This is a genomic window from Pseudomonas sp. MH9.3 (assembly GCF_034354675.1).
Classification (GTDB): domain Bacteria; phylum Pseudomonadota; class Gammaproteobacteria; order Pseudomonadales; family Pseudomonadaceae; genus Aquipseudomonas.
Map to the genome: position 1 here is coordinate 2,074,423 of NZ_CP133785.1, position 225,924 is coordinate 2,300,346.

225 protein-coding genes, 5 tRNA genes, 3 pseudogenes and 1 riboswitch (1 of these 234 only partly in view) are annotated in these 225,924 nt (G+C 60.3%); of the genes and pseudogenes, 113 read left to right on the forward strand and 120 right to left on the reverse strand.

The window, feature by feature from the left end:
• The 4 genes from RHM60_RS08785 to RHM60_RS08800 form a co-directional block, all read right to left on the reverse strand.
• Positions 1-849: the 5' portion of an ABC transporter substrate-binding protein gene (locus RHM60_RS08785; RefSeq protein WP_322214207.1), read on the reverse strand. Its footprint begins 789 nt before the window's first position; 849 of the gene's 1,638 nt are visible here — the first part of the coding sequence; its start codon is at positions 847-849; the stop codon falls past the left edge of the window.
• A 95-nt stretch (positions 850-944) separates the two neighbouring features.
• On the reverse strand, positions 945-2,219 hold the full coding sequence (locus RHM60_RS08790; protein WP_231421461.1) for an NAD(P)/FAD-dependent oxidoreductase: 1,275 nt from the start codon (positions 2,217-2,219) through the stop codon (positions 945-947).
• Between the two features lie 30 nt (positions 2,220-2,249).
• Positions 2,250-2,918, reverse strand: coding sequence for a haloacid dehalogenase type II (locus tag RHM60_RS08795; RefSeq protein WP_209983724.1), 669 nt, complete (start codon positions 2,916-2,918; stop codon positions 2,250-2,252).
• A gap of 82 nt (positions 2,919-3,000) precedes the next feature.
• Positions 3,001-3,126 carry a hypothetical protein gene (locus RHM60_RS08800; RefSeq protein ID WP_322214208.1) on the reverse strand — a complete coding sequence of 42 codons (126 nt, stop codon included), beginning with the start codon at positions 3,124-3,126 and terminating at the stop codon, positions 3,001-3,003.
• Between the two features lie 293 nt (positions 3,127-3,419).
• On the opposite strand from RHM60_RS08800, the gene RHM60_RS08805 reads away from it, so the two are divergent.
• From RHM60_RS08805 to RHM60_RS08815, 3 genes are read left to right on the forward strand one after another with little or no spacing between them, the layout of a single operon-like run.
• Positions 3,420-4,271, forward strand: coding sequence for a GNAT family N-acetyltransferase (locus RHM60_RS08805; RefSeq protein ID WP_231421460.1), 852 nt, complete (start codon positions 3,420-3,422; stop codon positions 4,269-4,271).
• Positions 4,272-4,292: 21 nt separating this feature from the next.
• The gene (locus tag RHM60_RS08810; protein WP_322214209.1) at positions 4,293-5,006 is read left to right on the forward strand and encodes a cupin domain-containing protein; all 714 of its coding nucleotides are present in this window, start codon (positions 4,293-4,295) and stop codon (positions 5,004-5,006) included.
• Positions 5,007-5,034: 28 nt separating this feature from the next.
• Positions 5,035-6,498, forward strand: coding sequence for an aldehyde dehydrogenase family protein (locus RHM60_RS08815; protein ID WP_322214210.1), 1,464 nt, complete (start codon positions 5,035-5,037; stop codon positions 6,496-6,498).
• 201 nt (positions 6,499-6,699) lie between these two features.
• Here RHM60_RS08815 and RHM60_RS08820 read toward each other — a convergent pair.
• A pseudogene (locus RHM60_RS08820) lies at positions 6,700-6,961 on the reverse strand (DUF6124 family protein).
• A gap of 530 nt (positions 6,962-7,491) precedes the next feature.
• A complete protein-coding gene (locus RHM60_RS08825; RefSeq protein ID WP_322214211.1) occupies positions 7,492-8,817 on the reverse strand; it encodes an FAD-binding oxidoreductase in 1,326 nt (441 codons plus the stop codon).
• 245 nt (positions 8,818-9,062) lie between these two features.
• On the opposite strand from RHM60_RS08825, the gene RHM60_RS08830 reads away from it, so the two are divergent.
• Both RHM60_RS08830 and dacB read left to right on the forward strand, forming a co-directional pair.
• Positions 9,063-9,407: a YggL family protein gene (locus RHM60_RS08830; RefSeq protein WP_322214212.1), complete on the forward strand. Its 345-nt coding sequence runs from the start codon at positions 9,063-9,065 to the stop codon at positions 9,405-9,407.
• A 303-nt stretch (positions 9,408-9,710) separates the two neighbouring features.
• Positions 9,711-11,171 carry a D-alanyl-D-alanine carboxypeptidase/D-alanyl-D-alanine-endopeptidase gene (dacB, locus tag RHM60_RS08835; RefSeq protein ID WP_209983736.1) on the forward strand — a complete coding sequence of 487 codons (1,461 nt, stop codon included), beginning with the start codon at positions 9,711-9,713 and terminating at the stop codon, positions 11,169-11,171.
• 110 nt (positions 11,172-11,281) lie between these two features.
• Here the strand turns inward: dacB and RHM60_RS08840 are convergent, their stop codons facing one another.
• Both RHM60_RS08840 and rlmKL read right to left on the reverse strand, forming a co-directional pair.
• Positions 11,282-13,666 carry a diguanylate cyclase gene (locus tag RHM60_RS08840; RefSeq protein ID WP_322214213.1) on the reverse strand — a complete coding sequence of 795 codons (2,385 nt, stop codon included), beginning with the start codon at positions 13,664-13,666 and terminating at the stop codon, positions 11,282-11,284.
• Between the two features lie 136 nt (positions 13,667-13,802).
• Positions 13,803-16,067 carry a bifunctional 23S rRNA (guanine(2069)-N(7))-methyltransferase RlmK/23S rRNA (guanine(2445)-N(2))-methyltransferase RlmL gene (rlmKL, locus tag RHM60_RS08845; RefSeq protein ID WP_322214214.1) on the reverse strand — a complete coding sequence of 755 codons (2,265 nt, stop codon included), beginning with the start codon at positions 16,065-16,067 and terminating at the stop codon, positions 13,803-13,805.
• 532 nt (positions 16,068-16,599) lie between these two features.
• Between rlmKL and rmf the strand changes: the two genes are divergently transcribed.
• A complete protein-coding gene (rmf, locus tag RHM60_RS08850; protein WP_002553055.1) occupies positions 16,600-16,815 on the forward strand; it encodes a ribosome modulation factor in 216 nt (71 codons plus the stop codon).
• A gap of 750 nt (positions 16,816-17,565) precedes the next feature.
• On the opposite strand, the gene RHM60_RS08855 is transcribed toward rmf, so the two are convergent.
• The 4 genes from RHM60_RS08855 to sctC all read right to left on the reverse strand — a co-directional run bounded on the left by RHM60_RS08855 (position 17,566) and on the right by sctC (position 21,165).
• Positions 17,566-18,606: a quinone-dependent dihydroorotate dehydrogenase gene (locus tag RHM60_RS08855; RefSeq protein WP_322214215.1), complete on the reverse strand. Its 1,041-nt coding sequence runs from the start codon at positions 18,604-18,606 to the stop codon at positions 17,566-17,568.
• Positions 18,607-18,691: 85 nt separating this feature from the next.
• The gene (locus tag RHM60_RS08860) at positions 18,692-19,153 is read right to left on the reverse strand and encodes a transglycosylase SLT domain-containing protein (RefSeq protein ID WP_209983744.1); all 462 of its coding nucleotides are present in this window, start codon (positions 19,151-19,153) and stop codon (positions 18,692-18,694) included.
• On the reverse strand, positions 19,146-19,541 hold the full coding sequence (locus RHM60_RS08865; RefSeq protein WP_209983746.1) for a winged helix-turn-helix domain-containing protein: 396 nt from the start codon (positions 19,539-19,541) through the stop codon (positions 19,146-19,148). The genes RHM60_RS08860 and RHM60_RS08865 overlap by 8 nt, the downstream gene beginning before the upstream one ends.
• Positions 19,542-19,707: 166 nt before the next feature.
• Positions 19,708-21,165 carry a type III secretion system outer membrane ring subunit SctC gene (sctC, locus tag RHM60_RS08870; RefSeq protein ID WP_322214216.1) on the reverse strand — a complete coding sequence of 486 codons (1,458 nt, stop codon included), beginning with the start codon at positions 21,163-21,165 and terminating at the stop codon, positions 19,708-19,710.
• A 161-nt stretch (positions 21,166-21,326) separates the two neighbouring features.
• Between sctC and RHM60_RS08875 the strand changes: the two genes are divergently transcribed.
• From RHM60_RS08875 to cobA, 8 genes are all read left to right on the forward strand, one after another.
• Positions 21,327-22,553 (forward strand): CmpA/NrtA family ABC transporter substrate-binding protein, encoded by a 1,227-nt coding sequence (locus tag RHM60_RS08875; protein WP_322214217.1) that lies wholly within the window; start codon positions 21,327-21,329, stop codon positions 22,551-22,553.
• 13 nt (positions 22,554-22,566) lie between these two features.
• Complete coding sequence (locus tag RHM60_RS08880) at positions 22,567-23,142, forward strand: ANTAR domain-containing response regulator (RefSeq protein WP_322214218.1); 576 nt, start codon at positions 22,567-22,569, stop codon at positions 23,140-23,142.
• A gap of 365 nt (positions 23,143-23,507) precedes the next feature.
• Positions 23,508-24,719 (forward strand): nitrate/nitrite transporter, encoded by a 1,212-nt coding sequence (locus RHM60_RS08885; protein ID WP_003230331.1) that lies wholly within the window; start codon positions 23,508-23,510, stop codon positions 24,717-24,719.
• The gene (locus RHM60_RS08890; RefSeq protein ID WP_322214219.1) at positions 24,719-26,389 is read left to right on the forward strand and encodes a bifunctional protein-serine/threonine kinase/phosphatase; all 1,671 of its coding nucleotides are present in this window, start codon (positions 24,719-24,721) and stop codon (positions 26,387-26,389) included. Before RHM60_RS08885 ends, RHM60_RS08890 begins: the two co-directional genes overlap by 1 nt.
• 223 nt (positions 26,390-26,612) lie before the next feature.
• Complete coding sequence (nirB, locus tag RHM60_RS08895; RefSeq protein ID WP_322214220.1) at positions 26,613-29,066, forward strand: nitrite reductase large subunit NirB; 2,454 nt, start codon at positions 26,613-26,615, stop codon at positions 29,064-29,066.
• The gene (gene nirD / locus RHM60_RS08900; protein WP_003230326.1) at positions 29,063-29,380 is read left to right on the forward strand and encodes a nitrite reductase small subunit NirD; all 318 of its coding nucleotides are present in this window, start codon (positions 29,063-29,065) and stop codon (positions 29,378-29,380) included. Before nirB ends, nirD begins: the two co-directional genes overlap by 4 nt.
• The gene (locus RHM60_RS08905; RefSeq protein WP_322214221.1) at positions 29,380-32,088 is read left to right on the forward strand and encodes a molybdopterin-dependent oxidoreductase; all 2,709 of its coding nucleotides are present in this window, start codon (positions 29,380-29,382) and stop codon (positions 32,086-32,088) included. The genes nirD and RHM60_RS08905 overlap by 1 nt, the downstream gene beginning before the upstream one ends.
• A gap of 10 nt (positions 32,089-32,098) precedes the next feature.
• Positions 32,099-32,842 (forward strand): uroporphyrinogen-III C-methyltransferase, encoded by a 744-nt coding sequence (gene cobA / locus RHM60_RS08910; RefSeq protein ID WP_209983758.1) that lies wholly within the window; start codon positions 32,099-32,101, stop codon positions 32,840-32,842.
• A 60-nt stretch (positions 32,843-32,902) separates the two neighbouring features.
• Here the strand turns inward: cobA and RHM60_RS08915 are convergent, their stop codons facing one another.
• The 8 genes from RHM60_RS08915 to ppsA all read right to left on the reverse strand — a co-directional run bounded on the left by RHM60_RS08915 (position 32,903) and on the right by ppsA (position 40,983).
• Positions 32,903-33,883, reverse strand: a complete 981-nt coding sequence (locus RHM60_RS08915; protein ID WP_322214222.1) for an OmpA family protein — start codon at positions 33,881-33,883, stop codon at positions 32,903-32,905.
• A gap of 107 nt (positions 33,884-33,990) precedes the next feature.
• Complete coding sequence (gene sigX, locus RHM60_RS08920) at positions 33,991-34,581, reverse strand: RNA polymerase sigma factor SigX (RefSeq protein WP_209983760.1); 591 nt, start codon at positions 34,579-34,581, stop codon at positions 33,991-33,993.
• Between the two features lie 85 nt (positions 34,582-34,666).
• On the reverse strand, positions 34,667-35,491 hold the full coding sequence (locus RHM60_RS08925) for a mechanosensitive ion channel family protein (protein ID WP_209983762.1): 825 nt from the start codon (positions 35,489-35,491) through the stop codon (positions 34,667-34,669).
• 2 nt (positions 35,492-35,493) lie between these two features.
• A complete protein-coding gene (locus RHM60_RS08930; RefSeq protein ID WP_209983764.1) occupies positions 35,494-35,736 on the reverse strand; it encodes a CrfX protein in 243 nt (80 codons plus the stop codon).
• Between the two features lie 87 nt (positions 35,737-35,823).
• Complete coding sequence (locus RHM60_RS08935) at positions 35,824-36,819, reverse strand: zinc transporter ZntB (RefSeq protein WP_322214223.1); 996 nt, start codon at positions 36,817-36,819, stop codon at positions 35,824-35,826.
• A 25-nt stretch (positions 36,820-36,844) separates the two neighbouring features.
• Positions 36,845-37,333 carry a ribonuclease E activity regulator RraA gene (gene rraA, locus RHM60_RS08940; RefSeq protein ID WP_209990456.1) on the reverse strand — a complete coding sequence of 163 codons (489 nt, stop codon included), beginning with the start codon at positions 37,331-37,333 and terminating at the stop codon, positions 36,845-36,847.
• Positions 37,334-37,511: 178 nt separating this feature from the next.
• Positions 37,512-38,501: an alpha/beta fold hydrolase gene (locus RHM60_RS08945; protein ID WP_209983768.1), complete on the reverse strand. Its 990-nt coding sequence runs from the start codon at positions 38,499-38,501 to the stop codon at positions 37,512-37,514.
• A gap of 106 nt (positions 38,502-38,607) precedes the next feature.
• Positions 38,608-40,983 carry a phosphoenolpyruvate synthase gene (ppsA, locus tag RHM60_RS08950; RefSeq protein ID WP_057009261.1) on the reverse strand — a complete coding sequence of 792 codons (2,376 nt, stop codon included), beginning with the start codon at positions 40,981-40,983 and terminating at the stop codon, positions 38,608-38,610.
• Between the two features lie 179 nt (positions 40,984-41,162).
• Between ppsA and RHM60_RS08955 the strand changes: the two genes are divergently transcribed.
• Positions 41,163-41,981, forward strand: coding sequence for a pyruvate, water dikinase regulatory protein (locus RHM60_RS08955; RefSeq protein WP_231421447.1), 819 nt, complete (start codon positions 41,163-41,165; stop codon positions 41,979-41,981).
• 34 nt (positions 41,982-42,015) lie between these two features.
• Here RHM60_RS08955 and RHM60_RS08960 read toward each other — a convergent pair whose 3' ends face one another.
• A complete protein-coding gene (locus RHM60_RS08960) occupies positions 42,016-43,440 on the reverse strand; it encodes a PLP-dependent aminotransferase family protein (protein WP_231421446.1) in 1,425 nt (474 codons plus the stop codon).
• A 160-nt stretch (positions 43,441-43,600) separates the two neighbouring features.
• Between RHM60_RS08960 and RHM60_RS08965 the strand changes: the two genes are divergently transcribed.
• From RHM60_RS08965 to RHM60_RS08985, 5 genes are read left to right on the forward strand one after another with little or no spacing between them, the layout of a single operon-like run.
• Positions 43,601-44,494 (forward strand): DMT family transporter, encoded by an 894-nt coding sequence (locus tag RHM60_RS08965; RefSeq protein WP_209990459.1) that lies wholly within the window; start codon positions 43,601-43,603, stop codon positions 44,492-44,494.
• A gap of 26 nt (positions 44,495-44,520) precedes the next feature.
• A complete protein-coding gene (gene moeB / locus RHM60_RS08970) occupies positions 44,521-46,383 on the forward strand; it encodes a molybdopterin-synthase adenylyltransferase MoeB (protein ID WP_209983772.1) in 1,863 nt (620 codons plus the stop codon).
• A 16-nt stretch (positions 46,384-46,399) separates the two neighbouring features.
• The gene (locus RHM60_RS08975; protein ID WP_209983774.1) at positions 46,400-47,314 is read left to right on the forward strand and encodes a PLP-dependent cysteine synthase family protein; all 915 of its coding nucleotides are present in this window, start codon (positions 46,400-46,402) and stop codon (positions 47,312-47,314) included.
• A 37-nt stretch (positions 47,315-47,351) separates the two neighbouring features.
• Entirely contained in the window at positions 47,352-48,344 is a 993-nt protein-coding gene (locus RHM60_RS08980; RefSeq protein ID WP_209983776.1) for a serine O-acetyltransferase, read from the forward strand.
• 2 nt (positions 48,345-48,346) lie between these two features.
• Positions 48,347-49,075 carry an alanyl-tRNA editing protein gene (locus tag RHM60_RS08985; protein WP_322214224.1) on the forward strand — a complete coding sequence of 243 codons (729 nt, stop codon included), beginning with the start codon at positions 48,347-48,349 and terminating at the stop codon, positions 49,073-49,075.
• A 65-nt stretch (positions 49,076-49,140) separates the two neighbouring features.
• Here the strand turns inward: RHM60_RS08985 and RHM60_RS08990 are convergent, their stop codons facing one another.
• From RHM60_RS08990 to RHM60_RS09015, 6 genes are all read right to left on the reverse strand, one after another.
• Positions 49,141-50,079: a hypothetical protein gene (locus RHM60_RS08990; RefSeq protein WP_322214225.1), complete on the reverse strand. Its 939-nt coding sequence runs from the start codon at positions 50,077-50,079 to the stop codon at positions 49,141-49,143.
• A gap of 290 nt (positions 50,080-50,369) precedes the next feature.
• Positions 50,370-51,560: a 2-methylaconitate cis-trans isomerase PrpF gene (prpF, locus tag RHM60_RS08995; protein ID WP_322214226.1), complete on the reverse strand. Its 1,191-nt coding sequence runs from the start codon at positions 51,558-51,560 to the stop codon at positions 50,370-50,372.
• A gap of 10 nt (positions 51,561-51,570) precedes the next feature.
• Positions 51,571-54,165 (reverse strand): Fe/S-dependent 2-methylisocitrate dehydratase AcnD, encoded by a 2,595-nt coding sequence (gene acnD / locus RHM60_RS09000; protein ID WP_322214227.1) that lies wholly within the window; start codon positions 54,163-54,165, stop codon positions 51,571-51,573.
• A gap of 124 nt (positions 54,166-54,289) precedes the next feature.
• Entirely contained in the window at positions 54,290-55,417 is a 1,128-nt protein-coding gene (prpC, locus tag RHM60_RS09005) for a 2-methylcitrate synthase (RefSeq protein WP_209983783.1), read from the reverse strand.
• A 42-nt stretch (positions 55,418-55,459) separates the two neighbouring features.
• Positions 55,460-56,353, reverse strand: a complete 894-nt coding sequence (gene prpB / locus RHM60_RS09010) for a methylisocitrate lyase (protein ID WP_209983786.1) — start codon at positions 56,351-56,353, stop codon at positions 55,460-55,462.
• Positions 56,350-57,063 (reverse strand): GntR family transcriptional regulator, encoded by a 714-nt coding sequence (locus RHM60_RS09015; protein WP_209983788.1) that lies wholly within the window; start codon positions 57,061-57,063, stop codon positions 56,350-56,352. Before RHM60_RS09015 ends, prpB begins: the two co-directional genes overlap by 4 nt.
• A gap of 271 nt (positions 57,064-57,334) precedes the next feature.
• Here RHM60_RS09015 and RHM60_RS09020 point away from each other — a divergent pair, with 271 nt between their 5' ends.
• From RHM60_RS09020 to RHM60_RS09055, 8 genes are all read left to right on the forward strand, one after another.
• Positions 57,335-57,871, forward strand: coding sequence for an ATP-dependent zinc protease (locus tag RHM60_RS09020; protein WP_231421441.1), 537 nt, complete (start codon positions 57,335-57,337; stop codon positions 57,869-57,871).
• A gap of 5 nt (positions 57,872-57,876) precedes the next feature.
• Positions 57,877-59,409, forward strand: a complete 1,533-nt coding sequence (locus tag RHM60_RS09025) for an inactive transglutaminase family protein (RefSeq protein WP_209983791.1) — start codon at positions 57,877-57,879, stop codon at positions 59,407-59,409.
• Positions 59,409-60,395: an alpha-L-glutamate ligase-like protein gene (locus RHM60_RS09030; protein WP_231421440.1), complete on the forward strand. Its 987-nt coding sequence runs from the start codon at positions 59,409-59,411 to the stop codon at positions 60,393-60,395. The genes RHM60_RS09025 and RHM60_RS09030 overlap by 1 nt, the downstream gene beginning before the upstream one ends.
• A gap of 192 nt (positions 60,396-60,587) precedes the next feature.
• The gene (pabB, locus tag RHM60_RS09035; RefSeq protein ID WP_209983795.1) at positions 60,588-61,931 is read left to right on the forward strand and encodes an aminodeoxychorismate synthase component I; all 1,344 of its coding nucleotides are present in this window, start codon (positions 60,588-60,590) and stop codon (positions 61,929-61,931) included.
• A 226-nt stretch (positions 61,932-62,157) separates the two neighbouring features.
• A complete protein-coding gene (locus tag RHM60_RS09040) occupies positions 62,158-62,460 on the forward strand; it encodes a type II toxin-antitoxin system HigB family toxin (RefSeq protein WP_209983797.1) in 303 nt (100 codons plus the stop codon).
• Positions 62,460-62,816, forward strand: coding sequence for a helix-turn-helix domain-containing protein (locus tag RHM60_RS09045; protein ID WP_209983800.1), 357 nt, complete (start codon positions 62,460-62,462; stop codon positions 62,814-62,816). The genes RHM60_RS09040 and RHM60_RS09045 overlap by 1 nt, the downstream gene beginning before the upstream one ends.
• 151 nt (positions 62,817-62,967) lie before the next feature.
• Entirely contained in the window at positions 62,968-63,702 is a 735-nt protein-coding gene (locus tag RHM60_RS09050) for a phosphoadenylyl-sulfate reductase (RefSeq protein WP_322214228.1), read from the forward strand.
• Between the two features lie 31 nt (positions 63,703-63,733).
• A complete protein-coding gene (locus RHM60_RS09055; RefSeq protein ID WP_209983802.1) occupies positions 63,734-64,462 on the forward strand; it encodes an aspartate/glutamate racemase family protein in 729 nt (242 codons plus the stop codon).
• Between the two features lie 17 nt (positions 64,463-64,479).
• Here the strand turns inward: RHM60_RS09055 and RHM60_RS09060 are convergent, their stop codons facing one another.
• Positions 64,480-65,166, reverse strand: a complete 687-nt coding sequence (locus RHM60_RS09060; RefSeq protein WP_209983804.1) for an HAD-IA family hydrolase — start codon at positions 65,164-65,166, stop codon at positions 64,480-64,482.
• Positions 65,167-65,275: 109 nt separating this feature from the next.
• Between RHM60_RS09060 and RHM60_RS09065 the strand changes: the two genes are divergently transcribed.
• The 4 genes from RHM60_RS09065 (at position 65,276) to RHM60_RS09080 (ending at position 68,877) form a co-directional block, all read left to right on the forward strand.
• Positions 65,276-65,641: a DUF2784 domain-containing protein gene (locus RHM60_RS09065; protein WP_209983806.1), complete on the forward strand. Its 366-nt coding sequence runs from the start codon at positions 65,276-65,278 to the stop codon at positions 65,639-65,641.
• 55 nt (positions 65,642-65,696) lie between these two features.
• Positions 65,697-66,275 carry a DUF4337 domain-containing protein gene (locus RHM60_RS09070; protein ID WP_209983808.1) on the forward strand — a complete coding sequence of 193 codons (579 nt, stop codon included), beginning with the start codon at positions 65,697-65,699 and terminating at the stop codon, positions 66,273-66,275.
• A gap of 296 nt (positions 66,276-66,571) precedes the next feature.
• Positions 66,572-66,919: a hypothetical protein gene (locus RHM60_RS09075; protein ID WP_245229009.1), complete on the forward strand. Its 348-nt coding sequence runs from the start codon at positions 66,572-66,574 to the stop codon at positions 66,917-66,919.
• 1,232 nt (positions 66,920-68,151) lie between these two features.
• Positions 68,152-68,877, forward strand: coding sequence for a hypothetical protein (locus RHM60_RS09080; RefSeq protein ID WP_322214229.1), 726 nt, complete (start codon positions 68,152-68,154; stop codon positions 68,875-68,877).
• A gap of 108 nt (positions 68,878-68,985) precedes the next feature.
• On the opposite strand, the gene RHM60_RS09085 is transcribed toward RHM60_RS09080, so the two are convergent.
• The 4 genes from RHM60_RS09085 to RHM60_RS09100 all read right to left on the reverse strand — a co-directional run bounded on the left by RHM60_RS09085 (position 68,986) and on the right by RHM60_RS09100 (position 73,694).
• Entirely contained in the window at positions 68,986-69,750 is a 765-nt protein-coding gene (locus RHM60_RS09085; protein WP_322214230.1) for a hypothetical protein, read from the reverse strand.
• Between the two features lie 185 nt (positions 69,751-69,935).
• A complete protein-coding gene (locus RHM60_RS09090) occupies positions 69,936-70,730 on the reverse strand; it encodes a DNA adenine methylase (RefSeq protein WP_322214231.1) in 795 nt (264 codons plus the stop codon).
• 157 nt (positions 70,731-70,887) lie between these two features.
• Entirely contained in the window at positions 70,888-71,937 is a 1,050-nt protein-coding gene (locus RHM60_RS09095) for a phage portal protein (protein WP_322214232.1), read from the reverse strand.
• Entirely contained in the window at positions 71,937-73,694 is a 1,758-nt protein-coding gene (locus RHM60_RS09100) for a terminase ATPase subunit family protein (protein WP_169895878.1), read from the reverse strand. The genes RHM60_RS09095 and RHM60_RS09100 overlap by 1 nt, the downstream gene beginning before the upstream one ends.
• A 155-nt stretch (positions 73,695-73,849) precedes the next feature.
• Between RHM60_RS09100 and RHM60_RS09105 the strand changes: the two genes are divergently transcribed.
• The 14 genes and pseudogenes from RHM60_RS09105 (at position 73,850) to RHM60_RS09170 (ending at position 80,584) form a co-directional block, all read left to right on the forward strand.
• A complete protein-coding gene (locus RHM60_RS09105) occupies positions 73,850-74,680 on the forward strand; it encodes a GPO family capsid scaffolding protein (protein ID WP_322214233.1) in 831 nt (276 codons plus the stop codon).
• Between the two features lie 40 nt (positions 74,681-74,720).
• Positions 74,721-75,728 carry a phage major capsid protein, P2 family gene (locus tag RHM60_RS09110; RefSeq protein ID WP_322214234.1) on the forward strand — a complete coding sequence of 336 codons (1,008 nt, stop codon included), beginning with the start codon at positions 74,721-74,723 and terminating at the stop codon, positions 75,726-75,728.
• A gap of 3 nt (positions 75,729-75,731) precedes the next feature.
• On the forward strand, positions 75,732-76,433 hold the full coding sequence (locus RHM60_RS09115) for a terminase endonuclease subunit (protein WP_322214235.1): 702 nt from the start codon (positions 75,732-75,734) through the stop codon (positions 76,431-76,433).
• A gap of 104 nt (positions 76,434-76,537) precedes the next feature.
• Complete coding sequence (locus RHM60_RS09120) at positions 76,538-76,999, forward strand: head completion/stabilization protein (RefSeq protein ID WP_322214236.1); 462 nt, start codon at positions 76,538-76,540, stop codon at positions 76,997-76,999.
• Entirely contained in the window at positions 76,999-77,202 is a 204-nt protein-coding gene (locus RHM60_RS09125; RefSeq protein WP_322214237.1) for a hypothetical protein, read from the forward strand. The genes RHM60_RS09120 and RHM60_RS09125 overlap by 1 nt, the downstream gene beginning before the upstream one ends.
• Entirely contained in the window at positions 77,202-77,414 is a 213-nt protein-coding gene (locus tag RHM60_RS09130; protein WP_169895866.1) for a tail protein X, read from the forward strand. The genes RHM60_RS09125 and RHM60_RS09130 overlap by 1 nt, the downstream gene beginning before the upstream one ends.
• A 27-nt stretch (positions 77,415-77,441) precedes the next feature.
• Positions 77,442-77,795: a putative holin gene (locus tag RHM60_RS09135; RefSeq protein WP_169895864.1), complete on the forward strand. Its 354-nt coding sequence runs from the start codon at positions 77,442-77,444 to the stop codon at positions 77,793-77,795.
• A gap of 1 nt (position 77,796) precedes the next feature.
• The gene (locus RHM60_RS09140) at positions 77,797-78,075 is read left to right on the forward strand and encodes a phage holin family protein (protein ID WP_096143589.1); all 279 of its coding nucleotides are present in this window, start codon (positions 77,797-77,799) and stop codon (positions 78,073-78,075) included.
• The gene (locus RHM60_RS09145) at positions 78,072-78,917 is read left to right on the forward strand and encodes an N-acetylmuramidase family protein (protein WP_322214238.1); all 846 of its coding nucleotides are present in this window, start codon (positions 78,072-78,074) and stop codon (positions 78,915-78,917) included. Before RHM60_RS09140 ends, RHM60_RS09145 begins: the two co-directional genes overlap by 4 nt.
• A complete protein-coding gene (locus RHM60_RS09150; RefSeq protein ID WP_322214239.1) occupies positions 78,914-79,117 on the forward strand; it encodes a hypothetical protein in 204 nt (67 codons plus the stop codon). Before RHM60_RS09145 ends, RHM60_RS09150 begins: the two co-directional genes overlap by 4 nt.
• A pseudogene (lysB, locus tag RHM60_RS09155) lies at positions 79,114-79,554 on the forward strand (Rz-like lysis system protein LysB); the annotation flags it as partial. The gene RHM60_RS09150 and the pseudogene lysB, both read left to right, overlap by 4 nt.
• A pseudogene (gene lysC, locus RHM60_RS09160) lies at positions 79,472-79,657 on the forward strand (Rz1-like lysis system protein LysC); the annotation flags it as partial. The pseudogenes lysB and lysC, both read left to right, overlap by 83 nt.
• Positions 79,654-80,136, forward strand: coding sequence for a phage tail protein (locus RHM60_RS09165; protein ID WP_322214240.1), 483 nt, complete (start codon positions 79,654-79,656; stop codon positions 80,134-80,136). The pseudogene lysC and the gene RHM60_RS09165, both read left to right, overlap by 4 nt.
• Complete coding sequence (locus RHM60_RS09170; protein ID WP_322214241.1) at positions 80,126-80,584, forward strand: phage virion morphogenesis protein; 459 nt, start codon at positions 80,126-80,128, stop codon at positions 80,582-80,584. Before RHM60_RS09165 ends, RHM60_RS09170 begins: the two co-directional genes overlap by 11 nt.
• On the opposite strand, the gene RHM60_RS09175 is transcribed toward RHM60_RS09170, so the two are convergent.
• A complete protein-coding gene (locus RHM60_RS09175) occupies positions 80,564-81,523 on the reverse strand; it encodes an FRG domain-containing protein (protein WP_322214242.1) in 960 nt (319 codons plus the stop codon). The two genes, RHM60_RS09170 and RHM60_RS09175, sit on opposite strands and share 21 nt — an antisense overlap.
• A gap of 98 nt (positions 81,524-81,621) precedes the next feature.
• Between RHM60_RS09175 and RHM60_RS09180 the strand changes: the two genes are divergently transcribed.
• The 13 genes from RHM60_RS09180 to RHM60_RS09240 all read left to right on the forward strand — a co-directional run bounded on the left by RHM60_RS09180 (position 81,622) and on the right by RHM60_RS09240 (position 93,714).
• Positions 81,622-82,194 carry a phage baseplate assembly protein V gene (locus RHM60_RS09180; RefSeq protein WP_322214588.1) on the forward strand — a complete coding sequence of 191 codons (573 nt, stop codon included), beginning with the start codon at positions 81,622-81,624 and terminating at the stop codon, positions 82,192-82,194.
• Positions 82,191-82,535 (forward strand): GPW/gp25 family protein, encoded by a 345-nt coding sequence (locus RHM60_RS09185; protein WP_169895843.1) that lies wholly within the window; start codon positions 82,191-82,193, stop codon positions 82,533-82,535. The genes RHM60_RS09180 and RHM60_RS09185 overlap by 4 nt, the downstream gene beginning before the upstream one ends.
• Entirely contained in the window at positions 82,532-83,443 is a 912-nt protein-coding gene (locus RHM60_RS09190; RefSeq protein WP_322214243.1) for a baseplate J/gp47 family protein, read from the forward strand. The genes RHM60_RS09185 and RHM60_RS09190 overlap by 4 nt, the downstream gene beginning before the upstream one ends.
• Positions 83,443-84,060, forward strand: coding sequence for a phage tail protein I (locus RHM60_RS09195; protein ID WP_322214244.1), 618 nt, complete (start codon positions 83,443-83,445; stop codon positions 84,058-84,060). Before RHM60_RS09190 ends, RHM60_RS09195 begins: the two co-directional genes overlap by 1 nt.
• Complete coding sequence (locus RHM60_RS09200) at positions 84,057-86,015, forward strand: phage tail protein (RefSeq protein ID WP_322214245.1); 1,959 nt, start codon at positions 84,057-84,059, stop codon at positions 86,013-86,015. The genes RHM60_RS09195 and RHM60_RS09200 overlap by 4 nt, the downstream gene beginning before the upstream one ends.
• 8 nt (positions 86,016-86,023) lie before the next feature.
• Positions 86,024-86,623, forward strand: coding sequence for a phage tail assembly chaperone (locus RHM60_RS09205; protein ID WP_322214246.1), 600 nt, complete (start codon positions 86,024-86,026; stop codon positions 86,621-86,623).
• A gap of 110 nt (positions 86,624-86,733) precedes the next feature.
• Positions 86,734-87,909, forward strand: a complete 1,176-nt coding sequence (locus RHM60_RS09210) for a phage tail sheath protein (protein ID WP_322214247.1) — start codon at positions 86,734-86,736, stop codon at positions 87,907-87,909.
• Between the two features lie 57 nt (positions 87,910-87,966).
• Positions 87,967-88,482 (forward strand): phage major tail tube protein, encoded by a 516-nt coding sequence (locus RHM60_RS09215; RefSeq protein WP_322214248.1) that lies wholly within the window; start codon positions 87,967-87,969, stop codon positions 88,480-88,482.
• A gap of 51 nt (positions 88,483-88,533) precedes the next feature.
• Positions 88,534-88,887: a phage tail assembly protein gene (locus RHM60_RS09220; RefSeq protein ID WP_322214249.1), complete on the forward strand. Its 354-nt coding sequence runs from the start codon at positions 88,534-88,536 to the stop codon at positions 88,885-88,887.
• 8 nt (positions 88,888-88,895) lie between these two features.
• The gene (locus RHM60_RS09225) at positions 88,896-89,015 is read left to right on the forward strand and encodes a GpE family phage tail protein (protein WP_015372725.1); all 120 of its coding nucleotides are present in this window, start codon (positions 88,896-88,898) and stop codon (positions 89,013-89,015) included.
• Entirely contained in the window at positions 89,005-92,001 is a 2,997-nt protein-coding gene (locus RHM60_RS09230; protein ID WP_322214250.1) for a phage tail tape measure protein, read from the forward strand. The genes RHM60_RS09225 and RHM60_RS09230 overlap by 11 nt, the downstream gene beginning before the upstream one ends.
• Positions 92,002-92,005: 4 nt before the next feature.
• On the forward strand, positions 92,006-92,446 hold the full coding sequence (locus RHM60_RS09235) for a phage tail protein (protein ID WP_322214251.1): 441 nt from the start codon (positions 92,006-92,008) through the stop codon (positions 92,444-92,446).
• On the forward strand, positions 92,443-93,714 hold the full coding sequence (locus RHM60_RS09240; RefSeq protein ID WP_322214252.1) for a phage late control D family protein: 1,272 nt from the start codon (positions 92,443-92,445) through the stop codon (positions 93,712-93,714). The genes RHM60_RS09235 and RHM60_RS09240 overlap by 4 nt, the downstream gene beginning before the upstream one ends.
• 29 nt (positions 93,715-93,743) lie before the next feature.
• Here the strand turns inward: RHM60_RS09240 and RHM60_RS09245 are convergent, their stop codons facing one another.
• From RHM60_RS09245 to RHM60_RS09255, 3 genes are all read right to left on the reverse strand, one after another.
• On the reverse strand, positions 93,744-93,911 hold the full coding sequence (locus tag RHM60_RS09245) for a hypothetical protein (RefSeq protein WP_322214253.1): 168 nt from the start codon (positions 93,909-93,911) through the stop codon (positions 93,744-93,746).
• A gap of 135 nt (positions 93,912-94,046) precedes the next feature.
• The gene (locus RHM60_RS09250) at positions 94,047-94,841 is read right to left on the reverse strand and encodes a zinc ribbon domain-containing protein (RefSeq protein WP_322214254.1); all 795 of its coding nucleotides are present in this window, start codon (positions 94,839-94,841) and stop codon (positions 94,047-94,049) included.
• A gap of 85 nt (positions 94,842-94,926) precedes the next feature.
• The gene (locus RHM60_RS09255; RefSeq protein WP_322214255.1) at positions 94,927-95,349 is read right to left on the reverse strand and encodes a helix-turn-helix transcriptional regulator; all 423 of its coding nucleotides are present in this window, start codon (positions 95,347-95,349) and stop codon (positions 94,927-94,929) included.
• Positions 95,350-95,370: 21 nt separating this feature from the next.
• On the opposite strand from RHM60_RS09255, the gene RHM60_RS09260 reads away from it, so the two are divergent.
• From RHM60_RS09260 to RHM60_RS09330, 15 genes are all read left to right on the forward strand, one after another.
• Positions 95,371-95,571: a DNA-binding protein gene (locus RHM60_RS09260; protein ID WP_017477234.1), complete on the forward strand. Its 201-nt coding sequence runs from the start codon at positions 95,371-95,373 to the stop codon at positions 95,569-95,571.
• A gap of 29 nt (positions 95,572-95,600) precedes the next feature.
• Positions 95,601-96,074 carry a YmfL family putative regulatory protein gene (locus tag RHM60_RS09265; protein ID WP_322214256.1) on the forward strand — a complete coding sequence of 158 codons (474 nt, stop codon included), beginning with the start codon at positions 95,601-95,603 and terminating at the stop codon, positions 96,072-96,074.
• A gap of 38 nt (positions 96,075-96,112) precedes the next feature.
• Positions 96,113-96,367, forward strand: a complete 255-nt coding sequence (locus RHM60_RS09270; RefSeq protein ID WP_049818606.1) for an ogr/Delta-like zinc finger family protein — start codon at positions 96,113-96,115, stop codon at positions 96,365-96,367.
• On the forward strand, positions 96,367-96,750 hold the full coding sequence (locus tag RHM60_RS09275) for a hypothetical protein (protein ID WP_322214257.1): 384 nt from the start codon (positions 96,367-96,369) through the stop codon (positions 96,748-96,750). Before RHM60_RS09270 ends, RHM60_RS09275 begins: the two co-directional genes overlap by 1 nt.
• Before the next feature lie 76 nt (positions 96,751-96,826).
• The gene (locus RHM60_RS09280; protein WP_322214258.1) at positions 96,827-97,060 is read left to right on the forward strand and encodes a hypothetical protein; all 234 of its coding nucleotides are present in this window, start codon (positions 96,827-96,829) and stop codon (positions 97,058-97,060) included.
• A 12-nt stretch (positions 97,061-97,072) separates the two neighbouring features.
• Positions 97,073-99,790: a toprim domain-containing protein gene (locus RHM60_RS09285; protein WP_322214590.1), complete on the forward strand. Its 2,718-nt coding sequence runs from the start codon at positions 97,073-97,075 to the stop codon at positions 99,788-99,790.
• A gap of 25 nt (positions 99,791-99,815) precedes the next feature.
• Positions 99,816-100,634 (forward strand): hypothetical protein, encoded by an 819-nt coding sequence (locus RHM60_RS09290; protein ID WP_322214259.1) that lies wholly within the window; start codon positions 99,816-99,818, stop codon positions 100,632-100,634.
• A gap of 25 nt (positions 100,635-100,659) precedes the next feature.
• Entirely contained in the window at positions 100,660-101,007 is a 348-nt protein-coding gene (locus RHM60_RS09295; RefSeq protein WP_322214260.1) for a hypothetical protein, read from the forward strand.
• Complete coding sequence (locus RHM60_RS09300) at positions 101,004-101,210, forward strand: hypothetical protein (protein WP_322214261.1); 207 nt, start codon at positions 101,004-101,006, stop codon at positions 101,208-101,210. The genes RHM60_RS09295 and RHM60_RS09300 overlap by 4 nt, the downstream gene beginning before the upstream one ends.
• A gap of 58 nt (positions 101,211-101,268) precedes the next feature.
• Complete coding sequence (locus tag RHM60_RS09305; RefSeq protein WP_322214262.1) at positions 101,269-101,532, forward strand: hypothetical protein; 264 nt, start codon at positions 101,269-101,271, stop codon at positions 101,530-101,532.
• A 2-nt stretch (positions 101,533-101,534) separates the two neighbouring features.
• Positions 101,535-102,137, forward strand: coding sequence for a hypothetical protein (locus RHM60_RS09310; protein WP_322214263.1), 603 nt, complete (start codon positions 101,535-101,537; stop codon positions 102,135-102,137).
• Positions 102,130-104,121: a DNA cytosine methyltransferase gene (locus RHM60_RS09315; protein WP_322214264.1), complete on the forward strand. Its 1,992-nt coding sequence runs from the start codon at positions 102,130-102,132 to the stop codon at positions 104,119-104,121. The genes RHM60_RS09310 and RHM60_RS09315 overlap by 8 nt, the downstream gene beginning before the upstream one ends.
• Positions 104,122-104,380: 259 nt before the next feature.
• Entirely contained in the window at positions 104,381-104,815 is a 435-nt protein-coding gene (locus tag RHM60_RS09320) for a hypothetical protein (RefSeq protein WP_322214265.1), read from the forward strand.
• 163 nt (positions 104,816-104,978) lie between these two features.
• Positions 104,979-105,188 (forward strand): hypothetical protein, encoded by a 210-nt coding sequence (locus tag RHM60_RS09325; protein WP_322214266.1) that lies wholly within the window; start codon positions 104,979-104,981, stop codon positions 105,186-105,188.
• Between the two features lie 95 nt (positions 105,189-105,283).
• A complete protein-coding gene (locus RHM60_RS09330; protein ID WP_322214267.1) occupies positions 105,284-106,450 on the forward strand; it encodes an Arm DNA-binding domain-containing protein in 1,167 nt (388 codons plus the stop codon).
• A 40-nt stretch (positions 106,451-106,490) separates the two neighbouring features.
• On the opposite strand, the gene RHM60_RS09335 is transcribed toward RHM60_RS09330, so the two are convergent.
• Together RHM60_RS09335 and RHM60_RS09340 are read right to left on the reverse strand one after the other, a co-directional pair.
• Entirely contained in the window at positions 106,491-107,303 is an 813-nt protein-coding gene (locus RHM60_RS09335; protein WP_322214268.1) for a hypothetical protein, read from the reverse strand.
• A gap of 272 nt (positions 107,304-107,575) precedes the next feature.
• Positions 107,576-107,665 (reverse strand) — tRNA-Ser (locus RHM60_RS09340).
• Between the two features lie 319 nt (positions 107,666-107,984).
• Between RHM60_RS09340 and RHM60_RS09345 the strand changes: the two genes are divergently transcribed.
• The 3 genes from RHM60_RS09345 to RHM60_RS09355 all read left to right on the forward strand — a co-directional run bounded on the left by RHM60_RS09345 (position 107,985) and on the right by RHM60_RS09355 (position 110,693).
• On the forward strand, positions 107,985-108,677 hold the full coding sequence (locus RHM60_RS09345; RefSeq protein WP_322214269.1) for a crotonase/enoyl-CoA hydratase family protein: 693 nt from the start codon (positions 107,985-107,987) through the stop codon (positions 108,675-108,677).
• Between the two features lie 214 nt (positions 108,678-108,891).
• Positions 108,892-109,632, forward strand: coding sequence for a 1-acylglycerol-3-phosphate O-acyltransferase (locus tag RHM60_RS09350; protein ID WP_322214270.1), 741 nt, complete (start codon positions 108,892-108,894; stop codon positions 109,630-109,632).
• An 89-nt stretch (positions 109,633-109,721) separates the two neighbouring features.
• Positions 109,722-110,693: a magnesium and cobalt transport protein CorA gene (locus RHM60_RS09355; protein ID WP_209983872.1), complete on the forward strand. Its 972-nt coding sequence runs from the start codon at positions 109,722-109,724 to the stop codon at positions 110,691-110,693.
• On the opposite strand, the gene RHM60_RS09360 is transcribed toward RHM60_RS09355, so the two are convergent.
• Complete coding sequence (locus RHM60_RS09360; protein ID WP_322214271.1) at positions 110,690-111,412, reverse strand: amidotransferase; 723 nt, start codon at positions 111,410-111,412, stop codon at positions 110,690-110,692. The two genes, RHM60_RS09355 and RHM60_RS09360, sit on opposite strands and share 4 nt — an antisense overlap.
• A gap of 717 nt (positions 111,413-112,129) precedes the next feature.
• Here RHM60_RS09360 and RHM60_RS09365 point away from each other — a divergent pair.
• Complete coding sequence (locus tag RHM60_RS09365) at positions 112,130-112,936, forward strand: cytochrome c (protein WP_322214272.1); 807 nt, start codon at positions 112,130-112,132, stop codon at positions 112,934-112,936.
• Positions 112,937-112,961: 25 nt separating this feature from the next.
• Here RHM60_RS09365 and RHM60_RS09370 read toward each other — a convergent pair whose 3' ends face one another.
• From RHM60_RS09370 to RHM60_RS09430, 13 genes are all read right to left on the reverse strand, one after another.
• The gene (locus RHM60_RS09370) at positions 112,962-113,765 is read right to left on the reverse strand and encodes a transglutaminase family protein (protein WP_322214273.1); all 804 of its coding nucleotides are present in this window, start codon (positions 113,763-113,765) and stop codon (positions 112,962-112,964) included.
• A gap of 114 nt (positions 113,766-113,879) precedes the next feature.
• The gene (locus RHM60_RS09375) at positions 113,880-115,289 is read right to left on the reverse strand and encodes a circularly permuted type 2 ATP-grasp protein (protein WP_322214274.1); all 1,410 of its coding nucleotides are present in this window, start codon (positions 115,287-115,289) and stop codon (positions 113,880-113,882) included.
• Between the two features lie 400 nt (positions 115,290-115,689).
• Positions 115,690-116,031: a ribonuclease E inhibitor RraB gene (locus RHM60_RS09380; RefSeq protein ID WP_057009243.1), complete on the reverse strand. Its 342-nt coding sequence runs from the start codon at positions 116,029-116,031 to the stop codon at positions 115,690-115,692.
• A gap of 214 nt (positions 116,032-116,245) precedes the next feature.
• Positions 116,246-116,482 (reverse strand): hypothetical protein, encoded by a 237-nt coding sequence (locus RHM60_RS09385; RefSeq protein WP_322214275.1) that lies wholly within the window; start codon positions 116,480-116,482, stop codon positions 116,246-116,248.
• Between the two features lie 103 nt (positions 116,483-116,585).
• Positions 116,586-117,191 (reverse strand): START domain-containing protein, encoded by a 606-nt coding sequence (locus RHM60_RS09390; protein WP_209983884.1) that lies wholly within the window; start codon positions 117,189-117,191, stop codon positions 116,586-116,588.
• Between the two features lie 41 nt (positions 117,192-117,232).
• Entirely contained in the window at positions 117,233-117,487 is a 255-nt protein-coding gene (locus tag RHM60_RS09395; protein WP_209983886.1) for a YkgJ family cysteine cluster protein, read from the reverse strand.
• 159 nt (positions 117,488-117,646) lie between these two features.
• On the reverse strand, positions 117,647-118,120 hold the full coding sequence (locus RHM60_RS09400; protein ID WP_209983888.1) for a translation initiation factor 2: 474 nt from the start codon (positions 118,118-118,120) through the stop codon (positions 117,647-117,649).
• Positions 118,121-118,224: 104 nt separating this feature from the next.
• Complete coding sequence (locus RHM60_RS09405) at positions 118,225-119,664, reverse strand: PLP-dependent aminotransferase family protein (protein WP_209983892.1); 1,440 nt, start codon at positions 119,662-119,664, stop codon at positions 118,225-118,227.
• 272 nt (positions 119,665-119,936) lie between these two features.
• Positions 119,937-120,746, reverse strand: a complete 810-nt coding sequence (locus RHM60_RS09410; RefSeq protein WP_322214276.1) for an OmpA family protein — start codon at positions 120,744-120,746, stop codon at positions 119,937-119,939.
• A complete protein-coding gene (locus RHM60_RS09415) occupies positions 120,743-121,105 on the reverse strand; it encodes a DUF4398 domain-containing protein (protein WP_209983896.1) in 363 nt (120 codons plus the stop codon). Before RHM60_RS09415 ends, RHM60_RS09410 begins: the two co-directional genes overlap by 4 nt.
• Positions 121,106-121,114: 9 nt before the next feature.
• Positions 121,115-121,930 carry a substrate-binding periplasmic protein gene (locus RHM60_RS09420; RefSeq protein ID WP_322214277.1) on the reverse strand — a complete coding sequence of 272 codons (816 nt, stop codon included), beginning with the start codon at positions 121,928-121,930 and terminating at the stop codon, positions 121,115-121,117.
• Positions 121,931-122,001: 71 nt separating this feature from the next.
• Positions 122,002-122,931, reverse strand: coding sequence for an electron transfer flavoprotein subunit alpha/FixB family protein (locus RHM60_RS09425; RefSeq protein ID WP_209983900.1), 930 nt, complete (start codon positions 122,929-122,931; stop codon positions 122,002-122,004).
• A 2-nt stretch (positions 122,932-122,933) separates the two neighbouring features.
• Positions 122,934-123,683: an electron transfer flavoprotein subunit beta/FixA family protein gene (locus RHM60_RS09430; RefSeq protein ID WP_122718035.1), complete on the reverse strand. Its 750-nt coding sequence runs from the start codon at positions 123,681-123,683 to the stop codon at positions 122,934-122,936.
• A gap of 520 nt (positions 123,684-124,203) precedes the next feature.
• Between RHM60_RS09430 and RHM60_RS09435 the strand changes: the two genes are divergently transcribed.
• Positions 124,204-125,868 (forward strand): electron transfer flavoprotein-ubiquinone oxidoreductase, encoded by a 1,665-nt coding sequence (locus RHM60_RS09435; RefSeq protein WP_209983902.1) that lies wholly within the window; start codon positions 124,204-124,206, stop codon positions 125,866-125,868.
• An 86-nt stretch (positions 125,869-125,954) separates the two neighbouring features.
• Here the strand turns inward: RHM60_RS09435 and RHM60_RS09440 are convergent, their stop codons facing one another.
• The gene (locus tag RHM60_RS09440) at positions 125,955-126,848 is read right to left on the reverse strand and encodes an AraC family transcriptional regulator (protein ID WP_209983904.1); all 894 of its coding nucleotides are present in this window, start codon (positions 126,846-126,848) and stop codon (positions 125,955-125,957) included.
• A 181-nt stretch (positions 126,849-127,029) separates the two neighbouring features.
• Here RHM60_RS09440 and RHM60_RS09445 point away from each other — a divergent pair, with 181 nt between their 5' ends.
• A complete protein-coding gene (locus RHM60_RS09445; RefSeq protein WP_209983906.1) occupies positions 127,030-128,082 on the forward strand; it encodes an NAD(P)-dependent alcohol dehydrogenase in 1,053 nt (350 codons plus the stop codon).
• On the opposite strand, the gene RHM60_RS09450 is transcribed toward RHM60_RS09445, so the two are convergent.
• From RHM60_RS09450 to RHM60_RS09485, 8 genes are all read right to left on the reverse strand, one after another.
• A complete protein-coding gene (locus tag RHM60_RS09450; RefSeq protein WP_209983908.1) occupies positions 128,083-128,886 on the reverse strand; it encodes an IclR family transcriptional regulator in 804 nt (267 codons plus the stop codon).
• A gap of 181 nt (positions 128,887-129,067) precedes the next feature.
• Complete coding sequence (gene araH, locus RHM60_RS09455) at positions 129,068-130,036, reverse strand: L-arabinose ABC transporter permease AraH (protein ID WP_069665466.1); 969 nt, start codon at positions 130,034-130,036, stop codon at positions 129,068-129,070.
• Between the two features lie 9 nt (positions 130,037-130,045).
• Complete coding sequence (gene araG / locus RHM60_RS09460; RefSeq protein WP_209983910.1) at positions 130,046-131,548, reverse strand: L-arabinose ABC transporter ATP-binding protein AraG; 1,503 nt, start codon at positions 131,546-131,548, stop codon at positions 130,046-130,048.
• Positions 131,545-132,540, reverse strand: a complete 996-nt coding sequence (locus RHM60_RS09465) for a substrate-binding domain-containing protein (RefSeq protein WP_245229013.1) — start codon at positions 132,538-132,540, stop codon at positions 131,545-131,547. Before RHM60_RS09465 ends, araG begins: the two co-directional genes overlap by 4 nt.
• 32 nt (positions 132,541-132,572) lie before the next feature.
• A complete protein-coding gene (locus RHM60_RS09470) occupies positions 132,573-133,394 on the reverse strand; it encodes an SDR family oxidoreductase (RefSeq protein ID WP_209983914.1) in 822 nt (273 codons plus the stop codon).
• 236 nt (positions 133,395-133,630) lie between these two features.
• Positions 133,631-134,110: a GNAT family N-acetyltransferase gene (locus RHM60_RS09475; protein ID WP_003193496.1), complete on the reverse strand. Its 480-nt coding sequence runs from the start codon at positions 134,108-134,110 to the stop codon at positions 133,631-133,633.
• A gap of 65 nt (positions 134,111-134,175) precedes the next feature.
• Complete coding sequence (locus RHM60_RS09480; RefSeq protein ID WP_322214278.1) at positions 134,176-134,775, reverse strand: 4'-phosphopantetheinyl transferase family protein; 600 nt, start codon at positions 134,773-134,775, stop codon at positions 134,176-134,178.
• Entirely contained in the window at positions 134,730-138,767 is a 4,038-nt protein-coding gene (locus RHM60_RS09485; RefSeq protein ID WP_322214279.1) for a Pls/PosA family non-ribosomal peptide synthetase, read from the reverse strand. Before RHM60_RS09485 ends, RHM60_RS09480 begins: the two co-directional genes overlap by 46 nt.
• Positions 138,768-139,086: 319 nt before the next feature.
• Here RHM60_RS09485 and RHM60_RS09490 point away from each other — a divergent pair, with 319 nt between their 5' ends.
• Positions 139,087-139,425: a hypothetical protein gene (locus RHM60_RS09490; protein WP_322214280.1), complete on the forward strand. Its 339-nt coding sequence runs from the start codon at positions 139,087-139,089 to the stop codon at positions 139,423-139,425.
• A 51-nt stretch (positions 139,426-139,476) separates the two neighbouring features.
• The gene (locus RHM60_RS09495; RefSeq protein WP_057010104.1) at positions 139,477-139,743 is read left to right on the forward strand and encodes a hypothetical protein; all 267 of its coding nucleotides are present in this window, start codon (positions 139,477-139,479) and stop codon (positions 139,741-139,743) included.
• A 136-nt stretch (positions 139,744-139,879) separates the two neighbouring features.
• Here RHM60_RS09495 and RHM60_RS09500 read toward each other — a convergent pair whose 3' ends face one another.
• From RHM60_RS09500 to RHM60_RS09595, 20 genes are all read right to left on the reverse strand, one after another.
• Complete coding sequence (locus RHM60_RS09500; protein WP_322214281.1) at positions 139,880-140,797, reverse strand: PfkB family carbohydrate kinase; 918 nt, start codon at positions 140,795-140,797, stop codon at positions 139,880-139,882.
• A complete protein-coding gene (locus tag RHM60_RS09505; RefSeq protein ID WP_209983921.1) occupies positions 140,790-142,256 on the reverse strand; it encodes a purine-cytosine permease family protein in 1,467 nt (488 codons plus the stop codon). Before RHM60_RS09505 ends, RHM60_RS09500 begins: the two co-directional genes overlap by 8 nt.
• 102 nt (positions 142,257-142,358) lie before the next feature.
• The gene (locus tag RHM60_RS09510; protein ID WP_322214282.1) at positions 142,359-143,360 is read right to left on the reverse strand and encodes an ADP-ribosylglycohydrolase family protein; all 1,002 of its coding nucleotides are present in this window, start codon (positions 143,358-143,360) and stop codon (positions 142,359-142,361) included.
• A complete protein-coding gene (locus RHM60_RS09515; RefSeq protein ID WP_209983926.1) occupies positions 143,357-144,070 on the reverse strand; it encodes a GntR family transcriptional regulator in 714 nt (237 codons plus the stop codon). Before RHM60_RS09515 ends, RHM60_RS09510 begins: the two co-directional genes overlap by 4 nt.
• A gap of 70 nt (positions 144,071-144,140) precedes the next feature.
• Complete coding sequence (locus RHM60_RS09520; protein WP_209983928.1) at positions 144,141-144,701, reverse strand: DUF1285 domain-containing protein; 561 nt, start codon at positions 144,699-144,701, stop codon at positions 144,141-144,143.
• 16 nt (positions 144,702-144,717) lie between these two features.
• Positions 144,718-145,323: a DUF4823 domain-containing protein gene (locus tag RHM60_RS09525; RefSeq protein WP_003233456.1), complete on the reverse strand. Its 606-nt coding sequence runs from the start codon at positions 145,321-145,323 to the stop codon at positions 144,718-144,720.
• A 138-nt stretch (positions 145,324-145,461) separates the two neighbouring features.
• The gene (locus RHM60_RS09530; protein WP_209983931.1) at positions 145,462-146,430 is read right to left on the reverse strand and encodes a GTP 3',8-cyclase MoaA; all 969 of its coding nucleotides are present in this window, start codon (positions 146,428-146,430) and stop codon (positions 145,462-145,464) included.
• Positions 146,431-146,569: 139 nt separating this feature from the next.
• Entirely contained in the window at positions 146,570-147,238 is a 669-nt protein-coding gene (locus RHM60_RS09535) for a TetR/AcrR family transcriptional regulator (protein ID WP_209983933.1), read from the reverse strand.
• Positions 147,239-147,681: 443 nt separating this feature from the next.
• Entirely contained in the window at positions 147,682-148,467 is a 786-nt protein-coding gene (locus RHM60_RS09540) for a TatD family hydrolase (RefSeq protein ID WP_209983934.1), read from the reverse strand.
• Between the two features lie 56 nt (positions 148,468-148,523).
• Complete coding sequence (locus RHM60_RS09545) at positions 148,524-149,513, reverse strand: DNA polymerase III subunit delta' (protein WP_015372760.1); 990 nt, start codon at positions 149,511-149,513, stop codon at positions 148,524-148,526.
• Complete coding sequence (gene tmk / locus RHM60_RS09550; RefSeq protein WP_231423773.1) at positions 149,506-150,138, reverse strand: dTMP kinase; 633 nt, start codon at positions 150,136-150,138, stop codon at positions 149,506-149,508. The genes RHM60_RS09545 and tmk overlap by 8 nt, the downstream gene beginning before the upstream one ends.
• A gap of 19 nt (positions 150,139-150,157) precedes the next feature.
• Complete coding sequence (mltG, locus tag RHM60_RS09555) at positions 150,158-151,279, reverse strand: endolytic transglycosylase MltG (protein WP_231423774.1); 1,122 nt, start codon at positions 151,277-151,279, stop codon at positions 150,158-150,160.
• Position 151,280: 1 nt separating this feature from the next.
• Positions 151,281-152,096 (reverse strand): aminodeoxychorismate lyase, encoded by an 816-nt coding sequence (gene pabC, locus RHM60_RS09560; RefSeq protein ID WP_322214283.1) that lies wholly within the window; start codon positions 152,094-152,096, stop codon positions 151,281-151,283.
• Entirely contained in the window at positions 152,096-153,340 is a 1,245-nt protein-coding gene (gene fabF, locus RHM60_RS09565; RefSeq protein WP_057010090.1) for a beta-ketoacyl-ACP synthase II, read from the reverse strand. Before fabF ends, pabC begins: the two co-directional genes overlap by 1 nt.
• A gap of 111 nt (positions 153,341-153,451) precedes the next feature.
• Positions 153,452-153,688, reverse strand: a complete 237-nt coding sequence (gene acpP, locus RHM60_RS09570; RefSeq protein WP_003175607.1) for an acyl carrier protein — start codon at positions 153,686-153,688, stop codon at positions 153,452-153,454.
• Positions 153,689-153,879: 191 nt separating this feature from the next.
• The gene (gene fabG / locus RHM60_RS09575; protein ID WP_209983944.1) at positions 153,880-154,623 is read right to left on the reverse strand and encodes a 3-oxoacyl-ACP reductase FabG; all 744 of its coding nucleotides are present in this window, start codon (positions 154,621-154,623) and stop codon (positions 153,880-153,882) included.
• Between the two features lie 28 nt (positions 154,624-154,651).
• Positions 154,652-155,590, reverse strand: a complete 939-nt coding sequence (gene fabD, locus RHM60_RS09580) for an ACP S-malonyltransferase (RefSeq protein WP_322214284.1) — start codon at positions 155,588-155,590, stop codon at positions 154,652-154,654.
• A gap of 127 nt (positions 155,591-155,717) precedes the next feature.
• Positions 155,718-156,728, reverse strand: a complete 1,011-nt coding sequence (gene plsX / locus RHM60_RS09585; RefSeq protein WP_209983949.1) for a phosphate acyltransferase PlsX — start codon at positions 156,726-156,728, stop codon at positions 155,718-155,720.
• Between the two features lie 4 nt (positions 156,729-156,732).
• A complete protein-coding gene (rpmF, locus tag RHM60_RS09590; protein WP_003179396.1) occupies positions 156,733-156,915 on the reverse strand; it encodes a 50S ribosomal protein L32 in 183 nt (60 codons plus the stop codon).
• Positions 156,916-156,928: 13 nt separating this feature from the next.
• On the reverse strand, positions 156,929-157,459 hold the full coding sequence (locus tag RHM60_RS09595; RefSeq protein ID WP_003233480.1) for a YceD family protein: 531 nt from the start codon (positions 157,457-157,459) through the stop codon (positions 156,929-156,931).
• A gap of 105 nt (positions 157,460-157,564) precedes the next feature.
• Between RHM60_RS09595 and RHM60_RS09600 the strand changes: the two genes are divergently transcribed.
• Complete coding sequence (locus RHM60_RS09600) at positions 157,565-158,143, forward strand: nucleoside triphosphate pyrophosphatase (RefSeq protein ID WP_322214285.1); 579 nt, start codon at positions 157,565-157,567, stop codon at positions 158,141-158,143.
• A 132-nt stretch (positions 158,144-158,275) separates the two neighbouring features.
• On the opposite strand, the gene RHM60_RS09605 is transcribed toward RHM60_RS09600, so the two are convergent.
• Genes RHM60_RS09605 through rluC form a run of 3 tightly spaced genes read right to left on the reverse strand, consistent with a single transcriptional unit; the run spans position 158,276 to position 160,889 of the window.
• A complete protein-coding gene (locus tag RHM60_RS09605) occupies positions 158,276-159,259 on the reverse strand; it encodes a S49 family peptidase (RefSeq protein WP_209983953.1) in 984 nt (327 codons plus the stop codon).
• 21 nt (positions 159,260-159,280) lie between these two features.
• Complete coding sequence (locus tag RHM60_RS09610) at positions 159,281-159,943, reverse strand: HAD-IA family hydrolase (protein WP_322214286.1); 663 nt, start codon at positions 159,941-159,943, stop codon at positions 159,281-159,283.
• Positions 159,930-160,889 carry a 23S rRNA pseudouridine(955/2504/2580) synthase RluC gene (gene rluC, locus RHM60_RS09615; protein WP_322214287.1) on the reverse strand — a complete coding sequence of 320 codons (960 nt, stop codon included), beginning with the start codon at positions 160,887-160,889 and terminating at the stop codon, positions 159,930-159,932. The genes RHM60_RS09610 and rluC overlap by 14 nt, the downstream gene beginning before the upstream one ends.
• A 758-nt stretch (positions 160,890-161,647) precedes the next feature.
• Here rluC and rne point away from each other — a divergent pair.
• Both rne and RHM60_RS09625 read left to right on the forward strand, forming a co-directional pair.
• Entirely contained in the window at positions 161,648-164,794 is a 3,147-nt protein-coding gene (rne, locus tag RHM60_RS09620; RefSeq protein ID WP_322214288.1) for a ribonuclease E, read from the forward strand.
• Between the two features lie 112 nt (positions 164,795-164,906).
• A protein-coding gene (locus tag RHM60_RS09625) for an IS3 family transposase (protein ID WP_322212102.1) occupies positions 164,907-166,129 on the forward strand; the annotation gives its coding sequence in 2 pieces (ribosomal slippage) (positions 164,907-165,258 and positions 165,258-166,129; 1,224 coding nt in all).
• 481 nt (positions 166,130-166,610) lie between these two features.
• On the opposite strand, the gene RHM60_RS09630 is transcribed toward RHM60_RS09625, so the two are convergent.
• From RHM60_RS09630 to RHM60_RS09650, 5 genes are all read right to left on the reverse strand, one after another.
• A complete protein-coding gene (locus RHM60_RS09630) occupies positions 166,611-167,189 on the reverse strand; it encodes a nucleotidyltransferase family protein (protein ID WP_322214290.1) in 579 nt (192 codons plus the stop codon).
• Positions 167,186-168,172, reverse strand: coding sequence for an XdhC family protein (locus RHM60_RS09635; protein WP_209983963.1), 987 nt, complete (start codon positions 168,170-168,172; stop codon positions 167,186-167,188). Before RHM60_RS09635 ends, RHM60_RS09630 begins: the two co-directional genes overlap by 4 nt.
• A 145-nt stretch (positions 168,173-168,317) precedes the next feature.
• Positions 168,318-169,649, reverse strand: coding sequence for a dicarboxylate/amino acid:cation symporter (locus RHM60_RS09640; protein ID WP_209983965.1), 1,332 nt, complete (start codon positions 169,647-169,649; stop codon positions 168,318-168,320).
• A 421-nt stretch (positions 169,650-170,070) separates the two neighbouring features.
• Positions 170,071-171,417, reverse strand: coding sequence for an ATP-binding protein (locus RHM60_RS09645; protein ID WP_209983967.1), 1,347 nt, complete (start codon positions 171,415-171,417; stop codon positions 170,071-170,073).
• The gene (locus tag RHM60_RS09650) at positions 171,414-172,091 is read right to left on the reverse strand and encodes a response regulator (protein ID WP_003233491.1); all 678 of its coding nucleotides are present in this window, start codon (positions 172,089-172,091) and stop codon (positions 171,414-171,416) included. Before RHM60_RS09650 ends, RHM60_RS09645 begins: the two co-directional genes overlap by 4 nt.
• Positions 172,092-172,340: 249 nt before the next feature.
• On the opposite strand from RHM60_RS09650, the gene RHM60_RS09655 reads away from it, so the two are divergent.
• The gene (locus tag RHM60_RS09655) at positions 172,341-173,057 is read left to right on the forward strand and encodes a 4'-phosphopantetheinyl transferase family protein (RefSeq protein WP_322214291.1); all 717 of its coding nucleotides are present in this window, start codon (positions 172,341-172,343) and stop codon (positions 173,055-173,057) included.
• Between the two features lie 81 nt (positions 173,058-173,138).
• On the opposite strand, the gene RHM60_RS09660 is transcribed toward RHM60_RS09655, so the two are convergent.
• The gene (locus tag RHM60_RS09660; RefSeq protein WP_322214292.1) at positions 173,139-174,749 is read right to left on the reverse strand and encodes an ATP-binding protein; all 1,611 of its coding nucleotides are present in this window, start codon (positions 174,747-174,749) and stop codon (positions 173,139-173,141) included.
• Positions 174,746-175,471, reverse strand: a complete 726-nt coding sequence (locus tag RHM60_RS09665; protein WP_231423783.1) for a response regulator — start codon at positions 175,469-175,471, stop codon at positions 174,746-174,748. The genes RHM60_RS09660 and RHM60_RS09665 overlap by 4 nt, the downstream gene beginning before the upstream one ends.
• A 601-nt stretch (positions 175,472-176,072) precedes the next feature.
• On the opposite strand from RHM60_RS09665, the gene RHM60_RS09670 reads away from it, so the two are divergent.
• Positions 176,073-178,967 (forward strand): ribonucleoside-diphosphate reductase subunit alpha, encoded by a 2,895-nt coding sequence (locus tag RHM60_RS09670; protein WP_209983977.1) that lies wholly within the window; start codon positions 176,073-176,075, stop codon positions 178,965-178,967.
• Between the two features lie 66 nt (positions 178,968-179,033).
• Here the strand turns inward: RHM60_RS09670 and RHM60_RS09675 are convergent, their stop codons facing one another.
• The 6 genes from RHM60_RS09675 to flgB form a co-directional block, all read right to left on the reverse strand.
• Positions 179,034-180,110 carry a hypothetical protein gene (locus tag RHM60_RS09675; RefSeq protein WP_322214293.1) on the reverse strand — a complete coding sequence of 359 codons (1,077 nt, stop codon included), beginning with the start codon at positions 180,108-180,110 and terminating at the stop codon, positions 179,034-179,036.
• A gap of 161 nt (positions 180,111-180,271) precedes the next feature.
• Positions 180,272-181,494, reverse strand: a protein-coding gene (locus RHM60_RS09680; RefSeq protein ID WP_322212102.1) for an IS3 family transposase whose coding sequence is annotated in 2 segments (ribosomal slippage) — positions 180,272-181,143 and positions 181,143-181,494 — 1,224 coding nt in all. Because the reading frame shifts where the segments join, the coding sequence is not laid out codon by codon here.
• Positions 181,495-181,601: 107 nt separating this feature from the next.
• A complete protein-coding gene (flgE, locus tag RHM60_RS09685; RefSeq protein ID WP_231422926.1) occupies positions 181,602-182,918 on the reverse strand; it encodes a flagellar hook protein FlgE in 1,317 nt (438 codons plus the stop codon).
• 31 nt (positions 182,919-182,949) lie between these two features.
• Positions 182,950-183,672, reverse strand: coding sequence for a flagellar hook assembly protein FlgD (locus RHM60_RS09690; RefSeq protein ID WP_209983982.1), 723 nt, complete (start codon positions 183,670-183,672; stop codon positions 182,950-182,952).
• A gap of 16 nt (positions 183,673-183,688) precedes the next feature.
• Positions 183,689-184,132 carry a flagellar basal body rod protein FlgC gene (gene flgC, locus RHM60_RS09695; protein WP_003233500.1) on the reverse strand — a complete coding sequence of 148 codons (444 nt, stop codon included), beginning with the start codon at positions 184,130-184,132 and terminating at the stop codon, positions 183,689-183,691.
• A gap of 3 nt (positions 184,133-184,135) precedes the next feature.
• On the reverse strand, positions 184,136-184,543 hold the full coding sequence (gene flgB / locus RHM60_RS09700) for a flagellar basal body rod protein FlgB (RefSeq protein WP_003233501.1): 408 nt from the start codon (positions 184,541-184,543) through the stop codon (positions 184,136-184,138).
• A gap of 324 nt (positions 184,544-184,867) precedes the next feature.
• Here flgB and RHM60_RS09705 point away from each other — a divergent pair, with 324 nt between their 5' ends.
• The gene (locus RHM60_RS09705; RefSeq protein WP_322214294.1) at positions 184,868-185,650 is read left to right on the forward strand and encodes a hypothetical protein; all 783 of its coding nucleotides are present in this window, start codon (positions 184,868-184,870) and stop codon (positions 185,648-185,650) included.
• A gap of 84 nt (positions 185,651-185,734) precedes the next feature.
• On the opposite strand, the gene cheR is transcribed toward RHM60_RS09705, so the two are convergent.
• Together cheR and RHM60_RS09715 are read right to left on the reverse strand one after the other, a co-directional pair.
• Positions 185,735-186,562, reverse strand: a complete 828-nt coding sequence (cheR, locus tag RHM60_RS09710) for a protein-glutamate O-methyltransferase CheR (RefSeq protein ID WP_209983985.1) — start codon at positions 186,560-186,562, stop codon at positions 185,735-185,737.
• Between the two features lie 42 nt (positions 186,563-186,604).
• A complete protein-coding gene (locus RHM60_RS09715) occupies positions 186,605-187,537 on the reverse strand; it encodes a chemotaxis protein CheV (RefSeq protein ID WP_057010069.1) in 933 nt (310 codons plus the stop codon).
• 81 nt (positions 187,538-187,618) lie between these two features.
• Here RHM60_RS09715 and flgA point away from each other — a divergent pair, with 81 nt between their 5' ends.
• The 4 genes from flgA to RHM60_RS09735 all read left to right on the forward strand — a co-directional run bounded on the left by flgA (position 187,619) and on the right by RHM60_RS09735 (position 190,210).
• Complete coding sequence (flgA, locus tag RHM60_RS09720) at positions 187,619-188,377, forward strand: flagellar basal body P-ring formation chaperone FlgA (RefSeq protein ID WP_209983988.1); 759 nt, start codon at positions 187,619-187,621, stop codon at positions 188,375-188,377.
• Positions 188,378-188,518: 141 nt separating this feature from the next.
• A complete protein-coding gene (gene flgM, locus RHM60_RS09725; protein ID WP_003233506.1) occupies positions 188,519-188,845 on the forward strand; it encodes a flagellar biosynthesis anti-sigma factor FlgM in 327 nt (108 codons plus the stop codon).
• A 48-nt stretch (positions 188,846-188,893) separates the two neighbouring features.
• On the forward strand, positions 188,894-189,364 hold the full coding sequence (locus RHM60_RS09730; RefSeq protein WP_209983990.1) for a flagella synthesis protein FlgN: 471 nt from the start codon (positions 188,894-188,896) through the stop codon (positions 189,362-189,364).
• A 96-nt stretch (positions 189,365-189,460) separates the two neighbouring features.
• Positions 189,461-190,210, forward strand: coding sequence for a flagellar brake protein (locus RHM60_RS09735; protein ID WP_209983992.1), 750 nt, complete (start codon positions 189,461-189,463; stop codon positions 190,208-190,210).
• A 57-nt stretch (positions 190,211-190,267) separates the two neighbouring features.
• Here RHM60_RS09735 and RHM60_RS09740 read toward each other — a convergent pair whose 3' ends face one another.
• On the reverse strand, positions 190,268-191,653 hold the full coding sequence (locus RHM60_RS09740; protein WP_322214295.1) for an MFS transporter: 1,386 nt from the start codon (positions 191,651-191,653) through the stop codon (positions 190,268-190,270).
• Positions 191,654-192,107: 454 nt separating this feature from the next.
• On the opposite strand from RHM60_RS09740, the gene RHM60_RS09745 reads away from it, so the two are divergent.
• Complete coding sequence (locus tag RHM60_RS09745) at positions 192,108-193,319, forward strand: site-specific integrase (protein WP_322214296.1); 1,212 nt, start codon at positions 192,108-192,110, stop codon at positions 193,317-193,319.
• A 3-nt stretch (positions 193,320-193,322) separates the two neighbouring features.
• On the opposite strand, the gene RHM60_RS09750 is transcribed toward RHM60_RS09745, so the two are convergent.
• A complete protein-coding gene (locus RHM60_RS09750; RefSeq protein ID WP_322214297.1) occupies positions 193,323-193,817 on the reverse strand; it encodes a hypothetical protein in 495 nt (164 codons plus the stop codon).
• 185 nt (positions 193,818-194,002) lie between these two features.
• On the opposite strand from RHM60_RS09750, the gene RHM60_RS09755 reads away from it, so the two are divergent.
• From RHM60_RS09755 to RHM60_RS09765, 3 genes are all read left to right on the forward strand, one after another.
• Positions 194,003-194,206 carry a helix-turn-helix domain-containing protein gene (locus RHM60_RS09755; protein WP_058410861.1) on the forward strand — a complete coding sequence of 68 codons (204 nt, stop codon included), beginning with the start codon at positions 194,003-194,005 and terminating at the stop codon, positions 194,204-194,206.
• Between the two features lie 154 nt (positions 194,207-194,360).
• Entirely contained in the window at positions 194,361-194,561 is a 201-nt protein-coding gene (locus RHM60_RS09760) for a helix-turn-helix domain-containing protein (protein ID WP_017138397.1), read from the forward strand.
• Positions 194,562-194,589: 28 nt separating this feature from the next.
• The gene (locus RHM60_RS09765; protein ID WP_322214298.1) at positions 194,590-195,477 is read left to right on the forward strand and encodes a hypothetical protein; all 888 of its coding nucleotides are present in this window, start codon (positions 194,590-194,592) and stop codon (positions 195,475-195,477) included.
• A 105-nt stretch (positions 195,478-195,582) separates the two neighbouring features.
• Here the strand turns inward: RHM60_RS09765 and RHM60_RS09770 are convergent, their stop codons facing one another.
• Both RHM60_RS09770 and RHM60_RS09775 read right to left on the reverse strand, forming a co-directional pair.
• Positions 195,583-195,948: a hypothetical protein gene (locus RHM60_RS09770; protein ID WP_322214299.1), complete on the reverse strand. Its 366-nt coding sequence runs from the start codon at positions 195,946-195,948 to the stop codon at positions 195,583-195,585.
• 93 nt (positions 195,949-196,041) lie between these two features.
• The gene (locus tag RHM60_RS09775; protein WP_124420641.1) at positions 196,042-196,269 is read right to left on the reverse strand and encodes a hypothetical protein; all 228 of its coding nucleotides are present in this window, start codon (positions 196,267-196,269) and stop codon (positions 196,042-196,044) included.
• A gap of 355 nt (positions 196,270-196,624) precedes the next feature.
• Here RHM60_RS09775 and RHM60_RS09780 point away from each other — a divergent pair, with 355 nt between their 5' ends.
• The 11 genes from RHM60_RS09780 to RHM60_RS09830 all read left to right on the forward strand — a co-directional run bounded on the left by RHM60_RS09780 (position 196,625) and on the right by RHM60_RS09830 (position 204,598).
• The gene (locus RHM60_RS09780; RefSeq protein ID WP_322214300.1) at positions 196,625-197,659 is read left to right on the forward strand and encodes a DUF4365 domain-containing protein; all 1,035 of its coding nucleotides are present in this window, start codon (positions 196,625-196,627) and stop codon (positions 197,657-197,659) included.
• A gap of 685 nt (positions 197,660-198,344) precedes the next feature.
• A complete protein-coding gene (locus tag RHM60_RS09785; RefSeq protein WP_124420643.1) occupies positions 198,345-198,539 on the forward strand; it encodes a YodC family protein in 195 nt (64 codons plus the stop codon).
• The gene (locus RHM60_RS09790) at positions 198,539-198,805 is read left to right on the forward strand and encodes a DUF6953 family protein (protein WP_313044577.1); all 267 of its coding nucleotides are present in this window, start codon (positions 198,539-198,541) and stop codon (positions 198,803-198,805) included. Before RHM60_RS09785 ends, RHM60_RS09790 begins: the two co-directional genes overlap by 1 nt.
• A 114-nt stretch (positions 198,806-198,919) precedes the next feature.
• Entirely contained in the window at positions 198,920-200,290 is a 1,371-nt protein-coding gene (locus tag RHM60_RS09795; RefSeq protein ID WP_322214301.1) for a PIN-like domain-containing protein, read from the forward strand.
• Positions 200,291-201,172: 882 nt separating this feature from the next.
• Complete coding sequence (locus RHM60_RS09800; RefSeq protein ID WP_322214302.1) at positions 201,173-201,589, forward strand: DUF5681 domain-containing protein; 417 nt, start codon at positions 201,173-201,175, stop codon at positions 201,587-201,589.
• Positions 201,586-202,017, forward strand: coding sequence for a hypothetical protein (locus RHM60_RS09805; RefSeq protein WP_322214303.1), 432 nt, complete (start codon positions 201,586-201,588; stop codon positions 202,015-202,017). Before RHM60_RS09800 ends, RHM60_RS09805 begins: the two co-directional genes overlap by 4 nt.
• Positions 202,004-202,222, forward strand: coding sequence for a hypothetical protein (locus tag RHM60_RS09810; protein WP_322214304.1), 219 nt, complete (start codon positions 202,004-202,006; stop codon positions 202,220-202,222). The genes RHM60_RS09805 and RHM60_RS09810 overlap by 14 nt, the downstream gene beginning before the upstream one ends.
• Positions 202,219-203,052: a hypothetical protein gene (locus RHM60_RS09815; RefSeq protein WP_322214305.1), complete on the forward strand. Its 834-nt coding sequence runs from the start codon at positions 202,219-202,221 to the stop codon at positions 203,050-203,052. Before RHM60_RS09810 ends, RHM60_RS09815 begins: the two co-directional genes overlap by 4 nt.
• 69 nt (positions 203,053-203,121) lie before the next feature.
• Positions 203,122-203,466: a hypothetical protein gene (locus RHM60_RS09820; protein WP_322214306.1), complete on the forward strand. Its 345-nt coding sequence runs from the start codon at positions 203,122-203,124 to the stop codon at positions 203,464-203,466.
• A gap of 8 nt (positions 203,467-203,474) precedes the next feature.
• Positions 203,475-204,089, forward strand: a complete 615-nt coding sequence (locus RHM60_RS09825) for a tail assembly protein (protein WP_322214307.1) — start codon at positions 203,475-203,477, stop codon at positions 204,087-204,089.
• A gap of 83 nt (positions 204,090-204,172) precedes the next feature.
• Positions 204,173-204,598 (forward strand): hypothetical protein, encoded by a 426-nt coding sequence (locus tag RHM60_RS09830; protein WP_322214308.1) that lies wholly within the window; start codon positions 204,173-204,175, stop codon positions 204,596-204,598.
• Positions 204,599-204,736: 138 nt separating this feature from the next.
• Here RHM60_RS09830 and RHM60_RS09835 read toward each other — a convergent pair whose 3' ends face one another.
• Positions 204,737-205,384, reverse strand: a complete 648-nt coding sequence (locus tag RHM60_RS09835; RefSeq protein WP_322214309.1) for a hypothetical protein — start codon at positions 205,382-205,384, stop codon at positions 204,737-204,739.
• A 207-nt stretch (positions 205,385-205,591) separates the two neighbouring features.
• On the opposite strand from RHM60_RS09835, the gene RHM60_RS09840 reads away from it, so the two are divergent.
• Positions 205,592-206,209, forward strand: coding sequence for a recombinase family protein (locus RHM60_RS09840; RefSeq protein ID WP_322214310.1), 618 nt, complete (start codon positions 205,592-205,594; stop codon positions 206,207-206,209).
• A gap of 8 nt (positions 206,210-206,217) precedes the next feature.
• Here the strand turns inward: RHM60_RS09840 and RHM60_RS09845 are convergent, their stop codons facing one another.
• Entirely contained in the window at positions 206,218-207,330 is a 1,113-nt protein-coding gene (locus tag RHM60_RS09845; protein ID WP_322214311.1) for a YecA family protein, read from the reverse strand.
• A 147-nt stretch (positions 207,331-207,477) separates the two neighbouring features.
• A tRNA-Arg gene (locus RHM60_RS09850) sits at positions 207,478-207,554 on the reverse strand.
• Positions 207,555-207,902: 348 nt separating this feature from the next.
• Between RHM60_RS09850 and RHM60_RS09855 the strand changes: the two genes are divergently transcribed.
• The 3 genes from RHM60_RS09855 to RHM60_RS09865 all read left to right on the forward strand — a co-directional run bounded on the left by RHM60_RS09855 (position 207,903) and on the right by RHM60_RS09865 (position 209,054).
• Positions 207,903-208,130: a hypothetical protein gene (locus RHM60_RS09855; protein WP_322214591.1), complete on the forward strand. Its 228-nt coding sequence runs from the start codon at positions 207,903-207,905 to the stop codon at positions 208,128-208,130.
• A gap of 10 nt (positions 208,131-208,140) precedes the next feature.
• Positions 208,141-208,320 carry a PA3371 family protein gene (locus RHM60_RS09860; RefSeq protein ID WP_322214312.1) on the forward strand — a complete coding sequence of 60 codons (180 nt, stop codon included), beginning with the start codon at positions 208,141-208,143 and terminating at the stop codon, positions 208,318-208,320.
• 407 nt (positions 208,321-208,727) lie between these two features.
• Positions 208,728-209,054 (forward strand): Arc family DNA-binding protein, encoded by a 327-nt coding sequence (locus RHM60_RS09865; protein ID WP_003193592.1) that lies wholly within the window; start codon positions 208,728-208,730, stop codon positions 209,052-209,054.
• Between the two features lie 113 nt (positions 209,055-209,167).
• On the opposite strand, the gene mgtE is transcribed toward RHM60_RS09865, so the two are convergent.
• The 8 genes from mgtE to ltaE form a co-directional block, all read right to left on the reverse strand.
• The gene (mgtE, locus tag RHM60_RS09870) at positions 209,168-210,610 is read right to left on the reverse strand and encodes a magnesium transporter (RefSeq protein ID WP_003233511.1); all 1,443 of its coding nucleotides are present in this window, start codon (positions 210,608-210,610) and stop codon (positions 209,168-209,170) included.
• A 338-nt stretch (positions 210,611-210,948) separates the two neighbouring features.
• Positions 210,949-211,025: transfer RNA gene (locus RHM60_RS09875), tRNA-Arg, on the reverse strand.
• Between the two features lie 71 nt (positions 211,026-211,096).
• Positions 211,097-211,173, reverse strand: a tRNA-Arg gene (locus RHM60_RS09880).
• 108 nt (positions 211,174-211,281) lie between these two features.
• Positions 211,282-211,372 (reverse strand) — tRNA-Ser (locus tag RHM60_RS09885).
• 62 nt (positions 211,373-211,434) lie between these two features.
• Positions 211,435-211,677, reverse strand: a complete 243-nt coding sequence (csrA, locus tag RHM60_RS09890) for a carbon storage regulator CsrA (RefSeq protein ID WP_231422923.1) — start codon at positions 211,675-211,677, stop codon at positions 211,435-211,437.
• 173 nt (positions 211,678-211,850) lie between these two features.
• Positions 211,851-213,092 (reverse strand): aspartate kinase, encoded by a 1,242-nt coding sequence (locus RHM60_RS09895; protein ID WP_209983998.1) that lies wholly within the window; start codon positions 213,090-213,092, stop codon positions 211,851-211,853.
• 95 nt (positions 213,093-213,187) lie between these two features.
• On the reverse strand, positions 213,188-215,806 hold the full coding sequence (alaS, locus tag RHM60_RS09900; RefSeq protein ID WP_209984000.1) for an alanine--tRNA ligase: 2,619 nt from the start codon (positions 215,804-215,806) through the stop codon (positions 213,188-213,190).
• Between the two features lie 147 nt (positions 215,807-215,953).
• Positions 215,954-216,958 carry a low-specificity L-threonine aldolase gene (gene ltaE / locus RHM60_RS09905; protein WP_209984002.1) on the reverse strand — a complete coding sequence of 335 codons (1,005 nt, stop codon included), beginning with the start codon at positions 216,956-216,958 and terminating at the stop codon, positions 215,954-215,956.
• 182 nt (positions 216,959-217,140) lie between these two features.
• Positions 217,141-217,310: riboswitch (FMN riboswitch) on the forward strand.
• 114 nt (positions 217,311-217,424) lie between these two features.
• Between ltaE and RHM60_RS09910 the strand changes: the two genes are divergently transcribed.
• Together RHM60_RS09910 and RHM60_RS09915 are read left to right on the forward strand one after the other, a co-directional pair.
• On the forward strand, positions 217,425-217,934 hold the full coding sequence (locus RHM60_RS09910) for a 6,7-dimethyl-8-ribityllumazine synthase (RefSeq protein ID WP_209984004.1): 510 nt from the start codon (positions 217,425-217,427) through the stop codon (positions 217,932-217,934).
• A gap of 138 nt (positions 217,935-218,072) precedes the next feature.
• Positions 218,073-219,569: a M91 family zinc metallopeptidase gene (locus RHM60_RS09915; RefSeq protein WP_322214313.1), complete on the forward strand. Its 1,497-nt coding sequence runs from the start codon at positions 218,073-218,075 to the stop codon at positions 219,567-219,569.
• Here the strand turns inward: RHM60_RS09915 and astE are convergent.
• From astE to aruF, 6 genes are all read right to left on the reverse strand, one after another.
• Complete coding sequence (gene astE / locus RHM60_RS09920; RefSeq protein ID WP_209984008.1) at positions 219,562-220,572, reverse strand: succinylglutamate desuccinylase; 1,011 nt, start codon at positions 220,570-220,572, stop codon at positions 219,562-219,564. The genes RHM60_RS09915 and astE overlap by 8 nt on opposite strands.
• Before the next feature lie 11 nt (positions 220,573-220,583).
• Positions 220,584-220,874 carry a hypothetical protein gene (locus RHM60_RS09925; RefSeq protein WP_060757326.1) on the reverse strand — a complete coding sequence of 97 codons (291 nt, stop codon included), beginning with the start codon at positions 220,872-220,874 and terminating at the stop codon, positions 220,584-220,586.
• Between the two features lie 26 nt (positions 220,875-220,900).
• Positions 220,901-222,247 (reverse strand): N-succinylarginine dihydrolase, encoded by a 1,347-nt coding sequence (astB, locus tag RHM60_RS09930; RefSeq protein ID WP_322214314.1) that lies wholly within the window; start codon positions 222,245-222,247, stop codon positions 220,901-220,903.
• Between the two features lie 80 nt (positions 222,248-222,327).
• Entirely contained in the window at positions 222,328-223,797 is a 1,470-nt protein-coding gene (gene astD / locus RHM60_RS09935) for a succinylglutamate-semialdehyde dehydrogenase (protein ID WP_322214592.1), read from the reverse strand.
• Entirely contained in the window at positions 223,794-224,819 is a 1,026-nt protein-coding gene (gene astA / locus RHM60_RS09940; protein WP_209984012.1) for an arginine N-succinyltransferase, read from the reverse strand. The genes astD and astA overlap by 4 nt, the downstream gene beginning before the upstream one ends.
• A 51-nt stretch (positions 224,820-224,870) precedes the next feature.
• On the reverse strand, positions 224,871-225,890 hold the full coding sequence (aruF, locus tag RHM60_RS09945; RefSeq protein ID WP_209984015.1) for an arginine/ornithine succinyltransferase subunit alpha: 1,020 nt from the start codon (positions 225,888-225,890) through the stop codon (positions 224,871-224,873).
• Positions 225,891-225,924 lie beyond the last annotated feature (34 nt).

Genomic DNA, 225,924 nt, shown 5'->3' on the forward strand with positions numbered 1-225,924 from the left:
GTCGACCTGGTTGATCGCGTGCACATCGCCCGACAGCAGCGCATTGACCCGCGACGGTTCGTCGCTGATGGCGATGACTTCGATCTCGTCCAGGTACGGCAGGCCGGGTTTCCAGTAGTTGGGGTTGCGCACCGCCACCGAACGCACACCGGGTTTGAATTCCTTGACCTTGAACGGCCCGGTGCCGATGCCCTGGCTGAAGTCGGTGGTGCCTTCGGGCACGATCAGCAAGTGCGACACGGCAAGGATCGAGGGCAGCTCGGCATTCGGCGCGCCGAGGCGAATCTGCACCTCGTTGGGACCGCTGGCTTTGATCTCCTCGAACTGCGCCACCAGCGCCATGACTTTGGAGCCGATTGCCGGGTCCTTGTGGCGATTCAGGGAATACACCACGTCGGCGGCGGTGAGCGACTTGCCGTTGTGGAAGGTGACGTCCTTGCGCAGGGTGATGGTCCACAGCGTGGCGTCGGTGTTATCGATGCGTTCGGCCAGTTCCAGTTGCGGCACCATGTGCACGTCGAAACGGGTCAGGCCGTTGTAGAACATGTACTGGCGCACGTAGTCGGTAGACAGGCCGCCCTTGGCCGGGTCGAGGGTGTCGGCGGTGGAGCTGGCCACGCTGGCCACGCGAATCTTGCCGCCTGGCTTACCCTTGCCTGCCACCGGCGCGTCATCGGCCCACAGTTTGCCGGCGGCGCCGAACAGGCTGCCCGCACCCGCCGCCGCCACACCGGCGACGCCGAGCATCTTCAGGGCGTTGCGGCGCGACATGCCACGGTTTAGGCCTTCGAATACCCGCAGGCTTTCTGCTCCGGAGATGAGGTCGGGCGTGTTCTTGTTGTCTGTCATGGCAAGGCTACCTGTCGAAGATGAAAAGATTCGAGTGCTCACGGATATCCGGAGCGTCCTGGAAACGCAAACGACGGTGAGTCAACTGCGGCGCTTCAATGCAAGTAATCCTGGAAGCGGTAATAGGCGCCCACGAACGGCAGGAACCAGGGTGTGCCGAAGTGTCCGGGGATCGCCGGCCACTCAAGCTCGCGCCACGGGTTGGCCGCTGTATTACCGGCCATCACGTCGGCCATCACCTGGCCCATGTGCACCGACATCTGCACGCCATGGCCGCTGTAGCCCATGGAGTGAAACACGCCGCCGTGCTGGCCGGCGCGCGGCAGGCGGTCGGAAGTCATGTCCACCAGGCCGCCCCAGCAGTAGTCGATCTTCACCTGCGCCAGCTGCGGGAACATGTTCACCATCGCCGCTTGCAGCACCTTGCCGCTCTTGGCGTCGGACACACTGTTGGACATGGCGAACCGCGCACGCCCGCCGAACAGCAGGCGGTTGTCCGGGGTCAGCCGAAAATAATTGCCGATCATGCGGCTGGTGACATAGGCACGGTGCTGCGGCAACAGCTGATCGATCAGCGCTTGGGGCAACACCTCGGTGACGATCACAAAGCTGCCCACCGGCACGATGCGCCGGCGATACCAGCCAAGGCCGCCGTGCTGGCAGGCGCCGCTGGCCAGCAACACCTGACCGGCGTGCAGCGAGCCCTTGGCAGTGTTGACCTGATAGCCTCCGGCGTGCGCCTTCCAGTCGTTGACGAGGGTGTGCTCGTGAATCAGCGCGCCACGTCGCGCGGCGGCGTCGGCCAGCCCCACGCCGAAGCGCCCGATATGCATCTGCACGCCGTTGCGTTGCAGCAGGCCGCCGTGAAACTGCGTCGAATTGACTTCAGCACGGGCCTGCCCGGCGTCGAGCAACTCCACATCGGCGTCCACCTCGCGCCGGATCAGTTCGCAGGTGCGTGCCAGTCCCTCGTAATGCAGGGGCTTGGCCGCCAACTTGAGCTTGCCGTTGCGCACCAGGTCGCAGGCGATCTGCTCCTGCGCCACCAGCGACACCACCGTGTGCACCGCGCTTTCATAGGCCTGGTAATAGGCGCGCGCGCGGTCGGCGCCGAGGCTGGCGTGCAGCCCGGCGTAGTCCTGAGCCACGCCGGTGTTGCACTGCCCGCCGTTGCGCCCCGACGCTTCACCGACCACCCGCCCGGCATCCAGCACCACCACGCTGGCGCCGCGCATGGCCAGTGCACGGGCAGCCGACAGCCCGGTGAACCCGCCACCGACGACCGCCACATCGACCTGCCGGGGCAGGTCACCCGACTGTGCGCCGGTGAAGGCCGGTGCGGTGTCGAGCCAATAGGATTCACTGCCCATGTCTAACCTCGCGCGCTGTGGACGTTCGTTTTACAAACCCACCAGGCCTGGCAACCCGCCGATATCGGTAATCTGCTGGTAACCATAGGCGGCATTGGCCGGCACTTCATGCCCACGGGCAACGAAGGCTTTGTGCTTGATCTTCATGTCGTGGGCCGGCATCAGGTCGTAGCGGAAGCTGGACGACACATGCAAGATGTCTTCCGGACCGCAGCCCAGGTTGTCGAGCATGAACTCGAACGCGCGCAGGCGTGGCTTGTAGGCCTGGGCCTGCTGGGCGGTGAACACTTTGTGGAACGGTGCGCCGAGCTTCTCGACGTTGGACATGATCTGACTGTCCATGGCATTGGAAAAAATCACCAGGGGAATCTTGTCGGCGATCTTCGACAGGCCGGCTGGCACATCGGCATGGGGGCCCCAGGTCGGCACGGCGTCGTAATACAGCTGGCCTTCTTCGCGATACTCAATGCCCCAACGCTTGCAGGTACGGGCCAGGGCGGTCTTGAGCACTTCATCGTAGGGCCGCCAGTCACCCATCACCTGGTCGAGGCGGTAGGCGGTGAAGTCCTTGACGAACTGTTCCATCTGCTCGGGCGTGACGCGGTCGGCAAACAGCTCGCGGGTCAGGGTGCCCATGTGGAAGTTGGTCAGCGTACCGTAGCAGTCGAACGTAATGAATTTGGGACGAAGAAAGCTCATGGCGTGTGGTCCTGGAGTCAATGGAATGTGGCCAAGCGTTCGCGGCTCTGGCGGCGCGTCAGCCCTGTGCAACACAGCTTCATTACAACACTGTGAAATCAGCAGATGGCGTCAAAAACGCCTGCACCTCAATACAAAGCACCGTTTTTAGCGCCAGCGCCAGCAGAGTTTGCGGCGCGCACAAGCCTTGGGCAAAGCCCGTATTCATGCGCCTTAATGGGCCTTTTACGGCATGAAGGCTCAAGAATGGGGCTGGCGAGCGGCAGAAAGTGTGGTGGGCCGCTGCGCTTGGTGCTGCGCGCTGACGCGGCCATAAACAGCCCTCTCTACGGCAACGCATTTGCTGCTGAGCGCCGCCTCGAATTTAGTAGTAACTATGGTGGTGTGACCCTCCTGCATCGCAAATCTGCCGAATACTGCGCGCCCTCTTGCCAGCCCTGAAAACAGGTGGGATACAGGCATTCCAATGATGCTCCCCCTTTTGCTCAACGGAGGCCCGCCATGGCAGCCCAGCCACACACTGATTACCTCTATCGCTCGATGACGGTGGCCGACTTGCCGGCCGCCCATCACTTGTCGGTGCAACTCAAATGGCCCCACCGCCAGGAAGATTGGGCGATGTTGCAGCGGGTCAGTAACGGCTTTGTGGTACTCGATGGCGAACGCCTGATCGGCACCGCATTCGCCTGCCCTCAGGGCGACTACGCCACCATCGGCCTGGTGATTGTCAGCGACGACTATCAGGGCCGGGGCATTGGCCGACGTTTGATGGAGCTGGCGCTGAAAGCCTGTGCCGCGCGCACACCGTTGCTCAACGCAACCGTGGCCGGCGCGCCGCTGTATGCCAGCCAGGGTTTTGTCGAATTCGGCCATATACAGCAGCACCAAGGCAATGTGCAGGTGCCCGAGCAGACCGCGCTGGCCGAGGGTGAACACTGTCGCCCGTTGACGGCCGACGATCACGCCGCCGTGATTGCCCTGGCCAACGCCGGCAGCGGCCTGGACCGCCGTGAAATCCTGCGCGACCTGCAGGTGGAACACGCCGTGGGCATCGAACGCGACGGCCAGTTGCGCGGGTTTGCGCTGCTGCGCCCATTCGGCCGCGGACGTTGCATCGGCCCGGTGGTGGCCGAAACCCTCGAACAGGCCAAACACCTGATCACCACGTTGCTTGAGCAGGTGCCGGACGCCTTCGTGCGCATCGACATTCCCGCCAAGTGCGGCCTCGGCGACTGGCTCGAACAGGCCGGTCTCAAGTGCGTCGACACCGTCGCCCGCATGGCCAAGGGCACACCGCCCAAGGCCAGCGGCGGCGTCCAACTGTTTGCCCTGATCACCCAAGCGGTCGGTTGATTCTTTCCTGGAGCCTTACCCATGTCCTCTCCCCGTATTCTGATGCTGGCCCGCGCTGACGGCAGCGCCGTTGGCACCCCCTTTCGCCACGCGGCCCTGAACACGCTCGACCCGTTCGGCGACGCCCGCCAGATCGCCTGGCTCAGCGACGACGGCGTGTCGGCCGGGCGCGTTGCGTTCAGCGGCGAAGCTGCCATCGACGATTTCCCCTACAGCGAAACGCTGGTAGTGCAGGCAGGTTCCGTGCTGCTGCACAGCGCCGAGCAGACCCTGGAACTGGGCGTCGGCGACAGCGCCGTGATCGGCCGGGGCACACGCCTCACCCTGCAGGCGAGCCCCGGCAGCTGGTGGGCTTTCTGCGCGCTGAACCTCACCGACGCGCCGCTGCGTCCCGGCCTCACCTGGCTCGATCCACGCACCCCGCTCAACCCGTCTGCCGCCCCCGACGCGCAGATTTTGATCGGCCCCGCGCCGCAGTGCCGCGCGAACAACCTGTTCGATGATGAAAGCACCGAGCTGCGCGTGGGCATCTGGGATTCCACGCCCTATGCCCGTCACGGTCGCCCGCACAAGCTGCATGAATTGATGTACCTGATCGAAGGCAGCATGACGCTGCAGGACGCCGAAGGCGTGGACACAACGGTCAACCCCGGCGACACCGTGTTCGTCGCCAAAGGCGCGCCCTGCGCCTGGCGCGGCTCGGTGTATGTGCGCAAGGTTTACGCGGTGAAATAAGCTGTTATCGCTCCAGGGAGCCCGTTGAATGACTACACACTCTTCGAACCGCTACAGCGTCGATGCGCACACGGCGGACAAGTTCTACATCGATGGCCGTTGGGTGGCACCGGCCGTTCCGGCGAGCCTGGCGGTGATCAACCCGGCCACCGAAGAGGTGGCCGCGCAGGTAGCGCGCGGCTCCAGCGAAGATGTCGACCGTGCCGTCGCTGCGGCGCGTGCGGCGTTTCCCGGCTGGTCGGCCACTGCTCCGGCGGCGCGCGCCGTGGTGCTGGGGAACATCCACGCGTTGATTCTGGAGCGCAAGGAACAACTGGCCCAGGCGCTGTCCCTGGAAATGGGCGCGGCCATCGGTTTTGCCCGCGCCATGCAGGTGCCGCTGGCGGCCGAACATGTGCGGGTGGCGCGTGACCTGCTGACGAGCTACCGCTTTCACGCGCTCGAAGGCAGCACCGCCATCGAACGCGAAGCCATCGGCGTGTGCGGGCTGATCACGCCGTGGAACTGGCCGCTGTACCAGATCACCGCCAAGGTCGCGCCGGCGATTGCCGCCGGCTGCACCGTGGTGCTCAAACCCAGCGAACTGTCGCCGCTGAGCGCGTTGCTGTTCGCTCAACTGGTGCACGACGCCGGCCTGCCGCCGGGGGTGTTCAACCTGGTCAACGGCAGCGGTCACGAGGTGGGCGCGGCGATGGCGGCGCACCCTGACATCGACATGATTTCCATCACCGGCTCCAACCGCGCCGGCGCCCTGGTAGCGCAGGCCGCCGCGCCGACGGTCAAACGCGTGACCCAGGAACTGGGCGGCAAGTCGCCGAACGTACTGCTGCCCGATGCGGACTTTGCCAACGTGGTGCCGCTGGGGGTGATGTCGGCGTTTCGCAACGTGGGCCAGTCGTGCAGCGCGCCAACGCGGATGATCGTGCCGAGGGCGCGGTTGGCCGAGGTCGAAGCCCTGGCGGCGGCGACGGCCAACGCGATCATCGTGGGTGACCCGTCAGCGGAGGACACGGTGCTGGGGCCGATTGCCAATCAGGCGCAGTTCGAGCGCGTTCAAGTGATGATCGAGGCCGGTATCGACGAAGGGGCGAAACTGGTGTGCGGGGGTCCAGGGCGGGTGGCGGGTTTTGATTACGGCTTTTACACGCGGCCGACGGTGTTCTCTGAAGTGGACAACCGCATGCGTATCGCCCAGGAGGAAATTTTCGGGCCGGTGCTTTGTATCATTGCGTATGACACGGTGGACGAGGCGGTGGCCATTGCCAATGACACGGTGTATGGGCTGGGCGCGCATGTGCAGGGGCAGGACCTGCAGGCTGCCCGGGCAGTGGCATCGCGTATTCGGGCGGGGCAGGTGCATCTGAATCATCCGGCGTGGGATCCGATGGCCCCGTTCGGGGGGTATAAGCGGTCGGGGAATGGGCGGGAGTATGGGGTGGTGGGGTTCGAGGAGTATCTGGAGATTAAGGCGATTGTTGGGTTTGGCGGGTAGATTAATGTAGGGGCAAAAACCAAAGCAAAGCAGATCAAAAGCAGTGTGATATCTATCAGACAAATGGAGATCAAATGTGGGAGGGGGCTTGCTCCCGATGGCAGTGTGACAGCCAGTCTATGTATTGACTGATTCACCGCTATCGGGAGCAAGCCCCCTCCCACATTTTTTACAGTGTTCGGCACACAATCTCGGTGGGTTCTAAGGGTGGGCGGCTTTTGTAACATCATCCAGCACGCGCTCGGCCAGCAAGCGCGACACTTCAATCAGTTGTGCAATACCCAATGCGCATTCGCGCCGTGTGCTTTCCAGCTCAAAGGCAACGTCGCAGGCCAGGGCGTGGGCGCAGGCCAGTGACTCGCTGAGATTGACCAACAGGTCCTGGGTGGGGGATGCCGTCCTTGACGGTGAACAGCACGCTGGAAGCGCAATCGCGTGGGGGATTTGGGGTGGGTTTGATCATTGTGAAGCTCCGGAGAAGTATTGAAGGAGCTGCCACTGATCGCCGCGACGCGATGGAAGGTGGCAGCTGTACGCAGGTTCGCGGACCGACTCTCCAGAACATCGGCATACCCGAAGGTATCCCGCGCACAGCTGCCATAACGCCGCACAGTAGACGATAAAAAAGCGCCAACTGAAAGGAGCCGATGACGCTTTTGCGTCTGAAGAAATACGGGCCGCGACGCCCGACCGCTGAATGCGCAGCGGTGTACGGAGACTAGAGATCGAGTGTCCTAGGGACAACCTCAAATCCGTGTGGGAAGTTTCCGTTTTTACCAACACCTGAATTCAAAATGTGCAGTGGGTCAGCTATCAATAAGCTGACTGACACTCAGCCATCGGGAGCAAGCCCCCTCCCACAGTTTGAACAGCGCCAGGCAGGAAAACCTCGGTCGGCTCTAAGGTCGCCGCGCTCTTGATCTGGGGCGCTGTAAAAGCGGAACCGCCATTAGCCGTTACCGAAGCAACGGCTATACCCCCCTCAAAAAAACCTCAAAAGTCCGCCACCTTCCCCCAAGCCGAAGACTTGAACCGATCCGGGTGATAAGGCTGCGGATCCACAATCGGCTGCGCCCCGCTCACAATATCCGCAATCAAATGCCCCGCCCCCGGCCCAATCCCAAACCCATGCCCACTGAACCCCGCCGCCAACACCAAGCCTGGCAAGCTGGCCATCTCCCCAATCCCGGGAACTCCGTCAGGCGTGCTGTCCACATACCCCGCCCACGCGGCCGTCACCGATGACTCTTTAAACGCCGGCATCAGTTGCGCAGCCCGCGCGTAAGTCAACTTCACCGCCGCCGCATCAGGCGTCGGATCCAGAATCCGCATCTTCTCCATCGGCGTCGGCTCATCCAGACGCCAGCGCTTCCAGCTTTCATGCCCTGCCCGCGCGCCTTCGAACCCGCCCACCGCCAGGTTGCGCCAGCGGCGTTGAAACATCGGTAAAAACTGCGGCGCAAAGCTGAGCAACTGCGGCGTCGGGTCAACCCGGCCGCGTCCACTGATGGCCAGCGTATAGCTGCCATCAAAGCGACGTGTCATCGAGGCCTGGGAGGTGTGCAGCGCACTGGGCAGTTCCTGATTGGGCGGCGACACGCGAAGCACCGTTTGCCGAATGGTCGCCTGGGGAAACCGAATGCCGTACTGACGGCAGAACGACGACGCCCAGGCACCGGCGGCGAGTACCGCGAGACGAGTGCGGATGGTGCCCTTCTCGGTCACTACTCCCGACAGTCGCCCGCCTTCGGTCTCCAGCCCGCGCACGGCGCAGTCCTGATGCACCGTGCTGCCCAGCGCCATGATCGCGCGCGCGACCGCAGGCGCTGCGCGGGATGGGTCGGCGATGCCGTCGGTGGGCGCGTAGACCCCGCCCTTCCACTGTTTGCCGGTGGCCCGACCCCGTTCAGCGGCTTGCTGCGCGGTGAGCATATGGGTCTCGACGTTGACCGAACGGGCAAATTCGCCCCAGCGCGCCCAACCGTCGATTTCCTTTTCGTCATTGCTCAGGTAAAGCAGGCCGCAGCGGGTGAAGCCGGTCTGCTCGCCGGTTTCGGCGGCGAACTGCGACCACAGTTCCAGGCTCTTGGTGGCCATCGGCAGCTCGCGCGCATCGCGATTCTGCTGGCGGCACCAGCCCCAGTTGCGACTCGATTGTTCAGCGCCGATACGGCCCTTTTCCACCAGCGCGACTTTCATCCCGCGTTTGGCCAGGTAATAGGCGGTAAAGGCACCGATGATGCCGCCGCCGATCACGACCACATCGGCGTCCGTCGGCAGGTCAGGCGAGGTTTCTACAGGAATCAGGGGAGCTGGCATGGGCGGGTTTCCGTCAAGGTCGGTCGTGGGGGCTCTGGCATTGCGGCAGCATGGATTTATTACACCACCATGAAGCCATGCATAAACGGCGAAAAATACCGGCTGACTGATACAAACCACCGTTTAACAGGCCTGCCCCGGCAGACTTTACCGATGAAGCGGACGAGGGTTTGCGTAACGCCGTGAGGCGGCCGCGCCTATTAGCTGGTAAAGTGCGCACCGTTATTTATTAAGAGGAATGTTTCATGGCCACTAACCGCTCCCAGCGTCTGCGCAAAAAATTGTGTGTGGACGAGTTCCAGGAATTGGGTTTCGAACTGAACCTGGAATTCAAGAAAGACCTGGCTGACGATGCAATCGATGCATTTCTCGACGCATTCCTCAAAGAAGCCATGGAAGCCAACGGCCTGGGCTATGTCGGCGGTGACGACTACGGTCTGGTCTGCCTGCAGAAGCGTGGCTCGGTCAGCGAAGAGCAGCGCGCCAAGGTTGAAGCCTGGCTCAAATCCCGCGATGAACTGACCAACGCTGAAGTCAGCCCGTTGCTGGACGTCTGGTACCCGGAAAAGCCGATCAACCCGGTTGCCTGATTGTCCTCAGGGCCATCTTCGTGATGGCCCTGTTTGTTTACGCGAGCCCCTCCTCTGGTGCTCCGCGCCCACGACATTTGGTCGCCGGGCAACCGCTCAAAATCAATCAATCGCTGAACTCACTGCCGACTCTGTGGGGAAAGCAACGCCGTGCCTGCAAAAAAACGCCAATTTCCAGCTATCGTTCAGCTACAAGTGGCGCGACCTTGGGGCATAATGCCGACACTTTCATGACCACTGAGGGATTTTTCTTACGTTCCCCTCGCTTTTTTCACCCTCCTCAGCAGTAGGGTTCTATTTTTTATGATCAAATCCTTGCGTCCATTGTTACTCGCCGGTCTGCTTCTGCCACTGGCCTTTTCCGCCGCCGCCGCCCCCGTCAACAACAGCCTGCCGCCCAATGTCGCGCAGGCCCTGCAGAAAGCCAAGCTGCAAAATACCGCCCTGTCCCTGGTGATGATTCCGCTGAACGGCCCGGGCACGCCGACCGTGTTCAACGCCGACGTCTCGGTGAACCCCGCCTCCACCATGAAGCTGGTCACCACCTACGCGGCCCTGGAAATGCTGGGGCCCAACCATCAGTGGAAAACCGAGTTCTATACCGACGGCACCCTCAGCGGTGGCGTGTTGCACGGCAACCTGTACCTCAAGGGCGGCGGCGATCCCAAGCTGAACATGGAAAAACTCTGGCTGCTGATGCGCGACCTGCGGGCCAATGGCGTACAGCAGGTCACCGGCGACCTGGTGCTGGACCGCAGTTTCTTCAACCAGCCACTGCTGCCCGAGTTCAATGACGACGGCAACGACGAGAACAAACCGTTCCTGGTCAAGCCCGACGCGCTGCTGGTCAACCTCAAGGCCCTGCGCTTTGTCACGCGTAACGATGGCGGACGGGTGATCGTCTCGGTTGAGCCGCCGATTGCTACCATTCGTATCGATAACCAGGTCAAGGTCTCCAACGCCAAGCAGTGCACCGGCGATGTTCGCTACAACCCGGTCACCGCCGCCGATGGCAGCGTCACCGTGACCGTCAGCGGCCAGTTGGCCGATGGCTGCAGCTCACAGACCTACCTCTCGCTGCTCGACCACGCCACCTACACCGCTGGCGCCGTGCGCGCCATCTGGAAAGAGTTGGGCGGCAGCATCCAGGGCCGCGACCTCCAGGCCCCGGTGCCCAAGAGCGCCAAGGTACTGGCCCGAGCGTTCTCGCCGGACCTGGCGGAAATCATCCGCGACATCAACAAATACAGTAACAACACCATGGCCCAGCAGTTGTTCCTGAGCCTGGGCGCGCAGTTTCGCAACGACGCCGACGGCGACGATGCCAAGGCCGCGCAACGCGTGGTGCGCCAGTGGCTGGCGAAGAAAGGCATCACCGCGCCGCACCTGGTGATGGAGAACGGTTCCGGCCTGTCCCGCGCCGAGCGCGTCAGCGCGCGCGAGATGGCCGCCATGTTGCAGGCCGCGTGGAAAAGCCCGTACGCCGCCGAATACATCAGCTCTCTGCCGATTGCCGGTACCGACGGCACCATGCGTAAACGCCTGAAGACCACCGCCATGCGCGGCGAAGCCCACGTCAAGACCGGCACCCTGAACACCGTACGGGCGATCGCCGGGTTCAGCCGCGACAACAACGGCTACACCTGGGCGGTGGTGGCGATTCTCAACGATCCGAAGCCGTGGGGCGCTTCGTCGGTGCTGGACCAGGTGCTGCTGGACCTGTACCGCCAGCCGAAAGTGATGGCGGCAGCGCCGGTGCTCTAAATGTGGGAGGGGGCTTGCTCCCGATGGCGGTGTGACAGTCAGTCCATGGATTGACTGATTCACCGCTATCGGGAGCAAGCCCCCTCTCACACTGGTTTTTGTGTCTGCCTTCAGGCCGGTAGTTTTTCCGGCGTGACACGGTCGCGGCCGGCCTGCTTGGCCAGGTACACCGCCGAATCGGCGCGCAGCAGCAAGCCGTCGATGCCCTCATCGACACGCCAACTGGCCACGCCGAAACTGGCGGTCACCGTACCCACTGCCTCCATCGGTACGCTGCGCAACGATTCCCACAGCTCCATCGCCAGGCTGTAGGCCTGCTGGCCATCAGTGCCGGGGCACAAGACCATGAACTCTTCGCCACCCAGGCGGCAGAACACATCGGTGCGGCGCAGGCGCTGGCTGATGCGCTTGCACAATTCCTGCAGCACGCCGTCGCCCACCCCGTGACCATAGCGGTCGTTGATGCGCTTGAAGTGGTCGATATCCAGCATGATCACCGACAACGCCCCCGACGTACGCCTGACGCGCACCATCTCGGCCTTGAGACGGTCCTGGAAGTAGCGACGGTTGTGGATGCCGGTCAGGGAATCGGTGATGGAGAGCGCGCGCAGTTCTTCTTCCACTCGCTTGAGATCGGAAATATCCGACACATAACCGTGCCACAGCGTGCCACCTCCGGGTAACTCCTCCGGCGTGGCCTCGCCACGAATCCAGCGCAGACCCCGCTGCGGCAAGATCACACGGTACTCTTCGCGCCAATGGCTCAGCTGCACCGCCGACGAGCGAATCGAGGCACGTATGCGTTCGACGTCCAGTGGATGGATGCGCTCGAAGACCTTTTCCGCATCCTGCTGCAACACCCCCACCTCGATTTCATAGATATCGCGCATGCCATCGCTGGTATATATGAAGCGCCACTCACCCCGGGGCTTGAGGGTGAACTGGAAAATCCCGCCGGGCACGTGGGCGCTGAGTTTTTTTAGCAGGCGATCCCTTGCGGCCAGTGCCTCATAGGCGCGCTTTTGCTCGGTCACGTCGAGGTAGATCGCCAGGTGGCCCACCCACAGGCCATGGTCATCGAGCAACGCGGTGCCGAGCATATTCACGATCAACTGGCTGCCATCCTCGCGGACCAGGGTCCATTCGCGCGCCTCGTGCAGGCTGTCCGGGCTCTGTACCAGCATGGCCTGACTCGGCGGGATACGCTTGCCCAGCAGCAGGCTCACGCTCGCGGCGCTGGCTTCCAGCTCCGACGCCAGGTGCAGGCTTTCGAGGGTGGCGCGCCCAAGCACCTCAGCGGCCTTGAAGCCGAGCATCTGTTCGGCACCGGCGTTGAAGGTATTGATTACGCCGCGCAGGTCGGTGGCGATGATAGCGACCTGGGTGGCGGCATTCAGCACGCTGCGCAGTTGGCTGTGGGTACCGCGCAGTTCCTGCTCGCGCGCGCGCAGCTGCCCGGTGCGCTGCTCCACCAGTTTCAGCGCGCGCTGGCGCTGGCTGACCAGCACGTAGAGCAAGACTGCAACCAACAGGCTAAGCAGCCCGCCCATGCTCAGGATGCTGATCAGCGAGGAGTGGCCGGTGCCGTCGAACACCTGGCTGGGACGCAGTGTCAGGGCGTAGACATGGTCGCCCAGGGTCAGGCGGCGGGTCACGCTGAGGTCGTTGTCGCTCGGCGTGTTGCCCGACTCATAAAGCCTGCGTTGCTGCAGGTCGGAGGTGTCAACGATCTGCGTCACCAGGTTATCGCGGTCGGGCCTGGGCAAGCCGTCGGCCACCAACTGGCGCAGGCTGATCACTGCCATCACGAAGCCAAACGGCTCTGCTCCTGCCTGGGAAGCGACCGGCGCAACCAGCAGCACGCCCGTCGCGTAGGCAGGCTCCACGCCCACCAGTTGCATCGGTTGGGACACTGCCAGCTTGCCGCTCTTCTGCGCCCGCTCAAGGGTCGAGCGCCGCAGGGGCTGGGCCAGCAGGTCAAACCCCATGGGCGAGCCGAACTGGCTCTGGGTCTGGTTGTACAGCACCGGCACGTATTCATCACGTTCAGCCGCCAGAGCCAGTTCGCCGGCCGCATTGAGTTCACGGATGGCGAACGGCGTGCCGAGCGCGCGCGAGATGTCCTGTTCAAAGCGGCTGCGCTGCGCGCGCACTACGCGCGGCGCCCACGCATAGGCGCGCGCGTGCAGCAGCAAGGGCTGGGCAAAACCGTCGAATTCTGCGCGGGTCACGTTCTGGGAATTAGTGAAGAAACGTTGCAGGCTGCCCAGGCGTTGCTCCTGGTCTTCGAAACGTTCCTGCAGGCGACTGAAGCGCTCACTGACCAGCAATTGGAAGCGCTGGCGCACTTGTTGTTGATTGAGCTCGCAAGCGGCCCAGGCGACGATAATGGTCAAGGCAACCCCTGCCAGGAATACCACCGACGCCACCCACCAGGCGGATGCCTGCTCACTGATAAAGCCTAGTATTTTCGGGCGGACGGCTTGCAACGGCATGGACAACACTCAAGACGCCAACGTGCGGAGGTGTCACGTTGGCCAGGCCTTAGTTATAGCCATAGGCCAGGGGTTTGACCAGCCTCAAACCACTGCAGAAGCAAGTAAGCTCGCGCCTGCAGTGGACACGCGCCGATCAGCGTGCGGTGATTTTCCAGGCGCGGTGAATTTTGGCATTGCGCGCAAAATCCGGGTCGAGGGTCTTGTCGCTGATTTCCTCGACGGCGTAGCGCTCGCTGAGGTTGTCCTCGAGCACGAACTTGCGGAAGTTGTTCGAGAAGTACAGCACGCCGCCCGGCGCCAGGCGCGCCATGGCGAGGTCGAGCAATTGCACGTGGTCGCGCTGTACGTCGAAGATGCCTTCCATGCGTTTGGAGTTGGAGAAGGTCGGCGGGTCGATGAAGATCAGGTCGAACTCATCGCGGCTCGCCTCCAGCCACGCCATCACATCACCCTGCTCCAGGCGGTTCTTGTCGGAGAAGCCGTTGAGCGAAAAGTTGCGACGCGCCCAGTCCAGGTAGGTCTTGGACAGGTCGACGCTGGTGGTGCTGCGCGCGCCACCCTTGGCGGCGTGCACGCTGGCGGTGGCGGTGTAGCAATACAGATTGAGAAAGCGCTTGCCGGCCGCTTCCTTCTGAATGCGCATGCGCATCGGACGGTGGTCGAGGAACAGGCCGGTGTCCAGGTAATCGGTGAGGTTGACCAGCAGCTTCACGCCGCCTTCGCTGACCTCGGTGAACTTGCCCTGGGCGCTCTGGCGCTCGTACTGCTTGGTGCCGCTCTGGCGCTCGCGGCGCTTGACCACCACGCGGCTCTTGTCGATGTTGAGCGCCTGGGGAATCGCGGCCAGGGCATCGAACATGCGTGCCGAGGCTTTTTCCGGGTCGATGGACTTGGGCGCGGCGTATTCCTGCACATGGACCCAGTCGTGGTACAGGTCGATGGCCATGGAGTATTCCGGCATATCGGCGTCGTACACGCGGTAGCAATCCACGCCTTCACGCTTGGCCCACTTGCCCAGCAGCTTGAGGTTCTTTTGCAGGCGGTTGGCGAACATCTGCCCGCCTTCGCTCAGGCGTGCCTGCTCGACGACCGGCGCTGGCGCCGGTTTGATCGGGTTGCCGTTCTTGTTGTACTGGCGCTCTTGCGGCTCGACCGGGGCCTGGTCGTAAGCGGCCTGCTCGCGCTCGGCCTGACGCTGCTCCGGGGTGCGACGCTCGCCGGTGACGAACTGATCCGGGTTGACCTTGATCAGCAGCAGCTTGCACGGCAGTGCGCCGTTCCAGAACGAATACTGTTTGTGGCTGCGGATGCCCATGCGCTTGCCAAGGTCCGGCGCGCCGGTGAACACCGCCGCTTCCCAGCCCATGCAGGCCTGACGCAGACGTTCGCCAAGATTCTGGTAGAGGTACAACAGGCTGGCTTCGTCACCCAGACGCTCGCCGTAGGGCGGGTTGCAGATCACCAGGCCTTTCTGGTTCTGGTCCGGACGCGGCTCGAAGGTGCCGACTTCGCCCTGGTACACCTTGATCCAGTGACTCAGGCCCGCGCGTTCGATGTTGTTGCGTGCCGGCTGGATCAGGCGCGGGTCGGCTTCATAGCCACGCACCCACAGCGGCGGTTTGTTCATGCCGATGGCGGCACGTTCCGACGCTTCGGTGTGAAGTTTCTTCCACAGCGCCGGCACGTGGCCGAGCCAGGTGGTGAAGCCCCACAGTTCGCGATTGAGGTTGGGCGCCATGTCGGCGGCGATCATCGCGCCTTCGACGAGGAAGGTGCCCACGCCGCACATCGGGTCGGTCAGCGCGCCGCCTTCGGCAGCAATGCGCGGCCAGCCGGCACGGATCAGGATCGCGGCCGCGAGGTTTTCCTTCAGCGGCGCAGCGCCCTGCTGCAGGCGGTAACCGCGCTGGTGAAGGCTGTGGCCGGACAGGTCGAGGGAGAGGATGGCTTCGCCACGGTCCAGGCGCAGGTGGATGCGCAGGTCCGGGTTGATCTTGTCGATGGACGGCCGTTCGCCGGTCGGGGTGCGCAGTTTGTCGACAATCGCATCCTTGACCTTCAGCGCGCCGAAGTGGGTGTTGTCGATGCCTGAACCGTGGCCGCTGAATTCCACCGCCAGGGTGCCATCGGGGACCATGTGCTCGGCCCATTCGACGTCCAGCACGCCGTGATAGAGGTCTTCGGCATCCTTCATCGGGAAGCGCTTGAGCACCAGCAGCACGCGGTTGGCCAGACGTGACCAGAGGCACAGGCGGTAGGCGGTCTCCATGTCGGCCATGCCGCGCACGGCCGAGGTGTGCTCGCGGGCGTCCTCAAGGCCAAGCCCGACGGCTTCCTCGATCAGCAGGCCTTCAAGGCCTTTGGGGCAAGTGAGGAAGAGTTCAAAACGGTCCGACATGGGGCATTCCAGGCTTTTCAGCAATAAATGAACGGGCGACGCATCGCCGGTTCGGTTTTCAATCAAGCACTTTTCTTGAAGAGTGCTCGCGTGGCACGAATGTGCCGTCCCACCCGGGCGATAGGGCCCGTAGGCCCTGAATGCAAAGGCAGATCAATAATTTTAGGCAACAAAAAGAAATATTCCGACCCTTCGTCGAATAATAACCGACTGCAACGGGCGGGCATTCTCACCAAGGGATTGCACCCATGGTCTGCGCGGGGCACATCATAGCTGGCTTTGGCGATAAAAAGGGGCGAAAAGCCATCCCAGCTTATGGCTATAGCATCCAAAACGTTACGTGCTTATGACAAAACGATCATTGAATCCATGTGACCTATTGGTTAGAAATCAACACAGGTTGGCGCCGTAACGACGCCGACACACAGGCTCGCCACGCCGGCAGCGAGCCCACCAACGGCAGAAAAACTCTGCCCGGCCCCAGACGAGGCCGAAGGATATCTAGACAGTCAACCAGTGAGGGAAACACCCTATGAGAAGACTTAAGCGTGATCCGTTGGAAAGAGCATTTTTACGCGGATATCAATATGGCGTTCATGGCAAATCCCGTGAGCTTTGCCCATTTACTCTACCGTCGGTACGCCAAGCCTGGATCAACGGCTGGCGAGAAGGACGCGGCGACAACTGGGACGGTATGACTGGCACTGCGGGTATCCACAGACTCAACGAACTTCACGCCGTCGGCTAACTCAGGGCATTTAATTCCGACATACCACCGTTGAATATGTAACGACTTAACCACGCACGCCTGACCCAGGCGGCGGGCTTCGGCCCAGGGGCTCCTTTATGGAGCCCTTTTTTATTGGATGGCAAAACCCATTGAGGCTAGCGTTCTTTGTGGGTTGCCCTATTGCCCGCTCTGTGGCGAGCAGGCTTGTCCTGCGTTGGGTTGCGCAGCAGCCCCAAAACCGGACACTCGGTTCCAACTGAAAGAACGCAGCGTCATGACTGGGTCTGCTGGCAGACTCGCGCGGGGCAAGCCCTAATGCCAGTCAGTTAAGCGCAGATCCCTTATGGAGTCGTCGCACCGCCGCTCCCACATTTTGTACAGCTTTCGGCAAACCATTCCGGTCGGCTCTAAGGCCGCCGCGCTTTTGCTTTTGATCTTGAGCGCCCCGTCAAACACGCTGGCCGAACGCAGGCTTTGGAGTGTGGGTAACCCGGCAGGACGCCGGGTTAGCCGCGCTGGGCCAGGGATGGCCCATCGCGGCGGCCCACGCTCCGAAGCCTGCGTTCGGGCACACCGAGCCTGGGCGAGGTGCCGAGTGTTGGGGCAAGAGCGTTTTGCTTACTTTTGCGCTTTTCAAAAGTGAGCCGCTGTAAGAGCGGAACCGCCAGCAGCCGTTACCGCAGAAACGGATATGTACACCGAAAAATCGTCTTCGCAGGCAAGCCAGCTCCCACATTTGATCGTCGTTGCCTTGAGCATTGCGTTCGCTTAACTGACTGGCATTAGGGCAGGCCGGCTCGCCACAATGGCATCCACCGATTCGCGAATCAGCGCGGGGCCCTTGTAGATGAAGCCGGAGTAAAGCTGCACCAGGCTGGCGCCGGCGGCGATTTTTTCGGCGGCGTGTCTGCCTTCGGTAATGCCGCCCACGGCGATGATCGGCAAGCGTCCGGCCAGCTCGGCCGCCAGCACCTTGACGATGTGGGTGCTCTGCTCGCGTACCGGTGCACCCGAGAGCCCGCCCGCTTCATCCCCATGGGCCAGGCCTTCGACACCTGCGCGGCTCAGGGTGGTGTTGGTCGCGATCACCGCATCCATCCCCGAATCCACCAGCGCCTGGGCCACCAGCACGGTCTCTGCGTCGCTCATGTCCGGGGCAATCTTGATCGCCAGCGGCACGCGCTTGCCATGCCGCACGGCCAGGTCTTCCTGGCGCTGGCGCAGGGCTTCGAGCAGTTGTTTGAGCGAATCGCCGAACTGCAGGCTGCGCAGGCCCGGCGTGTTGGGGGAACTGACGTTGACGGTGACGTAGCTTGCGTGGGCGTAGACCTTGTCCAGGCAGATCAGGTAGTCATCCACCGCGCGCTCGACCGGGGTGTCGAAGTTCTTGCCGATATTGATGCCCAGGATGCCCTTGTACTTTGCCGCCTGAACCCGCGACAGCAGGTGATCGACGCCCAGGTTGTTAAAGCCCATGCGGTTGATGATCGCCTCGGCTTCCGGCAGACGGAAGATGCGCGGCTTGGGGTTGCCCGGCTGCGGCCGTGGGGTCACGGTGCCGATTTCGACAAAACCAAAACCCAACTGGGCAAAGCCGTCGATGGCCGCGCCGTTCTTGTCCAGGCCGGCTGCCAGCCCGACCGGGTTGGGAAACTCGAGCCCCATCACTGACACCGGCATTTTCGCCGGCGCCTTGCAGACCAGGCCATTGAGCCCCAGACGGCCGCCGGCACCGATCAGGTCCAGGGACAGGTCGTGGGAGGTTTCCGGGGAGAGTTTGAACAACAGCTGGCGGGCCAGGTTATACATGGGCGGGCTAGACTCGGATGGCGGCGAAAGGTGGCGCGATTATAGCCGGGGTGATCGCCCCGGTGCGAGGCGTGCCGCCCAATCGTCACTGACGCAGTGCGACCAGCGCCTCATAGCGGGCCCAGATTTTCTGCGCGTACTGCTCGCGCAAGGCGTCACGCTGCGGCCCCGACCCTGGCCCCGCATTGTAGGAGCCCACGGCCGTCCAGTTGTAACCGAAACGCTGGATAAACTCGGCGAGGATCGAAGCGCCCACTTCAACCGACAGGCACGGCTCGCTCAGCAGCCGCTCTTCGGTAATGCCCTGCTTGAGCAAGCGCGGCAGGTGCATGCTGTTGATCTGCATCAAGCCGATATCACGGCTGCCGTCGCTGTTCGCGTTGTTCATCGCGTTCGCACGGTATCCCGACTCCACCGCCGCGATGGCCTGCAGCAGCTCCGGTTCAATGTCGTAGCGACCGGCCACGTCTGCCCAGCAATCGGCCCAGGCCGGGCTGCCGAGCAGCGCCGCAGTCAATACGATGCTGCTGACCAGGCGTTTAATCATGCTGCACCTGGCCACAGGCCGAGCAGAGACGCGGCCCGTGCGCCCCTTCCCGCAGCGGCCTGAACTGGACATTCACGGCGCAGGTAAAACGATAGCCCTTGCCATAAATCGTCTTGATAAAGCCCTTGTCGGTCTTCAGGTGCTTGCGCAGCGAATAAATGCAGCGGGTGAGCGACTCCTCGGACACCTCTCTACGGGGCCAGGCCGACTCCAGCAAATGGTCCTTGGTCATCAACGCACCGCCGGATGCCAGCAGCAATCGCAGCACATGCCACTCTTTGGGCGGCAACTGAAGGTCCACATTCTGCCCGGTCAACCGGCCATAGCCATGCAAGGTCCATCCGGCAAACACCCATGAGGCAGTCAGCTCATCATTCGCGATGGCCATGGGCACCTCGGTATCCATCTACTGACATTGAATTTCTTGCTTCCTGAATCGACCGATACGGCAACAGCAGGACTATAAAAACCTGATCGCCGAACGGAGCTAGGAAACTGCCTATACGCGTGAGGATTTCGAGAGTCACTAAGTAGGACTTTTCGCCGCGCGCAGATCACTCAGCGCCCTCGGGGTTCACGCCCATAAAGGCACGTCGCACGCGCTCGTATTGGGTCTCGGTCAGTGGCGGCGGTCCTACGGCGCCCGCCAGCAGCTTCGGCTCGCCGCCCACCGCGCGCGCCTGGATCACGAACAGCCGCACCTGGGCACCCCGGGCGCGGCGCATGCCCTCGTCATCACGGCGAAAAGCCCCCAACCACAAACGGCGGCCCTGAGGCACACGCACCACCGTGCTGATCGCGATGCGGCCCACCGCCCCTGTCGAACCTGGCGTGAGCTTGCCGGCCATGGGCCGCCCATCTTCAAGGTTCAGTTGCATCTCGATCTGGCTCGCATCGGCAAACCGCGGCAGCACACTGGCTTCGGTGCGATAGCGCACCGGTTGCCACTGGGCGTCGTCTTGCGCCGATTTGGGCAGGAAAAAGGTGTGGGCGTCATGGAACACCGCCGGGACGTTTTCCTGTGTAAGGATCACCGGAAACGCCACCACCCTGGCCTTGCGACGACGCTCCAGCGCAGCCAGTTGCGCCATCAGACGGTTGTCATCCAGAGGGGCCAGCACCTGCGTTACTGAAGGCGGGTCGTTGCCCTCCCCGGACCAGGCGGTCGCCAGCTTTTCCAGCTCGGCACGGTCCACGTCGATCTGCCACAACGCCACCTCAATCGGCCGCCTGGGCGTGTCGAGTTGCGCCACCAGTTCCTCGATCACCTTCACCTGAGCCGGCGTGCCCTTGATCAGCAGGCTGTTGGAGTCGGGATAGGCGATCACCAGCAGGCTCTTGTCCGCCAGCGGACCGCGCGCGCCGCCCTTGCGCTCGGCAGCCAGTACGGTTTCGATCATCGAGGCCATGCCGGGAACATTGACCTGCTCATCACCCAGGGCATATTGACGATCGGCCACGTGGGTGTTGAACACCTGCACCACGCCAAACGCCTGATCGCCCACCCGCACCTGAGTGCGCTGGCGATCCATCAGTTGCGCCAGATGCAGCACCTGGTCCACATAATTGGGAGGGCCGGACACATAAAAGGTGGGCCCGGTGCTTTCGCGCAGGGGAAAGCGTGATTCATCCAACCCCGAACGGCGCATGAACCCGCGCAGCCGGTCGACCGAGATATGCCGCAGCGTCACTGCCGAGCTTTTCGCTTCGCTGGCGTCATACACACGCAGTACCTGGCCGTCGCTGTACCAGATCAGGCCATGCTGCTCGGCCACGGCCTGCAGGGTGTGCTGCGCCGCGCTCAAATCGAACACCCCGGAAACGCGCTTGCGCGAGACGTCGCGGCTGACCACCACGGGCAACCCCAAGGGCACTGACAATGCGCTGAACACGGTATGCAGGCTTTCATCCTGCGCCCGGTAGTCCGCGGCCGAGGCGAACGCGCTTGCGCACAGCACAGCCAGGCACAGCACCCGGCGCAAGCGGGTCATGACAGGGGAATCGATCGTCACCGTGGATGTTCCTGGCTGTATGGCGCAAAGAGGCGGCCATACTGAAAGCCGGTCGCGTTTCAATCTTGATGAGAAACTGACGGCCAGCCGCGCCTACGGGGCCGTGGCATGTGCCTTGCTAAGCCTTGCTCACTGGTTTTTTGATTGAAAAGGCGGCATTGATGAACGATTCGGCAGGCAGCGGCCCGGCCAGAGATCCATTGGCCTGGGTTCACGGCAGTGACGCCCCGGAAAAGAGCAGCCTCGATCTCGGATTCATGGCCTTGAGCGATTGTGCCTCGCTGGTGGTCGCGGCCACCCAGGGCTTTGCCCAACCCTACGGCTTGACCCTGAACCTCAAGCGCCAGTCATCCTGGGCCAACCTGCGCGACAGGCTGGTCAGCGGTGAACTGGATGCCGCCCACAGCCTGTATGGGCTGATCTATGCGGTGCACCTGGGCATCGGCGGCGTGGCACCCACCGACATGGCGGTGTTGATGGGCCTGAACCAGAACGGCCAGAGCATCAATCTGTCCCACGGCCTGCAGGCACAAGGGGTGACCACTCCTGAGGCGCTGGACCACCACGTGCACCAAAGCCGCACAAAACTGACCTTCGCCCAGACATTTCCCACCGGCACCCACGCCATGTGGCTGTATTACTGGCTCGCAAGCCAGGGCATTCACCCCTTGCAGGATGTCGACAGCGTGGTGGTGCCGCCGCCGCAGATGGTTGCGCACCTGCAGGCGGGGCGCATCGACGGTTTCTGTGCCGGCGAACCCTGGGCCGCCAGCGCAGTGAAGCACAATCAGGGCTTCACCCTGGCGACCAGCCAGACGATCTGGCCAAACCATCCGGAAAAAGTGCTCGGCTGCACCCAGGCGTTCGTCGATCAATACCCCAACACCGCACGCGTGCTGGTGATGGCGGTGCTCGAAGCCAGCCGTTTTATCGAGCAGAGCCACGAAAACCGCCGTTCCACCGCGCAACTGCTCAGCGCCCGCGAGTACCTTGATGCCCCACTCGACTGCATTGAGCCGCGCCTGCTCGGCCAGTATGACGACGGCCTGGGCAACCAGTGGCAGGATCCCCATGCCCTGCGCTTTTTCGCCAATGGCGAGGTCAACCTGCCCTACCTCTGCGACGGCATGTGGTTCATGACCCAGTTCCGCCGCTGGGGCCTGTTGCGTGAAGACCCGGACTACCTTCAGGTTGCCCGCCAGGTCCAGCAACTGGACCTGTATCGCCAGGCCGCCGCCGCCGTTGACGTGCCTGCGAGCCGCCAGGACACGCGCAGCAGCCAGTTGATCGACGGCAAGATCTGGGACGGCTCCGACCCCGCCGCCTACGCCCGCAGTTTCCGTCTGCACGCCCTGGCGGATCACCCCAACCGCCAGGCCCGGCGCTGACAGGAGCACCACCATGTTGCGAATCCTGTTGATCAACGACACCCCGCGCAAGGTTGGGCGGCTCAAGGCAGCACTGGTCGAGGCGGGCTTCGAGGTGATCGATGAGTCCGGCCTGACCATCGACCTGCCGGCCCGCGTCGAAACGGTGCGCCCGGACGTGATCCTGATCGATACCGAGTCAGCCGGGCGCGATGTCATGGAGCAAGTGGTGCTGGTGACCCGCGACCAGCCGCGGCCGATTGTGATGTTCACCGATGAGCACGACCCGAATGTGATGCGCCAGGCGATCAAGGCCGGCGTCAGCGCCTACATCGTCGAAGGCATCCAGGCCCAGCGCCTGCAACCGATCCTCGATGTGGCCATGGCCCGCTTCGAAAGCGACCAGGTCCTGCGTGCCCAGTTGCAGGCCCGCGACCAGCAGTTGGCCGAGCGCAAGCGCATCGAACTGGCCAAGGGCATGCTGATGAAAATGAAAAGCTGCAACGAGGAAGAGGCCTACACCCTGATGCGCCGCCAGGCCATGAGCCGCCAGCAGAAACTGATCCAGGTGGCCGAGCAGATTATTGCCATGAGTGAGTTGCTGGGCTGACTGTGGCAAAGCCTTGTGATGGGCAGACTGGTTTTGATTGTGGTTGTGGCGAGCAGGCTTGTCCTGCGTTGGGCTGCGCAGCAGCCCCAAAACCAGACGCTGAGCCGTATCAGGTACACCGCGTTTTGCTTGATTGGGGGCGCTGCGCACCCCAACGCGGGGCAAGCCCGCTCGCCACAGGAGGCTTGTTCTGCACAACGTTTAGTGTTGGCGCAGGACTTGCTAAGCATTCATCACAGGTAGCCAACGGCGGTTGCCCTTCCACGACAAAGACGTCGCACATCCGGTTTGCTTTCGCGAACCCGATGGCGGCGTTTTTTTTCGTTTTGGCCTTCTGACAAGACCCCCAACCGTTGAGGTGCGTGATGAAATCAAGCTTCTGGAAATCCGGGCACACCCCGACCCTGTTTGCCGCGTTCCTGTATTTCGACCTGAGTTTCATGGTCTGGTACCTGCTGGGCCCGCTGGCGGTGCAGATTGCCGCCGACCTGCACCTGACCACCCAACAGCGTGGCCTGGTAGTGGCAACGCCGATCCTGGCGGGCGCGGTGCTGCGCTTTCTGATGGGCATGCTGGCCGACAAGCTGTCACCCAAGACCGCCGGGCTGATTGGCCAGGTGATCGTGATCGTCGCGTTGTTCGGCGCCTGGAAACTGGGCATCCATAGCTATGAACAAGCCTTGCTGCTGGGCTTGTTCCTCGGCATGGCCGGCGCATCCTTTGCGGTCGCCCTGCCCCTGGCCTCGCAGTGGTACCCCGCTGAACACCAGGGCAAGGCCATGGGCATTGCCGGTGCAGGCAACTCCGGCACGGTGTTCGCCGCGTTGCTGGCGCCAGTGCTGGCCGCCGCCTTTGGCTGGAGCAATGTCTTTGGTTTTGCGCTGATTCCGTTAGTGCTTACGCTGATCGTGTTCGCCTGGCTGGCGCGCAACGCCCCGCAACGCCCGAAAGCCAAAGCCATGGCCGACTACTTCAAGGCCCTGGGCGACCGTGACAGTTGGTGGTTCATGTTTTTTTACAGCGTGACGTTCGGCGGCTTCATCGGCCTGGCCAGCGCCCTGCCCGGCTACTTCAACGACCAGTATGGCCTGAGCCCGGTGACCGCCGGCTACTACACCGCCGCCTGCGTGTTCGGCGGCAGCCTGATGCGGCCGTTGGGCGGCGCCCTGGCGGACCGCTTCGGCGGCATCCGCACCCTGCTGGGCATGTACAGCGTGGCGGCGGTGTGCATCGCCGCGGTGGGTTTCAACCTGCCAAGCTCCTACGCCGCCCTCGCACTGTTCGTCTGCACCATGCTCGGACTGGGTGCCGGCAACGGCGCGGTCTTCCAACTGGTGCCCCAGCGTTTTCGCAGCGAAATCGGCGTGATGACCGGCCTGATCGGCATGGCTGGCGGGATCGGTGGTTTCGCCCTCGCCGCCGGCATGGGCGCGATCAAGCAAAGCACCGGCAGTTATCAACTGGCCCTGTGGCTGTTCGCCAGCCTCGGCGTGCTGGCCTGGTTCGGCCTCTACGGCGTGAAACGCCGCTGGAGAACCACCTGGGGTTCGGCCGCCGTGACCGCCGCGCGCGTCTGATGAGCCTGCAACTGAGCGTTGCCCAGGCCAGCGCCATTGGCCCGCGCAGTGAAAACCAGGACGCACTGCGGGTGGTCACGCCCAGCGCGCAACTGGCCGCGAGCAAAGGGTACCTGTGCGCCCTCGCCGACGGCGTCAGCCAATGTGCCGACGGCGGCCTGGCCGCACGCTCAAGCCTGCAGGCGCTGGCCCTGGACTACTACGCCACACCGCAGACCTGGGGCGTGGCCCAGGCGCTCGAACGGTTATTGCTCGCACAGAATCGCTGGCTGCAAGCCAACGGCGGCGGCCAGCCGTTACTGACCACCCTCAGCGCCCTGGTGTTTCGCGGTCAACGCTTCACCCTCGCGCATGTCGGCGATTGCCGCGTGTATCGCTGGCTGGACGGCGAGCTGCAGCGCATCAGCGAAGACCATGTGTGGGAGCAACCGGGCATGCAGCATGTGCTCAAGCGTGCCCTCGGCCTGGATCAACACCTGGTGCTGGACTTTCTCGACGGCGAACTGCGCGCGGGCGAGTGCTTCCTGCTGCTCAGCGACGGCGTCTGGGCCACATTGGGCGAGCACAGCATCCGTGCGATCCTGCGCGAGCAAGCCGACCTCGACCTGGCCGTCAACACCCTGGTGAGCGCCGCGCATTTGGCCGGCAGCCAGGACAACGCCAGCGCGTTGCTGGTGCGCATCGACGCACTCGGCGCCGCCACCCTGGGCGATGCGCTGGTGCAGTTGCAGCAATGGCCACTGCCACCGCTGCTCAAGCCCGGCCAGGCGTTCGAAGGCTGGCAGGTGGAAAGCGTGGTCGCGCAGAGCCGACAATCGTTGCTGTACCGGGTCCGCGACGCGCAGCAACAGCCCTGGCTGTTAAAAACCCTGCCGCGCAGCCATGACAATGACACCGATGCGGGCCAGGCCCTGCTGTCGGAGGAATGGTTTCTGCGCCGGATGGCCGGGCGCGCGTTCCCGCAGGTCCACCCCGCCAGCGGGCGTCAGCATGTGTACTACGTGATGCGCGAATACCCTGGGCTTACCCTGGCCGAGCTGTTCAAGCAGCAAGGCCCGTTGCCCCTGGCGCAATGGCAGTCCATCGCCGAGCGTTTGCTGCGTGCGGTCGGCCAGCTGCATCGTCGGCAAATCCTGCACCGCGATATCAAGCCGGAAAACCTGCTGCTGGGCGACGACGGTGAACTGCGCGTGCTGGATTTTGGCCTGGCCTACTGCCCGGGCCTCTCCGCAGACCCGATCAACACACTGCCCGGCACGCCGAGCTTTATCGCCCCCGAAGCGTTCAATGGCGAGCGTCCTGCGGCCCAGCAGGATTTGTACAGTGTCGGCATTACGCTGTATTACCTGCTGACGGGGTATTATCCCTACGGCGAAATCGAAGTCTTCCAACGCCCCCGCTTCCATCAACCGATCAGCGCCAGCCGCTATCGCCCCGACCTGCCGGACTGGCTGCCCCTGAGCCTGGAGCGCGCCGTGGCCGCGCAACCGGCGCAGCGTTATGAAACCGCCGAAGAATGGCTGCTGGTGCTGGAGCAGGCCGACCGCCGCGAACTGAGCGTGCGCCCGCGTCCGCTGCTGGAGCGTGAACCCTTGAGGGTGTGGCGCACATTGGCGCTGCTGTCGCTGCTGCTCAATCTGGTGCTGCTGTATGGGCTGTTGCACCACTAACGGGCAAAACGTTTCGGTTGTGGGTTTAAACGCCCAGTAAAACCGGGGTTATGCGGACTTGGCACAACCGCTGCATTAGCCTTCCCAACACCCCACATACAGCCGCCCCTTCAACGACGAAGGATCGAGCTTCCCGAGAGAACGGGACCGGACAAAGGCGTCCTCGCTAGGTAACTAGCGGGGACGCCTTTTTTTGTTTGCGCGTGATTGGTCGGAGAGCGACATGAAAAAACTCAAATTGGTGATGATCGGCAACGGCATGGCCGGGGTTCGTACCCTTGAAGAACTGCTCAAGCTGAGCAGCGAACTCTACGACATCACCGTGTTCGGCGCCGAGCCCCACACCAACTACAACCGCATCCTGCTGTCGCCGGTGCTGGCCGGCGAACAGACCTTCGAAGAGATCGTGCTCAACGACCTGGACTGGTACCTGGACAACAACGTCAAGCTGCTGCTCAACCGCAAGGTGGTGCAGATCGACCGGGTCAAGCGCAAAGTCATCGCCGATGACGGCACCGAGGCCGAGTACGATCGTTTGCTGATCGCCACCGGTTCCACGCCGTTTATCCTGCCGATCCCCGGCAACACCTTGCAGGGCGTGATCGGCTATCGCGACATTGCCGACACCCAGGCCATGATCGACACCGCCAAAACCCATAAACACGCGGTAGTCATCGGCGGCGGCCTGCTCGGCCTGGAAGCCGCCAACGGCCTGATGCTGCGCGGCATGCATGTAACCGTGGTGCACATCGGCGAATGGTTGCTGGAGCGCCAGTTGGACAAGACCAGTGGTCAACTGCTGCAAACCGAGCTGGAAAGCCGTGGCCTGGTCTTTCGCCTGGGCGAACACACCCAGGCCCTGCACGACGCTGGCAATGGCCGGGTCGGCTCGGTGCAGTTCAAGAATGGCGACATCATCCCCGCCGACCTGGTGGTGATGGCCGCCGGCATCCGGCCCAACACCGAACTCGCGGAAAAATCCGGCATCCCGTGCAACCGTGGGATTCTGGTCAATGACACGATGCAAACCTACGACCCGCGTATTTATGCGATCGGCGAATGCGCCAGCCATCGCGGGATTGCCTACGGCCTGGTGGCGCCGCTGTTCGAACAGGCCAAGGTCTGCGCCAACCACCTGGCCCAACTGGGCTTTGCCACCTACAAGGGCTCGGTCACCTCGACCAAGCTGAAAGTCACGGGCATCGACCTGTTTTCCGCCGGCGACTTCATGGGCGGCGAAGGCACCGAGACCATCACCCTCTCCGACCCGATCGGCGGCGTGTACAAAAAGCTGGTGATCAAGGACGACATCCTGGTCGGCGCCTGCCTGTACGGCGACACCGCCGATGGCGGTTGGTATTTCCGCCAGATCCGTGAGAACCATGCCATCGGCGAGATCCGCGATCACCTGATGTTCGGCGAGAACGCCCTGGGCGATGTCGGCCATCAGGGCCAGGACAAGGCCATGAGCATGGCCGACAGCGCTGAAGTCTGCGGCTGCAACGGCGTGTGCAAGGGCACCATCGTCAAGGCGATCCAGGAACAAGGCCTGTTCAGTGTCGATGAGGTGAAAAAACACACCAAGGCCGCCAGTTCCTGCGGCTCCTGCGTGGGCCTGGTGGAACAGATCCTGATCAACACCGTGGGTGGCGCGGCCGATGTAAAACCCAAGAGCGAAAAAGCCATCTGCGGCTGCAGCGACCTCAATCACGGGCAAATCCGCCAGGCCATCCGCGAAAAGCACCTGCTGACCATCGCTGGCACCATGAGCTACCTGAACTGGCGCACGCCCAACGGCTGCGCGACCTGCCGCCCGGCGCTGAACTATTACCTGATTTCCACCTGGCCTGGCGAAGCCAAGGATGATCCGCAGTCACGCCTGATCAACGAACGGGCCCACGCCAACATCCAGAAAGACGGCACCTACTCTGTCGTGCCACGGATGTGGGGCGGCGTGACCAACCCTTCGGAACTGCGCCGCATCGCCGACGTGGCCGACAAGTACAACGTGCCGATGGTCAAGGTCACCGGCGGCCAGCGCATCGACTTGCTCGGCATCAAAAAGCAGGACCTGCCCGGCGTGTGGAAGGACCTCGACATGCCGTCCGGCCACGCCTACGGCAAATCCATCCGTACCGTGAAAACCTGCGTGGGCAGCGAGTTCTGCCGCTTCGGCACGCAGAACTCGACGCAACTGGGCATCGAGCTTGAGCACGACCTGTTCAACATGTGGTCGCCGCACAAGGTCAAGCTGGCGGTGTCCGGTTGCCCGCGCAATTGCTCGGAAGCCGGCATCAAGGATGTCGGCATCATCGGCGTCGACTCCGGCTGGGAGATGTATATCGGCGGCAACGGCGGCATCAAGACCGAAGTCGCGGAGTTCTTCGTCAAGCTCAAAACCGCCGACGAGGTGCGTGAGTACAACGGCGCGTTCCTGCAGCTGTACCGCGAGGAAGCCTTCTACCTGGAGCGCACCGTGCATTACCTGCAGCGCGTGGGCATGGAACACATCAAAAAGGCCGTGCTGGAAGACCCGGCACGGCGCAAGGCGCTGAACGAGCGCCTGCAATTCTCGCTGTCATTCGAGCAGGACCCGTGGAAAGAACGGCTTGAACAGCCGCTGCTGAAAAAGGAATTCGAGGTGATCCCCGTCAAACACCTGGAGGTGCAGGCATGAACTGGCTGGATATTTGCGCCCTCGACGACATCAACGCACTGGGCTCACGCATCATCAACGGGCCCAAAGGCGACATCGCGATCTTTCGCACCAGTGACGACGAAGTCTTCGCCCTCGACGACCGCTGCCCGCACAAGGGCGGCCCGCTGTCCCAAGGCCTGATCTACGGCAAACGCGTGGCCTGCCCGCTGCACAACTGGCAGATCGACCTGGCCTCCGGCGAAGCCCAGGCGCCGGATATCGGCTGCGCCCACCATCATCCCGCCCGTGTCGAAAACGGCCGGGTGATGCTGGCCCTGCGGGACGCCGGTTGATGGACCGCCAGGTCACCGCGTCCACCTGCTGCTACTGCGGGGTGGGCTGCGGCGTGCTGATCGAGCATGACGGCACGCAGATCCTCGGTGTGCAGGGCGACCCGAGCCACCCGGCCAATTTCGGCAAGTTGTGCAGCAAAGGCGCCAGCCTGCACCTGACGGGCGACCTGAGCGCGCGCGCGTTGTACCCGGAGTTGCGCCTGGGCAAAGGCCTGGCCCGTAGCCGCACCAGCTGGGATACCGCACTGGACCACGCGGCCAACGTGTTTGCCGACACCCTCGCCGAACACGGGCCGGACAGCGTGGCCTTCTATATTTCCGGGCAACTGCTCACCGAGGACTACTACAGCTTCAACAAACTGGCGCGGGGGCTGGTGGGCACCAACAATCTCGACAGTAATTCACGGCTGTGCATGTCCTCGGCGGTGGTCGGCTACAAGCGCAGCCTGGGCGCCGACGCGCCACCCTGCAGCTATGAAGACCTCGACACCAGTGACTGCGTGATGATCGTCGGCAGCAACATGGCCTACGCCCATCCGGTATTGTTCCGACGCCTGGAGGAAGCCAAGGCGCGGCGTCCGCAGATGAAAGTCGTGGTGATCGACCCCCGGCGCACCGACACCTGCGAATTGGCTGACATGCACCTGGCCATCCTGCCGGGCACGGATGTGGCGCTGTTCCATGGAATCTTGCACCTGTTGTTGTGGGAAGGCTGGATCGACCGCGACTTTATCCAGGCCCATACCGACGGACTGGCGGAGCTAAAGCGCCTGGTGCATGACTACACGCCGCAGATGGTCACGCAGCTGTGCGGGATCAGTGTCGAACAATTGCGCCTGTGCGCCGAATGGGTAGGCACCTCCCCTGGCTTTCTGTCGCTGTGGTGCATGGGGCTCAACCAGTCCACCGCCGGCAGCGCTAAAAACAGCGCGCTGATCAATCTGCACCTGGCCACCGGCACAATTGGCCGGCCGGGCTGTGGGCCGTTCTCCCTGACCGGCCAGCCCAATGCCATGGGCGGGCGCGAAACCGGCAGCTTGTCGAATCTGTTGCCGGGCCATCGGGAAGCCGCCAACCCTGAACACCGCGCAGAGGTCGCTGCTTACTGGGGCGTCGATGCGTTGCCGGAGCCGACCGGGCTGACGGCCATTGAGCTGTTTGAGCAGGTGCAGGCCGGTAAAATCAAAGCGTTGTGGATCGCGTGCACCAACCCCGCGCAATCGCTGCCGGACCAGACCGCTGTGCGCGCCGCCCTGGCAGCCTGCCCGTTCGTGGTGTTGCAGGAAGCTTTTCGCACCACCGAGACCGCCGCCTACGCCGACCTGCTTTTGCCGGCCGCCAGTTGGGGGGAGAAAGAAGGCACGGTGACCAACTCCGAACGGCGTATTTCCCACGTACGCAGCGCCATCACCCCACCCGCAGAAGCACGGCCGGACTGGGCAATCACCGTGGATTTCGCCCAACGCCTGGAACAGCGACTGCGCCCGGGGCTGCCGAGCCTGTTCGCCTTCGAGCATCCGGCGCAGATTTTTGATGAGTTCAAGCTGCTGACCCGTGGGCGTGATTTGGATTTGTCGGGTATCAGTCATGCCCTGCTCGACGAACTGGGGCCGCAGCAGTGGCCGTTCCCCATGGGCGCGCGCAGCGGCACCTCGCGTCTGTATACCGACGGGGTTTTCCCGACCGACGGGGGGCGCGCGCACTTTATCGCCGACCCTTATCGTGCGGCCAAGGAGCAGCGCGACGCGCGCTTCCCGCTCACCCTGATTACCGGGCGCCTGCGTGACCAGTGGCACGGCATGAGCCGCACCGGCACGGCGGCGCAGTTGTTCGGGCATGCGAGCGAAGCGCTGCTGAGCCTGCACCCCGATGAACTGCGTCGTCATCGCTTCAAGGAAGGCGACCTGGTGAACCTCAAAAGCCGGCGCGGCAATGTGATCGTTGCCGTGAGCAGTGATGACAGCGTACGCCCCGGCCAGGCCTTCCTGCCGATGCACTGGGGCGACCGGTTTCTCAAGGGCGGCGTGAATACCCTCACCCAGCCGGCGTTCGACCCGCTGTCAAAACAACCTGAACTCAAGCACAGCGGCGTGCGCCTGGAGGCGGTGCAGTTGCCATGGCAGCTGTTCGCGCTGATCGAGGGCGATGTGCAGCAACACTTCGAGGCCCTGCGCCCGCTGTGCGAAGGTTTTGCCTATGTGAGCCTGAGCCTGGCCGGGCGGGAACGGCCGGCGTTGCTGGTACGCGCGGCACATACCGCAGCGCCCGAGCTTGAGCTGCTGACCCGTATCGACCAACTGCTGGGCCTGCACGACGGCCCGGTGATGGCCTACGACGACCCGCGCCGCTCGATCGGCAAGCGGGTGAAGATCGAAAAAGGCCGCATCACGGCCGTACGTCTGGCCGGTGAAACCCTCGCCCGCCACTGGCTGCAGAACCTGTGGCTGGAAGGCCGCACCGATGAGCAGTTGCGCCGCTGGCTACTCGCGCCCTTGAGCGCAGCGCCCGGCGGTGCGGCGGCAAGCAGCAAGGTGTTGTGTAACTGCATGAACGTCAGTGAAAACGCGGTGTGTACCGGTATTGCCCAGGGTCTGGACCTGGATGGACTCAAGCAGTCCCTGGGATGCGGCACGCAATGCGGCTCCTGTGTGCCGGAAATCAAACGTCTGCTGGTCAGCCATCCGCAGCCAATCGCTATCAGTGTGTGAGGACAGGAATATGAGCGCAAAAGTCTGGCTGGTAGGCGCAGGGCCGGGGGATCCGGAGCTGTTGACCCTGAAGGCGGTGCGGGCGATGAACGAGGCCGATGTGGTGCTGATTGACGATCTGGTCAACCCGGCGGTGCTGGAACATTGCGGCGATGCGCGGGTGATTACGGTGGGCAAGCGCGGCGGCTGTCGTTCAACGCCGCAGGATTTCATCCACCGTTTGATGCTGCGTTACGCGCGTCAGGGCAAGTGTGTGGTGCGGCTCAAAGGCGGCGACCCGTGCATTTTCGGACGCGGCGGTGAAGAAGCCATGTGGCTGCGCGAGCGCGGGATCGAGGCCCAGGTGGTCAATGGGATTACGTCGGGGCTGGCAGGCGCAACTAACTGCGATATCCCGCTGACGTTGCGCGGTATCAGCCGTGGCGTAACGCTGGTCACGGCGCATACACAGGACGACAGCCGCCTGAACTGGCGCGCGCTGGCGGAAGGCGGGACGACGCTGGTGGTGTATATGGGCGTGGCGAAGCTGGAAGAAATACGCCAGCAGTTGCTGGACGGCGGCATGACGGCGGATATGCCGGTGGCGATGATCGAGAATGCATCGCTGCCCCAGCAACGCGAGTGCCGCAGCGTGCTGTCGCGCATGCAGGAAGATGCACAGGCTTTCGCGTTGAAGAGCCCGGCGATTCTGGTGATTGGCAGGGTTGCAGCGGCTGAACAGGCAGCTTATGTCGCAGTGGCCGCCAGCGCCTGAGGCAAATTGCAGACGAAAAAAAGCCCGGCCTGAGCCGGGCTTTTTTCTACTACTCAGTAATTACTGAGCGGTAGCTTCAACCGACGCTTCTACGCGACGGTTAACAGCGCGACCAGCTTCAGTTGCGTTATCAGCAACTGGGCGGGATTCGCCGTAACCTACAGCATTTACACGGTTAGGAGCCACGCCGTCTTTAACCAGGATTTGCTTAACAGCGTCAGCACGACGCTGGGACAGCTTCTGGTTGTAAGCATCTGGACCTACGGAGTCAGTGTGACCAGCAACTTCTACGTTGGTGGACGGGTACTGAGCCATGAAGTCGGCCAGGTTTTTCACGTCGCCGTAGCTGTTAGGCTTAACAACGGCTTTGTCGAAGTCGAACTTAACGTCCAGCTCAACACGAACAACCTGAGCAACTGGAGCTTCTGGCTCTGGAGTTGGCTCTGGAGCTGGTGCTGGGGTAGGAGCTGGAGCGACTGCGCCAGCGTTACCGCCGAAGTTCACGCCCAGGCCGACCAGTGCGGAGTAGTCCCACTTGCCGTTGTCCAGACCGTAGTCAGCTTCAACACCGGCACGAGCGTACAGGTTGTTGGTGAAGTAGTACTTCACGCCGGTACCGACGGTGGCGAAAGTGGTCTGATCGCGACCGCTGTGGCCGTCAGCTTGCACGTTGCCACGGCTCTGGTGGCCGAAACCGCCTTCAACGTATGGACGCAGGCTGTCAACGCCGGCCTGACCGAAGTGGTACTGGGCCACGAGGCTGCCAGTGTCACCTTTGATCTTCTGGCTACCAGTACCGTCATTCGAACGGGTGTGGTTAGTCTTGTCGTAGGACAAGTTCAAGGACAGATCGTCGGTCAGGAAGTAACCAATGCGAGCGCCTGGGTTGAAGCCGTCTTCGATGTGCTTGACGCTATCGTTGTACTGCTTCTTGTAGAACAGCTCGCCTTCAACTGCGCCTTGGCCTTGTGCCAGAACGCCGAAAGAAGTTGCGGCAATAAGAGAACCAATGGCCAAGCCCAAGGTGTTTTTCAGTTTCATCCGTTAAATCCCCATCTGGTGATTGTAAAGCAGTCCCACAAACCGGGGGACAACTCGGCGACAAGTCTAACAGAACTTGCCTACACGTAAGAGATATTTGCCACGCACTAAGTTTCAGTCTCGTCCGCAAATTTCTCACGTAATTTATCTAGAGCACGTTTGTACCGCATTTTTGTAGCACTCAAACCCATGTGCATGATGTCAGCGATCTCCTGGAACTCCAGCTCTGCGACGAATCGCAGCACCAGAATCTCCCGATCGATCGGGTTCACATACACCAGCCAGCGATCGAGTCCGCCCTTGTCCTCGGGTGCCGGCGCCTTTTCTTCAGACGCTTCCTCAAGGGGGTCCAGACTCAAGGCGTCCATCAAGCGACGCTTTCGCCGTTCCTTCCGATACTGCGTGATGCACTCGTTGTACGTGATGCTGTAGAGCCAGGTCTTGAACTTCGATTTGCCCTCGAAGTTCTTGAGGCCGTACAGCACCTTTAGCATCACTTCCTGACAGACATCGTCCGCATCTCTATCGTTCCCTAAATACCTTGAACAAACGTTGAACAGAGTGCGTTGATACCTGCGCATCAATTCTTCATAGGCGCGCGTGATGTGAAACAGCTCCGTATGTGCACGCGCGACCAGCTCCTCATCAGAGAGCTCACGGGGGTCATAGCGCGTGGACAGCGTTTGAGCTTTATTCAAAACAAGTCGTGCCGACAGTCAGGTCAATGTCCGCTACGGCCCGGCAAGCCGGGTTCGCGGCGGCGTACATTAGCAGGGTGCCGGGTCAGCGGCTACTGACCTGCTGTTCAAGGAGTATCCGATTGGACAGCGACACCAGCTCGCCATCATCGGTCAGTACTGTCGTTTTGACGGTACCGATCTCCTCGATTTGCCCCTCGACCTCGCCTACACGCACATTTTGCCCTACCTGATACAGCTCACGCACGTAGATTCCCGCAAGAATCTGACCGGCAATTTCCCGGCTTCCCAACCCCATGGCCAGCGCAACTGCCAGACCAACGGTAATCAAAACAATCACAATCACGTGGTTGAGCAGGTCGGTCTTGACCTCCAACTGGCTGATCGCGACCGAAATACTGATGATGATCACCAGCCCCTGAGCGATTCGCCCCAGGCCGGCAGCATAGTCCAGCCCCACGCCTTCGGCGGCCCCGCGTACCAGCCCATTGGCCAGTTGTGCGAGTAAAACGCCTACCAGCAATACCAGCGCGCCGCCGAAAACCTTGGGCAAATACAGCGCCAGCATGTCGAGCGTAGCTGAAACTCGCTCAAGTCCAAGGGATTGCGCCGCCGAAACCAGAAATATCAGCAAAACGAACCAATAGACAATCTTGCCGATCAAGGTCGAGATCGGCACTTGCAGCCCGGCGCGCCCCAGCAGCTTGGTCAGGCCGGTGCCTGCCATCAAGCGATCCAGGCCCAGTTTCGCGAGCAGCTTGGACAACAGCGTGTCGAGCAGCTTGGCCACGACAAACCCCAGCAGCACCAGCACCAGGGCACCAAACAGGTTGGGAATGAAATTCGCCACCTTGGTCCACAATGCCGTCATCGCGGTGACCAGGCTCTGGGTCCAGAGATCAAGTTCCATGTTCAATCAGCCTTATCAGTGCGAGCAAGAGGTTTGCCACGGGAAACCGGGGATACGTGGGCCGAACCGTTGTTCAGGGCCATCATCAACGCCGGCACCCAACGCCCGAGCAGCCCGAACAGGTCTCCCGCCCCAACCTGACGGTTGGCGGTTTTCAATACGCGGCCCAGGCAGGCATCGTCATCACGGTTGGATGGCGAAGCATTCAGCATGTCACGCAAAGACTGTTCAAACGGATCGTGCATAAAAGACCTCTCGCAAGTGAATTAAAAGACGAGGGTTAAATTCCTGAGGTCACATCCGACCCTTCCTACGTTCAGCTCGTATTCAGGTCAAACCCAGCGCAAGCGTCGAAACAACCACCATTGCCCGAGCGCCACCGACACCATCAACAGGCACGCAATCGCGAATCCATAGGGGCTGGAGGAAAAAGGAATTCCCCCCACATTTATACCCAGCAGACCAGTGAGAAAACTCATCGGCAGGAAAATCCCGGTGATGATTCCGAAGCGGTACATGGTGCGGTTCATGCGCACGCTCAAGCGGCGGTCCTCGGCCTCAAGTACAAGCCCCACGCGCTCCCGGGTCAATTCCAGCTCTTCCAGGTAGCGGGTCAGGCTGTTGTTCAATTCGTTCCAGTAGTCGGCATCGTCGTCACAGAACCACGACAACTTGATCCGCGTGAGCTGACCGAAAATATCCCGTTGCGGCGCCAGGAATCGCTTCAATCCAGCGGCTCTGCGACGGATCTGCAGGATACTGCCATGCTCCGGAGTATACCGTTCGTCGGCATCGAGTTTTTCTTCCTCTGAATCGACGATTTCAGACAGGTCGGTAACCAGATCCTGCACCTTATTGGTCAGGTACTGCGCCATATAAAGGATGAGTTCAGAGGTATTTTTCGGCCCCTTGCCCTCCGCCAGTTGCACCAGCAACTCATCAGTCGCGCGCAATGGGCGCAAACGCAGGGAGATCACACGACTGGCAGAGGCGAAGATGCGCGCCGAGACCATGTCTTCCGGTTCGGCACCCGGGTTGAGGTTGACCCCGCGCAGAAACAGCAACAGCTCGGCGTCCGGCAACGGCAACAGGCGTGGACGGGTGTTCTCCTCCAGCAGCAGGTCGCAGGCGAACTCGCTCAATCCGCTGGATTGGCGCAGCCAGGTGCGGGTTTGCGGATGGCTGCGATCCCAATGCAGCCACAGGCTTTCCCGCGGCTGCAGTTGCAGGTCATCCAGTTCAGTCCGGGCAATCGAACGCGCGCCGCCTTTACCGTCCAGCACCAGGGCATGCACCAGCCCCCATTGCGCGTTTTCTTCCTCGAACATCCTCACCCCTGTCGGCTATTGCGGTTTATTCAGGCATCTTCAGCGGACTGGGCGACACGATCACACCGTTATTGTCGGCATAGATGTATTCGCCCGGACGAAATGTGACGCCGGCAAAGGTCACCACCACGTTCAGGTCACCGATGCCGCGCTTGTCGGTCTTCATCGGGTGGCTGGCCAGGGCCTGCACACCCAGATCGGTCTGGGCGATCACGTCGACGTCACGGATGCAGCCGTAGATCAGCATGCCTTCCCAGCCATTCTTTGCGGCTTTTTCGGCGAGCATGTCGCCCAGCAATGCGCGACGCAGCGACCCCCCACCGTCGACCACCAGCACCTTACCGGCACCCGGCAGGTCAACCTGCTCCCGGACCAGCGAGTTGTCTTCGAAACATTTGAGGGTGACGATTTCGCCGCCAAAGGAATCGCGTCCGCCGAAGTTGCTGAACATCGGCTCGACCACCTGCACCAGGTCGGGGTAGGCATCGCACAGGTCAGGGGTTACGTAATGGATCATGAAAAGAGTCCCTTGCGTCAAAAAGCTGTCTTTGGAAAGAAGCGTCTGCCTCGCAGGTACGCAACATCCCATCCGTTTCGCCGCAACGCAAGCGCGCAGCAGCGACTGAATATGACCAGAAGCGTTTAACGCGTCATAGCTTAGCCGCAACCGCAGATCAGCGAAAAGCCCCGGATCAAGCCGTGGCCATCAGCTCGGGCCGGGCAGCGGACAACGGTGTCAGCGGATCTTTCAGCCACTGCGCCGTCAACGGCCAGACTTCAGCCTGCGCGGCCTTGCTGACAAGCATTTCCACATGCCCGAAATCCCCGGTAAACCCTTGCCCACGCCCCAGGCACAGGTATTGGCGATGTTCGCTGCCCACTTGTTCGAACAGCTGGCGGCAGGCCCAGTCCGGGTCTTGCTCGTCGCCCGCGGCGCTCACCGCCAGCAAGGGCACATCGACCTGGGCCAGGCCCTTCCACCAGTCGGCATCAGCATCGCCAAACCGGCCAAACAGACCGTTCCAGCGCAACGCCTCGATCATCACGCCGGCGGGCTCGTCCTCGGGCCCGCGCTTGAAACGTGGTCCGGACACATGGGCAAAGCGCTTGAGCAACCAGCGACCTGCCCACTCCACCGGCGGGATTTTCAACGGCCAGTGCGTGCGGCTGACCTGACAGCCAAACAACGCCGCCGACGCCACCGCCGATGCTTCCAGGTGGCGCGCGCCCAGGGCGGCAGCCAGGGTGATGGCACCGAGGGAATGCCCGATCCAATGCGGCGTCTGCGCGCTTTGCTCACGCACGAACGCGCCGATGGCCGGCAAATCGTAACGCGCATAGTCGGCCACGCGATTTTTCGCATAGTCCTGATTGCGCCTGGACAGCCCGTGGCCGCGCATTTCCGGGATCCACACATCAAACCCCTGGCGCGCCAGGTAGGCGCCCAGGCCGATGCCCTTGGGCGAGTACCAGAAACGTCGGTTGGAAAAACTGCCGTGCAACAAAATAACCGCAATGCCCCGGTTTTCCGGGACATCGGCCAGGCCCAGACGGGTCACTGCCAGCTCGACGGTGCCGTCGGGGCTGTTACCGGGTTTGAGGCGATACACGTCTTCACTCAGGTCGCCACGACGTTCAGCACTGATCAGGGCGACGGGAAACAGATTGCTGCTGCTTTGCATAATGCTCTTGCACAAAAAAGGGCGGCGTCCGCGAGGATTCCCGCCCTGTACAGATAAGAATGCCGGTCATCCGCAACGGGTGACCGGCACTTTTGACGTTGCGATCTTAAGCGGACGCTTGGCCTTCGGCGAGGAAGAACCAGGTTTCCAGCACCGAGTCAGGGTTCAGCGAGACGCTTTCGATGCCCTGTTCCATCAGCCATTTGGCCAGGTCCGGGTGATCCGACGGGCCCTGGCCGCAGATGCCGATGTACTTGCCGGCCTTGTTACAGGCCTGGATGGCGTTGGCCAGCAGTTTCTTGACCGCCGGGTTACGCTCGTCGAACAAGTGCGCGATGATCCCCGAGTCGCGGTCCAGGCCCAGGGTCAACTGGGTCAGGTCGTTGGAGCCGATGGAGAATCCGTCGAAGAACTCCAGGAACTCTTCGGCCAGAATGGCGTTGGACGGCAACTCGCACATCATGATCACGCGCAGGCCGTTTTCGCCACGGGACAGGCCATTTTCGGCCAGCAGGTCGACCACCTGGCTCGCCTCGCCCAGGGTGCGCACGAACGGCACCATGATTTCGACGTTGGTCAGGCCCATCTCATTGCGCACGCGTTTGAGCGCACGGCATTCGAGCTCGAAGCAGTCGCGGAAGGCTTCGCTGATGTAACGCGAGGCACCACGGAAGCCCAGCATCGGGTTTTCTTCTTCCGGCTCGTAGAGCTTGCCGCCGATCAGGTTGGCGTACTCGTTGGACTTGAAGTCCGACAGGCGCACGATCACCTTTTTCGGGTAGAACGCCGCCGCCAGGGTACTGATGCCTTCCACCAGCTTGTCGACATAGAAGCCCACCGGGTCGTTGTAGCCGGCGATGCGCTTGTCGACGCTCTCTTTGATGTCCAGCGGCAGCCCGTCGTAGTTCAACAGGGCCTTGGGGTGCACGCCGATCATGCGGTTGATGATGAACTCCAGGCGGGCCAGGCCCACACCGGCGTTCGGCAACTGCGCGAAATCGAAGGCGCGGTCCGGGTTGCCGACGTTCATCATGATTTTGAACGGCAGGTCGGGCATGGCGTCGATGGAGTTCTGCTTGATGTCGAAGCCCAGCTCGCCTTCGAAGATGAAACCGGTGTCGCCTTCAGCGCAGGACACGGTCACGCCCTGGCCGTCTTTCAACAGTTGGGTGGCATTGCCGCAACCCACGACCGCCGGGATGCCCAGCTCACGGGCGATGATCGCCGCGTGGCAGGTACGCCCGCCACGGTTGGTGACGATGGCGCTGGCGCGTTTCATCACCGGTTCCCAGTCCGGGTCGGTCATGTCGGAGACCAGCACGTCACCCGGCTGAACCTTGTCCATCTCGGACACGTCCTTGATGATCCGTACCTTGCCCGCGCCAATGCGCTGGCCGATGGCACGGCCTTCCACCAGCACGGTACCGGTTTCCTTCAACAGGTAACGTTCCATGACGTTGGCCGAGGTGCGGCTCTTCACGGTTTCCGGACGAGCCTGCACGATGTACAGCTTGCCGTCGTCACCGTCCTTGGCCCACTCGATGTCCATCGGGCACTTGTAGTGCTTTTCGATGATCATCGCCTGTTTGGCCAGCTCGCTGACTTCCGCGTCGCTCAGGCAGAAGCGCGCGCGCTCGGCCTTGTCCACATCGACGGTCTTGACCGAACGACCGGCCTTGGCCTCGTCGCCGTAGATCATCTTGATCGCCTTGCTGCCCAGGTTGCGGCGCAGGATGGCCGGGCGACCGGCCTCAAGGGTGTGCTTGTGCACGTAGAATTCGTCCGGGTTGACCGCGCCCTGTACGACGGTTTCGCCCAGGCCGTAGGCGCCGGTGATGAACACCACGTCACGGAAGCCCGATTCGGTATCGAGGGTGAACATCACGCCGGCGGTGCCGGTTTCCGAACGCACCATGCGCTGCACGCCGGCAGACAGGGCCACCAGCTTGTGGTCGAAACCCTGGTGCACGCGGTAGGAAATGGCGCGGTCGTTGAACAGCGAGGCAAACACTTCCTTGGCCGCGCGGATCACGTTTTCCACGCCACGGATATTCAGGAAGGTTTCCTGCTGACCGGCAAAGGAGGCGTCGGGCAAGTCTTCGGCGGTGGCCGAGGAACGCACGGCGACGGCCATGTCCGGATTGCCGGCCGACAGGGTGGCGAAGGCGGTGCGAATTTCTTCGTTGAGCTTTTCAGGGAACTCGGCCTCCATGATCCATTGGCGGATCTGGCTGCCGGTTCTGGCCAGGGCGTTGACGTCATCGACGTCCAGAGCGTCCAGCGCGGCGTGGATCTGAGCGTTGAGGCCGCTCAGCTCGAGGAAATCACGGTACGCCTGGGCCGTGGTGGCGAAACCACCGGGCACCGACACACCTGCGCCTGCAAGATTACTGATCATCTCGCCGAGGGATGCGTTCTTGCCCCCTACGTGCTCTACATCATGGACGCCGAGCTTATCGAGGGAAACTACGTACTCTACCAAGGTGATCTCTCCACTTTCTGTGTTGGAAAAGCTCATGGACGCCGACGGCTCAGTAGGAGCATTCGCCAGCGCTTGTGGCCTGGGCCTGGAAAATAAGTGAGAATGCGGCCCACTGCGGGACAGCAAAATCGCGCCTATCATATCCAAGATTCGCCATCAGCTTAAGGCCCAGGGCTCAAATGAAACGATCTGCTTTCTTTATCTCCGATGGCACTGGCATTACTGCCGAAACCCTGGGCCAAAGCCTGCTCGCGCAGTTCGAAAACATTACCTTCGCCAAATTCACCCGGCCCTATATAGACAGCGTGGATAAAGCGCGGGCCATGGTACAACAAATCAATCTGGCGGCTGAAAAAGACAGCTGCCGCCCGATCATTTTCGACACCATCGTCAATCAGGACATTCGTGAGATTCTTGCGACCTCCAATGGTTTCATGATCGACATCTTCTCCACCTTCCTCGCGCCGCTGGAGCAGGAGCTGAGCGAACACTCCTCCTATTCGGTAGGAAAGTCCCACTCCATCGGGCATAACTCCAACTATATGGAGCGTATCGAGGCGGTCAACTTCGCCCTCGACAACGACGACGGCGCACGCACGCACTACTACGACAAGGCTGACCTGATCCTGGTGGGCGTGTCGCGTTGCGGCAAGACGCCAACCTGTCTGTACATGGCCATGCAATTCGGCATCCGCGCGGCCAACTACCCGCTGACCGAAGACGACATGGAACACCTGACCCTGCCCGCCGCCCTGCGCGCGCACTCGCACAAGCTGTTCGGCCTGACCATCGACCCGGACCGCCTGACCGCCATCCGCAACGAGCGCAAGCCCAACAGCCGCTATTCGAGCTACGCGCAGTGCGAGTTCGAGGTGCGTGAAGTGGAAAATCTGTTCCGGCGCGAGAATATTGCGCATATCAATTCCACGCATTTCTCGGTGGAAGAAATTTCGGCAAAGATTCTGGTGGAGAAAGGGGTGGAGCGCAGGTTCAAGTAATCAACGCCCCCTCCCACAAAAAGCCTGATCAGCCTTACAGATGAAACCTTCCGCCACCCTGCCCCAGCGCGGTTGCCAACGCATCGAACCCCGTCCGCAACAACTGATCATCCCCGGACGTGTTACAGATACTCGCCCGAATAAACTGCGGCACCGCCGTCTGCCCCACCGCAAAGGCTTCTGCGGTGGCGATCAGGTAATTGTTCTGTTTGAGTTCGGCTTCTATTTCCGACGCGCGCCAGGGCTCCGGCACTTCGATCCAGAAGTGCGGACTATTCAGGTGAGTACGGTAAGCCAGGCCAGCCAGCAAATCCTCCACCAGCGCCTTGCGCCGGCTGATCTCACTGATCTGTTGACGCAACAGGTATTCCGCCGTGCCGTTTTCGATCCACTGGGTGGCCAACTCCAGGGTCACTGGCGTGGCCATCCAGCAGGTGGAGCGCAAGGCGGCAGAAATGCGGCTGACCAGCGCGGGCGGCGCATGCACATAACCCACGCGCAACCCGGCTGACACCGCCTTGCTCAGGCTACTGATCAAAATCGTACGCTCGGGCGCGAAATAGCTGAGAGGCGGCGGCCGGTCTTCCACCAGAACGCCGTGGGCCTCATCCTCAAGAATCAACAGATTGTGTTCGCGACAGACTCTGGCCAGCGCTTCGCGGCGCGCCACCGATAACACTGACGTCGTAGGGTTCTGAATCGTGGGTGTGCAGTACAACGCCGAAATTCGGTGATTACGACAGAGTTCATCCAGCGCGCCCGGCAGCACACCCTCCTCATCCATCTCCAGGCCGATCAGGCGGATACCGAGCATGCGTGACGCCGTGATCAACCCCGGATAAGTCAGCTGTTCGGTGACCACCGTATCGCCGGCCCGCAGCAGGGCCATCATGGCGCAGAGCAAACCGTGCTGACCGCCATTCACGCAGATGACCTGCTCGGGAATCGGATGGAAATCGCGCTGTACCAACCACTGCGCACCGGCTTCGCGGTAACGCGGCAGGCCCGCGTCCGGGGTGTAGGCGCTGATCTCCTGGAGAAACTTGGCGTTGGTCGACAGGGTCTGGAAGCTCTGTGCCAGGAACACCGTCTCCTGCCCGGGGATATGCATGTTGCGGCTCATGTCGAAGTACTGGCGCGGCTCCTCGCTGACATTGCGAAAGCCTTCATCGCGCTGGCGCTCCATCCCGCGCTTGCGCACGAAGGTGCCGTCACCGACCCGCGCCACCACCAGCCCCAGACGTTCCAGCTCGCCGTAGGCGCGGCTGATGGTGCCGATGGTGACGCCCAGATTGTCCGAAAGCACCCGATGGGGCGGCAGTTTTCGTCCCGGTTCAATCAAGCCTTCAAGGATGCCCCGCTCCATGACATCGGACAGGCGCTTGTACTTGACACCCTGTCCGTTGGACAACCCCTCACGCATAATTGACACCATGTCAATATTTGTTTTGACAGTCATCTTTCGCCCTAATAGTGTGCTTTTACGGGTTCAATCGCCGATTTTTACCGCTTGTTACACGCTCAATATAGAGTTCAATGTCGGCTCAGGGAAGCAATAAACGATGCCAATGTCTGCTGTTCTCGAAAACACCGCCAAAACCAAAACACCCAAACAGTGGTTGCCCGGCCTGGTCACCAGTGTGATGTTTCTTATCGTGTGCCTGAGCTGGGGGACCACGTGGCTGGGTATCAAGATCGCGGTGGAAAGCGTGCCACCGCTAACGTCCGCCGGCCTGCGCTTTCTGATCGCATTCCCGCTGTTCCTGTGTTTTGCCAGGGTGCGCCGCGAGCCGATCCTGTTTCCTCGGGAGAGCCGCTGGTTTTTCGTATTCGTGACACTGTCCTACTTCAGTATTCCGTATTACCTGCTCAACTACGGCGAGATGCATGTTTCGTCGGGCCTCACCGCCCTGCTGTTCAGCTGCATGCCGGTGTTCATCCTGATTTTTTCCGCGCTGTTTTTGCGCGAGCGCATCTACTTTTCCCAGGTGGTCGGCATTGGAATCGGTTTCGGCAGTCTCTACATGATCATCCGCAGCCAGGGCCTGCACCTGGACCACGCCGAGTTCTTCGGGGTGCTGGCGATCCTCGGCGCCGCGATCATGCATGCGTTGTGCTATGTGATTACCAAGCAAAAAGGCAGCGCCATCAGCGTGATCACCTACAACACCCTGCCCATCGGGATTGCCGGCCTGATGCTGTTCGTGGCCGGCTTGTGGTTTGAAACGCCGACGTTCGAAGACATCACCCTGCGCTCCTGGAGCGCGCTGTTCTACCTGGGGCTGGTGGCATCGGTGGGCGGTTTCATCGTGTACTTCATGCTGCTCAAGCGCCTGAGCCCGATCATCCTGTCGTTCGTGTTCATTATCTTCCCGGTGTTCGCGGTGATCATCGGCGCCTGGTACGAGGGCGTGGCGCTGTCCCGTGACCTGATGCTCTACTCGGCAGTCCTGCTGGCCGGTTTTGCGATCACCAAGCTGCCCATCGAAAAATTCCTGGCCAAGAAAAATTGAGCCGCCCACCACGACGCGAGAGCAACATGGATGTCCTTCGTCCCACCGCCCTGGAACAAATCTACGCCCACGCCGGCCGCTGCTACCCCGAAGAGTGCTGCGGTTTCGTCTTCGCCGATGGCAGCGTGTACCCGGGCTGCAATATCCAGAACGAACTGCACCGCAAAAACCCCGAGATGTACCCACGCAGCGCGGCCAATGGCTACACCTTTGCCGTGGCCGACACCCTGCTGCTGAACAAGGCATTGCGCAGCGATAACCCGGTGGTGGTGATCTACCACTCGCACCCGGATGTCGGCGCCTATTTCAGCGATGAAGACCAGGACAAGGCGCTGTTCATGGGCGAACCGATCCACCCGGTCAGTTATCTGGTGGTCGACGTCCGTCAGGGCCAGGCCCAGGGTTCCAAGCTGTTTGCCTGGGATGGCAAGCATTTCGCCCTCACCCCTTTCAACGACCTGCATGCGGAGCTGTCCATGAACGCTGTCTCTTTCCCCGACATTCTGGTTCGCGTGGCCAAGTTGCCGGAGTCGACCCTCGAGGGCGCCGGATCGACATTGCGCGAGGTCATGGAAAACCTGTGCAGCCGCCACCCGCAGCTGCGCGCACACTTGTTTCACGAGAACAACAACCAGCTCAAGGAACATTTTCTGTTCACCGCCGAAGAAGCCTTGATCGACGCCGACGAGCCACTGCCGGAAAAAGCCCATATCGATGTGCTGCTCGCCACTTCCGGCGGCATGGACGTCGACGCGCTGAGCAATGAAGAAGTGCAACGCTACGTGCGGCACATCACCCTGCCCGGCGTCGGTCGCGAAGGCCAGTTGAAGCTGAAAAAGGCCAGGGTGCTGATCATCGGCACGGGAGGCCTGGGCTCGCCCATCAGCCTGTACCTGGCCGCCGCCGGCGTCGGCACCCTGGGCCTGGTGGATTTTGATGTGGTGGAAAGCAGCAACCTGCAACGCCAGATCGTTCACGGCAACAGCAGCCTGGGCATGTCCAAGGTCGAATCCGCCAAACAGCGCCTGCAGGACCTCAACAGCCATATCCGGATCAACACCCACGACACCACCTTCAATGCCGATAACGCCCTCGAGCTGGTCGGCGCCTACGACCTGGTGATCGACGGCACCGACAATTTCGACACGCGCTATCGGGTCAACGACGCCTGCGTACAGCTGGACAAGCCGCTGGTGTACGGCGCCATCTACCGCTTCGACGGGCAGATCAGCGTGTTCAACTACCAGGGCGGGCCGTGCTATCGCTGCCTGTTTCCCAGCCCACCGCCAGCCGAACTGGCGCCCAACTGCAGCGCCGGCGGGGTGATCGGCGTGCTGCCGGGGGTGGTCGGGATGATCCAGGCCACCGAGGCGATCAAGCTGCTAATCGGCATTGGCGAGCCGTTGTCCGGGCGCCTGATGCGCTTCGATGCCCTGGCGATGAAATTCACTGAGGTGCGCTTCAAGCGCCGCGCCAATTGCCCGTGCTGCTCCGCCCAGCGCCACAGCCACACCGTCGCCCCGGCAGTTTGCGCCGACGCCGTGGCGCCCCAGCCGTGCCTCGCCGAGGAGCGCTACATCAAGCCGCACGTCCTCAAGCAAGTGCTGGAACACCCGAACAGCGCCGATGTGCTGGTGGATGTGCGCGATGCCAGCGAACTGGAGGTGTGCAAGCTGCCGGGCGTGGTGCACATTCCCCTCGACGAGCTGGATTCGCAGCTCGGCCGCCTGAGCCGCGACAACACCCATTACCTGATCTGCTACGCCGGCACCCGCGCCGAGCAGGCGGCGAGCACCCTGCTGGCCGCCGGTTTTGCCAACACCAGGGTGCTGCAGGGCGGCATGAAGCATTGGGTGCGCGACGTCGAACCCGACATGCCGTTGTATTGAGCGGGGGGGCAGAGCGATGTTGCATAACTCGATTATCGACGCCATCGGCCACACGCCGACTGTGCGCCTGGCGCAGTTTTCCGAAGACCTCGGCATCGAGGTCTACGCCAAGCTCGAATCCCTCAACCCCGGTGGCAGCCACAAGGCGCGCATCGCCCTGGGCATGATCCTCGACGCCGAACGCCGTGGTGTGCTGATCCGTGATTCCGGGCAAACCCTGATCGAACCCAGCGGCGGCAATACCGGCATCGGCCTGGTGATGGCCGCCAATGTGCTGGGCTACAAAGTGGTGCTGGTGATTCCCGACAACTACAGCCCGGAAAAACAGAAACTGCTGCGCCTCTACGGCGCCAGGGTGGTGTTGTCGGACAGCCGCCTGGGCAACAACTCCCACGGCGAGAAATGCATGGAGTTGCAGTTGGAAAACCCCAACTACGTGATGCTTAACCAGCAACGCAACGGCGCCAACCCGCAGACCCATCGCGACACCACCGCGCCGGAGATCCTGCGCGACTTCGGTGAGCTGCGTGCGGACTATTTCGTCAGCGGCATCGGCACCGGCGGCCATATCACCGGCATCGGCGAAACCCTCAAGGCCGCCTGGCCGGGCCTGCGCGTGATGGGCGTGGAGCCCGAAGAATGTGACCTGCTCAAGGACCGGCATGCGCCGCACGACATTCAGGGCCTGTCGATCGGCCTGATCCCGAGCATCCTCAACCTGGACGTGATCGACGGCATGCTCAAGGTCTCGCACCGGGCGTGCGTCGACATGATCAAACGCATCATGCGCACCGACGCCATCAGCCTGGGCCTGTCCTCGGCCGCCAATCTGGTCGCCATCGCCCAACTCGCCCCCGAACTGCCGCCTGAAACGGTGGTGCTGACCCTGGTCTACGACAATGCCGACAGCTACCTGCCCAACTTCGAGTAACCGGCCTTCCAACTATCCAGACTGCGGAGGTGGCTCCATGGGGGGCTTTATCGACATGCAACTGCTGCACGATGAGCTGCTCACGCACCTCATCAAGACGCTCACGCCGGCGCAGATGAAGCAGCTGGAACCGCACCTGGCGCCATTGATCCAGGACGCGGCGCAGGCGGTGGCCGAAGACCTGATCGCCTACGCCAGCCGCGACCCGGCTTCACGCGGGCGCGGCGAGTTGATCCTGGAGTCCTACGCCTCGTTCAAGGCGGTGCTGTACTACCGGCTCGCGCACCGTGTGTGGAATTTCCCGGACCAGACGGATGAGGCGTTTGCGCACATCGCCTCGCAGTTGAGCAACCAGGGCAAGATGCTCTCCGGCGCCGACATTCACCCGGCGGCACGCATCGGCCGGCGGTTTGTGCTCGACCACGGCTACGGCACGGTGATCGGCGAAACCTGCGAAATCGGCAACGACTGCTACATCCTCTGTGGCGTGACACTTGGCGCGCGCGGCATCGCCAACAACCCCGACGGCAAGCGCCACCCGCGCCTGGGCAATAACGTCGAGATCGGCTCCGGCGCACGGGTGCTGGGCTACGTGCTGATTGGCGACAATGTGTTTATCAGCCCGGCCTGCGTGATCACTCAGGACGTGCCGGCGGGCACCAAGGTCAAGGTGGTCAACCAGATCCAGATGCAGAAGAACGATGCGTCCGAGCACAGCACCTACCTCGGCGCATTCGCCCTCGAGGAGCGCTTGCATGTGGTCGGTGAAATCACCGCCGGGCACAAGGTCACGGTGCTGGACGCCGACTTTCATCCGTTGCCGGGGCTGATGCTGGAGCCCACGATGAAGGAGCGCCACCACCTGCAATTTCGCCTGCATCGCACCGAACCGAACAACCCGCTGCCGCGCCTGCCGCTGAACCTGAAAGTCTGCGGGCCGGAGTTTGAAATCACCCTGCTGTCCCCGCCGGGCTTGAGTGCGATGGTGCGCTCGGTGTTGCAGGCCAGCCCATTGATCGTCGGAGGTTGAACATGTCTGTGCACTCCATGGAAACCCTGGCGCTGTTCGACAGCGCGCCCTACCAGAACACGTTCAGCGCCCGGGTAAGGGCCGTCGGCGAACACGGCATCGCCCTGGAGCACACACTGTTCTACCCCACCGGCGGCGGACAACCGGGCGATACCGGCCGCTTCATCCTGGCCGATGGCACGCGCGTCGACGTGATCGGCACCGTGCGCGACCCGGTATCGCGCGCGATCATCTGGCACCAGGTGCACCAGTGTCCCGCGCAGTTGATCGCCGGCGTCCAGGTGGAGGCGGAAATTGATTGGGATCGGCGCTACTTGCACATGAAGATGCACACCTGCCTGCACCTGCTGTGCTCGATCATCGATGCGCCGGTGACCGGCTGCAGCATCAGCGCAGACAAGGGCCGCCTGGATTTCGACCTGCCGGAAATGACCCTGGACAAGGACAGCATCACCCGCGACCTGAACGCACTGATCGAACAGGCCCACGAGGTAAAAACGCTGTCGATGCCTGCGTCGGAATACGCCACGCTGCTGCAGATCACCCGTACCCAGGCAGTCGCGCCGCCGGTGATTCAGGGCTCGGTGCGGGTGATCGACATCGCCGGCGTGGATATCCAGCCGTGCGGCGGCACCCATGTGGCCAACACCGACGAGATCGGCCGGGTGTTCTGCGAGAAAATCGAGAAGAAGAGCAAGCACAACCGTCGGGTGATACTGCGGTTCGAATGAATATCGGTACTGACGCCGCCAAGTGCAGGAGGTAACTCCTATACCGGCGGGCGGGGTGCTGGAGCCTATTTCTTTTGTTGAATGACTTGCTGACTCAAGCTGTCAACTTTCAGCTGAAGTTGTGCAATGAATTGCTCGTAAGCCTGTGCCGCGTTATCAAGGTGGGTGTTGAGCTGCTCGTTTTGTCTCTTCAGTTCTTCGATGGTGCGGGTCTCAGACGTTGCTGGCTGGGTGGCCGGAAGCGTTTCTTCGCTTTGCCTGGCGGCGGGTGCTTGAGGCTGCATGCTGTCCGACTCAGTGGTCATGTGGTTATCCACCGGCATGGTCGGAGTATCGTTGGGGGAGGCACCCGTGCCGCTGATCTTTTGAAACAAACCATCAATTTGTTGACTCAGCCCCATCAGCAATCCCGCGAACTTCCTGAGTGCGTCATCGACCTGCTGGTAAAACTGATTGATTTGGCTGCTCAGTGCTCCGAGACCAGGAGTCTGCAGCGACTGCGGCGACTGCGTGTGCGGTGACTCTTGCATGGGTGTCTGTTGCACGGGAGTCGAATCTTGAGTCCGAGCAAGGTTCTCCCTCTCGACTGCGGCACTCCTGACTTGGCTGCCACTATCAAAAGGGGTTTGCCGAGTGGCTTTTTCCGGGTGTTCAAGTTGCTGGGTCAGGTCGGCAATCTGTTGCTGAAGTCCTTTTATCATCGACTCAAACCTGGCGACCAATGCGCTGAATTTCTCATTGAGCGCTTGGTTTTGCAGGGTCAGTTTCGTCACCTGGCCTGGTTCAGCGGCTTTCACCTGCTCGGTGTTGACCAGTGCACTGTGACCCGAAAATTGGCCGCGCTGCTGGGCCGTCATGGGGCTACGGGGCGGCGTCGAATCCTGGGGAGCAGCCAAATATTCAGCGGCCTCAGCGCTGTGCTCACGACGGATGGGCGCCGGATTGGGGGACATTTCGTAGCCGGCGGTATAAGGCGTTTGTGACTGAGTATTTACGCTGGTCATAGGTACCTTCCAAGATTCAGGTAGTGGGTGTTCACAAGGCCTGCTCGAGCAAGTCTTATGGCTACCTGATTGGTGTTTATCCGGAAGAAGTTCCGTACTGTTCAGGAGTCGTAAGTAGCAACCTGTTTCGAGTAAAAAACAGGCTGCTCAAGGCAACGAAGATCAAATGTGGGAGCTGGCTTGCCCGCGAAGGCGGTAGTCCAGCAACCATTGATGTTGGCTGACCCGGCGCGTTCGCGGGCAAGCCGCTCCCACAGGGGGAGTCGGCAGTTTTCGGGACGAAATTGGCTCTAGAACGCGTCGCCGGGGATGCGCACGAAGCCCTCCATCAGCACCCGAGCACTGCGGCTCATGATGGCTTTTTTGACCACCCATTCACCGTTCACCTGGCTGGCCTCGGCGCCCACGCGCAGGGTGCCGGAGGGGTGCCCGAAGCGCACCGCGCTGCGCTCCACGCCACCTGCCGCCAGGTTGACCAGGGTTCCGGGAATCGCCGCCGCGGTGCCAATCGCCACTGCCGCCGTGCCCATCATGGCGTGGTGCAACTTGCCCATGGACAGCGCGCGCACCAGCAGGTCCACGTCGGCGGCCTTGATCGACTTGCCGCTGGACGCCACATAATCCGCAGGCGTCGCCACGAACGCGACTTTCGGCGTGTGCTGGCGCTGGGCGGCTTCGTCCAGGTGGCTGATCAGGCCCATGCGCAACGCGCCGTGGGCGCGCACGGTCTCGAACATCGCCAGGGCCTTGGGGTCGCCGTTGATCGCACCTTGCAGTTCGGTGCCGGTATAGCCGAGGTCTGCGGCGTCGATGAAAATCGTCGGGATGCCGGCGTTGATCAGTGTCGCCTTGAAGGTCCCCACGCCGGGCACTTGCAGCTCGTCGACGAGGTTGCCGGTGGGGAACATCGCACCACCACCGCCCTCCTCTTCCGCCGCCGGGTCGATGAACTCCAGTTGCACTTCGGCGGCCGGGAAGGTCACGCCGTCCAGTTCAAAGTCGCCGGTTTCCTGCACCGCGCCGTCGGTGATCGGCACGTGGGCGATGATGGTCTTGCCGATATTGGCCTGCCACACGCGCACGACGGCGACGCCGTTGTGCGGTATGCGCGCGGCATCGACCAGCCCGGCGCTGATGGCGAACGCACCGACCGCCGCCGACAGGTTGCCGCAATTGCCGCTCCAGTCGACGAAGGGTTTGTCGATGGCGACCTGGCCGAACAGGTAGTCCACGTCATGCTCGGCGCGGCTGCTCCTGGACAGGATCACGGTTTTGCTGGTGCTGGACGTCGCACCGCCCATGCCATCGATCTGCTTGTCATAGGGGTCGGGGCTGCCGATCACTCGCAACAGCAGGGCATCGCGTGCGGCGCCGGGCACCTGCGCCGCAACGGGCAAGTCCTGGAGACTGAAAAACACACCCTTGCTGGTACCGCCACGCATGTAGGTGGCGGGGATTCTGATTTGCGCTGCATGTGCCATGGTCAGTCCCTCAGGCGGTCGCCGCCGATGCCAGGAAGTCCTGGGCAAAACGCTGCAACACGCCGCCCGCCTCGTAGATCGATACTTCTTCGGCGGTGTCCAGACGGCAAGTCACCGGCACGTCGACACGTTCGCCATTTTTACGATTGATCACCAGGGTCAACTGCGCACCCGGAGTGCGCGCGCCAAGCACATCATAGGTTTCACTGCCGTCGATCTGCAGGGTGTGACGGTCGGTGCCCGGCAGAAACTCCAGCGGCAGCACGCCCATGCCCACCAGATTGGTACGGTGGATGCGTTCGAAGCCTTCGGCGGCAATCGCTTCCACCCCGGCCAGACGCACGCCTTTGGCCGCCCAGTCGCGGGATGAGCCCTGACCGTAGTCGGCGCCGGCGATGATGATCAGCGGCTGCTTGCGCTGCATGTAGGTTTCGATGGCTTCCCACATGCGCGTGACCTGGCCCTCGGGCTCGATGCGCGCCAGTGAGCCCTGCTTGACCTTGCCGTTTTCCACCACCATTTCATTGAACAGTTTCGGGTTGGCGAAGGTGGCGCGTTGGGCGGTCAAGTGGTCGCCCCGATGGGTCGCGTAAGAGTTGAAGTCGACTTCCGGCAGGCCCATTTTTGCCAGGTATTCGCCGGCGGCGCTGTCGAGCATGATGGCGTTGGACGGCGACAGGTGATCGGTGGTGATGTTGTCCGGCAGCACCGCCAGCGGGCGCATGCCCTTGAGCGGCCGCGCCCCGGCCAGCGCGCCTTCCCAATAAGGCGGACGGCGAATATAGGTGCTTTGCGGGCGCCAGTCGTACAGTGGCGCCACCTTGGGGCCGGTGTCTTCGTGAATCGCGAACATCGGGATATACACCGCGCGGAACTGCTCAGGCTTGACCGAGGCCTTGACCACCGCATCGATCTCTTCGTCGCTGGGCCAGAGGTCCTGCAGGCGGATTTCATTGCCCTGCGCGTCGAGCCCGAGCACATCCTTTTCGATGTCGAAACGGATGGTGCCGGCAATCGCGTAGGCCACCACCAGCGGTGGCGAAGCCAGAAATGCCTGTTTGGCGTACGGGTGAATCCGCCCGTCGAAGTTGCGGTTGCCCGACAACACAGCGGTGGCGTACAGGTCGCGGTCGATGATTTCCTGCTGGATCACCGGGTCCAGCGCGCCCGACATGCCATTGCAGGTGGTGCAGGCAAAGGCCACCACGCCAAAGCCGAGTTTTTCCAGTTCGTCAGCCAGACCCGCTTCTTCCAGGTACATCGCCACCGTCTTCGAGCCCGGCGCCAGCGACGACTTGACCCACGGCTTGCGCGTCAGCCCCAGCCTGTTGGCGTTGCGCGCCAGGAGGCCGGCGGCGATGACGTTGCGCGGGTTGCTGGTGTTGGTGCAGCTGGTGATGGCGGCGATGATCACCGCGCCGTCGGGCATCTGCCCTGGTACTTCGTCCCACTGGCCGCTGATGCCTTTGGAGGCCAGGTCACGGGTGGCTACACGGGCGTGAGGATTGCTCGGGCCGGCCATGTTGCGCACCACGCTGGACAGATCGAACGTAAGGCCGCGCTCGTATTGCGCGCCTTTCAGATCATCGGCCCACAGGCCGGTGTGGCGGGCGTACTGTTCGACCAGGGCGACCTGTTCGTCTTCACGGCCGGTGAGTTTGAGGTAGGCGATGGTCTGCGGATCGATGTAAAACATCGCTGCCGTGGCGCCGTATTCCGGGGCCATGTTGGAGATGGTCGCGCGGTCGCCCAGGGTGAGCCTGGAAGCGCCCTCACCGAAGAACTCCAGCCATGCACCGACCACTTTTTGCTTGCGCAGAAACTCGGTCAGCGCCAGCACCATGTCGGTGGCAGTGATGCCCGGCAACAGCTTGCCGGTCAGCTCGACGCCGATGATTTCCGGCAGGCGCATCCACGACGCGCGGCCCAGCATCACGCTCTCGGCTTCGAGGCCACCGACGCCGATGGCGATCACGCCCAAGGCGTCCACATGCGGGGTGTGGCTGTCGGTGCCGACGCAGGTATCCGGGAAGGCCACGCCGTCGCGCACCTGGATCACCGGGGACATTTTCTCCAGGTTGATCTGGTGCATGATGCCGTTGCCCGGCGGGATCACGTCGACGTTCTTGAAGGCTTTTTTGCTCCACTCGATAAAGTGGAAGCGGTCTTCGTTGCGGCGATCTTCGATGGCGCGGTTTTTCTCGAACGCGTCCGGGTCGGCACCGCCGGCTTCGACGGCCAGGGAATGATCGACGATCAACTGCGTCGGCACCACCGGGTTGACCTGTGCCGGGTCGCCGCCTTGCAGGGCGATGGCGTCACGCAGGCCGGCGAGGTCGACCAGCGCGGTCTGGCCGAGGATGTCATGGCACACCACGCGGGCCGGAAACCATGGGAAGTCGAGATCGCGCTTGCGCTCGATCAACTGGCGCAGGGACGCATCGAGGGTGGCCGGATCGCAGCGGCGCAGCAGGTTTTCGGCCAGTACGCGGGAGGTGTAGGGCAAGGTGGCGTAGGCGCCGGGGGTGATGGCTTCGACGGCCGCGCGGGTGTCGAAGTAATCCAGCCGGCTACCGGGGAGCGGTTTGCGAAATTCAGTGTTCATCGTCAGAACTCGGTCACGGTGATTGCAAAGGAAGCCGGAGCTCGAACTGGAACGCGATCCCATGTGGGAGGGGGCTTGCCCCCTCCCACATGGGATCCGATTGCCAATTCGGGATCGACGGTCTTCAGCGACGTTCGATTGCCACGAACTTGCGCTGCTCGACGCCGGTGTACTCGGCGCTTGGACGGATGATGCGGTTGTTGGCGCGCTGTTCGAACACATGGGCCGCCCAGCCGGTGAGGCGTGAGCAGACAAAGATCGGGGTGAACAGCTTGGTCGGGATGCCCATGAAGTGATATGCCGAGGCGTGGTAGAAGTCGGCGTTGGGGAACAGTTTTTTCTGTTCCCACATGGTTTTGTCGATGGCTTCGGAAACCGGGAACAGCACGGTATCGCCCACTTCGTCAGCCAGCTTTTTCGCCCAGCCCTTGATCACTTCATTGCGCGGGTCGCTGTCTTTGTAGATCGCGTGGCCAAAGCCCATGATCTTGTCCTTGCGCGCCAGCATGCCGAGGGTGCCCTCCACCGCTTCTGCGGCCGAGCCGAAACGCTCGATCATTTCCATCGCCGCTTCGTTGGCGCCGCCGTGCAGCGGGCCACGCAGCGAGCCGATGGCTGCGGTGACGCAGGAATACAGGTCGGACAAGGTCGAGGCACACACCCGCGCGGTGAAGGTGGAGGCGTTGAATTCGTGCTCGGCGTAGAGGATCAGCGACACGTTCATCACTTTGACGTGCAGGTCGCTGGGCTTCCTGCCATGCAGCAGGTGCAGGAAGTGGCCGCCGATGCTCGGTTCGTCGGTCACGCAATCGATGCGCTGGCCGTCGTGACTAAAGCGGTACCAGTAGCACATGATCGCCGGGAAGGCGGCGAGCAGGCGGTCGGTGACATCGTGCTGCGCACTGAAGTCTTTTTCCGGCTCGATATTGCCGAGGAACGAGCAGCCGGTGCGCATCACGTCCATCGGGTGGGCGTCAGCGGGGATGCGTTCGAGCACTTCCTTCAAGGCTTGCGGCAGGTCGCGCAACGTGCCGAGCTTTTTGCTGTAGTCCGCCAGTTGGGCCTGGGTCGGCAGCTCGCCGTACAGCAGCAGATAGGCAACTTCTTCAAACTGCGCGTCGGCGGCCAGTTCACGCACATCGTAGCCACGGTAGGTAAGACCGGCGCCGGCCTGGCCCACGGTGGACAGCGCAGTCTGCCCGGCCACCTGGCCACGCAGGCCGGCGCCACTCAATACTTTTGCTTCAGCCATGGTGTTTCTCCAATTTTGTCGTTGTTCAGGGAGCCACAAGGTTTATTTTTTGGCGGCGAACAGCGCGTCGAGCTTCTGTTCGAAGGTGTGGTAGTCGATACGGTCGTAAAGCTCCATGCGCGTCTGCATGGTGTCGATCACGTTCTGTTGGGTGCCGTCGCGACGGATCGCGGTGTAGACGTTCTCGGCGGCCTTGTTCATGGCGCGAAAGGCCGAAAGCGGGTACAGCACCAGGGAAACATCCGCAGATTTCAACTGTTCGGTGGTGTACAGCGGGGTCGAGCCGAATTCGGTGATGTTGGCCAGGATCGGCGCTTTGACGCGGGCAGCGAACAGTTTGTACATGTCCAGTTCAGTGATGGCTTCCGGGAACACCATGTCGGCACCGGCCTCGATGCACGCGGCCGCGCGTTCCAGGGCAGACTCCAGCCCCTCGACGGCCAGGGCGTCGGTGCGCGCCATGATCACGAAGCTGTCATCGGTGCGCGCGTCCACGGCGGCCTTGATGCGGTCGACCATTTCCTGCTGGGACACGATTTCCTTGTTGGGACGATGGCCGCAGCGCTTGGCGCCGACCTGGTCCTCGATATGAATGGCTGCGGCGCCGAACTTGATCATCGACTTGACGGTGCGCGCCACGTTGAACGCCGAAGAGCCGAAACCGGTGTCCACGTCCACCAGCAGCGGCAGGTCGCACACGTCGGTGATGCGGCGCACATCGGTGAGCACGTCGTCCAGGCCGGTGATGCCCAGGTCCGGCACCCCCAGGGAGCCCGCTGCGACGCCGCCGCCCGACAGGTAGATCGCCTTGAAACCGGCGCGCTTGGCCAGCAGGGCGTGGTTGGCGTTGATCGCGCCGACCACCTGCAAGGGATGCTCGCTGGCGACGGCGTCACGGAAACGCTGGCCCGGCGTACGCTTATTGTGGGAACTCATGACTCACCTCGTGATTGGGCGCAACCGTCGGGAAAGTGACGGGCAATGTTGCGTTTGGAAGCGCCGATATGGCGGCGCATCAGCAGTTCGGCCAGTTCACCGTCGCGCTCGGCAATCGCGTCGAGAATGCGGTGATGCTCGGCAAAGGCCTGGCGTGGACGATTGGGCGTGGCGGAAAACTGGATGCGGTACATGCGCACCAATTGATACAGCTCGCCGCAGAGCATTTGGGTCAGGGTGCGGTTACCGGCACCTTGAATTATCCGGTAATGAAAATCGAAGTCGCCTTCCTGCTGGTAGTAGCCCAGGCCGGCCTGAAACGCTTCGTCGCGCTCATGGGTGTGCAGCACCTGGCGCAGTTCTTCGATCTCGGCGTCGGTCATGCGCTCGGCGGCGAGGCGGCAGGCCATGCCTTCAAGGGACTCACGGATTTCATAGAGCTCGACCAGCTCGGCGTGGCTCAAGGACACCACTCTCGCGCCGACGTGAGGCACCCGCACCAGCAGGCGCTGGCCTTCAAGGCGGTGGATCGCTTCACGCAGCGGACCGCGACTGATGCCGTAGGTACGCGCCAGCTCCGGCTCGGAGATCTTGCTGCCGGGGGCAATCTCGCCCTTGACGATGGCGGCCTGGATACGCCGGAACACGTTCTCGGACATGGTCTGGGAATCGTCCTGCGCCGGCACCGGGGCTTGCAGCTGATCCAGCATATTGTCGACACCTTTAAAAGCAATGTGGCAAAAACTAGCCAATCAACCCCTATTAGTCAAAGAATAAATCCATATTGTCGACAATCGTCTAATAACCTCCGACGAGTTCCAAGCAGACATGGCCGCCTGCCAGCGCTGGCGCCAAAAAAGCATCATGTTAGAATGCCCGCCGCTTTTGCCTGACATCATTGGATGAAACGGCGCACGAGGGAGTTTGCGCAGCAATGCCAGTCGCCTTGAATCGAACATCGCACTGCACGCCTCAGGATCTATGAGACTCAAGCCCTTCCTTTTATTGATGTGCCTGCTGGCCGTACCGGGCTTTGGCGTCGCTGCCGAGAAGACCGTGTATGGCCTCAACGAATACGCGCAATTGGCCGGAATCGACCTCGAAGTGGCCGCCAAACTGGACACGGGCGCCAAGACCGCCTCCCTCAGCGCCCGCGATATCAAGCGCTTCAAGCGCAACGGCGAATCCTGGGTGCGCTTCTACCTGGCGATCGATACCGCCCATTCCCACCCCATCGAACGGCCCCTGGCCCGCGTCAGCAAGATCAAGCGCCGCGCCGGTGACTACGACCCCGATGAAGACAAGAACTACACCGCCCGTCCGGTGATTGCCCTGAATATCTGCATGGGCAGCGCTTTACGCAGCATAGAAGTGAACTTGACTGACCGAAGTGCCTTCCAATACCCGCTGTTGATCGGCTCCGAAGCGCTGAAGCGCTTTGATGCGCTGGTCGACCCCAGTCTTAAATACGCAGCGGGCAAGCCTGCCTGCGCCGCCGACGCTCATACCGCCGAGTAAACCGAATGCGCTCTCTGACCCTGCACCTGAAAATTCTCATCACCATCTTGGTGGTGCTGGGTATTTCGGTCACCTGCTACCAGATCTTCGTGCTGGGCATTCCTGTTACCGAGGATGCCACCGACGATCTGTGGAACATCGACGCCAAGGTCGAGTTTGTCGCCAATCCGAAAGACCCGGTGAAGATCCAGATGTTCGTGCCGCCCCTGAGCCGCGACTTCGTGAGCCTTAACGAGAGCTTTATCTCGAACAACTACGGGGTCAGCGTCAACCGCACCGATGGCAATCGCAAGGTCACCTGGTCGGCACGCCGCGCCAAGGGCAACCAGACCCTGTATTACCGCCTGGTGCTGACCAAGCGTTACAGCGGTGAGAAGATCAAGGTCAAGGGCCCGACCTTCCGCGACAGCATCGCCGTGGAAGGCCCGGAAAAAATCGCCGCTGAAGCCCTGCTGGCGCCGATCCGCCAGCACTCGGCCGACGTCGAGACCTTCATCACCGAAGCGATCAAGCGCACCAACAACCTCAGCGACGACAACGTGAAACTGCTGCTGGCGGGCGACCCGTCCACCGCGCACAAGGCCAAGATCGTCGAGCTGCTGCTGTCCATCGCCCATGTGCCGGTGGAAAAGGTCCACACCATTCGCCTGGTCGCCGACCAGCCGCAAAGCCCGGAACTGTGGCTGCGCAGCTTCAACGGTAACGACTGGCTGTATTTCAACCCGGAAACCGGCGAACAGGGCCTGCCCGCCGACCGCCTGCTGTGGTGGACCGGCGATGAAAACCTGATCACCGTGGACGGTGGCAAGAAAGCCATGGTGACCTTCAGCCTGAACAACAGCGAGATGAACGCGATTCGCCTGGCCAAGCTGACGGACGAGAACACCGACGCCAACTTCCTTGAATACTCGCTGTACGGCCTGCCGCTGCAGACCCAGCAGACGTTCATGATCATGGTGATGATCCCGATTGGCGTGCTGGTGATCCTGATCCTGCGCAACCTGATCGGCCTGCAGACCCTGGGCACCTTCACGCCGGTGCTGATCGCCCTGGCGTTCCGCGAGACGCAGCTGGGCTTCGGGATTGTGCTGTTCACGATTATCACCGCGCTGGGACTGTCGTTGCGCTCCTACCTGGAACACCTGAAGCTGCAAATGCTGCCCAGGCTGTCGGTGGTGCTCACCTTCGTGGTGGTGCTGATCGCAGCCATCAGCCTGTTCAGCCACAAGCTGGGGCTGGAGCGCGGGCTGTCGGTGGCGCTGTTCCCGATGGTGATCCTGACCATGACCATCGAACGCCTGTCGATCACCTGGGAAGAGCGCGGCGCCAACCACGCACTGAAAGTGGCAATCGGCACGCTGTTCGCGGCATCGCTGGCGCACATCATCATGAGCGTGCCGGAGTTGATCTACTTCGTGTTCACCTTCCCGGCGATCCTGTTGATTCTGGTGGGCTTCATGCTGGCCATGGGTCGTTATCGCGGCTACCGCCTGACCGAACTGGTGCGTTTCAAGGCCTTCCTGAAGGCTGACCAGTAATGTTCGGTTTCTGGAAGACCTGGAAGGCCCTCGAAGCGCGCGGGATCATGGGCATCAACCGACGTAACGCCGACTACGTGCTCAAGTACAACAAGCGCAGCCTGTATCCGCTGGTGGATGACAAGATCATCACCAAGGAGCGCGCGATGGCCGCCGGCCTGCATGTGCCGGAGATGTACGGGGTGATTTCCACCGAAAAAGGCATCGACAAGCTCGACGAGATCATCGGCGGGCGCAGCGACTTCGTGATCAAACCGGCCCAGGGCGCCGGCGGTGACGGCATCCTGGTGGTGGCAGACCGTTTTGAGGGGCGCTATCGCACAGTGTCGGGCAAGATCATCAGCCATGAAGAAATCGAACACCAGATTTCCAGCATCCTCACCGGCCTGTATTCCCTGGGCGGCCACCGCGACCGCGCGCTGATCGAATACCGCGTGGTGCCTGACCAGATCTTCAAGAGCATCAGCTACGAAGGCGTGCCGGACATCCGCATCATCGTGCTGATGGGCTACCCGGTGATGGCCATGCTGCGCCTGCCGACCCGTCAGTCCGGCGGCAAGGCCAACCTGCACCAGGGTGCAATCGGCGTGGGCGTGGACCTGGCCACTGGCCTGACCCTGCGCGGCACCTGGCTGAACAGCATCATCACCAAGCACCCCGACACCACCAACGCCGTGGACGGCGTGCAGTTGCCCAATTGGGACGGTTTCATGAAGCTCGCGGCCGGCTGCTATGAGCTGTGCGGGCTGGGCTACATCGGTGTGGACATGGTGCTGGATCAGGAGAAAGGCCCGCTGATCCTGGAGCTGAATGCGCGGCCGGGATTGAACATCCAGATCGCCAACGATTGCGGTTTGACCCTGCGCACCCATGCCGTGGAAGCGCGGCTGGAAACCCTGAAAGCCGACGGCGTGACGGAAACGCCGGAAGAACGGGTGAGGTTTGTGCAGGAGATGTTCGGGCATATTCCGCCCGTGGAAGGCTGACCGCCAACACAATGTGGGAGGAGGCTTGCTCCCGATCGCATTGTGTCAGTCGGTTCATCTGTCACTGATCCGCCGCCCTCTCGAGCAAGCCCCTCCCACACTGAACGGGTCGTCTGCGGGCAATTGCCTCTAGGAGCAAATCCTACGCCGGACTACAATCCCCTCCCCCGCGCCTTGGCTGATCCACCCCGTATGTCGACCTGCTCCGTTTACCCGTTGCCCTACCAGGCAAATCCCGCCCAGTACTTTGCGGCGATCCGCCATGCACCCGGCGCGGTGCTGCTGGACAGCGGCCGGCCGACAGCCGAGCGCGGTCGGTATGACCTCCTGAGCGCCTGGCCGCAGGCCACCCTCACGGTATCGCCGGATGAAAGCGGCAGCGATTTCCTGCAACGCTTGCGCAAAAACCTTACCCGGTTAGGTGAAGCGAACGTGCCCGACGGTTATGAATTACCGTTTGCCGGCGGGCTGATCGGCTATTTGAGCTATGACTTCGGCCGCCATCTGGAGCAGATGCCGCAGTTGGCCGCGGACGACCTGCACCTGCCGGACGCACGCCTGGGCCTGTATGCCTGGGCGCTGGTCAGTGATCACCTGGTGCAGACCAGCCAACTGGTGTTTCACCCGACTCTGGCAGAGAGCGAACGGCAACGCCTGATTGCCGTATTCAGTCAGCCGGTCGTGGCCTCAACCGCCAGTTTCAAGCTGCGTGGCCCCATGGCAGCGGACCTCAGTGCCGAGGCCTATCAGCACGCCATCGCGCGCATCCACAGCTATATCCAGGCCGGCGACTGCTACCAGGTCAACTTCGCACAGCGCTTTCGCGCGCCCTGCCTGGGCGATCCCTGGGCGGCCTATTGCGCCCTGCGCGAGGCGTGCCCGACGCCGTTCTCCGGCTTCCAGAGCCTGCCGGATAATGGCGCGGTGCTGAGCCTGTCACCGGAACGCTTTGTCAAAATCAGCCAACGCCAGGTCGAAACCCGGCCGATCAAAGGCACCCGGCCGCGCGGCCTTACGCCCGAGGAAGATGCCGCAAACGCCGCCGAACTGCTGGCCAGCCCCAAGGATCGTGCCGAAAACCTGATGATTGTCGACCTGCTGCGCAACGACCTCGGCCGCAGTTGCCGCACCGGGTCGGTGAAGGTGCCGGAACTGTTCAGCCTGGAAAGCTACCCCAACGTGCACCACCTGGTGAGCAGCGTGACCGGCGAGCTGGCAAGCGACAAGGACGCCCTCGACCTGATCGCGGGCAGCTTCCCCGGCGGCTCCATCACCGGCGCACCGAAGATCCGCGCAATGCAGATCATCGACGAGCTGGAACCCACTCGACGCGGTTTGTACTGCGGCTCGCTGGTGTACCTGGACGTACGTGGCGAGATGGACAGCTCGATCGCCATTCGTAGCCTGCTGGTCAAGGATGACCAGGTGTGCTGCTGGGGTGGCGGCGGGATTGTGGCCGACTCGCAGTGGGAAGCGGAGTACCAGGAGTCGATGACGAAGGTACGGGTTTTGTTACAGACGCTGGAAAATCTGTAGTCCCCCCGGCAATCCGGCCTCTGACCTCACGAAGCGCGAAGCACGAAAAAGCCTGAATCAGTACGCGTGTGGACGACCTGCCGGCACGCCTATAGCGTCGACGGCTACTGCCTATACGCGCCTGTGAAGGATCACATATGCGACTGCTTACTCGTGAGAATTTGTTTCCGGAGTTGCATCTCCACCTGCCCATGCCTAACATCTCCCAAATCGGGAGGTCTGCACGATGCGAATAATCGCGTTATCAACCTTGCGACGGTTCTGGGAAAGCCACCCAAACCATGCCGACGCGAGGACGCCTTTGGTCGAACTGTATCGGTACATGGAGAACGCTACCTACCCGACACCACAGGCACTGAAGGCAACCCTCAGAACAGCGAGCATTCTCAAGGCCGGTAGGGTCGTCTTCAACGTAGGCGGCAACAAATATCGAGTCATCATGGCCATCGATTATCAGCGCCAGCTTGGGTTCATACGTTTTGTAGGCACTCACGCGCAATACGATCAAATCAACGCGGAGACCGTGTAATGAACATTAAACCCATTCATTCCTCTGAAGACCTGACCGCCGCGCTCGCGCGGGTGGAACAGCTATGGGGAGCGCAGATCGGCTCACCCGAGGGCGACGAACTGGAAATTCTTGCCGTGCTCATCGAGAAGTACGAAGCGGAACATTTCCCCATGCCGGCGTCGGATCCAGTGGAAGCGATCAAATTCCGCATGGAGCAAATGGGCCTGACGGCCCGTGACCTGGAGCCCTTTATCGGCACCAGCGGGCGGGTCTCGGAAGTATTGAATCATAAGCGCAAGTTGAGCCTGGCCATGATCAAGCGCCTGCACGATGGCCTGAGCATTCCTTATGAGCGGCTGCTGGCAGGCGTTTGAGCAGAACGGGCTTCACATCAGGACCGCCGAATGCCCGCAGCCAGTTGGCGGGCCCGATGGCTCAAGCGCAGCGCCGCAACCCGGAGCTGATTTTGATACCATCGCTCCCCTATAGAGCGCTCAGCGCCACTGACCTGTAGGAACCGTCCTGATGAACCAAGCCTTCGACGTCGTTGAACTCGCCACGACCTATGCCAACAAATCTGCCCAGGACATTCTCAAGCTGGCTTTCAGCCAGTTCGGTGATGACCTGTGGATTTCCTTCAGCGGTGCCGAAGACGTGGTGCTGGTGGACATGGCCTGGAAGCTGAACAAGAACGTCAAGGTGTTCAGCCTCGACACCGGCCGCCTGCACCCGGAGACCTACCGGTTTATCGAGCAGGTACGCGATTTCTACAAAATCGACATCGAACTGATCTCGCCGGACCAGAGCAAACTGGAACCCTTCGTCAAGGAAAAGGGCCTGTTCAGCTTCTACAGCGACGGCCATGGCGAGTGCTGCGGCATACGCAAGATCGAACCGTTGCGCCGCAAATTGTCCGGCGTCAGCGCCTGGGCTACCGGCCAGCGCCGCGACCAGAGCCCCGGCACGCGCAGCCAGGTGGCCGCACTGGAAATCGACACGGCCTTTTCCACCCCGGAACGCACCCTGTACAAGTTCAACCCACTGGCGCAGATGACCAGTGAGGAAATCTGGGGCTATATCCGCATGCTGGAGCTGCCGTACAACAGCCTGCATGAGCGCGGGTTTATCAGCATTGGCTGCGAGCCGTGCACGCGCCCGGTGTTGCCGAATCAGCATGAGCGCGAAGGTCGCTGGTGGTGGGAAGAGGCAACGCAGAAGGAATGCGGGCTGCATGCCGGGAATATCATCAGCAAGGCTTGAGGCGACGTCTGTCACTCATCAAGGAGGTTTCATGCGCATCCTCGTGGTCAACGTCAACACCACCGAATCCATCACCGACGCCATCGCCCAGCAGGCGCGGACCGTGGCCTCTCCGGGCACGGAGATCGTGGGACTCACCCCGTACTTTGGCGCCGAGTCGGTAGAAGGCAACTTCGAAAGCTACCTGGCGGCCATTGCGGTGATGGACCGGGTGATGGCCTACGACCAGCCGTTCGATGCGGTGATCCAGGCCGGCTATGGCGAGCATGGCCGCGAGGGGCTGCAGGAATTGTTGAACGTGCCGGTGGTGGACATCACCGAAGCGGCCGCCAGCACGGCGATGTTCCTGGGCCATGCGTATTCGGTGGTGACCACCCTGGACCGCACCGTGCCGCTGATTGAAGACCGGCTGAAACTCGCCGGCTTGTATCAGCGTTGTGCGTCGGTGCGTGCCAGTGGCATGGCGGTGCTGGAACTGGAAGAGGATCCGCTGGCCGCCATGGAGGCCATCGTGCGCCAGGCGCAATTGGCGATTGCCGAAGACAAGGCCGAAGTCATCTGCCTGGGCTGTGGCGGCATGGCGGGCCTGGACGAACAGATCCGCCAGCGCACCGGCGTGCCGGTGGTGGACGGCGTGACGGCGGCGGTGACGATTGCCGAGGGCCTTGTGCGCCTGGGCTTGTCGACGTCAAAGGTACGCACCTACGCGACGCCAAGGCCGAAGAAAATCATCGGCTGGCCGGGCACGTTCAGCCGCTGAAGAACGACGGTGCCTGTTCAGGGCAGAGGCGGCAGGCCGTAGGCAGCCAGGTCGAAGTCCGCCAGCTTGCGGATGATCTGGTCGGCATGCTGGTATTTGCTGTCGGCCATGGCTTCATCGGGCACCGCAATGGCCGTCATCTGCGCAGCTTTGGCGGCCGTGACGCCGAACGGCGAATCTTCGAACACCAGGCAATCCTGCGGCGCCACACCCAGGCGGCGGGCGGCAGTGAGAAAGATGTCCGGCGCGGGCTTGGCGGCACCGACTTCCGGGTCGTCAGCCGTGACGATGGTGTCGAACAGGCCAAACCATTCGCGGTGCAAGGTGGTCTTGTGGCCAAACGAGTTTCGCGACGAACTGGTGCCCACGGCAATCGGAATGTCATGCGCCTTCAAATGCCGCACCAACGCCTCGGCGCCGGGCATGCCCAAAGCCTTGGGAAAACGCTCGCTCATCAGCGGCTCGCGGATCTCCAGGAACTCGGCCGGAGTGATCGGCAGGTCCAGCGCCTTGACGACGTAATCCGCCAGATCCTGTGAACCGCGCCCGATGATGTGCTGCTTGATCCCCCAGTCATAGGTGCGGCCATAGCGCTCAGCGATGATCTGCGTGACTTCGGTGTAGATGCCTTCAGTGTCCAGCAGCAAACCGTCCATATCGAAAATCACGGCCTTGATCGGGACAGCGGTACGCGGTGCACTCATCGGAGAAGGATCCTGGGGACTGACTGGAGGGATGCAGCACAATAGCGGCCACGCTTGCCTGCAAGCAACCCTTTAGACTGTAGGTTCTCCCCTTACAGAGTGATCCACGATGCTCTACCGTCTGGCCGCCGATGGCCTCGTGCTGTTCCACCTGTGTTTCATCCTGTTCGCGCTGTTCGGCGGGCTGCTCGCCTTGAAATGGCGACCGATCCTCTGGTTGCACCTGCCGGCAGCCGCGTGGGGCGTTGTTGTCGAGGTGCTTCATCTGCCCTGCCCGCTGACCCGCTGGGAAAACCTGTTTCGCCACCTGGCCGGGCAGGACGGCTACGGCGGGGGCTTTGTCGAGCGTTACATCCTCACGCTGATTTACCCGGCCGGGCTGACGCCGCAGATTCAACTGGGCCTGGGTGCCTTGGTACTACTGGTCAATATCGCGGTGTATGGGCGAATTTTCCGACGTTACGGACAGGCTTGAGACAGCCTCGCCAGTGAAGAATCAGACTCCCTCAGTTCGTTTGTAGCCGCCCCCCATGTCAGAAGCTTTCGAAGTCCCCAGCCCCCACGAAAAGCACATCGAACACACCACAGAACATGCCCACGGCCGCGGAGACAGGTTCGCCAGCCGCATCGCCGTGATGACCGCGCTGATGGCCACCCTCGGCGCCATGCTCAGCTATCAGGCCGGCTCCACCGAGAGCGAAGCCGCGATGGACAAGAACAACGCCGCCATCTTCAAGACCGAAGCGGCCAACCAGTGGAATTACTACCAGGCCAAATCCAGCCGCCAGAATCTGGCCGAACTGGCCACGCACATCCCCGGTGTCGACGTCGCCCACTACAGCGACGAAATCCAGCGCTATAAAGGCCAGAAGGAGGAAGTACGCAAGCAGGCGGAAAAACTTGAAGCCACCTCCAGGGAATGGAATGACAAGTCCGAGGAGGCCCTGCACCAGCACCACCGCTGGGCACAGGCGATGACCGCGATCCAGATCGCGATTTCGTTGGCGGCGATTACCTTGCTCACGCGCAAGGAATGGCTCAAGCGCCTGTCGTATACCGCCGGCGGCGTGGCCGTGATACTCGGCAGCCTGGCCTGGTTGCATCTCTGATTGAAGGCGTGACGCGCCTTGTGGCGAGCGGGCTTGCCCTAATGCCGTTCAGTTAAGCGCAGATTCCCTGTGGCGAGCAGGCTTGTCCTGCGTTGGGCTGCGCAGCAGCCCCAAAGCCAGGCGCTGAGCCGTATCAGGTACACCGCATTTTGCTCGATGGGGGGCGCTTCGCACCCCAACGCGGGGCAAGCCCGCTCGCCACAGAAACCCAGGAAATTTCCCACGACGGATTTCAATCCGGCCTTTACGCCATTAGAGTGTCGCGCCTTCGAGAATTGAATCTCGATATTCAGCCCATGGAGTTACCCGTGAAGTACGCCCGTCAAGCAGTTGCAGCAGCCGTTCTCGGCTTCACCCTCGCCGGCTGCACCGGCACCGCCATCAAATCCCCGCAATACGACAGCAGCCAGTACACCGTACTGGGCCACAGCGAAGCCAGCGCCACCGGCATCATGCTGTTCGGCATCATCCCGATCGGCCAGAACAGCCGCTTCGTGCGTGCACAGACCGCCGCCATCCAGGCCAAAGGCGGTGATGCGCTGATCAATACACAAATTCAGGAGAAGTGGTTCTGGGCGTGGGTATTGAGCGGCTATACCACGAAGATTTCGGGTGATGTGGTCAAGTTGAAGGCTGCGCAGTAAGCAGGAACCGTCAGAGTCATTACTCTGGCAAGCGACGTATCATGGGCCAGACCTCAGAGGACGGCCCATGGTTTTGCGAGCTGCCTGAACGCGCCTTTTCAAGGGCCAGAAACTACAAAACCCCTGATTTCTCTCGAAACCAGGGGTTTTGTTTACATCAAATTTGGCGGTGAAGGAGAGATTCGAAAGTACCCGCACCCTCAATCTCTCGGTCGAGGCCCCGGAATACAAGGGCTCCAGCGGTGCCAGGTGCGCAAATTCATTCCCATGCCATTCCCACGGCCGACAACTGACACCTGCGTACGCGTGCGCATTACACGCGTTAGGGCATCAAACCTGAAATCTAGAGGGGGGCAAAAAAAAGAGTAACATAAGTAATCTTGACCGTTTTTCACTCTCAAGCCTTTGAAATTAAAGGGTTTTATGTTTTCCAAAAAGGTAATATTTAGGTAATATTTAAGTAATCTGATTACTCTTTATAAATGTAATTCTGACCTTTATAAAAACCCTTTAAAAACAATAGGTTGCCTAAAAATTACCTTTTCAATTACTTCTCTGTTACTCCTTTTTGTAATACCAAACCCCACGGATTACGTGGCCTCCAGCCCGATCCCTTGGGGTGGTTACTGAAATTACTCTTTTTGAGATGCCCCCCCTCCAGCTGTACAACAGCCGCTACAGACCGCTCAAAGAATTCACCCCTCGGTGCAGGGTTCCGCAGGCTTTTGACCTCCCTACAATGCCAACCAAGCGCCCAGCCTGCGCCGCCGAGAGTGGTCCGCAGGTGTGCAGAAAAAAAGACCCATTTAGCCCGCAGGCGTGGTGGGGGGACGACGGCGCGCGCCGGGTGAAGACAGCCCTTCCCGCCCGCCTGTAGCACGCCACTGCCCCGATTTGTGGCACGTCATTGCCCCGCCTCCCGGTGCGGCACGCCAACCCCCCAGCGTCCGGCGGACGACAACCGATAGCGGCAGACCGACCAGCCTTCAGCACCATGTCGAACTCCAGCATTTACTGGCCGAACCTCCCGTTTTTCATTGCCTGGCAAGCATGGAAATGCTATGTTGGACTGGGTCTTTTCGTCGCCTTGAAGCGCGAAAGTTCATCACCTCCCCGCTAATTCTCCAGCTCGACAGACCTCCCCTTCGCTTACAGTTCGTCGCCTCAAATCGCGTGATGGTCAATCCTCGATTACTGTATGCGCATACAGTTAAATAAAAGCAGTCAAGCGTATGACCCTTTCTCAACTAAAGACGGCTTGGCTCGCCAAATGGCGTCGACTCCTCGACGACGATGCTTACCGGATGGATAACCCTGAGGCCCATAGAACGGTGTGCCGCTGGGAAAGCCGGGACATGCTGGCAGCGGGCGTGATAGATCAAATGGAAAAGTTCGAAATGGACGAACAGGCTGACGCGGCGTATTGGCATGCCGTCGAAGAGCTGGCGGCCCTCGCTGAGGGGTACTTGTTTGGCGGCCACTACGACGTCGTGAGCAGAGAGCGCTCGGTGTGCATTGGGCGGATAATGGCCAACACGTACTATTCAGCCACGTCCCCAAGCACGGGGGGATTTGATGGGAAGGTGTATGGCAACAAGCATGACCTGCACCTGTTGTTTCGTCGTAACAATGAGCCATGGCCTATAAAGGGGCTGCTGCTTACAGCACCATCCGGCGAGCTTTACGACCTGGTGCAGACCGCCCAAGTCATCAACGCCAGGGTGTACCCAGTCGTTAGCGATGCTGACACCTATCGGGCCCTGGTGGATTGCGCACAGGTGGCGTTGGAAGGTCACGACTTTGAAAGCTACCAGAAGGCCCGGCCGCTGCTGGTATCCGCCAGATTCACTAAGTGCAGTGCCTGTCTTGATCGCTTTGAGCGGAGGGAGGATTGCCCAACATGCGCGGGCAGTGGCTTTGTCACCAAAGACGGCATTCAACCGATATCGTCCACGTAGACCAGTGCTGAGAAGCACTGACTAATGGCTGGTTGAATCCGGCAACACCAAAAGAGCGTGCCGGACAGATCAAATACAAATTCACCACCTTAAGCATTCGACCAAACTTTAAAAAATATTATCAACCGGGCGCAGATTTATATATTTAGGTTGATCTACCACTGATATTTTCTTGCCATCAAACATTAGCCAAAAAGCAATACGAATCTCTTGCTCGGCTGCAAACTCTTTCGGTTTCTTAAATGCGATGCTGTCACTAAGCTCTCGCGCTTTTAAAACATCGAAATCATCGGGCGCGGTGATCGTTACAGATCGATCGACATATTCAACCCCCCTAAACTCAGCATTCATACTAAGTCGCTCACGAAGTTGAACAATACTGTATTTTTCCAGCAAATTTTGAGGAATATCTTTAACAGTCAAACTATTAAACAAAGCATCCACAATACATCTGACAAAATCCTGAAACTTAGTAGCTTCTATTGTCCACTTATCCTCATATGCTTCAGTAATACTACCTGCACTTCCAATACTTTGAGACATGCAATAAATCCAGCAATTCGGAGTCGAACCACTTAAGCTAAAACCTTTCACTCTTACACGCCCGTAGTCAATTCTTACATCATTAACTTCAATATCGCCCGGACCATCAAGCTCAAAAGATGACAACCACTCAGGAGACGGTTCCATCAGCTCAGGAAAATTTACATAGTAAGAAAACTCGCCTTCTCCTTTATCTCTAAGAAGCTCGTTCTCTTGACTCCTATAACTGTAGAGAGTGTTGAGTTTTATATTATTACAGCCGGACTTTATATTGTATTTTTTTTCGCAAAATTTTACGTAATCTGGAGAAACAAAATCGAAAACCTTCATACCAATTGCCCCTTCCTAGGATAAATTTGGCAAGCTTTATAGCCGAGAGGTGTAGGACGTTTCGCCAGCACCTTCCGTCTTATACACCTAAAGTAGGGAGACAGTTAGGCCTGTGAGCAATTAACAATATGTCTCTGCGCAAACTTAGTTAAGCGGGTATGGACATACCCGCCTACCCTCTCAACTTAAAACAACATTCCGAGCGCCTCTGGTACCCAATTCATTATCACGAGCTCTCCGCTAACCTCCGCTTTCGCCTGGCGTTGATTGGCGGTGCTATACCGGATATCCACCGTCTCGAAGTGAAACCCTTCGAACACGCGTCGGATATCAGGATGATCGTTGATGCTGACCATTACCTTGCCTTTGCAACGCCGCATGAATTCGGCCATCCGCTCATAGTTCTCAAAGGGAAAGTCCACGCCATAGCCTGCAGTCTGCCAGTAAGGCGGATCCATGTAGTGGAAGGTATGCGGCCGGTCGTAGCGCTCGGCACATTCAAGCCACCCCAGATTCTCGACGTACGTGCCGGACAGGCGCTGCCAAGCGGCTGACAGGTTCTCCTCGATTCGTAGCAGGTTGATTGCCGGCCCGGTGGTAGCAGTCCCGAATGTCTGTCCGCTGACCTTCCCGGCAAAAGCGTGGTGCTGCAGGTAGAAAAATCGTGCCGCTCTCTGGATATCGGTCAGCGTTTCCGGCCTGGTCATCTTCTGCCATTCGAACACCTGACGTGAGCTGAGCGCCCACTTGAACTGTCGCACGAACTCTTCCAGGTGGTTCTGAACCACTCGATACAGAGTCACCAGATCGCCGTTGATGTCGTTGAGGACTTCGACCGGAGCGGCCTGGGGCCGCATGAAGTAAAGCGCGGCGCCGCCGGCAAACACCTCGACATAGCATTCGTGGGGTGGAAAAAGCGGGATTAAGCGATCTGCCAGGCGGCGTTTGCCGCCCATCCAGGGGATTATCGGTGTGCTCATAAGTGATCCTTGTTTTGGAAATTGGATTCGCTTAGGCTTCGCACCCCCTGCGCAGTGGGGCGAGGCCTTGGTTGGAGCACTCGGCGTGTTCGAGTGTTTCAGCGTCGAACCGGTGTTGACGCACCGGTTCGTCGCCTCGTTTGCTGCGCAGGGGGTTTTAAGCCCCCGCGGGAATTTCGTAGGGCTTGAAGCGAACGACCTCCTCCCCAAGCCATTCATTCACTTGCGCCATGCGCGCCTGAATGGGCTCCAGTTCATTGGCCGCGTAGATCTGGGCCGCTTCCCTGATCGAACCAAACCCACCTGCGTTTTGCGGCACGATGCCCATCAGCTGCGGCGGAATACGCAAGCTGGCCAGCACGTCGTCGCGGGTCTGATTTTTGATCGAGTTGAATTCATCCTTGGCCGTCACCTCGCTGACCGGAATGATCTGCAGCCCGTCTTTCTTGCCGTTCGGCGAATACACGAACAGGTTGCGGAAGTTGCCAGGCCCTTTGGAGTCCTTGAGCGCTTTGCGTAGGGAGTCGACGTCCGCTTCGTTTTGAGCGGCGTCGGTCATGTAGAGAATGAAGCCAGCGTGACTACCGTTTTCGTAATATTTGCGACGAAAAAGCGTGGCCGACTCATTCAGCAACGCCGACTGCAGAGCGCTGATCCACTCGGGCAGGCCGTACACTTCCTGGTGCAGGTCCGCTTCCCGAAGATGGAAAACAGTGCCCGGTTCAAATTCGTGCTCTTGCTTCCAGCCCTGGACCATGAACTGCCGGCCATCCTTGCCAGAGCGCATGTATTTCGCCAAAGGCGGCACCAGCTCGCGCACCGGGCCGAGCATTGAACGCCGACCTTCCAGGTAACCGTTGCCCAGGCATAGGAAGTCCAAGGAAAACTGTTCGAACGCCGCCCGCGACAACAGCCGGTGCGGGATAAAGGTCTTGCTCAGCAAGTTGCGCTTGAACATCAGCCCCGAATGCAGGTGCACGCTGGAGCCTACCGACCGCGCCAAGCCGTCCAAAGACAGCGGTGGCTCATACCATCGCCCGTTAAACCAGCACTCCAGATAGTCGAACACCTCCCGGCCGCTCAGCACCGGTGACGGATCGCCAAAACTGAACGCCTCCATCTTGCTGTCACTGCGCGGGATAAACTCCTGCGTTACCACGGCGGGGGCCTGGGCGAGCTGCTTGCTGTTTCTGCGGCGGTTCGACATCAAAAAATCTCCATCCGCCCGGTGTTGGCAGAGGTCTGCCCCTCCAGCGGTTCGTTGTGCAATGCGTGAAAGAGCGCCCATGCCAGGTCGGCATGGCCGGTGTTGTCGTTGCGGCCGGCTGTGTAGGTGAATTGGCGGCCGCCTGCGGTAATGGTCTTGCGAATCGCCATCAGCGACTGCGCCATGTCGGTCCAGCCGGCGTCGAACTCCAGCCGGCCCCGGTGGATCACGTCGTAGGCCTTCAGCACCAAACGGGTCTTGACCTCGGGCGAGTAGCTGAACGTGGTGACGTTGGGGAAGAATTGGCGCACCAACTGCGCCACGCCGCTGCCCAGTCCGGTGACGTCGATCCCGATGTACGTCACCCAGTAGCGGTCGCAAACGGCCTTGATCACGCTGGCCTGCGCCGCGAAGTCCATGCCTCGGAACTGATGACGCTCCAACACCCGGAACTTACCGCCCGGCACCAGCGGCGGCGCGACCACCACCAGGCCGGAGCAGTCGCCGGTTTCCGCCGGGTCATAACCGACCCATACCTGGCGGTCACCGAACGGCCGCATGGCAAACGGCTTGTAGTCCTCGGCCCACTCGACCCAACTGTCGACCATGCAAGGCTGCAACACCGTCAGCGGGAAGATGCTCGCGCCGTCGTCGACGAACTCGCACATCAGTAGGTTGGCGAATGCCTCGGGGCTGTACTCCCGACGCAGTTCATCAATGTCGAACAGATCGCAACCGCCCTGCTCCGCGTCGAGGATGGTGACGATTTGGCGCCACAACCGATCCTCACAGAATCGACCTTGCTGGAGTGCGCCATGGGAAACGTCGACCTTGGTGTGTTGCGCCGCCGGTTTGCCCTTGTTGAAGCGCTCGCCCGTCCAGAACGTGTAGGCTTCATGAGCCATAGTCGACGGCGTCGAGAAGTAGGTTTTGCGCCACTTCTTGTGCATCGCCATACCCGACGCGACCTTGTTCAGCTCTTCAAATTTGAAGGTCCAGAAGAACTCGTCGAAGTAGAAGTTGCCGTGGTAGCCCTGGGCGGTACGCGCGTTGGTGCCGAGGAAAAATAGCTCGGCACCGTTCGGCAGGACGATGGGATCACCGGTCAGCTCAACGCCGATGACTTCGCGGGCAAACGCCTGGATGTACCCGCGAAACAGGTACGCCTGATTTTTCGAAGCAGACAGGAAGATCTGGTTGCGGCCGGTTTCCAGCGCATCAATGAACGCCTCGCGGGCAAAGTAGTAGGTTGCCCCGATCTGCCGGCTTTTGAGTATGACGCGGGTGCGCTGATTGCCCGCCCGGTACCAGTCTTTTTGGTAGTCGAAGCAACCATCGATAAACGCCTCCCGCAGCAGCTCGATCTGATCTTCGCTGATGTCGTTTTTCGGCGTTTTCTTCTTCGGCCCTTCGTTGCGCTTGGCAAGGTTGGGATTGAGTTCGGTTTCAGTGCCACCGCTCTGGAATCGCTGAATGCGCGCCTGGCGTTCGAGCTGGCGATGTAACAGGTCAATTTCCTTGAAATCGCCGCCGCTCTTACCTTCCTTGAGGATCAGTTGCACCAACCGCGCTTCCAGCGCACCGCCGATCCGCTCGACGTTGTCGGCCCGGTCCCACTCATCGCGGGCTTTCCAGCTGTGTAGCGTTTTTTCCTTTTCGCCCGTAGCCTCGGCAATCTCGCAGATGCGCCAACCCATCCAATAGAGGAACTTGGATTGGCGTCGGGGATCGATGGGGAGTAGTTCGGTCGTAGTCATGGCCGCGATGCTGCCGCTCTGGCCTGCGAGTCAGTAGCACCGCCCCTTGTAAGCGCTCCCTTTACAATCACGTCCCGTTGCCGCAACTCGCGCGCGTCACGACCATGCCCCTCATTGCAACGCACTTAGCGCCCAACGCATTGAGGATTCCCGGCATGAAGAAATTTCGCAGTAATTGGTTCCGCGTCGCCGTTGAGGGCGCTACCTCGGACAAGCGCACCATCAAACGCAGTTGGTTGGAACAGGCCGCGAAGAACTTCAACCCGGCCACCTACGGCGCGCGCATCTGGCTGGAACACTTCCGCAGTTTGCTACCAGACAGCCCGTTCAAAGCCTACGGTGACGTGGTCGCGGTCAAAACCGAGGAAGTGGAAATCAACGGCCAGAAGAAACTGGCCCTGTTTGCCCAGGTGGAGCCCACGCCTGATCTGATTGCCATGAACAAGGCCAAGCAGAAGATCTACACCTCGATCGAAATCGACGACAGCTTCTCGGACACTGGCGAGGCCTACATCGTCGGCCTCGCGGTAACCGATTCCCCGGCCAGCCTGGGCACCGACGTACTGTCTTTTTCCGCGCAGAAGCCAGAGTCCAGCCCATTCAAAGACCGCCACTACTCGGCGACGTCTATGTTCACCGAGGCCGTGGAAACCGAGCTGCACTTTGAAGAAATCGAAGACAAACCCAGCCTCGGTGCCCAGCTCTTCAGCAAGGTCCAGGCGCTGCTGGGAGGCAAACAGGCAAAGGACGATGCCGAATTCGCCCAGATGGGCCAGGCCGTGGAAGCGATTGCTGATCACGTCAAGGATCTGCCCGATCAACTGGCAGCCGAGAAGAAATTCTCCGGTGAGTTGAACACCAGGGTCGAGCAGCTCAGCAAAGACCTGACAGACCTGAAAACCACCCTCGGCAAAACTCAGGACCACTCCCAAACCCAGCGCCCACCGGTAACCGGCGGCGGCAAGCAAGCTTTGGCTGAATTCTGACCTGCGGCCAAAACCGCCAAGCTCATTACCGGAGACACCCATGCGTAACGAAACTCGAAAACTCTACACCGGCTACCTCGGTCAGGTTGCACAGCTCAACGGCGTTGAATCGACCTCGGCGACTTTCAACGTTGACCCCAGCATCCAGCAGCGCCTGGAAACCAAGATTCAGGAGTCGAGCGAGTTCCTGACCAAAATCAACATCATTGGCGTGGATGAACAGGAAGGCGAAAAAGTAGGCCTTGGCGTCGGCAGCACCGTTGCCAGCCGTACCAACACCAACCTCAAGAAGCGCGAGCCACGCAGCATCGGCACTCTGTCCAGCGACAAATACCGTGCTGAACAGACCGACTTCGACACCTTCGTCAGCTATAAGCAGCTCGACGCCTGGGCCAAGTTCCCGGACTTCCAGACTCGCCTGTCCAGCGCCATCGCCCAACGTCAGGCGCTGGACCGTATCCAGATCGGTTTCTACGGCACCCAAGCTGCGGAACAAACCGACCGCACCGCACACCCGTTGCTGGAAGACGTCAACATTGGCTGGCTGCAGCAGTACCGCATCCACGCGCCTGATCGCGTGCTGAAGGAAGGCGCCACCGCTGGCAAGATCACTATCGGCAAAACCGGCGACTTCAAAAACATTGACGCCCTGGTCTATGACGCCATTCAGTTGCTGGATCCATGGTATCGCCGCAATCCCGGCCTGGTAGTGCTGACCGGTCGTGAGCTGGTGCACGACAAGTTCCTGGCCCTGGTGAACAAAGATCAAGACGCCTCCAACACCCTCGCGAGCGACCTGATCATCTCGCAACGTCGCGTCGGTGGTCTGCCGCTGTACGAAGTGCCGTACATGCCAGAAGGCGCGATCCTGATCACCACCTTCGCCAACCTGTCGGTGTACTGGCAGATCGGCGCGCGCCGCCGCTACCTCAAGGAAGAGCCGGAGTGGAACCGCGTCTCCAACTTCGAATCGTCGAATGAGTCCTATGTGGTCGAGGAATACGGCCTGGGCTGCCTGCTGGAAAACATCACACCGGTCGAGGGTTAACCCATGGCACTTAGCATCGCCCAGGCCCACCAACGCCGCGCTCGCGCGGCGATGGAGGCGGCCAAAACGGCGCCTCAGCAGTCTATGGCCGGTGCGACCGCCTACGAGCATCAGTTGAATCAACTGCTGCAGGACCGCTTGCGCTTGAAAGCCATCCAGTCCAACGAAGGCAAGGCCGCACTCAAGCTGCAATTGCTGCCCGAGTACATCCCTTACGTCGAGGGGGTGCTTGAGGCTGGCAACGGCGCCCAGGACGACGTCATGACCACAATCATGGTCTGGCGCGTCGATGTAGGGGACTACAGCGGCGCGTTGGACATCGCCGACTACGTCCTCAAGCACAAATTGATCATGCCGGACCGTTTCGAACGCACCACCGGCTGCTTAGTGGCAGAAGAAATCGCCACCGCCGCGCTCAAGGCACAAAAGGCCAATGGCAGTTTCGACCTGGACATTTTGCACCGCACAGTTGAACTGACTGAAGCCGAAGACATGCCCGACCAGGCCCGCGCCAAGCTGTTTTTGGCAACTGGCCGCGCCACCCTGCACGGCATTACCGCAGAGGAGCCGGGTCAGCCAGGGCAGATCCAGGCGGGTGTCGATCTGCTCAAGCGTGCAATCGAGCTGCACGATGGCTGCGGCGGCAAGAAAGATTTGGACGGCGCCGAACGCCTCCTGAAAAAACACGCTGCCCCAAGCAGCTAATCGAGCGTCCCCACGCACCCCGCCGGCTCGGGGCGGAACGGCCAGGCCGCTCCTCCTGAACGTGAAGCCCCGACCACCGGCGACCTATTTTCGAGTGCAGTCACATGAGCGCATTTGTAGCCAGCGGCACCGTCGCCGGCGGCCACATGAACACCGACCCGTTCTGGCCGTCGATTGACTTGGATGCGTTGCGCGCCACCCTGCGCATCGACTCCAGCGTCACCCCAGCACGCCTGGAAACCGCCGTGATTGCCGCCGCTATCAACCTCAACCGCGAGCTGAGCGACTGGCGCGCAGCTCAACAGGCAGCGGGCTACGCCACGCTGGACGCCGTACCAGGTGATCGGATCAAAGACGTTTCGGTGAAGGCTCACCTTTACCGCCGCGCGATCGAGGCTGGTACCGGCGCCGAGGTGTGCGAACGCTTCCGCGACTACAGCGCCACCAACACCGGCAACAACAAGGCCGAAGAGGTTGCACCCACTATTGATGACTACCGCCGCGACCTGCGTTGGGCGGTGCGTGACTTTCTGGAGAAAAGCCGGACCACCGTGGAGCTGATCTGATGAGCGACATGAAAGTTATCGACTGGAACGAAATCAGTCGCCTTGGCCTACACGAACGTATTAACCGGGAAATTATGCACCCGCTAGGTTTAGCGATTTTCAGGGTTGTTGAAACTGGAGTGTCCCCCGGCGCGTATGTGTCGCCGGATGGCGTCTTCGAGTACGCCAGCCGTATGAGTTCGTCCGACTCCGAGGGCGAGTAATGTCCGTCGCCGTTCGCACCAATCAAAACGAAACCGTCGACGCCCTGTGCTGGCGGTTTTACGGCCGGACCGCAGGCGTCACCGAGGCCGTGCTCGAGGCGAACCCCGGCCTGGCCGATCACGGCCCGATTCTGCCGCAAGGCCTCACTGTCAGCATGCCCGAAGCCAAAACCAGCGCGCCCCAACGGCAGATGGTGAATCTATGGGACTGATCCTCTGCAACCAAGGAAACCCACACCATGGCTGATCCGACTTCCAGCGTTGTGACTGGCCTTCTTATCGGCTTGGGTCTGTCCACCGTTACGCCTGTTATCGACGACGGGGCGCTGTTCGGCGCCATCCTCGGTGCCTGGCTGGTGACCAGTCTTAAGCGCGACCTAAAAGTCTGGCAGCGCCTGGGCTCACTGTTCCTTTCCGCAGGGGTGGGCTACCTGTTCGCGCCCATCGCTTTGCAAGCAATCCCGTTCATCACCAGCGGTGGCAGCGCCTTTATCTGCGCCCTGGTGGTCATCCCGATCAGCATCAAACTGATGATGTGGGTGGAGAAAGCGGATTTCTGGGACATCTGGCGTCGTATCCGAGGGGGCACCTGATATGCCGAACATGGAACTGGCCGTGCAGTTGATCGCGGCAATCGCCTACCTGCTGAGCGCTCTGCGCCTGGCCTGCTACACCCGAGGCGAAGCGCGGTACCGGCGCAGCATCTCGCTGCTGGCAAGCCTGTTTGGGGCTGTCCTGTGCATCTGCGGTCTGGAAATTCTTCTGGAGCGACAGCCCACCAGCCTCGGGCAGGCCGCGTCCATCGTGCTGCTCTGCATCCTAATTTTCCGTTCAGGCGGCAACGTCGCCGCCCTATTGAGGCCCAGCGCATGATCACCACCCTTCGCCACGGCGACCGCTCGCAGGCAGTGCTTATCCTGCAGAAGAATCTCAACAGGCATGGTGCCACGCTGGTACCGGACGGCCACTACGGTGACGCTACCGAAGCGGCCGTGCGTGCGTACCAGGTGAAAGCCGGCCTGGTAGCCGATGGCATTGCCGGTGCCAAGACCCAGGCCAGTCTGGCGGGTGGTGACTGCGCGCAGTTGCTGCGCAATAACGATCTGGTAGTCGCTGCTCAACGCCTCGACGTGCCGCTGGCGAGCATCTACGCGGTCAACGAAGTGGAATCCAAGGGCAAAGGCTTCCTCGATAACGGCAAGCCGGTGATCCTGTTCGAACGGCACATCATGTTCCGCCAGCTCGCCAAAGTTCGGCGCGTAGGCGATGACCCTGCGGAGCTCAAGCGCCACGCCGATGAATTGGCAGCGACCAACCCGGCCCTGGTCAACCCGAAGGCCGGCGGCTACATCGGCGGCACCGCCGAGCACCAGCGCCTGGCGATGGCCCGCTTGATTGATGACACGGCTGCACTGGAGTCTGCGTCCTGGGGCGCATTCCAGATCATGGGCTTCCACTGGCAACGCCTCGGCTATGCCAGCGTGCAGGAATTCGTCGCGGCAATGAGTGCCGGCGAATCCCAGCAGTTCGACGCTTTCACCCGTTTCATCGAAACCGACCCGGTGCTGCACAAGGCCCTGAAAGCCCGCAAATGGGCCGAGTTTGCACGGCTCTATAACGGGCCGGATTACCTGCGCAACCTCTACGACACCAAGCTGCAGCGCGCGTACGAACGGCATGCCGGCTGCGAGTGTGGGCAAGGGGTGGCGGCATGATCGACTTCAAAGCGGTGAAGAAGCTGAACGTGCAGGACGGTGATCTGCTGGTAGTGCCGGAATCGACTGAGCAGGACGACATGCTGCAGCTGGCCGAGTGCATCCAGTTGATGAACAACGCCAGGGCCGTAATCGTACGGGGCCCCATCCAACAGCTCGACACCGCTGCCATGAACAAGCTCGGCTGGTACCGGGCATGAGCACCGTGCGCCAGATCCTATTCGGTCTCGCCCTGCTCGGTGCCTTGGCGCTGCTGATATGGGCTCAGGAAACACGCATTGACGTCGCTAAAAGCAAAGCCGAGAGCGCCACGGCCGTAGCCAAAACGGCTCGCGCTGACGCTGACCGCAACCTGAAGACCGCCAATACGCTCACCGAAACCCTCAAACAGGAACGCGAGGCGCAAAGCACCCTCCGCCTTCAGAAGGACCAACTGCGCCAGAGCCTGGCAAACCGCGAACGAACCGTCGAGGAACTGAAACGTGAAAACGCCGAACTACGTGACTGGGCTGCTCAGCTTTTGCCTGACGCTGCTCGCCGGCTGCGGGAACGCCCCGCCATCACCGGCGCCACCGCTTATCGTGACTGGCTGTCCGGCCGTGGTTCCGTGCCACCTGCCGGCGACCGGCCCGCACAGCAACGGTGACCTGCTGACCGACCAAGACCGCGCCGAGGCCGCTTGGGCCGACTGCGCCAATCAGGTCGACATGGTCTACAAACACCAGCAGGCCACGCCATGAACAAAGCAGAAAGCCTGCGCGCGCACCTGCTGGCTACCGTCTCCGAATTCAAGCACGACCCCGACCGGCTGCTGATCTTCATCGACAACGGCAAGGTACGGTGCACCGCCGCTCACACCCTGTCGTTTGAATACAGCTTTGACCTGCAGATCATCCTCACCGCGTTCGCCGGCCACCCTGATAGCGTGTTTCTCCCGATCTTGGGTTGGCTCAGCGTTCACCAATCCGAACTGCTGGAAAACCTCGACAAGGTGAAGAACGGCATTCAGTTCGAAGCCGACATCCTGGACAAGGAAAAGGTTGACCTGAGCGTGACGCTCCCACTGACAGAGCGGGTGGTCGTCGGCACCGATGACCAGGGCAATACCACCGTGAAGCACGCGGGCGAACCGCAGTACGTCGCAAGCTTCCTCGATCCGAACTGGAAGCCCGGAGTTCACGGCAACATCGGTGAGTGGAGGGTACCTGATGGCGAATAACCTTGAAGCGCTTGAGACCTGGGCCTCGGTGCTGCTGGAGCGCCTGGAGCCAGGTGAACGCGTCAAGCTGGCCTGGAGCATTGGGCAGGAACTGCGCCGGAGCCAGCAAAAGCGGGTCATGGCCCAAGAAAACCCGGACGGGAGCAAGTATGCGCCCCGGAAAAAGCGCGAACTGCGCGGCAAGCAGGGCCGCATTCGCCGGCGGCTGGACATGTTCAAGAAGCTGCGGACCGCGTCCTATCTTAAGATTCGTGGCGACAGCAACGCCGTAACGGTCGGATTCACCGGGCGCATTGCCAGGATTGCAAGGGTGCATCAATACGGCTTGAGAGACCGTGCAGAACGCGGGGCTCCCGACGTTCGTTACGAACAGCGCGAAGTTTTGGGGTTCACCGATGCTGACCTCGACCTAATTCGCGATGGACTGCTAGCTCACCTGACCACCTGACTTTTTCTTAGGGAAGTGAACCCTTTCCTTTAACTCCATGGCTACCCCCTCATAGCCTGGAAAAAGTTTCCCAGGGCCGTAGTTAAAATCCCTAAGCAGGCGCGCCAACTCCAGAGACTCACTAGCTGGCAGAGTCCACTTAATAAACATTGATGGTAACCCGCCCTGAAAAAGCGTCGATAGGTATTCTTTTAAAACCACATCTAAAGGACGACGATCCACTGGAGGCAGAGCTTTAATTTCACCATTCGCCATGGTTACTAAGCCAGGTACTGCGTGCGCCCAGTGGGTGAATAATCCACTTTGAGCGGAAAGATTAGGATTGCCAGCATAATGAGGAGTAATGAGCTTTAAAGGAAACATGGGAGTGCCCGCATCAAGTGTCCCGATAGAATTAGCATTTAAGCCCCATATGCATAAATCACGGGGTGCCCTATCGGTTGGTCTTGAAGCAAAAAAAGCTGCTACGAAGGGATCGTATGTCCAATCGAGTAATCTAGTCGGAATACCGTAATGTTGCGCTAACGCTGCTACTTCAAGCATGTCATCTGGAAGCCACTTAGCCCCATCTACCCACTTCGACATAGTATGGATATCTACTTTTTGGTGAAGCCGCGCGCGTAGACGATCAGAGGTAGGAACTTGTAGACCTCTAACATCAGCGCTCCTGTAGAAATCCCTGATTAATTGATACTCAACGAATGCTAGAGAAAAATCGTTATCTCTAGGAGACCCCATAATATCAATGTATGCCTTTGAAAACCCCCAGATTGAATCTATGGACTCTTTACGAATAGACGTTGGAGCGAGCAAGTATTTTTTGTCTGATAGCCCACGAAAAATATAGTCCCCGCTACTTATATTATTCGACCAAGGGGCAAGGGCTTCTAATAACTTCTTAGCCTTCGTAAATCTGCGCTCTTCAATATATTCCGTCATAAAGTCTCCATCGCCCTATTCGTTTTAATCTTGTAACAAGCCCTTTTACAAGTCCAAAGCCCTTTCGCGTGCGCAACGAACTCTACACCATCGGCGCCATGAACGAATTCGCCGCCCTCTCCCGCATGCTGGAAAACCTCATCCGCTTCGGCGTCATCGCCGCCGTGCAAATGGAGCCGCCGCGCGTGCAGGTTAAAACCGGCGCACTGACTACCGCCTGGCTGCCCTGGCTGACCCTGCGCGCGGGAGCTGACCGTGAGTGGGATCCGCCCACCGTCGACGAGCAAGTGATCTTGTTCAGCCCGTCTGGCCAGCTCGCCAACGGCGTCGTAATCACGGGTCTGCCCAGCGATCACATCCCGGCCAACGGCAACCGGCCTGGCCTGCACAGGCGCACCTACTCCGACGGCACCGTGATTGAGTACGACAGCGTCGCCCATCACCTCAACGCCATCCTGGCAGCCGGCGGTACCACCAACTTGGTTAGCAGGGGCGGCATCACCATCGTCGGCCCGATCACGCACGAGGGCGACTACATCCAAACCGGCAATCAGACCGTCACCGGCACCGTCACGGTATCGACTGACGTGGTTGCGGCAGGGATCAGCCTGGTGAAACACCTGCACGGCAACGTGCTGCCGGGCGGCGGAAAGACGGGGACCCCAGAATGAATCGAGAAACCGGTGCTGCCATTGGTGAGCTGGACCACATTGCCCAGTGCATTGCCGACATCCTCACTACCCGCATTGGCAGCCGCGTGATGCGCCGGGAGTATGGGAGCCTTTTGCCGGAGTTGGTCGACCACCCGTCCAATGACGTCACGCGCCTGCGGGTATACGCCGGGGTTGTCATGGCGCTGATGCGCTGGGAACCACGTGTGAGCCTCAGCCGTGTTCAGTTCCTGGGCGCCAACATGCAGGGAAAAGCGGTACTGGATCTCGAAGGCAGCATTGTCGACAGCAATGAGCCGTTCAGTATGAGCCTGCCCCTGCAGCTGGGTGGCAGCGTATGAACACCTTCTCAGCCATCGACCTCAGCCTGTTGCCCGCGCCGCAGATCGTCGAGCAGATTGATTACGAGCAGATTCTCGCCGAACGCAAGGCCTACGCCATCAGCCTGTGGCCCGCCGGGGAACAAGCGAACATTGCCGCCAGGCTCGAAATGGAATCGGAGCCGCTGACCAAGCTGCTCGAGGAGAACGCCTATCGGGAAACCATCTGGCGGCAGCGCGTCAATGAAGCGGCCACCGCCAACATGATTGCCTTCGCCAAGGGCAGCGATCTGGAGAACCTGGCGGCGAACTACAACGTCAAGCGCCTGGTAATTCAGGCGGCCAACTCTCAAGCATCACCGCCCATCCCGCAGCTGATGGAAACAGACGATAGCCTGCGCGAGCGTACCCAAATGGCCTGGGAAGGCCTCAGCACCGCCGGCCCCCGCAACAGCTACATCTTCCACGCCCGAGCGGCCGATGGGCGCGTGGCCGATGCCACGGCGGAAAGCCCGTCGCCGGCCTTAGTGGTGGTGACCGTGCAAGGTATGTCCGTGGACGGCTCGGCCGAGAACGACTTATTGGCCGTGGTTAAAAGCTACCTCAGCGATGACAACCGCCGGCCAGTCGCTGACCGGCTGACCGTGCAGGCTGCTCAAATCCTGCGTTACCAGGTCAAGGCCAAACTTTATCTGCTGACCAGCGGACCAGAGACCGAGCCTGCCCGCAGTGCCGCAGAGCAACGTCTGCGCGCCTATGTGCATCAGCGCCGTCGGCTCGGCATGGAGGTGTCGGAATCCGCGATCCACGCCGCGCTGCACGTCGAAGGTGTGCGCAAGGTCGAGCTGGAAGGCTGGACCGATATCGTCGCCACGCTGTACCAGGCCCCCTACTGCACTGACATTCAGTTATCGGTCGGGGTGGAGTGATGGGCGCTCAGCACCTTCTCCCGGGCAACTCGACCCCGCTGGAACGCCAGGCGGCAATTGCGCTGGCCCAAATTCAGCGCGTGTCTATCCCGCTGCGACTGCTGTGGAACCCGGACCTTTGCCCTGTCGCCGTTCTGCCCTACCTGGCCTGGTCGTTTTCCGTCGACCGCTGGGACAGCACCTGGTCTGAAGCCACCAAACGCGCGGCGATCCGTGCCGCGTACTTCATCCACTCGCGCAAAGGCACCGTCGGTGCACTACGCCGCGTGGTCGAGCCGCTGGGCTACCTGATTGAGATTGTCGAGTGGTGGCAGGACGTGCCCGAGGGCGTGCCTGGCACATTCAAGTTGCGGATCGGCGTGCTGGATACCGGCATCACCGAAGAGATGTATCAGGAACTCACCTTCCTGATCGATGACGCCAAACCCCGCAGCCGGCACCTCACTGGCTTAGCCATCAGCCTGGAAACCCAAGGCGCCCTAAACATCGGTGTCGCCGTTTATGAAGGCGACGTAATCGACGTCTACCCACCCGTGCAGCGTGACGTTGAAGTCACTGGTTACATCGGTGTGGCCGGGCGTGAACACACCATAGACACCCTGGACGTGTACCCATGATCGATCAGAACTCGCAATTTATGGCGATCCTCACCAACGTGGGGGCCGCAAAACTGGCAAACGCCAACTCGTTGGGGCTTCCCTGGAAGCTCGCGGCACTCGGGGTGGGTGATGCAAATGACACCAATCCCATGCCCAGCGCGACCCAAACCAAACTGATCAACGAACTTCGTCGCGCGCCGCTGAATCAGCTCATGATTGATCCCGTGAACCCGGCTGTCATCATCGCCGAGCAAATCATCCCTGCGGACGTCGGTGGCTGGTGGGTTAGAGAGATTGGCCTGTATGACGAAGATAATGACCTCGTCGCGGTTGCCAACTGTGCCCCGAGTTACAAGGCGTTGATGGACCAAGGATCGGCGCGCACGCTCATCGTGCGGATGAGTCTCATCGTCTCCAGCACCGGCAACATTGCGCTGAAGATCGATCCCGCCGTCGTGCTGGCCACCAGGGAGTATGTCGACCTCTCCTTCGATCGGGTACTTCCACCAAACAAGACCCCCGGCACCTACTTTCAGGTGACGACAGACAAGCGGGGGGTGGTGCAGTCGGGCCGGAACCCCACCACGCTTGGTGGCTTCGGCATCACTGACGGCCTGTTCATCGGCCAGCACGGGTTGGGTGGTCGAAGCGCACCGCAGGTGCCTATCGACACCATCGGCTTGCCCGGCGGGTTTTATTGCTACCTCAATGGCACCACTGGTTTCAGCAACAACGTGGGGCTGGTCAACATCCCCTACGGCACTGAAAACTACGCCGGCCAGATCGGATTCGAGCAAGGCAATACAGAGCCCAGGCTGCTGGTGCGCGGCTGCAAGGCTCCGAATGTCTGGACGGCCACCCGCGAACTCTGGCACACCGGCAACTTCAACCCATCAACGAAGTCCGACAAGGCCACTACGCTTGCTGGGTACGGCATCACCAATGCCTACACCACAACCCAGGTCGACAGTGCGTTGAGCCTGAAAGCCCCGCTGGCGAGTCCCATCCTTACAGGGCAGCCAGAAGCGCCGACAGCGCCGGCCGGGTCCAACAATAAATTGATCGCCAACGCGGCCTTCGTTCAGAAGGCTGTGCAAGATGCGATCACGGCGGTGATGGATGGCGCGCCAGGGGCGCTCGACACGCTCAAGGAACTCGCTACAGCGCTGGGCAACGATCCGAACTTTTCCACCACCATCCTCACTGCGCTCAACGGCAAGGCCGCAAAAGCTTCGACGCTGGCTGGGTATGGCATTGGTGATGCCATCGCGGTCGGCCAGTTCGGCCTCGGCACCAATCTGGCCCCGGCACGGCCAATTGATACGGTTGGGTTATCGAGCGGCTTCTACTACTACGGCGACGGCAACACCAGCTTTGCGAACTACGTCGGGTTGATCAACATTCCCTATGGCGATACCGGCTACTCAGCGCAGATCGGCTTCCGCCAGGGGCAGGTGGAGCCTGAAATTCTGGTCCGTGGCTGCCGGGCGAACGGCGTATGGGGTAACACGCGCAAGCTTTGGCACACCGGCAATCTGGATCCCAACGCGATTTTGCCAACTGGGACGTCGATCGCTTTCGCCGCATCGACCGTGCCCGTGGGCTTTCTCAAGGAAAATGGAGCGGCGGTATCGCGCACCGTCTATGCCAACCTGTTCGCGGTGATCGGCACCTATTACGGTGCCGGCGACGGCAGTACCACCTTCAATCTGCCTGACAGCCGGGGCGAGTTTTTCCGTGGTGCCGATGATGGGCGCGGGGTTGACCAGGGCCGTGCGGTGGGCAGTTGGCAGGACTCGCAGAACAAGTCCCACGTCCACCTCTATGGCGCACAGCACAACACCAATTTCGGCTTGAGCGCCACCGGCTTGGCCGGCGTAAGCCCTGGCAAGGTGATGTACGAAACCGCGTCATCCGGTGGCGACGAAGCCCGCCCCCGTAACACCGCAAGACTTATGTGTATCAAATACTGAGGTGCCCCATGTCTGAATCCACGCTGACGGTCTACCAAGCCCACCCGCTCACCGGCGAATACACCGGCCCTACCCAGGCTGATCCCGACCCGCTGGACGAAGGGAAGTGGCTCATTCCCGCCATGGCTTTTGCCGATGCACCGCCAAAGCCAAAGGCCGGGTTCGCTATCGTTCACACACCTGGCGCTGATCAGGTGTGGAGCCTGGTACCAGATCACAGGGGGATGGTTTACCAGGTCGAAACAGGTGCGCCGCTGCAGTGGGAAGAATTGGGCCCGCTGCCGGACAACCTCACCGCGTCGCCGTACTCTGGACCAGGCCACCGCTGGGATGGGAACGACTGGATCTATGACGATGCGCTGGCTCAGGCGAGGCTCATCGCGGCAGAACGGGCGTGGCGCGACTCCGAGATCGAGTCGGTCAAATGGCTGCGGGAACGTCACCGGGATCAGCAGGAAATCGGGGTGGACCCATCCCTGTCTTCGGTTCAGTTCCGCGAGTTGCTGGTGTACATACAAGCCCTCCGCGACTGGCCGCAGACCGCCCAGTTCCCGGTTCTGGATTCACGCCCCACAGCTCCCGGCTGGATCGCTGACCAATCGCAATAACCCCTCCGAGAACCTGTAACGACCTCTCCTACAAGTACGCGCGCTCGCCCAATCGGCGCGCGCGCGGCAGCCTGTGCACTGTCATTCCATCACAGCGCAGGCAACCACCCATGGCCGGTTCAGACTATCTCCACGGCGTGCGGGTCATCGAACTCAACGACGGCACCCGCCCCATTCGTACCATCGCTACCGCAGTCATCGGGCTGGTTTGTACGGCTGACGATGCAGACCCACTCGCTTTTCCGCTGGACACCCCCGTCCTGCTGACCAACGTGCAAAGCGCCATCGCCAAGGCCGGCATTAAGGGCACCTTGGCGAGCAGCCTGCAGGCGATCGCAGACCAGACCAAACCGTACGTCATCGTGGTGCGGGTCAAGGAAGGAGCGGACGCCGCCGCTACCACCACCGCGCTGATCGGCACTACCACTGCAACCGGCCAATACACCGGCATGAAAGCCCTGCTCGCTGCCAAGGCTCGCGTGGGCATGACGCCGCGCATCCTTGGCGTGCCAGGCCTCGACAGCCAGCCGGTAGCTACGGCGCTGGTATCGATCGCTCAAAACCTTCGTGCATTTGCTTACGTCAGTGCCTGGGACTGTAAAACCAAGGAAGAGGTGGTCGCCTACCGCGAGAACTTCGGCGCCCGCGAAGTCATGGTGATCTGGCCGGAGTTCCAAAACTGGGACACCGTCACCAACAAGACCGTCACCGCGTCGGCCGTAGCCCGCGCCCTCGGCCTGCGCGCCAAGATTGACCAGGAAACCGGCTGGCACAAAACGCTCTCCAACGTCGCCGTCAACGGCGTCACCGGCATCAGCGCAGACGTGTTCTGGGATCTACAGAACCCGGCCACCGACGCCAACTACCTCAACAGCAACGAGATCACCACGCTGATCAATGAGGGAGGCTTCCGCTTTTGGGGCAGCCGCACCTGCAGCGAAGATCCGCTGTTCGCCTTCGAGAACTACACCCGCACCGCGCAGATCCTCGCCGACACCATGGCCGAGGCCCATATGTGGGCCGTGGACAAGCCCATGCACGCATCCCTGGTGCGGGACATCATCGAAGGCATCAACGCCAAGTTCCGCGAGCTGGTTGCCCAGGGCTACCTGATCGGCGGCAAGTGCTGGTATCCCGAAGATATCAACGACAAAGACACCCTGAAGGCCGGCAAGCTGACGATCGATTACGACTACACGCCTGTGCCGCCTCTGGAAGATTTGACCCTGCGCCAGCGCATCACCGACAGCTACCTGATGCAGTTCGCAGCCGCCGTCAACGCTTAAACCGGGCCTCCCCGCGAGGGGAGTTAACCCTAAGCCAAACACCCGGAGAACGCCGCCATGGCAATGCCACGCAAACTCAAGAACCTCATGTTGTTCAACGACGCCAACATCTACAGGGGTGTCGTCAAGTCCGTCACCCTGCCCGCCCTCGGCCGCAAGATGGAAAAATATCGCGGCGGCGGCATGAACGGCCCGGTCAGTGCTGACCTGGGCTTTTCGGACGACGGCATCCAGCTGGAATGGAAAACCGGCGGGCTGGACCTGGTCAGCCTGAAGCAATTTGGCATGGTCAACGCGTCCGGCGTTGCCATGCGCTTTGCCGGCGCCTACGAACAGGACGACACCGGTGAAGTCAGCGCGGTGGAAATTGTCGTGCGCGGCCGTCACGAAACCATCGAAATGGGCGATGCCAAGCCTGGTGAAGACACCGAGCACTCGATGAAAACCACTTGCACTTACTACAAGTTGACCGTCGACAACGAAGAAATCATCGAGATCGACCTGCTCAACTTCATCGAGAAGGTCGGGGGCGTTGACATGCTGGAGAAACAGCGCAACGCCCTTGGCTTCTGACCCCTTCCCCAAAACCACGTAAACCGCTGACCCACAACCTGGAGCGTTACCATGAACACCGCTGATTCCGACCAACACGTCGCCCCCGAAAAGCCCGACCTGCAGCCGCTGGTCGACGACAACAAGGTCGTGCTCGACACCCCGATCCGCCGAGGCGCCACCACGATCGACGCTATCACCCTGCGCAAACCCAATTCGGGTGAACTGCGGGGCGTGAGTCTGTCCGAGCTGCTGCAAATGGATGTCAACAGCCTGGTGAAAGTGGTGCCGCGCATCTGCAGTCCTACCCTCACCGCCGTAGAGATCACGTCAATGGATCCCGCTGACCTGTTCGCAATCGGCGCCAAGGTGTCTGGTTTTTTGCTGCAGAAGTCGATGAAGACGGACGCATCCCTCGTTGCGTAGAGGACGCCATGGCCGACCTGGCCGTGGTTTTTCACTGGGCACCAGCTGACATGGATCAGTTGGGCCTGCAAGACCTGATGGCATGGCGCGAGCGCGCCAGGGTGCGGAGCTCCACCGATGGCGAATGATCTGAGACTTCAGGTGCTGCTCAGCGCCATCGACAAGGCCACGGGACCGCTGAAGAAAATTACGGGCGGCAGTAAGGAAGCTGCCAGAGCTCTCAAGGCTGCCCGTGATCGCCTTAAAGAACTCAACACTCAGCAGCGCGACATCAACTCGTGGCGTGAGCTGCAGGCGGCCACGCAGGCTACGTCTGATGCGCTTGCCGCCAACAACACCAAGTTGGGCCAACTTGCCCGCGAAACGGCGAAAGTTCGTCAACAGCTCGCGCCGACGCAGGCGCTTTTCGAGAAGTCACGCCAGAAGGTCGACGCCCTCAAAACCAGCCAGACCGACCTCAAGCGAGAGCTGACCGGGGTGCGTAACGCCCTAGGCTTGATGAAGGACGAACACCGTCAATCCGCAAACCAGATCGCAGCGCTTAATGCAGTAACGCAAAAGGGTAATGCCCTGACGCACGAGCAACGCGATGAATACACGCGCCTCACAGCGGCCCAGCAGGAGCGCAAGACGCAACTGGATCAGCTAGCGTCCAAGGAAAAGACGCTGGCTGACCGATTCACGCTCAGCAACGCGCAACTGCGCACGAGCCGCGCGGGCCACGGCAACCTGCGAGACGAGATCCGCCGGCTGGAAGCCCCGTTTAAAGCTCAATTGGCGCTTCTGAAACAGCACTCCGCCGAATCCAAACGGCTGGGCGAGCAGTACGGACAGCAGAAAGGCAAGCTCGCCACGCTCGGCGCACAGCTCAAAGACGCTGGCATCAATACCGACGCCCTGGGTGCGTCAGAACTAAAGCTCAAGCGCGATATGGACTCCGCCACGCGTGCGGTCAAAGCCCAGATGGACAAGCTGGACGCGCTCGGTCGAAAACAGGAAAGCGTTGCCAAGGCACGCGGAGCTTATGACAAAGGTAAACAGTTCACAGGTGGTGCTGCAGTAAGCGGTGCTGCTGGCTTGGGCGTGGCGTACGCCGCTAGCAAACCGGTCATTGCCGTGGTCAAGGAGTACGTCGACTTCGAAACAGCCATGATGGGTGTCGCCAAGCAAGTAGACGGTGCACGCGACGACAACGGAAAACTCACAGCCACCTACTACGAGTTTGCCGACGCGATCAAAGCGGCGAGCAATGAAATGCCCATTGCCACTACTGAATTCGCCGCATTGGTCGAAGCACAGGCGCGTGCGGGCATTCAGGGCAAAGAAAACCTGCTGAACATGGCGAAGGTGTCAGCTACCGCTGCCGTGGCGTTCGATCTGCCGGCCGAACAGGTCGGTGAGGACATGGGCCGGATCGCTGGTTTGTACAAAGTGCCTATCAAGAACATCGCCGAACTGGGCGACGCGCTGAACTATCTGGATGACAACACCCGATCGAAGGGTGGCGATATCATCGAGACATTGACGCGAATGAGCGACGTCGCGGACAAGCTGGATTACCGCAAGGCGGCGGCGTTGGGCAGCACCTTCCTATCCTTGGGATCCGCGCCAGAGGTCGCCGCCAGCGCGGCTCGGGCAATGGTGCGCGAGCTGGCCATCGCGAACATGCAGGGCAAGAAATTTCAGGAAGGCATGAAGATGGTGAAACTCGACCCTGAAGCAGTGCAGAAGGGTATGAGTAAAGACGCCATGGGCACGATGATGGGAGTACTTGAGCGCATCAAGAAGCTCACGCCCGACGAGCAGACCGAGGTATCAACGCGAATTTTCGGTAAAGAATTCGGCAAGGACGCCGGCAAGCTGGTCAACAATCTGGAAGAGTTGCGCCGTCAGCTCAAATTGGTCGACGACGCCGCTGCAGCTGGCTCCATGCAGCGCGAAATGGATGTTCGCGCTGAGGCGATCGCCGGGCGCTGGCAGGTCGTACAGAACAAACTGTTCAACACCAAAAGCGGAGCGGGCGAAGCGGTTCGGGCCACCATGGTCGATGTGATGGATGCGATCGGGGGAGTACTTGATAAGGTCAATGGCTGGGTGAAGGCCAACCCCGCATTGGCGGCGAGCCTGCTGAAGATAGTCGCGAGCATCGCGTTACTGTCGGCCGTATTCGGCGGGCTTGCCCTCACGCTCGCGGGCATCTTGGGTCCGCTTCTCTTCTTGCGCTTCGGCCTGGCCATGTTTGGCATCAACCTGCCAGGCATCATCGGAATATTCAAAGTGTTCGGCACGGTCCTGCGAGGGCTGGGCGCCATTCTCATCGGCCCGGTGGTTACTGCGCTTCGTACCGTCGGCATAGCGCTGTGGGGCCTGTCCGCGAACCCGATTGTGCTCATCATCGCGGCAGTTGTCGCCGCGCTCGCGCTGGGGGCTTATCTGATCTACAAAAACTGGGATGCGGTGAAAAGCTACTTTTCGAATGCGTGGACCGAAATCAAAGCGGGCTTCGACGGAGGAATTGGTGGCATTACCACCACCTTGATTAACTTCAGCCCCCTCGGCCTGCTGTACCAAGCTTTTGCTGGCGTCCTCAGTTACCTGGGCATCGACCTGCCCAGCCGTTTCACCGAGTTCGGAGGCATGATCGTCAATGGCCTGGTCAATGGCCTCAAGGCAGGCCTCGGCGCTGTCAAGGACACCATCAGCTCGATTGGCGACAGCAGCATTGGTTGGTTCAAAGAGAAGCTTGGCATCCACAGCCCTTCACGTGTTTTTGCACAGTTAGGCGGCTACACGATGGCAGGCCTGACACAGGGCCTGCGAGCGGGCGAGGACGGTCCGTTGGCAGTCATCCAGACTCTGGGCAAGCAGCTCACTGCTGCAGGCGCGCTTTCGTTCGGGGCAATGAGCGGTACTGTGATCGCTGTTGATGATCGACCGCCTATCAGCGCATCAGCTAGCCCCAGTTACGACAGCCACGATAAGTTCGAAATCAATATCAACCCCACCCAGGGAATGGACTCGCGCGCCATCGCACTGGCCGTACGTGCTGAGATCGAACGCTTGCGCCGCGAGAAAGGTGCCCGGACTCGCAGCAAATTATCGGACTTGGAGTAGCACCATGATGCTTGCCCTTGGCATGTTCGTGTTCAGCCTTTCAACTGCGGCCTATCAGGAGCTGCAACGCCAGACAGAGTGGCGACACGCAAGCAACAGTCGCATCGGCATGGCGCCTGCTCGACAGTTCCTGGGCCGTGGCGACGATTCCATCACCTTACCCGGCGTCATCTTTCCGGAACTCGCCGGCACTGCCTTGAGCCTCGACGCGGTGCGCCTGATGGCAAACACCGGCAAGGCCTGGCCGCTCGTTGAAGGCAGTGGCCGAATTTATGGCCTATGGGTTGTGGATAGCCTTACCGAAACCAAGACCTTGTTCTTTCCCGATGGGACCCCGAGGCGGATTGAGTTCAACATCAGCCTCAAGCGTATCGACGATGACTTGATAGATCTGATCGGCGCCGGAACCAGTGTTGGAGTCAGCCTGATGAGGATGTTGCTGTGATCGATGACGACATTGCTCGAGTCACTGCGTTTGTCCGAGACACCGCCGAGCGTATCCAACGTGACATGGTTTACCCAGTGCCGGCGTTTCGCCTGACAGTGAATGGAAAGGACATTGCCAGACCAATCAGCTTGCGCTTGGTCAGTCTGGAGTTGACCGACAATCGGGGCATCGAAGCGGATCAGTTGAGCATCACGCTGAGCGACCATGACGGGCTGCTGGTGATGCCGTCAAAGGGAGCGCTCGCCGAATTATGGTTGGGCTGGAGCGATACCGGGCTTGTATCCAAGGGCACTTACATCATCGACGAAATCGAGCACAGCGGCGCGCCTGACATTCTCAGCATCCGCGCTCGATCGGCGGACCTGCGCAAGAGCCTAAAAATAAAGCGTGAACGCAGCTGGAGTCATACGACGCTGGGTGATGTGGTTCGCCAAGTAGCTCTGGGCAACGGCCTCAAAGCGATTGTTGCCAGTACGCTGGCTTCACTCTCCATCCTGCAGCTCGACCAGGCCAACGAGTCGGACGCCAACCTTATGACCCGGATGGGCGAAGAATTCGGCGCGGTGGCCAGCGTCAAAGCCGGCTGCTTACTGTGCTTTCCGGCCGGTGGCGGCAAGAACGCCTCGGGCCTGAACCTGCCACACATCACCTTGACCCGTGCAGACGGCGACCAGCACCACTACTTGCAAGCCGACCGCGACAGCTATGACGGTGTGCGCGCCTACTTCTATGATGTGAACAGCGCCAAAAAACAGGAAGCAATCGCTGGCGGCGGTGAAAACCTCAAGGATCTTCGTCACACCTACAGTGACCGACAGTCAGCTCTCCGCGCAGCACGCGCTGAGTTCAACCGTTTGAAACGTGGCAGCGCCACGCTTAGCTACACACTTGCCCGCGGCCGACCCGACCTCATACCAGAACTGACCTACACGCTTCAGGGCGTGAAAAACGAGATCGACGAAATCATCTGGACAGGCGGGAATGTGCGTCACACGGTCAGTCCGGATAACGGCTATACAGTCAGCCTGGAGCTGGAAAGCAAATTGCCGGAGGACAATGTTGAAGATCTGGCCGAGGAAAATTCAGGGGACTACACCGGGATCATCGCGTACTACCGGGATAAGAAAACTGGGACACAGAAGACGGTTACGGCGGGAGACCAGGCAAAGCCGAGACGGCTGCGTTGGCTGTATGCTAGCGAGAAGAACGCGAAGCGGGCGGTAGATCGGGAGTGGAAAAAAGCTCAGGCAGGAAAGACCTTATAAACCCCGGAGCCTGTCCGGGGTCTGCAGGATTACTGCTCTGATGCGTAAGCAAAAACCTCCAACATCCGCAATACATCTCTTTGTCGCTGGGCGCTGATCGCCCTGAACATTGAAAGCAACATCAGTTCCTGATCGCTAAGGCAGTTCGCATCTACGACTGACACTTGGTTTTCTGACACACCGCTGTTCTCCATCATGCGAATACTCCTTTCACACGCAACGGGGACTCGGTGCCTACATGGCGCCGTTAAAGTTTCCCCGGGGAACAGCTAATTTCCAACACGTTTTACTGCGTCATCGGGCCACATTAAAAAAATATGTGTGGCGTTACGTCACTGCGCTGGCTTGAAAGGAGGCAGCGTCATATAAACACCGTTCTCACCCCAGCCTTGCAAGTTGCCGTTGGCATCAACGACGTAATACTCGTTGAAGCTGGTTTCTGGATCATCCAGGCGCAACCCACCATCCGGCAGCTTTTTGCCTACATAGAAGTCAGTATTCTTCCCACCGCTTGGGAAGATAGAGTCGATCACATACTTGTCGTTTAGCTTGAACAGCACCATCACATGACCCAGCGCGCCGTCCCGCAGCCAGCTTCCGATTCTGTTGGGGTAGGCTTTCAGATCAAGGGCTGCAAGTGCTTGGTAATCCTTTGCACCCAGGCCGATCAATGAGGATCTGTAGTCAGGATCGAAACTAGCGCTGGCCCAATAAGCCTTATCGGTTTGCCCTGTAACACGAAAGCCGATAAAGGTTTTTTCGGCATTGAATTTCGTGTCGGCGCGAATGGCTTTTGAAACTTCAGCCAGCTCAGTGTCACTGAGACGCTTTGGCAGCGTGACCTCGACCTTGCGAGGCCTGCCTTCACGGAAATCGTCTTTGGTAATGGAATATGCAGAGGGGACAGCAGCATCTGATGAAGCTTTCTGTGCGACCTTCTGGACGTGTTCTTCCTTACTACCGCCCGAACACATCGACACGGTCACAACGATGATGACCAGCAGAATTACAAATCCGAAAACTTGCTGCCCCACAGTAACGCCGGGGTTTTTGACACCACAGCCAGGGCAAACTTTCGCAGTGGAATCCACTTCGTGCTTACAAGATTTACAGGACTTCAACGCCATTCGAACAACTCCTTTCCTTCTTCCCGACGAAAAAAACCGACCTTCATGGTCGGCATATCAATTCCGCTTCGATGACTTCAGTCCTCTAATCGGTCTGCTTGTTCCCTGTCAGACCCGCTGCACTCGCAAATGCCGCTGCCGTCCGCAGCAGCACATTCCGGTCATCTTCTGACATACGTCGCAGGTTCCCTAAAACAGCGGATTCCACGTCGGTCAGGTTGTTGAGATCTGCTTCGGCCTGCGAGCCAGTCAGCACGTAATGCACGTCAACTCCAAGCTCTTGTAGCCCAGAAAGATAGCGGACATCGGGGGAACTAGACCCCAGTTCATAAGCTTTTTGAGTCCCACGGCTCACCCCTGCGGAGACGCCAAAGTCGGTCTGGTTTTTGCCCAACCGCTCGCGTTCTTGCCGCAGGCGTTCACCTACGCCTGAAGATATGAGCACTTTTTTGATCAATATAAGTTGACTTGAACAGAAATCTGCCCAAGAATCCTTTTCGTCGAACACGATTAAACACGGACGAACACTATGCATGCCCTACAGACCCCCGAGCAAGCCCGCGCGGTTCTTGATCGCGAGGGTAAAAGCATTGCCGAATTTAGCCGCCAACATGGCTTGAACAAAAATCTGGTCAGCGACCTGCTGAACGGCCGTAAAAAAGGCCGCCGCGGTGAAGCACATCGAGCAGCTGTATTGCTCGGAATCAAAGACGGCCAGATCACAAATTAGGGCCTCTGGCTCCAGGGGAAAACCAGAAGATGAAGCGCCCAGTTCTAGACAGCAGAAAGAGCGTCGTTATGGCCGTCATCGGCGCCTACCCAGGCGGTCGGATGTACGCCTCGGCAGACCTCGGAATGCCCATCAAGAAGTTCGACAACCATGCCTACGAGAATGCAGGCAGCCGTCCTCTGACCGATGAACACATTCATCGCCTGGAGCAGGTAGCCGGCACCACGTTTCTGCCCGACTACATCGCTGCGATGTACGGCGGCATGTTCGTACCTTTGAGCCTCCCGGAGACGCTGGATAACGTCGAGCTGTACAGCCGCTCGCTCAAAGCCTCGGCCCAGCGCGGCATGGTCGACCAGATCATGTCTGCCGCCCTGGACGACGGCGTTATTGAAAAGCGTGAGGCGGACGCCATCACCACCGCGTTGATCGCCTACATGTCGGCCCGCTACGCCGAGGTGTTCGCGACCATCCAGCTTTACAGTCAAGGGGCCGTCCTGTGAGTACTTACAAGCTGGTGTGCCCTTGCTGCAACAATTCCATGCGCATCCGTACCTCGGAAGGCCAGACGCCCTGTTTCCGCTCGATGTACGCCGAATGCACCAACCTGCTGTGCGGCGCCACCTTCTCCGGCTCGTTGGTTTGGGAATATCAGCTCAGCCCCTCGGGCATCGAGCGCCCCCTCACGGTTTTGCCAATTGCGCCTACGAAAGTCCGGCTCCTTGCCCGTCAGAACCTGATGCCGAAAAACAATCAACCCGACCTGCTGGAACAACTGGAAATGGAGCGCGCGTGATGAACCTCGATCAACAGACTCATGACTACCGCAGCAGCATGCAACAGGCTGCTTTCGCCTACCTACAACGCCATGAGGCAGAACACCTTGTGGATTCCGATCTGCTGTTCGATCGGTGCATCCGCCACCTGACACTTGCACTTGAAGTGCCGGTTTTCATGGCCCCGAAGTTGGTCCACAACGCCTGGACGGAACTGCAGGTCATTAAAAAACGCCGTTGGATTGGCGTCGATTGGGCCAGCGGATCGGACTGGACTGGCGGGTTGGACCGCGTGCACCTGGTGGACAAACTCGCTAATCAACGATTCCCGGTATCGGCTCGCTTTCTGCCACAGAAGCTGCTCGACCAACGCGCCACGCCCCACAAGCAACACCCTCAGTAACGCTCCCTTTTTAAACCCCGCCCTGCCCCATCCCCAATGGGTTTGGGTGAGCTTTGCCCGCAATCCGAGGTGGACCATGCAAATCGACATCGCCATCACCGCAAAACTGCCCCGCGAACAGGCCGAGGCACTGCTCGTTGAGCTGCGTGCGCAGTACGCGGTGCTGTTCAACGAGCACTGGTATGACGACCGCTTTCGCATGATCCCCGAGGGTTTGCGGCATGGCTCGTTGCTGGTGGCCTTCCCCGGGCTGGCTGCACGAAAAAGCCTGATAGGCGCCCTTAAACACAGTCTCGACGAAGCGAAGTAAGCCACGATGGAAATGGAACAAAGGCTGCGAGCCGACGTCATCCAGCGCATTGAGCGGGACTACCAGCTCAAGCACATGCCCAGCACCAATTACATGCGCAAGGGCGTATGCCCTGCGTGCAACCAGAAGACCCTGTACACCTTCTACGATTCGCCGTGGACGCTGATCTGCGGCCGGCCAGAAAAATGCGACCACCGGGTCCATGTGAAGGACGTCTACGACGATCTGTTCAACGACTGGAGCAAGACTGCGCCGTCGACGCCAGACAACCCCCTGGCCACAGCACGCGCCTACCTTGAGTTCGCGCGGGGCTTCAAATTTGAGCTGCTCGCCGGTTGGTTCACTCAGGAAAACTACTGGGACAGTCGACTGAACATCGGCAGTGCCACGGTGCGTTTCGCCCTGGAAAAAGGTGGGTACTGGGAACGGTTGATCGATCGGCCAGACCGCTTTGGCAAGATGAAAGCGCGCTTTCGCCCGACGGGCGAAGGCCTGCCCGGTTACAAAGGCGTCTGGTGGTGCCCGCCGAGCGTGGACCTGCTGGAGGTCGACGAACTGTTCATAGTTGAAGGGATATTCGACGCCATAGCGCTGCTGCACAACGAAGTGCCGGCCGTGTCGATGATGTCCAGCGCCCCCTGCCCGATTGACTCACTCAAGGCCCTGGCCAAACTGCGCCACGACGCCGACAAACGCTTGCCGGTGCTGGTGTGGGCATTGGATAACGAGCCCGTTGCCAAGGCCAACATGCGCCGCTGGGCGAAAGAAGCGCGTGCCCTGGGCTTCGTATGCAAAGCGGCGGTTATTCCTCAGCCCAACGGCAAAAAGGTGGACTGGAATGACCTCCACCTGCGCTGGAAGCCGATCGAGGACGCCGCCGAGCGCGCTGAGCGTATCGAGCAGGACCTCGACGAAGCACGCCACCACGGCGACCTGCTGCTGGCCGACTCGGCAGAGGAAAAGGGCTTTCTCATTTACCTGCACGACGAGCGCAAGGAATTCAACTTCACATTCCGCAAGCGCCTGTACTGGTTTCGATTGGATCTCGATAAGTACGACCGCGCCATGGGCGATCTGGATAGCTCCGACCGGCACGAAGACCAGCTGCTCACCGACGAACAGCGGCGATACAAGGCACTGCGCCAATCGGGCTCAGTAAACAGCATCGCCAACTGCAACTTCCAGGCGCTGTACTACATGCGCAACGACCTGACCGATGAGGCTTGGTACTACTTCCGTATCGAGCGGCCGCAGGGGCCGGCCATCAAAAGCACGTTCACGGCCAAGCAGCTCACGTCGGCGCCTGAGTTCGCCAATCGCCTGCTCAACGTTTCCAACGGCGCGATGTTCGAGGGCAGCGCCCAGCAGTTGAAACGGATTCTCGCGCCCCAGCTCGACTGCCTAAAGACCGTCAATACCATCGAATGGATCGGTTACAGCCGCGACCACGGCGCCTACGTCTTCAACGACCTAGCCTTCCACGGTGGCAAGGTGCAGGTGCGCAACAAAGAAGACTTTTTCGACCTGGGCAAGCTGAGCATCAAGTCGCAGAGCCAGTCTCCGGTGTTACACATCAATACGGACCTCAACGCCTACAACGAGGGTTGGTTCGACATCTACTGGTGCTGCTTCGGCGTTCAGGGGCTGGTGGTACTGGCCTGGTGGCTGGGCGCGTTGCACGCCGAGCAGATCCGCCAGATCCACAAGTCGCTGATGTTCCTGGAACTGGTAGGCGAAGCCGGCTCAGGCAAGACCACCTTGGTGGAACTGCTGTGGAAGTCGGTCGGGCGTACTGATTACGAAGGCTTCGACCCGTCCAAAGCAACCGCCGCCAGCCGTGCGCGTAACTTCTCGCAGGTCAGCAACTTGCCGGTGGTGCTGATCGAGTCCGAACGTGAACAGAAGGAAGGCCAGCCGGTTAAACACTTCGACTGGGACGAGCTGAAGACCGCATACAACGGCCGCAGCGTCCGCTCCACCGGCGTGAAAAACAACGGCAACGACACCCATGAACCGCCGTTCCGCGCCGCCCTGCTGATCGCTCAGAACAACCCGGTCAACGCGTCCGAACCCATCCTGCAGCGTATTTGCCATGTCCACCTGACTCGCGAACACCACACGCCGGAAACCAAGCAGTACGCCGAGCAGTTGGAGCGCATGCCAATGGACAGCATCAGCGGCTTCCTGGTCAAGGCGCTGCAGCGCGAAGCCGAGACCATGCGCCTGATGGAGGAAAACACTTCCGGCTACGAACAGGAGCTGCTGGCCCAGCCTGGCGTTCGCACCGTGCGTATCGCCAAGAACCACGCCCAGCTGCGCAGCCTGGTGGATGCGCTGGCCGGCGTAGTGCCGCTGGGCGAACGCCGCAAGGCCCTTGCACACGCGGAAATCAGCCGCATGGCCCTGGAGCGTCAGCAGGCGATCAACGCTGATCACCCGACCGTGCGCGAGTTTTGGGACCTGTACGAATTCCTAAACGGCATGGACGAGCAATCGGCACTGAACCACGCGCGCCGCGACGGGCTTATTGCCGTGAACCTCAATGAATTCGTGGAGATGGCTGCCAACAAGCGGCAGCAAGTGCCCCCACTGAGCGACCTGAAGCGCCTGCTCAAGACCAGCAAGTCACCCAAATTCCTGGATTCGAACAAGCCCGTTAACTCGGTGCGCCAGGTCGACGCCTTCAACAAACCGAAAACCATTCGCTGCTGGGTATTCCAGGGCGTGTAACCACCGCAACAACGGGAGCAGCACCATGCAAAACGAACTCAAATCGGCCATTCGCTTCAACGACTTTGTCGCCCACTTCGGCGCGCGTGGGGTCCTGGCTATGGCCTGGTGGATGGGAGCGGTGCATGCCGGCCGAATTCGCGAAGACCACACCAGTTTTCCATTCCTGCAGATCGTCGGCGCCGCCGGCAGCGGCAAGAGTCTGCTGCTGGGCTACCTCCAAAAGCTGAACGGGCAAACGCCTTATTCCAACTTTCTGGGGCATTCCACTCCAGCCGCGCGAGCGCGCACGTTTGCCAGCGCAGGGCAACGGATTGTGATTTGCGAGGAGCAAGGCGAGTTAGGCCAATCCATTGACTGGGATGAATTGAAGCCGCTTTTCAGCTCCGGCAGCATGAGCCTCCGCTCGGGGGATGGCCTGAGTGAGGAAGTGACATTCCGCGGGGCTTTGGTGATAACCGCCAATCAACGGCTGGAATGCAGTGATGCGGTCACCAGCAGAATGGTTACGGTCAATCTCTCAGCTCACGACGCCCACACGCCAAGGATCTGGCCGGAAGCCATTGGCAACGTCGAGGCAGCTGAGGCAAGTGCGTTCGGTATCGAGATTGCGCAGTCTGGAGAATGGATTTGCAGCAACCTCAAGGCATTTTTACCCGCATATCAGGGTCAGCTCACTCGTAAATACGGGACGGACCTCAACGGGCGCACAGCCCTCAACTGTGCACAGATGATCTGTCTGGTTGACCTGCTCTGCAATCTTCTCGCTGTTCCGCAGGACCTTCAGCTTGAGACCAGGAAGCTGGTACACGACATCGCCTTCACCGACACCCTTCCCTATTGATTCGGCCTTCGAAAGGAGAACCCGCATGAATACGCCTGCACCAAAACAGCAGCCCAACTGGTTTCTGCAGTTGGAAAAGTTCGAAGCCGCCCGACCTGCCATCCGCAGGGCCGGTGTCGAGGCCCTGGCTCGGCTGGTCCCTGTAGCACAGCGTGATACAGGCCAGAGCGCGGTGATCGGTCGCTTCCTGCTCGGCCTCTACAACGGTCGCGATTACCCGTTCGTGCTGACCAGCCTTCGCGGTCTCGACACCGCGTTGTTCGACGACTGCTTGGCAGTACTGCAGCTCGACTACTCGCCAGAGCAAGAGGTGCACACGTACCTCCCCGATGGCGATGCCATCTGGGAACAACTGATCGGGAGTTGGGCATGACGTGGGCGCCGAAACGCAATAGGGACGGGCAACTCCAGCGCGACTGCTGGGTTACCGACAGCGGCTACACCGTCGCGCTCTGCCGGCTGCCTGAATCGCGCTACCCCATCACTCGCCCAGGGGGCGAACTGCCCTTCGCTTATGCGAAGGATAAAGACGAAGTCATAGCACTCATCACGCAAGACCAGGCCAAACAGGCCTGAAAGATGGTGTCGAGGAGCGCCAACTCCCCGACACCTACCACTACCAAGGAGCAGCACCATGCAAGCACAGAACCCAAGCAGCAGCGGAGCAGAGGCTAGCACAACAGCCTTCAAAGTCGGCGACAAGGTGAACTTCGTGGTCACCCGGGAGACCGGCCGCACAATCAACATGAGTTCCAAAAAAGGAGAGGTGGTCGAAGTCACGCGCTCCATGGCGCGCGTGAAGTACCGAAACGGCCGGAAGGTATGGGTTCCTTTCGACCTGATGACACCAGACGGCCAGCCCAACGCACTCACACGCATGCTCATGGGAGGGCAGTGATCATGTCCGACTTTTTTTACAAGTCCAGCGAGCCCGAAACAGTTGCCATCGTTCGTGACTTCTACGTTCAGAAGGACATGCACAGAGCCCAGCTGGCCGTGCTCGGGTCGATGTTCGGCGGCAAGGTCGCCCCAATGAGGGACATCACTTCCCACTTTGCGGGAGGAGTGAAACTTACAGGCGGTACGGAGCTGGATGCGCACTGGTGCCGCCCTGATGACTACGGCTACCGCTCGCTGCGCAGCACCGTCAAGCTTGCCAAAGGCATGTCCAAGGAAGACCGCGCAGCAATTCGGGCTGAACATGAACGCCTGGTTGCCTTGTGGGCAGAGCATTGCCCAAAACGCCTCAGTTCCCATGAATATTGGCAACGTTTGGTGGTGAACACGGGCCACTTGTTGATGAGCGGTGGGATCAAGCTTGAAGTCAACGGTACCGCGTACTTTCGCCTCGGCTTTCAAATCAATGAAGCCGAACACCTGGCTAACGTAGCCGCTGGAACACCATCCTGCGGATGGATCGACGGCGCGGTGGAGATCGTGGCGAGCGAATACGAGTCCGCACGTATTGCGAAGGTGAAGGCAGTCGAGGTGTCCAATGCTTAAGCGCACCCTTACCCACTTCCACCTCTGCTGCGGCTTGGGCAGCGGCGCCGCTGGCTTCAGCGACTCCAAACCCGTGCTGGGCCCAGTGCAAGCAGAATGGCGCTGCCTCGGCGGCGTCGACGTCGACCCCGCAGGCCTGCGCGACTTCCAGATGATGACCGGCGTACCTGGCACGCTGATGGATCTGTTCACCCGCGAACAGTTCACCGCATTCCACGGCCAACAGCCGCCCACCGGGTGGATAGAGGCAACCGCCGAGGATCTGCGCCGTGCCGCCGGCAACGAAGACCCGGACGCCGTGTTCATCAGCAGCCCGTGCAAAGGGGCCTCGGGCCTGCTGTCTGAAACGATGAGCCAGACGCCCAAGTACCGGGCGCTCAATGAACTGACGTTGCGCTGTGTGTGGCTGATGTGCGAAGCCTGGAAGCACAGACCGGTGAAGTTGATCGTGTTCGAAAACGTACCGCGCCTGGCAACCCGTGGCCGCTACCTGCTGGACCAGATCACCAAACTGCTCCGCCATTACGGCTACGCGGTTGCGGAAACCACCCACGACTGTGGCGAGATTGGTGGGTTGGCACAGAGCCGCAAGCGTTTCTTGCTGGTGGCCAGGCACGTCGAACAGGTTCCAGCATTCTTGTATGAACCTGAAAAGCGCAGCCTGCGCGCTGTCGGTGATGTGCTAAGCCGCATGCCTCTGGCCGGCGATATCGACCAGGCCGGTCCAATGCACCGCGTACCGGCGCTGCAGTGGAAAACGTGGGTACGGCTGGCCCTGGTGGAGGCCGGGAAGGACTGGCGCAGCTTGAGCCGGTTTGCGATCGAGGACGGGTACCTGCGCGACTTCGTGATCGTGCCGGAATACCGCGCCGGATACATGGGAGTGCATGACTGGCAGGACACCGCCGGCACGGTTGCCGGTCGTTCGAGTCCAACCAACGGAAAATTCTCTGTCGCCGACCCACGCCCCACCAGCAAATTCGAATACACCCAGTACGGCGTGCTGCCCTACGACCGGCATTGCGGTGTGGTCACCGGCCAACGCAGCCCAGGGCAAGGCACGTTCAGCGTTGCCGACCCACGCATGGGCGGCGAGCGCCACAACAACGTTTTCCGAGTGGTGCGCAACGATCAAGCCGCTGGCACAGTCACCGCTGGACACGGCCCCAGCTCCGGCGGGCAGGCCGTGGCCGACCCTCGGCAGCCATCTAAAGGCTTTGGCAAATACCTGGTCACCGACTACAGCAAGCACGCCGGCACCGTGATCGCCGGCAGCACCACCGGGCAGGGCGCTTTCGCCGTGGCTGATCCCGCTTACAAAAACTGGCATCCGAGCGCCAGCACCCAAAAGCTGCGGATCACGCCCTGGTGCGAAAACGCCAAGACCGTGACCGGCTCGCAACAGGTTGCCAGCGGCGCGTTGTCGATCGCAGACCCGCGCCCGGGCATGTCGCGCACCAAGGGCGATGCCTACCTGACCGGCGGGCACTACGGGGTGGTGGAGTACAACACTCCAGCCGGCGCCGTTTCCGCCAGCGCGTGTCATGACAACGGGCGCTGGTCGGTTGCAGACCAGCGCATGCCGGCGCCCAACGACCGGATGACCTGCATGATCACTAGCCTGGACGGCACCTGGCATCGGCCATTCACCACGCTGGAGCTGGCCGCGCTGCAATCGCTATTTGACCCGGAGGATCACTGGTCAGCAGATCCACAAACCGCCCATGAGATCGAGCGTATGCAGCGGGTTCGGAAGATCGAACAGGCGGGGGTATTCCGGCTCGACGGTATCAACGATGGCAACCACCGGGAGCGGATCGGCAATGCTGTGCCCCGCGCGGCGGCAAGGGCTATGGCCGACGTGTTCGGCATGACGCTGCTGCTTTCCGAGGCTGGTGAGACGTTCATGCTCAGCAACGTTTCGATTTGGGTGCAGCCGGTGGCGATCGCGTTGAGCGTTGCTCAGCAGGAGGTCGGCGCGTGAGCGTATCCCTTCTGCTTTACCTCTGCGTAGACGCAACCCGGACCGATTGCCAGGTGGTGAAGGTTGATAGCTGGAGCGGATCGGGTGCCTACGAGCAGTGCATTGGCGTCGTCCCAAGCCTCACTGCAGAGCTGACTGCGCCCAACCGCAGGCTGCACCGGTTCGTCTGCGAGATCCAAGGCGAGGACGCAAAGACCGCAGAACATAAGGCTCAGCCCGTGTTCATCCATCAATCGTTTCGGATGTAGGAGACACTTTCATGAACGAAGTGAAGCGCTGGAAGTTGAAAGGTTTCATCCCTGGCGTCGATGGTGTGAGCAAGGCCATCTTCCAACCGGTAGTAGTTCTTGCTGATGAGTTTGATGCAGCGCTTGTCCGCGAGACGGATCTGCGCGATGCCCTACGTGAGGCAGAAGTGCTAAGCGAAAGCCGTGGTCGACAGTCCTCTGCATTCGAAAACCGCATGGGCGAGTTGCAGGTTGAGAACGGCAAGCTTAGCGATCGCCTGGCTACAGCGGATGAGCGGGCGAATCTTTTAGCACGTGATGCCGCCCGCTATCGCTGGTTGCGAGAACGCGACCTAAACAGCATTTGCGCAGGCGGCGTGTTCGTTGGTCGGACACCTCAGAACATTGTGTTGAATGGTGAGGATCTTGATCAGGCCATCGACGCCAAACTGGCAGAGGGCGAATGAGCATGGCTACCAAAGCAATTTCAATCGGATTTTTCGCTGGTATCGGGTTCATGGCATCGCAAGACCTGTGGTGGGCTGTGACTGGGATGGTAGGGCTCTGCCGTGGATAAACCCCTTGGACTGCTCTACATCTCCCTACAAACCACAGGTAATGAGGGTTTCCATGAACAACGGTAAATCTTTCCCCTGGAACCTCGACTTGACAGGCGTCTGTGACCAATGCAACAGATCCCGTGCCCACGGCAACCACCAGAAGTGCAGCAAGGCGCGCCAGGCGGCCAACGCCAAGCGCCGAGCCGAGGAAGCCCACGCTGGGGCCACACCGGCACCTAGAAAAAGTGCCAGCCTGTTCTGGTTACTTCGCCAGCAGTGATCGGCAACACTAAACCCGCAATACATCAGGCCCGGCGACGGGCCTTTTTTTCTTTCGACCGGAAGAAACTTTCGATACATCGCGTGGGGACGCATATGGCAGATGGCGTAGAGGCCCGTGGCAATTCGGTACGGGTTTATTTTCGTTTCAATGGCGAGCTTTGCCGGGAGCTAGTGCCTGGTGGGAACACACCGGAAAACCGGGAGCACGCAAAGCGCCTGGTCACGGTGATTGAGTACGAGATCCAGGCCGGCACATTCGATTACCGCCGGCATTTTCCCGAGTCGACGAAGCTGGCCGAGAACACGTTCGGGCACTACCTGGACCTGTGGCTGACCATCAAGAGCAATAGCGTGGCAGCGACCTCATTCCGGGGATACAAAAACAAAGCCGAGGTGCATGTACGTCCGCGATGGGGAGATGTCCAGATTGATCAGATCGACCACTTGGACCTGCAGGAATGGATTCAGGGGCCGTTGTCGAAGCGGCTGAAGAACAAAACCATCCGCGACATCATCAGCAATGTGCGCCAGGTGTTCCGTTTGTACCGCACCCGGAAGAAGGTCGCACACGACCCAACCGAGGGGTTATTTGTGCGCCTGCCCGATCCAGAAGCGCCGGACCCGTTCACTAGGGCGGAAATCAAGCAGATCCTCAATACGCACACCAGCCGCACCCAGGAGCTGCTGATGGTGCAGTTCATGATTTGGGCTGGCCCACGGGTGTCTGAGACCATCGCGCTGGCCTGGGAGGACGTCGACCTGAAACAAGGGACGGTGACTTTTCGACGGTCCAAGGTGCGAGGAGCCTACCGCGTGACGAAAACCCGGCGCTCTACGCGCAAGGTGCGTCTGCTGGAACCCGCATGGGATGCCCTGCGCAAGCTGAACGCGATCAACCCGCTCAAGACCGTGGACACGGTCGACGTCGTTGAGCGGGACAACAAGACAATCCGCAAGCACAAGCTGCACTTCGTTTTCCTCAACACTAAGAGTGGCCTGCCGCACGTCAGCGACTTCGTCGTGAGAGACAGGTTCTTCAAAGCACACTTGAAAGCCGCCGGCGTTCGTTATCGCGGACCTGGCCAATGCCGACACACCTATGCCAGCCAACTGCTGACCACCGGGGTTGCGTCGGTCGACTGGATCGCGGAGCAGATGGGGCACACCAGCGCGAATATGATTCGACAGCATTACGGCACTTGGATCAACGAGGACGGGCCAGATGTAATAGGAATGCTTCAACTCGCTCTGAACCTGTAAGCATTTTCTCAAAGGGGCTAAGCTGGCCCCAACGAGTGGTTCAGAAGATGGTTTTTATAACCTTGTCGACCCCAGTAATAAGTTCGCCTACTTCCTCGACCGTTGGATCAGTAGGATTTTTATGTCCACACTTATTACGAATATCACCCAGAAACTGGATATGCCTAGATTGAGAAAGCTCGATGACACTAGCCGCTTTCAGCGCGTCGTTGAGCACTGCAATGGTCCCAGATTTCTTGGCCAAGTTATGGTTGTCACAAACCTGCTTCAGATGGCCTTCCAGCACTACTCCGGCTACAGCACCCGCCGCACGAGAAAATTTGTTTTTTAGCAGCTCTCTAGCAACATCAAGCTCAGAGTCAAAGAGGTCAGCCTGTACTAATTGCTTGATGTCAAAAAGTGAGCTCTCGAAACGTTTTTCTATGGACTCAAGAATTGCTATCTGCTGCTGCAGCAGAGGAATAGCTGCAGACATGTCGACGACCACGTCCCCGCCATACCGAGTCGATGAAAGAGCTTGGCACGCGTCCTCAATTCGATAAGTCTCGACATCAAATGACTTTCGCGTCTTTGGTCGCTCATAAAACTTTACGAAGTCCGCAAACCGGTCTGGAAGCAACTGCTTCACAACAACCAGAGCTTCCGAATACCAGTGGTTGTAACAAACCCGGAAGGATTTGAGCTTATTTTCGTAAGCATCGATTCTCTCCTCAGTCCATCCCGCCCTTGCCCAACGCGCTCGCCATGCTTCCGAACCCTCTGCGTCATGGCGAAGCGCTTGAAGAACACCCGTCCCCTCTTTAAGCAAAGCTTTCAAGTCTTTCCGATATTTTTCTAAATTGGATGCAGTCATCGCTACCTCGCATGTAGATGTCCAGATTAATCGTCGATCAAACAAAGCAGAGTAATAGCATTTTAATACCGCGAATAGTTGTGTGCTCCGTGAGCCGTGGGTGCATTAGCTAGGTTCTGCAGCGCAGAAAGAGAAAAATTCGAAGGTAGATCGCACCTGATAAAATCTTCAAGTATTCCCACGAATGTTCCCATATAGGCCTTTTTTGACGCTCTGAAAACAAAAAACCCCTGAAAACTTCAACGTTTTCAAGGGTTTAGTCGTTTCAAATTTGGCGGTGAAGGAGAGATTCGAACTCTCGATACAATTTCTTGTATACACACTTTCCAGGCGTGCTCCTTAAGCCACTCGGACACTTCACCGTATCTCGGCAAACCAGTTCAGTCTGTCGAGGCGCGCTAATGTAGTCGAAAGCCTTTCTGATGGCAAAGGTTTTTTTCAGAATTTTCATGCGGTTAGACCGCTCCGTCAGGACGTCCCCGACGGGGGCGGTGATTGTGCCATTCTCGGGCACTGGTGGCATGGCTCTGACTCGCCTTTCACACCCTGCTCCGGGCCGTCTACCCTTGCAGGTGTGGGAAAAGCCTGACTGGGTAGTCAGTCACGGCGCTTTACCGGGGCGTGCGTGGTGGGTAACGTCTGCTGCATTCTTCTCTAACAAGTCCTGCAAGGAAACGCGTCATGAGTGAGTTGATTGCCTACCACTTCGAAGAAGGTATCGCGACCCTGACCTTGAGCAACGGCAAGGTGAATGCCATTTCTCCGGCGGTGGTCAGCGCTTTTAATGAGGCGCTGGATCAGGCCGAGAAGGATCGCGCGGTGGTGGTCATCACCGGGACGCCGGGCATTCTGTCGGGGGGTTATGATTTGAAGGTAATGACCGCAGGCCCCAAGGAGGCCATCGGCTTGGTAACTTCCGGTTCGACGCTGGCGCGGCGCCTGTTGTCGCATCCGTTCCCGGTGATTGTCGCGTGCCCCGGGCATGCGGTGGCCAAGGGAGCGTTCCTGCTGCTGTCGGCGGATTATCGGATCGGCGTGGAGGGCCCGTTCAGCATTGGCCTGAACGAAGTGGCGATCGGCATGACCATGCACCACGCCGGTATCGAGCTGGCGCGGGACCGTCTGCGCAAGTCGGCCTTTCACCGCTCGGTGATCAACGCCGAGATGTTTGACCCGCAAGGTGCGCTGCAAGCGGGCTTCCTCGACAAGGTGGTGGCTCCTGAGGAATTGCACGCGGCGGCCCTGGAAGCGGCGCGGCAGTTGAAAAAGATCAATATGACTGCGCACAAGCAGACCAAATTGAAGGTGCGCAAGGCACTGCTGGGGGCACTGGATGAGGCAATCATCCAGGACCAGAGCCACGGCCTCAGTTAAGCCTCCTGCACAGCGCTCACCGAAGCCCGACCTCGTGTCGGGCTTTTTCTTACAAGAGAACCCGAAACTTTCCTAGCCGCTCTAGAAGGGGTTTGTCAGCGATCGTTGAAACATGTGCTTAAACATCGGCTATCTCCGACGTCCTTAGGGTCAATTGCCGAATACAGTGCACATCCGTACACTGCGCCACCTTTTGTCTCGATGGGCCGTGTCGATGCTGTTTCTGTTACGTATGTTGTTGATGGGTCTGCACTTTATGGTCGCCGGTGTGCTAGGCGTGCTGTTGGGTATTTGCCGGCCATTCAATCCGGACAACAGTCGCTTGTGTGCCCGCCTGTACGCAGTGCCGGCGATGTGGATCCTGCGCCTGAATGTAAAGGCGAACGTCGACTCGCTGCGTCAGAAACCGGGGCCCTGCGTGGTGATCGCCAATCATCAGTCCAACTACGACCTGTTTGTGCTGGGCACCGTGGTGCCCCACCGTACCGTGTGTATCGCCAAGAAGAGCCTGAAATGGGTGCCGCTGTTCGGCCAGCTGTTCTGGCTGGCGGGCAATGTGCTGATCGACCGGGGCAATGCGCACAAGGCGCGCCGGGCGATGCTCACCACCACGCGTACCCTGCAACATGAAGACACGTCGATCTGGGTGTTCCCGGAGGGCACGCGAAACCTGGGCAAGGGTTTATTGCCGTTCAAGAAAGGCGCCTTTCACATGGCGATTGCCGCGGGTGTGCCCGTGGTGCAGGTGTGCGTGAGCAATTACGTCACGCATATGCAACTCAATCACTGGAACAGTGGCGATGTACTCATACGGTCGTTGCCGCCGATTCCTACGATTGGTCTGACGGCGGATGACATTCCGGCCTTGATGCAAGCATGTCAGACGCAGATGGATGAATGCATCGCGCAGATGGACCGTGACGTTGCAGAGCGCGCGCTCCTGAAGAACACCTGAACGACGTGAAATGTCATCGAGCAACAACGGAACGTCAATCAGACTAAGCTGCCCAACTCCTGTCCTCACGATTAGAAGTGATCAGCATCATGGGTAGAGTTGTTGCAGCCGCCGTCTACAGCGATGGCAAGAAAGTCACGGATATCACCCTTGATGAAGGCGCGGCCTGGGCCGCCAAACCGGGTCATTTTGTATGGATCGGGCTGGAAGAGCCCACCACCCTGGAGCTGACCAACCTGCAACGCCAGTTCAACCTGCACGAACTGGCAATCGAAGATGCGATGGAAAAGCACAGCCGCCCGAAGCTCGAGACCTTCGGCGATGCGCTGTTTATCGTCACCTACTCGCCGGTGCGCGAGAACGGCAAGCTGGAGTTTATCGAAACCCATATCTTTGCCGGCAATGGCTACATCATCACCGCGCGCAACGGTCACTCGGCGTCCTACGGCTTTGTGCGTCAGCGCTGTGAGGCGCGGCCGCTGTTGCTGGAGCATGGGGAAGATTTCGTACTCTATGCACTGCTGGATTTCGTCACCGAGAACTATCAGCCCGTGAGCGAGGCGATCCATGCCGAGATCGATGAGCTGGAGCGCAACGTGCTGTGCAGCTCGCTGAGCGAGCGCGATATCCAGAAGATCCACGGCCTGCGCCGCGATGTGCTGCGACTCAAGCGCCATGTGGCGCCGATGGTGGAGATCAGCCAGGAACTGCAGAAGCTGAGCTTCCCGTTCATCGACAAGAACATGCGCCCGTACTTCCGGGACGTGCAGATCCACGTGACGCGGCAGATGGAAGACCTTACCACCCTGCGCGATATCGCCAGCCAGACCATCGAGATCGGGGTGTTGCTGGAGGCGTCACGCCAGAGCGTGGTACAGCGCAAGTTCGCCGCCTGGGCGGCGATCCTGGCATTCCCCACGGCGGTGGCGGGGATTTATGGGATGAACTTCCAGAACATGCCCGAGCTGCAATGGCACTACGGCTACTTCGCGGTACTCGGGTTGATTGCCACCGGCTGCATCAGTCTGTGGGCCAGCTTCAAGCGGTCGGGCTGGCTTTAAGCCGACTCGGGTTTGTGCGCCACGAAGCGCATCATCCATTCCGCCACGGTCGCGCCGTGGTGGTCTCGCTCAAGGCTTGCGACACCCTGGGTGTAGATCTTTTCCCCAAGAGTCGTCTGAAGAATTTCCAGCAGCTCGCGCGAATAGTCAGCGACAAACTCAGGGTGGCCCTGGAAGCACAGCACCTGGTCGCCGATGTGATACGCGGCGATGGGGCAGAACTCACTCGAGGCGATAACCGTGGCATTGGCCGGCAACGTGGTGACCTGGTCCTGGTGACTGATCAGCAGGGTCAGTTCCGGCACCTCGGGGCTCATCCACGGGGCCTTGGCATCGAGCGTGTAATCGTGGATGCCCATGCCCCAACCCTGGCTTGCGCGTTCGGTCTTGCCGCCGAGCAGCAATGCCAATAACTGGTGACCAAAACAAATGCCGAGCAATTTATCGCCGCGCGCGTAACGCTCCAGCACATACGTTTTGAGGGTCTGGATCCAGGGGTCGGTGCCGAAGGAATCGGCCTTGCTGCCGGTGATCAGATACGCATCAAAAGTTTCGTCATCCGGCGGGTATTCGCCTTGCACGACGTTGTATACGACGAACTCGGCAGCAATCGGCTGCCGGGAAAACAGACGCTTGAACATCTGCCCATAACCCTGGTACTGATCGATCAAGCCAGGGCGCAGGATATCGGTTTCCAGAATGCAGACGCGTAGCGACATAAAAAATACCTGACACGGCGATGGGAATAATGAACACCCAGAGCCTGCCTTGAAACATACCTGCAACGCAAGCGCAGAACTGCGCATTCACCCCGTACGCCTTTATTCACGCCCGATTGACACGGTTTCAATGGCGGATGCGTTGACTGCTTTGACCCCCTGCGCCCGGACGAACGGTAGGCACCTGGGCGAATGACCTGATTAATCGTTTTAGCTGTCTAGCCAAGGCATTGGCGCCAATATGGCGTTCTGCCTTATGCCTTTTTAATCTCTAATGACGATTATCTGATATTAAATGAGTCTAAGACTGCAAGAACGAGCGCTCTAAGGTTGAACTCAGTAAGAGGTTGCTGCCGGGTTTTGCTGGAGCAGCTGTAAGAAAAATGTCACGCCAGATTGCGATACTGAATTCAACGGCACGCATTTGACGCTCAGGAATAACAACAAAAGGCAGTCAGCCATGTTCAAACATTCGAAAGTACGTCAGGCGGGACTTATTCTTTTCGCCACCACATTGATTTTGATCCTGCCCAATTTAACCAAGGTTATCGGGTAACGATCCGAGCCACGAGTTCTGTGCACCCACCGCATCAGAATTACAGTTTTTGACAGCACCTGCGAGGCATTGCGCATAGCGATCCCGTTGCAGGGGCTGTCTTTTTACATGCTGATTTCCGCTATCTTGCAGGTCATCGCCACTTGAAAACGGACTCACTGTTGAAAACGATCCTTGCGCTGTTCGCCCTGCTGCTCAGCGTGCCAGCCGGCGCCGCGCAATTGACCATCGAACTGGACCACACCAGCAAGACCTGGCAGACCGCCGAGCTGCTCGAACACCCGGATGCGCAGACGGTGCACATCATTGATGACGTTTCCTACAAGCGCGACATGACGTATCGCGCAGTGCCGCTGGCGGTACTGCTGCCGGGGCTTGCGCCGCAGAGTCATCTGCAGGCGGTCGCCCTGGATGGGTTTGCGGCCGAACTCAGCGCCGCGCCCCTGCTGGAAACAACCGGCGCCCGCGCCTGGCTGGCGGTGGAAGACCCGGCCCACCCCTGGCCGCCCCTGACGCCAGGCAAACCTGGCGCCGGGCCTTTTTACCTGGTGTGGACCGACCCGCAGGCGGGACCGATCAGCCCGGAGCAGTGGCCGTTTCAGGTTTCCCGGATCAAACAGTTGAAGACCGTGGCCGAGCGTTTCCCGGCGTTATTGCCCGACCCGAAGCTGGCGGCGAATGATCCGATCAACCAGGGCTTTGCGCTGTTCCAGAAAAACTGCCTGGCCTGCCATCGGCTCAATGGCGCCGGGGATGCAGAGGTGGGCCCGGACCTGAATATTCCCTACAGCCCCACCGAGTATTTCAGCGGCGATTTTCTCAAGCACTATATTCGCGACCCGCAAAGCGTGCGGCACTGGCCACAGGCGAAGATGCCGGCGTTCGCCGCCAATGTGTTGCCCGACAGCGAACTGGATTTGCTGGTGGGGTATTTGAAGCACATGGCCGGGCGTAAATCCCAACCCTGAGTTTTATGTTGTGGGAACAGTGCGATCATTGTTGCTGCACAGCGATCACCGGCGTCGGCATCACCAACACCTTGGCGTGCATCTGCTCATGCCCGCCGCCCCGGCGCATGCCGCGCACCGGGCACGCGTCGAGGTAGTCCAGGCCCACCGCCAGCTTGAGGTGCCGCTCCGGCCGCGCCATCTGGTTGGTCACGTCAAAGCTGTACCACGCGCCTTCCAGCCAGGCTTCGGCCCAGGCGTGACTGGCCAGGTGCGTGCTATCTTCGCTGTATAAATACCCCGACACATAACGCGCCGGAATCCCCAGGCTGCGCGCGCAGGCCAGGAACGCGTGGGTATGATCCTGGCACACGCCCGCCCCGCCAGCGAAGGCCTGGGCCGCGCAGGTATCGACCTCGGTGGCGCCGGGCGTGTAAACCATGGTCTGGTTGAGCGCGTGCATCAGGTCGATCAACGCGCTGCGGTCACGACGTTGGTGACAGTGCTGGTCGGCAAAGCCGCGCAGAGCCTCGTCCGGCTCGGTCAGGCGGGTGCAGCGCAGGAAAGGAAATGCCGACTGGCCCTCGTGCTCGGCTTCACGCAGCTCGTCGATATCCACCTGGCCGCGAGCACGGATAACGATTGCATCGTGGGGTTCATCCAGGGTCAGCACATGCAGGATATTGCCGAACGGGTCGACCTGGGCGCGCACCGGGCGCGGCAGGTCGAGCTGCCAACTGATGACCTGCTGGCGCTCGCTGTCGTGGGGTGTAAGGCGCAGGTACTGGATGCTGGCGCGCACCTGGTCTTCGTAGTGGTAGGTGGTTTCGTGACTGATGGAAAGTCTCATGGGGCCTCCGTGCAGGAACCGTAAATGGCGTCGCCCAACTGGCGCACCGAGGGGATGAAGGTGGCGTGGAGGTTTCCCCGCAGGTGGTGCAAGGCAGCTCGATTCAACATGGCATCAGTCCTCCACCACCCAGGTGTCCTTGGTGCCGCCACCCTGGGACGAGTTGACCACCAGCGAGCCCTCGCGCAGCGCCACACGCGTCAAGCCGCCGGGCACCACGCGGGTTTCCTTGCCGGACAGCACGAACGGGCGCAGGTCGATATGGCGCGGGGCGATGCCGTTGTCGACGAAGGTCGGGCACGTGGATAAACACAGGGTCGGCTGGGCGATATAAGCGTGGGGCTTGGCTTTGATGCGTGCGCGAAAGGCTTCGATTTCGGCGGCGCTGGATGCCGGCCCGACCAGCATGCCGTAGCCGCCGGAGCCCTGGGTTTCCTTGACCACCAGGTGCGGCAGGTTGGCCAGCACGTGGGACAATTCGTCAGGCTTGCGGCATTGAAAGGTTGGCACATTCTTCAGGATCGGTTCTTCATCCAGGTAAAAACGGATCATCTGGGTAACGAAGGGGTACACCGACTTGTCATCCGCCACGCCAGTGCCAATCGCGTTGGCCAGCACCACATTGCCACAGCGATAGGCCGCGAGCAGACCGGGCACACCGAGCATGGAATCGGGGTTGAATGCCAACGGATCGAGAAACGCGTCATCAAGGCGACGGTAGATCACATCCACAGCCTTGGGGCCGTCGGTGGTGCGCATGAACACGTGGTCATCGCGCACGAACAGGTCGGCGCCTTCCACCAGCTCAACGCCCATTTCCCTGGCCAGGAACGCGTGTTCGAAGAAGGCGCTGTTGAAGCGTCCCGGAGTCAGTACCACAACGCTGGGGTTGTCGATGGGGCTGGCGCTCTTGAGCGTGTCGAGCAGCAGGTTGGGGTAATGATCGATCGGTGCAATGCGCTGGGCGGCAAACAGTTCGGGAAACAGGCGCATCATCATCTTGCGGTCTTCGAGCATGTAGCTGACACCGCTGGGTGTACGCAGGTTGTCTTCCAGTACGTAATAAGTGCCGTCGCCATCGCGTACGAGATCAACCCCGGAGACGTGTGAATACAGGTCACGGTGCAGATTCAGACCCTGCATGGCCAGTTGGTATTGCTCGTTGGCCAGTACCTGTTCGGCGGGAATGACGCCCGCCTTGATAATGCGCTGTTCGTGATACAGGTCGGCAAGAAACAGGTTCAGCGCCTTGACCCGCTGGATGCAGCCGCGCTCGACAATCTGCCATTCACTGGCCGGAATGCTGCGGGGGATGATGTCGAAGGGAATCAGGCGTTCAGTGCCTTGCTCGTCGCCATAGAGGGTGAAGGTGATACCCGCACGGTGAAACAGCAAATCGGCTTCGCGCCGACGCTGGGCCAACAGTTCGGGCGGGGTCAGCGCCAGCCAACGGGCGAATTCGCGGTAATGGGGGCGTACCTGCCCTGCCCCGTCGTACATTTCGTCGAAATAAGTGCGGATCATGCCGAACTCCTTGTCACCCGGACACGAGCACTATCGCAAGGCCCGTGCCAGCGGCATAAACACTTGAACATCAGTGAGTTGAATGGCCGCCGGGATCTGCCAGCACCGTCCTGGTGCACAGAATACCCAGCGCATGGCCGCCTGCTTCATCGCAAGGCGGCGTTTTACTATCAACAGCATAGTCAGACTTGATTTCACTGCGCGGCGCAAGCTGCGGATAATCGCCAACATCTGCTGAACAGGACGCGTCCTACAGTTTCAGCGCAACGATCTTCCCTTTAGGCCACCCGACTTGGGTGGCTTTTTTTTGCTTTCGAAAAACCCGCGCAGCGTTTTCCCACGGCACAAACAAAATCGGCCGACCCAAAGGTCAGCCGATACGCTGTGCTTGTGCAGACGGCTACATGGGTAACCCACGCACCTCCTGCTTGACGCCCCATCCTTCAATGATCCCGCCCAACGGCTCGACCACCGCTTCAAAGTCCTGCTCGAAGTCTCCTATGCCGTCGTAGGTGGCTGACATGATCTTGCTCAATTCCAGATACCAGGCGCCGTCATCGCGCGCGCTGACCTGGGCATTCAGGGACTCGCCGCGAAACTCACCCGCCGCCCTGCGCGCCCGTTCTTCATCCGGGAAAATCGCGTAGAACTCGATGGGGTGAAACCGTGAAAAGTCAAAACCGCCTTCTTTCATGCGGCGTAGGACGTGGGTGCTGATGTCTTCTTGATAGGCTGTGCTCATGAAACGTCCTCCTAAAACCGATGGATAGACTTTCCGTGCCTCCCGAAGCCCGCGCGCTGCTGGCGCGAGCACCACGGCAATGACTGCACCGCAGGGAAAACAAGCATGTAGCTGACAAGACCAGTACCTAGCGAATCATTCGCTGATCTCGCTTGCAGAGTAGCGCGAAGCTATCACCTCCACCAGAGGGGCTGCACTGGCAAACAGGGAATGTTCAGGCGGCGGGCGAAATGTCGAGGATCTGGATACTGTTCTGGTCTTTGAGGATCTTGACCGTAGGCTCCGGCTTACGGCCCTCAAGGTCGTTGAGGTCGAGTTCGGCGGCGACCGGCACGAGTTTGTTGCGAATCATGTGCGCCGCATCTTCGAGGCTGGGCTTGTGGTCGCAGTCGAACTGCTCCACGGCCTGCACACCGTGATCGTTAACGAAGGTAATTTGCCACATTTGCATCGGTGCCTCCTCGATAAAACCCATGTGTGGGCTCACATCCATCTGGACCTTGAGGGCTCGTCAAACGTTCCACTCAAGGCCACAGGCACCTGATCGACAGCGGTTATTTCTCGGCGTGTTCCTTGAGGGCTTTCAAGGTGTTGAACGGCGCGTCCACCACGAACTTGTTGGCCAACCAGGAGGGCACGCTGCCGCCCGGCTCCGTGTGCACCTGATAGGTGACCTCGGTCTGGTTATCGCCCTTGGGTACGAGCTTCCAGAAACCCTCGACCTGCGCCACGCGCACGTAGCCTTTTTCTTCCGGCTTGTAGGTCGGCACGCCCTGCAATGTGCGCGTTATACCGCCATCGGCGTTTTTGGTGGTGGTGATGTGGGTGTAGGAATCACGGTCAGTCACCGGGAACGGTGCGTTGAACTGGGTGTAGGTCCAGGCCTCATCGCCCTTCTTGTCCACCAGCTTCTGGGATTTGCATTCGTGAATCCATGAACAGGCAGCGGCGACGTCTTCCTGCAGGGCCTGGATTTTCGCCACGGGCGCCTTGATCAGGGTGACACCGCGATAGGCCTTGTACTTGGAGCCGGCAACCTCGCTCAGGGACACTTTGATGCCGTCTTCGTCCTTGGCCACCTGCCAGTCCTCGGCCTGCGCGGTGGCCGCGAACAACACCGTGAAACCGCACAGCACAGCCATTCGTTTCAGCGAACCCATCGTTGTATTCCTTATTGTTGAAGTTCCGAGAGTAAAGCCCATCAAGCCGCCGTCATCTGTTCCCACCAGCCGATCAGCCGGATTGCATCAGCCTGGTCGGTGCCGCACACCTCCAGATCCGCCTTGAAGTCACTGCACACCGCCGGGCGCTCGGGCTTGCCGAACAGCTGGCATAGCTGTTCGACCGACAGGTGCAGGCAGCGTTCGCCCGCCGGCTTGCCCTTGGGCATTCCGGGTAATGGCGAACTGATAGAGGGGGCGATGCAGCAAGCACCACAGCCTTCACGGCATTTCATGACCGGCAGGTCCTCGACGACTCAATGGGATGGCGGAGCTAGGGTACGCCCCTGAACAACCGTTTTAAAACGGTCCAACGAGGGTTTTTCACGGAAAAGACAAGTGACTGACCAGTCCGCGACAAATGGTCGATCCAGCGCCTCACATGTGCGCAATAGTTATTGCTTGAATTCGAAATCCAGCGCCGCACCTTCAACATCACGGCGTTCTTCGTTGCGCAGTTGCAGCTTCATCTCATTGCTGAGCAAGCGGCCGTTGATCTGAAACGCGCTGTTATCGGTGGGCTTGTCGCCGAACATCGGCGGTAGCAGCGGTACGCTTTTGGGCTTGGGCATGGTACCGATAGGCTGTAAATGCCTGACCATGTCGGACGGCAGCGACAGGTCCAGTTGTGCCGGTGGCAGTTTAGTCTGGGCAACCTCACGAGCTGATCTGGATTTTTTTCTGGCCGAGGCGCGCTTTTTCTTGGCGACCGTGGCTTTCCTGGCCTCTGCCGTTTTTTTCGTGGAGGCCGCCTGTTCGGCACTTGGCGCAGACCTGGTGTCCGATACGGGCGCGGCCGCCATTAAGACGCCGACATTGCACAGCGTTAACAGGCCAATCATCCCTACAGCGCGAAAAATCGAATTCATATCGCCAACAGCATTAACGGCAGAAGGCCATATGCTCGCTTGTTGTGCGCAGCATGACAAGCGCGGCAATCACACCCGTGCAGGAATTGTCCCGGTTCTGCGCCTCAGAGACCGGCGCTGGTCTCCTGGCATAATTGGCTGGCCAGCATCCCCAGGGTCATCAGCGCCCGCTCTGCTTCGCGGTTCCATGGCGTGCCACAGTTGAGCCGAATGCAATGGTTGAACTGTTCTGTATTGCTGAAGATCAGCCCGGGCGCAATGCTGATGCCCTGTTGCAGGGCGCGCACATGCAACTCCTGAGTATTGACGCGCCCCGGCAAGCTGACCCACAGGATAAAACCGCCGGTAGGCCGGGTCATCTGCGTGCCTTCAGGAAAGTACTGCTGCACTGCCAGCTGGAAAGCGCTGAGGTTCTTGCGGTATTCCTGACGGATGTAGCGCAGGTGGCGGTCATAGCCACCGTTCTCCAGGTATGCGGCGACGCCCATCTGCGTGACGCTGCACGCCGAATGGGTACTGAACATCTGCAGGCGCTGGATCTCCTGCTGATATTTACCGGCAATCATCCAGCCAATGCGCACACCGGGCGACAGCGTCTTGGAGAAGCTCGAGCAGTAAATGACCCGGTCCAGGCGGTCATAGGCTTTCAGCGCCTTGGTGCGGCCCAGTTCGAACATCAACTCGCCGTAGATATCGTCCTCGACAATCTGGATATCGAAATCCGAGGCCAGACGCAGCAGTTGCTTCTGCCGCTCTTCGGGCATGGTGCCACCCAGCGGGTTGCTCAAGCGTGTGGTCAGCACCAGCGCCTTGATCGACCATTGGTTGGCCGCCAGTTGCAGGGCTTCCAGGCTCATACCGGTGGAGGGGTCGCTGGGAATTTCGATCACTTTGAGGCCGAGCAGATCGGCCAGTTGCAGCAAGCCGTAATAGGTCGGCGACTCGGCGGCGATCAGGTCGCCGGGACGGGTCAGTACGCGCAGGGACATCTGCAACGCGTCGACGCAGCCATGGGTGATCACCACTTCGGATGGGTCAATCACCACGCCGGCATCACGCATGCGGATCGCCACCTGGCGGCGCAGCGGCTCGAAACCGGGGCTGAACATGTAGCTGAAGGCCCGTGGGCTCTGGAAGCGCGTGACCTTGGCCAACTGCTGGTGCAGTGCTCGCACCGGCAGGTAGTCGACACTCGGCACCGCGGCGCCAAGGGGAAACACGCCTTCGCGGCGCGACTCGCCCAATACCTGTTGAATGATGCTGCTGCGGGTGACCAGCCCCGGGCGTTCGACCCGGGCGATATCCGGCGTCGGCGCGGTGAGCGCGGGCGTCTGGTGCACGTAATAGCCGGACTGTGGCCGCGCCCTGATCAGCCCCTGGTCTTCCAGGTTGGCATAGGCCTGCAAGACCGTGGCGTGACTCACGTTGAGCTGGGAACTCATCTTGCGCACCGAAGGCACGCGCTCCCCCGGTTGATAGACACCGCGCCGGATATCCTCAGCCAGTTGCTGGGCGATACGTTGGTAAAGCAACAGATTGGTCATGACGCAGCACTCGATTTCACGGGCGTTTTATTTTTGTGTAGAACATACCGGCACAGTTTAGAAGTGTACGGGGACAGTTGCCACAATAGTCGAGGCCGCGCGGCAGTGACAGCAAAAACTGTAAGGGTTTAGGATAGAGCTTTCAGCTGTACCTCAAAACAAATGTGGGAGGGGCTTGCTCCCGATAGCAGCGTGTCAGTCGTCAAAGAAGTTGACTGAACCACCGCTATCGGGAGCAAGCCCCCTCCCACATTTTGACCTGCGCCAGGCGCCTAGCGAGCTGCGCCCAATTGGCCCTTCGCGTCGGAGAAGACGATTTCCACGCGGCGATTCTGCGCCCTGCCCCGCTCGGAGGCGTTGGCCTCTACCGGGTACTGGTCGCCATACCCCTCAACCTGAATGCGTTTTTCATCGATACCCAGGTCCACCAGCACATCGGCCACCGATTGTGCACGCTCGCGGGACAGCCTGAGGTTTTCCTGCTCGCCGCCGGTGTTGTCCGCATACCCCTCAATACGCACCACGCGCTTGGGGTTCAGTTGCAGGAACTGCACGATTTTCAGCACTGTGCGGTTGGCCGAGTTTTTTAGCTCCGCGTCACCGGTGTCGAACAGCACGTCCCCCAGGGTCATCACCAGGCCGCGGTCGGTCTGGGTGGCGAGGCTGGTGATCTGCTCTTCGAGCCACTTGCCCTGCTGTTGCACGCTCGACAGCTTGCTTTCGCGCAGGGCCAGTTGCAGGCGCTGGCGCTCCAGTTCAAGCTTCGCGCCGCGCTCTGCGTTGAGCCCCTGCTCGGTATGTTGCCGGGCAATCGCGCTGTAGCGACGGCTCAGGTAGGCGTAATGCTCCACATCGGCGCCGCTGCCCCAGTAGCTGGACAGGCGGTCGGCACGGGCCAGCGACTCCCCGGCGCGGATCACATCCTTGGGCGCGAAGCGCAGCACATTGGCGTCTTCCTTGACCTTCTGGAAATCGCCGGCCGCCTGCTGCAGGGCCTGCTCGCTGTTCGGATGGGTGGCACAGCCACCCAACATGGCGCCGGCCAGCAGCACGGCGCTCATCCCACGGATCAGCCGGCTCATTGGGCTTCCCCCAACTGCAATTGCTTGCGCAAGCGGGTGATGCGGGTGTTGAGCACGTTCAGTTGCTCCTGGCTCTTGCGCGTCAGCACCTGAGCTTCGGCCAGGCGGGCATCCAGTTCGGCCTGCTCGGCCTGCATGCGCGCGTCCTTGTAGGACTGGTCGGCCATGTCGGCCTCGGCCCGGGCGAATTTGTCTTCGGCCAGTTTCAATTCGGCCGACTCCTCGGCGACGGCGCCGACCGCGCTGGCTTGCTCAAGCGCTTGCCGGGTCAGGCGCAGCTGTTCATTCGGCGCGGGATCGGTTGCACATCCCGCCAGAGCGACAGCGGCGAGGGCCGCTAAAAGAGGTCGAAAAATCACTGAAAATCCCTACTGTGTTGAGGTGCCGACAGGTTGCTGCAATTGCGCCTTCCAGCGTTCCAGATTGCGCTGCAACGCAGCTTGCGCCACACCGGACGCGGGCAATTCTGTCATCTTTTTCGCCAGCTGTCCGCGCAGCCACGGATCATTGCAGGCCGAGTTGTGGGAAATCGCCAGGTACAGGCCGGGCTGATCGATGGGCACTTCGCGGGCCACCAGGTCGTTGCTCATGCCCAGGCTCTGGGCCATGGCCATGCCGGAATAGCGACTGGCGAGCACATAGTCCACCTCCCCCAACAACAGTTTCTGAAACGCCGGCGTCAGCGTGGGCAGGCGTTGCAGGTTGAGCTGCTGACTGGCGAAAGTGTCGAAATCCGCGCTCAAGCGCGCCCGTTCCGATACTGCGCCCGAGTGGCCGTGCAGGTCGGCCGCAGTGGTATACACCAGGGCGGAATCCTTACGGGTCCAGACGAGGTAGTCGAGCTGCATCAGCGGCGGGTGAATGTAGTCCAGGGTTTGCAACTCGCCGAGGTTCAACGTTGCGTCGGCGAGAATGTCCATGCGTCCGCTGCGCACTTCATCCAGGGCGGCCGCGCGTTTGCCGCCGTAAAGCAGGTCAATTTTCAGACCGAGGTCCTTGGCCACCTGCTGCAACACATCGGCGGTGGCGCCGATCAGGTGCGTGGGGTCTTGCGGGTCGCGCCAGAGCAGGGGTGGCGCGTCCGGGCTGCCGGTGATGACCAGGCGATTACATTTGCCGGTGGCGTGCGCCAGGGTTGGCAGCAGCGTGAGGCCCAGCAGTACGATCCAGGGGCGCAATTCCATGGCGAAGGTCTCCGATAGTCAAAAAAAAGCCCGGTCACAAGACCGGGCTCTTTATAAGTGAAGCGGCTGGATTAGACCAGCTTCTCCAACTCGGGTACGGCTTCGAACAAGTCCGCCACCAGGCCGTAATCAGCCACCTGGAAGATCGGTGCTTCTTCGTCCTTGTTGATCGCAACGATCACTTTGGAGTCCTTCATGCCGGCCAGATGCTGGATCGCGCCGGAGATACCGACGGCGATGTACAGCTGTGGCGCAACGATCTTGCCGGTCTGGCCGACCTGCATGTCGTTGGGTACAAAACCTGCGTCGACGGCAGCGCGGGAAGCGCCGACCGCCGCGCCCAGCTTGTCGGCCAGGGCGTACAGGTGCTTGAAGTTGTCGCCGTTCTGCATGCCGCGCCCGCCGGAAACGACGATCTTGGCAGCGGTCAGCTCAGGACGGTCCGACTTGGCCAGCTCTTCGCCAACAAAGCTGGAAGTGCCTGCGTCGTGGGCGGCGGAGACGGCTTCAACAGTGGCCGAGCCACCTTCAGCGGCGACCGGATCGAAACCGGTGGCGCGCACGGTGATGACCTTGATCGCGGCGGTCGATTGCACGGTGGCAATGGCGTTACCGGCGTAGATCGGGCGCTTGAAGGTATCGGCGCTTTCGACCGAGATGATCTCGGAGATCTGGTCGACGTCCAACTGCGCGGCAACGCGTGGCAGGATGTTTTTGCCGTTGGAAGTGGCGGCGGCCAGGATGTGGCTGTAGCCCTTGCCCAGCTCTGCAACCAGCGGCGCAACGTTTTCCGGCAACTGATGCGCGTAGGCGGCGTTGTCGGCGTTCAGCACTTTGCTTACGCCAGCGATTTTTGCAGCGGCCTCAGCCACCGGGCCTGCGCCCTCACCGGCGACCAGCAGGTGAATATCGCCACCGATTTTAACGGCGGCGGCCACGGTGTTCAGGGTGGCCGGGGCCAGCACCTTGTTGTCGTGTTCAGCGATTACCAAGATAGTCATGTTTAGATTACCTTCGCTTCGTTTTTCAGTTTCTCGACCAGTTCAGCCACCGACTTGACCTTGATGCCCGCGCTGCGTGCAGCCGGTGCTTCAACCTTGATGGTCTTGTTGGTGGAGGCGGTGGAAACGCCCAGAGCTTCTGGCGTCAGCGACTCCAGCGGCTTCTTCTTGGCTTTCATGATGTTGGGCAGGGACGCGTAGCGCGGCTCGTTCAAACGCAGGTCGGTGGTGACGATGGCCGGCAGTTTCAGGGAAACGGTCTGCGCGCCGCCGTCGATCTCGCGGGTCACGGCCACGCTGTCGCCGCTCACTTCAACCTTGGAAGCGAAGGTGCCCTGGCCGTAACCGGTCAGCGCAGCCAGCATCTGCCCGGTCTGGTTGTTGTCGCTGTCGATGGCTTGTTTGCCGAGGATGACCAACTGTGGCTGTTCCTTGTCGACAACGGCCTTGAGCAGCTTGGCCACGGCCAGGGAGGTCAGTTCTTCAGCGGACTCGACCAGGATGGCGCGGTCGGCGCCCAGTGCCAGGGCGGTGCGCAGTTGTTCCTGGGCGGTGGTCGGGCCGATGGAAACCACGACGATTTCGGTCGCCACGCCTTTCTCTTTCAGGCGTACGGCTTCTTCCACGGCGATTTCACAGAAAGGGTTCATCGACATCTTGACGTTAGCAAGGTCGACGCCGGAATTGTCCGCCTTGACGCGAACTTTCACGTTGTAATCGACAACGCGTTTGACAGCTACAAGAACCTTCATGGATTCCTCGTTACTCTCCGGTGAAAAGAAAGTCGCCTAGGCGAACCTGGCGGTTGATGCTCATCGGCACACAAGGGCACCTCCAAAAACCTTGGCACGTGACCTTGATCACGGACAGCGATGACCGTTCGTCAGGGGTGACTGAGAGGTCATTCTTGATCGCGGCGTGTAAACTGAGCGCTCTTTAAAAAAGCGCCCATGCCCTGGCCTGCTTTTGGACGTACTCCTGAAACCTGCAGTCTGCCTACGGTAAGCGCGAAACCGACCGTATCTTGACCGGAACACCTATTCTGGTCAATACGGCAAAATAGCCAGTTATAAGCCGCGTTGCTTTGATTTACCTAGCCTGCGGGCAATTCAAACAAACGTTTGTATTGGACGCTCACAGTGGTGTAGATATACTGCGCGACCTAGAATGCGCCACCTAGAGAGAAAGGTGAGTCCTGCCATCGCCGCACGGCCGCACCGAACCTCCACCCATTAGAAAAAAGCCTGTTGAGCCTTGAGTAGGAGATAGCCTGTGGAACGCGAATACATGGAATTCGACGTGGTCATCGTCGGCGCCGGCCCTGCGGGCCTGTCCGCCGCCTGCCGCCTGAAGCAGAAGGCCGCTGACGCCGGCAAGGAAATCAGCGTCTGCGTGGTCGAGAAAGGCTCCGAAGTCGGCGCTCACATCCTCTCCGGTGCTGTGTTTGAACCTCGCGCCCTGAACGAACTGTTCCCGGACTGGAAGGCCCTCGGCGCCCCGCTCAACACGCCAGTGGTGCGCGATGACATCTATGTACTGCGCAGCCCCGACGCCTCCACCAAGGTGCCCGACTTCTTTGTGCCCAAGACCATGCACAACGAAGGCAACTACATTATCTCCCTGGGCAATCTGTGCCGCTGGCTGGCCCAGCAGGCCGAGAACCTGGGTGTGGAGGTCTACCCAGGCTTCGCCGCTCAGGAAGCGTTGTTCGACGAAAACGGCGTGGTGCGCGGGATCATCACCGGCGACCTCGGCGTCGACCGCGAAGGCAAACCCAAGGAAGGCGTGTACACCCCCGGCATGGAATTGCGCGGCAAGTACACGCTGTTCGCCGAAGGTTGCCGTGGGCATATCGGCAAGCAACTGATCCAGCGCTTCAACCTGGACAGCGACGCCGACGCCCAGCACTACGGCATCGGTCTCAAGGAAATCTGGGAGATCGATCCGGCCAAACACCAACCCGGCCTCGTGGTGCACACCGCCGGCTGGCCGCTGGATATCATGGGCACCGAGAACACCGGCGGCTCGTTCCTGTATCACTTGGAAAACAACCAGGTGGTGGTCGGCCTGATCGTCGACCTGTCATACAGCAACACCTTCCTGTCGCCGTTCGACGAGTTCCAGCGCCTCAAGCACCACCCGGTGCTGGCCCAGCACCTGGAAGGCGGCAAGCGCATCAGCTACGGCGCCCGCGCCATCTGCAAAGGCGGCCTGAATTCGCTGCCGAAAATGGTGTTCAAGGGCGGTGCGCTGATCGGTTGCGACCTCGGCACCCTGAACTTCGCCAAGATCAAAGGCAGCCATACCGCGATGAAGTCCGGCATGCTCGCCGCCGACGCCGTGGCCGACCGCCTGTTTGCCGAGTCCGAGGGCGGTGATGAACTGACCGCTTACGTCGACAGCTTCAAGTCGAGCTGGTTGTACGAAGAACTGTTCGCCAGCCGTAACTTCGGCGCGGCCGTGCACAAGTTCGGCGCCATCCTCGGCGGCGGCTTCAACTGGCTGGACCAGAACATCTTTGCCGGCAAGCTCCCCTTCACCCTGCACGACAACACGCCGGACTACGCCTGCCTGAAGCTGGCCAAGGACTGCAAGAAGATCGACTATCCCAAACCCGACGGCAAGCTGAGCTTCGACAAGCTGAGCTCGGTGTTCATCTCCGGTACCAACCATGAAGAAGAGCAGCCGTGCCACTTGAAGCTCAAGGACCCGAGCATCCCGATCGGCACCAACCTGCCGCTCTACGACGAACCGGCGCAGCGCTACTGCCCGGCCGGTGTGTATGAGGTGATCACCAAGGAAGACGGCGAAAAGCGCTTCCAGATCAACGCCCAGAACTGTGTGCACTGCAAGACCTGTGACATCAAGGACCCTTCGCAGAACATCACCTGGGTATCGCCGGAAGGCGCGGGTGGGCCGACTTACCCGAATATGTAAACCAGCTGCTTGAGAACAAGGCTCCCAGACGGGGGCCTTTTTTGCGCTCGGAAAAAGGCCAGTCGACCGAGTTGCATCAACAGAATCTAGGCAGCCCGCTCTTCGCCAGGGTTGCGCAGAAAATAGCGCTTGTACTCGCGACTGAACTGCGACGTGCTCTGATACCCCACGCTGTGCGCCGCCTGCGCCACACTCAGGCCGTCCACCAGCAGCAACTGCTGCGCCTTCAATAACCGCAGACGCTTGAGGTACTGCACCGGCGACAACAGGGTGCAACGCTTGAAGTGTTCATGAAAGGTCGATGCACTCATGTGCGCATACCCGGCCAGGGTCTCGATATTCAGCGGCTCGGCGTAATGGGCATGCAGGTGACTCAGCGAGGTGGCGATGCGCGAGAATTGCCCCTGCTGCTCGACCAGCGCGCGCAACACGTCCGCCTGCGGGCCGCGCAACGCGGTAAACAACAATTCGCGCACTCGCGCCGGGCCCAGGATGCGGCTTTCCAGCGGATCGTGCAGGCATTGCAACAGCCGCTCCACGCAACCACGCATGGCATCATCGAGCACCACTGAACTCATCGACTCAAGGGTCTGCGGCATCGGCGGCGGCCCGGCCTGCATGCCCATGGCCATCACCAGTTCGCCCAGCACCACCCGGTCGATCCCCACGGTCACGCCATACAGCGGTGCGTCGGGGGCCATGGCAAAAGTCTCGCATTCGAACGGCACCGGCATCGCCTGGATCAGGTAATGCCCGGCGCCGTATTCGAGGGTACGCGGGCCCAGGTACGCGACCTTGCTGCCCTGGGCGACGAACATCAGGCTGGGCTCATAGATCTGCGGCCCGCGTGCCACGTCGCAACTGGCGCGCAACACTTTCACGCCTGGCAGGTGAGTCGGGGAAAAACCATCGCGGGGCGTCAGCCCCTCAATCAGGGAAACCAGCGTGGCGTTGGCGTCGAGATGGCGGGTCAACAACATGGCAAAAAACTTCGCAAAAAAGGGATGAGAACATCATCGCAGGTCTGGCGGCCAATGCATCCAAACCAGGGGCACTCCCGGACGAATAGGCATAAGACCCGGAGCAATCACCATGGCCGCGCGCAGGCTCGGCGGGGAGAATGGCACGCCTCACTTGTTATTGTTTTTGCGAGGCTTCCCTATGTATACCGCTATCGGTTACGCCGCCCAGTCGGCCACCACTCCCCTCGCCCCCATGTCGTTTGAACGCCGCAGCCCGCGCGCCGATGACGTGGCCATCGAGATCCTCTACTGCGGCGTCTGCCACTCCGATATCCACCAGGCGCGCAACGAATGGGGCATCGCCGTGTACCCGCTGATGCCGGGCCACGAGATCGTCGGCAAGGTTACCGCCGTCGGTGCCAGCGTGACCGCGCACAAAGTCGGCGACCTGGTGGGCGTCGGCTGCATGGTCGACTCGTGCCGCACCTGCGCCGCGTGCACATCGGACCTGGAGCAATATTGCCTCGAAGGCCCGACCATGACCTACGCCACCCCTGATCGCGTGGACGGCAGCAACACCATGGGCGGCTACTCCGACAGCATCGTGGTCAGCGAACACTTCGTGGTGAAGATTCCGGCCAAACTCGACCTGGCCAGCGCCGCGCCGATCCTCTGCGCAGGCATCACCACCTACTCGCCGCTCAAGCACTACGGCGTCAAGGCCGGCGATAAGGTCGGCATCCTCGGTATGGGCGGCCTGGGCCACATGGGCATCAAGTTTGCCAAGGCCATGGGCGCCGAAGTCACACTGTTCACCCGCTCCGCGAGCAAGGCCGAAGAAGGCCGTCGCCAGGGCGCGGACCATGTGATCGTGTCCACCGACGCCGAGCAGATGAAAGCCGCCGCCGGGCACTTCGACTTCCTGCTCGACACCATCCCGGTGCAGCACGACATCAACCCCTACCTGGACACCCTGCGCTTTGACGGCGTGCATATCCTGGTCGGCTTGATCGAGCCAGTGGACCCGCCGGTGAATGCCGCCAAGCTGGTGCTGGGCCGCAAAGTGCTGGCCGGCTCGTTGATCGGCGGCATTGCCGAAACCCAGGAAGTCCTGGATTTCTGCGCCGAGCACGGCATCACCTGCGATATCGAAATGCTCGACATCCGCCAGATCAACGAAGCCTACACCCGCATGATCGCCGGTGATGTGAAGTACCGCTTCGTCATCGACATGGCAACCCTCAAGGCCTGATCAGGCCTTGGCGCCCAACTCCGCGGACAGCCGGGCCGCCACCTGTTTGATCACAGGGATCAGCTCGGCCATTTTCTCCAGCGGCATGTAGGGCACGGTACTGGCGATGCTGATGCCGGCGACGATTCGCCGGCTGGCATCGCGCACCGGTGCCGCCACGCAACGGATCGACGGTTCGTTGTCTTCCAGATCGAACGCATAACCGCCCACCACGTATTCATGCATGCGCTGCTCGAACTGCGCCCAGGATTGTTCCGGGTGTTGCGGCCATTGCAGGCTTTTCCCACCCTCGGGCAGGCTGGCTTCGTACAAGCGCTGCCATTCCGCCACGCTGTCATCGAGCAACATCGCCTTGCCCACCCCGGTACGCGCCAGCGGCATGCGATGGCCAACCCGCGAGCGCATTTCCGGGCCGTTGCGGCCGGGGTTCTTGTGCAGGTAGAGCACATCGTCGTATTCGCGGATGGCCAGGTGAATGGTGTCGCCGGTCAGCGCCGACAGCTCATCCAGGTACGGTACCGCCAGGCTCACCAACGGCAATTCCTCACGCGCCTGAAAGCCCAGCTCGATCAGTTTTGGCCCCAGCAGGTAGCCGACTTGCGGCACCACACGCAGATAACGTTCTTCCACCAGGCAACTGGCCAGGCGGTGCGTGGTGCTGCGGGTGGTGCCGATGCGCCGGGCGATCTCTTTCAGATCCCGCGCACCGGCCGCCACGGCCTGCACCACGCCCAGGCCACGCAGCAGGGTCTGGGTGCCGGTGGGGGCGACGTCTTTGCCGGGGGTGGAGGATGTTTCCTGCATATCGGGCCCTATAAGTGTGAACGCGGCAGCATTATGGCAAATACCCAACGTCAAAACAGCGCAGATCCAATGTGGGAGGGGCTTGCTCCCGATGGCGGTGGGTCAGTTATTGATGTGTTGACTGATGCACCGCTATCGGGAGCAAGCCCCCTCCCACATTGGTTCCTCGTAAGGCTTGAGATCAGCGTTGCTTCATGCGGTCGATGACCACCGCCAGCAACAGGATCGAACCGCGGATCACGTATTGATAAAACGTGTCGATGTTCTTCAGGTTCATCGCGTTTTCGATGATCGCCAGAATCAGCACCCCGGCAATCACGTGGCGGATCATGCCGATGCCGCCGCTCAGCGACACCCCGCCCAGCACGCAGGCGGAAATTACCGTCAGCTCGAAACCCTGGCCGATCATCGGCTGGCCCGAGGTCATGCGCGAGGCGAGGATCACCCCGGCCAGGGCGCCGATCAGGCCGTGCACGGCGAAGATGATGATCTTGGTGCGATCAACGTTGACCCCCGCCAGCAGCGCCGCTTCCGGGTTGCCGCCGATGGCCATGGTGTTGCGCCCGTAGGTGGTGTAGTTGAGCAGCCAGCCGAAGAATACAAAGCACACGATGGTGATCAGGATCGGCACCGGCACGCCCAGCAACTGGCCGTTGCCGAAGATGAAGAACTGATCCTGGGACACGCCCACCGCCTTGCCGTCGGCAAAGATATAGGCCAGGCCGCGCACAATCTGCATGGTCGCCAGCGTGGTGATCAACGCATTGACCCGCAGCTTGGCGATCACGATGCCGTTGATCAGCCCCACCAGCAGGCCCATCCCCAGGGCGGCGCCGATGCCCAGCATCACGCTGTCGGTGTCGCGCATCACAATGGCCGCGACCACGCCGGCGCAGGCGATCACCGAGCCCACCGATAAATCGAAGTGCCCCGACGCCAGGCAGAACAGCATGGTGCAGGCGGCGATGCCCACCGTGGAAATCGCCAGGCCCAGGCCGCGCATGTTCAGCGGCGAGAGGAAGTTGTCGATGAGCAAGGCGCACAGCACGAAGATGCTCACCGCCGCCAGCAGCATCGCCCAGTTATCCAGCAGCGCGCGCAGGTCCAGGGGTTTGCGCGCTTTGGGCAGCGCGTTGTCTTGGGTCGTCATAGTCGTCTCTCAGTGGGCCGGGCCGCGCGGCAAGGCCAGCTGCAGCAAGTTGGATTCAGTGGCGTGTTCACGCCGTTGTTCGCCGCGCAGGGCGCCTTCGCACAGCACCAGGATGCGGTCGGAAATCCCCATCACTTCCATCAGGTCACTGGACACCACGATCACCGCAATGCCGCTGGCGGCCAGGTTATGGATGATCTGGTAGATCTCCGACTTGGCGCCGATGTCGATGCCCCGCGTCGGCTCATCGAGCAGCAGCACCTTCATCGGCATCGACAGCCAGCGGCCGAGAATGGCCTTCTGCTGATTGCCGCCGGACAGGTACATGATTTTCTGCTCGGCGTTGGGCGTCTTCACCTTCATCGCCTGGATCTGCTGGCCGGCGTTGCCCTTCTCCCACTTCTCGCGCAGCAGCCAGCCAAACGCGGCATGGGCGCCACGGGCGCTGATGTTGATGTTTTCCGCCACGCTGGACAGCGGAATGATGCCTTCCTTCTTGCGGTCTTCCGGGCACAGCAGCACGCCGGCGTCGATGGCATCGCGCGGTGAGCGCAGGTGCAGGGTTTCGCCGCACAGCTCCAGCTGCCCTGCGGTGCTGCGCTGCAGCCCGGAGAGCAGCCGAAACAGCTCGGTGCGCCCTGCCCCCACCAGCCCGAACAGCCCGAGAATCTCGCCCTTGCGCACCGCAAAGCTGACCGGCTCACGCAAGCCTGGCCCAAGCAGCCCATCGACCTTGAGCGCCACCTCACCGTGCTCGCGCGGACGGTAGTCGTAGATGTCCTGGATATCGCGCCCGACCATGCAGGTCACCAGCTGGTCGTGGGTCAGCGCGCTCATGTCCTCGAACGTGCGCACGTAGCGCCCGTCCTTGAACACCGTGACCGCGTCGCAGATGCGGAACACCTCTTCCATGCGATGCGACACATAGAGCACCACTTTGCCCTCATCGCGCAGGCGCGCGATGATCGCCATCAGCCGGTCGATTTCCCGCGCCGAGAGGCTGCTGGTGGGTTCATCGAAGGCGATCACATGGGCGCCACGGGACAGCGCCTTGGCGATTTCCACCAGTTGGCGCTGGCCCAGGGACAGGCGGCCGAGCTTTTCATCCGGGTCGATTTCATCGGCCAGGCCCTTGAGGCAGGCCAGCGCCTGCTTGCGCAGCAGGCCGCCGTTGACCACGCCAAAGCGCGACGGCAGGTGCCCGAGGAACAGGTTCTCCGCCACGCTCATTTCCGGCACCAGGTGCAGTTCCTGGTGAATCACCGCCACGCCGCTGGCAATGCTGTCAGCGGCGCATTTGAAGGCCATGGTCTGCGCGCCGATCTGCACCGAACCACTGCTGGGAATGTAGGCGCCGCCAAGAATCTTCAGCAGCGTCGACTTGCCCGCGCCGTTCTCGCCCATCAGCGCATGCACCTGGCCCGGCTGGGCGGTAAAGCAGATGCCGTCCAGCGCCTTGACCCCGGGAAAGGTTTTGCCGATACCCTCAAAACGCAGGGCGGCCGCACTCATTTCCACAGCCCGATTTTGGTCAGTTCTTCCTTGAAGTTTTCCCGGGTGATCAGCGTCACTTCGTCCATCGCCGTGTATTTCGGCGGTTCGGTGCCCTTGGTGACCCACTCGTACATCATCAGCGCTGTGTTGTAGCCCTCGATGTGCGGGCTGGGCAGCATCGAGCCGAAGAAACCGCTGTTGGCCTTCTTCAATTCGCCGATGGCGTCGGTGCCGTTGATGCCGATGCCGATCACGTTGGCCGCCGCAAACCCGGCGCTTTCCGTGGCGCGCACGCCGCCGAGCACGGTGTTGTCGTTCATGCCGCCGATGATCAGGTTTTTCGCGCCGCTGGGCAGCTTGACCAGCGCCGAGTTGGTGGCGTCCATGCTGCCCGGAACGTCGAGGGTTTTCAGCGCGGCAGTGAGGATATGGTCCTTGGGAATGCCGGCTTCTTCGAGGGATTTGATCGAACCGTCGGTGCGTTTTTTACCGGTGTCGAGCTCGTTGAAGGTGTTGATCACCGCGTAGGTGTCCTTCCAGTCCCAGCCACGTTTTTTCGCTTCGGCGGCCATCGCGGCGCCCTGCTTCTGGCCCACTTCGAACGCGGCCATGCCCAGGTACGGCACGTCTTCCATGAACGCGCCCTTGGCGTCGACGAAACGGTCGTCCACGGCAATCACCTTGAGGCCGTTGGCCTTGGCCTTGGCGACGATGGCCGGGCCGAGGGACACGTCCGGCGGGCAGATCACAAAGCCCTTGGCGCCGTTGGCGGCCAGGCTGTCGATGGCCGAGAGGGTTTTCTCGCCATCGGGCACGGCGATCTTGATCACGGTGAAACCGTGTTCCTTGCCGGCTTTTTCGGCGAAGGCCCATTCGGTCTGGAACCAGGGCTCTTCGGCCTGTTTGACCAGGAAGCCGATTTTTACTTCTTCAGCGCAAACAGTCCCACTGAAGGCCAATGCAAACGCCACGGCGCCCAGGGTTTTCTTAAGCCTGTTTTTAACCAGCATGAACCACCTCATTCTTGTTATTGAGCAACGTTTCAGTCGTGGTACATCACAGACCGCCCGCCATCGATCATCAGGCAGGTGGCATTGATAAAGGGCGCCTCGTCGGTCGCCAGGAATAGCGCGGTCATCGCCACCTCGATGGGCTGGCCGATGCGCTTGGGCGGGTGCAGGTCGAACGCGCGCTGGCGTTCGGCGTGGGGATCGGGAAAGGCGTTCCAGTAATCGACGTTGAGCTGGGTTTCGATATAGCCCGGTGCAATCGCATTCACGCGGATGCCCTTGGGCGCGTACTCGATGCCCAGGGCGCGGGTCAGGCCGAGCAGGCCGTGCTTGGCAACGGGGTACGGGAAGCAGCCGGGAATGATGTGGCTGGAATGGGTGGACGCGATGTTGATGATGTTGCCGATGCCCTGCTCGATCATGTGCGGCAACACACTGCGGCAGCCGTACCAGGCGCCGTCCAGGTCGATGGCAAAGCAGCGGCGCCAGTCGTCGTCGGTCATCTCCAGCGGGTCGCGGAATACGTTGACCCCGGCGCAGTTGACCAGCACATCGACGCGACCGAAGCGCTCGATGGCCATGTCGACCAGCGCCTGCCATTGCGCTTTGCAGGTGATGTCGACCGCTTGCGCGTAAATTTCGGCGCCGCGTTCGCGCCAATGGGCTGCGACCTTCTCGACCTTATCGGCCTGGATATCGGCGATCACCAGGCGCGCCTGCTGGGCCTGGAAACAGGCCACGATGGCCTCGCCAATGCCCTGGGCGGCACCGGTGATGATCACCACCTTGTTCTTCAGCCGCTCGCCGTAAACCGGCTCGGGCACGGCGGGGAGTGACAACGGTTGTGCCTGCATCGCTTCACCTGTTTTATTTTTGGCAGTGAGTGCTGATGCAGGCGACTATAAACCCGGAGCCTGAAATATCTCAATATATAAATTTACATCCCACATAGTGAGAAAATACACAAACACTGTGGGAGGGGGCTTGCTCCCGATAGCGGTGTGTCAGCTTCAGATGTACTGACTGACACTCAGCAATCGCGAGCAAGCCCCCTCCCACCGTTGATCTTCAGTGTTTTCAAAGATGTACGTCAGCCAAGGGCAAAGTCGCGCAACGCGTCGCCTTCCATGCGGTAGCGCACCCACTCTTCCTGAGGCTGGGCACCGATGGACTTGTAGAAGGCAATCGCCGGCTCGTTCCAGTCCAGCACGCTCCATTCGAAACGCCCGCAGCCATTGTCGCAGGCGATTTTGGCCAGGTGGCGCAGCAACTTCTTGCCCGCGCCGCCGCCGCGCTGTTCCGGGTTGATGTAGAGGTCTTCCAGGTACAGGCAGTTGCTGCCCAGCCACGTGGAATAACTGAAAAAGAACACCGCGAACCCAATCGGCAAACCGTCGCGCAGGCAGATCAGGCCATGGGCGGTGGCACCCTCGCTGAACAGGCTGCGTTCGATATCCACCACGCTGGCGATCACTTCATGCCGGGCCTTCTCATATTCGGCAAGCTCGGTGATGAAAGTCAGGATCTGCGCAGCATCGCTGGGCACGGCGGGGCGAATCTCGATGGTCATGGGTGAGCCTTGGCAGTTTCAAAACACACATACTAAGGCCGTTTCATGACTGAATGCAGCGCAATTCATACCGGCAGCGCCAATGCGCCGACCAGCCCCGCCGGCAACGCCAGCTCCAGGGTGCGGGCCGGCGGCTGCGACTCTGCCGACCATTCGCTCAAGCCCAGCCCCGCACATTTGAGCCGCGCCTCGCGCTCGCACCAGGCGCGGGCAAACAGACGCGCCCGCTGCGCCTGGTTCGCCGCGCACAATCGCGCCAGCACCTGCGGGCCCAGGTAATCGCTGGCAACACCGCGCCAGTCCGCAGTCTCCTGCACGGCCATTACATCCACGCCCACCGGGCCATGCAGATGCACCGCCGCTACTGAAAAATCGCCGTCGTGACTGATGGACAGCCCGGCACGCGCATGCCCTGGCACCAGAATCTGCGGTGCCTGCCCGGCCCCGGCGGACGCTTCGATGCTGCAGCCCGGCACCTCCAGCAGTTGCAGGAGCACCTCACGCACGCGCGTGCGCGCCGCATCGCGCGTGGTGCCGAGCATGTGCCGCAAGCCAAGCAGCAGAATGCCGGCCTGCCAACGCGGCACCGCATCCGGCCACATGCACACGGGCACCGGCATCAGGCGCGTGCCGGTGCCGCAGGGCAGCCCACCCAGCTGCTGCACGCCGGGATGCTCTCGCCCTTCATCACCAGGGTCAGCGGCCCCAGCCGCGCGCCGTCGCCGACCTCGGCGCTGTAGAGCACCGCACTGCGCGGCCCCATGTAGACCCGTGCACCGATCAGCACACGGTCGATTTTCATCACGCGGTCTTCGAACAGGTGCGTCTGCGGGCAGGCGCCGGCGTTCAATTCGCTGTGGTCGCCGATGCTCACGCAGTCAAATTCGGTGATGTCGGTGGTGTCCATGTACACGCCACGGCCGATCCTGCAGCCGAGGCCGCGAAACGCCAGCGGCAGCCACGGCGTGCCGCGCAGGTAGCTCATGAAATTGGGCGCGGCCATGCCTTCGTAAAGGCTGGTGATGCCTTCGGACAGCCACACAAAAGGCGTCCACATCGCTTCGCAGCGCTTGCGATAGCGCCCCAGCACCAGCCATTTCAACGCCGCCACCAACAGGTAGTTGCCCAGGCTGTAGGCCAGGCCGATCAGCGCCAGGTAACCGAACACCGCGCCCCAGCGTTCGTCCTGCGCCACTGGCATCAGGTCGATCATGACCGTGTAGCCCACGGCAATCACCGTGGCGTGGGGCAACACGATGCGCAGGCCCTCGATGCTGCCACGGGCCAGACGACGCCACGGCGAGGGGCGGAACGTCAGGTGGTCCGGGTAGCCACTGACCTGTTCGCGCGCCGGCAGGTTGATCGGCGGCGAGCCGAGCCAGGTGTCGCCGCTGGCAATCTCGGCGTTTTGCGGCGCGCGGGAATGCACGCCGATCAGCACATTCTCGGGCAACGTCGTGCCGTCGGGAATGTAGCTGCCGTTGCCGACGAAGCTGCGGTGCGACACCACGGTCGGCTGAATGCGCATCCAGCCGCCGTCGACCTGTTCATCGCCGAGCATCACGGCGTCGGCGATAAAGGTTTCATCGCCCAGGGTCAGCATGTCGGGGATCACGCCCTGAGCGGTGGATATTTCCGCATCGCGGCCCACCTTCGCGCCCAGCAGGCGATACCACAGTGGCGCGTAAACCGTCGCATACAGGCCGGACAACACGTTGAGGCTGGCTTCCTGAATATGGCTCACCAGCCACTTGCTGCAATACACCCGGCTGTGCACCGGGTAGTTGCCCGGCTTTAGGCGCGGCAGCACGGCCCAGCGCAGCGCTGCCGAAATCAGCACCATGGCCACGATCAGCACGGCAGCAGCCGGCAGCGCCAGGGCAAAATAACGCAGCAGTTGCACGCCCACGTTTTGCGCCTGCAGCCAGGGCAGGATCTGCTGCTCATCGAACCAATCGATAAGGAAAAACGTCGGGAACACCGGGATGAAAAACAGCGTGGCGATCAGCAGGATGCCGACCCCGTAGAACAGGTTTTCCAGCAGCAATTGCCCACGCCCCACCACCGGCCTGGGCGGCAGGCTGGCGGGGTCGAACGCGCCGATATCGACGGCAGGTGACCCGCTCCAGATGCGCTCGGCCGGCACACTCGCACCGTCGGCCAGCGCCGATTGCCCTTGCAGGTGGGCGCTGCGGCCGAGCGCCGTGTTGCCTTCCAGAATTGTGTAGGAGCCCAGGCAGGCATTGTTGTCGAGCGTGACCTGCCCAAGATGCAGTTGGCCGCGCTCGACGCGGGCGTTTTCCAGGCTCACACCGTTGCCGATGCTGACCTCATCGCCGATGTGCAACAGGTCGGGAACGCGCACGCCGAGGGAGCCGATATTGACGTCGCGCCCAACCCTGGCGCCGAGCGCCCGCAGCCACAGGCTGTACAGCGAAGAGCCGCTGAGCAGGTAGACCGGCGCCGACTCGATCATGCGCGACGCGGCCCACCAGCGAAAATAGGTCAGCCCCCACAACGGGTAGACGCCCGGTTTCAGCCGCCCGGCGATCAGCCATTTGCCGGCGATGGCCAGCACGAACTGCACCAGCGTCGCCAGCAGGAATACGCCGATGGACGCCGCCGTGGCCAAGGCCACCGAGTCGCCGGGACCGCCGGTGAGGTAGTGATAGGTGAAAAACGGCGCCAGCCACTGGCTCATGCGCAGGCACACCATCGCCGGCAGCAGCGCGGCCTGGGCCAACCCGCAGCGCCAGCGCGCCAGCGTCGACGGCGGGGTCCAGGCGGCTTGTTGCGCAGCCGGTTGCGGCATGGCTTGCAACACCTGCGCAATCGCGCCGACGCGGCGCTGCTGATAGATATCGCGCACGGTGATGTGGGCGAAGCGTGGGTCGGCGCGCAACGCAGAGGCCAGTCGCGCGGCGAAAAACGAGTGGCCGCCCAGGTCGCTGAAAAAGTCGGCCTCGCGACGAATCGGCTGGCCGGGGAAGAGTGTGTGCAGGGCGGCGAACAGCACGCTTTCGCCGGGGGTTTCCGGGCTGTCCGACTCCAGGCTCGCGCCGCTGGTGTCGACGCCGAGCGGACGTGCCTTGAGGGTTTTGCGGTCGATCTTGCCGGAAGTGAGGCGCGGCATGCTGTCGAGCAGTTCGAAGCGGCTGGGTACCATGTACGCCGGCAGGCGCGCCTGCAAGGCTTTGCGCAACTGCGCCGGCAGGCCTTCGACCGGCACGCCGCCCTCCGCCACCAGGTAGGCAATCAACTGATCCATGCCGGCGTCGTTGCGCAACAGCACCGCGACCGTGCCCACGCCTGGCTGCTGGGCGAGCAAGGCTTCGATTTCGCCCAGTTCGACGCGAAATCCCCGGATCTTCACCTGATCATCGGCGCGCCCCAGGCACACCACTTGCCCATCGGCGTCGATGCGCGCGAGGTCGCCGGTGCGGTACAGGCGCTCGTCGTGGTAGCCGCTGGCCCAGGGGTTGTCGATGAACTTTTCGCGGGTCAGGTCCGGGCGCCCCAGGTAGCCCGCCGCCAGGCCCGGGCCGATGATGCACAGCTCGCCGGTCTGCCCGCGCGCCTGCAAGGTCGGCGTAGCGCCCGGGGCCAGGTCGGTTTCGATCACCAGCAATCCGTAGTTGGGCAGCGGCGTGCCGATGGTCACCGCAGTGCCAGGCTGCAACCGCGCCAGGCTGGCGGAAACGGTGGCTTCGGTGGGGCCGTAGGTGTTGAAAATCTGCCGGCCGGGTCGACTCCAACGCTCCACCAGCGATTCGGGGCACATTTCGCCGCCGAGGTTGATCAGGCGCAGGCTCGGCACGTCTTCACTGAACAGCGCCAGCAAGGTGGGCACCGCGTGCAGCACGCTGATGCGCTGGCGGGTGAGCATGCGCGGCAGGGCTTCGGGGTCGCCGGTGATGTCCTTGGGGCCAAGCCACAGGGTGGCGCCCACCAGGTAGGCAATCCAGATTTCCTCGAACGACATGTCGAAGGCCACGGAAAAACCCTGGTAGACGCGGTCGCTGGCCTGGATGCCGAGAATCGCGTTCTCGCTGCGCAGGAAGTGGCAGATGCTGCCCTGGGAAATCAGGATGCCCTTGGGTTTGCCGGTGGAGCCCGAGGTATAGATGACGTAGGCCGGGTCTTCGGGCCGGGCACCGCTGCGGCGTTGCAACGCACCTTGCAGCGGCGCGAGCAGATCGTCTGCGCACCAGGCGACAAGTCCCACCTCAGCCAGCGCCGGTGCGCTGCCGTGTGCGCAAACAACGCCGACCGCCTGGGCATCCTCCATGCACACTTGCAGGCGTTCGAGCGGCGTGTCCTCGTCCATCGGCAGCCAGGCAGCGCCGGCCTTGGCGATGCCGGCCTGCATCACCAATAGCTGCATGCCGCGCGGCATCCACAGGCCGACGATCTGCCCCGGCCGCACCCCCGCCTCGATCAGCCGCGAAGCCACACAGGCGGCCTGGCGATCCAACTCGCCGTAGCTGAGCTGGCGCTCGCCGTCGATCAGCGCTACCTGCTGGGGATCACGTTTAGCGGTGGCCTCGAGCAGGTCGGCGAGCACCTCGTCACGCAACAGTTCAGGCTGGAGGGGACCGTACAACACCTCGTCAGGGCGCGTGTTTACGGGGTCTTTCAGCAAGCTCACGGTAGTCATGGCGGCAGTGTTCGCTGTGTGGGGGCCATCCGGTTAAGGCGCCGATACGTAATGTTGCGTGTCCACTTCGTATCACCCTCGATACACACCTGGGCGAATGAGCCCCCTGGGTTCTGTCTGGAATGCGACAGATACCCGAAGACCTGAACAACGCCAGAGGACTATCGCAAAGGCCAGCTGTACGGCGGTTGAACGACTGCGCGTGCGGTACACAAAATCTTACAGGTGCCCTAAGACCGTTCGTCGGCATCAAGGCACGAACCGCAAAGGGGGGCTGACCAATAAGGGGTAAGGACATTAATCATATGGAGACACCCTCATGAAGACTTCCAAGTTTGCTGCCCTCGCCCTCACCGGCCTGCTGTCCGCTGCCTCGCTGAGCGCCATGGCGGCCACCGCCACCACCGGCCCGACCGACCCGACGCCGAACGCCACCACCGAGTCGCAGAAATCCATGGGCACGGGCCTGGACACCAACGGGGGCGCGGTTATCGACAACAGCAACGCCGCCGACCCGCACACCAAGGGCCACGACACCGACCGCAAGGCACCGGCCGCCGTGGGCAATGGCAAGATGGGTCCGTCGGTCAACGAGCCGAAAATCAATACCGGTAACGACTCGAACGTGCCAGGCGCGCCAAAACAACCCGCGCCTTGATGCATCGAGAGCAAGACGAACAGCCGATCATTTCCCAGTGAAGAGGTACGCATGAACGTCGATAGAAACCTTGAGAAAGAAGTCCTCACCCGCCTGTTGCACGCTCACCCGCAAGGTCTGGGCAAGGAGGTGCTGGATAACTACCGCGGCGAAAAGGAGGTTGCCAGTGTGCTGGCGTTTCTCCAGGACCGTGGGTTCATCAAGGATGGACATGTGACCACCGACGACGCCGGAGAATATTCGCTGAACCTGCCCATCAAGCTGACCGCCTCGGGCGTGGATGAAGCGCGCAAGCTTGATGGTGAAAGCACTCAGTGATCCATTGCGGGTCCGGCTGATGTAAATGATGTAAATGTGGGAGGGGGCTTGCTCCCGATGGCGGTGTGTCAGTTGGCTGATCCAGCTCTGATATACCGCTATCAGGGGCAAGCCCCCTCCCACATTGGGTTTGTGTTTAGCCGCCGAGGAAGGCGTTGAGTTCGACGGTGCCAGGTGATGTGGCCGGGCCCCAGCGTGTGACGGCCAGCGCCGCGGCGGCGTTGGCATGGCGTGCGGCCTCTGCGGGTGGCAAGCCTTTGGCCAAACCTGCGATGAACACACCCGCATGCGCATCCCCCGCGCCATTGCTGTCTACTGCCTGCACCTTGAAGCCCGGCACATGTTCAATCGCCGAGCCTCGCCCAACCCAGCAACCGTTCGGGCCATCTCGCACCACCAATAGCGTGTCGGCGTTCAGGTGCTGCTTGAGCGATGGCAACGCCGTGGCGATATCCGCCGCGCCAGTGAATGCCAGGACTTCCGGCCCGTTGCTGGTCCAGATGTCGATGCGCGGCAACAGTGTGCGCATTAGCGCCGACTCCGGCGCCTTGACCAGTGGCCCCGGGTCGAACACCACCACGATCTGCCGGGGCAATGCCAGCAGCCAGTCGATCAACGGCTGCGCCTTGCCGTCAAGCAACAGGCTGTAGCCGCTGACATACACGTAATCGTCGGCAGCGGGCACCACGCCGGCCAGGTCCTCGGTACTCAATTCCCCTTCGGCGCCCATGTGCGAAATGAACGTGCGCTCGGTGCTGGCTTCGGTCAGCGCCACGCACAAACCGGTGTCCTTGGCGCTGCTGGCCGGCAGGGCCATCTCGATGCCCTCGGCCTGCATCGCCGCGCGGGCTAGGTCGCCAAAGCGGCCGTTGCCGTGGCGGCCGAGGTACACCACCGACAGACCATTGCGGCGCGCGGCCGCCATGACGTTGAAGCCGCCGCCGGTTGCGAAACTGGCCGTTTGCGCCAGCACGTCACCGCCGCTGGCAGGCAGGGTGTCGAGGGCCATGACCAGGTCGACGATGACCTGGCCGGTGTGCAGCAATCTAGACATGGGCATGCTCGACCAACGCCGGACGCCGGTCAGTCGCCCCGCCCAATACCGCATAGATCCCGCCGGCCACCAGGAAGGTCACGATCCAGCCGAGGCCGTTGTGGCCCAGCCAGGAGTCGGACAACGGCCCGGCGAACCAGATGTTTTCGGCGGTGGTGCCGATGGTGGTGAAACTGAAGCCCAGCACAATGGCCACGGCCCAGGCGCCGAAGGCACGCCACTCCACGCCGCCGCGATACCAGTAGGCGCTGCTCGGGCTCACGTCCAGCAGGTCCTTGGGGCTGTAGTAATGACGATGGATCAGGTCGACCACGAAGATCCCGACCCACGCGGTGATCGGCACTGCCAGCAGCGAGATGAAGGTGATGAAGGGGCCGTAGAAGCTGTCGGCGATCAGCATGAAGTAGATGGAGCCGGCGAAGATCGCCACGATATCGACGATCACTGCGTGCACGCGCTTGACCTTCAGGCCGAGGGTCAAGGTGGTGAGACCGGCCGAGTACACCGACAGGTTGTTCGACAGCAGCAGCCCGCCGAACGCAGTGATCAGGTACGGCACGGCCATCCAGGTGGGCAGCATGTCGCGGATTGCGATGATCGGGTCGGTGGCCGAGGCCAGGTCGTTGTTGCCCACCGAAAGAAGGCCACCGAGGGTGATCAGCAGCACCAGCGGGATGCCTGCACCGAACGCGGCGGACGCCACCAGACGCACCGCCTTGACGCTGCGGTGCTGGTAGCGCGACATGTCGGCACCGGCGTTGGCCCAGCCGATGCCGGTGCCGGCTGCCATGGTGCCGACGCCGATGATCATCGCGCTCAGGGGTGCCGGGGTGGCGTTGAATACCGCGCTCCAGTCGATGGTGGCGCAAAGGAAGCCGCCCACCAGGATGTTCAAGGCGCCGAACACGTAGGTGGCCCACTTCTGGATCACCAGCAGGGTGGCATGGCCCAGACCGGAGACCGCCAGGGTCAGCAGCACGAAGATGCCGATGAAGATCAGCGTGAGCACAGGTGCACTCTTGGCCTCGACCGGCGAGCCGAACAGGATCGAACACAGCGACAGCAGCACAAAGGCGGCTGTGGTGGTGTTGACGGTTTCCCAGCCCAGGCGCGACATCAGCGACACCAGCGTCGGGCCGATATTGCCACGCACACCGAAAATCGCGCGCGACAGGGTCAGGCTGGGCGCACGGCCACGACGGCCGGCGATGGAAATGATCCCCACCACCGCAAAGGAGCCAGCGGCGCCGAGAATCGCGACGATGATCGCCTGCCAGATGGCCAGGCCACGAAACGCCACCAGCGTGGCGCCGAGCGGCAGGCCGAGGATGCTGATGTTGGCAGCGAACCACACCCAGAACAGCTGCAGCGGATGGCCGTTGCACTCGCCTTCCGGGACCGGTTCGATGCCGCGTGTTTCCAATTGCCCGGCGCTTTGGCCGGAAGAAGGGGTGCTCATGGGGGTGCTCCTGGTGCCTGTATTGTTGTGGTTGTGGCAAATCTTCAAGTTGAAGCTGTAGCCAGCGGTCCTGACTCAATGCGATTTTTTTGATCTGTGGCGTTAGCGCAATGCGAGCAGCCCCTGGACCAACGGCTGCAAGTCCAGGTCATTCACGCGCTTGACCTGTTCTATCAATGTCTGCGGCCAGCACTGCATACCCAGGCACGCGCCGAGCATGGCGCCGAGAATCGCGGCGATGGTATCGGTGTCACCGCCCAGGCTCGCGGCCAGGCACACGGCTTCAAACGCGTTCATCGCGCCGACCGCCACCTGTTGGGCCAGGGCAAATGACACCACCACCGATTCCTGCGAAGCGACGGACGTGCCGATCAGTTCGTAGAGCAAGTCGGCGAACAGGGCTTTGTCGCCGCTGCCGACGCTCAAGGTGCGTGCCCAACTGATGCGCGTGGAGATACGTCCGCCGGCGATCCAGTGGCCGTGGCCTTCGGCCTTTTGCGCGATCTGCACGCCGATGTTCAGGGCTTCGCCCAGGTCCGCACCATTGATGCCGGCCGACACCACCGCCGCCACTGCCGCCGCGCTGGAGATGCCCAGGCTGGTGTTGTGGGTGACCTGGCACGCCTGGATCACCGCCTGGATGAAGCGCGCCGGGTCGCTGATATCGGCGGCAATCCCCACCGGCGTGATGCGCATGGCCGCGCCGTTGGTGGTGCCGTAGCGCCCTGATTCTTCCGGCGTATGGCCGGCCAGGATCATGTCGATGGCGCGTTTGGTGGACGGGCCCAGCAGGTCCTGGGAGCCCTTGGCGCGCATCGCCGCTTCCCAGTCGATCAGGCGCTGGGCGAGCACGGTGGGCTCGATGTTGCCCCGACCCTCCACCAGCAATTGGCCCACCAGGATCGCCTGCTCGGTGTCATCGGTGATGGAGCCGGCGGGCATGTTCGGTGCGATGGGCTGGTCGGGCCCGGCCGCTTCAAGGGCGGTGATCGCGCCGAAGCGCTGCTGCACCTGTTCGCGGCTCAGGGACTGGGTGGGCATGCCGAGCGCATCGCCCAGGGCCAGGCCCTGGAACGCGGCGAGTGCGCGATTTTCACGGGTCATTTTGAAGCTCCAAACTGCAGGTGCAGGCGAAAGTGCACGGGGTCGAGCAGGCTTTCGACGTACTCCATGAAACGCTCGCGCCGATCGTATGTGGTGCGCGAAGCCTTGAGAAACACCGTGCCCGTGGGGCGGCCCAGCAAGCGGGCGTCTTCATCGTTCAGGGGCTCGGCGCCTATCCATTGGTCGCCGGCGGCGCCAATGAAACCGTAGGCGGCCAGGGTGATGGTCAGGGAGTTGTCGATCAGGCCGACGCGGGGCAGGCTTTCCAGGCCACCGGACGCGGGCATCAGCGAGCGCTCCAGGGACACGGCGGTGCCTTCGGTGGTGCGCCGACGCCGATCGAGGGCAATGAACTGGTCACTGCCGAAGCGGCTGAGCAAGTCGCTGCGGGTCACGGCTTCAAGGCGCAGGATATCGGTGTTGACCCGTGCGCCAGTGTCCGCCAGGGCCTGGGCCCAGCCGCTGTGCTGGTCCAGCACCATACCGTCAAAGGTGACGATGGAGCCGACGCCGCTCTGGGTCGCGATGTAATTGCGGCGCTTGAGTTCGGCCAGCGCTTCACGCAGGGTGCCGCGGCTGACCGCGAACTCCTCGGCCAACTGGTGCTCGCCCGGCAGCAGGAAACCGTCGACCATCACCCCGGCTTCGATACGGCGGATGAGCTCGTCGACGACGCGTTTTTTCTTATCAAATCGAACATGTCTAATCATGTACAAATTGATAACCGAAAGCGCAGGGTCGCAGCAAGCGAATTATTTCAGGGAGATGAAAATCGCGGCCTCAGGGCTCCAGGCCGATGGGGAAAAATACCCCGCCGCTCCATACCCCAAGCCAGTGACTGCCGTTGATCGGACGGCTCACCGCAAGCTCCACCAATTGGTAGAACACATTGCGATGGACCAGGGCTTCGAGGTTGGTGCGCACGCGCAAATAAGGCGAAGGTTGCTGGGTGACGGGGTCGGTGACCACCCGCAGCGGGTGTTCCTGGCCGGCCTCGACAACGTCATCAACGTGGGTGGTAAAGCGCAGCACCTGGCTTTCGCCCTGCCCTTGCACCTCGAGGGTAACGGCCACAAACGGCGCGTCATCCACGCTGATGCCGACCTTTTCCACGGGTGTAATCAGAAAGTAATCATCGCCGTCGCGGCGGATGATGTTGGAGAACAGCTTGACCATCGGCTTGCGCCCGATCGGCGTGCCTTGATAGAACCAGGTGCCGTCGCGGGCGATGCGCATGTCGATGTTGCCGCAGAAATCCGGGTTCCACAGATGCACCGGCGCCGGCCCTTTGCCCTTGGGCAGTTGCGCCAACAGATCGTTGGCCTTGGCGGAATCGGTCATGGGGGTCTCCTTGTTGTTACTGATTGCTCATGCCCAGCAGGCTGCGCGCGTATTGCGCGAGCGGGCGGGCAATCAGGTCCTGTGGCCTGTTGTCGTGGAACGTCAGTAAACCGCCACGACTGCGAATACGCGCAGTATCAATCAAATACTGGGTGCTGGTCTCGATCAGCATGATCTGGATCACGCCGCTGTCCAGCCCTACCCGGTCAAGCGCCTCCTGATCCGACCATTCGTCGGCGTTGCCGATACGGTCATCGGCGGCGGCAAAGCGGCAGTACAACAGGTAGTGGGCACCGGCAGCACGGGCCTCGGACATCGCCTGTTCGAGACCTTCGGGTTTACGGGCGCGGCGCACCATGGGGAAATACTCGACGAAACCGTTGAAGGCTTCTTCGGCCACCACATTCGGGCGCGGGTAGGCGCTGCCTGGGGGCACGAAGCTGCCCTGGGCAATAAAGACGAAGGAATCCGGTTGTATGCGCACGGAGGCTGTCCGGCGAGTGTCGCTATGGTCAAGTAACCCGGCATCGCTCATTTGATAGCGAGTGCCTTCGGCCATATCGCTGACGGTCATGCAACCACCCAGCGCCAACGACGCCAGCAACAAAACCAGACTACGCATCCCAATTCTCCAGAAGCCGGTGACGGAAAACCGGCGAATGGGCACGAGATGCAGATTCTGCGCCAGCTCCAGGGAAACCAAATCAAATGTGGGAGCAAGCCCCCTCCCACATGGATGCTGTGAAATCACGGGATAGCGTTAGCCGCCGATGATTTTCATGATTGTTGCCCCGCCCGAAAAGGCTACTTCCTGTTTGTCGCCCAAGGCCTTCATCAGCAGACCTTGCAGGGCCGGCAGTGCCTGATGGCGCGGCTTGTCCAGCAGGTCGCCGACGTAGTGACGGTTACTCGACGACAGGCAACCGTGCAACCAACCGGTGGACGACAGCCGCAATCGCGAACAGGTACGGCAGAACGGCACACTTTCGTTGGCGATCACCCCGAAAAAGCCTTTGCCCGGCACTTCATAACGTACCGCCGTGGCATCCACGGGAGCGTTGGCCTGCAGGTATTCGTGATGCTCGCCGATCAGGCTGAGCAGTTGCTGCAGGCTGACGAATTGCTGCAGGAACGCGTTGGAATCCCTGGCCAGATGGCCCATGCGCATCAATTCGATAAAGCGCAATTCATAGCCGCGCTCCAGGCAGTAGTCGAGCAGCGGCATGACCTGGTCGAGGTTCTGCCCGCGCAGCGGCACCATGTTGACCTTGATCTTGATGCCGGCGGCGCGGGCCTGGTCCATGCCGTCGAGGACGGTGGCCAGGTCGCCGCCACGGGCGATGCTGCGAAAAGCGTCGGCGTCCAGGGTGTCGAGAGAGACATTGATGCGCCGAATACCGGCGTCCACCAGCAGCGGCAGTTTGCGTGCGAGCAACTGGCCATTGGTGGTCAGGCTGATATCACTGAGCCCCATCTGCCCCACGGCGCCCATGAAGGCTTCCAGCTTGGGGCTCACCAGCGGCTCGCCGCCGGTGATGCGCAGACGGTCGATACCGGCCGCTTCGATCAGGTACGCCACGCCACGGGCCATGGCCTGGGCCGAGAGTTCGTCCTGGGCAGCCACCAGCCGCTTGCCATCGGGCACGCAGTAGGTACACGCGTAATTGCAGGCTGAGGTCAGGCTGATTCGCAAATTGCGAAAACGCCTGCCTTGACGATCAACGATCATGGATCACTCCGGCAGCGGATAATTCGGGCGCACTGAAAACTGACTTATAACTCAGCTTTTAGCAAGGTCCATGCCTGAGTATATTCCTGGGGTAATGCGCCCGGCAGTAAATCATCACGCCATCACCGTGGCGAATGACTCACGTGGCCGGGGTCTCGCCGGTTTTCGGCTCCGCGGCGGGCTGGTCGCTGCTGTGCTTGCGCTTGTTGCCCATGCGCACACCGATGTCCATCAGGAACTGGAAAAAGCCTTCCTGGTCTTCCAATACATTGCTCCAGAACGGCGAGTGATACAGCGCCACGGCGCCATGCACCAAAGCCCAGGCCGCGCAGTAGTGGAAGTATGGCGGCACGTCTTCGAGCTTGCCTTCGCTGATGCGACCTTTGATTAACAAGGTCAGGCGTTCGAAGTTGGAAGCGCGGATCTTGTGCAGTTCCTCGACCATTTCCGGCACTTGATGGCCTTTGACCACCTTCTCTTCCAGACGATCGAACAGGCGGTAGCGCTGCGGGTCCCGCATGCGGAACTCGAAGTAGGCCCGCGACAGGGCTTCCTTGTCCTTGTCGACGTCGGCCGAGTGCAGCAGCGCGTTCAAATCACGCTCGTAGTCGAGCATCAGGCGCAGGTAGATCTCGGCCTTGGACTTGAAGTGCTTGTAGATGGTGCCTTTGCCGATACCCACGGCATCCGCGATCATCTCGACGGTGACGCTGTCTTCACCCTGGTCGAGAAACAACTTGAGTGCGGTGTCGAGAATTTCCTGCTCACGGCGGCGAAACTCACGGACCTTACGGGGTTCTTTGTGCATGAGGAAGAGTTCTGCAAAGGTCGGAATGGGAGGGTTCGCGCAGGGCCACGGATACGCGGCGATACGATTTACCCGGTGCGAGGGATTATCCCGACTGAACGGTCGTTGAGCAACGCCTATGTGAACCCGTCCGGCACTTTACCTTCAATACGCCAACGTTTTTACCCGTACCAGTCAAAAACAATACGCGAAATCCGCCCCGGTGCCTGCCCAATGAGAACTCAAGGGAAGCGCGCGTATTCCAAATCTGTTTAAAAAACGATCAGTCGCGACTGGACTGAATCCAATACTGATCAATACTTCAACTGTCGGCGCGGCATCTCCCCCAAGTGACGCGGCGACCTGGGCACCGACGGACTGAGTGCCCTTGTTAACTCCTAATGGTCTTAACCCGGATTCACCCCCCCAGAACCCGGGTTTTTTTTGCCTGCGATTTGAGCGGGTCAGCCGGCGACGTGTGCCAGGGGGAATAAGCGCTTGAAGTTCTCGGTCGTCTGCTCGGCAAAACGCTCGTAAGACTCCCCGCGCAGCATCGCCAGGTAATCCGCCACGTCGCGCACGTATTCCGGCAGGTTCGGCTTGCCGCGATGGGGGATCGGCGCCAGGTACGGCGAGTCGGTCTCCACCAGCAAACGGTCGGCGGGTACCTGGCGGGCCACATCGCGCAGTGCATCGGCGTTGCGGAAGGTGACGATGCCCGACAGTGAAATGTAGAAGCCCAGGTCCAGAGCGGCCTTGGCCATGTCCCAATCTTCGGTGAAGCAGTGCAGTACGCCCGCCTGTGGCAGCGCGGCTTCGCGCAGCAGGGTCAGGGTGTCGGCGCGGGCGCCACGGGTGTGGACGATCACCGGTTTGCCGGTCTGCCCGGCCGCTTGCAGGTGAAGGCGGAACGAGGCCTGCTGCACCTCGGCGGCTTCGGGCTCGTAATGGTAGTCCAGGCCGGTTTCACCGATGGCCACCACGCGCGGATGGTCGAGTTCGCCGAGCAGCCAGTCGAGGGCCGGGGCCTCCCCGGGCTTGAGGTCGAGCGGGTGGATGCCCACCGAGCAATCCACATCGGCATAGCGCTCAGCCAGCGCCTTGACGTCGGCGGCGTTCTCGGCGCTGACGCCAATGCACAGAAAGTGCCCTACCCCGCGCTGGCGTGCCGCTTCCAGGGCGGCATCGAGGGAGCCGCCGTGCTGGGCGAGGTCAAGACGGTCGAGGTGGCAATGGGAGTCTACGAGCATAGGAAATCACGACTTCAGGAGTGGCGGGCCAACGGTACACCCGTCGGCCGTGGAAATTAACGGCGGCCGAGCAGGCCGACCCATTGCACCAGCAGCGCTTCAAGCAACAGCACGCGATTGAGGTTGGCCTTGCCGAGTACCTTCTGGCGCTGGGCGAGGATCCAGTCCTGGATCGCCAGCACTTTGTCCTGCGCACTTTTCTGCGCAAGGTATTGCACCACCTTGCGCATATCCGGCAAACCCAGGCCGCTTTCGTCCTGGGTCAACTGATAGCGCAGGATCAGGCTCGACCAGTCGCAGAACCAATCGAACAACAGCAACAGTGGAATATCCTTCCATGCGGTTTCGGCCAGTTGCGTGGCGGACAATTCTTGCTTGAGCAGCTTCTTCACACCGTCCACCACCAGCGCGCGCTGTTCGCGAACGCCCTGAGCCTGCAGCTTCACGGCGGCCAAGGGTGAACCGGCGGCCAGGGTCAGCAGCTCCACGCGTTCTTCTTCGCCGCAGTCCGGCAGCGCCTGCGCCAGCCATTGCAGGCTCATGGCCTCACTGGGTAACGGGCATGCCTGCTGCACGCAGCGGCTGCGAATGGTCGGTAACAGACGGCTGGACTGGTGGCTCACCAGCAGCAGTACGGTGTCGCCGGACGGTTCTTCCAGACTTTTGAGCAGGGCGTTGGCGGCGTTGATGTTCATCGCTTCCACCGGCTCGATCAGCACCACCTTGCGCCCGCCCATCTGCGCGGTTTGCACCACGAAACTGACAAGATCGCGCACCTGGTCGACCTTGATCGCCTTGTCCGCTTCCTCAGGTTCCAGGAGGTAGTTGTCCGGGTGGCTGCCGGCCTTGAGCAGCAGGCAGGACTTGCACTCACCGCAAGCGTGCAGGTTGACCGGGCGCTGGCACAGCAGGCTGGCCATCAGGCGCTCGGCCAGGGCGCGTTTGCCGATGCCGATCGGCCCGTGCAGCAGATAGGCATGGGCGTGCTGGGCACGGCCGGCCAGTTGCTGCCAAAGGCCGTCCTGCCACGGGTAGGCTTCAGCCACGGGCGCGCTCCAGCAAAGTGGGCAGCAAGGCGTCGATATTCTGTTGCACCCGGGCCAGCGGCTGGGCGGCGTCCAGCAGGTGATAACGCGCAGGCTCGGCCTCGGCGCGGCGAATAAAGGCGCTGCGTACGGCATCGAAGAAGCCATGGCCTTCCAGCTCGAACCGGTCCAGGCGGCCACGGGCACTCGCGCGGGCCATGCCCACGTCCACCGGCAGGTCGAACAGCAGCGTCAGGTCGGGACGCAAATCGCCCTGCACGAACGTTTCCAGGCTGGCGATGCGCTCAAGGCACAGGCCCCGGCCACCGCCTTGATAGGCGTAGGTGGAATCGGTAAACCGGTCGCAGATCACCACCGCACCGCGCGCCAGGGCCGGGCGAATCACTTCGGCCAGGTGCTGGGCACGGGCAGCGAACACCAGCAGCAGCTCGGTGTCGGGGTTCATCGGCTCATCCGCCGGGGCCAGCAGTACGTCGCGGATGCGCTCGGCCAGGGGCGTGCCGCCAGGTTCGCGGGTCAATACCACTTCGATACCCTGCGCACGCAGGCGCTCGGCCAAATAATCGCGGTTGGTGCTCTTGCCGGCGCCTTCCGGGCCTTCCAGGGTAATAAACAGGCCAGTCACAGGCGGTCCTTAGTCATAGTCATTGCGGGCTTTGCGGCGCGGCCGTATCCGGCGCGGGCTCGACTGGGGCGTCGGCCGGCGGCGTCACTTCGTCCAGCGGCTTCACCGCCGGCGCCGGGCTGGAGCGGTAATCGGCACGGCGCTTGAGCTGGAACTCGCGCACGGCGGCATTATGCGCATCCAGGTCGTCGGAGAAGATATGACTGCCATCGCCACGGGCAACGAAATACAGGCTGCTGCCCGGCGCCGGGTTCAACGCGGCATGGATCGCCTCGCGGCCGACCATGGCAATCGGTGTCGGCGGCAGGCCGGCAATCATGTAGGTGTTATAGGGGTTGGCTTCCTTGAGGTGAGCGCGGGTCAACTTGCCGTTGTAGCGCTCACCCAGGCCGTAGATCACGGTGGGATCGGTCTGCAACTGCATGCCGATCTTCAGGCGGCGCACAAACACCCCGGCGATCTGCGCGCGCTCTTCCGGCACACCGGTTTCCTTCTCTACCAGGGACGCCATGATCAGCGCCTGGTAAGGGTCGGTATACGGCACATCGGCGGCGCGCTTGCTCCACTCCTGGGCGAGTACGTCGTCCAGGCGGTTGTAGGCTTTTTTCAGGAGTTCGACATCGCTCATGCCACGCACGAAGCGGTAGGTATCCGGGAAGAAGCGCCCCTCGGGGAACACGCCGGGATGACCGAGCTTGTCCATCACTTCACTGTCGCTGAGACCGGAAAGGGATTGCACGATCTTGTCGTGCCTGGCCAGCGCGGACCGCACCTGGCGGAAATTCCAGCCTTCGACCAGGGTCAGGCTGTATTGCACCACTTCGCCGCGCTGCCACAGACCAATCAGGTCCTGGGCCGTCATGCCTGGGGTCATGCGGTATTCGCCGCTGTGCAGCGGCTGGCCGTCGAGGTTGAAACGCCAGTACAGACGCAACCAGAAGGCACCGTCGATCACGCCTTCGTTTTCCAGGCGGTTGAACGTGCCGGTCGGGGTGGCCCCGGCCGGTACGTCGAGTAATTGCTCCTGGGACAATTTCAACGGCTGCTTGAAGGCAGACTCGTATTTCCAGGCGCCAACCCCCACCAGCAACGCTGCCGAGAACAGGCCGATCAGCAGCAGTACAATCAGTTTTCGTATCAACTCAAATATCCAATAGCGCGCGAACGATGCCTTGCAGTTTACGGGTGAGCGGCCCAACCGACCAGCTCATCGCAGCACAGCCGCGCACCGGCCAAATGCCATAAACGCTGTTGCAGACGAAGACTTCATCGGCCTGCTGCAGGTGCTCCAGGCTGATGTCAGCCACGGCCACCGGGATGCCCAGCGCCTGTGCCTGGGCCAGGATCTCGGCGCGCATCACCCCGGCCACTCCGCAACGATTCAGATCAGCGGTCAGCAACATGCCGTCGCGCACCAGAAACAGGTTGCTGAACACGCCTTCGATGACGCGACCGGACATATCCAGCATCAGGCCTTCGGCATGCTCGGCGTCCTGCCATTCCGCGCGGGCGATCACTTGTTCGAGACGGTTAAGGTGTTTGAGGCCGGCCAGCAGCGGCTGCTCGGCCAAACGGGTGGCGCAGGGAAACAGGCGGATGCCGAACGTCTCATGGGCCAAGGGATAGGTCGCAGGCGCAGAGCCTTGCAGAATTCGACGCAGCGGGGCGCCGGGGTTGATGCCATAGCCGCGCAGGCTGTCGCCGCGGGTGAGGATCAGTTTGAGCACGCCGTCACCCAGGGCGGCGGCAAAGGCCTGTACTTCACTGCGGATCAACCCGTGATCCGCCGCCAGGGCAAGGCGCCTGCAACCTTCTTCGAGACGCTGCAGGTGACGCTCAAGCAGCACCGGCCGCCCGCTCTTGACCGCAAGGGTCTCGAACAGGCCGTCACCGTAGGCCAGGCCGCGATCTTTCAGGGGCACGCTGTCCGCTGGCTGACCGTCGACCCAACTGTGCATCACTCGGCGAACCGGCGGAACACCAGGGAACCGTTGGTGCCACCAAAACCGAACGAGTTGGAAATTGCCACGTCGATCGGCATCGGCTGGGCTTCGTGGGGCACGAAGTTCAGGTCGCAGCCTTCGTCCGGCTCATCGAGGTTGATGGTCGGCGGAGCGACTTGGTCCTTGATGGCCATCACGCTGAAGATCGCCTCGACCGCACCCGCCGCACCCAGCAAGTGGCCGGTCATGGACTTGGTGGAGCTGACCGCCAGCTTGTAGGCGTGCTCGCCGAACACCGATTTGATGGCTTCGGCTTCCGCCAGGTCGCCGGTCGGCGTCGAGGTGCCGTGGGCATTGATGTACTGCACCTGGTCGGCATTGACCTTGGCATCGCGCAGGGCATTGGTGATGCACCGCGCAGCACCGGCACCGTCGGCCGGTGGCGAGGTCATGTGGAAGGCGTCGCCGCTCATGCCAAAGCCGATCAGCTCGGCGTAGATGGTGGCGCCACGCGCCCTGGCATGCTCCAGTTCTTCGAGCACCAACGCACCGGCGCCATCGGACAGCACGAAACCATCGCGGCCCTTGTCCCACGGACGACTGGCACGGGTGGGCTCGTCATTGCGGGTCGACAGCGCACGGGACGCACCGAAGCCGCCCATACCCAGCCCGCAGGCGGCCATCTCGGCGCCACCGGCGATCATCACGTCAGCTTCGTCGTAGGCGATATTGCGCGCCGCCATGCCGATGCAATGGGTGCCCGTGGTGCACGCCGTGGCAATGGCATAGTTGGGGCCCTGTGCACCCAGGTGGATGGACAGGAAACCGGAAATCATATTGATGATCGAGCCCGGTACGAAGAACGGTGAAATTCGACGCGGGCCGGAATCGTGCAGGATGCGGCTGGTTTCTTCGATATTGGTCAAACCGCCAATACCCGAGCCCATGGCCACACCGATACGCTCACGGTTGGCGTCGGTGACTTCCAGGCCTGCGTTACGCACCGCCTGAAAACCGGCGGCCAGGCCGTATTGAATGAACAGGTCGAGCTTGCGGGATTCTTTGATCGAGAGATATTCCTCGACATTGAAGCCCTTTACCGAGCCGCCAAAACGGGTGGAATAGGCAGAAAGGTCCGTATGTTCGATCAGACCGATACCACTGCGGCCAGCCAGAATGCCCTGCCAACTGCTCGGCACATCCGTACCCAGTGGCGACAACATACCCATACCGGTGACTACGACGCGTCTACGCGACACAGCACTCTCCTTTTTCTTGATGACGACACTTTTCATCAGCGCTAAAGAAAAAACCGCACGCCGTTACAGCAGTGCGGTTTTTCCCTGACAGCAAGCGACGACTACAAACTATTACGCCTGGTGGCTGGTAACGTAGTCGATAGCAGCTTGAACAGTAGTGATTTTTTCAGCTTCTTCGTCCGGGATTTCGGTCTCGAATTCCTCTTCCAGAGCCATCACCAGCTCAACGGTGTCAAGGGAATCGGCACCCAGGTCTTCTACGAAGGAGGCAGTGTTGACCACTTCTTCTTCCTTAACGCCCAGTTGCTCGGCAACGATTTTCTTGACGCGCTCTTCGATGGTGCTCATACCTTGTTTAACTCCTAATGGACAAATTCAGGCAGCTGGCCAGTGGGTAAGTGTATAGAAAGCCATTTCAGCTTTTCAACTGAAAGCTTCACCCTGTACCCGGTCGGCCACCTGCCTATAAATTAAGTTGCAGCTTTATAACGGATTTTAGACAGCTCGTATGACATTTTTTTGAAGCGATCCGTCACAATTTAACTCATGTACATCCCGCCGTTCACTGGGATTGTAGCCCCAGTCACGTATGCCGCACCGTCGGATGCCAGAAAAGTGACCACATTCGCGATCTCTTGAGCCTGGCCCAGACGGCCCAGCGGAATCTGCGCAAGCAAGGTGTCACGCTGTGCTTGCGGCAGTTCGCGGGTCATATCGGTGTCGATGAACCCAGGGGCCACCGAGTTGACCGTAATCGCACGCGAGCCGACTTCACGCGCCAGTGCACGGCTGAAACCTTCCAGGCCGGCCTTGGCGGAGGCATAGTTTACTTGGCCTGCGTTGCCCATGGCACCCACTACGGAGCCAATATTGATAATTCGTCCCCAACGCGCCTTGGTCATGCCGCGCAAAACGCCCTTGGACAGGCGAAACAGACTGTTCAGGTTGGTATCGACCACGTCGTACCACTCGTCGTCTTTCATGCGCATCACCAGGTTATCGCGGGTGATGCCAGCATTGTTGACCAGAATAGCCGGTGCGCCGAATTGTGCCGTGATCTCGGCCAGTACGGCCGTGACGGACTCATCACTGGTCACATTCAGTTCCATACCGGTACCCTGCACGCCATGCTCCTTGAGGGTCGCGGCAATGCGCTCGGCGCCCGGCGCGGAGGTGGCGGTACCGATCACAACGGCGCCCTGACGGCCCAGTTCCAGGGCAATCGCCTGACCAATGCCTCGGCTGGCGCCGGTAACCAGTGCAACTTTACCTTGCAGACTCATGCAGGCTTCTCCTAAGTTCGAAATCGGGTCAAGCCTGCGCCGCGAGTGCGGCAGCAAAGGCATCCGGAGTATTGAGGTTGGCAGTCGACACGCCGTCGGCGCAGCGTTTGTTGAGGCCAGCCAGGACTTTGCCCGGGCCGCACTCGACCAACTGCGTAGCGCCATTGGCGGCCAGGGTCTGCACCGATTCAACCCAACGGACCGGCTTGTACAACTGCTCCAGCAGGTCACGCTTGAGGGTATCGAGATCGGCGGCAACGGCCGCACTGACGTTCTGCACCAGCGGGATCTGCGGCGCCTGCCAGTCGATGGCGGCGATGGACTCGGCAAACCGCTCGGCTGCCGGGCGCATCAGCTCGCAATGCGACGGCACGCTCACCGGCAACGGCAAGGCACGCTTGGCGCCAAGTGCCTTGCAGCCTTCCATGGCGCGCTCGACCGCAGCCTTGGCGCCGGCGATGACCACCTGGCCAGGGGAGTTGAAGTTTACCGCGCTCACCACCTCACCCTGAGCCGCCTCAGCACAGGCCTGAATCACTACCGCGTCGTCCAGACCGAGGATAGCGGCCATGCCGCCCTGCCCGGCCGGGACGGCTTCCTGCATCAACTGGCCACGACGCTCGACCAGCTTGACCGCCTCAGCAAGGGTCAGGCTGCCGGCCGCTACCAGGGCGCTGTATTCGCCGAGGCTGTGACCGGCGACAAATGCCGGATGCGCGCCGCCTTCGGCCAGCCACACGCGCCACAGGGCAATCGAGGCGGTCAGGATGGCCGGCTGGGTTTTATCGGTTTGATTGAGTTGCTCTTCCGGCCCTTGCTGGGTCAGTGCCCAGAGGTCGTAACCCAGGGCGTCGGAAGCTTCCTTGAAGGTGTCCAGGATCAGCGGGAATTGCGCGCCCAGCTCGGCCAACATGCCGAGGGACTGCGAACCCTGCCCTGGAAAGACGAATGCGAGGGATGTAGACATGTAACAAGCCCCTAATGATCTGGTCGTAGAAAAATGCTCACCCCTACGGTGGGAGCGCACGAAACTGACAGATTGGATGGTCAATTGAACTGGCCGGTCACATTTAAGCATTCCCGGGTCGATTCGCCTAAGGCAACAGGTCCTCGAGACGGCCGTGCAGGCGTTGCGGCAGGTTTTCCTGGATCTCGATCACGGCCCGCGCAATCGCACTCTGAAAGCCCTGCACACCCGCTGAACCGTGGCTTTTGATCACAATGCCCTGCAAACCCAGAAAGCTTGCACCGTTATGCCGGGCCGGTGCCAGGTCAGCCTGCAAGCGACGCATCAGGGGCAACGCCAGCGCACCGACCATGCGCGACAGCAGGTTCTGCCTGAACAACGCTTCGATCCGCGCGGCAATCATGGTCGCCAGGCCTTCGCTGGACTTGAGCAGTATATTGCCGACAAACCCGTCGCACACCACCACATCGGCTTCGCCCCGGTACAAGCCGTCGCCCTCGACAAAGCCGATGTAATTCAAGCCCCGCGCACCTTGCAACAAGCCAGCGGCAAGCTTGACCTGCTGGTTGCCCTTGATGTCTTCGGTGCCGATATTCAGCAGGGCTACCCGCGGCCGGGAAACGCCCAGCGCCTCGGCGGCCACCGAGCCCATTACCGCGAACTGGAACAGGTGCTCGGCACTGCAATCGACGTTGGCCCCCAGGTCCAGCAGCTGGCAATAGCCTTTCTGCGTCGGGATTGCCGCCACCATTGCCGGCCGATCAATCCCCGGCAGCGTCTTGAGCACATGCCGCGACAATGCCATCAACGCCCCCGTGTTGCCGGCGCTGACACAGGCCTGCACCTTGCCATCGCGCAACAACTCAAGGGCCACCCGCATGGAAGAATCGGGCTTGCCGCGCAGGGCCATCGATGGCTTTTCATCCATACCGATGGTTTCGCTGGCCGGCGTAATCGTCAGGCGCGCGCGATCCACCGCCGGATGGCTGGCAATCAATTCTTCAAGTAGGGAGAGTTGACCGACGAGGGTCAGGTGCAGCGAGGGCGTGGCAGACAGGCTGGCAATGCAGGCCTGAACAATGCTGCGGGGACCGAAGTCCCCGCCCATTGCGTCAATCGCGATGACTTGAGCAGACAAGTGATTACTCGTCAGCGCCCTTGTCGATCACTTTACGGCCACGGTATACGCCTTCTGGCGATACGTGGTGACGCAGGTGAACTTCACCGGTGGTTTTTTCTACAGACAGGGTGCTAGCCTCGAGAGCATCGTGGGAACGACGCATGTCACGGGCGGAGCGGGATTTTTTGTTCTGCTGAACAGCCATAATTGATTAACTCCTAAACGTTTGGGTCACGCTTTAACTGCGCCAATACACTGAACGGGTTGGACCGCGTTACCTCGTCCTCGCTCGGTTCGGGCTCGTCATCGAGCCCCTCCGGCTGCTGGCATTCTTCCGGATGATGAGCAGGCACAATGGGCAAGGCGAGCAGAAGCTCTTCCTCGATCAGTGCATGCAGATCCAAAGGATCTTCGCCCAGTTCCAGCACGTCATAACCTTTCGGCAACGACTGGGTATTCGCACCCTCCTTCACCACGGCATAACTGCACTCGCTGTGGATCGGCAGGGTGACCAGCTCAAGACAACGCTGGCAAACCATTTTGACTTCGGTGTCGATAACGCTGTGAATGACCACAGCTTTACGTTCATCTCGTTCAAAAACGAATTTGGCCTGGACCGTACCGACAGTGTCGGAAAGCGGGTCGCAGAGTCTCTCCAAATCGGCCAGCAGTACTTCACCTTGAAGGGAAGTGCCACGATCAGCCAATTTGCGCGGGTCAACGTGAGGTGGAATCGGGTCATTCAACATAGGCGCAGCATTATAGGGATGCACCCGGCCATGTCAAAGGAAATTCAGCCCTGTGCGTCAGCCGGTCACGCCGCTAGAATCGGCCGCTGCCTTGAGGAGACGCCCATGCTGCCTTTATTACTCGCATCCAGCTCGGTTTACCGCCGGCAATTGCTCAGCCGCCTGCACCTGCCGTTCACGTGCAACTCGCCGGATATCGACGAAAGCCATCGCCAGAATGAGTCCGCGGTCGAGCTGGTCAAGCGCCTGGCCGAAGGCAAGGCTCGCGCCCTGGCCGGCAGCCATCCCGGACACTTGATTATCGGCTCCGATCAGGTTGCCGCGCTGGAAGGCCGGATTATCGGCAAGCCGCACACCTTCGAAAACGCCCGCGAACAGTTACTGGCGGCGAGCGGCAAGCGTGTGAATTTCCTGACCGGGCTGGCACTGCTGAACAGCCAGACCGGGCGCTGCCAGGTGGACTGCGTGACGTTTACCGTGCAGATGCGTGAATTGAATGCCGAACGTATCGAGCGCTACCTGCATACCGAGCAACCTTATGATTGCGCGGGCAGCTTCAAGGCTGAAGGACTGGGTGTGAGCTTGTTCCAGAGTACCGAAGGGCCAGACGCCACGAGCCTGGTGGGCCTGCCGCTGATTCGACTGGTGGACATGTTGCTGGCTGAGGGCGTGCAAATCCCCTGAAGCCACACACAACCCAAATGTGGCAGGGGCTTGCTCCCGATTGCGGCGGGCCAGCTTGTAGATAAGCTGACTGATGCACCGCTATCGGGAGCAAGCCCCCTCCCCCCTATGAATCACATCGGCCTTGAGAGATCAGCGCAGCGCCGGCCCCTGGAAGCCCATGTACAAGGCCAGCTTCTCCGCCACGCTGGCACCGAGCTTCTTGGAGAAGCGGTCAAACGGCGATTCCTCTACCGTGAAGTCAACCAACTCCTTCTCGCCGATCACATCCCGTGCCACCGAACTGGCACTTCCCAGGCCGTCGATCAAGCCCAACGGCAGGGCTTGCTCGCCCGACCACACCAGCCCGGAAAACAGCTCTGGATGGTCCTTGTCCTTCAGCCGATCACCACGACCCTGCTTCACACTGGCGATGAACTGGCGATGGGTGGTGTCCAGCACGCTCTGCCAGAACTGGGTTTCATCGGCCTTCTGCGGCTGGAACGGGTCCAGGAACGCCTTGTGCTCACCCGACGTGTAGGTGCGCCGCTCCACACCGAGCTTTTCCATGGTGCCGACAAAACCGTAACCGGCCGCCGTCACACCAATGGAGCCCACCAGGCTGGCCTTGTCGGCATAGATCTGGTCGGCGGCGCTGGCAATATAGTAGGCCCCTGAAGCACCCAGATCGGAAATCACCGCGTACAGCTTGGTCTCCGGGTGCAGGGCACGCAGGCGGCGAATCTCGTCGTAGACATAGCCCGACTGCACCGGGCTGCCGCCCGGGCTGTTGATGCGCAGGATCACGCCCTTGACCTTGCTGTCTTCAAACGCTGCACGCAGGCTGCCGACAATATTGTCGGCACTGGCGGGTTCCTTGTCGGCAATCACCCCGCGCACTTCGATCAAGGCAGTGTAGTGGGCGCCACGGGTGGCGCTTTTTTCCATGTCCATCAGCGGGCTGAACAGTGCCAGCATCAACAACAGGTAAGTGAAGGTCAGCAGTTTGAAGAAAATCCCCCAACGCCGCGCACGCCGTTGCTCCTGGACACTGGCCAGGAGAGTCTTCTCCAGCAGCTTCCAGCTTTTGTCATCACCGCTTTCGGCCTTTTCAGGCGCTTTCCACTCGTCACTCATACGCTTAACCCCGGCAAAAACTTATTGGGCCTGGCCAAGCCAGGCCTGCAATTGCGAAAAATGATCAATGGTCAGCCTGGGCTCGTATTGCTGCAGGGCCTGGGCGGATTGGGCGCCGTAGCTGACCGCCACACTGTCCATGCCGGCGTTGCGCGCCATGATCAGGTCGAAGGAGGCATCGCCCACCATCAAGGCCTGACGCGGCGACACGCCACAATGAGCGAGGATCTGCTCCAGCATCAGCGGATGGGGCTTGCTGGCAGTCTCGTCGGCGGCACGAGTGATGTCGAAGTAATCTTCCCAGCCATGGGCCTTGAGTACGCGGTCAAGGCCGCGACGCGCCTTGCCGGTGGCAACCGCCAAGTGATAACCCTCGGCGCGAAACGCATCCAGCGACTGCACCACGCCCTCGAACAGCGGCGAAGGCTCGGCTTCCAGCGCGATGTAGTGGTCGGCGTAATGGTTGCGGAACGCGATCAACTCGGCGTCGCCGATCTCGGGGTACAAAGCGCGGATCGCTTCAGGCAGGCCCAGACCGATGATGCCCTTGATCGCAAAATCCGAACACAGCTCAAAGCCCGAGCGGGTCGACGCCATGTGCATCGACTCGACGATCCGGCCAATGGAGTTGGCCAGCGTACCGTCCCAATCAAAAATCAGCAGCTTGTAGTCAAGGTGCGACACTCAGGCGCTCCACGGTCTTGGCCCACATCTCGTCGACCGGCGCCTGCAACTTCAACTCACCGCCATCGGGCAGCGGCACCGTGAGCATGTAGGCGTGCAGGAACAGGCGCTTGCCACCCAGATCGCGAATCTCCTTGGAGAACCCCTCATCGCCATACTTGGTATCGCCGGCAATGCAGTGGCCCGCATGCAGGGTGTGCACGCGAATCTGATGAGTACGTCCGGTGACCGGCTTGGCTTCGACCATGGTCGCAAAATCGCCGAAACGCCGCAGCACCTTGAACAGGGTCAGGGCTTCTTTGCCCTCCTCGTCCACTTCGACCATGCGCTCGCCGGAGCGCAGGTTGCTCTTCTGCAACGGTGCACGCACGCTCTTGATCGAGCTGGCCCAGTTGCCACGCACCAGTGCCATGTAGCGTTTATCCACGCCGTCGCCACGCAGGGCGGTGTGCAGGTGGCGCAGCATGCTGCGCTTTTTGGCGATCATCAGCAGGCCGGACGTGTCCCGGTCCAGGCGATGCACCAGCTCCAGTTCCTTGGCGTCCGGGCGCAACTGACGAAAGGCCTCGATCACGCCGTAATTCAGGCCGCTGCCGCCGTGCACCGCAATGCCGCAGGGCTTGTTGATTACGATCAGTTTGTTATCTTCGAACACGATGGAGTCTTCGAGGCGCTGCAGCAGGCCTTGTGCCAACGGCACCGGCTCGTCACGCTCAGGCACACGTACCGGCGGCACCCGCACGATATCGCCGGCCTGCAGCTTGTATTCGGGCTTGATCCGGCCCTTGTTCACGCGCACTTCGCCTTTACGCAAAATGCGGTAGATCAAGGTCTTGGGCACGCCCTTGAGCCTGGCCAGGAGAAAATTATCGATGCGTTGGCCGGCATATTCCGGCGAGACCTCAAGCAGCTGGACGCTGGGGGTCGGGGGGGCGGTAGTCGTCATGGCGGCGATGATAACAATTTTTTATGGAATTGAAGCACTTAATCATTGCTGCTATAGTCGCGAACGCCGCCAAAAGCGGCCTGGACAGAGGACTTGCGGCAAACTGCCGGCCCTGACCATCGCAATTCATCAGGACGCGAGGCCGTCCTACGGGGCGTTTGCCACCCTGGAAGGCTCAGGATTGTAACAAGCGCAGGTGACATGAGGCCTGAAGCGAGTGCAGAAAGCAGAGTGAATACTCGCGTTTTGCGCCGATATTTACGGCCAGTTCACAAAGTGCAGTCAGTCTTGTGCCGGACCACGGCGAATGCTTCGGAAACAACGCCTGTTAAGAGCTGGATGTGAGCGCAGTCGCCCACATTGAGTCTTGTTTAGCCATGAGCGTGGACTCCCCATTGGAGCCCACGGTAAATGCCAACCCGCTGCGGATTCTGCGCGCGGCAGCACCCGAATTATCAGGGATACGTGTAGGGTGGAGATGCACAACCGTCGGACCGTGTAGCACTAGGCTTATATTTAGACGCTTCATCTCGTCCACAGTCGCCGGTTGATTCCTCCTCCTGACCTTAGCTTTTGTTGAAGTGGTGCCTTTGTCACCACCGCTAACAAGCAGGACGCGTCCGTCGCGATGCCCGCCCAATTGGCAGGTATTGCTGGACACTGGAGTGGCCAACCACTCTTGACGCACCTGACACCGACCGTGAGAAGTCGTGTGTGCCGAACGCCGTTTCCGGCAGCCCGGAAACCGACGGTACAACATGAAAAGAATGCTGATTAACGCAACTCAACCCGAAGAGTTGCGTGTTGCACTGGTAGATGGCCAGCGCCTCTACGACCTGGACATCGAATCCGGTGCGCGCGAGCAAAAGAAGGCCAACATCTATAAAGGCCGTATTACTCGCATCGAACCCAGCCTTGAGGCTGCCTTTGTCGATTTCGGCTCCGAGCGCCACGGCTTCCTGCCCCTCAAAGAAATCTCCCGCGAATACTTCAAGAAAGCCCCCGAAGGCCGCGTGAACATCAAGGACGTCCTGAGCGAAGGCCAGGAAGTTATCGTTCAGGTCGAGAAAGAAGAACGTGGCAACAAGGGCGCCGCCCTGACCACCTTCATCTCCCTGGCCGGCCGTTACCTCGTGCTGATGCCGAACAACCCGCGTGCCGGCGGCATCTCCCGTCGCATCGAAGGCGAAGAACGCAACGAACTGCGTGAAGCGCTCAACGGCCTCATCGCTCCGGCCGACATGGGCCTGATCGTGCGCACTGCCGGCCTTGGCCGCAGCAGCGAAGAAATGCAGTGGGACCTCGACTATCTGCTGCAACTGTGGACCGCCATCAAAGAAGCTTCGCTGGATCGCTCCGCGCCGTTCCTGATCTACCAGGAAAGCAACGTGATCATCCGCGCCATCCGCGACTACCTGCGCCAGGACATCGGCGAAGTGCTGATCGACAGCGTTGAAGCCCAGGACGAAGCCCTGACCTTCATCCGCCAGGTAATGCCGCAGTACGCCAGCAAGATCAAGCTGTACGAAGACAGCGTGCCGCTGTTCAACCGTTTCCAGATCGAAAGCCAGATCGAGACCGCCTTCCAGCGTGTGGTCGAACTGCCTTCCGGCGGCTCCATCGTGATCGACCCGACCGAAGCCCTGGTGTCCATCGACATCAACTCGGCGCGCGCCACCAAAGGCAGCGACATCGAAGAAACCGCCCTGCAGACCAACCTGGAAGCGGCTGAAGAAATCGCCCGCCAACTGCGCCTGCGTGACATCGGCGGCCTGATCGTGATCGACTTCATCGACATGACCCCGGCCAAGAACCAGCGCGCCGTGGAAGAAAAAGTCCGCGAGTGCCTGGAAGCCGACCGCGCCCGCGTACAAGTGGGCCGCATCTCGCGCTTCGGCCTGCTGGAGATGTCCCGTCAGCGCCTGCGTCCATCCCTGGGCGAAAGCAGCGGCATCGTCTGCCCGCGCTGCAACGGCACCGGCATCATCCGTGACGTCGAATCGCTGTCCCTGGCGATCCTGCGCCTGATCGAAGAAGAAGCCCTGAAAGACCGCACCGCCGAAGTCCGCGCGCAAGTGCCGATCCCGGTGGCTGCTTTCCTGCTCAACGAAAAACGCAACTCGATCACCAAGATCGAACTGCGTACCCGTGCCCGCATCGTCATCCTGCCGAACGATCACCTCGAGACGCCGCACTTCGAAGTGCAACGCCTGCGTGATGACAGCCCGGAAGCCCACAGCGGCCAATCCAGCTACGAAATCGCCGCGGCCGCTGCCGAAGTGGAAGAAGTCCAGCCAGCCGCCGCGACCCGCACCCTGGTTCGCCAGGAAGCCGCCGTCAAGACCGCGCCGGCACGTGCCAATGCGCCGGTTCCGGTTGAAGCCGCCGCACCGGTTGCCGCACCGGCCGCCCTGCCTGAGCCTAGCCTGTTCAAGGGCCTGGTGAAGTCGCTGGTCAGCCTGTTCGCCACCAAGGAAGAGCCGGCTGCGCCGGTTGTGGCTGAAAAGCCTGCTGCCGAGCGCCCTGCGCGCAATGAAGAACGCCGTAACGGCCGCCAGCAGAGCCGTAACCGCAATGGTCGTCGCGACGAAGAGCGCAAGCCTCGCGAAGAACGTGCACCGCGTGAAGAGCGTGCCCCCCGCGAAGCCCGCGAGGACACCCCGACCGTAGCCCGTGAAGAGCGCGCACCACGCGAAGAGCGCGCCCCTCGCACCGCACGTGCACCGCGCGAAGATCGCAAGCCGCGCGGCGAGCGTGAAGAGCGTGTGCGTGAACTGCGCGAGCCACTGGACGCTTCGCCGGCCGTTGCGGCCGTCGCTGCCGCCAGCACCGAAGAACGCCCGGCTCGCCAGCCGCGTGAAGAACGCGCGCCACGTGAAGAGCGCCAACCGCGCCAGCCGCGTGAAGAGCGTCAGCCACGTGCCGAGCAAGCTCAAGACAGCAGCGAAGAAGAAGTGCTGACCGGCGAAGAGCAACTGCAGGAAGATGGCCAGGACAACGCCGAAGGCGATCGTCCACGCCGCCGCTCCCGTGGTCAGCGTCGTCGCAGCAACCGCCGTGAGCGTCAGCGTGATGCCAACGGCAATGTGATCGAAGGCTCGGAAGAGGCCGGCGAAAACGCTGAAGGCTCCAATAACGAAGCGACGGGCACCGAAGTAACAGGCAACGAACTGGCCGCCGGCCTGGCCGTTACCGCTGCCGTTGCCAGCTCGGTCATCAGTGCCCCGGCTGAAGCCCAGGCTCACGAGCAGGCTGAACGCGCCACCGCTGCTGTCGAAGAAACCCCTGCTGCAGAAGCGCCTGTCGCCGAAACCGCAGTGGTTGAAGCGCCAGTCGTCGAGGCGACTACCCCGATCGAAACCCCCGAGGTTCCGGAAGTGGAAGTTGCACTGGAGCGTGACGCCCAGCCGCAAACCGAAGTGGTTGCCGTAGAGCCTGCGCCAGTGGTCGAACCCCAGCCCGTGGTTGAAGCAGCTGTTGAGGCGCCGGCTGTCGAAACACCGGTTGTCGAAGAAGCCGCCCCGGCAATGCGTGAAGTTCGTGAAGTTCGTGAAGAACAGACCGCCTTCCAGTGGACTGCCGAACCGGCCGCTGCGGTTGAGGCACCTGCCCCTGTGGTGGAAGAAGCGCCAGCCGCGGTTGCCGAGGTCACCGTCGTCGAGCCTGCCCCGGTGGTTGAGCCGACTCCGGTCGTCGAGCCCGCGCCAGTAGTTGAAGCGCCGGTGGCAGCTGAAGTGGCGGCCCCTGTGGTTGAAGCCGCACCTGCCAGCGCCCTGACTGAAAACGGCCGTGCGCCGAACGACCCACGTGAAGTGCGTCGCCGCCGCAAGGAAGCCGAGGCAGCCGCCGCTGCCCAGGCTTCAAAGGCCCAGGAAGAAGAGCACGAGCCTAAACCTCTCGCCTGATTCCATCAGCCACTAAAAAGCCCCGCCTGAGTGATCAGGCGGGGCTTTTTTTGTCCAAGTGTCCCGTCCTGAATAAGGTTTACACCTTCTGACCTTTCTTCAGGAGGACTCAATGGATACGGGAAAAAGGCGCAGCCAACGCGATTACACGCTAGCTTTTAAATTGTCGGTCGTAGACCAAGTCGAAAAAGGCGAGTTGAGTTATAAAGAGGCTCAACGGCGCTTTGGCATTCAGGGCCGGTCCACGGTACTGGTTTGGCTACGCAAGCATGGCCGACAGGACTGGAGCCAAGGCGCCTCAATCCGAGCGCCGCGGAGCAGGCCGATGACCGACCCCAACCTCCCGCTGACACCCGAGCAGCGGATTAAAGAGCTTGAAGAACAGTTGGCGCTGAGCAATCAAAAGGCCCAGTTCTTTGAAGCTGTCGTGAACGTCTTGAAAAATGATTACGGTGTGTCCATCGTAAAAAAGCGACCCGGCAAGTCCTCTCGCAAGGGCAAATCCAAGACCTGAGCATTACCAGGGCTTGCCTGTTCATGGGAATTTCGCGCCAAGCGTATTACAAACGTAACCGAGCCGTTGATGCGAGAGCTCACCAAGACCAGCAAGTAGTGGACTTTGTTCTGGAAAAGCGGCGTCGCCAGCCGAGGTTAGGCACGCGCAAGCTGCATTATCTGATGAGCACTGAGGCTGAAGTGCAGGTAATTGTTGGTCGAGACCGTCTTTTTTCCATCTTGCGCGAAGCGCGAGAGCTGGTTCCTCGAAAGCGTGCTTATCATAAAACTACGCATAGCCATCATCGGTTCCGCCGCCATCCCAACCTGCTCAAAGCAGGCCCGGAACAAGTTGTCGCTGGCAGGCCCGAGCAGGTTTGGGTTGCAGATATTACCTATCTGCCCACGCGGGAAAGTGTTGTTTACGTCAGCCTGATAACAGACGCGTACTCACGCAAGATCGTGGGTCATCATGTGCATGACAGCTTGCATACGGAGTCGGTGGTCAAAGCATTGCAGAAAGCTGTTAGCCAGCGAAAATCCAAGCAATCGCTGATCCATCACTCGGATCGCGGGGCCCAATACTGCTCCGACCTGTACCAGCAAATGCACGCCAAGCATGGGATCAAGTGCTCAATGACGGACGGCTACGATTGCTATCAGAACGCGATGGCAGAGCGGGTAAACGGGATTTTGAAAACTGAGTTTTTGCTGCACCGGCCCAAAGATTTGGCGGATGCCGTAAAAATGGTGGATGAGTCGGTGCTGATCTACAACGGGGAGCGGCCGCACTTATCCCTGAAATACAAAACGCCCGATGCGGTGCATCAGGCGTTTTGAGACTGAAACAGGTGTAAACCTATTTCAGGACTAGACAAAGAGCCTTAACCAGCAGACGCTTATCAAATACCAAATAACGTGTTGATTTTTAAAGGTCGAAACTTCACGCAGCCACATCCCTGTGGCGAGCGGGCTTGCCCCGCGTTGGGGTGCGAAGCGCCCCCCATCAAGCAAAATGCGGTGTACCTGATACGGCTAAGCGTCTGGTTTTGGGGCTGCTGCGCAGCCCAACGCAGGACAAGCCTGCTCGCCACAGGGAATCTGCGCTTAACTGAACGGCATTAGGGCTTGCCCCGCGTTGGGGTGCGAAGCGCCCCCAATCGAGCAAAACGCGGTGTACCTGATACGGCTCAGCGCCTGGCTCTGGGGCTGCTGCGCAGCCCAACGCAGGACAAGCCTGCTCGCCACAGGGAATCTGCGCTTAACTGAACGGCATTAGGGCAAGCCCGCTCGCCACAGAGGTAATGGAGCCTCCCTCATTTTAGTCTGCGTTGAAACTCAGCCCTTGCGGCACATCCACATCCCAGAGTACGCCGGCATCATTCACTGGCACTTGCTTCACGGCAGCCTGAGCAAACAGAGGCTTTGCGCCGCGATCCCCCGTCAGCGCCATTAACGAAGGGCCAAATGCCCGACCGAAAGCAACCGGATGCCCACGCTGCCCGGCATGCACTGGCACATTGATGCTTTGCAGATCATCGATCACACGCTCGATAGTCGCGGGCAGGACAAACGGCATATCCCCCAGCACCACCAACCAACCGTCAGCAGACGCACTGGCCGCAATCGCCGCCGCGATGCTGTCGCCCATCCCCGCCGATTGCAGCAGCACGACCTCGCAGCCATATGCCCTGGCCAACCGAATGACGTCCGAACGTTCCGGCGACGTCACCAACAGCCGCGAGACGAGCTGCTCAGGCAAGTTCAGCAAAACATGCTCGATCACCGGCCGCGTTACGCCGTCCCGGCCGCTACATTGAGCCAGCAACTTATCCTCGCCCGTTTCGGCGCGAAAGCGACTGCCCTGCCCCGCCGCCAGCACAATCGCGGTCAGCGTCACTCAGCCACCGCCGCCAGCGGCTTTTTCTGCATCGGCGCCACGCCATTCTTGATCGCGACAATTTCCGCCATCAGCGACAGCGCAATTTCCGCCGGGGTGTGGCTGCCGATGTGCAAACCGATCGGCCCATGCAAACGTGCAATGGCCTCATTCGACAGGCCCAGTTCTGCGAGGTTTTCCCGGCGCTTCTGGCTGTTGACCCGCGAGCCCAGCGCGCCGATATAGAACGCGCTGGAATTCAACGCGGTCAGCAACGCCATGTCGTCCAACCGAGGGTCATGGGTCAGGCAGACGATGGCCGTGCGTTCGTCGGTCTGGATATTCAGCACCGCTTCGTCCGGCATGCCCGGCACAAAGCGACCGTGCTGCTCTTCCCAGCCGTAGACAAATTCCTCGCGCGGGTCGCAGATCAGCACTTCGAAATCCAGCAGCCGCGCCATTTCCGCCACGTACCGCGACAGTTGCCCGGCGCCGATCAGCAACAACCGCCAGCGCGGACCATAGATGGCCCGCAGACGCTGGTCGTCAACGCTCACCACATCGGTCTTGCTGGCATCGCTGAGGGTCACCTCTCCCGTGGCCAGGTTCAGCTCGCGGGCAACGATCTGGTGATCCTCACAGCGTGCCAGCAGTTGCGCGACCCACTCCCACTCCACCACCCGCTCCTCGGTCAGGCGCAGGGTGCCGCCGCACGGCAGGCCAAAGCGCGCCGCCTCGTCGCGGGTAACGCCATAGGTCACCATCTGCACCGGCGGGCCGTCAGCGGCCAGACGGCCATCCTGCAGGCGCGCGATCAGGTCATCCTCGATGCAGCCGCCGGAAACCGAGCCAATCACCACGCCATCGCCGCGCAGGGCCAGCATCGCCCCAGGCGGACGCGGCGCACTGCCCCAGGTCTGCACCACGCTGTACAGCACCACGCGATGCCCAGCCTGGCGCCACGCCAATACGCTACGCAGGACGTTCAGATCCACACTGTCCATCTACCCTCCTGTGAGCGTTTGTTGATGAGGTATCGATTGACTCTAAAGCAAAAAATTCCAAAAGGGCGTGCGTACAAACGCAAACGCCCCGAACAGGTCGGGGCGTTTGCGGGTTGCCTTGGCGTCAGTTCACGCCATCAGCGGTTTACTTGACCACCGGAGTCGGGCCTTCGGCCACGCCCAGGTCGTCGACTTCGCGGGTTTCCGAGATACCGGTGCCGCCGGAAGCCAACTCGCTTTGCAGCTTGTCGGTGTCCAGCTCCTTGACCCACTTGGCCACAACGATGGTGGCAACGGCGTTACCCACCAGGTTGGTCAGCGCACGGGCTTCAGACATGAAGCGGTCGATACCCAGGATCAGCGCCAAGCCGGCAACCGGCAGGTGGCCGACAGCCGACAGGGTCGCGGCCAGCACGATAAAGCCGCTACCGGTCACGCCTGCAGCGCCTTTGGAGGACAGCAGCAGCACCAGCAGCAGGGTGATCTGGTGGGTGATGTCCATGTGGGTGTCAGTCGCCTGGGCGATGAACACGGCAGCCATGGTCAGGTAGATGGATGTACCGTCGAGGTTGAACGAGTAGCCGGTCGGGATCACCAGACCCACCACGGATTTCTTCGCGCCCAGACGCTCCATCTTGATCAGCATGCGTGGCAGGGCCGACTCGGAAGAGGACGTACCCAGCACGATCAGCAGCTCTTCACGGATGTAGCGGATCAGCTTGATCACACTGAAACCGTGGGCGCGGCAGATACCGCCCAGCACCACCAGCACGAACAGCAGGCAGGTGATGTAGAAGCAGATCATCAACTGGCCCAGTTGCACCAGCGAACCCACACCGTAGGCACCGATGGTAAACGCCATGGCGCCCAGGGCACCGAGTGGCGCGAGCTTCATGATCATGTTGATGATGTTGAACATCACGTGGGCGAAGCGGTCGATGAAGTCCAGCACCGGCTTGCCGTAGGCACCCAGGCGATGCAGGGCAAAACCGAAGATCACCGAGAACATCAGCACTTGCAGGATATCGCCGTTGGCGAACGCGCCGACGATGGTGTTCGGGATCACATTGAGGATAAAGCCGACGATGCTCTGGTCTTTACCGGCGGTGACGTACGCTGCAACTTTGGAGGCATCCAGGGTCGCGACGTCGATGTGCATGCCGGCGCCCGGCTGCACGACGTTCACCACGATCAGGCCGATCAGCAGGGCGATGGTGGAAACGACTTCGAAGTACAGCAGCGCGTAGCCGCCGGTTTTTCCCACCGATTTCATGCTTTGCATGCCAGCGATGCCGCTGACAACGGTGCAGAAGATGATCGGGGCAATGACCATTTTGATCAGCTTGATAAAGCCGTCACCCAGTGGCTTGAGGGCCACGCCGGTCTCCGGGTAGAAGTGGCCGAGCAAAATACCGATAACGATTGCGACGATCACCTGGAAATACAGGGATTTGTAGAGTGGCTGACGAGTCGTCATTGCAAAGTTCCTCAATCGTCCCGTGTGGCAAATATCCGCCATTGCCCACGACACTTGAATTGCGAACCCTCCTGCACTGGAGGGATTTGTTGTTTGCGAGGCCTGTAGAAACACACCTGCGCTGTAATCTTGATCGCAAACGCCGTGCCACTTTACGGAAATTTCCGTCAGGCCTTTAGACGCCAGGGATAGCGATGGACGGGCATGGCCGGCCGGGTCAGACAATGTGGCGGATTTCCGCCGGACCGACCTCTATCGTCCTACAATGTGGCGGATATCCGCCTTGGTGAGATAAGTTTGCGGGATGTGGCGCCTGGACGCACGCTCTCGCAGGCAAGCCAGCGCCCACAGTTGCCTGGATTCACCAATCAAAGTGTGGGCGCTGGCTTGCCTGCAACAGGGCGAGTGTAGCCAATGAAGATCAAACAGCCGGGAAATGAATCTTGAACGCCGCGCCACCCAATGGCGAATCGCCCAGGGTCAAGCGTGCGCCGTAGCTTTCAATAATGTCCTTGACCACCGCCAGGCCAATCCCCTGCCCCGGGTGCTGACGGTCCAGCCGTTCGCCGCGCTGCAGAATCCGCGCGCGCTGGTCGGGAGGTACGCCGGGGCCGTCGTCCTCGATGCACAGCTCGGCGCCTTCGAGGTTTTCCAGCAGGCTGATACGCACCTCCCTCACACACAGGCGGTAGGCGTTTTCCAGCAGATTGCCGAGCAGTTCGAGCAAGGCACCCTTCTCGATCGGCACATAGCATTCATCCGGCAAGTCGAAGGACACAGCAACGCGCTTGTCGCGGTACACCTTGTCCAGCGTGTCGCACAGGCTTTGCAGCACCGGCTCAAGCCGCACCTGATGGCGCACCAGGCCGCTTTTGCGCAAGCTGGCGCGCTGCAACTGGTAGCCGATCTGCTGGCTCATACGCTCGATCTGCGATTGCAGCACCCAGGCCTGATCGCGGTCTGCCGGGCGCAGCGCCATGTCTTCGCTCACGCCCTGCAACACCGCCAGCGGGGTTTTCAGGCTGTGGGCCAGATCGTCGAGGGAATCGCGATAGCGTGCGCGTTGCTCGCGCTCACCGTGCAGCAGGCGGTTGAGAGAGCCGGTCAGGCGCAGCAATTCGCGCGGGTGTTGCTCGCTGAGGCTTTCGCGGGTGCCGCCCTCGATCTGGTCGAGTTCCTGACTCAACCGTCGCAGGGCTTGCAGGCCCCAGGTCAGGCCCAGCCACAGCAGGGTGAGCAGCACCAGCAACGCGGCGCCGAAGCCCAGGTAGAGATTTTCGCGCAGGCCTTCGAGGGTCAGCAGGTATTCGCGCACCGGTTGCAGGGCGACAATACTGAACGCGGCGCTCTTGCCGCCGAGCAGCTTGACCTCCACGTCGTACACGAAGAATTCCTGGCCGTTGGCCTCGCGAATCCGCGCAAACTCATTGCCGCGCCCGTCATAGCGCGGCTTGTAGTTGATGTTTTCTTCCTGGGTCGCCCGCGAGCGCCACACCAGATGGCCCTCACGGTCGTAGATATAGCCGAGCAGGCGGCTGTCGGTGAGGTTGAAGCGCTCGTCCGGCAACTGCGCTGGCATCAGCAGGCGGTTGTTTTCAACCCGCGCCGCCGAGATCAGGGTCGTCACGTCCGACGCCAGACGCTGCTCGATGGAATCCTGCAACGCCAGACTGAACGCGCCCTGCATGGCCGGCAGCAAACCCAGCATGAACAGCACGGCGAGGGTGGCGGCCGCCAGCATCAGGCGTACGCGAAGCGAGCGAATCAAAGGCAGCGCTCATTGAACAGGTAGCCCAGGCCACGCACGGTGTCGATCGGCTTGAACCCGGCCGGGCCTTCCAGCTTGCGGCGCAGACGCCCGACCAGCACTTCGATGACGTTCGGGTCGCGCTCGTCGTCGTCGGGGTAGAGCTGTTCCATCAAGCGGTCCTTGGCGACCACCTGCTGATGGTGGCGCATCAGGTACTCGAGGATCCGGTATTCGTAGGCGGTCAGCGCCAGCGGCTGCTCATCGAGCGAGGCTTGCTTGCGATTGAGGTCGAGCAGCAAGGGACCTGCGACGATGGTCGACTGGGTGAACCCGCTGGAGCGGCGCAGCAAGGCGTTCATGCGCGCTTCCAGCTCTTCAAACTGGAACGGCTTGACCACATAGTCGTCGGCGCCGGAGGCCAGGCCTTCGACCTTGTCCTGCCAATTGCCACGGGCAGTGAGGATCAGGATCGGGAACGTCTTGGCGTCGCTGCGCAGTTTACGGATCAGGTCCAGGCCGCCCATGCCGGGCAGGCCCAGGTCGATGATGGCCAGGTCGTGATTGAACTGCCCGGTCTGATACAGGGCTTCTTCGGCATTGGCCACGGCTTCGACCACGTGCCCGCTGTCGGTCAGGCGGGTCAACAGGTGATGACGCAGCAGCGCCTCATCTTCCACCACCAGCAATTTCATAAGGCTCTCCAAGGCAATTCAACTGTCCGACAGAGGGATATCATAGCGGCCCTGCAGGTCTTGCTGGCGTATTTTAATCCCGTTGCACTGGCCGCTGAGGCGGTAACCCGCCTGCACAGCCCAGAACCCCGACGGCTGGTCCCATGCAGACTACGCACGTGCCCCTGAACTCCCCCTGAACAAGCTCTGAACCTGGCCTGAACCACTGCGGGGTATCCACTGACGCGCCAACTCGGCAAAATACCGCGCATGACGCCCCTACCCACATGCTGCACCCCACTCGACAGCCACTGGCCCCTGCCCGCGCCCCTGCCCGGCACGGTGTTCTTCAGCACCCGCTTTGATCCGGCGCGGTTGGACAACGGCGATTTTCAGCGCTGCGCAGTGCCGCCGCCAGCGAGCATCCAGCGCTCGGTGGCCAAGCGCCAGGCGGAGTTCCTCGCCGGCCGCGTGTGTGCCCGCGCCGCCCTGCAATGCCTTGATCATTTGGACTACACCCCGGCGATTGGCGACGATCGCGCGCCGGTGTGGCCGGGGCATATCAGCGGCTCCATCACCCACAGCACCGGGCATGCGGCGGCGATTGTCGGCCACAAGGCGCAGTGGCGCGGGCTGGGGATGGATCTGGAGAACATGCTCACGCTGGAGCGGGCGCAGCGTCTGGCCGCAGAGATTCTGACGGCCGATGAGTTGCAGCGCCTGGCCCTGTTGCCGCAGGCACAGATTGCACAGGTGGTGACGCTGACGTTTTCGGTGAAAGAAAGCCTGTTCAAGGCCTTGTATCCGATTGTGCAAAAGCGCTTCTACTTTGAGCATGCCGAGGTGCTGGACTGGTCGGACACAGGTCACGTGCGGCTGCGGTTGCTGACGGACCTTTCCAGTGAGTGGTGCGATGGCAAGGAGCTGGAGGGGCAGTTTGTGGTGAATGACGGGCAATTGTTGAGTCTGGTGGCTGTCAGCGGCTGATACACCGCTATCGGGAGCAAGCCCCCTCCCACAGGGGAACGCATTCCAAACATGGAAGGGGGCTTGCTCCCGATAGCGGTCTCAGGGCTTACCTTGCACCCTCGGCCAGCTCAGGCTGAAACACGCCCCGCCCAGGTTATGGCTCTTGGCGATCAATGCCCGTCCGCCATGCCAGTAAATAATCCGCCGCACGATCGACAGGCCCAGGCCATGCCCACCGGAGGCACGGGTGCGGCTGTCGTCCAGACGCAGGAACGGCGTGAAGATGCGTTCCCAGGCGCTTTGCGGCACGCCCGGTCCGTCGTCCTCAACGTCGATACGGCACTGCGACGCGCCCACCTGATAGCTGATCAACACATGTGCCTGGGCGTGGCGCATGGCATTGCTTACCAGGTTTTGCAGGGCGCGGTGCAGGTAGCGCGGTTCGGCATCGACCCAGGCGTCATCCCCTTGCGCTGATGACAGGCAGTCACCTCGACTGACGGTGACTTCGCGACGCAGTGGCGATAACTCGCCGATGACCTGATCGAGCAGTGCATCGAGGTCGACCCGCTGAAAATTCAGCGCCGGTGCGCCCTGCTCCAGCCGGGCGTAGGTGAGCATTTCGTCGACCAGGCCATCAAGGTCCTGGATATCGCCGTCCATCCCGTCCAGGTATTTGCGTCGCGCTTCAGGCGTGGCCGCGTCGCCAAGCATTTCCAGGCCGAAACGCAGACGTGCCACCGGCGTGCGCAATTCGTGGGACACCGCACGCACCAGCTCGCGCTGAATCGCCAGCAATTGCTGCAGGTGCTCGGCCATGCCATTAAAGGCAGCGGCCAGGCGACCCACCGAATCGGCACCGCGTGCCGGCACACGCACTTGCAGATCACCCTCGGCGATCCGCGTGGCGGCAGCTTCCAGGCCTTTGAGGCGCCGCTCCAGCTGGCGCACCAGGAAATAAACGATCAAGCCGATCAGGGTCAGGCCTGCCAGCGCAATCAGCACCAGCCACTGCACCGGATACGGATTCATTTGATACAGCGGACCGATTTCCAGCACCCAGGGCGTGCCCGCCATGCCGGCAAACACGCGGATCGAGTCACCGCCCTTGCCCAGCGCCATCACCGTATCGCCTTCCGTCACGCGGCGGCGCTGGTCGTCGTCCATATCCGCCTGGTCGAGGGCCAACAGGTGCATATCAAAGCCAAAACCCTTGGCCTCTTTCAGAGCGGCCAGGCGCTGCGGCTGCTCGGCCACGGGGAAACGCACCAATTCGTCGGCCAGCAGGTAAATCGTCGCACGGGCCAGTTGCTCGCTGATCTGCTGCACGTCGCCCGTCAGTAGCAGTTGCTCCCGTTCGCTGACCAGGCGCAGCACCCGTGCGGCATGGGGCCCGGTCTGCTCCACCAGTACCTGGCCGCGCTGCAGGCGACTGCGCTGGCCGAGGTCCAACCGGGCGTCGGCCAGTGGGCGCAGTTGCAGGGGGATGCCCAGCAGACGTTCCCACATGGCCAAGGCCCGTTGACGCTCGATGGTGTTCATGGTTTGCAGGTTGTCGCCCATCAGCGCAAATGTGCCGTGGGCCAGGCGCTCGCGGTACTGGTCGCTGCGCACTTCGTTGAGCAGGTGCAGGGCCAGCACGCCGAGCAGCGCCACCAGGACCAGGGCGGCGCACATGCCGCCGTAGATGCGCAGGAAGATCGAGTTCACAGCGACGTATCCGCAGCGGCTTGGGCGACGAACAGATAGCCTTTGCTGCGGATGGTCTTGATCAGGCGCGGGTGGATCGGGTCGTCGCCGATCTTGGGGCGAATGCGTGAGATGCGCACATCGATGGAGCGGTCCTGGCCGTCATAGCCGATGCCGCGCAGAGCGATGAAGATTTCCTCGCGGGACAGAATGCGCCCGGCGTTCGCCACCAGCAGCCAGAGCAGGTCGAATTCGGCGCTGGTCAGTTCGATAGCGCCAGCGTGCAGCCAGGCTTCGCGCAGCGCACTGTCGACCACCAGCGGGCCGAACTGCAGGCGGCGCTGGTGAGGGGCGCTGGTCGGTTCTGCCGGTTCGCTGCGCCGCAACAATGCCTGGATGCGCGCCAATAAAAGGCGCGGGCGCACCGGCTTGCACACATAGTCGTCGGCGCCCAGGTCCAGGCCCTGTATCTGGTCCATGTCGTCAGTGCGCGCGGTGAGCATCAGGATCACGCCGTCATACCGCGCGCGCACCTTGCGGCAGATACTCAGGCCGTCCTCGCCGGGCAGCATCAGATCGAGGATCACCAGGTCCGGCTGCTCGGCAATGATGCGCGCCGCGGCCAGCGCACCGTTACTTTCCACCGACACCCGCAGGCCGTTGCTCTGCAGGTACTCACGGGTCAGCTCGGCCAATCGCTCGTCGTCCTCGACGATCAACAGGTGCCAGGGTGCTTGCTCCACGGGTGATCCTCGTTGTTATGAAATGCCCTCCGGCGGACACCACCCCCTTCCCACATTTGAATGTGCGCAGACCATAGCGTCTTTGTCATATTTGGGGGGCATAAGTGAGGCCGATTGTAGCCATGGGCCAGCCCTCTGACACAAGACAGGAAGTGCATTCGGTGATCGCCTTTTTTTATGGTAGGGTTCGCGCCCTTCGAAATTGCACGGCCTGCATTGCGAGCTGAATGTTCAACGACAAACGGTCAGATGCAGCAGTAATGCGGCCTACACCGGCACTGAACCTTTCTTACACATTTTACCCACGAGTTATCCACAGGTTACTGCGTTGCTAACCCCTCCAAAACGCATTATCTTGTAGCTCGGCGGCAAGGTAGACCCTACATGTGGGGTTTTCGCCCAATTTGCCCAACCACAGAAGCAGTCCCTGATTCAAGTTTTTTATGGCGTGTGCAGCGTAGAACCAACGATTTTTTTCAGTAGACCAAATCGCTTAAGCGGATGGCAGCTGTTCTCCATCCCGATATGGAAAACGGTACGGGTGTTGCAGGCAAAAGCCTGGCACTCGCAATCAAATATAGAACGTGGAGACCCCCCCCCCATGCAAACCGACACAACTCGCGAGAACCCGCAGGGCTCCGTGCCGCAGGCCGCTGATTCGAACCTGGATCTGTCCGCCACCGCACCTGGCCAACTGCGCGTGATCAAGCGTAATGGCACTGTCGTTCCTTACACCGATGACAAGATCACCGTCGCCATCACCAAAGCGTTTCTTGCAGTTGAAGGCGGCAATGCTGCCGCCTCGTCGCGCATCCACGACACCGTTGCCCGCCTGACCGAACAGGTCACCGCGACTTTCAAGCGTCGCATGCCGTCGGGCGGCACCATCCACATCGAAGAAATCCAGGACCAGGTTGAACTGGCCCTGATGCGTGCCGGCGAGCAGAAAGTCGCCCGCGACTACGTGATCTATCGCGATTCGCGCGCCAAGGAGCGTGCCGTGCGCGCCCCGGCCGAAGACGCCGCGGTACAGGCTCACCCGTCGATCCGCATCACCCTGGCCGACGGTTCGTTTGCACCACTGGACCTGGGCCGCCTGAACACCATCATCACCGAGGCCTGTGAGGGTCTGGAAGAAGTCGATGGTGAGCTGATCCAGCGCGAAACCCTGAAAAACCTGTACGACGGCGTGGCCCTGACCGACGTCAACACCGCCCTGGTGATGACCGCCCGTACCCTGGTTGAACGCGAGCCGAACTACTCGTTCGTGACCGCGCGCCTGCTGATGGACACCCTGCGTGCCGAAGGCCTGGGCTTCCTGGGCGTGGCCGACAGCGCCACTCACCACGAGATGGCCGACCTGTACGCCAAGGCCCTGCCGGCCTACATCGCCAAGGGTATCGAATACGAATTGCTGAACCCGATCCTGGCCACCTTCGACCTGGAAAAACTCGGCAAGGCGATCAACCACGAGCGTGACCAGCAGTTCACCTACCTGGGCCTGCAAACCCTGTACGACCGTTACTTCATCCACAAGGACGGTATCCGCTTCGAACTGCCACAGGTGTTCTTCATGCGCGTGGCCATGGGCCTGGCGATTGAAGAGAAGCATAAAGAAGACCGCGCCATCGAGTTCTACAACCTGTTGTCGTCCTTTGACTACATGTCGTCGACCCCGACGCTGTTCAACGCCGGTACCCTGCGTCCACAGCTGTCGAGCTGCTACCTGACCACCGTGCCGGATGACCTGTCGGGCATCTACCACGCGATCCATGACAACGCCATGCTGTCCAAATTCGCCGGCGGCCTGGGCAACGACTGGACTCCGGTGCGCGCACTGGGTTCGTACATCAAGGGCACCAACGGCAAGTCCCAGGGCGTGGTGCCGTTCCTGAAAGTCGTGAACGATACCGCCGTAGCGGTCAACCAGGGTGGCAAGCGCAAAGGCGCGGTGTGTGCCTACCTGGAAACCTGGCACATGGACATTGAAGAGTTCATCGAGCTGCGCAAGAACACCGGTGATGATCGCCGTCGTACCCACGACATGAACACCGCCAACTGGATCCCGGACCTGTTCATGAAGCGCGTCTTCGATGACGGCCAGTGGACCCTGTTCTCGCCGTCCGAAGTGCCGGACCTGCACGACCTGACCGGCAAGGCCTTCGAAGAGCGCTACGAGTACTACGAAGCCCTGTCCCAGTACCCAGGCAAGATCAAGCTGTTCAAGACCATCCAGGCCAAAGACCTGTGGCGCAAGATGCTGTCGATGCTGTTCGAAACCGGCCACCCATGGCTGACCTTCAAGGACCCGTGCAACCTGCGCAGCCCGCAGCAGCACGTGGGCGTGGTCCACAGCTCGAACCTGTGCACCGAGATCACCTTGAACACCAACAAGGACGAGATCGCCGTCTGCAACCTGGGCTCGATCAACCTGCCGAACCACATCGTCAACGGCAAGCTGGACACCGCCAAGCTGGAACGCACCGTCAACACCGCAGTGCGCATGCTCGATAACGTGATCGACATCAACTACTACTCGGTGCCACAGGCGCAGAACTCCAACTTCAAGCACCGTCCGGTCGGTCTGGGCATCATGGGCTTCCAGGACGCGCTGTACCTGCAGCACATTCCTTACGGTTCGGATGCTGCGGTCGAGTTCGCCGACAAGTCCATGGAAGCGGTCAGCTACTACGCGATCCAGGCTTCCTGCGACCTGGCCGACGAGCGCGGCGCCTACGAGACGTTCCAGGGTTCGCTGTGGTCCAAGGGCATCCTGCCGCTGGATTCGCAACAGATCCTGATCGAGCAACGTGGCCAGAAGTACATCGACGTTGACCTGAACGAATCCCTGGACTGGGCGCCGGTACGTGCCCGTGTGCAAAAAGGCATTCGTAACTCCAACATCATGGCCATCGCACCGACCGCAACCATCGCCAATATCACTGGCGTGTCGCAGTCGATCGAACCGACCTACCAGAACCTGTATGTGAAATCGAACCTGTCGGGCGAATTCACCGTGATCAACCCGTACCTGGTGCGCGACCTGAAAGCCCGCGGCCTGTGGGACTCGGTCATGATCAACGACCTGAAGTACTACGACGGTTCGGTGCAGCAGATCGAGCGCATCCCGCAGGAGCTCAAAGAGCTCTACGCGACCGCCTTCGAAGTGGACACCAAGTGGATCGTTGACGCCGCCAGCCGTCGTCAGAAGTGGATCGACCAGGCGCAGTCGCTGAACCTGTACATCGCCGGCGCTTCGGGCAAGAAGCTCGACGTGACCTACCGTATGGCCTGGTACCGTGGCCTGAAAACCACCTACTACCTCCGTGCCCTCGCTGCGACCAGCACCGAGAAGTCGACCATCAACACCGGCAAGCTGAACGCGGTTTCCAGCGGCAACCACGGTGATGATTCGGTGCTGGCTGCTCCAGCCGGTCCGGCGCCAGTGCCAAAGGCTTGCGCCATTGATGAGCCGGATTGCGAAGCTTGCCAATAAGCTGAGCGCGTCACTCGAAGCCCGTCAACCGAAAGGTTGACGGGCTTTTTTCATGCCTCGCCCACTCTACACAAAGGCGTACGCTTCACCGCGCTGCTCCTGTTGTGGGCGCCCACCTCGTCCCCCCCATAACTCCACCTGCCCGCCAATGACCGCCATCGAATGGCCGCCGTAGTTCACGACGCCCAACGAGCCACTGGCGAGCTCATCACGCGACGATTGCCGGTAAAGCCCCTTGAGCCCCAAACGATCCAGGCCTTCGCTGGCATGTTCACCGTCGTTCAGGCTTACCAGGGCATCCAGGTAGCTTCTGCGGGCATTGTGATCATTGCCCTCGCCAAAGCCATTGTTGCCTTCCATCTGCGCCCGTTTGGCACTCGCGGCATACAGAAAGTTGGCGTCGGTCATCATCGCCGGGTCATCGCCCAGGAAGCGGGCCTGCTGGGCGGCCTGCTGCAATTCGCCCTTGCTCAAGTGGAGCTGGAAACCATCTCGCATCTGAACATCCCAACCATCACCAGCCGCTTTCACGTCGCGGAAAATATCGGTGGGCTTCTGACCGAACTTCATCATCGCGCTTTTTATGGCTGAAACCGTTACGCAGTTCCCATCCGGCCCTTGCCTGAACCCGGACCAGATATTGCCAGGCTCTCTGCCCATCCCAGGCTTTTTACCCGGATTGCTTTTGTCGGGTGTGTAATGGGTAAAACGCGCCCCTTGGGTGAAGGGCTTGTTGCTCATGGATTCTACGGAACCGAAATTTTCAGGCCTGACGCGCGGGCCCGAGCCGCCGCCTCCCGGCAACGGCAGTGAAGGCAAGGCCGCATCGTCCTCAGGAAACCATCCGCTCAGTAACTGCTTGAGAAATTGAAGAAACTTGCGATCCGCGTCCTCAATCAATTTTTTGAGGAGGTTCTTGAACGGCTCATCGCCTATCTTCTCGCGCAACGCATTGAGCTTGTCGCGCGTCTCCCTGACCGTCTGGCTTTTGCCGTCCTGCTGTGCATCGAAGAGTTCATTCAGCAACTGCTTGAGCGCCGCCACCTCGGCCACCGGCACCACCGCAGGCGTCTCGCCACGCGCTCCCCCCGGGGTAACGCCCGCACGTGCGCCAGCAAACCCTGATACCCCTGAATTCCACATAACCCGCCCCTTTGATTGGTTAGCCTCGTGGGCCCTGGCCCATCAGTGGCAAAGCGGGCATGGCGCGTTCCTCCCGCCGGCATTTCAAGGCATAACCTGATAGTCCGCTGGCGTTTTTCCTACGTGTCTAGTCCTGAAATAGGTTTACACCTGTTTCAGTCTCAAAACGCCTGATGCACCGCATCGGGCGTTTTGTATTTCAGGGATAAGTGCGGCCGCTCCCCGTTGTAGATCAGCACCGACTCATCCACCATTTTTACGGCATCCGCCAAATCTTTGGGCCGGTGCAGCAAAAACTCAGTTTTCAAAATCCCGTTTACCCGCTCTGCCATCGCGTTCTGATAGCAATCGTAGCCATCCGTCATTGAGCACTTGATCCCATGCTTGGCGTGCATTTGCTGGTACAGGTCGGAGCAGTATTGGGCCCCGCGATCCGAGTGATGGATCAGCGATTGCTTGGATTTTCGCTGGCTAACAGCTTTCTGCAATGCTTTGACCACCGACTCCGTATGCAGGCTGTCATGTACATGATGACCCACGATCTTGCGTGAGTACGCGTCTGTTATCAGGCTGACGTAAACGACACTTTCCCGCGTGGGCAGATAGGTAATATCTGCAACCCAAACCTGCTCGGGCCTGCCAGCGACAACTTGTTCCGGGCCTGCTTTGAGCAGGTTGGGATGGCGGCGGAACCGATGATGGCTATGCGTAGTTTTATGATAAGCACGCTTTCGAGGAACCAGCTCTCGCGCTTCGCGCAAGATGGAAAAAAGACGGTCTCGACCAACAATTACCTGCACTTCAGCCTCAGTGCTCATCAGATAATGCAGCTTGCGCGTGCCTAACCTCGGCTGGCGACGCCGCTTTTCCAGAACAAAGTCCACTACTTGCTGGTCTTGGTGAGCTCTCGCATCAACGGCTCGGTTACGTTTGTAATACGCTTGGCGCGAAATTCCCATGAACAGGCAAGCCCTGGTAATGCTCAGGTCTTGGATTTGCCCTTGCGAGAGGACTTGCCGGGTCGCTTTTTTACGATGGACACACCGTAATCATTTTTCAAGACGTTCACGACAGCTTCAAAGAACTGGGCCTTTTGATTGCTCAGCGCCAACTGTTCTTCAAGCTCTTTAATCCGCTGCTCGGGTGTCAGCGGGAGGTTGGGGTCGGTCATCGGCCTGCTCCGCGGCGCTCGGATTGAGGCGCCTTGGCTCCAGTCCTGTCGGCCATGCTTGCGTAGCCAAACCAGTACCGTGGACCGGCCCTGAATGCCAAAGCGCCGTTGAGCCTCTTTATAACTCAACTCGCCTTTTTCGACTTGGTCTACGACCGACAATTTAAAAGCTAGCGTGTAATCGCGTTGGCTGCGCCTTTTTCCCGTATCCATTGAGTCCTCCTGAAGAAAGGTCAGAAGGTGTAAACCTTATTCAGGACGGGACAACGCCCAGAAAAAAGCCCCTCAAAAAGAGGGGCTTTCTGTGGAGCGCTACCCCATCAGGTCATCTGGATGATGGTCTGCATGATGGTGCTCTGGGTGGAGATGGTCTTGGCGTTCGCCTGGTAGTTGCTCTGGGCCTTGATCAGGTCCACCAGCTCGTTGGTCAGGTTGACGTTGGAGTTCTCCAGGGAGTTGGACACGATTGAACCCAGGGTGCCCGATTGCGGGGTGTCGTAGCCCGGCTGGCCCGAGGCGAAGGTTTCTCTCCAGGTGGTGCTGCCCGCCGGCTGCAAACCTTGTTCGTTGTTGAAGCTGGCCAGGGAGAGCTGGCCGATGGCCTTGCTCTGCTGGTTGCTGAAGGTCGCGAACAGCACACCGTTGCCGTCGATCTTCAGACCCGTGATCTGGCCGGTCGCGTAACCGTCGGTGACCGGCGGGTTGCGGTAGCTGGCCGAGTTGTACTGCGTGATCGTGGCCATGTTGACGGCCACACCCGCGGCGTTGGCAGCAGCGCCGTTAGCCTTCCACACGCCGTCGGTCACAGTGCCCGGCACCCAGTTGGAAATGGTCAACGTGGTGTTGGACGCCGTGCTCGGCGGGGTCACGATACCGGTGAGCTTGCCGGCGGTATCAAACGACAACGTCGAGGCCACCGGTGCGACAGCGCCGGTGCCCGTCGGCGCGCTGCCATCAGGGTTGCGCCCGTCGATCAAGGTGTAGGACTTCCACTGGTTGGAATCCGACTTGACCATGTATTGCACCATGGCGTGGGAATTGCCCTGGGTGTCATACAAGGTGGTGCTGTATTGGGTGGTGAAGGTGCTGGTGTCGCTCGGGTTGAACGGCTTGGCCACCTGGTCGATCACAACCTCCGAGGAGTTCAGGTTACTGGCCGAATCGACTTTGCTGGAGGCTTTGGGCGGCAGGTTCGACAGGTTCAGTTGCAGGTCGGTCAGGCCGCCCTTGATGATCTTGCCGTTGTCATCCGCGGCATAACCTTGCAGGCGCGAGGTGCCGGTGTTGTTGGTGATGTAGCCGTCCTTGTCGGCACGGAAGGCGCCACTGCGGGTGTATTGCAAGGCACCGTCGCTGCCCTTCTGGATGAAGAAGCCGCCGCCCTGGATCGCCATGTCCAGGATGCCACCGCTGCCGTTCACGTCACCCTGGGTGAACTGCTGGGATACCGCCGCCAGGTTCACGCCGTTGCCGATGCTGTTCTGGCCGGTGCCCAGCTTGGACGCCGCGTAGATGTCGGCGAACTCCGCACGGGACGACTTGAAGCCCGTGGTCGCAACGTTGGCGATGTTGTTGCCGGTCACGTCCAGTTGTTTGTTGGCCGCATAGAGGCCGCTAAGGCCGATGTTAAAAGACATGTATTTCTCCTTGCACCGTAGTTAGCGGGCTCTATAAACCGATGGTCTGGATTTGCGACTGCTTGATACTGCTTCCGCCTGCCAGGTTGAGCAGCATTTCGCCGCCGGTCTGGCTCAGGGTCACGCTGGTCACCGTTGCCGGCAGCGAGGTGGCCAGGGCGACGGAATCGCCCGCGTCATTCTTGGTGGTGGCCGTGAACGTGTAAGTCCCCGCAGCCGCAACCTCACCCTTGTCGTTCTTGCCGTCCCAGATAAAGCTCTGGGAACCGGCGCTTTGAGCGCCCATGTCGAGGGTGCGCACGGTGTTGCCGTCCTTGTCGGTGATCTTGACCGCGACATTGCCCACCGACGCCAGCACATTCACGGAGCCGGTCATGCTCTTGCTGGTATCGACCAGCGTCTTGTCGGTCTGGGTGATCACCGAACGGCCCACCAGCGAAGACGCTTGCAGCGCCTGCGACGAGGTGACGTTGGTGGAAATCGCCTTGACCGAGTCGTTCAGGTTGTTGATGCCTTCAAGGCTGCTGAACTGTGCCAGTTGGGCCACAAACGCACCGTTGTCCTGCGGCGACAAGGGGTCCTGGTTTTTCAACTGGGTTACCAGCAGTTTCAGGAAAGCATCCTTGCCCATTGCCTGGCTGCCCGTCGCGCCTGCGGCGGCGTCAGTGAGGCTGGTGTTGTCCTGAGCGGTCTTGACCTTGGAATTGAAAAGGTCCTGGACTGCCGAGTTGTTTGACGTATCAACGATGGCCATTAGTTGGCGCCCCTTATCACTGACCCAGGGTCAGGACCTTCTGCATCATGGTTTTGGCGGTGTTCATCATTTCCGCGTTGGTCTGGAACGAGCGACTGGCCGAGATCATGTCCGCCATTTCCTCGACCACGTTGACGTTGGGGTAGTAGACATAACCCTTTTCGTTCGCCGCAGGATGGTTGGGCTCGTAACGCGCCTCGAGGTTGCTCTGGTCCTCGACCACACCCAGCACTTGCACGCCGGAGCCTGCATTGCCCTGATCCTGGAACAACGAATCGCTGCCGCCGCTCTGCCCACCCTGGAACATGGTGGCGAACACCGGGTGGCGAGCGCGGTAGGTCTGGTCAATGCTCGAAGACACGGTCTCGGCGTTGGCGATGTTACTGGCCACGGTGTTGAGGCGCGTGGTCTGGGCGCTCATGCCGCTACCGGCAATATTGAAAACACTGGACAGGGACATGGCTTACTCTCCACGCAGGGCTGACATCAGCCCTTTGAATTTGCTGTTGAGCAGGGTGAAGCTGGCCTGGAAGTTCACCGAGTTCTCGGCGTAGTTCGACTGTTCCAACTGAGCATCGACGGTGTTCTGGTCGATCGACGGCTGCATCGGCGTGCGATACAGCAACGACTCATCACCACTGCTCAGGCCTTGCGCTTCAATATGACGGCTGTTGGTCATGTTCAAGGCGAAGGTGCCGTTCTGGGTCTTGTCCTGCTGTGCGGCGAGCACGGCGGAGAAGTCCAGGTCCCGAGCCTTGTAGTTCGGGGTATCGGCGTTGGCAATGTTGTTGGCCAGGACTTCGGCACGCTTTGCGCGAAAGCCCAGGGCTTGTTCGTGAATACCGAGCGCTTTATCGAAGCTGATGCTCATGGCGGAAACCTTTAGGCTGACCTGCTGTTCGTAACAAGGTCATAGCAAGGCGCATGCCAATGTGCGCAAGGCCCGTAATTCAAGGGTTTGCGGGGACAGGTCCGGCGGCAATGCCAGAAAAGCGGCAACCGGCTTCCGCGTGGCGCCAGTAAAGCGGCAACGGCGCTTGCCGCTTTACGCAGGGACGGCCACCCGTCAATACCCTCACTGAGTGGGCAGGAAGACACCACCGTTGGTCTTGACTGTCATTTCTGACAGTTGCGGTATCTGTCGCCTGGAGGCCTTATTCGGCGACCCCCTTAATGTGTGCCGCAGAGGTTTGAAATGTTGATTATCCCGCTGCCAAGATTCAACGAGCAAAACTCAGCACCCACCCCTGCGGAGCTGAACACCCAACTTATTACCGGTCATTCCGCTGGACTGACTGCCGATTTCCCGGTTGAAAAGGACGACAGGGTCTTTCTGACCCTGAGCAGTACTGTGCGTGGTGGCGAGTTCAACCAGAGCTTTCAGATTGCCCAAAGCGCGCCCAAACTCGAATTTCTGATCCCTAAAAGTTTTGTAGAAGTCAGCGCAGGCACCCTCGTGCATCTGCTGCTGTCCATCAACCGCGCAAGGCTGCTCTCGGCTGCGCCAACCGCGCGAGTATTTATCAATCCCCTGCCCATCATCGTGCCGCCTCCTGCCACCGTATGGGATTTCAGCGATAACACGCTTCAAGGCTGGGTACCCCAGGGGCCCTACGTGGGCGGATTACTGCACGTTATTAACAGCAGCGTGGTGGTGGACCTGCTCATCAGCCAGCCGGTCAGCGCTCACATCATCACGCGTGCAGTACCGGTGACTGCGGGGCGCACTTACGATTTCAGCTTCGAGGTCATTGGCGGCTCTGCTGTCAGCGATGGCTCGGCCTTGTGCATGACGATGAACGGCAGCCGGATTGGCACTGACGTAAAAAACATTACCCAGGCCCAACCACAGACCGGAACCGGGTCATTCACCGCCACCGCGACGACCAGCGTGCGGCTGGGCATTTTCAACCAGACGGTGCCCAGGGGGGCTCATCGCCTGTCCCTGAGCAATATCCGCATGACGCTCAGGCCCTGAGTACGGTTGGCTGAAGGGTCTCGTTTGCTGCGCGCATAAAAAACGGGAGGCCTTTGCAGAGCCTCCCGTTTTTTCAAGTGAACATCACTTGGCCTGGTAAATAATCCCGGGACTGCATTGCACCATCTGGTAATGATCCGGCAGACCGTTGAGTGCCTCCGAAGCACCGAGGAACAGATAGCCGCCGCGCTTGAGGGTGCCGTGGATGCGCAACAGAATGTCTTTCTTTACCTCGGCCGAGAAGTAGATCAGCACGTTGCGGCAAAACACCATGTCGAACTTGCCCAGGCTGGCGTAGCTGTCGAGCAGGTTGAACGAGCGAAACTCCACTCGGCTCTTGATCGGCGCCTTGACCGCCCAGCGTCCCGCGCCCTTGGGGTCGAAGAAACGCTGCAGCCGCTCCGGCGACAGGCCCCGGCCCAGGGCCAGACTGTCGTACTCACCGGTCTTGCAGTTGTTGAGCATGGTGCCGGACAGGTCGGTGGCGACGATCTGCGCACCGGCTTTCAACTGGCCGATATTGGTTCTTTCGAACTCATCGATGGCCATCGAGATCGAGTAGGGCTCCTGCCCCGACGAGCAGGCGGCCGACCAGATACGCAGACGCTGACCCGGGCTGGCCTTGATGGCCTCCGGCAGTACTTTGTTCTTGAGTACCTCGAACGGGTAGGTATCGCGAAACCACAGGGTTTCGTTGGTGGTCATGGCATCGACCACCATTTCCTTGAGCCCGCTGCGCGGTTGGCCCTGGATGCGCTGCACCAACTCGCCCAGCGACTTGATACCCTGCAGCTCCATCAACTTGTTGAGGCGGCTGGATACCAGATATTGCTTGTTTTCACCGAGCAATATGCCACAGGCCTTTTCCAGGAAGACCCGGAACTGTTCGAAATCCAAATTACCCGTAGACAAAGATACCGCCTCTTAAATCGTGTGACCGCCAGGGGAAATCCCCTAGCCGTGATCTGCTGCCTTGATCCGGTCGACTACCCGGGATGCGAGGTCATCAGGGCGGAATTTGGCGAGGAAGTCATCGGCACCGACTTTCTTGACCATGGCCTGATTGAAAACACCCGACAACGAAGTATGCAGGATGATATGCAGTTTTTGCATGCGTGGATCGTTGCGTATCTCGGCCGTCAGGGTATAGCCGTCCATTTCCGGCATCTCGATGTCGGAAATCATCATCAGAAACTCTTCTTCCGGCTTCTTGCCCTCGTCCACCAGCTTGCGCAGGTAGTCCAGGGCCTGGCGACCATCATTGAGGGCCACCACTTCCACGCCGACGGTCTGCAGGCAACGGGTCACCTGCTTGCGCGCCACGGAAGAGTCATCCACGGTCAGCACGCGCAACGAAATCGCCTTGTGCGCCGTGTCGGCATCCACCACGCCCACCGAGATGGTTTCCGAGGTCGGTGCCACTTCGGCGAGGATCTTCTCCACGTCGATGATTTCCACCAACTGGTTATCGACCCGCGTCACTGCCGTGAGGTAGTGATCGCGACCGGTGCCCTTGGGCGGCGGATGGATCTCTTCCCAGTTCATGTTGACGATGCGCTCCACCGAGCGCACCAGGAAACCCTGAGTCTTGGTGTTGTACTCGGTGATGATCACGAACGGGTTCTGGCGGTCCTGCAACCCGGCGGCGCTGGTGGCCAATGCCAGGTCAAGAATCGGAATGGTCGCGCCCCGGATGTTGGCCACGCCACACACCACCGGGCTGGACTTGGGCATGATCGTCAGCTTGGGGCACTGCAGCACTTCTCGCACTTTAAACACGTTGATGCCATACAGCTGCTTGCCGTCCAGACGAAACAGCAGCAACTCGAGGCGATTCTGCCCTACCAGCTGTGTGCGCTGGTTTACTGAATCCATTACACCTGCCATGCCCAGACTCCTACGCTAAAACCTTTGGGGGTGCGACGCGCACTCCACTCTAAACGGCACGAGCTTTGCTATTTATTGGTCATGGACCTTAAAACGACAGTTTCCCGACGCCTTCCAACGTACCGCAGATTGCTTTGCGTCACGCTGGCATTGCTTGCCTTGGGCTCAGGCGCAGCGGCTCGCGCCGACAACGTCACCCTGCCTGATCTCCTTATCGGCGTCACTCAGGGCTTTCTTGAGTTCACTGTAGAAGATTATCTGGCGAGCACACAGACGCCCGGCCGTTATGAGATCGAGGTCAAGCAGCTCGACCCGCGTCTGCGTATGCCGATGTGCGACAAGGAATTGACAGCCAGCCTGGAAAGTCCGGCCCAGCCAATCGGGCGTGTAACGGTAAAAGTACGTTGCGAAGGCGCGTCGCCCTGGACCGTGTTTGTGCCGGCGCAGGTCAAATTGTTCCGCGAAGTGGTAGTCGTGGCGCGGCCGCTGAAACGCACCGGCATTATTGGTTTCGAGGATGTGGTGATGCGTGAACGCGACATCAGTCAGATCAGCCAGGGCTATCTGACCTCGGTCGACCAGGCCATCGGGCAGAAACTTACCCGACCGGTGGTCACCGACCAGGTGATAACCCTGGTGCATCTGGAGCAGGCCGAGGTCATCCGCAAGGGCGATCAGGTAGTGATCTCCGCCAGCAGCGGCGGGCTGAACGTAAGAATGCCGGGGGAAGCGCTGTCCAACGGCGGTATGAGTGAACAGATTCGGGTGAAGAACCTCAACTCCAACCGTGTGATCAAGGCGCGCGTAACGGCGCCCGGGCAAGTGGAGGTGGCTTTATAGAACACTGGTACAGGACGCCGGGTTTTCCTACACTGTGGGCCAGACGCCTGCGCGCGCAGTTTTATTGTCAATCGAGCCTAAAGTTTGTTTGGGTATGGCCGAAAACATGGCAAGCGTCCAAATACCCAGAGGTTTTTTATCATGGTCATCGATTTCAGCCGTTTAAATAACTCCCCGGCGTTGCCAGGTACTACGCGCACCAGCGGCACCAAGGAAAGCGCAGAAGCCAAGGCCCAGCCAGCGCCTGCCGCGAAGACGGAACAGGCCAGCGCCAGCCAGAGCGGGGAATCCGTACACTTGAGCAATGAGGCTCAGCAGTTGCAGAAGGTCACTGACTCGCTGCGCGACCAACCGGTTGTCAACAAGGCCCGCGTGGCCGAATTGAAACAGGCGATCGCCGATGGCAGCTATAAAGTCGACAGCAACCGCGTAGCCAGCAAGCTGCTTAATTTCGAAGCCGAGCGCTAGGCACTGGCCTGCGCCGGGCTTTTGGACGCTTAAACCCCAAGGCCTGCCATGCACCACGACGAAACCTTGCTTGAACTGATCATCGATGATCTGGCGCCGACGCAACAATTGCTCGAGCTGCTCAAAGAAGAATCCCTGGCCCTCTACGGTCGGGACATGCCCTTGCTCGAAGAAATCCTGGCGCGCAAACAATCGTTGATTGTCCTGCTCGAACAGCACGGCAAGAAGCGCAGCCAGATTCTCACCAGCCTCGGCCTGCCGGCCGACCACGACGGTCTCGCCCAGTTGGCCAGCCATTCCTCGGTCGGTGATCAACTGCTGGAGCAGAGCAAAGCGCTCAATCAATTGCTCACCCAGTGCCAGGAAGCCAACCTCCTCAACGGCCAGTCGATCCAGCTGCAGCAAGCTACGACCGCCAACCAGTTGCGCATACTTCATGGCGGTGAGCCACCTGCGCTGTACAACGCTCAGGGTTCCACCTCCCGCCTGGTCAAACCCAGTACCCGTAGCCAAGCCTGACGCTGGTTTGCAGCGCGGCCTATCCAAGGCGCGCCACATACTGGCAAAATGCCGGTTCTTGCGAGTAGTCGTATATTGTCTGGAGATGGAAGAACCGTGTTCAACGCCCTTAATGCGGAAGATGCCCCGCAGCCACCCAAGGTGCTCACCACGCCTCTGGAAATCGCCAGCACGTTGCGGATGCTGCAAGAAAGTCATGACCCGCTGATCATCACCTTCCACGAACGCAGCCAGCGCTTCCAGAGCTACCTGGTGGACGTGGACCGCGACGGCAAAATTCTGGTCATGGACGAAATGATCCCGCGTGACGGCGAGCGCCACCTTGAAAGCGGCGAACCCTTTCGCATCGAGGGCTTCCACGATGGCGTGCGTGTCGCTTGGGAAAGCAAGGGCACCCTCACAATCAGCGAGAAAGACGGCCACCGTATCTATACTGGCAGCATGCCGGACGAGGTGGTTTATCATCAGCGCCGCAACGCCTTCCGCGCCGCGCTGAAGCTGGCGCAACTGGTGAACATCGAGCTGGGTGGCGAAAGGCTCAAATTTCCGGTCAACGGAAAACTGCTGGATATCTCCGCTACCGGCTGCAAACTGCGCTTTGAAGGCGACATCTCCGAGCGTTTGCAACTGGGCCAGGTGTACGACCGGTTTATCGCCGCCCTGCCCTTTGGCAGCATGACTACCTCCGTCGAGTTGCGTCACCTGCATTTCGAAGATCGTATCAATACCACCTTCGCCGGCGTGCGCTTTCATAACATGAGCGGGCTGGTGCAGCGTCAGGTCGAACGGTTTGTGTACCAGCTGCAACGTGAAGCACGTCGGTTCGACAAGGACGACGATTTCTGACAAGCGAATCACGACAAAAAACGGGCAGATCCTGATGGGATCTGCCCGTTTTTGTTTTCAGGGGCGCGCCCTGCTCAGGTCATGAGGGTGTTCGTCCGGGTCCACTGGTTCCGCGGGTTCCTCAGCGCCTGGCTCGTCAACCGGTGACGGCGACTCGGGCTCAGGCTCAGTATCTGCAACCGGCGTCTGCATCTGTTCCTGCACCACCGCCTCGTCCACGCGCGGATCCAGCGCAGCCACCAGTGGCGAGCTGGACATGCTGTCGGGCATCGCTACGTGGTGCAGCGGCGCATCGTCCACCTGATGCAGGTTGGTCACCGCCTTCGGCCGGATACGCCATACGAGGACCAGGGCACACAGGCTGAAAAACGCATACAGCATGTGGCTGCCAAACATCTTCATGACCACACCGGCCAACAGCGGCCCGATGCTGGCACCGACGCCGTAGGTCACCAGTAGCATGGCCGTCAGCGACACACGACGATCACCCTCGACATGATCATTGGAAAACGCCACGGCCAGCGGATACAGGCAGAACTGCACCAGCGAACAGAAAAAGCCAGCAACGAACAACACTTCCAGAGGCACCCTGGTCATGATCGCCAGCGGCAATGCCGCCACCGCCAGGCACAAGGCGAAACAGCGGATCAGCAGCGCGCGGTCATAGCGATCCGACAACCAGCCCAACGGCCACTGCACCAACAACCCGGCGAAAATGCACGAGCCCATGAACAGGCCGACCTGCTCGGTGGTCAGCCCCTGCTGAGATGCATATAGCGGCGCCAAGCCGTAGAACGAACCGACGATCAACCCGGCCCCCAGCACTGTGCTCAGTGACTGTGGCACGCGCTTTATAAAGAAGCGCGGCTCCATCGGTGCCGGGTGCAGGGGTGCCGGATGAATGCGGCGCGTCATGGCCACCGGCACCAGGCACAGGGCAAAGCACAAAGCCACCAGCATCAGCAGTTCCAGACCGAGCGCGGGATGCATCACCAGAATCAACTGACCCAGTACCAGCCCCAGGTAGGACGCGATCATATAACCACTGAACACCAAGCCACGCTGTTTGGCCTCAGCCTGTTCATTGAGCCAGCTCTCGATGACCATGTATTGGCACATCATGCCCAGGCCCACAATGACCCGCAGCACGATCCAGGCCGGCAACCAGTTGATCAGGCCATGGCCCAGCACAGCCGCACCGACGATGCCGGCACAGGTGGCGTAGGCACGAATATGCCCGACGCGCGCAATCAGGCGGTGCCCGATCTTGCCACCCAGCACCAGGCCGAAATAGTTGGCCGCCATCAAGGCGCCCACCCACAGGCTGTCGACATGGTCGGCCGCGAGGCGCAGTGCCAGGTAAGTACTGAGCAGGCCTGAGCCGATCAGCATCATCAAAGAGGCGAAATAAAGGGCTCGAAAAGATTTCCAGATTTGGCGCATCGGCGTTCCGAGCGGCTCCTTGCAGTAGGGTCAGGGCTAGCGGAATGATAGTCCCGCGTCGCCGAATCCGGACAGGCGATACGCGCTGTTTGCGGAGATTAATGTGTTCAACATGATTAACTACAGCTCAGACGCCGCGCGAGCGCATGGAAGGTACACCTTTAAGAGAAATACAGGATGCCCCTGCTGTGAACCCGGATCAGTGCCAAGGTTCGACTGGATCCGCGCCGAGCGCGCACAAAAAAGCCCCGCCAGCCAAATGAGCTGCGCGGGGCTTTGAATCTGGTGTCCCAGGGCCGGTTCGAACGGCCAACCTTCCCCTTAGGAGGGCCAATTTAGACCCAATGGGTACAGCCACAAGCCCAGTATTATTGGGCCTTTTAGTCCCATTGAGTCCGTGAACATCGAGCGGTATAGTGCTTTTTGCTGCCACCCTGCTGTCACGGTCGAACCCTTGAAAACCAAAATCACTCAGAAGCTTATTGGCAGCCTAGCCGCCGAGGCGAAAGCATACCGCGTGCATGACACCGTGCAACCCGGTTTCTTTATTCGCGTACTGCCCAGCGGTCACAAGTCCTACATGGTCACTTGGGGCCGAAACAAGAACGCCACCCTCGGGCGTGTCGGCGTGCTTACCCTTGACCAAGCCCGAACCGAGGCCGCCCAGTACTTAGCCGATGCGCACGCCCACGGCGAGCCCCTGGCCATCGCCCAGGGGCGCAAGGGGTCAGCCCTGCCCTCGCTGCGCGATTTCATCGACGACACCTATATGCCGTGGTTCAAAGCTCATCACAAAGGCCATGAGAAGACGCAGCACACCCTCAGCAATAACTTCGACCCAATCATGCCCCAGCGCTTGGACGCGATAACCGGGCGGGACCTGGAGCAGATCCGCACAGGATGGATGCAGGCCGGCAACAAGCCTTCAACGGTGAACCGCAAGATGGGTTCAATCAGCGGGGTATTCAGTCGAGCCGTTGAGTGGGAGTACATCGATACACATCCGCTGGCCAAGCTGAAACAGCTCAAAGTCGATTCAAAGGGAGTGATTCGCTACCTGGCTGCTGACGAGACCAAGCGTCTACGCGATGCCCTGGACGCTCGACAGGATGAAATGAGGGCCGAGCGTGAGAGTGCAAATACCTGGCGAACAGACCGTTACAGAGAGCTGTTGCCAAGCCTTCTGCAACTGCCCTTCACCGATCACCTGAAGCCAATGGTGTTGGTATCGTTGAATACCGGCATGAGGCGCGGAGAGCTGTTCGACCTGAAATGGTCAGCGGTGAACTTCGACACGAAGACAATCACAGTCGCCGGGGCCACCACCAAGACAAGCGATACGCGCCACATCCCGATGAACAAGGAGACCATTGGTGTGCTGGAAGCCTGGAAGAAGCAGGTGAGCAAGTCGCCGTATGTCTTCCCAGGTCAGGGCGGCGGTCGCTTTGAGGACGTCAAAAGCGCCTGGCTCAAATTGCTTGAGCGGGCGCAGATCGACGGGTTCCGCTGGCACGATATGCGCCACGACTTCGCTTCACGCCTGGTAATGGCTGGCGTACCACTCAACACGGTACGCGATCTGCTGGGGCACGCCGATATCAAAATGACGCTGCGCTACGCGCACTTGGCGCCAGGGACCAAGGCGGCGGCGGTGGAGCTCATTTAGACTCTAGAACTCAATATCAGCGATGATGTCATCGGGCGTCATCGCAACTATTGTTGGAGATGATTTATGTTTTTCCACATGATCCAAAGTCTCTTTCCAGGCCCCCCTGACACGGGATAAGACCAATCGGTTGAAGTCATCTCCAAAAGAACCGTCCGGGTAGGTATGCCAGAAATAATCTGAGGCCTTAATTGTTTCCCAAATCCTGAGCTCGTCATAAGTGAGAGCCTCAGGTAGGTGGTGAGCGAGCATTACCAGCCTTGCAGACTCGTCGGTAGACCAGACCTTATCGAGAACAGAGGACAGAGTATTACCGTCGAAATCCAAACTCTGCTGAGCAATAGCGTTCGATATTGCCCACTCAATCACCGCAGTAAGCGAGCGCTTCTGTAGGCGCCCCATGATATCCAGCGCGAACTTAATTTTAGGGTCAATCCTAATCCCCACGGCTACCGTGGTGCTCGATTCGCCAGTCCGCTTACTTGTCTTAGTGGCCATACATTTCCATCTGCTCTGATGAGGTCAGCCTAACTGACCTGATTGTCACAGCTTGCGCGACGCGCAAACCCCTGTCAATCCATGCGAGTACGAGTCTATTTAGCTTTTGCTTGCAAAAATAGTTTTATGCGATGTACGCTAGCGAAACACGACGCCTCTTTGGCTTCGTTTTTTGGGAGACCACCATGGAACAAGCACAGCAACAAATGGCGCCGCTGTCGGTGAGCGTCGAAGAATCTGCCCGCATTCTGGGGATCTCGCGCTCGGCCACCTACGAGCTGATCGCTCAAGGTGAAATCAAGACTTTCAAAATCGGGCGTCGGCGCCTGGCACTGGCATCCGAGCTGAAGGCTTTTATCGAGCGCGCAGCAAAGGTCGGCGCACGGTGAAGTACGAAAAGACTAAGGAGTTGGGATTGCGCAGGGTTGCACGAGAGATTGCCAAGGCGGTGCTCGAACACCGCCTTAGCGAAAACACACTGGATAGCACCAACGTGAAGGGCAAACTATGACACGTCATTCTTCAACAGAGCAAGACTGCAAGATGATGGAGGCCCTGCGGAACGGGCCAGTATCGACCATCGAAGCCGCCAAGGACCTGGATATCGTCCAGCCCCCCAACACCATCCGCCGCCTCAGGAAAAAGGGTCATGAGATCCGCACCTATTGGACGCACCAGTCCACCGAGCCAGGCCGGCCACCTCACCGCGTAGCCAAGTACATCCTGATGCGCGAAGCGTCGTAATCCAGAGCTCGTAGAGGTCTCCGCAGTTTTGCGGCGACCTCTTGCGCCTGCCTGTGAGCTGCCGGTGGGCTTCGGCCCGTTGGTTATCCAGCCGAATTACGCTGAGGTCGATTCAGTGGAATGCCTAGCCACAAAACTACTTAGCCGTGGCGACACGGTTAGCATTGAGCGTGGGCAGCTCGTCATTCAACCGGCGAGCGGCAAGCCCGTACCGACTGAATGGCTGGATCAAAAAGCACTGGAGATTTGCCGATCGGTACTGGCGGCAATTGGAGTCGATGCATTCAGGTATGAAGGCTATAGCGCGGGCCGGTACGGGGAGCACAAATCGGCCGGCGTGACCCTGCGCTTCACATCGGTACTGACTGGCGAAACTGCCTACGCCATTTTCAATGTGGACCTGACCCGCAAACGCACAACCGTAGGAGGCAAAGCTGGCGCACCTCTTCCGGCCGGTGAGTTCCGTGTCGGCGAGCGAAGCCAGTTTTACAAGTTCTGGCAGGGCACTGGTCTACCACTGCCCGAGCGGATGCAGCGGTTTCACAAATGCATGGGAAAGCTGTCCAGCGTCTTGCTGGCTGGCGAGGTGAAAAAGGATCGGCTTAGCGTGCAGTCACTCCAACCTGTGACCATCACTGCAGACCAAGCGCGCCTGGCAGTCCTAGGGCACAACTTGGGCACAACTGAGGCACAACTAGGACACAAGGAGGGCACAAGGTCAGGGCACAAGGAAATGGCTACAGCCCACGGATCATGTGGGTTACAGCCGATTTCAACTACGTGTGTTGCAAACTACGAAAACAAGTTAACAAGAAGGGACGATAACAAGACAGCTTTCATAACTGATTTGACTGCCCCTAAGCCACCACAGGACCAGAGTGTTGATGAGTGGTTGGAGGCATACAGCTCGACCTGATCTGCTTTGCTGAGAAGGCATCAACCGCCAGCAAATGAAAAAAGGGCACCACCCTGTTTCGGGGTAGTGCCCTTGATGCTGCGAACGTTTCGCAGTTTGCCAGCCCTACTCCAGCACCACCGCGCGATATTGCTGATCGCCGCCCAGGTCATCCGAGCCGAACAGAGCCTGATTGACGGCCTTCCTACTCTCAAGCAGAAGGTCATGCTCATCATGAGTGCCAATGTCCGCCGCTACCCACTCAGGGAGCTCCTTATGCCGCCGCAACTCGCTTAGGTGCGTCCACCACCGGGTTGCGTGGCGCCGCTCTGCAAGAACGAGCTCAATCACTAAGGTTCGTTGCTTCTCGGTGAAGAGGGGCAGGTGTAAGGCGCTAGAGTCGCTTGACTCAAGATCTGCCGAGCGCTCCACTTCAAATTCGGGCTTATCTTGGCCTTTCAGGGCGTTACTGATATTTTGGTAAAGTTGCATGACGTTGGCCTCTAAGCGTCGTCGTGTGATAGCCGGCCCGGTGGTTGCACACCGGGTTGGCACCTCTTCAATATCGGCGAAACATCCCGCCGATTACTGCTTACCCTTCTCACTTATCCAGCCTGCGGCCCAGCTCAAAGGGTCTTTCGACTCCATAGGCGCCAAGGGTTCTCCTTCTCGCGCCGCCCGCCGGCCCTCTTCCTCTGTTTCGCCGTGAATCCATACAGTAGTCTGCCTGAATCCCGCTTGGCGCTGACGATCCTTGTAAATCCTCTGACGATCAGCCGCAGATAGCGGACCTCTCGAATTCTCGTTCTTCATTAAAATATCCGTTAGCAGTCACAACCCCAATAATGCAATATCGTTAGCAGTTACGCAATGGAAAAGTGTAAAATAATTGCAGCCGCCTTCCGCTCCAACAGTGACTATCGGGGAGCGGTAACGAACAACCAAAGGAATGAGAGGCCGGGAGGAAAAGCAAAGAGGGCGTCAGCGAAGGGCAAGAGCGCGATGCTTTGAATGCCCCCCCTGCTCCAATTCCCCGCTAGGTCGATAAGCAGTAAATTAGCTTACCTATGACTGCCGTTTTGAATAAAATAGCTGATTATAGTGGCAGCAAAACTAAATGCTGAAAGCAAGTTGAAAGCAACCGCCGCAGGAAAACAAGGAAGAAGCCGTGACATCAGAATCCAATAGAATTTCAGTTCTCAGCACAAATTTTGTACAGAGCGTTGCCGCAGTTTGGGGGTGGACCTGCCAAGCAATGGCACAGGAAAATGACGACGGCTTCGATGGATATCTTTACATCAGAACAAAACAAATAAACAAAAAAAGGCCACAAGATAGACGCTCATGGAGACACTCATTTACGGGAGGGATGATTCACATCCAAGTAAAAACAGGAGACTCTTTAATTACAGAATCACAAGATCATTTCGTTACAAAAATTTCAGACCTTGAAGTCAAGAAGGAGCTATGGCAGCTGTCTCCTGTTCCTTCCATATTGATCTATGTCAAACAAGTTCAGCAAGGGGTACCTACGGAAGCTTGGTGGGTAAACTTAAAATCTGAAGAGGCATACTTCACAGAAACTCAAATAAAAATACCTAAGATCAATCGATTTCAACCTTCACTTGAGTGCAGATCCCCACTAGCACGGCTGGCAAGACGTCAAATTTTCTCGGCACAATTACCAGTCATAAAACTTCCAGCAGGGACATATCACAAAATGGGAGCGCTGAACAAGTCAGCTAAATTCAACGCTTGGGGGTTCTATACAAAATGGAGAGCAAGCTTACCGACTAACCCTTCGCTGGGACCAGTAATTATTAATCGAACTGGTTGGTCTCATATTACTCGAAGAGGAAGGCCTATAGCGCGAATCCTAGCAAGTTTTGACCTGCTGCCTATTGCTGCCAAAATAATTGCGGAGATAAAAGACTGGCGAGTACTAGCACGAAGAGGAGAGCAGAAAAACAGCGATGGAAGCCTGTCTGTTATCGAGTACTTAGGGATTTCAGCATGGGTTGAAGGCCCCTCTCGAATATCCTCAGAAGTAATGGTGATATTAAAAAGAAGGACTACATATACTGAGGAAACCAGTAAGTCAACGAGCCCTGAGCAACCAGAACAACTCATTACCAAGATAGATATTATGCGCAAAGAGCTATGGTTTTATACGGTCTACCAACCAGGTCGCTCGAAAAAATAAATGTGGTCGATGCGATGCTCTCAGACTGATCCAGACACATTGCTACTCACTAGAAGTATCAAGCCGGCGGACCTCATGCGAGGTTTCTTCTCTCTTGCACGCATCGACCACCAACAGATCCTACAAAAAAAAATCACTGAGCGCCAGTACGGATTTCGGACGTGTAGAAAAACCGAGTTCCGTATGTTGACAAGCAGAAATTCATAGCGTCCATCGATCAAAAAACAAACATCAGCCATGCGAACGAGTGCCACGGCAGTCCCGCCCACTTGGAGAACCGATGATGGAGGGTAATACGCTGACTCAACAAGCATCTGATGCAGCGCGATCCAACAAGCGAAATGGTTCGCCACATTTCAGATATTCCGATACAGATTTCTCCTTTCAGACAATGAGGGCAGCTTTGAATGCCTCGTTTCCAGGAGTGGTACGACTGACACCGCCAATTTCGCAAATTGGTGCGCCACCTCCGCCAAGTAAAAGTCCCGCAACACCACGCGTCTACAGGGAAATCTCCCAATGTGTGACGTTTTGGTCTCACTGAGACGATTTGGTCTCTCACGCGTTGCTATAGCCCGTGCCTACCCTGCGCTGATTCGAGAGCCCTAGTGACTTGAAAGCAAGCAGCCATTAAATGTACTTTCGCATAAGGGATGTCCCTCAAATCAAAAAAAGGATCAGAGCTATGGCTGAAGGAAATGAGTTTGCCACCGGAGACTTTGTCAAGCTGAAGTCGGGCGGCCCTGTGATGACAGTGAAGGGATATCGAAAAATTAGCGATGCATTCATTTGCCAATGGTTCGCAGGGAAGAAGCTTGAGCAGGGAGAGTTTTTTCCAGATAGCTTGGAAGCTACAACGATAGAGCAAAAGGTGAATTGATGGACGCTGACTCGATTGCGGTTTGGATGCTAGCTCAAATTCACACTGAAGCGTGCCTCTACCAAGACGATGTCGTCGATCACCTGGTGAAAGCAAAGCGCGAAGATTTGCTAACAACAAACGCCGATGGTAATCAGGTCATCGGCAAGGGGGTACTCGCTGCTTTCCGCAAGCTGACTCCAGATATTGTGGTCTGGGTGAAGCCAGATCGATACTGGCGTTTCAGGGTTGCTGAAGATGAGCCGGGGCGAGACGCACGGGGTTAAAGAGCAAACCCAATAGTTCTGACTCCGGCGAGACAGACGGCCCCATATCGCAGAAAAGCTTCAGCATTTAACGGCATTCCTATTAGCTACAAACAGAACATGCATGGAGGGCAGATGAAAGCACTATTTCCAGAATACGATCATTCAGAATCACTAAATTATCCGGACGTATGGGAAAGTGCATTATTCGTATTCGACACGAACGTTCTTCTGAATCTTTATCGATATCATGAAAGCACACGTAGAGAGCTTTTAAATATCCTGAAGACCTTAGAGGATCGTATATGGATACCACATCATGTAGCTTTAGAATTCCAAAGAAACCGGCTCTCAGTTATTGCAAGTCAAGGAAATGGCTTCAAGGAAATGAGGACGATACTAACCACAACAAAAAACAAACTGAAGGATGATATTTACAAACTAGGCCTTCACAACAGACACACACTTATAAATGCTGAAAAACTGATCAACGACTTCGAAGAGCTGACTAATAACTTTTCCAAAGAGCTAGAAACACTAGAATCTTCCCAACAAAAAATCAATGAACATGACCCTATAAAAAAACTCATTGAAGAGCTTTTTTCAGGCAAGGTAGGTTCTGCCCACAAATTGCAAAAGGAAGTTGATGACCTTAGCAAAGAGGCAGAAACAAGGTATAAACTTAAGATTCCACCGGGGTACAAAGATGATGAAAAAGACAAAAACAAACCTGATGACTTTATGCACAAGGGGATTTTCTATAAGCGTAAATATGGCGACTATATAGCTTGGTCGCAGACATTAGATAAAGCCCAGACCCTTACCTCAAAGAAATTAATCTTTATAACGGATGATGGCAAAGAAGATTGGTGGCAAAAACTCAATGGGGAAGGCTCAAGCAACAACCTTGGACCTAGAACCGAGTTAATTGATGAAGCCATTCGCATCGGAAAACTTGAAGCCTTTTTAATGTACAGGCCAGAAGGTTTTCTAAAATATGCAAAAGAGTCGTTGCAGGCAAGCGTCTCCGAAGACGCAATGAACGACGTAAGAAAAGTCTCAATCAGCAATACGGTCACACACTTAACAGACTCATACGTGGATTTGACATCTACAAATGCCGAGTACGCAATTAAGGATTGGCTGTCGACGACTTTTCAGTACGTTGAGGGCGTTCGCGCAAACTTTCCAGATTTTATAGTTCATCATGAAGAAGAAATATTAGCTTTTGAGGTTTTTCTATTTACTCCAGACCGCCTCGACAGAGAGCTTCGTATCTTTAATGACATCTGCGAGACTGAAAGCTTTTTCAATGAAGATCTATTTGACGACCTCACTATCATATGGGTAGTAAACAAGGAAAGTGACTTACCAGCACTGTCAAAAATTCTAAAAAAACACACTAATTTTAACCACAACTACAACATATCAATACAAGCAGCATTAATGGAGTCCACTGGAAACTTCCCAACAATCACAAAACTCTGGCCGATTAACACTTGGTAACATTCCAGACAACGTCACAGGGTGGAGAAACCCTCAGGCCCAAGGGGTCCCTAGCGCTAGGCCAAGCGCTCAGTTGTGGCAATTTTGATTACTGCGAGACAGACCAAAGGAGCCGACTCGGACCGTTTGGTCTGCTTGGCTCCCGCTTCTCCTGACAGCAGGCTGGAGCAGGTATTGCGATGACAGCAACACCTTCGCTCAATCGTGCTCCTTGCTCACCTTTAAGCGGTGGGGTGGTGAAGCGCCACCTCGTCTAAATCTGTCTCACGGACAGAATTGCATCTGATCAGCCAGATTTGCCTCACTCCAAAGCAGGAAATCCTGCTTTTAAATTCCCCCGATCATGGATGTTCCACCACTGGTGGAAGATGCACCCAAAACTGGATGCATCAAATCCGCGCCACGTTTTCACATCTCACAAAACGTGGCGCGGAAACCTGACATCCCGAAACGGTAGGTCAGCCCTCCCCGCTCCATCCTCAATCAGTGGTTGGACTAATCCGAAAGCATGGCCGTGTATCACTTTGCTTACCCTAGACTTACTGCAACAAAAATGCCCTCTTCAATCCACCCAAAACTAACTATTTCAGTCCCGTTTAATCCGGTTATGTGTATCACCTAGAGTGCACCTAAAAAGCACTGGATAAATGATCAGATAATGCCTAATGTGAGTTTTTGAGCCACTCAAAACCCATTCGAGGCAGCACCCATGAACACAGCTAAGCCCGCTCGAGGACGCCAGCACAAACCAACTCGATCCGAAGTTGCCGCCGCCTGGGGCCGCCTTCGCGAAGCCGCAGCAGACGGAAGCGTTCAAGCATCCGCCCTGCTGATAGCGCTCGCCGAAAACAAACCGGTCATCGCTATGGAATCGCCCGCCGCATGACTGATCGCGATAAAGCCGGCAAATGGAAGCCCGGACAGTCGGGTAACCCCGGCGGCCGCTCCGGCCAGACGCAAGAGCTGCGCGCCCGACTCGCAGAAGGTGCAGACGCCGTGACAAAGAAGGTTCTGACAGCGGCCAAGAAAGGCGATATGCAGGCTTGCCGTCTGATCCTTGAACGCCTGGTACCGCCAATCAAGCCAACTGCCGAGACAGTGTGCTTCGACCTGGACGACACCGACCTGCCCAGCGCAGCCAAATCAATCCTTCGCGCAGTTGCCGCCGGCGAGCTACCGCCCGACCAGGGCAAGGCATTGATCGAAGGGCTAGGCGCTGTTGCCCGAGTCATCGAGGTTGCCGAGCTAGAGAAGGCCGTCGAAGAACTCCGCGAACAGATGGAGGGAATGCGGCAATGAGCATTAAGTGGATGCGGGCCGAGCTCAAGCGAATTGCAGAGAAGATCGGCACCGAAGATGAAGAGACAGTGCTCGTTATGTTGACGGTGGTGGACTGCAGGGTTGACGCGGTTGAGGGGGAGATGGATTACCCCGAGACAGTGGGCCATTCGTTCAACTATCCCGTCTTGGGCGTACAGACGGTGATGCACTTCCCACTGTGCACCATGAACAGCAATGACGCGGCCAATCTGGCAGAGGCGTTCATTCTCCACGTCCGCGCAATTGAAAGCCTCCGCCGTCCCGCTCCGGTAGGTGTGATGGATATGCGGCCATTCCCAAGTCCTGGTGCCTGGATCTTCCCGCCACTGGCTGCTGGGCAAGACATCAAAGATCACGTCGCAAAACAGTATCAACTGATCATCGAGGCCCGCCATGAACATACGTAGCCAGGTGGCCAAGTTGCGCCAGCAATCCGGTCTCACCCAGTTCAATCGCGACGTGCGAGAGATCAGCGCCCTTATGGACGAGTTGCACGTCGCAGCAACCGGCGGCGGCCCCCAAGAGAGCGTGTCCCTATTCGAGATCCTGAGCGAAGCCTCAGACCAACAAACGGCCGAACCACGGCCAGACAATCAAAAGGTAACCCAATGAAAATCGGCAAACGATCCGTCCTCAAAGTTGGCTTGGCCAACCTCCACTACTCCGAATACGAGCACTCCCAGGTAGAGGCAAGAACCTTCAATATTCAGCGCCCCGATGGCACCAAAGGAACCTGGCAGGCCGGTGGCTTGCTGAAGTCCGTTCGCCATTTGCAGGGATTGTCGCTGGAGGCGTTCAAGGACCTCGGAGAAGAAATTCTCTCGATTCGCGAGAACAAGGACCTCAACGCCGCTGCCATTGAGCGCAAGGGCAAAGAGCAGATTGACGGAATCATCCCCGCTCTGATGCCGGCGATGGAGAAGGCGGCAAAAGATATGCTCACGCTGGCCCAAACAGTGGCCAGCGGGTTTGCAGCGGTCACGCCTCGCGCTAGCTCGGACGTTGTTGGTTTCCTGGCTGATCAGGAGCTGCGAGCCATCGTGCGAGGCCTCAAGCCGGAGGAGCGTCAGCGGCTAGTAGCTGAAGCGCGCGCTGGTAGTCACCCCGACGTTGTAGAGGCCGTGCTCAGGGCAAACCCAATGCTCTCCGGGCTATCGCCAGAGGCGGCTGACAGCCTTTCGCGCGCAGGCATTGCCGCGTCGCGCGCCGAAGACATCGAAGGGCTCAAGCAGATGCTAGCGATCTACGATGACGTGCTGGCCACCGCCTCCAATGCGGGTGTCGCACTGAGCGGTATGGTCGCCAATTCGAATGGGTACACCGGCCGGTTTGAGAAGTGGAGATCGGGCTGCGAAGGCTCCGAAGCGCTTCGCGAATGGCTGGCAAAAATGCCCTCTCGCACCTCCGCAAAAGCGTCTCCTGATCAATCCGAAGCGGCCTAACTGTCGCACCCGTGCGCTACGCAAGTATTGGTGGCGCCGATCAACGGCAGACCCTGTGAGTGTGAAGACATGACCTTTCAAGAGCGTTTTACCGAAGCGTGCAAAACGCAGAAATTCAAACCCTACGAACTGATCCAGGGGCCAGACGCCGGCTACACAGTGTGGGAGGTCCAGAGCGTCAGCGGTGGCCAACAGGTGACAATCGACGGCCCCTTCTTCACCGAGGAAGAGGCCAGGGTTTCGGCCGACCTGCTGAGGGGGACATTCCGAGGCGCCCGGGCCAGAGATGCGATCTACAACCGGGTGTGGAACTACGAACCGCGCCAGGAACAACTGACAATCGACCAGGCGCATATGTCGCGCGCTGTGCTCGCCATTCGCCTTGGGCTTCCAGCCCCGTCCACCAATCCATAGGAGGCCCCATGGCCGCTACAGCAATCGATTATTCGCCGCGGACCACTATCTTTTTGGGCGGGTCACTTGCAAAGAAATACGGGCGAAAGCATACCTTTGTCCTTTCCAGCCATGGAGATGTTCGAGAGTCGGTGAGGGCCATAGATGTAAACCACCCCGGGTTCGCCGACGATCTGTGCAGGGCCAAATCCAAAGGGCTTGAATTCGCTATTTTTCGCAATAGGAGGAATGTCGGCGAAGACGAACTTGGCCTGGGCGGGAATAGAGAAATTCGGATTGTCCCGGTGATTACGGGTAGTAAGCGTGCCGGATCATTGCAGACGATAGTCGGCGCCGTGCTAATCGTTGTGGGTGCGGTCGTAACAGCAATGGGTGGCGGTGCCGTGGGCATACCAATGATGAAGATGGGAGCTGTTGTGGCCATCGGCGGCGTAATCCAGATGCTCAGCCCCCAGGCTGGTGGTCTGAAGACCAGCGCTGCGCCAGAGAACACGCCCGGCTACGCCTTCGGCAGCGCCAAGAACACCACGGCATCCGGTAACCCGGTACCGCTCTGCTACGGCAAGCGGCGGGTAGGAGGCGCGATTATCAGCGCCGCTATCTACGCCGAAGACCAGATGTAGCCAATACCTGAAACACCGCAGCTACCCATGAGGCGGCTTCAACCCGAGGATGGTACATTCCTCGTTTTACGGAGAAGAACCCCATGCAAAGGACAATTGCCCCTCTCCTGCTGACCGCCTTGCTGGTGGGCTGCTCGACATCTGCCGTCTCTGTCGATCAGGCAAGGCAGGCCAGCGCCAGCAGCGTTTATTCGTATCAGGCGCTCCCCGCTACGCCCTACGCCACACTCACTGTGGTGAGAGACTCCGGCTTTGTCAGTTCGGGTTGTGACATGGGGATCTATGTCGACGGCAAGCTGGTGGCCAGGCTGGCGACCAAGGAGAAGGCCACCTTCAAGATCCCGGCCGGCAACATCGTGCTGGGTGCCGGTGTGATCGGTGGAGGTCTCTGTGGTACCGCCGCGGATCGTCGGGAGCGAGAGGTTTCTCTCGGCGCTGGCCAGGTAAAAAATTACCGTGCCTTCATCAGCAGCGAAGCAGACGTAGACATCCTACCGACCACTCTTTGAACCGCCACCGTGTCGAAAACAACACAGCGTATTGAAACCTACACACTGTGGCGTTTTCACCACTTCACCATCGTGCCTGATGGACCTGAGAGGTTCTAGGCGTTTGCGAGTCGTGCGGGACAAGCCATTCAGAGCCCGTCATGAGGCCTGCGCGTACAAAAACGCACTAACTGCGCCTGCGAACAAAAATAGAACTTGCAGAAGCGTCGATGTGCACTGATATCGAAAAAAACGCAGCGGTATCAAGTATCCAACGTGCGGATTTGAAGTGCTTTTAATCAGCTTCTTTAGAAGAAATCCACGCATCCACCTAGGAAATGGCATAAGAAAGGTTGTGAAAACTCTCTCCATATTCAGCTCTGTTACCATCTGACGGCCCTCCACTTCTGCTGCGTTTTCGATTTTTCCCGCTTCTTCAAAATAATGCTTTAGGGCCGTCTGAACCCTACTCGTTTTTGACTCATTTTGAGCATCTGAAATCTGACATTGAATGGCGAAGAACTTTGACGTCACGCCAAAAAGTATCGACAAAACAAGAAACAGACCACTCAATTTGAACCCCGCGGCAGTCAAAAACGGAAGTATCGAGCCTACATTCGTGAGAAGTAGAGCAGTAGCCGCGCCTGTACCAACCGTAAGCCAGGTGGAGTAATTGTCAAAGAATCGCGTCGACTCAATAACGTTCTCAAAAATCAGAGACACCAGCCCATTTTCAGCATTCTGAATGTTGAGTCGATTCCACTCGGCGAGGTGATCCGGCTTGGTTAACTGCTCAGGCGGTTCCATGATGAGGCTCCTAATTTCAAGTCAAGTTGATGAGGTGTGGGCTTTCGAATCAGCAACTCCCTGATGATGCTAACGCTTTCTCCTCCATTTTGAGTATGCCTATCCAGATACAGGCTTATTTTGCCTTTCTCGGGCTTTTCGCTTGATAAGTAACACCCAAAGTGCAACAGTATTAGTAGAACGCCCTAACTGATACAGGCACCCATCATGTTCATCCGCGCATACCTCCGAGCATCCACCGAAGAGCAAGACGCCGGCCGCGCCCGCGCCTCGCTCGAGCAGTTCGCCAGTGACCATAACAAGGTCATCGCCAGCGTGTACCTGGAGAACGCCAGCGGCGCCACCGCCGACCGGCCAGAGTTGCTGCGCCTGCTGAAAGACGCGCGCAAGGGTGACGTTCTGCTGGTTGAATCGATAGACCGGCTCTCCCGCCTGCCGGTTGAGGACTGGCAAAGACTCAAGGCGGCTATCGACTCCAAGGGGCTGCGCATCGTCGCGCTCGACCTGCCGACCAGCCACCAGGGAATGCAGGACACCAAGGGCGACGAGTTCACCGGGCGGATGCTGGGGGCCATCAACTCAATGCTGGTGGAAATGATGGCAGCGATCGCGCGCAAGGATTACGAGCAACGCCGCGACCGCCAGGCCCAGGGCATCGAGAAGGCCAAGGCGGCCGGCAAGTACCAGGGGCGTCCGGTGGACGCCGATCTGCACAAGCGCGTGGCCGAGCTGCTCGGCGCCGGCCTGGGGATTCGCGCAACGGCACGGCACGCCAACTGCTCGACCACCACCGTATTGCGAATTCGGGACTCTGCTCGCTGCTAAATCGACCCTTAACAGCCCACCCTGTAACGCCTAGTGATAGGCCACGGAGAAATGCGGAAAGGCAGCTTCGCAGCCGGAATAAGGCCAAATGCGACACCTACTTCGCCCGTCATTCGATTGATCAAAGCAGCTTGGTTGTCCGGACCGATAGAATCCCACCAAATAGGAGATACATGCACGTTTTCAAAATTATCGAATAGGTACGAAACAACTTTTGCAGATATATCCGCGTCCTTAACGCGCTCAAGGCTCTCGATGAGAGGAATGCAGGTCTCATCATCATCAGGCAGCCAAGTGAATACGATTTGCCCCTTATCGCCGCCGTAGAACGATGTAACGCTCATCATATTTGGGATCAGACCTACGTCAGCCATATCCTGCAGGTGCTGACCCTCAAAATCTTTATCTGGTGCATAGGTAGCGCTGCACATTACTGGCGGGGCGTTTTCCAGCTCAATCACGTAGGAGCGGACGTCAGCAAAGTCAGAGCTAAGCAGATGTTTTTCAAAGCGCGGCTTGTGGTGATTGATGTCGCGCAATGCGGCTCTTATCCCTGCACCGTGTAGGAAGGCGAACGCTTGAATTTCGAATTGTTGATCCGGTGTTTTTCCTCGATCCATTTCCTTATGCAGCACGCTCTGATCGGCGGCTGCTCGCTTTGTGTAAATTTCTCTGGCGTAGGCCCTATAGGCAAGCAAAAAGCACTGTTCTTGAGTGCCGAAAAATTTCTCTTTTTCAACAGGCCCAAATAGCTCATCGTCGTGCTTGGAGCAGAATCCAGTGAAAGTAGAAGCCTTCCGCACGCCCACTCTTTCGGGATGCAAGACCCCTTTGTATTTGATCAAACTTTCCAATGTCGGAATGAATGTGAGTACGTGGCCCTCATCGGCGATCTGATTGAGACTTCCCGAACGGGGCACTGTATGAGCAGAAACGATAGTACTTGTGCATTGATCATGGAGTGAGTCAGGAGCAGAGCAAAGCCGCTTAGAGAAGCTTTTCCGGTGCGCAGAGCTTATGTCCCAGGACTTGAGGGGATCAGCAGCGGCGCGTCCCAAATGACAACGCTTGAATTTCTTCCCCGAACCACACCAGCACAGCTCATTTCTACCCATGTTCATAAAGCCTCCTGTTTATGGCGACTATTACAACCACAAAAAAACCCCGCAAGGCTGACCTATGCGGGGTTTATTTTCGCCTCTTGCTGCCACCCTGCTGTCACCAAAAATAGTGCTATCGGGAATATGGCTTAAGAGGCCCGTAATATATGGTGTCCCAGGGCCGGTTCGAACGGCCAACCTTCCCCTTAGGAGGGGGATGCTCTATCCAATTGAGCTACTGGGACAAATGACAGTCGCCCGGCCAAAGGCATGGCGACGGACGGCGAGCATGTTAACGGCCAAGGTCCGTTTTGTCATGTCGTCCGTTGGCTTTTTACGTGTAGGTCATTCCTCGCCCGGCAGATCGCTACTTGGCCCAGTAAAACCGGGACTTGCAGGGCATCGTGCAAAATGCACTCCCCCAAAATGCCAGCATTGCAAATTGCAATCAGAAAGCCCCGTTGTTTAATCCCAACCCATTGATTTTATTGAAAATAAACATTGGCACGGCATCTGCAATATCTTCTATAAGACAAGTCCTACACGGACAACCCATCACCAACCTGGCAGAGCAATCGGCGGAGAACATGAACATGAACAGTGCGCTTCTGTTAGCCCTCAATACCGTGGCACTCGCCGCTTTGGTGATGTTTCATTTCCAGTCGACCACAGGTGATGACGTTGCGCAGCTTCGCCAGCCCGTTCCACACCACCTGCAGCAGCGTCCGCAATTGGCGGTGATGACTGCAAATGCGCAAACGCCTGTGCGCGTCACACAGAATGCACAGTCAGCTCCCACCGCTGAACACTGGGTTTTCTAAGGAAGCTGTCATGTCCAAATCCTCCTGGTTGTTTCTCTGCCTAACCCTGATCAGCGCCGCTTTTGGCCTTCAGGCCTCTGCACAAGAGGGGCAAATCACAGCCTTTATCGCCAGTGCGGTATTCGCTGTGTTGCTGGTGCTCACGCTGATCGTCGGTCGCCGTATCAAGTTCGATCCTGTGCTGCGCTGAAAGCTGCTGTTGCGCCACCTTCCCCGCCATCTCCTACCTTACGTCGTATAGACCTAGTAAATTGGCAGAATGCCACTAGTCTTAGCACTAGGGGCAAACAGCCATATTGCTTTACGATGTGCGCCCTCCAGACATTCGCTGCGGTGGTTGGCGTGTTGATCCGCGTTTAACGCGCGCGCCACGCAAAAAATATTCAAACCAGTCCGCAAAAATGCAAATCAGTGCTGGCATAAAGCCTTTAGGCAGTTCAATATTTGTCACAGAATTGACGCCAAGGAAATGTCGAATCTGAGGCATGATGCGACCTCTTTGCAATTCGGGTTGAACTTTGGTCGTGAGTCTTGTCTTAACACTCATCCTTGCGGCCAATTCCAAAAACCGCTCCCCTGAACTAACCGGTTAAATATATGCGCCCATTGAAACAGGCAATTTATTCCAGCCGTACGGCTGACAAATTCGTCGTACGTCTGCCAGACGGTATGCGGGAACGCATTGCCGAGGTGGCTCGCAATCATCACCGCAGCATGAACTCTGAAATCATCGCGCGCCTGGAGCAGAGCCTTATTCAGGAAGGTGCGTTGGGCGAAGAGCTGAGCATGCGTCTGGACAGTCCGGAGTTGTCACTGCACGAACGCGAGCTGCTGCAGCGCTTTCGTCAGCTTTCCCACCGCCAGCAGAATGCCCTCGTTTCGCTTATCGCGCACGACGTTGAGGCGGCCGCAGAAGCCAATTGATTCAAGATTGCAAAATTGAAAGCCGAAGCCAGCTGAATGCTGGCTTTTTTTTGCCTGAAATTTGAGGGGCCACTCTTCATCAGGAGCGAGCTTGCTCGCTCCCACAGAGCACCTTACAACAGGAATATGGTCGCCAAGCCGAGGAAGATGAAGAAACCTCCACTGTCCGTCATGGCTGTGATCATGACACTCGCCCCCATTGCGGGGTCGCGACCAAGGCGTGCCAGGGTCATCGGAATCAACACGCCCATGAACGCAGCCAACAGCAGGTTGAGCGTCATGGCGGCAGTCATCACCACGCCGAGCGACCAACTGCCATACAGCAAGTAGGCCACCACACCGATCACCCCACCCCACACCAGACCGTTGATAAGCCCGACGGCCAGCTCCTTGCGCAGCAAGCGGGAAGAGTTGGCGGTACTCACCTGATCCAGCGCCATCGCGCGCACGATCATGGTGATGGTCTGGTTACCGGAGTTACCGCCGATGCCCGCCACAATCGGCATCAACGCCGCCAGTGCCACGAGCTTTTCAATAGAGCCTTCAAACAGCCCGATGACTCGCGAGGCGATGAACGCGGTAATCAGGTTAACCGCCAGCCATGCCCAGCGGTTATGCAGCGAGCGCCAGACCGAGGCAAAAATATCTTCCTCCTCACGCAAACCCGCCATGTTGAGGACTTCGGTTTCACTCTCTTCACGAATCAGATCGACGATTTCGTCGATGGTCAAACGGCCAATCAGCTTGCCGTTCTTGTCAACCACCGGCGCCGAGATCAAGTCATAACGCTCAAAGGCCTGGGCCGCGTCATACGCGTCCTCGTCCGGGTGAAAGCTCACGGTATCGCTGGCCATCAAGTCCGCAACTTTCTTCTCCGGATCGTTCACCAGCAGGCGCTTGATCGGCAGTACGCCCTTGAGGATGCCCTCATAGTCGACGACAAACAGCTTGTCGGTATGACCTGGCAGCTCCTTCAGACGGCGCAGGTAGCGCAAAACCACCTCGAGGCTGACGTCTTCGCGAATGGTGACCATCTCGAAGTCCATCAGGGCGCCGACCTGGTCCTCGTCGTACGACAGCGCTGAACGCACGCGCTCACGCTGCTGAGTGTCCAGCGCCTCCATCAGCTCATGGACAACATCACGCGGCAATTCAGGCGCAAGGTCAGCCAGTTCGTCGGCGTCCATTTCCTTGGCGGCGGCCAGCAGCTCGTGATCGTCCATGTCGGCGATCAGGGTTTCACGTACGGAGTCGGATACTTCGAGCAGGATGTCGCCGTCGCGGTCAGCCTTGACCAACTGCCAGAGCGTCAGTCGATCATCCAGCGGCAAGGCTTCAAGAATATAGGCGACGTCGGCGGAGTGCAGGTCATCGAGCTTGCGCTGCAGCTCGACGAGGTTTTGCCGATGGACCAGGTTTTCAACGCGGTCGTGATTCGGGCCTTCCTGGCGATGCGTGAGGTCTTCGACCACGCGCTGGCGCTGCAGCAGCTCGATGACTTGAGCCAGGCGATCCTGCAGGCTGTCTTGTGTTTTCTTAACTTCTACTTCGGTCATAGGCGAACTCCACTCCCAGCAGCGGGGCACGCCGGAAGGATCAATCAGTCAATTCATGATTGGTAAAGCGGGTTACTGAGTTACTACTGGGTAAGTCCATGGAGGTATTCCACAAGCCCCGGCGGGGCTGACGGGCGCAATGATACACCGCTCGGTGGCTTTTAATCTTAAAAAACTGGAGAGAACAAGCGCTTGCGAGGCAAAGTTGAGCCTGAGCTGCACCGGGAACTGCGACGTCGCAACCCGGGCGGAAAACACATCAGGGTGATGGATCAGGAGAAATCCTGCACAAACGCCAGACGGCAAAAAGCCCGCACTTGGCGGGCTTTTTGTTTGTATGGTGCACTCGACAGGATTCGAACCTGTGACCGCTCGGTTCGTAGCCGAGTACTCTATCCAGCTGAGCTACGAGTGCAGATTGTGTTTTTAGACCAGATCACAACTGGTTGAAGCCGAGTCACCGCATTGCTGCAGTTTACTCTTAAATGGTGCACTCGACAGGATTCGAACCTGTGACCGCTCGGTTCGTAGCCGAGTACTCTATCCAGCTGAGCTACGAGTGCATTTGTTGCCGCGCATTATAGGCCGTTCAATCTCTATGTAAAGCGATTTTTTCGAGTAATTTCAACAACTTACCGATAAATCCAGACTGCAACGTACTAAGCAAATAATGGCGGAGAACGGGGGATTCGAACCCCCGACACCCTTTTGAGGTGTACTCCCTTAGCAGGGGAGCGCCTTCGGCCACTCGGCCAGCTCTCCGCAACACGGGGCGTATATTAACCACGTTCATCCCCGTTTGCAAACACAAAAAGCGATAAAAATTAATGGCTTGGTTCTTCGTCGTTTTCCTCGTCCTCGTCCTGCTGCTGACGTCCCTGCTGCTCTTTCTCCTTTTCCTTTTCCTTACTGATCCGCTGGAAGATTTCCTCCCGGTGGACCGCTACCTCTTTCGGAGCGTTAACCCCGATACGCACTTGATTGCCTTTGACGCCGAGCACGGTCACGGTGATTTCGCCATCACCGATAATCAGGCTTTCTGCGCAACGACGAGTCAGAATCAACATAACCTTTCACCTCACGCACTTCAGTTCTGGAACAACAGTCTGCAAAAAAAACGCTCAGCCTACGCTGCAGGAGCGGGTAGACCTTGCATCTGAGTATTGTCGAGCCGACGCAAAAGACCACGCGCCCCACAAAAAAGGAAAGGCGCGGTATACCGCGCCCTTCCGGCACTGCCTTACTCGCCCTGTCGGGCCGGCGCATCGAGCTCAAAAGCGGTGTGCAACGCGCGCACCGCAAGCTCCAGGTACTTCTCTTCAATCACCACCGAGACTTTGATTTCCGAGGTGGAGATCATCTGGATATTGATGCTTTCCTTGGCCAGGGCCTCGAACATGCGGCTGGCAACACCGGCATGGGAACGCATGCCCACACCCACGATCGACACCTTGGCAATTTTGGTATCGCCGACCACTTCACGGGCGCCAATCCCGCTCGCGGTGTTCTGCAGGATACGCTCGGCCGCATCGTACTCGTTGCGGTGCACGGTGAAGGTGAAATCGGTGGTGTTATCGTGCGAAACATTCTGCACGATCATGTCGACTTCAATATTTGCGCCACTGATCGGACCGAGGATCTTGAACGCCACGCCCGGAGTATCCGGCACGCCACGGATCGTCAGCTTGGCTTCATCGCGGTTGAAAGCGATGCCGGAAATGATCGGCTGTTCCATGGATTCCTCTTCATCAATAGTAATGAGGGTGCCCGGACCCTCTTTGAAGCTGTGCAATACGCGCAGCGGAACGTTGTACTTGCCGGCAAACTCCACCGCACGAATCTGCAACACCTTGGAACCGAGACTGGCCATCTCCAGCATCTCTTCGAAGGTGATCTTGTCCAGGCGCTGAGCCACGGACACGACACGCGGATCGGTGGTGTAGACGCCGTCCACATCGGTGTAGATCTGGCATTCATCCGCCTTGAGAGCCGCTGCCAGCGCAACGCCCGTGGTGTCCGAACCGCCACGTCCGAGGGTGGTGATGTTGCCGTGCTCATCCACCCCCTGGAACCCAGCTACCACTACCACGCGACCGGCTTTCAGATCAGTACGAATTTTCTGATCATCAATCTGCAGGATTCGCGCCTTGGTATGCGCGCTGTCGGTCAGGATGCGCACCTGGCTGCCCGTGTAGGACACCGCCGGCACGCCGCGCCTGTTCAGCGCCATGGCCAGCAAGCCAATGGTCACCTGCTCGCCGGTGGACACGATCACATCCAGCTCACGCGGCAACGGTTGCTGATCGCCACTGATGGCCTTGGCCAGTTCGATCAGGCGATTGGTTTCACCGCTCATGGCCGACAGCACCACCACCAGGTCATCGCCGGCGTCGCGGAACTTCTTAACCTTGTCGGCGACCTGCTCGATTCTTTCGACAGAGCCGACCGAGGTGCCTCCAAATTTCTGTACGATCAAAGCCATTTCTAAGCCGCCTCAGCCCGTAAAGGGGCGCCTGATTTCCAATTCAACCAGCACTCAACCGCCCGCGACAGGGTCGCGGGCCGTTTAACAGCGCCTTAAATACCTGCTTCGACAAATGGCACGGTCAGGGCCAGGGCCGCATCCAGGGCACCGGCGTCCACACCACCGCCTTGCGCCATGTCCGGGCGACCACCGCCCTTCCCGCCCACTGCCGCAGCGGCCTGTTTCATCAAATCACCGGCTTTGAGTTGGCCAGTCAGGTCCTTGGTTACACCCGCAACCAGCACGACCTTATCCTCATGCACACCGCCGAGCAGGATCACTGCGCGGCCGAGCTTGTTCTTCAACTGATCGACCAGGGCCAGCAACGCCTTGCCGTCCTGACCGTCCAGACGTGCCGCCAGTACTTTCACACCCTTGACGTCCACTGCAGCGGCCGACAGATCGTCACCCGCTGCACTGGCCGCCTTGGCCTGCAACTGTTCCAGCTGCTTCTCCAGCGCACGGTTGCGCTCGAGCACGGCGGACAGTTTGTCGATCAGGTTGTCGCGGCTGCCCTTGACCAGGCTGGCCGCTTCCTTGAGTTGTTCTTCGGCCGCATTCAGGTAGGCCAGAGCCGCAGCACCGGTGACCGCCTCGATACGCCGCACACCAGACGCCACACCGCCTTCGCTGACAATTTTCAGCAGCGCGATGTCGCCGGTGCGGTTGGCGTGGATACCGCCGCACAGCTCCACCGAGAATGCGCCGCCCATGCTCAGCACGCGCACGCTGTCGCCATACTTCTCGCCGAACAGCGCCATCGCGCCCTTGGCCTTGGCGGTGTCGATATCGGTTTCTTCGGTCTCGACCGGAGTGTTGCGACGAATCTCGGCGTTGACGATGTCTTCAAGGGCCTTGATCTGCGCAGGCTTGATCGCTTCAAAGTGGCTGAAGTCGAAGCGCAGGCGCTGGCTGTCGACCAGCGAACCCTTCTGCTGGACATGCTCGCCCAGCACCTGGCGCAAGGCCGCGTGCAGCAAGTGGGTGGCCGAGTGGTTCAGCGCGGTGGCATGGCGCACGTCCGCATCCACCTGGGTGTCGACCGGCGCACCGACCGTCAGATTGCCCAGCACCAGCACACCGTGATGCAGGAACGCACCGCCGGTCTTGGTGGTGTCACGCACATCAAAACGCCCGGACGTGGAGCTGAGGAAACCACAGTCACCGATCTGGCCACCGGATTCGGCGTAGAACGGCGTCTGGTCAAGCACCACGACGGCTTCTTCGCCTTCGCTCAACACGTCGACGGATTTGCCGTCCTTATAGATCGCAACGATTTTGGCCGCGCCGGCGGTCGCCTTGTAGCCGATGAATTCGGTCGGCACGTCGACCTTGACCAGGGTGTTGTAATCCAGGCCAAAAGAGCTGGCGGACCGGGCGCGCACGCGCTGGGCCTCCATCTCACGCTCAAAGCCGGCCTCATCGATGGTCAGCTCGCGCTCACGGGCGATGTCGGCGGTCAGGTCCATCGGGAAGCCGTAGGTGTCGTACAGTTTGAACACCACGTCGCCCGGCACGACCGTGCCTTTAAGCTCGGCCAGATCCTGCTCGAGAATTTTCAGGCCGTGTTCCAGGGTCTTGGAGAACTGCTCCTCCTCGGCCTTGAGCACGCGCTCGATGTTGGTCTGCTGCTGCTTGAGCTCAGGGAAAGCCTCGCCCATCTCGGCCACCAGCGCGGCGACGATCTTGTAGAAAAAGCTGCCAGTGGCGCCCAGCTTGTTACCGTGGCGGCAAGCGCGACGGATGATGCGGCGCAGCACGTAGCCACGGCCCTCGTTGGAGGGCAGCACGCCGTCGGCGATCAGGAAACCGCAGGAACGGATGTGGTCGGACACCACCTTGAGCGAAGACTGGCTTTCATTGGCGCAGCCAATGGCCGCCGCCGAGGCGCTCAGCAGGTTGGTGAACAGGTCGATTTCATAGTTGGAGTGAACGTGCTGCATCACCGCACTGATCCGCTCCAGGCCCATGCCGGTGTCCACCGACGGCGCCGGCAGCGGATGCAACACGCCGTCGGCGGTGCGATTGAACTGCATGAACACGTTGTTCCAGATTTCGATGTAACGGTCGCCGTCTTCTTCCGGCGAGCCCGGCGGGCCGCCCCAGATGTCGGCGCCGTGATCGTAGAAAATCTCGGTGCAGGGGCCGCACGGGCCGGTGTCGCCCATGGTCCAGAAGTTGTCGGACGCGTACGGGGCGCCCTTGTTGTCGCCGATGCGAATCATGCGCTCGGCGGGCACGCCGATCTGTTGGGTCCAGATGTCATAGGCTTCGTCGTCCGTCGCGTAGACGGTGACCCAGAGCTTTTCCTTGGGCAGCTTCAACACGCCGGTGAGGAAGGTCCAGGCGAAGGTGATCGCATCTTTCTTGAAATAGTCGCCGAAGCTGAAGTTGCCCAGCATTTCGAAGAAGGTGTGGTGGCGAGCGGTGTAACCGACATTCTCCAGGTCGCTGTTCTTGCCGCCGGCGCGTACGCACTTCTGGCTGCTGGTGGCGCGGGTGTAGGCGCGCTTTTCCTGGCCCAGGAAGCAGTCCTTGAACTGGTTCATCCCCGCGTTGGTGAACAGCAGGGTCGGGTCATTGCCTGGGATCAAGGAGCTGGAGGAGACACGGGTGTGACCTTGCTCTTCGAAGAAGCGAAGGAAGGCTTCACGGATTTCTGCGCTTTTCATTAGGTTCTTCCACGGAGGCTGCGGCCAAAGGCCAGTGCGCAACATCATCAGACGGAGCGACGGCAAAGGGCCGCATTATATCGGCCCTTTGCCGGGGGTACAGCGTGTTTATACGATAGAAACGTTCAATTAGACGGCCTGCACCTGTCAGTTGCGCGAAAACTCGACAAATGCCCGCACCACCTGTTCGAGCTGCGTGCGGTTCACATCCATGTGCGTGACCATACGCAGGCGTGGCGCCGTGCTCAATTTGATGCCCCTTTCGCCAGCAAAATCCTTGAACGCCTGGTGACGGTCACCCATCTGCACGTAGACCATGTTGGTCTGCACCGGCTCCACGGGGTAGCCGGCATCGCGCAGCGCCTCGCCCAGCCACTGGGCGTTGGCGTGGTCGTCGGCCAGGCGTTGCACATGATGATCCAGCGCATACAGCCCCGCCGCCGCCAGCGACCCCGCCTGGCGCATGCCGCCACCGACCATCTTGCGCAGGCGCCGCGCCTTGGCGATCAGCGCTGTGGAGCCGCACAGCACCGAGCCCACTGGCGCGCCCAGGCCCTTGGACAGGCACACCGACACCGAATCGAAATGCCGGGCGATCTCCCGCGCCTCCACGCCCAGCTTGACCGCCGCGTTATAAAGCCGCGCGCCGTCCAGGTGCAGGGACAGGCCATGTTCGTGGGTAAACGCGCGGGCCCTGGCCAGGTAATCGAGCGACAGGACCTTGCCCTGCATGGTGTTTTCCAGCGCCAGCAGGCGGGTAGGCGCGAAGTGAAAATCGTCGGGCTTGATCGCTTCCAGCACCTGGCCCAGATCGAGGGAACCGTCGGCCTGCGCCTCCAGTGGCTGGGGTTGAATCGAACCGAGCACCGCCGCACCACCGCCTTCGTATTTGTAGGTGTGCGCCTGCTGGCCGACGATGTACTCCTCGCCGCGCTCACAGTGGGCCATCAACGCCAGCAGGTTGCTCATGGTGCCGGTAGGCACGAACAGCGCGGCGGCAAACCCCAGGCGCCGGGCCAGCTCGGCCTCCAGGCGATTGACGCTGGGGTCTTCGCCGTAGACGTCATCGCCAGTGGCGGCAGTGGCCATGGCATCAAGCATACCGGGCGTGGGTTGGGTCACGGTGTCGCTGCGCAGGTCTATGACGTTCATCAAGCAGGCCTCTGACGGTGGGGTGTAGTGACGATTACTGCGGGCAACGCCGCGCAATATCAAGCCCTGTGTGGTCAGGAATCGAATATCCATCAAACAAACCGATCTAGGTGATCGATACGGCAATCGTGCAGTTTTGCAAAAACCGTGTTAAAAACCCTTCGCCGTCAGGGTTCTGACGGCAACGTTCTCAGGGCGGGGTGTAATTCCCCACCGGCGGTAATTGCGCGCAATGTGCATAGCCCGCGAGCGCTTGGCGCCTCGAACTGCTCACGCAGGACGGCGGCAAGGTCAGCAGACCCGGTGTGATCCCGGGGCCGACGGTCATAGTCCGGATGAAGAGAGAACGGGATTGGCACCCAAGCGCCGCGCGTCGACCTCATGCCTGCATGACGTCGCTGTTCGTACCCTTGAAATCCCATTCGATTCATAACGCCCTGTTTTTTTCTTAAACAGGAGTCAGAACATGCAACCCACCGCTATCGACAGCAAAAGCAAAAACCATCACGGCGAGCGCGTCGCGTTTATCCAGGCCTGCTGGCACAAGGATATTGTCGACCAATCCCGCAAAGGCTTCCTCGCCGAAATGATCGCCCAGGGCTACCAGGAATCGGACATCGATTTCTTCGAAGTCGGCGGCGCCTTTGAAATGCCCCTGCACGCCAAGCTGCTGGCCAAGACCGGCCGTTACGCCGGCATCGTCGCCGCCGCGCTGGTAGTGGACGGCGGCATCTACCGTCACGAATTCGTCGCCCAATCGGTGGTCAGTGGCCTGATGCAGGTGCAGTTGGAAACCGAAGTGCCGGTGTTCTCGGTGTCCCTCACCCCGCACCACTTCCACGCCGGCAGCGAGCACCACACCTTCTTCTACGAGCACTTCGTGCACAAGGGCCAGGAAGCGGCGCGCACCTGTGCCGATACGCTGCACAAGATTCGCGCGATCTATCAGAGCGAGCTGCAAAAGCGCGTCAGCTGAGTCCGATTGCCGCCCAATCGCACGGGCAGTCCCGTGCGATTGGGCATCCTATATAAGTAAAGCCAGCAACCGCGGTACCGACGATGTAATGGCGTTGACGCTTGTCACAAGCGCTTCCCAACCATCATCGGAGTCACCATGTCTCACGTTCCTTCACCTCCCCTTGCCCCTCGTGGCGCTGACCTTCAATGGCTCATTGACGGCCGCCTCAGCGCGCCCGCCAGCCGCACCCGCTCTCTCAACAGAGACCTCGATATTCAAAAAACGCTGACGTTCATTACGCTGCATCAAACGCCTCTCGTCACCGTCGAACGAGAGTTGGCCGATGAACTTCACGACTACATCGTGTTTACCACCCACGACGAGGACGACCGAATCCACGTCGATATACGCCCTCAAGATAACGGCCTCATGGTGGTGATCAATAGCGAGCACTTTGTGGTTACCCTGGCCGGGTTGAACCAGTTCGTCGTCTTTCGAACGCAGGGTGGCAACGACTTGATCCACATCGCCGAGAACGTGACGCGGCCGATACTGGTCGACTCGGGGGAAGGTGACGATCATATCTTCGCCGGAGGCGGCTATACGCGCATTTTTGCAGGCCCTGGCAACGATATAATCCTGAATCACCGAGGCCCCGCCTATATCGAAGGGGGCGACGGCGCGGACCAGATTTTCTCCCTCGCAGACGGTGAAATGACCGTCTACGCCGGCGCAGGAGACGACAAGGTTATCGCCGCAAGCGGGCTGGCGTTCATCAATGGCGGCGAAGGCGACGATCAATTAACGGGCGGGAGCGCGCACAACATCCTGACAGGAGGCCCCGGCAACGACTTGATACAGGCAGGCCCCCGCTCAAACGTGCTGTATACCGGCGAAGGGCTGGACGTGGTCACGCAGCTCAAACCAGATGACAAGGTCTTCGCCAACCCCAACAGCGGCCTCGCAGCGGCAGGACAGTTCATCGCACATGGTTTGACGCCCTCGGACACCTCACCCGAGTGCCCTCACCCTCAAGCGCTGGTGACCGATATCCAACCGCTCTCCCTGCAAAACAGCGGCATACGCGTCATCGGCAGCGTGGAATTTCAACAGCGGGTAAACGATGACTTGCAGCTGCTGGCCAACTCGCCCAACGGGCAGCACCTGTTCCGGGCGCTGGATGCCGCCGAACTGCGCAGCGGTACACCCATCAACATTTATGAGCTGCAGGACGAAGCCAATGGCCTGTTCGTGCCCAGCCCTGCTTCGACGCCGCCCTCATTCATTCAGGACAACAGGCCTGGCACGCCCTCCTATGGCGGCGCTGTGTATTACAACCCTTCGTTCATCGGCAATCGAATGAGCAATATCCCGTTGCTCTATCACGAACTGTGCCATGCCTATAACGTCGTCACCGGCACTTCGTTGCAGGGCGCCAGCCTTGACGGTGCAGACGGCAACAAACCGCGCCCGATCATCCCCAATCACGAACTTCAGGCAGTCGGCCTGCCGACAGACGCCATTGCTTTCGATTTCGACAATGACCCGTCCACGCCACCCACCCACACCAACGCCACACCGTTCACCGAAAACGGTATCCGAGAGGAGCTGGGCATGCCGCCGCGCAAGCAATATTCATCTCCACCTATTTGAACGCGGCGGCGCTCTCCGAGATCGGCACGATCAGGATCCCGGCGCGCAGGCCATTCTTCACCTTCGGGTTGGGGAAGATAATGCGCGCGCCCTCCTCCTCGATCACCCAGCGGGTCTTGGCCACGTCTTCGGCCAGCAGGTAGCCTTTGTCCAACTGCGAAAAGTTTTCCACGTCTGCCGGCAGATGCATCAGGAAGGCGTCGCTGTGTTTGATGACCTCACGGGCGACCGCGAACAGTTGCAGGCCGTCCAGGGTCTCGCCCGCAGGCTCCGTGCCCTCGATGATCTGCGTCAGGCGCGTCTCCAGACGCGACACATCAACGCCCTGGTTGTGCCCGAACGGCCGCGCCTTGCCCAACTCCAGGGTAAAGGCCTCGGCATCGAGCTGCTCATAGGTGAACGCGGTAAAGGTGATCGAGGCTTTATTCTGCAGCAGCACCGCTTGCATGCCGGCGGCGCTCAGGCGCGCCAGTTCGCGGCGCGAATGCTGGCGACCTTCTTTCCACGGGTAAAGCGCAAACTGCTCGATCTTCGAACCGCGAATGGCGGTGTGCAGGTCGTAATGCAAGCGCCAGCGGCCCGGCAGGCTGAAAAAGCTGCGGGCCAGTTGCTCGAGCTCGGCGGCGCGGATGGCCTCCGGGCCGATGTTTTGTTCATGCCGACCATTGAACAGCCGGTTAACGTCCAGTTCCAGGTAACGCTCGCCGCGACGCATGGCCTCGGGGTTACCGAACAGAAACAGAATACGGTTACGCGGTTTGATCTCGCCCCGAGCGATGCCATGCAACAGGCGGTCGAGCAGTTCGATCGGCGCGGTTTCGTTGCCATGGATGCCTGACGACAGCAGCAGGTCGCCGCCGGCGTCCAGGGCCTGCGGCGGGCGCACTTCGAGCGCGCCCTCGCTGAGCCAGCGCATCTGCACGCCGTCGACAGTCAGTTGAATTTTTTGCGCCGGTTCACGACCGGCGAGGGTCAGTTCAAGCAGTTTGCCGAGGGCGAGCATACGCAGCTTCCTTAGTGGTTGCAGCCTGGGCCATGGACGTGATCGTCGTCATCGCCGTCGACGTCGGCCGGTTCCATTTCCAGTTGCAGGCTCATCAGGTTGGTGGCCAACGGGCGCATCAGCAGGTTGGCGTACTCGGCGTCGCCCTCTTCCACGTCCACACCGATCAGCAACTGGCCACGGCCATCGTGCTGGATCCAGATCTCCTTGCCCTGCCAGACCACGGCAACGCGCGTGCAGGAGGTTTCCAGCTGGGTGCCGTCGGTGTCTTCAAGGATCAGTTTCAGGGTGTCGGTGGTCATAAATAACTCTCAGCCGTGGATGGGTATTAATTGATCTGGAACGGATAAACCGAGCCCAGTTTAAGGATTTGCGTCAGTTCATCCAGTGCCGTCCGGCACTCAATCAGCAATTGCGGGTCAGCCAGGTCGGTTTCGCGCAGGCTGTCGCGGTAGTGTCTGTCGACCCACTGAGTAAGGGTCTCGTACAGCGGCGCGGTCAGGATAACGCCCGGGTTCACCGCCGCCAGCTCGGTCTCGTTCAATGCCACGCGCAAGCGCAGGCACGCCGGGCCGCCGCCGTTCTGCATGCTTTGCTTGAGGTCGAACACCTTGACTTCGCGGATCACGCCACCGGCGGTGGTGAGGGTTTGCAGGTAACGCCACACGCGCTCGTTGGCACGGCATTCCTGCGGCACGATCAGCAGCATCGAGCCGTCCGGCCGGGTCAGCAACTGGCTGTTGAACAGGTAGGAACGCACCGCGTCCTCGACGCTGACCTCGGCGCGCGGCACACACACCGCCTGAAAATGGCCGCCCAGCCGGGCCAGCTTGCCGTGCAGTTCGGCGAGCACCTGCTCGGTGTTGAGGAATGCATCCTCGTGATAGAACAGCACCTCGCCATTGCCCACCGCGATCACATCGTTGTGGAACACCCCGGCATCGATCACCGCCGGGTTCTGCTGGGCGTAGACCACGCCGTCATCCGCCAGGCCGTGCAGGCGTGCGACGGCCTGGGACGCTTCCAGGGTCTGGCGCGCCGGGTACTTCTGCGGCGCCGGGTAGCGCGGGTCGAAGGCGCTGCGGCCGAACACGAAAAACTCCACACCGGCCTCGCCATAGCTGCGGCAAAAACGCGTGTGGTTGGCCGCGCCTTCGTCGCCGAACTGCGCCACCGCCGGCAAGGCGGCGTGATGGGCGAAGCGCTGCGCGTCGGCGAACATCGCCCCCAGCACGCGGCTGGTGGTGGGGTGTTCGATGCTGCGGTGGTATTTGCAATTGAGGTTGGCGGCGGTGAAGTGCACGCGGCCGTCAATGGTATCGGCGCTCGGGCTGACCGTGGCGGCGTTGGCCACCCACATGCTCGAGGCGGAGCAACTGGCGACCAGCAACGGCATCGCCTGCCTGGCGGCCTGCTCGATGACCTGCGCGTCGCTGCCGCTGAAACCAAGGCTGCGCAAGGCGGCCACATCGGGGCGCTCCTGGGGCGCGAGCACGCCTTGCGCAAAGCCCATGTCCATCAGCGCCTTCATTTTCTGCAGGCCCTGCAACGCCGCTTCCCTGGGGTTGGAATGCTGCTGGCTGTTGCTCTGGGACGCGACGTTGCCGAAGGACAAGCCGCCGTAGTTATGGGTCGGCCCCACTAGACCGTCAAAATTGACTTCACAGGATTTCATCGGCGAGGCTCCACGAACATCTGTTTTTATAGGCTTCAAAAGTCTCAACACACCCCTCCCACAAGGGCTCACACACACTTTCAGAGCAGTGTGATGCCCGGGGTCAGTGCTGCTGGCAACGTCAGACTCGGGGTCTCCAGCGACGCCACCGGATACGCGCAATAATCCGCCGCGTAATACGCACTGGCGCGATGATTGCCCGAGGCGCCTACCCCGCCGAACGGCGCGGTGCTGGCGGCGCCGGTCAGTTGCTTGTTCCAGTTGACGATGCCCGCCCGGCTTTCCAGCCAGAACTGCTGGTAGCGCGCGTCGGAGTCCGACAGCAAGCCTGCGGCCAGGCCGTATTGAGTGTTGTTGGCCTCGACAATCGCCGCCTCGAAATCGGCGTAGCGAATCACCTGCAGCAGCGGGCCGAACAACTCTTCGTCTTCGCGCTCGCTCACGTGCGTCACGTCGATAATGCCCGGGGTGAGCAGCGCGGCCTGGTCCTGGGGTTGAGTCATCTCCAACAGCGCGACCGCGCCATTGGCCAGCATCCATTCCTGCGCGTCCATCAACGCCTTGGCCGCCGCGAGGGAAATCACCGAGCCCATGAACGGTGCCGGTTGCTGGTCGAACGCGCCCACTTCGAGGGTCGCGCAAACCGCCACCAGGCGTGCGAGCAGGGCATCGCCCCAGGCGCCTTGCGGCACCAGCAGGCGGCGCGCGCAGGTGCAGCGCTGGCCGGCCGAGATGAATGCCGACTGGATAATGGTGTACACCGCTGCATCCACATCGGCCACTTCATCGACCACCAGCGGGTTATTGCCGCCCATTTCCAGGGCCAGGATCTTGTCCGGGCGCCCGGAGAACTGCTGGTGCAGGTGATTGCCGGTGCGGCTGGAGCCGGTGAAGAACAACCCGTCGATGCCAGGGTTGGCGGCCAGCGCGATGCCGGTCTCGCGTGCGCCCTGCAGCAGGTTCAGCACGCCCGCTGGCAGGCCGGCGTCGATCCAGCATTGCACGGTCAGCTCGGCGACTTTGGGGGTGAGCTCGCTCGGTTTGAACAGCACGGTATTGCCCGCCAGCAACGCCGGCACGATGTGTCCGTTGGGCAAGTGGCCCGGGAAGTTGTACGGGCCGAACACCGCCACCACGCCGTGGGGTTTGTGACGCAGCACGGCGGTGGCGTCGCCCAGAGGGCCGCTCTTCTCGCCGGTGCGCTCACGGTAGCTTTGCACCGAGATGGCAATCTTGTTGGCCATGCTGGTGACTTCGGTGGCCGACTCCCACAGGGGCTTGCCGGTTTCTTCACCGATGCAGCGGGCGATTTCATCGGCGCGCTTTTTCAGGGTGGCCGCGAAGGCTTCGAGCACGCTGATACGCTCCTCCAGCGAGCGCCGGGCCCAGGCCGGGAACGCCTGGCGCGCGGCCTGCACGGCGGACTCGACCTGCTCCACAGTGGCGCCGTGGCCGGCCCACAGCACCTGCTGGGTCACCGGGTTGCGCGATTCGAACAGCTCTCCCTGGCCAGCCAGCCAGCTTCCTGCGATATACAGCGAATTCATTATTTCGACTCCCGGGCAGCAGACAACGGTACGGCGCGCACTTGATCACCCACCACCAGTTGCAGGCGCTTGGCGGTCAACGGGTCGACTACCAGCGTACCGGCAGCCAGGCGCGCCGGCGCGGCGGTGATGCGGCAGTCTTCGCGCTTGCGGTTATGGATCAGGAACGGCGTGGCGTCGTCCCCCGGCGTGCCGATGGCCAGCACCAGCGCCTGACTGTCGCGCACCGCACGGATCCTGGCGGTTTCACATTCCACTGCCGGGCCGGCGTCGAAAATATCCACGTAGCCCTGATAACTGAAACCCTCGCTCTTGAGCATGCTCAACGCCGGTTCGGTATCGGGGTGCACCTTGCCAATCACGTTGCGCGCGTCTTCGGAAAGAAAGCAGCTGTACAGCGGAAACTTCGGCATCAGTTCGGCAATGAACGCCTTGTTGCCCACGCCGGTGAGGTAGTCGGCCTGGCTGAATTCCATCTTGAAGAAGTGGCGGCCCAGGCTTTCCCAGAACGGCGAGCGTCCGGCGTCGTTGGACACCCCGCGCATCTCGGCGATGATCTTGTTGCCGAACAACTGCGGGAACTCGGCGATAAACAGCATGCGCGCCTTGGCCAGCATGCGGCCGTTGAGGCCGTTGCGGTAATCGGCGTGCAGAAACAGCGAGCACAATTCGGAATTGCCGGTGAGGTCGTTGGCCAGAAACAGCGTCGGGATCTCGCGGTAGATATTCAACTCCTGTGAGGCGCTGACGGTGAGGCCGACACGAAAGTTGTACCAGGGTTCGCGCAGGCCGACGGCACCGGCAATGGCGGAAATGCCCACCACTCGGCCTTCGTCGTTTTCCAGCACGAACAGGTAGTCGGCATCGCCGCGCCCGGCGTCGCCACGAAAGGTCTTTTCGGCCCAGCCTACCCGATGGGTCAAGCGTTCCTCGTTGGCCGGCAAGGTGGTGAGGCCGGTGCCGGTGCTGCGCGCCAGATCAATCAGGGCCGGTAAATCGCTGCTGCGTACGGGACGAACGATCATGCTATCTCCTCGAACGGGCCGCTGTGGTCAGCCACCCGCGAAACTCTCTCTTTAAACCGCAACCAGACGCACACTCGCGCCTTCGCCCACGCCCAACGCTTCAGCCGCTGCCAGGTCGAGGACCACCGGTTTGCCGGGCGCGTAGTCCAGCTCCAGCATCACCGCGCGGTAATCCTGCAACTGCGCGTTGCTCACCAGGTACTGGCGGCCTGCGCCCTTGACCATCTCACCGATCTTCACTGGCACCACGCGGCTCTGGGCAATCGAGCGAATGCCCGAGACTCGTGCATGCAGGGTCGGGCCGCCGTCGAAGATGTCGATGTAATGGTCGGTCTCGAAGCCTTCGCGCATGAGGATGTCGAACGTGATCTGCGCCCGCGGGTGCACCTGGCCCATCGCCTCCTGGGCGGCGTCCGGCAACAGCGGCACGTAGATCGGGTAATGGGGCATCAGTTCGGCGAGAAACGTGCGGCTTTTGAGCCCGCACAGGCGCTCGGCGGCGGCGTAATTGAGGTCGAAGAAGTTGCGGCCAATGGCGTCCCAGAATGGCGAATCACCGTTCTCGTCGCTGTAACCGACGATCTCGGTCACCACCGAGTCGGCAAAGCGCTCGGGGTGGCTGGCGACGAACAGCAGGCGGCCACGGGAATTGAGTTCCGACCACGGCGAACCGACCAGCTCAGGCACCACGTAGAAACTGGTGAGCAGGCTGTTGCCGGTCAGGTCGTGGCATTGGGAAAGCACGTGGATCTTGTTGTGGATCTTCAGCTCGCGGGAGGCGTGCACGAAGGTTTCATTACGGAAACTGTAGAACGGCTCGGAGTAACCGGCCGAGGCAACGATGGCCGAGCAACCGGCGAGCTTGCCGGTGGCCGTGTCTTCGAGCACGAAGAAATAGCTTTCTTCGCCGTTGAAACTCACCTCGGCGGCGAATGAGGCTTCGCTGGCGGCGATCTTGTCGCTCAGGCGTTCCACATCGTCCGGCAGGGAAGTGACACCAATCGGGCTGTCCGCAGCCAGACGCTGTACCTCGCCCAGGTCAGCCATTTGCGCGGGGCGCATCACCAGCATGGGGTCACTCCTTAACTCGAAAAACTCATGGGGA

What these genes read in the sequence shown, in the direction of transcription:
- RHM60_RS08790 (WP_231421461.1), bottom strand. Translation starts at nt 2,219, where the DNA reads ATGGGCAGTGAATCCTATTGGCTCGACACCGCACCGGCCTTCACCGGC.
- RHM60_RS08795 (WP_209983724.1), bottom strand. Translation starts at nt 2,918, where the DNA reads ATGAGCTTTCTTCGTCCCAAATTCATTACGTTCGACTGCTACGGTACG.
- RHM60_RS08800 (WP_322214208.1), bottom strand. Translation starts at nt 3,126, where the DNA reads ATGAATACGGGCTTTGCCCAAGGCTTGTGCGCGCCGCAAACTCTGCTG.
- RHM60_RS08805 (WP_231421460.1), top strand. Translation starts at nt 3,420, where the DNA reads ATGGCAGCCCAGCCACACACTGATTACCTCTATCGCTCGATGACGGTG.
- RHM60_RS08810 (WP_322214209.1), top strand. Translation starts at nt 4,293, where the DNA reads ATGTCCTCTCCCCGTATTCTGATGCTGGCCCGCGCTGACGGCAGCGCC.
- RHM60_RS08815 (WP_322214210.1), top strand. Translation starts at nt 5,035, where the DNA reads ATGACTACACACTCTTCGAACCGCTACAGCGTCGATGCGCACACGGCG.
- RHM60_RS08825 (WP_322214211.1), bottom strand. Translation starts at nt 8,817, where the DNA reads ATGCCAGCTCCCCTGATTCCTGTAGAAACCTCGCCTGACCTGCCGACG.
- RHM60_RS08830 (WP_322214212.1), top strand. Translation starts at nt 9,063, where the DNA reads ATGGCCACTAACCGCTCCCAGCGTCTGCGCAAAAAATTGTGTGTGGAC.
- dacB (WP_209983736.1), top strand. Translation starts at nt 9,711, where the DNA reads ATGATCAAATCCTTGCGTCCATTGTTACTCGCCGGTCTGCTTCTGCCA.
- RHM60_RS08840 (WP_322214213.1), bottom strand. Translation starts at nt 13,666, where the DNA reads ATGCCGTTGCAAGCCGTCCGCCCGAAAATACTAGGCTTTATCAGTGAG.
- rlmKL (WP_322214214.1), bottom strand. Translation starts at nt 16,067, where the DNA reads ATGTCGGACCGTTTTGAACTCTTCCTCACTTGCCCCAAAGGCCTTGAA.
- rmf (WP_002553055.1), top strand. Translation starts at nt 16,600, where the DNA reads ATGAGAAGACTTAAGCGTGATCCGTTGGAAAGAGCATTTTTACGCGGA.
- RHM60_RS08855 (WP_322214215.1), bottom strand. Translation starts at nt 18,606, where the DNA reads ATGTATAACCTGGCCCGCCAGCTGTTGTTCAAACTCTCCCCGGAAACC.
- RHM60_RS08860 (WP_209983744.1), bottom strand. Translation starts at nt 19,153, where the DNA reads ATGATTAAACGCCTGGTCAGCAGCATCGTATTGACTGCGGCGCTGCTC.
- RHM60_RS08865 (WP_209983746.1), bottom strand. Translation starts at nt 19,541, where the DNA reads ATGGCCATCGCGAATGATGAGCTGACTGCCTCATGGGTGTTTGCCGGA.
- RHM60_RS08875 (WP_322214217.1), top strand. Translation starts at nt 21,327, where the DNA reads ATGAACGATTCGGCAGGCAGCGGCCCGGCCAGAGATCCATTGGCCTGG.
- RHM60_RS08880 (WP_322214218.1), top strand. Translation starts at nt 22,567, where the DNA reads ATGTTGCGAATCCTGTTGATCAACGACACCCCGCGCAAGGTTGGGCGG.
- RHM60_RS08885 (WP_003230331.1), top strand. Translation starts at nt 23,508, where the DNA reads ATGAAATCAAGCTTCTGGAAATCCGGGCACACCCCGACCCTGTTTGCC.
- RHM60_RS08890 (WP_322214219.1), top strand. Translation starts at nt 24,719, where the DNA reads ATGAGCCTGCAACTGAGCGTTGCCCAGGCCAGCGCCATTGGCCCGCGC.
- nirB (WP_322214220.1), top strand. Translation starts at nt 26,613, where the DNA reads ATGAAAAAACTCAAATTGGTGATGATCGGCAACGGCATGGCCGGGGTT.
- nirD (WP_003230326.1), top strand. Translation starts at nt 29,063, where the DNA reads ATGAACTGGCTGGATATTTGCGCCCTCGACGACATCAACGCACTGGGC.
- RHM60_RS08905 (WP_322214221.1), top strand. Translation starts at nt 29,380, where the DNA reads ATGGACCGCCAGGTCACCGCGTCCACCTGCTGCTACTGCGGGGTGGGC.
- cobA (WP_209983758.1), top strand. Translation starts at nt 32,099, where the DNA reads ATGAGCGCAAAAGTCTGGCTGGTAGGCGCAGGGCCGGGGGATCCGGAG.
- RHM60_RS08915 (WP_322214222.1), bottom strand. Translation starts at nt 33,883, where the DNA reads ATGAAACTGAAAAACACCTTGGGCTTGGCCATTGGTTCTCTTATTGCC.
- RHM60_RS08925 (WP_209983762.1), bottom strand. Translation starts at nt 35,491, where the DNA reads ATGGAACTTGATCTCTGGACCCAGAGCCTGGTCACCGCGATGACGGCA.
- RHM60_RS08930 (WP_209983764.1), bottom strand. Translation starts at nt 35,736, where the DNA reads ATGCACGATCCGTTTGAACAGTCTTTGCGTGACATGCTGAATGCTTCG.
- RHM60_RS08935 (WP_322214223.1), bottom strand. Translation starts at nt 36,819, where the DNA reads ATGTTCGAGGAAGAAAACGCGCAATGGGGGCTGGTGCATGCCCTGGTG.
- RHM60_RS08945 (WP_209983768.1), bottom strand. Translation starts at nt 38,501, where the DNA reads ATGCAAAGCAGCAGCAATCTGTTTCCCGTCGCCCTGATCAGTGCTGAA.
- RHM60_RS08955 (WP_231421447.1), top strand. Translation starts at nt 41,163, where the DNA reads ATGAAACGATCTGCTTTCTTTATCTCCGATGGCACTGGCATTACTGCC.
- RHM60_RS08960 (WP_231421446.1), bottom strand. Translation starts at nt 43,440, where the DNA reads ATGACTGTCAAAACAAATATTGACATGGTGTCAATTATGCGTGAGGGG.
- moeB (WP_209983772.1), top strand. Translation starts at nt 44,521, where the DNA reads ATGGATGTCCTTCGTCCCACCGCCCTGGAACAAATCTACGCCCACGCC.
- RHM60_RS08975 (WP_209983774.1), top strand. Translation starts at nt 46,400, where the DNA reads ATGTTGCATAACTCGATTATCGACGCCATCGGCCACACGCCGACTGTG.
- RHM60_RS08980 (WP_209983776.1), top strand. Translation starts at nt 47,352, where the DNA reads ATGGGGGGCTTTATCGACATGCAACTGCTGCACGATGAGCTGCTCACG.
- RHM60_RS08985 (WP_322214224.1), top strand. Translation starts at nt 48,347, where the DNA reads ATGTCTGTGCACTCCATGGAAACCCTGGCGCTGTTCGACAGCGCGCCC.
- RHM60_RS08990 (WP_322214225.1), bottom strand. Translation starts at nt 50,079, where the DNA reads ATGACCAGCGTAAATACTCAGTCACAAACGCCTTATACCGCCGGCTAC.
- prpF (WP_322214226.1), bottom strand. Translation starts at nt 51,560, where the DNA reads ATGGCACATGCAGCGCAAATCAGAATCCCCGCCACCTACATGCGTGGC.
- acnD (WP_322214227.1), bottom strand. Translation starts at nt 54,165, where the DNA reads ATGAACACTGAATTTCGCAAACCGCTCCCCGGTAGCCGGCTGGATTAC.
- prpC (WP_209983783.1), bottom strand. Translation starts at nt 55,417, where the DNA reads ATGGCTGAAGCAAAAGTATTGAGTGGCGCCGGCCTGCGTGGCCAGGTG.
- prpB (WP_209983786.1), bottom strand. Translation starts at nt 56,353, where the DNA reads ATGAGTTCCCACAATAAGCGTACGCCGGGCCAGCGTTTCCGTGACGCC.
- RHM60_RS09015 (WP_209983788.1), bottom strand. Translation starts at nt 57,063, where the DNA reads ATGCTGGATCAGCTGCAAGCCCCGGTGCCGGCGCAGGACGATTCCCAG.
- RHM60_RS09020 (WP_231421441.1), top strand. Translation starts at nt 57,335, where the DNA reads ATGAGACTCAAGCCCTTCCTTTTATTGATGTGCCTGCTGGCCGTACCG.
- RHM60_RS09025 (WP_209983791.1), top strand. Translation starts at nt 57,877, where the DNA reads ATGCGCTCTCTGACCCTGCACCTGAAAATTCTCATCACCATCTTGGTG.
- RHM60_RS09030 (WP_231421440.1), top strand. Translation starts at nt 59,409, where the DNA reads ATGTTCGGTTTCTGGAAGACCTGGAAGGCCCTCGAAGCGCGCGGGATC.
- pabB (WP_209983795.1), top strand. Translation starts at nt 60,588, where the DNA reads ATGTCGACCTGCTCCGTTTACCCGTTGCCCTACCAGGCAAATCCCGCC.
- RHM60_RS09040 (WP_209983797.1), top strand. Translation starts at nt 62,158, where the DNA reads ATGCGAATAATCGCGTTATCAACCTTGCGACGGTTCTGGGAAAGCCAC.
- RHM60_RS09045 (WP_209983800.1), top strand. Translation starts at nt 62,460, where the DNA reads ATGAACATTAAACCCATTCATTCCTCTGAAGACCTGACCGCCGCGCTC.
- RHM60_RS09050 (WP_322214228.1), top strand. Translation starts at nt 62,968, where the DNA reads ATGAACCAAGCCTTCGACGTCGTTGAACTCGCCACGACCTATGCCAAC.
- RHM60_RS09055 (WP_209983802.1), top strand. Translation starts at nt 63,734, where the DNA reads ATGCGCATCCTCGTGGTCAACGTCAACACCACCGAATCCATCACCGAC.
- RHM60_RS09060 (WP_209983804.1), bottom strand. Translation starts at nt 65,166, where the DNA reads ATGAGTGCACCGCGTACCGCTGTCCCGATCAAGGCCGTGATTTTCGAT.
- RHM60_RS09065 (WP_209983806.1), top strand. Translation starts at nt 65,276, where the DNA reads ATGCTCTACCGTCTGGCCGCCGATGGCCTCGTGCTGTTCCACCTGTGT.
- RHM60_RS09070 (WP_209983808.1), top strand. Translation starts at nt 65,697, where the DNA reads ATGTCAGAAGCTTTCGAAGTCCCCAGCCCCCACGAAAAGCACATCGAA.
- RHM60_RS09075 (WP_245229009.1), top strand. Translation starts at nt 66,572, where the DNA reads ATGGAGTTACCCGTGAAGTACGCCCGTCAAGCAGTTGCAGCAGCCGTT.
- RHM60_RS09080 (WP_322214229.1), top strand. Translation starts at nt 68,152, where the DNA reads ATGACCCTTTCTCAACTAAAGACGGCTTGGCTCGCCAAATGGCGTCGA.
- RHM60_RS09085 (WP_322214230.1), bottom strand. Translation starts at nt 69,750, where the DNA reads ATGAAGGTTTTCGATTTTGTTTCTCCAGATTACGTAAAATTTTGCGAA.
- RHM60_RS09090 (WP_322214231.1), bottom strand. Translation starts at nt 70,730, where the DNA reads ATGAGCACACCGATAATCCCCTGGATGGGCGGCAAACGCCGCCTGGCA.
- RHM60_RS09095 (WP_322214232.1), bottom strand. Translation starts at nt 71,937, where the DNA reads ATGTCGAACCGCCGCAGAAACAGCAAGCAGCTCGCCCAGGCCCCCGCC.
- RHM60_RS09100 (WP_169895878.1), bottom strand. Translation starts at nt 73,694, where the DNA reads ATGACTACGACCGAACTACTCCCCATCGATCCCCGACGCCAATCCAAG.
- RHM60_RS09105 (WP_322214233.1), top strand. Translation starts at nt 73,850, where the DNA reads ATGAAGAAATTTCGCAGTAATTGGTTCCGCGTCGCCGTTGAGGGCGCT.
- RHM60_RS09110 (WP_322214234.1), top strand. Translation starts at nt 74,721, where the DNA reads ATGCGTAACGAAACTCGAAAACTCTACACCGGCTACCTCGGTCAGGTT.
- RHM60_RS09115 (WP_322214235.1), top strand. Translation starts at nt 75,732, where the DNA reads ATGGCACTTAGCATCGCCCAGGCCCACCAACGCCGCGCTCGCGCGGCG.
- RHM60_RS09120 (WP_322214236.1), top strand. Translation starts at nt 76,538, where the DNA reads ATGAGCGCATTTGTAGCCAGCGGCACCGTCGCCGGCGGCCACATGAAC.
- RHM60_RS09125 (WP_322214237.1), top strand. Translation starts at nt 76,999, where the DNA reads ATGAGCGACATGAAAGTTATCGACTGGAACGAAATCAGTCGCCTTGGC.
- RHM60_RS09130 (WP_169895866.1), top strand. Translation starts at nt 77,202, where the DNA reads ATGTCCGTCGCCGTTCGCACCAATCAAAACGAAACCGTCGACGCCCTG.
- RHM60_RS09135 (WP_169895864.1), top strand. Translation starts at nt 77,442, where the DNA reads ATGGCTGATCCGACTTCCAGCGTTGTGACTGGCCTTCTTATCGGCTTG.
- RHM60_RS09140 (WP_096143589.1), top strand. Translation starts at nt 77,797, where the DNA reads ATGCCGAACATGGAACTGGCCGTGCAGTTGATCGCGGCAATCGCCTAC.
- RHM60_RS09145 (WP_322214238.1), top strand. Translation starts at nt 78,072, where the DNA reads ATGATCACCACCCTTCGCCACGGCGACCGCTCGCAGGCAGTGCTTATC.
- RHM60_RS09150 (WP_322214239.1), top strand. Translation starts at nt 78,914, where the DNA reads ATGATCGACTTCAAAGCGGTGAAGAAGCTGAACGTGCAGGACGGTGAT.
- RHM60_RS09165 (WP_322214240.1), top strand. Translation starts at nt 79,654, where the DNA reads ATGAACAAAGCAGAAAGCCTGCGCGCGCACCTGCTGGCTACCGTCTCC.
- RHM60_RS09170 (WP_322214241.1), top strand. Translation starts at nt 80,126, where the DNA reads ATGGCGAATAACCTTGAAGCGCTTGAGACCTGGGCCTCGGTGCTGCTG.
- RHM60_RS09175 (WP_322214242.1), bottom strand. Translation starts at nt 81,523, where the DNA reads ATGACGGAATATATTGAAGAGCGCAGATTTACGAAGGCTAAGAAGTTA.
- RHM60_RS09180 (WP_322214588.1), top strand. Translation starts at nt 81,622, where the DNA reads ATGAACGAATTCGCCGCCCTCTCCCGCATGCTGGAAAACCTCATCCGC.
- RHM60_RS09185 (WP_169895843.1), top strand. Translation starts at nt 82,191, where the DNA reads ATGAATCGAGAAACCGGTGCTGCCATTGGTGAGCTGGACCACATTGCC.
- RHM60_RS09190 (WP_322214243.1), top strand. Translation starts at nt 82,532, where the DNA reads ATGAACACCTTCTCAGCCATCGACCTCAGCCTGTTGCCCGCGCCGCAG.
- RHM60_RS09195 (WP_322214244.1), top strand. Translation starts at nt 83,443, where the DNA reads ATGGGCGCTCAGCACCTTCTCCCGGGCAACTCGACCCCGCTGGAACGC.
- RHM60_RS09200 (WP_322214245.1), top strand. Translation starts at nt 84,057, where the DNA reads ATGATCGATCAGAACTCGCAATTTATGGCGATCCTCACCAACGTGGGG.
- RHM60_RS09205 (WP_322214246.1), top strand. Translation starts at nt 86,024, where the DNA reads ATGTCTGAATCCACGCTGACGGTCTACCAAGCCCACCCGCTCACCGGC.
- RHM60_RS09210 (WP_322214247.1), top strand. Translation starts at nt 86,734, where the DNA reads ATGGCCGGTTCAGACTATCTCCACGGCGTGCGGGTCATCGAACTCAAC.
- RHM60_RS09215 (WP_322214248.1), top strand. Translation starts at nt 87,967, where the DNA reads ATGGCAATGCCACGCAAACTCAAGAACCTCATGTTGTTCAACGACGCC.
- RHM60_RS09220 (WP_322214249.1), top strand. Translation starts at nt 88,534, where the DNA reads ATGAACACCGCTGATTCCGACCAACACGTCGCCCCCGAAAAGCCCGAC.
- RHM60_RS09225 (WP_015372725.1), top strand. Translation starts at nt 88,896, where the DNA reads ATGGCCGACCTGGCCGTGGTTTTTCACTGGGCACCAGCTGACATGGAT.
- RHM60_RS09230 (WP_322214250.1), top strand. Translation starts at nt 89,005, where the DNA reads ATGGCGAATGATCTGAGACTTCAGGTGCTGCTCAGCGCCATCGACAAG.
- RHM60_RS09235 (WP_322214251.1), top strand. Translation starts at nt 92,006, where the DNA reads ATGATGCTTGCCCTTGGCATGTTCGTGTTCAGCCTTTCAACTGCGGCC.
- RHM60_RS09245 (WP_322214253.1), bottom strand. Translation starts at nt 93,911, where the DNA reads ATGATGGAGAACAGCGGTGTGTCAGAAAACCAAGTGTCAGTCGTAGAT.
- RHM60_RS09250 (WP_322214254.1), bottom strand. Translation starts at nt 94,841, where the DNA reads ATGGCGTTGAAGTCCTGTAAATCTTGTAAGCACGAAGTGGATTCCACT.
- RHM60_RS09260 (WP_017477234.1), top strand. Translation starts at nt 95,371, where the DNA reads ATGCATGCCCTACAGACCCCCGAGCAAGCCCGCGCGGTTCTTGATCGC.
- RHM60_RS09265 (WP_322214256.1), top strand. Translation starts at nt 95,601, where the DNA reads ATGAAGCGCCCAGTTCTAGACAGCAGAAAGAGCGTCGTTATGGCCGTC.
- RHM60_RS09270 (WP_049818606.1), top strand. Translation starts at nt 96,113, where the DNA reads ATGCGCATCCGTACCTCGGAAGGCCAGACGCCCTGTTTCCGCTCGATG.
- RHM60_RS09275 (WP_322214257.1), top strand. Translation starts at nt 96,367, where the DNA reads ATGAACCTCGATCAACAGACTCATGACTACCGCAGCAGCATGCAACAG.
- RHM60_RS09280 (WP_322214258.1), top strand. Translation starts at nt 96,827, where the DNA reads ATGCAAATCGACATCGCCATCACCGCAAAACTGCCCCGCGAACAGGCC.
- RHM60_RS09285 (WP_322214590.1), top strand. Translation starts at nt 97,073, where the DNA reads ATGGAACAAAGGCTGCGAGCCGACGTCATCCAGCGCATTGAGCGGGAC.
- RHM60_RS09290 (WP_322214259.1), top strand. Translation starts at nt 99,816, where the DNA reads ATGCAAAACGAACTCAAATCGGCCATTCGCTTCAACGACTTTGTCGCC.
- RHM60_RS09295 (WP_322214260.1), top strand. Translation starts at nt 100,660, where the DNA reads ATGAATACGCCTGCACCAAAACAGCAGCCCAACTGGTTTCTGCAGTTG.
- RHM60_RS09300 (WP_322214261.1), top strand. Translation starts at nt 101,004, where the DNA reads ATGACGTGGGCGCCGAAACGCAATAGGGACGGGCAACTCCAGCGCGAC.
- RHM60_RS09305 (WP_322214262.1), top strand. Translation starts at nt 101,269, where the DNA reads ATGCAAGCACAGAACCCAAGCAGCAGCGGAGCAGAGGCTAGCACAACA.
- RHM60_RS09310 (WP_322214263.1), top strand. Translation starts at nt 101,535, where the DNA reads ATGTCCGACTTTTTTTACAAGTCCAGCGAGCCCGAAACAGTTGCCATC.
- RHM60_RS09315 (WP_322214264.1), top strand. Translation starts at nt 102,130, where the DNA reads ATGCTTAAGCGCACCCTTACCCACTTCCACCTCTGCTGCGGCTTGGGC.
- RHM60_RS09320 (WP_322214265.1), top strand. Translation starts at nt 104,381, where the DNA reads ATGAACGAAGTGAAGCGCTGGAAGTTGAAAGGTTTCATCCCTGGCGTC.
- RHM60_RS09325 (WP_322214266.1), top strand. Translation starts at nt 104,979, where the DNA reads ATGAACAACGGTAAATCTTTCCCCTGGAACCTCGACTTGACAGGCGTC.
- RHM60_RS09330 (WP_322214267.1), top strand. Translation starts at nt 105,284, where the DNA reads ATGGCAGATGGCGTAGAGGCCCGTGGCAATTCGGTACGGGTTTATTTT.
- RHM60_RS09335 (WP_322214268.1), bottom strand. Translation starts at nt 107,303, where the DNA reads ATGACTGCATCCAATTTAGAAAAATATCGGAAAGACTTGAAAGCTTTG.
- RHM60_RS09345 (WP_322214269.1), top strand. Translation starts at nt 107,985, where the DNA reads ATGAGTGAGTTGATTGCCTACCACTTCGAAGAAGGTATCGCGACCCTG.
- RHM60_RS09350 (WP_322214270.1), top strand. Translation starts at nt 108,892, where the DNA reads ATGCTGTTTCTGTTACGTATGTTGTTGATGGGTCTGCACTTTATGGTC.
- RHM60_RS09355 (WP_209983872.1), top strand. Translation starts at nt 109,722, where the DNA reads ATGGGTAGAGTTGTTGCAGCCGCCGTCTACAGCGATGGCAAGAAAGTC.
- RHM60_RS09360 (WP_322214271.1), bottom strand. Translation starts at nt 111,412, where the DNA reads ATGTCGCTACGCGTCTGCATTCTGGAAACCGATATCCTGCGCCCTGGC.
- RHM60_RS09370 (WP_322214273.1), bottom strand. Translation starts at nt 113,765, where the DNA reads ATGAGACTTTCCATCAGTCACGAAACCACCTACCACTACGAAGACCAG.
- RHM60_RS09375 (WP_322214274.1), bottom strand. Translation starts at nt 115,289, where the DNA reads ATGATCCGCACTTATTTCGACGAAATGTACGACGGGGCAGGGCAGGTA.
- RHM60_RS09380 (WP_057009243.1), bottom strand. Translation starts at nt 116,031, where the DNA reads ATGAGCACAGCCTATCAAGAAGACATCAGCACCCACGTCCTACGCCGC.
- RHM60_RS09385 (WP_322214275.1), bottom strand. Translation starts at nt 116,482, where the DNA reads ATGCAAATGTGGCAAATTACCTTCGTTAACGATCACGGTGTGCAGGCC.
- RHM60_RS09390 (WP_209983884.1), bottom strand. Translation starts at nt 117,191, where the DNA reads ATGGGTTCGCTGAAACGAATGGCTGTGCTGTGCGGTTTCACGGTGTTG.
- RHM60_RS09395 (WP_209983886.1), bottom strand. Translation starts at nt 117,487, where the DNA reads ATGAAATGCCGTGAAGGCTGTGGTGCTTGCTGCATCGCCCCCTCTATC.
- RHM60_RS09400 (WP_209983888.1), bottom strand. Translation starts at nt 118,120, where the DNA reads ATGAATTCGATTTTTCGCGCTGTAGGGATGATTGGCCTGTTAACGCTG.
- RHM60_RS09405 (WP_209983892.1), bottom strand. Translation starts at nt 119,664, where the DNA reads ATGACCAATCTGTTGCTTTACCAACGTATCGCCCAGCAACTGGCTGAG.
- RHM60_RS09410 (WP_322214276.1), bottom strand. Translation starts at nt 120,746, where the DNA reads ATGAGCCGGCTGATCCGTGGGATGAGCGCCGTGCTGCTGGCCGGCGCC.
- RHM60_RS09420 (WP_322214277.1), bottom strand. Translation starts at nt 121,930, where the DNA reads ATGGAATTGCGCCCCTGGATCGTACTGCTGGGCCTCACGCTGCTGCCA.
- RHM60_RS09425 (WP_209983900.1), bottom strand. Translation starts at nt 122,931, where the DNA reads ATGACTATCTTGGTAATCGCTGAACACGACAACAAGGTGCTGGCCCCG.
- RHM60_RS09430 (WP_122718035.1), bottom strand. Translation starts at nt 123,683, where the DNA reads ATGAAGGTTCTTGTAGCTGTCAAACGCGTTGTCGATTACAACGTGAAA.
- RHM60_RS09440 (WP_209983904.1), bottom strand. Translation starts at nt 126,848, where the DNA reads ATGTTGTTGACCCGCCATCTCGACGCCAACGCCACGCTGGTTTCCCTG.
- RHM60_RS09445 (WP_209983906.1), top strand. Translation starts at nt 127,030, where the DNA reads ATGTATACCGCTATCGGTTACGCCGCCCAGTCGGCCACCACTCCCCTC.
- RHM60_RS09450 (WP_209983908.1), bottom strand. Translation starts at nt 128,886, where the DNA reads ATGCAGGAAACATCCTCCACCCCCGGCAAAGACGTCGCCCCCACCGGC.
- araH (WP_069665466.1), bottom strand. Translation starts at nt 130,036, where the DNA reads ATGACGACCCAAGACAACGCGCTGCCCAAAGCGCGCAAACCCCTGGAC.
- araG (WP_209983910.1), bottom strand. Translation starts at nt 131,548, where the DNA reads ATGAGTGCGGCCGCCCTGCGTTTTGAGGGTATCGGCAAAACCTTTCCC.
- RHM60_RS09465 (WP_245229013.1), bottom strand. Translation starts at nt 132,540, where the DNA reads ATGCTGGTTAAAAACAGGCTTAAGAAAACCCTGGGCGCCGTGGCGTTT.
- RHM60_RS09470 (WP_209983914.1), bottom strand. Translation starts at nt 133,394, where the DNA reads ATGCAGGCACAACCGTTGTCACTCCCCGCCGTGCCCGAGCCGGTTTAC.
- RHM60_RS09475 (WP_003193496.1), bottom strand. Translation starts at nt 134,110, where the DNA reads ATGACCATCGAGATTCGCCCCGCCGTGCCCAGCGATGCTGCGCAGATC.
- RHM60_RS09485 (WP_322214279.1), bottom strand. Translation starts at nt 138,767, where the DNA reads ATGACTACCGTGAGCTTGCTGAAAGACCCCGTAAACACGCGCCCTGAC.
- RHM60_RS09490 (WP_322214280.1), top strand. Translation starts at nt 139,087, where the DNA reads ATGAAGACTTCCAAGTTTGCTGCCCTCGCCCTCACCGGCCTGCTGTCC.
- RHM60_RS09495 (WP_057010104.1), top strand. Translation starts at nt 139,477, where the DNA reads ATGAACGTCGATAGAAACCTTGAGAAAGAAGTCCTCACCCGCCTGTTG.
- RHM60_RS09500 (WP_322214281.1), bottom strand. Translation starts at nt 140,797, where the DNA reads ATGTCTAGATTGCTGCACACCGGCCAGGTCATCGTCGACCTGGTCATG.
- RHM60_RS09505 (WP_209983921.1), bottom strand. Translation starts at nt 142,256, where the DNA reads ATGAGCACCCCTTCTTCCGGCCAAAGCGCCGGGCAATTGGAAACACGC.
- RHM60_RS09510 (WP_322214282.1), bottom strand. Translation starts at nt 143,360, where the DNA reads ATGACCCGTGAAAATCGCGCACTCGCCGCGTTCCAGGGCCTGGCCCTG.
- RHM60_RS09515 (WP_209983926.1), bottom strand. Translation starts at nt 144,070, where the DNA reads ATGATTAGACATGTTCGATTTGATAAGAAAAAACGCGTCGTCGACGAG.
- RHM60_RS09520 (WP_209983928.1), bottom strand. Translation starts at nt 144,701, where the DNA reads ATGACCGATTCCGCCAAGGCCAACGATCTGTTGGCGCAACTGCCCAAG.
- RHM60_RS09525 (WP_003233456.1), bottom strand. Translation starts at nt 145,323, where the DNA reads ATGCGTAGTCTGGTTTTGTTGCTGGCGTCGTTGGCGCTGGGTGGTTGC.
- RHM60_RS09530 (WP_209983931.1), bottom strand. Translation starts at nt 146,430, where the DNA reads ATGATCGTTGATCGTCAAGGCAGGCGTTTTCGCAATTTGCGAATCAGC.
- RHM60_RS09535 (WP_209983933.1), bottom strand. Translation starts at nt 147,238, where the DNA reads ATGCACAAAGAACCCCGTAAGGTCCGTGAGTTTCGCCGCCGTGAGCAG.
- RHM60_RS09540 (WP_209983934.1), bottom strand. Translation starts at nt 148,467, where the DNA reads ATGCTCGTAGACTCCCATTGCCACCTCGACCGTCTTGACCTCGCCCAG.
- pabC (WP_322214283.1), bottom strand. Translation starts at nt 152,096, where the DNA reads ATGCACAGTTGGGTCGACGGTCAGCCAGCGGACAGCGTGCCCCTGAAA.
- acpP (WP_003175607.1), bottom strand. Translation starts at nt 153,688, where the DNA reads ATGAGCACCATCGAAGAGCGCGTCAAGAAAATCGTTGCCGAGCAACTG.
- fabG (WP_209983944.1), bottom strand. Translation starts at nt 154,623, where the DNA reads ATGAGTCTGCAAGGTAAAGTTGCACTGGTTACCGGCGCCAGCCGAGGC.
- fabD (WP_322214284.1), bottom strand. Translation starts at nt 155,590, where the DNA reads ATGTCTACATCCCTCGCATTCGTCTTTCCAGGGCAGGGTTCGCAGTCC.
- rpmF (WP_003179396.1), bottom strand. Translation starts at nt 156,915, where the DNA reads ATGGCTGTTCAGCAGAACAAAAAATCCCGCTCCGCCCGTGACATGCGT.
- RHM60_RS09595 (WP_003233480.1), bottom strand. Translation starts at nt 157,459, where the DNA reads ATGTTGAATGACCCGATTCCACCTCACGTTGACCCGCGCAAATTGGCT.
- RHM60_RS09600 (WP_322214285.1), top strand. Translation starts at nt 157,565, where the DNA reads ATGCTGCCTTTATTACTCGCATCCAGCTCGGTTTACCGCCGGCAATTG.
- RHM60_RS09605 (WP_209983953.1), bottom strand. Translation starts at nt 159,259, where the DNA reads ATGAGTGACGAGTGGAAAGCGCCTGAAAAGGCCGAAAGCGGTGATGAC.
- rluC (WP_322214287.1), bottom strand. Translation starts at nt 160,889, where the DNA reads ATGACGACTACCGCCCCCCCGACCCCCAGCGTCCAGCTGCTTGAGGTC.
- rne (WP_322214288.1), top strand. Translation starts at nt 161,648, where the DNA reads ATGAAAAGAATGCTGATTAACGCAACTCAACCCGAAGAGTTGCGTGTT.
- RHM60_RS09635 (WP_209983963.1), bottom strand. Translation starts at nt 168,172, where the DNA reads ATGGACAGTGTGGATCTGAACGTCCTGCGTAGCGTATTGGCGTGGCGC.
- RHM60_RS09640 (WP_209983965.1), bottom strand. Translation starts at nt 169,649, where the DNA reads ATGACGACTCGTCAGCCACTCTACAAATCCCTGTATTTCCAGGTGATC.
- RHM60_RS09650 (WP_003233491.1), bottom strand. Translation starts at nt 172,091, where the DNA reads ATGAAATTGCTGGTGGTGGAAGATGAGGCGCTGCTGCGTCATCACCTG.
- RHM60_RS09655 (WP_322214291.1), top strand. Translation starts at nt 172,341, where the DNA reads ATGACGCCCCTACCCACATGCTGCACCCCACTCGACAGCCACTGGCCC.
- RHM60_RS09670 (WP_209983977.1), top strand. Translation starts at nt 176,073, where the DNA reads ATGCAAACCGACACAACTCGCGAGAACCCGCAGGGCTCCGTGCCGCAG.
- RHM60_RS09675 (WP_322214293.1), bottom strand. Translation starts at nt 180,110, where the DNA reads ATGTGGAATTCAGGGGTATCAGGGTTTGCTGGCGCACGTGCGGGCGTT.
- flgE (WP_231422926.1), bottom strand. Translation starts at nt 182,918, where the DNA reads ATGTCTTTTAACATCGGCCTTAGCGGCCTCTATGCGGCCAACAAACAA.
- RHM60_RS09690 (WP_209983982.1), bottom strand. Translation starts at nt 183,672, where the DNA reads ATGGCCATCGTTGATACGTCAAACAACTCGGCAGTCCAGGACCTTTTC.
- flgC (WP_003233500.1), bottom strand. Translation starts at nt 184,132, where the DNA reads ATGTCCCTGTCCAGTGTTTTCAATATTGCCGGTAGCGGCATGAGCGCC.
- flgB (WP_003233501.1), bottom strand. Translation starts at nt 184,543, where the DNA reads ATGAGCATCAGCTTCGATAAAGCGCTCGGTATTCACGAACAAGCCCTG.
- RHM60_RS09705 (WP_322214294.1), top strand. Translation starts at nt 184,868, where the DNA reads ATGTTGATTATCCCGCTGCCAAGATTCAACGAGCAAAACTCAGCACCC.
- RHM60_RS09715 (WP_057010069.1), bottom strand. Translation starts at nt 187,537, where the DNA reads ATGGCAGGTGTAATGGATTCAGTAAACCAGCGCACACAGCTGGTAGGG.
- flgA (WP_209983988.1), top strand. Translation starts at nt 187,619, where the DNA reads ATGGACCTTAAAACGACAGTTTCCCGACGCCTTCCAACGTACCGCAGA.
- flgM (WP_003233506.1), top strand. Translation starts at nt 188,519, where the DNA reads ATGGTCATCGATTTCAGCCGTTTAAATAACTCCCCGGCGTTGCCAGGT.
- RHM60_RS09730 (WP_209983990.1), top strand. Translation starts at nt 188,894, where the DNA reads ATGCACCACGACGAAACCTTGCTTGAACTGATCATCGATGATCTGGCG.
- RHM60_RS09740 (WP_322214295.1), bottom strand. Translation starts at nt 191,653, where the DNA reads ATGCGCCAAATCTGGAAATCTTTTCGAGCCCTTTATTTCGCCTCTTTG.
- RHM60_RS09750 (WP_322214297.1), bottom strand. Translation starts at nt 193,817, where the DNA reads ATGGCCACTAAGACAAGTAAGCGGACTGGCGAATCGAGCACCACGGTA.
- RHM60_RS09755 (WP_058410861.1), top strand. Translation starts at nt 194,003, where the DNA reads ATGGAACAAGCACAGCAACAAATGGCGCCGCTGTCGGTGAGCGTCGAA.
- RHM60_RS09760 (WP_017138397.1), top strand. Translation starts at nt 194,361, where the DNA reads ATGATGGAGGCCCTGCGGAACGGGCCAGTATCGACCATCGAAGCCGCC.
- RHM60_RS09770 (WP_322214299.1), bottom strand. Translation starts at nt 195,948, where the DNA reads ATGCAACTTTACCAAAATATCAGTAACGCCCTGAAAGGCCAAGATAAG.
- RHM60_RS09775 (WP_124420641.1), bottom strand. Translation starts at nt 196,269, where the DNA reads ATGAAGAACGAGAATTCGAGAGGTCCGCTATCTGCGGCTGATCGTCAG.
- RHM60_RS09785 (WP_124420643.1), top strand. Translation starts at nt 198,345, where the DNA reads ATGGCTGAAGGAAATGAGTTTGCCACCGGAGACTTTGTCAAGCTGAAG.
- RHM60_RS09790 (WP_313044577.1), top strand. Translation starts at nt 198,539, where the DNA reads ATGGACGCTGACTCGATTGCGGTTTGGATGCTAGCTCAAATTCACACT.
- RHM60_RS09795 (WP_322214301.1), top strand. Translation starts at nt 198,920, where the DNA reads ATGAAAGCACTATTTCCAGAATACGATCATTCAGAATCACTAAATTAT.
- RHM60_RS09800 (WP_322214302.1), top strand. Translation starts at nt 201,173, where the DNA reads ATGACTGATCGCGATAAAGCCGGCAAATGGAAGCCCGGACAGTCGGGT.
- RHM60_RS09805 (WP_322214303.1), top strand. Translation starts at nt 201,586, where the DNA reads ATGAGCATTAAGTGGATGCGGGCCGAGCTCAAGCGAATTGCAGAGAAG.
- RHM60_RS09810 (WP_322214304.1), top strand. Translation starts at nt 202,004, where the DNA reads ATGAACATACGTAGCCAGGTGGCCAAGTTGCGCCAGCAATCCGGTCTC.
- RHM60_RS09815 (WP_322214305.1), top strand. Translation starts at nt 202,219, where the DNA reads ATGAAAATCGGCAAACGATCCGTCCTCAAAGTTGGCTTGGCCAACCTC.
- RHM60_RS09820 (WP_322214306.1), top strand. Translation starts at nt 203,122, where the DNA reads ATGACCTTTCAAGAGCGTTTTACCGAAGCGTGCAAAACGCAGAAATTC.
- RHM60_RS09825 (WP_322214307.1), top strand. Translation starts at nt 203,475, where the DNA reads ATGGCCGCTACAGCAATCGATTATTCGCCGCGGACCACTATCTTTTTG.
- RHM60_RS09830 (WP_322214308.1), top strand. Translation starts at nt 204,173, where the DNA reads ATGCAAAGGACAATTGCCCCTCTCCTGCTGACCGCCTTGCTGGTGGGC.
- RHM60_RS09835 (WP_322214309.1), bottom strand. Translation starts at nt 205,384, where the DNA reads ATGGAACCGCCTGAGCAGTTAACCAAGCCGGATCACCTCGCCGAGTGG.
- RHM60_RS09840 (WP_322214310.1), top strand. Translation starts at nt 205,592, where the DNA reads ATGTTCATCCGCGCATACCTCCGAGCATCCACCGAAGAGCAAGACGCC.
- RHM60_RS09845 (WP_322214311.1), bottom strand. Translation starts at nt 207,330, where the DNA reads ATGAACATGGGTAGAAATGAGCTGTGCTGGTGTGGTTCGGGGAAGAAA.
- RHM60_RS09855 (WP_322214591.1), top strand. Translation starts at nt 207,903, where the DNA reads ATGAACAGTGCGCTTCTGTTAGCCCTCAATACCGTGGCACTCGCCGCT.
- RHM60_RS09860 (WP_322214312.1), top strand. Translation starts at nt 208,141, where the DNA reads ATGTCCAAATCCTCCTGGTTGTTTCTCTGCCTAACCCTGATCAGCGCC.
- RHM60_RS09865 (WP_003193592.1), top strand. Translation starts at nt 208,728, where the DNA reads ATGCGCCCATTGAAACAGGCAATTTATTCCAGCCGTACGGCTGACAAA.
- mgtE (WP_003233511.1), bottom strand. Translation starts at nt 210,610, where the DNA reads ATGACCGAAGTAGAAGTTAAGAAAACACAAGACAGCCTGCAGGATCGC.
- csrA (WP_231422923.1), bottom strand. Translation starts at nt 211,677, where the DNA reads ATGTTGATTCTGACTCGTCGTTGCGCAGAAAGCCTGATTATCGGTGAT.
- RHM60_RS09895 (WP_209983998.1), bottom strand. Translation starts at nt 213,092, where the DNA reads ATGGCTTTGATCGTACAGAAATTTGGAGGCACCTCGGTCGGCTCTGTC.
- alaS (WP_209984000.1), bottom strand. Translation starts at nt 215,806, where the DNA reads ATGAAAAGCGCAGAAATCCGTGAAGCCTTCCTTCGCTTCTTCGAAGAG.
- ltaE (WP_209984002.1), bottom strand. Translation starts at nt 216,958, where the DNA reads ATGAACGTCATAGACCTGCGCAGCGACACCGTGACCCAACCCACGCCC.
- RHM60_RS09910 (WP_209984004.1), top strand. Translation starts at nt 217,425, where the DNA reads ATGCAACCCACCGCTATCGACAGCAAAAGCAAAAACCATCACGGCGAG.
- RHM60_RS09915 (WP_322214313.1), top strand. Translation starts at nt 218,073, where the DNA reads ATGTCTCACGTTCCTTCACCTCCCCTTGCCCCTCGTGGCGCTGACCTT.
- astE (WP_209984008.1), bottom strand. Translation starts at nt 220,572, where the DNA reads ATGCTCGCCCTCGGCAAACTGCTTGAACTGACCCTCGCCGGTCGTGAA.
- RHM60_RS09925 (WP_060757326.1), bottom strand. Translation starts at nt 220,874, where the DNA reads ATGACCACCGACACCCTGAAACTGATCCTTGAAGACACCGACGGCACC.
- astB (WP_322214314.1), bottom strand. Translation starts at nt 222,247, where the DNA reads ATGAAATCCTGTGAAGTCAATTTTGACGGTCTAGTGGGGCCGACCCAT.
- astA (WP_209984012.1), bottom strand. Translation starts at nt 224,819, where the DNA reads ATGATCGTTCGTCCCGTACGCAGCAGCGATTTACCGGCCCTGATTGAT.
- aruF (WP_209984015.1), bottom strand. Translation starts at nt 225,890, where the DNA reads ATGCTGGTGATGCGCCCCGCGCAAATGGCTGACCTGGGCGAGGTACAG.